The following is a 230,686-nucleotide window of genomic DNA, read 5'->3' as shown; positions in this document are numbered from 1 at the left end:
CAGCGATTTGCCGTTTTGGCCTCTTGCGGCGATCATCGCCGCAAACCTCAACATCCGCAAACTAGCCGACGACGTTTTGCTCTCCTGTCTGCTTCCGGCCACCGCCGGACCGAACTCTATGGCTTTGCCACGAACCCGCTTCCGCAGCTTCGGCTCATTCGGGTGAGATCCCTGACAGGTCACTCTCACGCGAACACCTTGTCCAGCGCGGCAAGGTCGAAGCCTTTTCCGCTGACATCAGCACGGGACCAATTCACAAAACGATATCGCTCGCGGAAGCGCTCCTCAGAGGCGGCATCCGGAAAAAAGTCGACAATGGCGAGTGGGGTCTTTTTGCGGCCGAGTTCGTCTCCATCCCAGTTGTGGCGCTGATAGTTTGTCACGAGGCCGTAGAGGATTTGCCGCGGATATTCGTCCTGTGCGGGGAGCGAAAACCCGATGATAGCCATGCCGAAATTGTAGTAGCCGGTGTTCCCATGTCCGACCAGAAATCGTTCAGGCTGGTGGCGTAGAGCAGTTTGGTCGTGGACGGCGGCAGCATGCGCGGCGTGGCCCTGAACAGCAGGTTCTTAGCGTGCAGCGCCTTGAGGTTCCGCGCGCGGTAGACATTTCTGAGCGGGTCCGAATTATGGTGAGGGCCGTCGATCAGGCGCTCCAAACCCAGGGCCTTATCATGCGAGAATATGATGTCCTCGGGCGGGGGCGCCTTCTGCTTCTCGTGCCATGCGATCCGGCGTTCGAAATCTGTGCGGTCAAACCAGTCGATGGAGCCGTGGACTTTCAGCACGACGACTTCATCGCGGCTATCATCGACGATGCCGCCGAATTCACTGACGTCCTTGAGGCGAGTCGGAAACAGGCGATTGGGCTTGCCGACCGTATCCAGAGCCCGCTCCAACAACGTGTCGTAGTTGAAGGTGATCACAGTGTCGCCGGCATCGAGGCGCCTGGCGAACTCCAGATAGAGATCGGGTAACCCTTCACACCTCCTGACTTTTGCTTTGGGCGCAGCGAAGGCCGCGATCCGGCTCGTGAACGGACCCGCAGCCGTCGCGCGCGACTACCTTGCCAGTTTCGGATTGCTGACTCCACTCCAAGGGCGAATTGAATGAAGCCGGGAAGAAGGCCCTCAGGGCCTTCGCGAGGAAGGGCGGGAAACGCCGTTCGGCCGCGCGGTATTGATCTGCGTCAACGCTGGAGTGATGGGTACCGTGTAGTGATGTGGCATTGGAACGCAGCTCGGTCGACTCCCGGAAGGTAGATGGGGCCGCATGCCAATGAGGGAATTGATCGGGTCAGCGCCAACGGAGGCGACTATGACTTCTTCCCCGTGGATGTCGCGAGGCATATTTCGCGTAAAGGGCGATCCTAACCTGGTGCAGGTGCAACTCGGACGATTTTCCCGCCCGTTCACAGAACGGGACTACCAGGCGGCGGGGTACAAACCACCCTTGGAGGAAGTGCCTTGGAAGGGCGAGTTGCCAGCCCAGACCGCCGCCCGCGGGCTTCATGAACGAACGTGGGAGTCAAAATCCTCGTCGGGTTGACGTCGATGCTGACGCTGAATGAGGAACACTCTTTTGATGCTCCGACTTTCTCGCAGCGCGCAACAGACATAAATCGAAGCTTGCTCGTGCATCCGCTCCTAAGGTTGTCACAATGACCTACAGCAAGGAGATGTCTGATGAAATTCGTCGTCGCGTACGCCACAACCGAAGGGCAGACTAAGAAGATTGCTAGTTTTGTTTCTTCAAAACTCGCAGATATTGGCCATCAGATATCGATTAAGGATTTGAGTGATTATTCGGTTAGATCTAAGTTGGAAGAATTTGACGGAATTATTCTTGCCGGATCAGTTCATGAAAACCAACATCAGGAAGTACTTGGTTCATTTATAGTTGCTCACAAAGCTGTTATAGAACAAAAAAGAACTTTGCTGTTGTCAGTCAGCCTGTCGGCCGCATTCGAAGCTACGATTAAAGAAGCTGATGGATATGTGAAGAGCTTTTGTGAGAATCTAGATTGGCACCCGGATAAATATTTACTAGTTGCAGGTGCAATCAGGCATGCCGCTTATGGTTACTATCAAGAGATGATCATCCAGCACCACGTCTTGCCAAGACGCCCCGTCGAGAGTCCGGAAGAAGACCATGAATTCACGGATTGGGAATCGCTGGAGAAAGCGATTGTTGACTTTGCCGGAACGTGACAAGCACGGTCATTCCTCCACGCCGTGGCAAGGGTCCGCGACCTCGCCACCGGCGCCTTCATTGCCGACCAACGCAACGCCGTCCTCATCGGCGGCACCGGAACCGGCAAGTCGCACCTGGCAATCGCGATCGCCCGCGCCCTCATCCGCAGTGGCGTCCGCGGCCGCTTCTTCAACGTCGTCGATCTGGTCAACCGCCTCGAGACCGAGCATCGCGCCGGCAAGCAGGGACGCATCTCGGGATCGTCGCTCGCGAGGAAGACCATCATTTCCGCCGGGGTCAGCGGATGGAACTTCTCGTCGGGCAGATCGGGCAGGTTTGGCTCGGTCGCGACCAGCCAGCGCCGGCGCACGTCGTAGTCGAGGGTCAGCACATCCAGGCCCGGCACCCTCGGCTCGTGGAACTCGACGGAGAGCCGAAGCATATCGCCCGAGCAGGTCCCCTCAATCGTGTAGTCGAACCGTTCTCCGCCGACATCGCCGATGAAGCGACGCTTGGCTCCCTGATCCGGGCCGTCCATGGCGACCGAATAGAGCCGCGCCGAGTCGAGCGGAACTCCGTTCGACGAACCGACGAAGCGATGGATCATCAGATCCGACTCCGCGATGCCCGCCATCTCCTTCCTCGACCTGGAGAACATCGGGAAAAATTTGGCTATCGCGCTCAGTTCTTCGCTCAGCGGCATCGTGATCGTCCTAAACTCACCGCCACCCGTGGCGGCATTGTATGCGCACAGCATCATCGCCTCCCTATCTGTCTACGCCCGTGGGACGTCGTCACCGAGAAATCGGGTTCCGAGAATCGGGGTACGACCGAAATCTCGCCCGGGTTATCGCTATAGCTTGGCACTTGAAGCCTCCTCGTCTCTGACGCAATGACCCGAGATACGGCGCCCGAGCCGAGAAGGTTTCATAAGACGCAGTGGCGAGCTGGTCTGGCTGAAGCTTCAACGGCATCGACAAGCGCCTGTTCGAGATGATGCTCGCCGCCTTCGCGCGCGAAACCGGCGTCGGGCGCGACCGCATCATCCTGCTGCTGCTCGACGGCGCTGGATGGTAACCGAGCCGTGGCGGCTTTGTCGCAAACTCACACAAAGGACATGACTGGCCTGACGTCGGTCTGGTCAAGCAGCGAGGATCTCGAACTGCGCAGCGAGTGACGGTGCTGGATCATAGGCATACCTCGCCTGTCGTTTGCGCATCATGTGCACCATCTCTATGCCGGAAAGGATGATAGCGGCGCAGGTCGTCGACTTGAAGCCGAGCATGGTTCGGATCCGGCGCTTGACGCGCCGATGATCCTGCTCGATGCGGTTGTTGAGATATTGGCTCTGGCGAACGCGGATCGGCTTCAGCTCCCACCGTGTATGCTCACGCAACCGGCTTTCGCCATCGCAGGCATTGATGGCCTCGCGGTTTGTCTGGCTGCCGTCGATGACGATGCGTTCCGGACGTCCATGACGCTTCAGGGCCTTGCGGATGAAGCGTTTGGCGGCCTGCAGGTCACGGTTCTCGCTGAAGAAGAACTCGACCGCGTCGCCAACGCTGTCGATGGCGCGGTACAGATAGACCCAGCGGCCGCGAACCTTGATGTAGGTCTCATCGATGTGCCACTTGCCGGTGACGGCACGCTTTCGGCGGTTGAAGCGCTCGAGCAGCAGCGGCGAGAAATGCACGACCCAGCGGTGGATCGTCGAATGATCGACGCTGATACCGCGCTCCGCCAGCATCTCTTCCAGGTCGCGCAGGCTGAGATTGTACGCCAGGTACCAGCGCACGCAGAGCAGGATCACTGACCAGTCGAAGTGACGGCCTTTGAACATAGCAAGCTCCCCTGAAAATCAGAGGGACTTCATGCCGGACACGGATTGCCATTCCGTTTGCGACAGAACCCCCAGCCCGGCCTGCCGATGAAGAAAGGCCGCGCCGGCACGATGACCCACGACTACAAGCGCCACGGCACGACCACGCTGTTCGCCGCGCTCGACGTGAAGACTGGCGCGGTGATCGGAGAATGCCAGCCCAAGCATCGGGCCAAGGAGTTCATCCGTTTCCTGAGAACCATTGACCGCAACACACCGAAGTCCTTGGACGTGCACCTGATCGTCGACAACTACTCCACCCACAAGACCCAGGCGGTGAAGGACTGGCTCGCCAAGCATCCGCGCTTCAAGCTGCACTTCATCCCCACGTCGTCGTCCTGGCTCAACCAGGTGGAGCGCTTCTTCGCCGAGATCACGAGGAAGCGCATCCGGCGCGGCGTCTTCACGAGCGTCGCCCAGCTCGAGACCGCTATCTGCGACTATCTCGACGCGCACAACGCCGACTCGAAGCCCTTCGTGTGGACCAAGAGCGCCGATGTCATCCTCGCCAAAGTCCACCGCGCCCGCGCTGCTCTTGACGCCGCCAAGACCAGGAACCAAGCGTTAGAGTCGGAACACTACCCTCCGCCGTCATTTGTGACTGCTTTTCGTAACAGCACATTCATGCATCTCCCCCTGATCACCTCACGGACTTCCGCCGCACGCTCCGGCGTGAAGACACCCGAGGCCAGAAGATCGAAAATTGACAGGTCCGGCGAAGACTTGTATATGATACAAATCTTGTATATCGTACAAGATTGGGAGGATTTCGATGATATGCATCTTCACCGGGCGCCCCGCGCTCGCTAGCCCTGCGACCACTCGCGCATATTTCCGTCTTGGAGCGGCTCCCCGCGCATGCGCCGTCGCCGCGTTTGGCCTAGGCGCTCTTTCGAGCCGGTCGTTCAACCGGCGCTGAGGAGATCGCTATGGATTCAACCATCATCATCGCGAACGCGCTGCTTGCGGCGCTTGCACTGGTCATGTTCGGCCTCGGGCTTTCCTTGACAGTGCAGGACTTCACGCGCGTTCTCAAGCTGCCACGCGCCGTTGCCATAGCGTTGGCCATCCAGGTCTTGGGCCTGCCGCTCGCCTGCTTTTTTATAGTCGAGGCATTCGGTCTGTCGCCCGTTTTCGCCATCGGTATGATGCTCTTGGCGGCGTCGCCCGGCGGGATCACCGCCAACATGTTCTCACATCTCTTCGGCGGCAATGTCGCGATGAACATCACCCTGACGGCGGTCAACACCATCGTCGCAATCGTCACCATTCCGCTCATCGCCAATCTGGCTATCGGCTATTTCGCTGACGGCAACCAGGTCGTACCGATGCAATTCCGGAAGGTCGTGGAAGTGATCGCGATCGTGTTGATACCTGTCGGCCTGGGCATGCTGGTTGGAGCGGTAAGGCCGCGCTTCAGAGCCTTGATGGAACGTCCGGTTAAGGTTTTCAGCGCGGTCGTGCTCGTCACGGTGATCGTTCTTTCATTCGCCAAGGAATGGAGTTCGATCACGACCAGCTTTGCGCAGTTGGGATTGCCGGTGCTACTGTTCAATCTCTCGAGCCTGTTGGCTGGCTATTATCTCAGCCGCTGGGCCGGCCTCGACAGGAGCCTCTCGACCGCTGTGAGCTTCGAGGTCGGCATCCACAATTCGACGCTGGCCATATACTTGGCCGTTGGCGTGCTCGGCAGCTTTGAGTTGGCGCTGCCGACAGCTGTCTATTCCCTCGTGATGTACGTTACGGCGCCTATCTTCGGCGTGTGGCTGACGCGCTCAGGCCGCCAGCAGGAGGTGGTCGTGGAAGCATTGGAGGAGCGGTAACATGAAACTCAAGGTCGTCACCTCCGACGGCAAGACCGGTGCGCGGACGGGTGGTCCGTCGACCCGCCACCTACTGCGCGAAGCGGCTATCGAGCTGTTCATGGCCAAGGGATATGACGGGGTCTCGGTCGCCGAGATCGCACGGAGCGCGGATGCATTTCCCAATCAAGTGACGCATCACTTTGGCAGCAAGGAAGCGCTCTTCGTTGAGGCGGCCAGCAGGGCGGTGCTCAGATCCGCAAAGCAGGCTGAACTGAGAACCAGGGACAGCAAGAGCAACGAAGATCATACCCGCAAGCTCATTTCGTATCTGCTGGGGCCCGGCTCCCCGGCGGTCATGATGTTCGCCGAAGCAATGCTGATGGCGCGGCGCAAGGCGGATCTGCAGGAAATCATCAGAGAGACCGTCGCCGAACTGCATGTGGCCGGCGAGGCGGCCATGGTCGACACGCTAATGCGGACAGGCTGGCGGGTTCGAACCACCCCGGACATCATCACGCGCGGCTTCTGGTCGGCAATCTTCGGACTCGCCCTGGAAAAGGCGGCACTGGGAGAACGGTTCGAATACAGCACCGCTGAAGCCGTCGCGCTTATGATGATCAATCTAAAGGGGAATTTCTCCGACCCTCGGGGATGAGCTGAACTCAATGAGCGCCAGCCAAGCGCCCGAACGGCGGCGTCGGAGGAAGAGTGATATGGACGATCTTTCAAGCATCTACAACCTGTTCGCGGCGACCGCCGCTCGGCACGGTGAGTTGCCGTTTCTGGCCGTGCCGCCTCGGGTCGCCGGCGAATGGAGGGTTCCAGTTGAACTGAGCTACCGCCAGGTCCTGGAGCAAGCCGGCCGTCTGAGTGCGGCATATGCGAGCCGCGGTTATGGCGAAGGCGATGTCGTGGCATTGGCTTTCGAGTCGCGGCCAGAGCACATATTGCACTATCTGGCCCTCAATTCCATTGGCGCCTGCACTGTGCCGCTCAATACGGATCTCACGCCGCATGAGATCGCGTACGTACTCAATCATTCGCGATCCAGCGCGATCGTTGCCATGCCCGAATTGCGAGACAAGGTGCACGCGGCGATTGTCGAGGCGGCACGTGATATACCGATCGCCTTCAGCGATCCGGCCGAGCTGCCCGCGGTGCGGCCGGACCGTTGGCAGTTTCCCCCGTCGGAAAACGTCCCCGATCGTCCTGCAGCCGTGCTCTACACGTCTGGCACGACCGGAAAGCCAAAGGGCTGTGTGCTGAGCAATTGCTATGCACTCGCCTCGGGCCGTGGCTACGGAAGCCCGAACGAAGCCTTGACGCTTCGGACGGGTGTCGACCGGGTCCTGAACCCGCTTCCGCTTTATCATATGAATTCGCTCATGCTGACTGCGGGCGGCGTGATCGATCGCGGCGCCTGCCTCGTATTGCCGGGACGCTTCAGCTTGACCCATTGGTGGGAGGACGTGCGGACGACCGGTGCCACCCGGTTCCACTACCTCGGCCTGATGATCCCGGCGCTGATGACGTTGCCGCCGTCGCAGAAGGATCAGCAGCACGGCGTAAAGAACGGCCTTGGTGCTGGCGTCGATCCCGGCGTCCACGCAGCGTTCGAGGAAAGGTTCGGCGTGCCGCTGCACGAGGTGTGGGGGATGACGGAAACCGGCCGCGGCCTTCTCGTTGCTGAAGAGCCGCGTTACATCGACACCCGCGCCTGCGGAAGGCCGCGCAAGGGCATTGAGGCGCGCATTATTCGCGATGACGGCAGCCCAGCGCCGGACGGGGAACCGGGCGAACTGGTTATCCGGAGCGCCGAACCCGACCCACGTTACGGGTTCTTTTCGGGCTACCTGCACGATCCGGAAGCGACGGAAGCTGTTTGGAAGGATGGTTGGTTTCACAGCGGCGACATTTGCACCCGTTCGCCCGACGGTATGTTCTACTTCGTCGATCGGAAGAAGAACATTGTGCGCCGGAGCGGCGAAAACATTTCCTCCGCTGAAGTAGAGGCGGTCCTGTCTGCCGATCCATACGTCGCGCAGGTCGCTGTTTTAGCCGTGCCCGACGCCATGCGCGACGAAGAAGTGATGGCCTGTATCGTGTTGAAGGCGGGGGAGCCCGGTCGGGCTACCGCGCACGCGATCTTCGAGGCCGCGCGCACGAAGCTCGCATACTTCAAATTGCCAGGCTGGATCTTGTTCCTGGACAACTTGCCTGTGACCGGAACTCAGAAAGTTCAGAAACATCTGATTTTCCCAGAAGGGTTCACGGAAAGCGAGCGCAGGTCAGGGTTGTTTGATCTTAGAGAGGGAAAGAAGCGCGATGATGCTTTTGGCAAGAATACGATGAAAGTCTAAATATGGAACATAATATAACTCTCCATCACCCACATCTTGTTACGGCGGATGTGTCGTCGTTTTGTTATTTCTTTCAGAAGCATTTCAACGCTGAGATCGTCTACGACGACTTGATCGACGGAGACAGGAATATTTTCCTTAGAATCGGGAAGGGGCGAATGCATCTCTTCCAATCCCGCAATCCGCCGCCTCGCGGGCGAAATGTCTTCCATCACATCGGCATTATGGTCACTGGGTTAGCCGACTTTGTCCGCAAGCTCGATGAGGCGGGAGTCACGGTCAGTCCCGTGACAGTTACGCCAGGCGGCGGGTTCGCCATGGCGGAGGGGCCGGACGGTCTAAAGATCGAACTCTTTGAAGTCTCCGATGAAGAACGACGCATTCGTTTCTTCGTCGATTGATATGTGCCGAGCAGGTCAAGCGACCGATCTCGTTACTACACAACGCCGCCGGTCGTTTCGAGAAATGAACACATGTAGAAATGGGGAGGAGTTCATGTCGGTATTCTCAAAAGTGGTGTTTGCGGCTTCCTTGTTGTCATTGGGAGCTGCGGCCAGCCCGGCTTTGGCGGACACAACCTTGATTTTTGGCGAACCGGGCCCCAATCGCGGTGCTCGACCTGAATCGATCCAGTGGTTTGCCGATGAAGTCGCGAAGCGATCCAACGGTGATCTGAAAATCGAAATCCATTGGGGTGGCGCGCTGTATAAATCGACGGGCGCGCTTGACGCGGTAGGTTCCGGTGCGGCCGACCTGGGCACGGTCCTTTCGACCTACTTCCCGAAGGAGCTGATGGGAATGACGGTCGCCAACCTGCCGCTCGGCAATGCGGACCTCTGGGTCGGCATGGAGGCGACCGATGAATTCATGCGTACCAACGAGGCCATGAAAAAGACGCTCGACGATTTGAGCCTGGTTTACCTCGGTTCCTGGACTACCAGTCAGGTCAATATCGGCTGCAAGGGCAAGGTGATCAACAGCGTCGATGACATTCGAGGCCTGAAAATCCGCGGCATGTCGGCCTATGGCGATGTGTTTAGCGATCTGGGCGGCATCAATGTCGACGTGAATGTCTACGATTCATATCAGGGCATTGAAACCGGGCTTTTGGACTGCACTCAGAGCTACTCCTACATGGTTACGGCCCTGAAACTCGAGGAAGTGCTCAGCAGCTACACCATCCTTAACTGGGGACAGGTCGCGGGCATGGGTATGTTTATCAACAAGGATGTCTTCGAAGGTCTTACCGAAGACCAGCGCGAAGTCTTGTTGGGCGTCGCCCACGACATGATCGGCACCTATGGCGACCTTCTCACTAAAGCCAACGACGATGCAGTCGAGGCAATGAAGGCAAAAGGCATCGAGGTCATCGAGCTTCCTGAGAAGGACCGCAGCGAGCTTAGAGAGCGCGCCGCCAAGTACATTCAGGAGTGGGTCGAAGAGGCAAATGCCGCTGGGCTACCAGGTGAGGAGATGCTGGCCCAGTATGCCGGTCTAGTTGAGAAGTGGACCAAGGTCCGCGATGAAAAAGGCTACCCTTGGGTACCCAAGGAATAGCCGATGCAAGACCGACTAGAGAAACTTCTCCTGGGGTTCGGAGCGGCAGCGGTTCTGGCGTTGGGCGCAATGATCTCCATCAATGTCGCCCTGCGTGCGCTTTGGGGGCTCTCCATTCCCGACAGCGTGGTCATGGTCAGCGAGCTGATGGTGGCGGCAATAATGCTGCCACTGGCGGCCGCAAGCGCAGACCGAGCCCACATCTGTGTTGAAGTGGTTTCGGCACATTTCAGCAAACGCATCCAATCCTGGCTGATCGTCTTCGGATGGTTTGTGGGCCTGATGGCGGTCACACCTCTTCTGTGGGCGGGATGGCACGAGTTCGTGAGGAATTGGCAGAGCTGGGGGCTTCATCCTGGTATCGTCGAGCTACCCAAATGGCCTGGGCGTCTGCTTTTTGCCATTGGCCTGGCAGCGGCCGGACTCCGCCTGGTCCGCCTCATCATCACCGACACTCGAACCATCCTGAGGGAAGGCGCCGTCGATCCTCACAGCAGTTCCGGCGAGCTAGAATAATGGATCCCATCGCAATCGGGCTCATCGCGTTTCTCGCGGGCATTGTCTTGCTCGCGCTGCGTGCGCCGATCGGCTTCACCCTAGGTGCGGTAGCGATTTTTGCTATCTTCTTCGTGTTGGCCACGCGCACCGGCACGTTTATGCCGGAACGCGCGATCCGCGCCACGGCGTCGATCGTCTTTTCCAACGCCTTCGACCTTGTTCACTCCTACGATCTATCTATGATTCCGCTGTTCGTGGCGCTGGGCCATGTTGCATACCACGCCGGGATCACGACAAGGATTTACCATGCGGCGAAGGTTTGGCTGACTTGGCTGCCTGGCGGCGTCGCCGTCGCGTCAATCATGGGGTGCGGAGGCTTTTCCGCTATCACGGGCAGTTCCGTCGCATGTGCGTCGACGATGGGACGCATATGCACGCCCGAGATGATGCGAATGGGATATGACAACCGGCTCGCCACGGCCAGCGTCGCGGCGGGTGGCACGCTGGGGTCGCTGATACCGCCTTCGGTACTCTTCATCATCTACGGCATTTTCACCGAAACATCGATCAGTTCGTTGTTCTTGGCAGGCGTTCTGCCTGGTTTGCTGTCGCTGGCCGGCTTCATTCTGGCCGTCCTTATCTGGGTCTGGCGCGATCCTTCGGTCGCGCCACGCTCCTATGAGCGGTACAGCGCCGGACAGAAGTTGGAGGCCGCGCTTGATGCCTGGCCGGCGGTGCTGCTCTTCCTCGTCATCATCGGAGGGATTTACGGCGGTATCTTCACGGCGACGGAGGCTGCGGCGATCAGCCTTGCCGCCACGATGGCAATCGGTCTTTTTCAGCGCAAGCTGACCTTGGCGAAAATTTGGACGAGTTCCAAGGAAACCTGCCTGCAGACAGCGGCGATCTTTTTCATAGCCGCCGCAGCGAAGATATTCGTCGCCATGGTTGCACTCACAGGCGTCGCGCCGATGGTGGTCGATCTGGTTTCTCAACAGAACTTGCCCATCATCCCGATGCTGGCGGTGATCGTGGTCATTTATCTGTTGCTGGGCATGTTTCTCGATCCTATCGGCATTATGGTGCTTACCCTTCCGTTGATGATCCCTCTCGTGGAGAGCTACGGCCTCAATCTCATCTGGTTTGGCGTGGTGGTCATCAAACTGCTTGAGATCGGCCTCATTACACCGCCGGTCGGATTGAACGTATTCGTCATAGCCAATGTCGTAGGCAAGGATGTTCCGATCGAGAGAATTTTCGCCGGCATCACACGCTTCCTCAGCATTGATATCATCGTGCTGATCCTCATCATCAGCTTTCCGGTCATTTCTCTCCTGCTTCCAATGAGCATGCGCTGAGCGCTTGTGCCGCGAAACGCTGGATCGACAGCCGGCAGGCCGCTTCAGTCGCTGGTCTCGATATCAGGGCAACGGATGCGCCCGTCAGTGGGCGGAGAGCCATTCCAGGACGAATCCCACAGCGGTTCCGCCTTTGAACGGAAGTGCCCCATATGGCCGATGCCGCCGAAAGGGGTTCGGGTCGATGACGATCCTTTGGACCGGTGCGTTGTAGTAACCTTGGAAGAGCGCGTCGCGTGAGGCGGGCGTCGCCCACGGGTCGTCGGTGGCGATGGCGGCGACGATCGGGGTGCGTATCGCGGCGCAATTGCGATGGATGTCGATTGCGGCCGGGTAGTCGAAGAAATAGCGCGGATACCGACACGCTGCGGAAGGTCTTCGCCCACATCCATCCTGCCCAAGCTCAAGCGGCGCTTCGGGCTTTCCCGTGTCGTGCTGGTGGGCGATCGCGGCATGATCACCCAGGCGCGGGTTCGCGAGGATTGCGCGCCGGCCGGGCTCGACTGGATCACCGCGCTGCGGGCGCCGCAGATCCAGGCGCTTGCGGCCGATGACGGGCCGCTGCAGTTGTCGCTGTTCGACGAGCGCGACCTGGCCGAGATCGAAAGCCCCGACTATCCGGGCGAGCGCCTCATCGTCTGCCGCAATCCGGCTTTGGCCGGCGAACGCGCCCGCAAGCGCCGTGAGCTGATCGAAGCCACCGAAGCGGATCTGCAACGGATCAAGGATCGGGTGCGCCGCGCCCGCCATCCGCTGAAAGGGGCCGCCGCCATCGGCCGGGCGGTCGGCGCCGTGCTTGGCCGCCGCAAGGTCGGCAAGCATTTCCACTGCACCATCACCGACACCGATTTCTCCTTCGAACGCGATGAGGCGGCCATTGCGCGCGAGGAACGGCTCGACGGCCTCTACGTCATCCGCACCAACCTGCCGGCCGAAGCCCTCGACGCGCCGGCCACCGTGCGGGCCTACAAAAGCCTGGCCCGCGTGGAACGCGCCTGCCGCAAATGCGGTGAATATAGCAAGATCCTTCATGATCGGTCTCTGGATTGGCTTCCTGCCGGGCATGGGCGCCGCGCTCTCCAACTTTGTGGCCTATGGCCAGGCAAAGTCGAACTCCAAGTACCCTGAGAAATTCGGAAAGGGATGCGTCGACGGTGTTTTCGCCTCGGAGACGGCCAACAACGCCTCGATCGGAGGCTCGCTGATCCCGATGGTTTCGCTCGGTATTCCCGGCGATGGCACGACCGCATTGCTCCTCGGGGGACTTATGATCCATGGGGTTGCAGCCGGGGCCGCTGTTGTTCGGCAGCAATCCGGACATCGTGTACACAATATTCGCAACGGCCCTGTTCTCCGCCGCATTGGTCTTGATCGTGCAATTTTTCGGAATGCGGCTGTTCCCACTCATTCTGAGAGTGCCGCACAGCTACCTGTATCCCTCCATCATTGTGCTCTGCTTTATCGGCGTATTTGTAAACGCAGGGTTGGAATACATATTCGCCTTGCTGCTCGGTTTCGCCGCGCTCGGAATTCTTATGGATCACGTGAGACTCCCCGTGAGCCCGTTCCTCCTGGGCTTTATTCTGGGGCCGATGCTCAAATCCAATTTGCGCAAGGCCTTCACATATTCCGTTCAGGGTCTGCTTCCGTTCGTGACACGGCCCGTTTCAGCGATTCTTCTCCTCATCGCCCTGGTGAGCATCATCTGGCCCTATCTCAAGCCCTATCTCAATCGGACGGCCGCCGGCGCCTCGGCCGGCAGGTAGAGGCATCCGAGCAGTCGATGCACCATCACGTCGAACTTAGGGAGACGTCCGTCTCCAGTGTCTCGTATCTCCCGAAGGAGTGTCGCAATCATTCTTTGCACATGCCTTGGCAGCGCCAATAATCACCTCAAAAAAGGAAGCAGTGCCGGACGAGAAGTCTGCGCACGCCACCATCAGGGGACTGCGGCATGAACTGGGTGGATATCCCCCGTCGTCAGTTTGTTTTCTATCTGGTGCCCAATTTCACCATGCTCGCCGTCTCGTCGGCGATCGAGGTCTTGCGGCTGGCCAATGCCGCCGTGGGGCGTGACATCTATTCGTGGCGCCTGATCTCGGCCGACGGCGGCAAGGTCACTGCAAGTTGCGGCCTCACCATCGAGGTCAATGGCTCGGTCGCCAGCGAGCGTCGGCAGCTTCTGGAAGGACTGAAGCCCGCGATGGCGATTGCATGCGGCGGCCTTGATGTTGAGGAACATGCGGACCGCGCTGCGGAAGCATGGTTCCGTGAATGCCGGCAACGAAGTGTCGCGATCGCCAGCTTGTGCAACGGCGCCTACATCCTTGCGCGGGCAGGGTTGCTCAACGATAGGAGATGCACCCTTCATTGGGAGAGCCTGCCAGGCTTTGCCGAGCGGTTTCGGGGTCCTGCGGTGAGCACCGGGCTCTACGATGACGACTGCGGCATTTTCACGTGCGCGGGCGGAATCGCCTCCATCGACATGATGCTCAGCGTCGTCAGGCGAGATCACGGAGAGGCGGCGGTGGCCGGAGTGTGCGAGCGCGCCCTGGTCGATCGCGTGCGCCAGCCGATGGAGCGCCAGCGCATGCCATTCGCGACGAGAATGGGCGGCATCAATCAGGCGGTCGCGCAGCTCATCGAGACGATGGAGGAAAACCTGACCGAGCCGCTCGACATGCAACAGCTTGCGGCCGTGGCGAAGCTCTCCAGGCGGCAGATCGAGCGACTGTTTCAAAACGCAATGGGTTGTTCTCCCGCCCGCTATTACATGAAACTCCGCCTCGAACGCGCCAGGCTCCTGCTCCTCCAGACCAGCATTCCTGTGGTTGAGGTGGCTGTCGCCAGCGGCTTCGTGTCCGCGTCGCATTTCTCCAAATGTTATCGCGAGGTGTACGGTTGTTCGCCGCAGGCCACGCGCAACCTGAAGGTTGTCCCTGCCACGCCGCGGTCAGCCAAGACGCAGTCGTCCCTTACCGACAACAGACGCCAGAGCGTGGCGATGGGGAGGGCGGCGTAGCGGGATCGGCGATCCCGATCCCAAGCGGGAGCAGCGTCTACGCGACGGGATGTTTTCTGAACTGCCGGCTTTCCAGGCCATTGGGAGAAGCTGCCTGCGGACGCGGTGCCGCAGGTGGTGTTCGACTTTGCACCGCTACCAAGGAACAACAGGATGAAGCATATCCTCGCTACCACGTGCCTCGCCGCCGGGCTGGGCGGGTTGGGTGTCACAACGGCCGCAGCCGAATGTGGCGACGTGACCATCGCCAGCATGAACTGGCAAAGCGCGGAGGTTCTGGCCAGCCTCGATCAATTCATTCTCAACGAGGGCTACGGCTGCAACGCAGCAATTATCCAGGGCGATACGGTGCCGACGATCACCGCGATGGCGGAGAAGGGCGACCCCGATATCGCGCCCGAGGGGTGGGTCGATCTCATTCCGGAAGTGGTCAACCGCGGAATCACGGAAGGGCGGCTCGTGGGTGCGGCTCTCGCGATTTCCGACGGCGCCGTGCAGGGCTGGTGGGTTCCGAAGTACATCGTGGAAGCCAACCCGGATATCAAGACGATCGACGACGCCCTGAAGCATCCGGAGCTGTTTCCGGATCCGGATGATTCCAGCAAGGGTGCGGTCCACAACGGCCCGCAGGGTTGGGGCGGTACGGTTGTCACCACGCAGCTCTTCAAGGCTTACGGTGCCGAAGAAGCGGGTTTCAGGCTGATCGACACCGGCTCGGCAGCCGGCCTCGACGGGTCGATCGCCCGCGCCTATGAGCGTCGCGAGGGTTGGGTTGGCTATTACTGGTCGCCGACCGCGCTGCTCGGCCGCTACGAGATGGTCAAACTCGATCATGGTGTTGATTATGGCGCGGCGGAATGGACCCGCTGCAACACTGTCGCCGAATGCCCCGACCCCACGAAGAACAACTGGCCGAGCGATACCGTGCAGACGCTGGTGACCGCGAGCTTTGCGGAGCGGGCGGGCGATGACGTCATGGCCTACCTGAAGACCCGGTCGTGGTCGAACGCCACCGTCAATGCCCTGATGGCGTGGATGACGGACAATCAGGCGACCGGCGAGGACGGCGCACGACACTTCCTCAAGGAAAACGAAGGGCTCTGGACCCAGTGGGTATCGCCGGAAGTGGCGGAGAAGGTCAAGGCCGCGCTCGAGTAGGGCCATGCCGACTTCCGCACTACGCGCGGGGCACGGGCGCAATCGAATGTCGTCATCAAAGCTCCACTGGTGCTCCGATGATACTAGCGGAGCATTCGATATTCGGTAGGGCGCCCGCGCCGACGAGCGTCGAATGTCAGCTCCGCCCCTGGCAGTCGACGCATGAAATGGTCGCCCGGATCCAGATAACGACCCCTTGGCTTGCGTGATCGGGCCGATGCGCCGCGTGGCGGCTCATCCTGGTCGCGCTCAAGTGAGGGTCACTGCCGTCCGCTGCCAAGGGACGTGGAAAGGACAGAGTTAGGAACGTGATGGATTGGTTCTGGTCATTTCCAAACTTGAATGACGATCTCCTACGCACCATCAGGACGACGGTCGACGACGGATTTCGAGCGTTCACCCGCGCGTACGGAGACATGCTCGAAGCGTTCTTCGATCCGCTGCGCTTCTTCCTCATTCAGTCCGAGAGGTTCATGCTGAACACGCCCTGGCTGATCATCCTTTTCCTCATAGCCGCCACCGCCTGGCTTGCCAGCAGGAACTGGAAGATCGTTGTCGGCAGCGTCGCGACGTTGTTAGTGATCGGTGTCTTCGACATGTGGGACGACACGATGCGGACGATCTCGATGATCTTCGTCTGCACGGTGCTGGCCATCGCCTTCGGCTTGCCGACCGGCATCCTGATGTCGCGCTCCGACCGGATGCGCGACATCGTCAATCCGATACTCGACGTGATGCAGACCATGCCGAGCTTCGTCTACCTCATTCCGGTGGTCATGCTGCTCGGCATCGGCCGGGTGCCCGGCCTGATCGCGGTGGTCATTTACGCGATCCCGCCAATCATCCGTCTGACCAATCTCGGCATCAGACTCGTCGACAAGGAAATCCTCGAGGCCGCCGACGCCTTTGGCTCGTCCGGCTGGCAGAAGTTGAAGAACGTGCAGTTGCCCCTCGCGCTGCCGACCATCATGGCGGGCATCAATCAAACCATCATGATGGCGCTGGCAATGGTCGTCATCGCCTCGATGATTGGCGTTCAGGGATTGGGCCAGCCGGTACTGCGGGCGATCAACAACCAGTACTTCACGCTCGGCGTCTTCAACGGGCTGGCGATCGTCGGCATCGCCATCATATTCGATCGTGTCAGTCAGGCCTACGGCCACCGACTCCAGAAGCATCGGGAAATCGTCCATGGTTGAGGGCCTGCAGAATCGTTACGGCATCGAGGTCAAGGGGCTGTCGAAGATATTCGGCCCCAATGCGGCGAACCTCGCTCACCTGCTCGAAAATGGCGTCACCAAGGCCGAGCTGAACGAGCGGCACGGCCATGTGCTCGGCCTTAAGGATATCAACATCTCGATGCCCGCCGGCGGTATCCAGGTCATCATGGGTCTGTCCGGCTCGGGTAAGTCGACGCTGATCCGCCACATCAATCGGCTTGTGGAGCCGACCTGCGGTCAGATATTGGTCGGCGACGCGGACGTCGTGAAGATGTCCGAGCGCGAACTGCGCGAATTCAGGCGCCACAAGACGGCCATGGTGTTCCAGAAGTTCGCGCTTCTGCCACATCGCACCGTTCTGGAGAATACCGTCTATGGCCTTGAAATCCAGGGCGTGCTGCGCGCGACGCAGATCAAGTCGGCCATGCACTGGCTCGGGCGCGTAGGCCTTACAGGGTTCGAGCAGAGCTACCCGAACCAGCTCTCCGGTGGCATGCAGCAGCGGGTCGGCCTTGCCCGCGCGCTGACGAACGATGCTCCGATCCTGCTTATGGACGAGGCATTCTCCGCGCTGGACCCGCTGATCCGCGTCGACATGCAGACGATTCTGCTCGACTTGCAGAAGGAGATCCGCAAGACAATCGTCTTCATCACGCATGATCTCGACGAGGCCCTGCGGCTGGGCGATCGGATCGCGATCTTGCGCGATGGCGAAATCATCCAGCAGGGAACGGGACAGCAGATCGTCCTGGAGCCGGCGGACGACTACATCATGAGCTTCGTGCGCCATGTCAACCGAGGCCGGGTGGTTCAGGTTGAGACGATCATGACGCCATTGAACCCGCACGATGCCCCATCGGGGATGGCGACGGCGGAGGCTGGGACTCTGCTCGAGGATGCCGCAAGGCGGATGCTTTCGTCCGGCGTGGACCGGCTTGCAATCCTCGATGCGCAGGGGCAGGCGACCGGGGCTCTGACACTTCAGAACGTCATGTCTGCCATGGTTGCATCCGATTCAGCAACGTTGCATGTGCACGGATAGCCGCTGATCGAGCCACAGGCCGAACGGCTATTCCGCGAGTGCCGAATTATCCCGGTTGGCTCCGTCAGGCATCGCGCACGCGCCGCAAACAGATGCCATCAACGGCGGTCCCGCTCGCCCCTCGGGACGGGCGGCGATTGCCACCGATGGCGAGCGGCCGGACAGCCTGGGTCCGGCCAGATGCGTCAGGCTTCGATCTCGACCCGTCCCAGCGGGAGCGAGCAGCAGGCGAGGATGTACCCGGCTTCGACGTCGGCATCGGAGATGCCGCCATTGTGAACCATGTGCACTTCGCCGGACAGCTTCTTCGTCTTACAGGTGCCACACACGCCGAAGCTGCAGCCCGACGGTATGTTGAGGCCTGCGATCCGTGACACGGCAAGGATTGTGTCGGTTTCCGTACACGGAACCGACCGGCCGCTGATCGCGAAGATCACCTCCGAAGCGGCCTCGGCGCTCGGCACCACGTCGTCGAGCACCGGTGCGTCGTCAGGCGTCAGCACCGGCGGCGCCGAGAAGGCCTCCTGATGGTAGTGCTCCATGTCGTAGCCGAAGCCGATCAGCATTTCGCGGACCGACTGCATGAACGGCTCCGGCCCGCAGCAATAGACTTCGCGCTCCAGGTAGTCGGGCGCCATCAGGCCGAGCATCAACTGGTTGAACGTGCCGCGATAGCCGGTCCAGGCGTCGTAGGGGTCGTCCTGCGAGACCACATAGTGGAGCTTGATCGACGGAACGCGGCGCGCCATGGCCTCCAGCTGCCGCCGGAACACGAGCTCGGACGGCCGCCTGGCGCACTGCACGAAGCAAATGTCGGGCTCGCCGCCGAGATCGTAGCGGTAGGTGGTCATCGCCATCATCGGCGTCACGCCCGAGCCGGCCGAAATGAGCAGCAGCTTGCGGTCGGCCGGAACGTCGGGAACGAAGATGCCGCCCGGACCGGTCGCCTTGATCCGCATGCCCGGACGCAGATTGTCGAGTATCCAGCGGGTTCCGACGCTGCCAGCCGTCGCCTTCGCCGTCAGCGTTATCGAGAGCGGCCGCGAGGGGCTCGACGAAATCGTATAGGTGCGGTGGATCGGGCCGCCGGGCACCGGCAGCTCCAGGGTCAGGAACTGGCCGGGACGGTAGTCGAACCAGGCGCCCGAGGGCGCACGGAACGAGAAGGAGAAGACGTCCGGTCCGTCGGGCACTACCGAGACGCATTCGAGCGGCTCATCGTCCTTCCAGGCCCGCGCGCCACCGAGCCGGGGCATGAGATCGAGGGTCATGTCTTCACTCCGCCGCCAGCGCCATGCCGCCGCGCCGGTCGCCGAGGGTCCGGCAATACCAGTCGACGAACTGGATCACCCCGTCCTCCTGGATCTTCGAGTAGGGCCCCGGAACGTAGGCCGGTGAGTTGATGCCGCGCTGGTTCTCCTCGACCACCTGCCGGTCCTCGTCGTTGGTTGCGGCCCAGACACGGATCAGGTTCTCGAGGTTGTAGTCGACGCCCTCGACCGCATCCTTGTGGACGAGCCACTTGGTCGTGACCTCCGTCTCGGTCGGGCCGATCGGCAGCACCCGGAAGACGATCGAATGGTCGGCGAGGAAGTGGTTCCAGGTGTTTGGAAAGTGGAAGAAGAGCAGCGATCCGGCGTTGGCGAAGGGCGCTGACGAAAGGCGCTTTGTTGGCACCGCCGCCTTGCCGTCCATCGTGTAGCTCTCGCCGGGGCCGAGCAGCGGGATGCGTGCGAAGCGCCACTGATGCGAGGGGTCGATGACGAACCTCGACGGCATCCCCGCCGCCTCGCACTTCTCCCAATGCGCGGTCACGGCCGGCTCGATGGCGCCGTTCTCGTCCATCGAGGTGAAGCCGGGCCGATCGGGGTAGGTGCGGCAGAGCTCGGGATGGGCGCCCGAGCAGTGGTAGCACTCACGATTGTTCTCGATCACCAGCTTCCAGTTCCCCTTCTCGACGATCGTGCTCTCATAGGCGATCTTCGCATCGGCGAACCGGTGAGGCGCGAGATACCGGCGCGCGTTCTCGAGGAAGCTGTCGATCGACGGAGGGTTGTCGGCGAGACAGATGAACACCATGCCGCCGGCGTCGTGGCAGGCGACCGGCCTCAGGCCGTAGTCGGCGGGCCTGAAATCCGGGCCCATGTCGCGGGCGTAGAGCAGACGCCCGTCGAGTTCGTAGGTCCACTGGTGGTAGGGGCAGACGAGCTTCGGGGCATTTCCCTTCAGCGCGGTGCAAACCCGGCTGCCGCGATGTCGGCAGGCGTTGTGGAAGGCCCGGATCACACCGTCGGCACCGCGCACAATCAGGATCGCATACTCGCCAACCTGCATGGTGACGAAGTTCCCGGCCTGCGGTATTTCGCAGGACGGGATCGCGAACAACCAGTCGCGGTACCAGACGTTGCGCAGGTCGAGATCGAAGATCTCGGCGTCGGTGTAGAAGGGGCGTGGAAGCGTGTGGTCCGGCTTCCGGGTTTCAAGCAGGCTCAGCTTCGTGGTGTCCTGGACTGACATGGTTCTCTCTCATCGCGGCCGCGTCCGCGGCCGCCCGCGGGCACAAGGTGGCTAGGGATAGTCGGTGCCGGCCGGTTGCCGGCGGGTCGACGGGTCTCAACTCCTCGGCTTGGCATTCTCCGGATCGTACAGCGGCTTGTAGCCGACGCTTGCCACTTCGACCGGATAGGTCTCGCCGAAATACTGCACCGCGAGCTTGCGTCCCGCCTGACAATAGACCCAGGGCAGATAGGCGAGCGCGATGTTCTTTCCGATGCTCGGCCCGTAGGCGATCGAGTTGGTGTAGGATCGCCGCCCCAGCTCGTCGACCAGCGTCTCGTCCGTCTCCGGATCGAGTACCGGCAGGATGCCGACAGGATAGCGTGCGACGCCCTTGCCGTCGACGTTCTCCGTCATCACCAGCGTGCAGAGCATTGCCGGCTGATGCTCGCGGGCGCGATGTTCCAGGTGCTTCGCCTTGCCGCGGAAGTCCGCCTCCTTGACTTTCGGGCGCGCAAGGTCCGCCTCGAGCAGATTGTACTCCGTCAGCAGGTCGGCGTTCTGGAGCCGCAGGCTCTTTTCCATGCGGCGAGTGTTCGCATAGGTCTCGACGCCCACCGCAATGGCACCGGTCGAGCGCAGCGCATCCCAGACGGCCAGCCCGTCCTCGTAGCGCATGTGCAGCTCCCAGCCCTGCTCGCCAACGTAGGAGATGCGGAAGGCAGTGACGTCCTTGCCGGCGACGCGGATCGGCCTAATCGCGGCGAAGGGGAAGTTCTCCGGCGCAAGGCCATCCGGATCGTCGACCACCTTACGCAGGTTGGCGCGTGCATTCGGCCCCCAGATGCCGATGGTGACGAACTTCTCGGTGACGTCGGTCACCGTGACGTCGAAACCCTTGTCGCTCGCGACTCGCCGCATGTAGTGGAAGTCGCGCGGACCCGCGTCGGCGCCGTTGATCATCCGGCAGCGGTCGGCCATGCGGATTACGGTAAAATCCGCGCGCACCATCCCCTCGTCGTCGAGGAAATGGGTATAGATGCCCTTGCCGATGTTGGCATCGCCACCGATCCTCGCGGCGCAAAGCCATTCCATCAGCGCCACATGGTCGGGGCCTTCGATGTCGGTGATGTGGAAGTGCGACAGGTTGACGATGCCGCAGTTCTCGCTCAGTTCCAGGTGCTCGGCGTTCGACACCGGCCAGAAGTGGCGGTTGTCCCACTCGTTCTCGCGGACCGGGACCCGGCCGGCGTATTTCTCCAGCAGGTGCTCGTTGGCCGCATAGCCGTGGGCGCGCTCCCAGCCGCCGAGTTCCATGAAATGGCCGCCGAGCTCTTTCTCGCGCTCGTAGAACGGCGAACGGCGGATGCCGCGGCCGCCGGCGAAGGGCTCGCGCGGATGTACCGGCGGGTTGTAGATTTTCATCGCCGTTTCGGTGCACCGCTCCTCGATGTATTTCTCCTGGAGCTGGAACGGGTTAAAGCGGGCGAAGTCGATGCGGTTGTGATCGATCGCGGTGCGGCCGTCGGTCATCCAGTCGGCGATGAGCTTGCCCATGCCGGGGCCGTCCTTGACCCAGATGCCGACCGCGTACCAGAGCCCCCGCACCTTCTGGCTCTCGCCCATCGAAGGCCCGCCGTCGGTCGTGGTTTGCAAGAGGCCGTTGAAGGAATGCCCCTCATTGTAGCCGAGTTCGCCAAGGATCGGCGTCAGCTGGATTGCCCGCTCCAGCGGCGCGAGGACCTGCTCCATGTCGAGGTCGCGCTGGGAGGGCGACAGCCGCGCCTGTTCCTTCTCCAGGAGGTCGCGGGGATGCACGAGGCGCGGCTCGTGCTCTTCGTAGTAGCCCCACTCGATCTGTCCGCCTTCGGCGGTCTTGGGATCGCCCGTGTCGCGCATATAGGCCGAGTTGCCCTGGTCGCGCAGCAGCGGCCAGCCGATCTCTTGCCGGTGCCGGCGAACTCCGTATAGGGGCCGAAGAAGGTGAGCGGATGGTCGACGGGCATGACCGGCAGGTCCTCGCCGGCCATCTCGGCGATCAACCGGCCCCACAGGCCCGCACAGACCACCACGTAGTCTGCATGAATCGTGCCGCGATCGGTCGCCACGCCCTTGACACGGCCGTTCTCGATCACCAGCGATTTCGCCGAGGTGTTGGCGAAGGCCTGCAGCTTGCCGTCCGCGACAGCCTGGTCGACCAGCTTGCCGGCGACCGTCTGCGAGCGCGGGATGACGAGGCCGGCGTCGGGATCCCACAGGCCGCCCTGCACCATGCTCTCTTCCAGGAGCGGAAACTTCGCCTTGATATCGGCGGGATCGATCAGCCGCGCGCGAGTGCCGAAAGCCCTGGCGGAGTCCACCTTGCGCCTGATCTCGTCCATGCGGCCGTCGTCGCCGACGCGCGCGACCTCGATCCCGCCGATCCGTGCGTAGTGTCCTATCTTCTCGTAGAAATCGATGGAGTAGAGAGTCGTCCAGCACGTGAGATTGTCGTGGCTGGTCGCGTAGCAGAAGTCCGAGGCGTGCGCGGTCGAGCCAGTATCGGTCGGAATGCCGGACTTGTCGGTGCCGACGATGTCATCCCAGCCGCGGGCGATGAGGTGATGGGCGACCGAAGCGCCGACAATGCCGCCGAGCCCAACAATGACAACCCTCGCCCTTTCGGGAAACCCTGACATGCCTCAATCCTCTTCGTTCGTGGGCGGCGCTATCGTATTGAGGGCACGATTGTCAGCGCGCCAGAAGGCGACACTCGCGCTCTTGTCGACGACCTTGGAGCGTTCTGTCGCACCCGCGGAAATGCCGGAGCCGGGATCGTGCGGCGCGGCGCCCCCTACTGAGGGGAGCGCAACCTGGGTCAGACTCCCGATCGCCATCAGTCTAGTGCCGCTCGACTCTGGCGTATTGGCATCGGCGCGCCGCCATAGGCAGGCCTTTGGAACTGGCGCCGCCGTCGATGGTCGATTGACGAGCAGGTTCACCCGGTTCCGTCGCAAACTCGAATCGGAAACGCGGGAAAGCCCCTTTGTGTCCTCAGGCAGCGAGAATGCTGAACTGCTTGGCAAGCGATGGGGCCGGATCATAGGCATACCTCGCCTGACGTTTGCGCATCATGTGAACCATTTCGATGCCGGACAATATCGTCGCTGCGCTGGCGGCCGATTTGAAGCCGAGCATCGGGCGGATCCGGCGCTTGATACGCCGATGGTCCTGCTCGATCCGGTTGTTCATGTATTGGCTTTGCCGGATGCGTATCGGCTTCAGTGGCCGTTGCGATCGCTCCCGCAGCCGGCTCTCACCGTCGCAGGCAATGATTGCCTCGCGGTTCGTCTGGCTGCCGTCAATGATAATGCGTTCCGGACGCCCATGGCGCTTCAGGGCCTTGCGGATGAAGCGTTTTGCAGCCTGCAGGTCACGGTCCTCGCTGAAGAAGAATTCGACCGTGTCGCCGACGCTGTCGATGGCGCGGTAAAGATACATCCAGCGACCACGGACCTTGATGTAGGTCTCATCGATGTGCCACTTGCCGGTGACGGCGCGCTTCCGGCGGTTGAAGCATTCCAGCAGCATTGGCGCAAAGTGAACGACCCAGCGGTGGATCGTCGAATGGTCGACGCCGATACCGCGCTCCGCAAGCATCTCTTCCAGATCGCGCAGGCTGAGATTGTAGGCCAGGTACCAGCGGACACACAGCGAGATCACCGACCGGTCGAAATGGCGACCCTTGAACATGAAAACCCTCCTCCAGTGGAGGAGCCTTCATGCCCCAGATGATCTTGACGGAAAGTTTGCGACGGAACCAGCCAATTTGATGCGCAGACACTGCGGCAGTGCTCCGCGTCAAACTGGGCGCCGAACGATGCGTGGGCTGCAGAGCTTGTCCCCCATGCCGGCGAGCAGGAGCTTTGCCCGAAAGCTCCGGAGCCCACATCCTGAGTCTCCTGTGAGATTGAGCGAAAGGTCGCATTTCATCCCGTCCGAGTCGCGATCAGGCGGAGTGCGTCGCGCTGATTGCGTCACGTTGCTCTGCGGGGAACACAGAAACCATCCCAAGACGCATCACTCACGGGGGGCAGTCAAACAAAGGGAGGACTCCATGCCGGACAGTCATGCGAATGCAGTCGTGTTCGAGGATCACGGGCTCGAGCCCGGTCAAGACAACATCCAGGTGCTCGGCCTCGACGTGCACAATCCGGTCTTCTTCGTTTCGGCGGTCACCATCGTCGCTTTTGTCATCGTCACTTTGATTTTCAGGGACTCGGCAGGCGCCGTGCTTGGCGGCCTGCGCAGCTGGCTTACATCGGCCTTCGACTGGGTCTTCATGCTCTCCGCCAATCTGTTCGTGCTCTTCTGCATCGCGCTCGTCTTCTCGCCGCTGGGCAAGGTGCGTATCGGAGGCGCGGACGCCAGGCCCGACTACTCTTATGCCGGATGGTTCGCCATGCTGTTTGCGGCCGGCATGGGTATCGGCCTGATGTTCTTCGGCGTCCTGGAGCCGATGTACCATTTCAACAATCCGCCGCTCGGCATCACGCCGCCGCTCGTCGACGGCCAGCTCGTCTCGGATCCGGCGGTGATCGAGACCGCGCGCGCGACCGGAATGGCAGCAACGATCTTCCATTGGGGGCTGCATCCCTGGGCGATGTACGCGATCGTCGCGCTTTCGCTATCGCTTGCCGCCTACAACAAGGGGCTGCCGCTCTCGATACGTTCGGCCTTCTATCCGATCTTCGGCGATCGGGTGCGCGGCTGGATCGGCCACGTCATCGACATCATGGCGGTGTTTGCCACCTTGTTCGGCCTTGCTACCTCGCTCGGCTTCGGCGCCTCGCAGGCGCTTGCCGGCCTCAACGATCTCTACGGCGTGCCCAACACCGACACGATGAAGGTCATCCTCATCATGGTCATCACCGGCCTGGCTCTTGCCTCGGTGGTGGCGGGTCTCGATGCCGGTGTGAAGCGGCTTTCGGAGCTGAACATGTTGCTCGCCGTGCTGCTGCTTCTGTTCGTCATCGTGCTCGGGCCGACGACGGCGATCATCACCGGCTTCTTCCAGAACACCTGGTACTATGTGAAGGAGTTGCCCGCGCTCTCGAATTGGATCGGCCGCGAGGATGACGGATTCCTGCATGGCTGGACGACCTTCTACTGGGCCTGGTGGATTTCCTGGTCGCCCTTTGTCGGAATGTTCATCGCCCGCGTCTCGCGCGGCCGCACGGTGCGCGAGTTCATCACCTGCGTGCTGATCATCCCGACGCTCGTCTCCATCCTGTGGATGACGACATTCGGCGGCACGGCACTGAGCCAGTTCCTCGCCGATGGTTATACGGGCGTGCAGCAGACCGTGGTCGACTACGTGCCTGAACTGTCGCTTTTCCGCATGCTGCAGGCGCTGCCGCTGGCCGGAATCACATCGCTGATCGGCATCGTGCTGGTGGTGGTCTTCTTCGTCACCTCCTCCGACTCCGGATCGCTGGTGATCGATACCATCACCGCCGGCGGCAAGGTGGACGCGCCCGTAGCGCAGCGCGTGTTCTGGGCGATCTTCGAAGGTCTGGTGGCGATCGTCCTTTTGCTCGGCGGCGGCCTCGCCGCCCTTCAGGCGGGTGCGATCGCGACCGGCTTCCCCTTCGCCCTGCTGCTCGTGCTGATGACGTATGCGGCCTGGGTCTGCCTGCGCGACGAGCGCGCCCTGCCTCAGGCGGCCTGATATCGCAGGCCAAAGGGGGCGCGGGTCGGGCCCGCGCCCCCCATTCCTTTGTCCAGACTGCCGGGACCTCGCAAAACCGCCGGCTCCGCGTCCTTCGCCGGACGAGCCGTCAAAGGACGCGGTCGAGAAGACCGAGCCAGTTTTCGCCCATGACCTTGCGGATGCGGGATTGCGACCAACCGGCGCGCTCCATGGCCGCCGTCAGGTTCGGATAATCGGCAATCGAGCCGAGGCCGTCTGGGAAGTCGACTTTCCAGAACTCGGTCAGCTGGCGGCCGTCACCCTTGTCCCGGTTGAGGTATTCGAAGAACGGCGTGCCATAGCCCATTGTGAAGTCCGTCCCGAAGCCCACCTGGTCTTCACCGACGAGGTTGATGACGTAGTCGATCGCCTCGACATAGTCATCGATGGTCGAGTCATTGCCACGGCTCAGGAAGGGCGGGAACATCGTCACGCCGACGAAGCCTTCGTGATCGGCAATGAAGCGGAGCTGATCGTCAGACTTGTTGCGCGGATGTTGCTTCAGGCCGCTCGGCAGGCAGTGGCTGTAGGCGACGGGCTTTTTCGAAGCGAGGATCACGTCGCGCGAGGTGTTGGGCCCGACATGGCTCAGGTCGCAGAGCATGCCGACACGGTTCATCTCGGCAACCACGTCATGACCGAAATCGGAAAGGCCGCTGTCACGGGATTCGTAGCATCCACATCCGACGAGATTCTGGGTATTGTAGGTCATCTGCACGATGCCGACGCCCTGCTGCTTGAATATCTCGACGAACTCCAGACGATCCTCGAAAGCCGAGGTGTTCTGGAAACCGAGGACGATCGCCGTCTTGCCATCCTTCTTCGCCTGACGGATGTCGTCGGCCGTGCGGGCCTTGACCAGCCGGTCGGGGTATTTTGCGAACATCCTGTTCCATTCGCCGATGTTCAGCATCGTGTCGCGGAAGTTTTCCCAGACGGAACAGGTGCAGTTGGCGCCCGTCAGGCCGCCGAGACGCATGGCGTCGAAGACCTCTTCGCCCCATTTGGAAATGATCAATCCATCGAAGACGACCAGGTCTTGGTGCAAACCGCCTGTGCTCATGCGACTTTTCCTTTTGTTCTCAGAGATAGATGTTGCGGACGATCGCATCGTGATCGCCCGCCATGGCGGCGACGTCGCCGCCGTCGACTACCTGTCCGTCGCGAAGCACGATGAAACGATCGGCGGTCCGGAAGGCCAGGTTGAGGTTCTGCTCGACCATCAGCATCGTCACGCCGTCGGCCTTGAGGGCATCGACGATGCGGGCAACCTCCTCGCAGAACTGAGGGGAAAGTCCGCCCGAGGGCTCGTCGAGAAGCAGGAGCAGCGGATCGGACATCAGCGCCCGGCCGATTGCCACCATCTGCTGCTCGCCGCCAGAGAGCGTGCGGGTTGCCTGCCGACGTCGCTCTGCCAGACGCGGGAATCGCTCGTAGATGCGCGAAAGCTTCTGCAATGCGCCCGCCCTGCCGCGCTGCATGGCGCCGAGGCGGAGGTTATCTTCGACCGAGAGGTCGGGAAACAGATCCCGGGCCTGCGAAACCTGGGCGATGCCTTGGGTGAAGATGACGTGCGGATCCTGACCGGCGAGTTCCATGCCGTTCAGCTTGACCGAGCCGGAGACCGGTTTGACGAAGCCGCAGATCGCGTTCATCGAGGTCGACTTGCCGGAACCGTTGGCGCCGAGCAGCGTCAGGCATTCGCCCTTGCGCACGTCATAGGTCGCGCCTCGCAGAATGGCCTTCTTGCCATAGCTCACATGCAGGTCGGTGATCGCAAGCAGGATGTCATCCATGACCGAGATAGGCCTCCAAAACCGCCTTGTCCGAGCGAATTTCTTCCGGCGTGCCTTCGGCAATGCGCACGCCGGCTGCCATGACGAGGATGCGATCGGCTGCGGCCATGACCAGTTCGACGGCGTGCTCGATGAGGAGAATGCCCACGCCTTTTTCCCCGGAAAGACGCTTGATGATGTCCATCATCTGTTGCCGGGCAACGGGCGAAAGTCCGACCGCAGGCTCGTCGAGAAGCAGGACGGGCGGCTCGCAGGCAACGGTGCGGACGATCTCGACGATCCGCTGCTGACCGCCCGAAAGATCGCCCGCGGGCGTTTCGGCCATGTGATCCATGCTCATCAGCTTGAGCAGTTCACGCGCTCTCTCGCGTGCTTCGATCTCGGCTTCGATCGCCTTCCTGCGGCCAAGCAGGATATCGATGAACGAGCCCCCAGTCTGGGGATGGAGGCCGGTCATGACGTTTTCCAGCACGGTCAGCGCGGGAAACAGACCGCCGTTCTGGAAGGTGCGGCGCAGCCCCTTCTCCGCGATATGGTGCGGGGAATTGCGGGCGATCTCGACGCCGTTCAGCAGGACCGAGCCGGTCGTCGGGCGCACATAGCCGGAAATGGCGTTGAACAGCGTCGTCTTTCCGGCGCCGTTGGGGCCGATGACGGCGCGTACCTGTCCAGCCTCCAGTCGGAACGAGACGTCATCCAGTGCCTTCAGGCCGGAGAAACGGACACCGAGACCCTGGACTTCGAGCAAGGATGCCATCGGCCTCAATCCCTGTGATAGCGTTGCTGGAAGAGGGGCGAAAAACGGGCAAGCAGGCTCGCGAGCCCCTTGGGCATCACCAGCAGCACTGCCATCACGATGACACCGAAGAATATCTCTTCCATTCCGGGGAAGGCGCGCACGTATTCCGGCAGGGCGGTCAATGCGACGGCGCCGAGCACCGCGCCAGCGACCGACCCCAGTCCGCCGACGAGCACCATGGCGAAGTTGATGATCAACTGGGTCAGGCCGAAGGATTCGGGAAAGACGCGGCCCGTGTGGAGGGCAAACATCGATCCCGCGACACCGACGACGAAACCTGACCACATGAAGGCGGTCACGATGATCTTCGATGTCGGAATGCCGAGAGACGCCGTGGCGATTTCATTTTCACGGACAGCGATGATCGCCCGACCGATGCGCGAACGCAGCAGGTTGACGGTTCCGGCGACGAGCAGGCAGGTGATGGCGAGAAAGATGTAGAACTGGACCGTGTCCGACGTGAGCGCGATCCCGAAATCATGCTGCCGGGAAACCGGCAGGCCGTCGGTGCCGCCGGTGACGGCGCTCGCGTGGGTGTAGAACCAGCGCATCAGTTCGCCGAATGCCATGGTGACGATGGCGAGGTAGTAGAGCCGGATGCCACGCAGGGCGGCCGCGGATGCTAGAAAACCGCCGGCCGCGCCCGCCAAGCCGGCCAGCGGCACCGTGACGAGCCAGGGAAACCCGAGCGCGCTGCCCGCTATGGCCGACACATAGGCGCCGATGCCGAAGAACGCGGTGTTGGCGAAGGCAAGCTGGCCCAGATTGCCGATGACGACCGAAAAGCCGAGCGTGACCAGCGTGTAGACGAGCATGCCATTGGCGATGAACTGCGTATACGGGTTGGTGAAGAGCGGAACCGCAAGAGCGGCGAGCGGGACCAGCCAGAATATCCGCCTGCGCTTGGACATGGTGATCGAGGACGCCTGCATGATGGTCAACCTCAGACTTTCACCACGACCTTGCGGCCGAAGAGGCCACGCGGTCGCGCGATCAGGACGACGACGATCAGGAGGTAGGCCGTGATGTCGATGAGGGCGGTGTCGAGATAGGCGCCGGAATATTGCTCCGCGACGCCGAGCAGCAAGCCGCCGACAACCGCTCCGCCCAGCGAACCGAAGCCGCCGAGCGTCATGGCCGCGAATCCCTTGATGAGGAAGCTCGCGCCAAGGTCCGGGTGAAGGAAGGAGATCGGCGCGATGAGCACGCCGGCGACGGCCCCGAGCGCGGCGCCGATGCCCCAGCTGAAATCATGGAAGCGGCCGACATTGATGCCGATGAGGCGCGCCCCGCGCTCGGACTGATAGACTGCCTGCACCATCTTGCCGATGTCGGTGAACTGCAGCAGGGCGAAGAAGGCGGCGAGCAGCACGGCGACGATGCCGATCGTGAAGAGCGCGTCTCCGGTGATCACCACCGAGCCGATGAAGATCGGATCGATGTCGAAGACGCGCGGCATGGGCAGAACCTCTCGGCCCCAGACGGTTCTCGCGATCCCTCTCAGCATGAAACCGAACGAGATGCTCATCAGCGCCAGGCCGATATGCGGTCCACCCTTGATCGGCCGGATGAGACCGCGGCTGAAGCACAGGCCGAGCGCGAACATCGCGACAATGGCCAGGACGCTCGCCGGCAGGAAAGCGACGCCGACACCTATGACGAGCATGTATGCGAGGAACGCGCCGGCCATGACGAAGTCGCCGTGGCCGAAATTGACGATGGTCGTCGAGCGATAGACGACGGTGAGTGACAGGGCGATCAGAGCATAGATCGCACCCTGTGACGCGCCGCTGAGGGTAAGCTGCAGGAACATGGGCCCGTGCCCTTGCTGGATAGGTGGCTGACGGACGGGAGCCGGGGCCGGATCGCTCCGGCCCCGCACCGGCCTTATTCGTACGCGGTCGCCCAGGCCTTCAGGACGGTCGGCTTGCCGTCGACGAAGCCCGCGACGGCAGACCCCTTCACACCCCGGCGCTCGTCGGCCGACCAGGTGACGGGAGCAGAGAGGATGCCGGTGTCGAGGCTCTCGATGTTGTCGAGCGCGTCGATGAGCTTCGACCGCGTCAGATCCTGGCCGACCGCCTTCAGGGCCTCGACCAGGGCGATCCCGGAGCCGATCGAGATGTAGGAGAAGTTCGTCAGTTCCTCGTCCGGGTAATACTTGTGGATCATGTCCGCCCACTTCTTCATGCGCGGTCCGTCGAGGTTGTCGACATAGGGATGGAGCACGAAGTAGTTCTTGACCGTATCGAGGTCGCCCACGCGCTTCAGCGTGTTCTCCAGGTCGGTGCCGGCGGTTCCCATGACGGGCGTTTCGAGGCCGTACTTCTTCATGTCGCGCAGGAAGATGGCGGTCTCGGCCTCGTAAAGCGCGCCGATGATGAAGTCGGGCTGCGCCTGGCGCAGTTGCAGAACCTGCGCGGTCGCGTCGGTCTGGCCGCGCTCCATCACGAGTTCGAGAACCGGCTCGACGCCATGCGCCTTGAGATAGGCACGGGCCGGGTTGGTGTAGGAGTGCGCCCAGTCGTTCGAATGCTCGACTATGGCGATCTTCTGGGCGCCGGGTTTGGAGAGCACGAAGGCGGCCATGGCCTCGCCGTTGGTGTCGCCGGTCGGCACGCCATGGAAAATGTTCCTGGTCGGAGGCGTCGAGATCGTATCGCTGACGGCATGTGCGACGATCCAGGGCAATCCCGCATCGACGATGTCCGGCTTGATCGAGACGGCGGCGCCGCTGCACGAATTGCCGTGCAGCATGAAAACCTGGTCCTGATGGATCAGCTTCTTGGCGGCGGCGAGCGCCTTCGCCGGATCGCAGGCGGTATCCTCCTGGATCGCCACCAGCTTGCGGCCGTTGATCCCGCCTTCTTCGTTGATCATGTTGTAGAATGCCATCAGGCCGATTTCGGCCTTGCTGTAGGAGGACGCGTTGCCGCTGAACGGCCCCATGACGCCGATCTTGATGCTGTCATCGGTAATGCCCGTCGTTTCTCCGGCAAGGGCCGGACCGGCGGCAAGGAATGCGACGGCTGCGAGCAGCCCAAGTTTCTTCAGTGTGACTTTCATGTCATTTCCCCTTGTTACAAACAGGTCGATCTGTTTTTTATTGGGACGCGCGACTTTCTTGGATCACGCGACCATCTTGGTGACGGCGGTCACATGAGAACGCAGTATGCTTTTGACGGCCTGCACCATCTCGGCATAGTAATGCGTCTCCTTGCGCAGCACGGCCTGAACGGCCATGCCGCGAAACACGTTCATCACGAGATTCATCGCCACGCGCGACGAAACCGACTGGGCATCCGCGGCCACGAAAGTCGCCTCCCAGGCAGCTTCGAAACGGCCATGCAGATCGAGAATCAATGGCGCCAGCCGCAGGCGAAGATTCTCGTCGCCGCGCGCCGCGACGATGATTTCCAGCGACGCATAGAACCAGGTTCCATTTAACAGCTCCGACCAGAGTCTGTCGACGAAGGAGTCGAGATCGTAGTCCCCGCGGCGCAAGCCGGCGGCAAGTTTCTCGACATCGCCGGCAAAGCCGTCGAACATGGCTTCGGTCGCGGCCACGATCAGGTCGATCTTGCCCGGATAGTGATGGGTCTGCGCGCCACGCGAAACGCCGGCCCGCTGCACGATGCCGGGAGTGCTGGTATTGGCATACCCAACTTCGAGAAGGGAGGCGATCGTCGCTTCATGCAGAAGCCGCCGCGTCTCCGCACTGCGCTCGTCCTGTGTCCGCCTTCGCGTCATCTCGCCGGCCCGCTACAAGAAGATACAGGTCAGTATGTATCTTTTTTTCGCGAAGTCAAGTGCCGAATCCGACTGCCCGTAGGAGCGGTCACACGCGGCCGGCCGGCCTCGCCCCGGATGGGCAGGATCGGCAGGCCGCGACGCCAGCAAAGAAGCGCATTACGCATAGACGACGAGCAGGTCCTTTGCGTCGATCTGGTCGCCGGCGCGGACGAGGACTTCTGCGATGGCGCCGTCGCGTTCGGCGTGGAGGGCGGTCTCCATTTTCATGGCTTCGATGGAGAGCAGCACGTCGCCGGCCTTGACCGGCTGGCCGGGGGCGACGGCGAGGGTGGAGACGACGCCCGGCATCGGCGCGCCGACATGGGCCTCGTTGCCGGGCTCGGCCTTGCGGCGGGCCTTGCCGTTGGCGGCGCCGTGGGCGCGGTCGGGCACCTTGACGCGGCGCGGCTGGCCGTTAAGCTCGAAGAAGACGGTGACCATGCCCTTCTCGTCGGTGTCGCCGACGGCGAGGCAGCGGATCACCAGCGTCTTGCCCTTCTCGATGTCGACGAAGATCTCCTCCTCCGGCGCCATGCCGTAGAAATAGGTCGGCGTCGGCAGCACGCTGACCGGCCCGTAGGTCTCCTGGGCGGCGGCGAAGTCGGCAAAGACCTTCGGATACATCAGCGCCGAGGCGAACTCGAGCTCCGAGAGGCCGCGGCCGGCCTTCTCCTCGGCCTGCGCGCGCGCCGCCGAAAGGTCGGCATCGGCAAGCAGCGAGCCGGGACGTGCCGTGATCGGCGTCTCGCCCTTCAGCGCCTTCTTCTGCAGTCCCGCCGGCCAGCCGCCGGGCGACTGGCCGAGATCGCCGCGCAGCATGGAGACGACCGAGTCGGGAAAGGCGATGTCCCGGCCCGGGTTCTCGACATCGGCGACGGTCAGCTCCTGGGAGACCATCATCAGCGCCATGTCGCCGACCACCTTGGAGGACGGCGTCACCTTGACGATGTCTCCGAACATCAAATTGACGTCGTGATAGGCCTGCGCCACCTCGTGCCAGCGCGTCTCCAGCCCCAGCGAGCGCGCCTGCTCCTTCAGATTGGTGAACTGGCCGCCCGGCATCTCGTGCAGATAGACTTCCGAGGCCGGTCCCTTCAGGTCGCTCTCGAAGGCGGCATACTGGTTGCGCACCGCCTCCCAGTAGAAGGAAAGCCGCCTGATCCAGGCCGGGTCGAGGCCGGGATCGCGCTCGCTGCCCTTGAGCGCCTCGACGATCGAGCCGAGGCAGGGCTGCGAGGTGTTGCCCGACAGCGCGTCCATCGCCGCATCGACCGCGTCGACGCCGCTCTCCACCGCCGCCAGCACCGTCGCCGTCGCGATGCCCGAGGTGTCGTGCGTGTGGAAATGGATCGGCAGGTCGGTCGCCTCGCGCGGCGCCTTGAACAGCACCTTCGCCGCGGCGGGCTTCAGGAGCCCGGCCATGTCCTTGACGGCGATGATGTGGGCGCCGGCGGCCTCCAGCTCGCTGGCCAGCGCGACATAGTATTTGAGGTCGTACTTGGCCCGCGCCGGGTCGAGGATGTCGCCCGTGTAGCACATCGCCGCCTCGCAGAGCCTGCCCTCGGCGCGGACCGCGTCCATGGCGACGCGCATGTTCTCGACCCAGTTCAGGCAATCGAAGACGCGGAAGAGGTCGATGCCGCCGGCGGCCGCCTGCTTGACGAAGTGCCTGACCACATTGTCGGGATAGTTGGTGTAGCCGACGCCGTTGGCGCCCCTCAGCAGCATCTGCAGGAGCAGGTTGGGCGCGCCCTTGCGGATCAGGTCGAGCCGCTCCCAGGGGTCCTCGGTCAGGAAGCGCATGGCGACGTCGAAGGTGGCGCCGCCCCAGCATTCGAGCGACAGCAGCTGCGGCAGGGCGCGGGCATAGGCGCCCGCCACGCGCGCGATGTCGAAGCTGCGCATGCGCGTGGCGAGCAGCGACTGGTGGCCGTCGCGCATGGTCGTGTCGGTGACCAGCACGCGCTTCTCGGCCCGCATCCATTGGGCGAACTTCTCCGCCCCCAGCCGGTCGAGGCGCTGCTTGCTGCCCTGCGGCGCCTCGCCGCCGACGAAGGGAACGACGGGCGCTGCCGCCTCCGCCGCCGGCTTCGGCCGGCCGCGCGTCTCCGGGTGGCCGTTAACGGTGACGTCGGCGACGTAGTTCAGGAGCTTGGTCGCGCGGTCGCGGCGCTTCACCTGGGTGGAGAGCTCGGGCGTCGTGTCGATGAAGCGGGTCGTATAGGAATTGTCGCGGAAGGCCCGGTGGCCGATGATCGCTTCCAGGAAGGTGAGGTTCGTCGCCACGCCGCGGATGCGGAACTCGCGCAGCGCCCGGTCCATCCTGAGCCGCGCTTCCTCGGCGGTCGGCGCCCAGGCCGTCACCTTCTCCAGCAGCGGATCGTAGAAGCGCGTGATCACCGCACCCGAATAGGCGGTGCCGCCGTCGAGGCGGATGCCGAAGCCGGTCGCGCCGCGATAGGCGGTGATGCGGCCATAGTCGGGGATGAAGTTCTGCTCCGGGTCCTCGGTGGTGATGCGGCACTGCAGCGCGTGGCCGTTGAGGCGGATGTGATCTTGAGCGGGCACGCCGGCCTCCGGCGTGCCGATGGCGGCGCTGTCGAGGATATGGATCTGCGCCTTGACGATGTCGATGCCGGTCACCTCCTCGGTGACGGTGTGCTCGACCTGGATGCGCGGATTGACCTCGATGAAGTAGAATTTTCCGGTGTCGGCATCCTGCAGGAACTCGACCGTGCCGGCGCCGACATAGCTCGTTGCCTTGGCGATCTTCAGCGCATGGCCGCAGAGCTCGGCGCGGCGGGCGTCTTCGAGATAGGGCGCCGGCGCGCGCTCGACGACCTTCTGGTTGCGGCGCTGGATCGAGCAGTCGCGCTCGAAGAGGTGCACGCAATTGCCGTGGCGGTCGCCGAGCACCTGCACCTCGACGTGACGCGCGCGTTCGACCAGCTTCTCCAGATAGACCTCGTCCTTGCCGAAGGCGGCCTTGGCCTCGCGCTTGGCTTCCGTCACCTCGCGCGCCAGGTCGGCCTCGGCACGGATCGCCCGCATGCCGCGCCCGCCGCCGCCCCACGACGCCTTCAGCATCACCGGATAGCCGATCGCGGCCGCCATCCTCTTCACCGCGCCCATGTCGTCCGGCAGCGGCTCGGTCGCCGGCACTACCGGCACGCCGATCTCGATCGCCAGCTTGCGCGCCGCCACCTTGTTGCCCAGCCGGCGCATGGTCTCGGGGCTGGGCCCGATGAAGGTGATGCCGTTCTCCGCGCAGGCCTCGGCGAACTCGGGGCTTTCCGACAACAGGCCGTAGCCCGGATGGATCGCGTCGGCGCCGGCCAGCCGCGCCACCCGGATCACCTCGTCAATCGACAGATAGCTCTCGATCGGCCCCATCTCCTTCCGCAGATGCGGGCCGCGGCCGATCTGGTAGGACTCGTCCGCCTTGAACCTGTGCAGCGAATATTTGTCCTCCTCCGCCCAGATCGCCACCGTCTGGATGCCCAGCTCGTTCGCAGCCCGGAAAACACGGATCGCAATCTCGGATCGATTGGCGACAAGTAGCTTCTTGATCGGCAAGGAACGGCTCCGGTATCTCGGCTCATGCGACCCTGTCGGGAGGATCGCGGCCGTCGAAGAAGGCAGTGACGTTGTCGACCACCTTCATGCCCATGGCCCTCCGCGTCTCGGCCGTCGCGCTGCCGAGATGCGGAAGAAGCACGACATTCTCGATATCCGTAAGGCCTGCGGGGATCGACGGCTCGCCTTCGTAGACGTCGAGCCCGGCGCCGGCGATCGACCGCGACCTCAGTGCCTCGACGAGGGCCTCTGTGTCGACGACGTCGCCACGCGCGGTGTTGATCAGAAACCCGCCCGGCTTCATCAGCCCGAGGCGCTGCGCATCGATCAGGTGCCGGTTCTCCGCGCCGCCGGGGCAATGCAGCGAGATGAAATCGCTCGCCCCCATCACCTCGTCGATCAAGGTCAGCTGACGCGCCTTCATGGCGCGCGTTTCCTCATCGTCGACCGTCGAGCGGTTGTAGAAGACGATCGCCATGCCGAAGCCGAAATGGGCGCGCCGCGCGGTGGCCTTGCCGATCCGCCCCATGCCGATGATGCCGAGCGTCTTGCCGCCGAGAGCGCTGCCCAGCATGTGGGTTGGGCGCCAGCCCTGCCACTCACCGGCGCGAAGCTGCCGCTCGCCCTCCCCGGCGCGGCGGGCGACCATCAGCATCAGGGTCAGGGCGATGTCGGCGGTGCAGTCGGTCAGCACGCCCGGCGTGTTGGTGACCGCCACACCGGCCGCCCTGGCGGCGGAGACGTCGATGTGATTGAAGCCGACGCCGAAATTGCCGAGTATCTTCGTGCGAATGCCTTTCTGGTCGAAGACCGCGGCCGGCAGCTGGTCGCTCACCGTCGGCAGAACGGCGTCGAAGTCCTTCAACGCCGCGGCCAATTCCGCTTCCGTCAGCGGCCGATCGCTCTCGTTCAGTGTGGCGTCGAAGCGGGCGGCGAGCACGCGCTCCACCTCTTGCGGCCAGCGCCGGGTCACGAGTATGCGGGGCGTTGCCATCAGGCGGCCCTGCTCATGACCGACAGCACGTCCGCCACCGTCTCGCCGAATGAGGACGGCGTCGGCACAATGGTGACGCCGGCGCCCTTGAGTATCTCGACCTTTTCCTGCGCCGATTCCCCGAACGCGGAGATGATCGCGCCGGCATGGCCCATGCGTCTTCCCTTGGGAGCGGACAGGCCGGCGATATAGGCGATCAGCGGCTTCTTCATGTTGTCGCGCGCCCAGAGCGCGGCTTCGGCCTCCTGCGGGCCGCCGATCTCGCCGATCATCAGCACCGCGTCGGTGTTCGGGTCCTTCTCGAAGAGTTCCAGCATGTCCCTGAAGGACGACCCGTTGACCGGGTCGCCGCCGATGCCGACCGAGGTCGACACGCCGATGCCCAGCGCCTTCATCTGGCTCGCGGCTTCATAGCCCAGCGTGCCCGAGCGACCGACTATGCCGATGCGGCCCGGAAGGTAGATCGAGCCCGGCATGATGCCCATCAGCGCCTCGCCCGGCGTGATCATTCCCGCGCAGTTCGGCCCGATCAGGGTCATGCGATCCTCGAAGCGGTAGCGCCTCATGTATCGCTTGACCCTGATCATGTCCTGGGAGGGAATGCCGTCGGTGATGCAGACGCAGAGCCGGATGCCGGCGTCGGCCGCCTCCATGATCGAGTCGGCCGCGAAGGGCGGCGGCACGAAGACGATCGACGCTTCGGCACCGGTTTCCTGCACGGCGCCCTTCACCGTGTTGAAGACGGGCATGCCGAGATGGGTCTGGCCGCCCTTGCCGGGAGTGACGCCGCCGACCACGTTGGTGCCGTAGCGCTTCATGTCCTCGGCGTGGAAGCTGCCGATCTTGCCGGTGAAGCCCTGCACGATGACCCGGGTGTTCTTGTCGAGGAGAATGGACATGGCGTGGGCCTCCCTCAGGCAGCCTTGCTGGAGGTGTGGGAACGCCAGGCAGCGACGGCCTTGTCGGCGGCCTCGGCCAGCGTTTCGGCGATGATGATGTTCTCGCCGGACTCGGCGAGGATGCGCCGACCTTCCCCCATGTTCGTGCCGGAGAGGCGCACGACCAGAGGAACCGGCACGCCGACCTCCCTCAGCGCCTTGATCACGCCCTCGGCAACCCAGTCGCAACGGTTGATTCCGGCGAAGATGTTGACGAGGATCGTCTCGACATTCCTGTCGCGCAGCACGGCGCGGAAGGACTTGGCCACGCGCTCGGGCGAAGCGCCGCCGCCGATGTCGAGGAAGTTCGCCGGCTCGCCGCCGGCGATCTTGATCATGTCCATGGTCGCCATGGCGAGCCCGGCGCCGTTGATGATGCAGCCGATGTTGCCGTCGAGGCCGACATAGGAGAGGCCACGGTCGGAGGCGAAGGTCTCGCGCGGATCCTCCTGGCTCTTGTCGCGCATCTCGGAGATGTGGGGGCGGCGGAACAGCGCGTTCTCGTCGAAGCTCATCTTTGCGTCGAGCGCCACGAGATCGCCACCGCGGGTCACGACCAGTGGATTGATCTCCAGCATCGAGGCATCATAGTCGACGAAGGCGCGATAGCAGCCGAGCAGCGTCTGCGTGGCGCGGCCGATCAGGACATTGTCGAGACCGAGCCCGAAGGCGATCTCGCGCGCCTGGAAGTCCTGCATGCCGACGCCGGGATCGACGGTCGCGCGGATGATCGAGTCCGGCTCGGCCTCGGCGATTTCCTCGATCTCCATGCCGCCCGAGGACGAGGCGACGATCATGACGCGCTCGGATTTGCGGTCGAGCACGAAGCCGACATAGATCTCGCGCTCGATGTCCATCGCCTCCTCGATATAGAGGCGGCTGACCAGCTTGCCTTGCGGACCGGTCTGGTGTGTCGCCAACCGGCGGCCGAGCATGGTGTCGGCGGCTTCGACGATCTCGTGGTCCGACGAGCAGAGCTTGATGCCGCCCGCCTTGCCGCGCGCCCCTGAATGTATTTGTGCCTTCACGACCCAGCGGTCGCCGCCGATTTCGCTTGCGCGATAGGCCGCCTGCTCCGGGCTGTAGGCCAGCCCGCCGCGCGGGATGTGGATCTGGTAGCGCGACAGGAGTTCCTTGGCCTGGTATTCATGAACGTCCATCTTCTCCTCCCTCAGCAGCCGGCGGTGATGGCTTCGTGGGTGGCGAGCACGTTGCGCGCCATGCGCTCGGATGCGGCGTCGATCATCTTGCCGTCGAGCGAGGCCGCACCCTTGCCCTTGCTCTCGGCGACCTTCAGCGCTTTGATGATGCGGCGGGCGCGCTCGACCTCCTTCTCGGGCGGGGAGAAGATGTCGTTCGCAAGAGCGATCTGGCTCGGATGGATGGCCCACTTGCCCTCGATGCCAAGCGCCGCGGCGCGGCGAGCGGCTGCCCTGTAGCCGTCCGGATCGGAGAAGTCACCGAACGGACCGTCGATGGCGCGCAGGCCATAGGCGCGGCAGGCAACCGTCATGCGCGACAGGCCGAAATGCCACTGGTCGCCGGGATAATCGGGGTTGAGGCCGCCAATGTTGACGGTGCGGGCCTTGAGGCTCGCCGCATAGTCGGCGACGCCGAAATGCATCGCCTCCAGCCTCCCGCCGAAGGCGGCGATGGCCTCGACATTGGCCATGCCGAGCGCCGTCTCGATCAGCGCCTCGAGACCGACGCGGGACTTGTAGCCCCGGGCGGTCTCGATCTGGTTGACCATGGCCTCGACCATGTAGAGGTCGGCGGGCACGCCGACCTTCGGCACCAGCAGCGTGTCGATCCGGTCGCCGGCCTGCTCCATGAGGTCGACGACGTCGCGATACATGTAGTGGGTGTCCAGCCCGTTGATGCGGACCGAGATCGTCTTGCCGCGCCCGCGCCAGTCTATCTGGTTGAGCGCCTGGACGATGTTGGCGCGGGCACGCTCCTTGTCCGGCGGCGCGACCGCATCCTCGATGTCGAGAAAGACGTAGTCGGCATCCGAAGTGGCCGCCTTCTCGATCATCTCGGGATTCGAGCCCGGCACGGCGAGCTCGCTGCGCTGCAACCTGAGCCGGCGCAGATGGTTGATCGTGTGGCTCACCGATTCCTCCCTTCGTCTTTTCAGGCCGCCTTGGCGGTCGTCATCGCGGCGGCGGAGCGGAACTGGTTGATCGCGGCCGCCACGCCCGAGCCCGGCTCGATCTTCACGCCGCAATCGAGCAGCGTGAGCTCGACCGCACCGAGCGCGCCAAGCACCATGACCTCGTCGAGCGAGCCGAGATGGCCGATGCGGAACACCTTGCCCGCCACCTTGGAGAGCCCGCTGCCGAGCGAGGTGTTGTAGGCGCGATAGGCGTGCCTGATGACTTCCACGCCGTCGACGCCCTCGGGCAGGCGGATCGCCGAGACGGTGTCGGAATGCCACTTCGGCTCGGTCGCGCAGAGCCTCAGGCCCCAGGCGGAGACCGCGGCGCGGACGCCGTCCGCAAGGTGGCGGTGGCGGGCGAAGATATTCTCGAGCCCTTCCTCGAAGATCAGGTCCAGCGAGGCGCGCAGGCCGCGCAGCAGCTGCGTCGGCGGGGTGTAGGGGAAGTATCCCGTGTCGTTGGCCTTGATCATGTCCTCGAAGGCGAAGTAGCAGCGCATGTGGCGCGCGGTCCTGGCAGCATCGAGCGCCTTCTGGCTGACCGACAGGAAGCCGAGCCCGGCGGGCAGCATGAAACCCTTCTGCGAGCCGGAGACGGCACAGTCGACGCCCCACTCGTCCTGGCGGAAGTCGATCGAGCCGATCGAGGAGACGCCGTCGACGAAGAGCAGGGCCGGATGGCCGCAGGCGTCGAGTGCCGCGCGGACCGCGGCGACGTCGGAGGTCACGCCGGTCGCGGTTTCGTTGTGGGTGACGAAGACCGCCTTGATCCTGTGCGCCGCGTCGGCGGCGAGACGTTCGGCATAGAGCTCGACCGGCACGCCCGTGCCCCATTCCACATCGAGGCAATCGACTTCGAAGCCGAGACGCTCGGCCATGTCGACCCAAAGATGCGAGAACTGGCCGAAGCGGCTCATCAGCACACGATCGCCGGGCGAGAGCACATTGGTCATCGCCGCTTCCCAGGCCCCGGTGCCCGACGAGGGATAGATGAAGACGCGGCCGTTCCGGTTCCTGAAGACCGTTTTGAGGTCGGCGAAGAGCGGCAGCGTCAGTTCCGGATAGCGCGGGGAGCGCATGTCTTCCATCGGCAGGTCCATCGCCTGGCGGACCTGCTCGGGTATGTTGGTGGGGCCGGGAATGAAGAGATGATCGTAGCCTGCCATAGGTCCTCCACTTGCATGCGGCGTCCGAAGCCCGGGTCGGCCGGCGGACTGGATTGCTATGTTCAGGCTGCCCATCGGGCCATTTCGCCACAACACTCGCCCGGGCAGAAAAGAATGCCGAACGGGCAGCAATATCGCGGCCCGGGCGGGTAGGACCTTCGAAGGTGTGGGTAGGTTCCGACTACCCGGCGGGTAGTCGATCCGGCTTGCGCCGGCACTCCCGGGTGTAGAGAGCGACGGCCATGGCGCGATTGCGTACACCGAGCTTGTCGTAGAGATTCTTCAGATGGTACTTCACCGTATTTTCGGAGATTCCGGTGCGGCTGGCGATCTGGGTGTTCGACCAACCGTTTGAGAGCATGCCCAGCAGTTCGGTCTCGCGCGACGTCAGCTGCTGGAAGGGCGTGCTCGAAATCTTCGAAATCGCGGTGTAGGGAATGCAGATTCGGCCCTTCATGACCGCGGTCAGTGTCGCGAAGAGGATTTCAGGGTCCTCGAACTGGTAGCAGAGGCCGTTGACGCCCAGCCGAATGGTCTCATTGATCACCGAAGGATCGCTGGTGTCGGCGAAAAGCACGATCCGGGGGTCGAGCCCGAGCCGGCTGAGATCGGCGAGCACGTCGGGTGCTTCGGCATCCTCGAGCTGCCAGCTCAGGAGCACGCAATCCGCTTCTACCAGGGAGAGCTTTTGGCAGAGCTCGGTCGACGTCCGCGCCGTGTCGGCTATGGAAAAGCGGGCGTTTTCGGCGAAAAGCCCGCGTAGTGCCGCAATGACGAGGGGATTGCGCTCCGCGATCAGTATGCGCCCTCCTACCTCCTGCGGCGCGGACGAAACCATGCGGCCTCCCACACTGGCTCAAGCCTTTTCGGATGCAGGAGAGTAGCAGTCGGATGAACGCACAAGTGACTGCGGAGCGACGCAAGATGTTCAAATGACGCGTCAACGCTCCGGAACGAGAACCCCTGCAGCACGCGGCTGCGCGGAGACGGCCGCCTGCAAATTCGCCCGCCGGTATTCGGATGGCGTGAGGCCCAGTTCGGCCCTGAAGGTGTTGATGAGATGCGACGCATCGCAAAAGCCGGTGGCATGCGCGATCTGCGTCACCGTCCGCCCGGTGGCCTCCAGCATCCGGCGTGCGGCGTCGAGGCGCAGCCGAAGCTCCGCCCGTGAAGGTGAGAGGTTCAGGTCGGCCTGGAACCGGCGCTCGAGTTGTCGCCTGCTCACCCCCAGCCCACGCGCCAGGTCCTCGACCGTCTCCGGATTCTCGAGGTTCTGCCTGATCCGGATAAGCGCTTTTCGCACCACAGGGTCTCGCCCCGTCAGGTCGCCTCGAAAGCCCGGCTGGGGTTTGTCCCCGGCCATGGCTTCATCGATGATCATGATGCTCAGGCTCTTCGTCGCGGCGACACGGCCGACATGCTTTTCCACCAGCCATGCAGCCAGATGCGCGGCGCTGTGTCCGCCCGAGCAGGTCAGCCGGTCCCGGTCGACGACGAAGATCTGGTCCGAGACGGGGTGGGCGGTATCGAACCGCTCCAGGAAGTCGTCATGGTGAAACCAGCTAACGCAGCAGCGATAGCCGTCGAGCAGGCCGGCTTCGTGGAGCAGGAAGACGCCGGTGCACAGGCCCACCAGCGGTACGCCCTTGCGCGCCGCGGACCGGAGGAAGGCGATGCATTCGGGTGAAAGACCGCGCGCCTCCTGAATGAGACCACCGACCACGACGATGTAATCGTACTCTCCGGCATTGTGCAGGCGGGTCTCGGGCTGGACCTTGACCCCGCAGCTCGACCGAACCGGGTTCATGTCGGCGGAGAGAACCGTCCATTCGCAATTGATCGGGCGCGAGCGATCGGCCTCGTCGGCGGCGAGCCGCAACACGTCCACGAAATTGGCGAAGGCGGAAAGCGTGAAGCGGTCGGCGAGCAGGAACGCGACGCTGAGGCGCTTCTTGCCGGGTCTGTTTCGCGAAGGAACGGATGCCATGGCGCGATCATACAATGTTGCCGCCGCATTGTTCCAGTCTTCCCCGTTCCTGCTCGACTAGAACGCCGAAAACCGAACCTGCATGGGCTGGCCTGACATGACCCATTTTTCCGCGTTGTCGCTCTTGAAGAACGCCCTTACGGGTCACAAGAACTGGACCCCGCAGTGGCCCGAAAGCCAGCCGAAAGCGGAATATGACGTGGTGATCGTCGGCGCCGGCGGGCACGGGCTGGGCGCGGCCTACTACCTGGCCAAGCAGCACGGCATCACCAACGTCGCGGTGATTGACAAGGGCTGGCTCGGCGGCGGCAACACCGGGCGCAACACGACGATCGTCCGTTCCAACTACCTCTACGACGAAAGCGCGCGTCTTTACGACCATGCGCTGGACCTGTGGGACAATCTCAGCCAGGACCTGAACTACAACGTCATGTACTCGAAGCGCGGCGTGATGATGCTCGCGCACAACGTGCATGACGTGCAGAGCTTCCAGCGGCACATCCATTCCAACCGCCTCAACGGTGTCGACAACCGTTGGCTGACGGCCGCGGAGGCCACGGCGTTCTGCCCGCCGCTCAGCATCTCGCCGACGGCGCGCTATCCGGTTTTGGGAGCGGCGCTGCAGCAGCGCGCCGGCACCGCCCGTCACGATGCGGTGGCGTGGGGATATGCGCGTGGCGCGGCGGCGCGCGGGGTGGACATCATCCAGAACTGCCCGGTCACCGCGATCCGGCGCGGTCCCGACGGCCGTATCACTGGCGTCGAGACCGCCAAGGGATTCATCAAGGCCAAGAAGGTCGCGGTTTCCGCCGCAGGCAACACCACCGTGGTGATGGACAGCGCCGGCGTTCGCCTGCCGCTCGAGAGCTTTCCGCTTCAGGCATTGGTTTCGGAGCCGGTCAAGCCGATCTTCCCCTGCGTGGTGATGTCGAACACGGTGCACGCCTATATCAGCCAGTCCGACAAGGGCGAGCTGGTGATCGGTTCCGGCACCGATCAGTACACCAGCTATTCCCAGCGCGGCGGCCTGCCGCTGATCGAGCATACAGTTGCCGCGATCTGCGAGATCTTCCCGATCTTCACCCGCATGCGGATGCTGCGCAAATGGGGCGGCATCGTCGACGTGACGCCGGATCGCTCGCCGATCATCGGCAAGACGCCGGTGCCCGGGCTCTACGTCAACTGCGGCTGGGGCACCGGCGGCTTCAAGGCGACGCCCGGCTCGGCTCACGTGCTGGCCTGGACCGTCGCCAAGGACGAGCCGCATCCGATCAATGCCCCCTTCACGCTGGAGCGGTTCACCACCGGCCGCCTGATCGACGAGGCCGCCGCGGCCGCCGTCGCGCATTGAGGAGACGAACATGCTTCTGATCCATTGCCCCTATTGTGAAGAAACCCTGCCGGAGCTGGAATTCACCTATGCCGGCGAGGCGCACATCGCCAGGCCGGCCGATCCGTCGTCCATGAGCGACGAGGAATGGCGCGACTATCTGTTTATTCGCACCAATGCTCGCGGGCTGCATTTCGAGCGCTGGCGGCATGCGCACGGCTGTGGGCGCTTCTTCAACGCCGCGCGCGACACGGTGAGCGACAAATTCCTCAAGACCTACAAGGCGGGCCAGGCGCGCCCTGACCACTCCGACGTGAAGGAGGCCGCGGAATGACGAGCCTGCGTGTTCCCGGCCGCGGCCGGATCGATCACAACCGGCCGGTGAGATTCACCTTCGACGGCAGGACCATCGAAGGCCGAGCGGGCGATACGGTCGCCTCCGCGCTGCTGGCCAATGGCGAGCACCTGATGGGGCGCTCGTTCAAGTACCATCGCCCCCGCGGTCCCGTGTCCGCGGGATCGGAAGAGCCGAACGCCCTTATCGGCGTCCGCCACGGCCCCGGCCGATTCGAGCCCAATACCCGCGCCACCGTGCAGGAGATATGGGACGGTCTGGAGGCGACCAGCCAGAACCGGTATCCGAGCCTCAAATTCGACGTCGGCGCCGTGAACGACCGCGCCTATATGCTGTTTTCCGCCGGGTTCTACTACAAGACGTTCATGTGGCCGAAGTCCTTCTGGGACAAGGTCTACGAGCCCTTCATCCGCGCGGCTGCCGGCCTTGGCGTGTCGCCCACCGAGGAAGATCCCGACACCTACGCCTCGCGCTATCTGCATACCGACGTGCTGGTGATCGGCGCAGGTCCGGCGGGCCTCGCCGCTGCTCTGAGCGCGGCCAGGTCTGGCCTGCGCGTGACGCTGGTCGACGAGAACGCGGAAGCCGGCGGAACGCTACTCAGCGAGCCGCAGGCGGTGATCGACGGCGCTCCGGCCTGGGCGTGGCTCGAGGCGACGCTCGACGAACTGAAGTCGCTCGGCGCGCGTGTCATGACGCGCACCACGGCCATCGGCTACTATCACCAGAACATGGTCGGTCTTGCTCAGAAGCTGACCGACCATCTGCAATCGCCCACCGCCGGCACGCCGCGCGAGAGATTGTGGCGCGTGCGGGCCGGACGGGTCGTCCTGGCGCAGGGCGCGCTGGAAAAGCCGCTGGTCTTCGACGGCAACGACCGGCCGGGCGTGATGCTGGCCGGCAGCGCCCAGACCTATCTCAATCGCTTCGGCGTCAGGGTGGGCAACAGGGCCGTCGTGGCGACCTGCCATGATAGCGCATGGTATGGGGCCTTCGATCTCGCCGACGCCGGCACGAAGATCGAAGCGATCGTCGATACCCGCGCCAATCCCCGGTCCGACCTTGTGGCCGAGGCGCGCTCCCGCAACATCGAGGTGCTGTCGGGCCATACGGTCACCGGCACCGAGGGACGCCTGCGCGTCAAGTCGGTGCGCGCCAATCCGGTCCAGGGCGACCGCGTGGGATCGGCCCGCACGCTGGCCTGCGATTGCCTTCTGATCTCTGGCGGCTGGACGCCGTCTCTGCATCTCTTCTCCCATACTCAGGGCAAGCTCGCCTGGGACGACGAGAGGCAGACCTTCCTGCCCGACCGCAAGACCGAGGCCTGCCACATTGCCGGCGCTGGCCGCGGCCTCTGGGGGATCGAATGGGTGCTGAACGACGGTGCGGCCATGGGGGCCGAGGTCGCGCGCGAGCTGGGCAAGAAGCCTGTCGCCGGCCGCCATGCTGTCGACAAGGATCGCCATGGAACCGGCGTCAGCCACAAGGAGCTGCCGAGCGACCGAAACCCCGGCCGGGCGCGCGCCTTTGTCGACTACCAGAACGACGTGACCGCAAAGGACCTGCGCCTGGCCGTACGCGAAGGCATGCGCTCCATCGAGCATGTCAAGCGCTACACGACCAACGGCATGGCCACCGACCAGGGCAAGATGTCCAACATCAACGGGCTCAACATCGCCGCCGACGCGCTCGGCAAGCCCGTGCCGCAAGTGGGTCTCACCACCTTCCGCCCGCCCTATACGCCGACCACGTTCGGCGCCTTTGCCGGATATCACCGGGGCGGGCATTTCGAGGTGACGCGCAAGACCCCCATCGATAGTTGGGCCGAGGAAAATGGCGCGGTCTATGAGCCCGTCAGCCTGTGGCGGCGTGCCCGCTATTTCCCGAAGGCCGGCGAAGACATGGATGCGGCGGTGGCACGCGAATGCCGCACGACGCGTGGCTCGCTGGGCATCTTCGATGCCTCGACGCTGGGCAAGATCGAGGTCGTCGGGCCGGATGCGGTGACCTTCATGGAGCGGATGTACACGAACCCGTGGGCCAAGCTCGGGATCGGCCGCTGCCGCTATGGCCTGCTTCTGGGCGACGATGGCTATATCCGCGACGACGGCGTGATCGGCCGCCTGAGCGCCGACCGCTTCCACGTCACCACGACGACCGGCGGCGCGGCGCGGGTGCTCAACATGATGGAGGATTACCTCCAGACGGAATGGCCAGATCTCGAGGTCTGGCTCACCTCGACCACCGAGCAATGGGCGACCGTCGCGCTCAACGGTCCCAGCGCACGCAAGCTGCTCACCCCCTTCGTGGAAGGGCTGGACCTCTCCGACGAAGCCTTCCCGCATATGTCGGTCGCGGAATGCACCGTTGCCGGGTTCCCTGCGCGTCTGTTCCGGGTCAGCTTCACCGGCGAACTCGGCTTCGAGGTGAACGTGCCGGCCCGCCACGGCCGCGTGCTGTGGGAGAAGCTCTGGGCGGCGGGCCAGCAATACGGCATCTGCGCCTACGGCACAGAGACCATGCACGTGCTGCGCGCAGAGAAGGGTTTCATCCTGGTCGGGCAGGACACCGACGGCACGGTCACTCCGCATGACGCCGGAATGAGCTGGGCGATCGGAAAGGCCAAGCCCGATTTCGTCGGCAAGCGCGGGCTTCAGCGCCCCGACCTCGTCGCCGAGGGCCGCAAGCAGCTCGTCGGCCTGTTGACGGAAGACGGCACGACGAAGCTGGAGGAAGGCGCGCAGATTGTGCTCGACCCGAACCAGCCCAAGCCGATGAGGATGGTAGGCCACGTCACCTCCTCCTACCGCAGCACGGCGGCGGGACGACCGATCGCGATGGCCCTCGTCGAAGGCGGGCACAAGCGGACCGGCGAAACGGTCTTCATCCCCATGCCGGGCGGCTTGGTCCGGGCCAAGGTCACGGGAACCGTGTTCTACGACCCGGAAGGCGAACGGCTGAAACTCTAGGACAGGAGACGATGCGATGACGGCTCTCAACCCCAGCTTTACACCGGGGCCGGTCGCGGCGAGCACCGCCGCCGCGGTCTCGATACCGGCGCCCGTCGGGCGGTTTTCGCTGCGCGCATGCCAGGCGGACTTGCCTGCCCTCTCAAAGGCAATCGGTGTCGATCTTCCGCGCCGGATCGGAAGCCGCGCCAGTGGCGGAACGACCGAGGCTCTGTGCCTCGGCCCCGACGAATGGCAGCTCCTCACCGCCGAGGCGGATGCGGGCCGGCTGGCGGGAGCGTGCGCAGACATCTACGCGCAGGTGCCGCATAGCCTGACCGACATTTCGGATCGCGAGATATCGGTGCGCATCGAAGGCCCGAAGGCAGCGGAAATGCTGACGCTCGGTTGCCCACGCGACATCGACCGCCTTCCCGACGGCGAAGGCCGGCGGACGCTGATGGATGGCGCGACGGTCATCCTGTGGCGCGACGGCGCCAACAGCTTCCGCCTCGACATGTGGCGCTCTTTCGCACCGCACGTGATCGCGCTTCTCGTGACCGGCTGCGCCGAACTCGCCGCGGAGTGACTCGACGCAACGCTCCAGCGTCGGTGGGAGGATCGGGATGGGCGGTCGGTTTTCAATGAACTCCTATCTCGGACAGAGAATCCTCTCCTTCGTCAGAGAAGGAGATTACGCACACGCCGGCGAGGAAGAAGCGATCGAGCTCGCCTTGTCAGGCGTCGAGAAGAATACACGTCGCCTTATCCTGGATGCCGGCTGCGGACGTGGCGGAACGGCCGACTATCTCAACAGGAACGGATGGGGCCGAGTGATCGGCATCGACATAGAACCGGAATCGATCGACGCCGCGCGGGAGCGCTATCCGGGCGCCAGCTTCATTGTTTGCGATGTCTGCGGCGTTGACCGACACGTGACCGAGCGTCCGGAGATCGTGTGCATGTTCAACGCGTACTACTGCTTCGAGGATCAATCCGGGGCCCTCGGCGCTCTCCTCAAGATCGCCCGACCGGATGCCCGGATGATCATCTTCGATCACGTGGATCGCGGAGGCTACCAAGACGACCCATTGATGGACGCAGGCGAACCTTTCCTTCCCAATCCGCTGCGGCTTTCGGAGGTGCGAGAGCGTATGTCGAGCACTGGCTGGCAGGTGCTCGACATACAGGAAGTCCACGACGCCTACATCGGTTGGTATGCAAGCCTGATGAGCAGGATTGAACGGGCGCGGGATCGAATAACCGACATGGCCGGCCATCGGGGATACGAGCACGTCCATGGCTTGTATCAAGGATTGCTGAACGCGGCGCAGCAAAAGAGGCTGGGCGCAGCCATCATCACGGCCGCGCCGGTTTCGTAAACAGGCAGCAATTCACCTCGCCCTGTGATCTCGTTTCTTGAAACCAGCCGCGCCGAACCGAACGCAGAACGACCAGTCTTCGCCAAGAGGAATGCCCATGCTCAACAAGACAGCCAATGCCTCGATCTCCGACATCGCCATCGCCGAAGCGATTGGCCATGAACTCGATCGCCAGCAGAACCAGATCGAGCTGATCGCCTCGGAAAACATCGTCTCCCGGGACGTCCTGGCGGCGCAGGGATCGGTTCTCACCAACAAATACGCCGAAGGCTATCCCGGACGCCGTTACTACGGCGGATGCGAACATGTCGACGTGGTCGAATCCATCGCCATCGATCGGCTCAGGCAGCTCTTCGGGGCCGAACATGCCAACGTCCAGCCGCATTCGGGCGCGCAGGCCAATCAGGCCGTCTTCTTGGCCCTCTTGCAGCCGGGCGACAGGATCCTGGGGATGTCGCTTGCCCATGGCGGGCACCTGACCCATGGGTCGCCGGTCACCATGTCCGGCAAGTGGTTCGATGTCGTCTCCTACGAGGTGGACGAGAAGACCCATCTCATCGACATGGAAGCGCTGCGCAGGAAGGCACTCGACACCAGGCCGAAGCTGATCGTCGCCGGGGCTTCGGCCTATCCGCGCCGCATCGACTTCGCGGCCTTCCGCGCGATCGCGGACGAGGTCGGAGCGTATCTGATGGTCGACATGGCCCATTATGCCGGCCTGGTCGCCGCGGGCGAATATCCCAACCCGGTGCCGCATGCGCATGTCGTGACCTCGACCACCCACAAGACCCTGCGCGGCCCTCGCGGCGGCTTCATCCTGACCAATGACGAAGCGCTGGCCAAGAAGATCAACTCGGCCGTGTTTCCCGGCAACCAGGGTGGCCCGCTCATGCATGTGGTCGCCGCCAAGGCGGTGGCGTTCGGCGAGGCGCTTCAGCCGACGTTCAAGGACTATGCGAGGCGGGTCGTGGAAAATGCGCGCGCTCTGTCGGAGACGCTCGTGAAAGGCGGCGTCGGCATCGTTTCGGGCGGGACCGACTGCCACATGGTTCTGGTCGATCTGCGCCCCAAGGGCGTGACCGGCAAGGCCGCCGAGGCCGCGCTGGAGCGGGTGGGTCTGACCTGCAACAAGAACGCCATTCCCTTCGATCCCGAAAAGCCCTTCGTCACCTCGGGTGTCCGGCTCGGCACCTCGGCGGGCACGACACGGGGATTCGGCGAGGGCGAATTCCGCAGGATCGGCGAACTAATCCTGAAGGTCATCGACACGCTGGCTGCCAATGCCGAGGGCCACGGCAGGATCGAAGCCGAAATCCGGGCCGAGGTACGCGCCCTCTGCGCGGCCCATCCGATCTACGTCGCCTGATCTTCATGTTCCTGTCGGTCTTCGTGGGCCCGGCGGACCGGGCTCGGCTCGAGCGGCTTGTGGCGAATCGCAACACGTCGCGCAAGGCGGCCTGGCGGGCCGAGATCGTGCTGGCGACGGCGGACGGGCTCGGCACGATGGCGATCATGCGGCGCACGGGGAAGTCGAAGCCCGCCGTGTGGCGCTGGCAAGAGCGTTACATTGAGGCCGGCGTCGACGGGCTGTTGCGCGACAAGACGCGGCCGGCGCGCAAGAAGCCGCTCTCGGTGGAGGTGAAGCTCGCCGTGCTGACCAAGACGGCGCAGGAGCGGCCGCCAGGCGGCGGCACGCACTGGAGCGCGCGGACGATGGCCAGGACGGTCGGCATCAGCCACAGGAGCGTGCAGCGCATCTGGGCGGAGGCGGGCTTGAAGCCGCACCTGGTGACCACGTTCAAGCTGTCGAATGATCCGAAGTTCGCCGAAAAGGTGACCGACGTCGTCGGCCTCTATCTCAACCCGCCGGACAAGGCGCTGGTGTTCTGCGTGGACGAGAAGAGCCAGATCCAGGCGCTCGACCGCACCCAGCCCGGCCTGCCGATGAAGAAAGGCCGCGCCGGCACGATGACCCACGACTACAAGCGCCACGGCACGACCACGCTGTTCGCCGCGCTCGACGTGAAGACTGGCGCGGTGATCGGAGAATGCCAGCCCAAGCATCGGGCCAAGGAGTTCATCCGTTTCCTCAGAACCATCGACCGCAACACACCGAAGTCCTTGGACGTGCACCTGATCGTCGACAACTACTCCACCCACAAGACCCAGGCGGTGAAGGACTGGCTCGCCAAGCATCCGCGCTTCAAGCTGCACTTCATCCCCACGTCGTCGTCCTGGCTCAACCAGGTGGAGCGCTTCTTCGCCGAGATCACGAGGAAGCGCATCCGGCGCGGCGTCTTCACGAGCGTCGCCCAGCTCGAGACCGCTATCTGCGACTATCTCGACGCGCACAACGCCGACCCGAAGCCCCTCGTGTGGACCAAGAGCGCCGATGTCATCCTCGCCAAAGTCCACCGCGCCCGCGCTGCTCTTGACGCCGCCAAGAGCAGGAACCAAGCGTTAGAGTCGGAACAATAGGCATACCTCGCCTGACGTTTGCGCATCATGTGAACCATTTCGATGCCGGACAATATCGTCGCTGCGCTGGCGGCCGATTTGAAGCCGAGCATCGGGCGGATCCGGCGCTTGATACGCCGATGATCCTGCTCGATCCGGTTGTTCATGTATTGGCTTTGCCGGATGCGTATCGGCTTCAGTGGCCGTTGCGATCGCTCCCGCAGCCGGCTCTCACCGTCGCAAGCAATGATTGCCTCGCGGTTCGTCTGGCTGCCGTCAATGATAATGCGTTCCGGACGCCCATGGCGCTTCAGGGCCTTGCGGATGAAGCGTTTTGCAGCCTGCAGGTCACGGTCCTCGCTGAAGAAGAATTCGACCGTGTCGCCGACGCTGTCGATGGCGCGGTAAAGATACATCCAGCGACCACGGACCTTGATGTAGGTCTCATCGATGTGCCACTTGCCGGTGACGGCGCGCTTCCGGCGGTTGAAGCATTCCAGCAGCATTGGCGCAAAGTGAACGACCCAGCGGTGGATCGTCGAATGGTCGACGCCGATACCGCGCTCCGCAAGCATCTCTTCCAGATCGCGCAGGCTGAGATTGTAGGCCAGGTACCAGCGGACACACAGCAAGATCACCGACCGGTCGAAATGGCGACCCTTGAACATGAAAACCCTCCTCCAGTGGAGGAGCCTTCATGCCCCAGATGATCTTGACGGAAAGTTTGCGACGGAACCGGTTCACCCAGGTGGCCTGCCATACATGATGCGTCATTCGGCTGCACGTGAATGGGACGTTTGCGCCAGATGCGAATTGTCGCTACGAAATTGCAGCGGCGGCGACGCTCGAGAGGGAGGAGCGATGGAATTGCGGGCGAGGGAACGTCAGCCCAAACCGGACGCGCCCTCCGCGAGGCCGAAGACGCGGAAGGCAGACGGACCTCGCCTGTCCGTGGGCTTCATCCTTGCCAAGCGCTTCACTCTGTGCGCGTTCGCCAATTTCGTCGACGTTCTACGACTTGCCGCCGACGAAGGCGACAGGAGCCGGCCGATCATGTGCGAGTGGTCGGTACTCTCCGATACTATGGATCCCGTCTCCTCCAGTTGCGGCGTCACGATCCAGCCTAACGAGCGGTTGGGAAACCCGGCCTCGTTCGACTACATTGTCGTTGTTGGGGGGCTTCTCGAAGAGATCCCCAATATCAGTCCCGCCTACACTCGCTTCCTCGAAAGGGCCGACGCGGCCGGCGTACCGCTGGTGGGCGTTTGTACGGGGGCGTTCGTCCTGCATCGTGCGGGGCTCATGGACGGATACCGCTGCTGCGTGAGCTGGTTCTGCCATGCCGATTTTCTCGAGCAGTTCGACGGTCTGGCGCCGATCTCCGATCAGATCTTTGTCGTCGACCGAGACAGGCTTACCTGTGCTGGCGGCGCCAGCTCAGCCCACCTCGCGGCCTATCTGGTCGAAATGCACGTCGGGCGCGCACAGGCGACCAAGAGCCTTCACATCATGATCATTGATGAAGCGTTGCGGCCCGAGAAACCGCAGCCCGGCATCCCGCTTGATCTCAAGACCCGGGATCCCATGGTTCGGCGGGCACTTCTCCTCATGCAGCAGAGCATAGACGCTCCCCGGTCGGTGACGGAGATCGCACGTCAGATGGGTAACAGCAAACGTCAGCTCGAAAGGCATTTTCGAACTGCGCTCGGCACGTCGCCGCAGGCTGCCTTCCTAGGGATTCGGTTGTCGTTCGCGCGCCATCTCGTCGAGACCACGGACAAGTCCATGGCCTCGATCGCGGTTGAATGCGGGTTCTGCGATACGTCACATCTTGGCCGCATGTTTCGCCGCCGTTACGACTGTTCGCCGCACGAGATCAGGGATTTGCTCGCGGCGGGAAAAAGGGATGTCTCGGTAGTGGAGACACTTGCGCCGGCCTAGGCTTGACAGCGCTGGCCGGCCCGCCGGCGGCAACACGACCGCCCTGGCCGCCTTGTCGAACTGCCGTATCATCCGCCGTTGAGGAGATTGGGCAGCAAGAGTGCGACTTGCGGAAAGATCACCAGCAGAACCACGGCGAAGGGAACCGCCGCGCGCCACGCGCCCCAACGGCCACTGAAGCCGATACGCATCCGGCAAAGCCAATACATGAACAACCGGATCGAGCAGGACCATCGGCGTATCAAGCGCCGGATCCGCCCGATGCTCGGCTTCAAATCGGCCGCCAGCGCAGCGACGATATTGTCCGGCATCGAAATGGTTCACATGATGCGCAAACGTCAGGCGAGGTATGCCCATGATCCGGCCCCATCGCTTGCCAAGCAGTTCAGCATTCTCGCTGCCTGAGGACACAAAGGGGCTTTCCCGCGTTTCCGATTCGAGTTTGCGACGGAACCGTCGAATCTCGTCTGATATCCGCCGGTCGCCGAGACCCGATCCGCGTCCTGGAGTGCGCCGCCGGCCGGCAGAGCCTGCCCCACCGTGCCCCCGGCTACAGGCGCGGGCCCAGCAATGTTGGTGGAGTCGGGCTGCGCCGCTCATCGATTTTCTCGATATCCTGTTTCGATCGTATGCCGTTTGCTCGATGATATTCCAGCACTAGAGTTCCAGGAGACGCTACTCCTGAACTCAGGTTGGAAGGAAACACATGCCATCCATTCTGCTTCTGACCACCAGCCCGCGTGCCGACTCGTATTCGACCAAGATCGCAACCGAACTCGCCGAGGGGCTCCGGGCTTTGCAGCCGGCGAGCGCAATCGTGCACCGGAACCTCGCGACGGAGCCGCTGCCACACATTGATGATGTCTTCGCTGCCGCCATCAGGAAGCCCGCAGACAAACGCAGCGCGGAAGAATCGGAGTCCGTAAGGAAATCGGACGAACTCGTGGCCGAACTCCTGTCCGCCGGCACGCTTGTGATCGGCACCGGGCTCATCAACTTCAGCATCTATTCGTCCCTGAAGACCTGGATCGACCATGTTGCTCGCGCCGGCCTGACCTTCAAGTACACGGAGAAAGGCCCGATCGGTCTGGCCAGAGGGAAGAAGGCGTACATCGTGCTGGCGGCCGGCGGCGTCTACTCGCATGGCCCTGCCGCAAGCATGAACCATGCCGTGCCCTACCTGCATTCGGTTCTGGGCTTCATGGGTATCACCGACATCGAGACAATTTATGTCGAAGGAGTTAGCATGGGGGTGGACGCTGCCGAAAAAGCTGTTGCAGCCGCTCGCAGTCGTATCGGACAGCTCGCACTGGTTGCCTGATGACTCCGCGGCAAAGGACACAATGGCGGCGATATGTTCGCGCCGCATCCGTCCTCCTCGCCACCATTCCAGAACGGAAAACCAAATGATCGACACCCGTACAGCACCCTACGCGGCGCTTCTTTTGCGTCTCACACTCGGTCTTCTCTTCCTGGCCCATGCAGGGCTCAAGGTGTTTGTCTTCACGCCTTCGGGGACGGCCGGGTTCTTCGGCTCGATCGGCCTGCCGCCGGCACTCGCCTATGTCACAATTGTGTGGGAGCTTGCCGGCGCCGTAGCGCTCATTCTCGGCGTGTGGACGCGGGCTGTGGCGTTCGCCATGATACCGATCCTGATTGGCTCCATCGTCACGGTCCACGGAGCGGCCGGCTTCTTTTTTTCCAATGCAAATGGCGGTTGGGAATATCCAGCCTTCTGGATCGTCGCGCTTGCTGTGCAGGCCTTGATCGGTGATGGGTCGCTTGCGCTGAAGCCAATGCCGGCATTCAAGCAACGTGCAACCGCTTGAGCTTCCACCGGAACGGCGATGACAAGGAGAACCGCATGCCCTACGTTTACCGGATCACTCTGAAACAGGTTTCAGATCGTCGCAGCCAACCGGTAGACGGCGACGTATGCGAATTTCAGGCCGCAAATCACGATGACATTCTGGAAATCGTGACGCGCACGAAGCATCACGCCATACTTCCGGAGCAGGATGTGGCCGCCTTCTGCGTCGGCTTGAAGCTCCTCGCGGAGGTCGTGATGAGACACCGCGAAAAACCCCCGTTCGCCGAGTTCTGGCCGCACCTCGGCGAATTCGTCCGTGGTATAAAGGCGACGGCCAGTCCCGAGCGGGCCTCGAAATGACAGAGGTGTCTGCTGAAAGATGGCTGTCCTAACCTGGATCAGCCGCCGCCCCGCGTCTTCATCCGGATCTTGCTACTTACCCACTGCAATTTGTTTCTCCTGCGGATCGCCACGCTGACCATGCCGATCGCGGCCGCGATGGGCTACGTCGTGATGCCGAACCTGCTGCGCTGGATGGCGTGGTGGCTGGAGCGGTACTGCGGCCAGATCCGCGGCAGTTGTCAAACGGCGTCCAAGACTGACCGTCAATCGGCGTCCAATTTTGGCCCTGACTCAACTGTGATGCAGGTGGTGGATGTCTTGCGCTGAGTTCCGGGAGGAATCAGCGCGAAGATCGCACCATCGTCAGCCGGTTCGCCAAAGTCGCCGATCAGATCGAAAAATGGGACGCCGCGAGCCCCTATCGCATCAGCCGAGCCAACGGATCCGCCATCTTGATGGCGCCTACATCCGCGCAGTTGCCGGATACCAGAGCCGCCACTTCGAAATTGAACGCGTATGAACAAGAAGCGTCAGATGCGTCGGTCACCCACCGGCGCGCACCGGGTCCTTCACGTCCCCGCCGCGGCTGCCGACTGCCGGCTCAAATAAGCCAAGTTTGCGATTGCAGCTTGACCCCCACCTTTCCCGCTCCCAGTTTCGAAACCGACTTTTAAGGCGACGGTTCCCGCCGTCCTTGAAATCGGTCGCGACGCATGACATATCTGGAGCGACAATTGACGTGGAGATTGAACATGGCCGTCGCGGCAAAGGCGCCTGCTTCTAGAGCGGGAGGTGACCTCCAGAAAATCGAAGCCCTGCTTGGCGGCTCCCGTATTTTGTCGCGGCACCTCACCAATGCGCTCGATGCGCATGAACTCCTTTTGCATGGCCTGCCTGCCTCGGCGCTGGATCATCTTGTTGGCAGTCTCGTCGTCATGGGCAAGAACGAATCGCTCGAGAAGGCCGTGGGCATGAGCCTGCGCACCTGGCAGCGCCGCAAGGACGCGCCCTCCAAACCGCTCAGCCAGGTACAGAGTGGCCGCGCTTGGAAGTTTGCCGAGATACTCGCCAAAGCGATGGACGTCTTCGGTTCACAAGCTGAAGCGGAACAATGGCTAGAGCGTCCGGCTGTCGGGCTCGACCAGCGCCGCCCCATCGATCTTCTCGGGACGCCTGCCGGCGTCGAACTGGTGGAGGACCATCTCGACCGCCTCGAATACGGCGTCTATGCATGACCTTTCTGCCGGTCGCGCTCGGCGGGACCGAGTTGGTTGCATGGCGGCTGGATCAGGCCGCTCATGCATCGACATGGGATAGTGGGGAAGGCGCCTATCGGGTTGGCGGTCGCTGGAACAGCAAAGGCGTTCGCGCGGTCTATTGCTCACTCGATCCGGCGACAGCCATCCTTGAGGTGGCGGTTCACAAGGGGTTCCGGGCGCTCGACACCGTTCCGCATATGATGACCGCGGCCGTGATCGCCGATCCCGGCGATGTTCATGTCGTCGATCCTTCAAGCATACCGAACGCAAACTGGCTGCACCCGGGTATTCCCGGCGCGGGGCAACAGGCATTTGGGGCCGATCTGCTGCGCCGCCATCGGTTCGTCGCGATCCCGAGCGCGGTCTCGACGCATAGCTGGAATCTGATATTCCTGGCGGGCGGTCCAGCGGGCTCCTATACGCTGAAGCTGCAGGAGGCATTTGCCCTCGACACGAGGCTGCACCCGCCTGCCGCTTGACTCGTTCGCGCATCAAGGCGAAGGCTGCGGGCTAGCCCGCTTATCGAGTTGCATGCTCGACTTTCGGGAACCCGATTCCGCGATCATTGACTTATGCACGAATCATGGATCTGGACGGCGTTGACCGTGCCTGTGTCGCAGCCGATGCTGCGCAAGCACCTGCCGGACGGGACTGCGCTTACCAACGAGCTATGCACTTTGGTCGACGCCGACGCTTGGGCGACAGAGGAAAGCTCCCTGCGATCTGTACGTGGCTGGCTCGAAGCCGGCCGCGAAGCGCGCCTTGAGCAGGCATTCCTCATACTCCGAGCGTGCGTCGGAATCGAATACGATGCCGCCGCCGACATTGAAGACTGCCTCCCCGTCCTCATGCAGGGTGATCGTGCGGATGGCAACGTTGAAGCGCATCTCGCCCGTCGGCGCAATGAAGCCGATGGAGCCGCAATAGGCGTCCCGGGGCCGCTCCTCAATCGCATGCAGTATCTCCATCGCCCGCAGCTTCGGGGCGCCGGTGATCGAGCCACATGGGAAGAGAGCGGCGAAAATGTCACCCGGGCTCGTGCCTGGCGCGACCTTCGCGCGTACGCGGCTCACCATCTGGTGCACGGTCGGGTAGGTGTCGATGCGGAAGAGTTCCGGCACGTCCAGGGTGCCTAGTTCGCAGATGCGCGAGATGTCGTTTCGTAGGAGGTCGACGATCATCCGGTTCTCGGCCCTGTTCTTCTCGTCGTTGTGCAGGAAGTCGATGAGCTTGACGTCCTCTTCCTCCGTCATTCCGCGGCGGATGGTGCCCTTCATCGGATGGGTCTCGATCCAGCCGTCAGCGTCGATCTCGAAGAACAGTTCCGGCGAGCGCGACAGAATCACCGGGCCGCCCAGGTCGGCAAGTGCGGCGTAGCGGACGGGCTGGCGTGCGGTCATCGCGTCGAAAATGGCGGCAGGCGCGCCGTCCCATATGGCCCTCACCGGAAAGCTGAGGTTCGCCTGATAGCAATCGCCTTCGCGCAAGTGCTGGTGCAACCGTTCGAAGCGTGGCAGGTACTGCTCGAAAGACCAGCTCGCGCGCAAATCCGAAAGCGAAGCAATGGAGGCAGGAGTCGCCGGAATCGCCCGCTCATGGGGCGCCTTGAACACGCCCATCAGCACAAGTGGCGTACGACGGCCGTCGGGCATGATGGCGCGTAACTTTGGCTCGAAGGCATAGCCCGCCTCGTAGGCAAAGTAGCCGGCCGTCCATTTGCCTGCCCGACGCGCCGCCTCCAGCTTGTCGAGCGCCGCGATAACCCCGTCGGCATCGTCGGCGCGTATCAGTTCCATCGGCTCCACGAAAAGAATCTCGCGGCCGACCGTGTCGTCTCTCATGAGCAAGGATGGCGAACTCATGCAAAGCAGCCCACCAAGGCAGCCCAGTTGTTTGCTCCGGCGATGTGCGATCGGTCCAACAACCCGCGCTCCAGGACTGAAATGCCGAGCGTCTCACCTGATTCCGCCGGCAAACTGTCGATATGCGGTGGCCGGATGGATCATCCTCTTGCCGACGTTCCTGCCGCGCTTGCCTCGAAGCCACCCGGCAGTGAGCCGCCCGCCCTCCGCAACAATGCACGGAAAGTCGATGTCGCAACAACCACGCCAAGCGCCCTCTGACACGCTATACGGGAACTCTTCCTCCCGCAGGGATGAAACCTACCGCAAAGCAGCTTCGCCAACTTCTCCGATGCTCCTCCGTGTGAGCGCCGAAGCTATCTGTGACAGCCGATCGAGCAACCCGATGAGTTGAATTCATTGTATCGAACAAGTGCATGACCTCGGCAATTGCCTCTCCGCGCATTTGGCCATATGGGCATATCGTATCGGAGGAAGACATGGCTGATATTATCGACGGCAAGGCGGTTGCTGCTGACGTTATCGCGAGGGTCAAGGTCGCGGCCGAAACGTTGGAACGCGAGGCCGGCGTGAAGCCGGGCCTGGCGGTTATCATTGTGGGTGAGGACCCGGCCAGCAAGGTCTACGTTGCTAGCAAGAGCCGCACGGCAAAGGAGTGCGGGTTCCACTCTGTACAGCATACCCTAGAGGCGGAGACCCGGCAGGAAGATCTCCTGGCGCTGATAAGCCAACTCAACGTCGACAAGGTCATTCACGGCATATTGGTGCAGTTGCCCCTACCGGGGCATATCGACGAGGCCGCCGTAATTCAGGCCGTCAGCCCCGACAAGGACGTCGACGGCTTCCACTTCGTCAATGTCGGCAAGCTTGGTACCGGAGAAACCGCGACCGCCTTTGTGCCGTGCACGCCGGCCGGCTCGATGCTTCTGATCGAACGGGTGCGCGGACGCGACCTTTCAGGCCTGACCGCAGTCGTCATCGGTCGGTCAAACATCGTCGGCAAGCCGATGGCCAACTTGCTCTTGGCCGCCAACGCGACCGTGACGATCGCTCATTCGCGCACGAAAGATCTGCCGGCAATAGCAAGTTCCGCCGACGTCCTCGTTGCGGCGGTGGGGCGTCCCGAAATGATCAAGGGAGACTGGATAAAGCCGGGGGCCACCGTCATCGACGTCGGGATCAACCGCATCGCCGCTCCCGACAAGGGCGACGGCAAGTCGCGGCTCGTTGGCGACGTCGAGCGCGCCTCGGCCGAAAAAGTGGCCGGCGCCATCACGCCAGTGCCGGGGGGCGTCGGCCCGATGACCATATCCATGCTCATGGCGGCGACCGTCTCTTCGGCCTACCGTGTAGCGGGGAAGGAGCCGCCGAGCTTCTAGGGGACCGAACGAGGCGTCAGATTGGAGGGCTGGCGTACTCGGGAAGCTGCACCGCGACCACCAAGTCATTGGGGGCTGTCTGAGTTTGAGTGTCCAATTCCATTCGGGTCGAGCATCGTAGCCGATGATGTTGAGGTCTGCCGTTGAGGCGTCGGTGGCCTTGACATCCTTCTCATGGATTCTGGGTTCCATTGCTCACTCCATGTCGAGGCCGGTCTTGGTCGTGATCGCGCCAATCAGCCCGACCACAGCGAGCTGATCTGTCGAGGGCGGCCGCGCCATTTCCGGGTGATGGAGCCGAACATCGGTGCATCTCCGGCAGGGAACCCTTCCAGCCTGGCTTCACGGGCTGGGAGTCGAGACAATCCGACCGATCCTTATCGTCGCTCATGTCCTTGTTCCACACTGGCCCAGTGGGGGCGGACGGGGCAGCAGATTTTCGGGCGGGCGCGCTTGCGTGCCCGGGGCTGTGCTACTAACTTCCGATCAGCCGGATACCGTAGGTATCCCGATACGTGAATCGGATGGAGTGGAGATGGCGAGACTGACGCGCGAACAAAGCCAGGCCCTGACGCGGGAGAAGCTGCTGGCATCGGCGAGTGAGGTGGTGGCGCGGGACGGCTATTCCGGGGCGACGATCGAGCGGATTGCGGAGGAGGCCGGCTTCTCCAAGGGCGCTTTCTACTCCAATTTCGCCAACAAGGAAGACATCTTTCTCCAGCTTCTGGAGCGTAACGCCGGGGGCGACGTCATTGAGCTGACCGAGCGGCTCCACGGGATGGACGACCCCCGAGTCATCATCGACTCGATGAGCGATTGGGCCAACCAGCGTGCCAAGGATAAGCGCTGGGGCACGCTCGCAATCGACCTCCTGCGCATCGCGCGCCGCGACAACACGCTGGAGGACCGGCACCTGAAGCTTTTTCGAGACCAGTGGGAGGGATTGGGCAGGCTGCTGTCGGGCAAGCTCTTCCCGTATGACGGCTCCGATCTCAGTCCGCTCCATGTCGGCGGCATCGTGCTCGAACTCGTCTATGGCGGCATGGCGTCGTTCATGAGCGAAAAGGCCCCTGGCGAAATGGTCCGGGCCGCGCTGACGTCGATGCACGAGGCGCACCTCTATCGGCATGCCTCGCCAGAGATCCGCGAAGCGCGGGCCGCCGCTTCCTGATCGTCCGGTCCAACGGCCCCAAGCGCCGTCAGTTCCAGACCTCGTTCGCTGTCTCGACGATGAGACGCAGCTTTGCGAACTGCTGTTCTTCCGAGACGAGGTTGCCTTCCAGCGTGGAGGCGAAGCCGCACTGCGGCGACAGGCAGATCTGGTCGACGTCGACATGACGCGCTGCCGCCTCGATGCGCCGCTTGAGGTCGTCCTTCTTCTCCAGTTCACCGCGCTTGCTGGTGACGAGACCAAGCACGACGAACTTGCCCTTGGGCACGAAACGCAGCGGCTCGAAGCCTCCCGAGCGCTCGTCGTCATATTCCAGGAACAGCCCGTCGACCTCGAGTTCACTGAACACCGCCTCGGCAACCGGATCGTATCCCCCCGAAGCAACCCAGGCCGAACGGTGATTGCCGCGGCAGGTGTGCACGCACACGACCATGTCGGCCGGCTTCTGCTTTACGATCGCGTTGATCAGGTTGATGTAGGTAATGTGGCTTTGCTCGGGGCCTCCAGTCCGTGCTCGCATCTTTTCCCGGTAGGAGGGGTCTCCAAGCATGGCGAAAGTGGTGTCGTCGATCTGGAGGTAGCGGCAGCCCAACTCGTACATCATCTCGATGTGACGGACATAGACCTTCCTCAGGTCTTCCAGCAGCGCGTCGTTGTCCTTGTAGGCGCCAAGGCGCTCCGTCTCGCCGAGCGAATGCAGGATGCTTGGGGAGGGGATACTCTGCTTGGGCGTCTGCGTGCTCACCGAGCTGAGGAAGGCGAAATCGTCACCGAAGACTGGCGTGTCGAGATGACGCTTGCTGTAGACTTCCGGGATCAGGATCTCGTTGCGGACTTCTCCGCAGTCGTTGTGAAACGGCCGCAGCTGGGTTCCGCCTGCTCTGATGCCACCGATGGTGCAGAGGAAGTCCATGTGCCAGCTGCCGCGGCGGAATTCGTTATCGGTGATGCTTTGCAGGCCGACGTCCTCCTGCCGGCGCACGACGTCGCGGATCGCGTCGTCTTCGGCTGCACGCAGTTCGGCTGCACGGATATCGCCATCCTCGAATTTCTTGCGTGCCGCAAGCAACGAGGCGGGGCGCAGAAGGCTGCCGACATGGTCGGCGCGGAAGGGTGGCTTTTTGCGTTCGGTCATCCCAATTTCCTGATATTCTCGCGGTCGAACCCGTGTCCGGCCAGCGCCGGGCTCGCAGATGGATGCCGATACCGAATGGAACTGTAAAACCAGACCGTATCTAAATAGAGGCGTCCGGGCAACGGACTCCTATTCATAGACAAGACCCTTCTGCCGCAGGCGCTCACGCATGTTGTTGATATCCAGACTGAGCTTGCCGGCGGCGTAGAGGAGGCGCTTCTCTTGTTCGGCCGCCTCTCGCTTGCGGGCCGTCTCCAGCACTGCGGCCGCCGAGGCTCGCGGCACCACGCAAACCCCATCGTCGTCGGCTAGAACGACGTCGCCCGGACATATCCTGACGCCGGCGCACACGATCGGCACCTGACAATCGCCCAGCGTCTCCTTGACGGTGCCCTGCGCGAAGATCGCCTTGGACCAGACCGGGAAGTTGATCGCACGCAGCACCGCAACATCGCGCACGCCAGCGTCGATGACGAGGCCCCTGATGCCGAGGGCCTTCGCCGATTCGGCCAGGAGATCGCCAAAATAGCCGTCCTCGCAGGGAGAGGTTGGCGTCACCACGAGGATGTCGCCAGGTCGCGCCTGTTCGAGCGCGACATGGATGGTCCAGTTGTCGCCCGGCGCCACTTCGCAGGTCAGCGCATTCCCACCGATCTTCGCGCCAGCGTAGATCGGGCGCAGGTGCGAGCCCAGCAGTCCCGTGCGCCCCTGTGCCTCGTGGACGGTCGCCACGCCCAACGCGCCCAAGCCGTCGCAGAGCTCTATCGGCGTGCGTTCCGTGTTCGTTACAACCCTCGCCATGGATGCCTCTCGGTAAGTTGGCGTTGATGTGTCTCGGTCGGCGCCCGCGCCTACCGGCCCTGTGCCTTCAGCCGCGTATCCAACCTTGGATAGACCATTCGCGCATTGCCCTCGAACACCGCCGCGCGCTCCGCCTCACTCAGGGCCAGCGCGTCGATGTAGCGCCGCGTGTCGTCGAAGTTGAAGCCGGTCAGCGGATCGACAGCCTTGACTGCGCCCAGGAGCTCCGAGCCGAAAAGGATGTTGTCCGATCCTGCCACACGGAAGAGCGTATCGATGCCGGCCTGGTGGTAGACGCAAGTGTCGAACCAGACATTGCGCATCAGATGGGCGGCAAGGTCCGGCTTCTCCAGCATCATCGCCAGGCCGCGATAGCGGCCCCAGTGGTAGGGGGCCGCGCCGCCGCCATGGGGGATGATCAGCTTCAACTCCGGGAAATCGCGGAACAGGTCGCCCTGGATAAGCTGCATGAACACTGTGGTATCGGCGTTGATATAGTGCGCACCTGTCGTGTGCAGACAGGCCGAGCACGCTCCGGATACGTGGATCATTGCCGGTACGCCGAGATCGATCATTTTCTCGAACAGCGGATACCAGTAGCGGTCGTAGATCGGCGGCGCCGACCAGAACCCGCCGGAAGGATCGGGATTGAGGTTGCAGCCGACGAATCCGAGTTCCAGCACGCAGCGCTCCAGCTCGGCCAGTACGGGCGCGAGGTCCCCGCTCATCGACTGCGGCAGCTGGCACACCCCCGCGAAGTTCCGCGGGAACAAGCCGACGATGCGAGCGACCAGGTCATTGGAAATGCGCGACCACTCGGCGTTCACGGCCGCGCTGCCGACATGGTGACCCATGCCGGACGCGCGCGGCGACAGAATCGTCAGGTCGGAGCCGCGCTCGGACTGAAGTCGGAGCTGGTTCTGCTCGATCGTCGCGCGCAGCGTCTCGTCGCCGATGCTTGGATAGTCAGGGCTCGCTTCACGCTTGCCTTCGGCGAACTCGATCTGCGCCTTCCGGAAGGCGTGATGTTCCGGTGGTTCGGTCGTGTAATGGCCGTGACAGTCGATGATCATGGCGTCCTCCCGTTGTGTGTTCACGCGGCGCGAACCTGGCCGCGCTACCCGGGCTCAGGGTTCCAGCACGTAGTTGGTAAAGCCCCCATTGCCCGAGGCGACCCCATTTATGGCCTCGTTGATCCTGTCCAGTGGATAGGTCCTGGCCTCCAGCACGGAAAGGTCGAGGGCGCCGGATCGCACCAGTTCCGCGATCTCCATCCCCTCGGCCGTGCTCACCCAGGCCGAGCCGATCAGTGTCATGGAATTGTCCATCCACCACTTGGTGTTGAACAGCATGTCGCTGCCCGTGCCGCCGATGTTGACGATCCGGCCGCCGCGCTTGACGCCCGTCATGGCGTCCTTCATCGCGTTGACGTCGGCCACGGCGCCCAGGCAATCGACCATGAAATCGGCACCCGCCGGGTCCTTCGAGCGGACCCAGTCCGCGACCTCGCCATCGAGGTTGGACAAGATCTCGATTCGGTTTGGCGAGAGCGCCTTCAGCTTCTCCAGCAAGGGCTTGCCGCGCGCGACGGCATAGATCCTTGAGGCACCCATGGCGAGCGCGAAGAGCGTCGCGCCGACGCCCAGCGTGCCGGTAGCGCCATTGATGATCAGCGACTTGCCGGCCAGGATACCGAGCTTCTTGAGCGCGGAGTAGGCCGTGCCGAGGTAGCCCATGCGGGCCGCCTGTGGAAATGTCATGTTGTCGGGGATCTTGACGATGGCGCTCTGGGGCGCGCGCATGAACTGGGCGAAGCCTCCCTCGGGATAGCGCTTAAAGATCTCGAGGCTGTTCCGGTTGAAGCCGAAATAGCCGTTGAAGGTGAAGTATTCGCACTTCATCTGCTGGCCGCTGGCGCAGGCGTGGCAGGCGCCGCAAGAGCGCAGCGGATTTACGTACACACGGTCTCCGGGCTTGATCGCCACCACCTGGTCGCCAACCTGATGCGCCACGCCCGCGGGGTCGAGACCGAAGATGGCCGGCTTGGGCGGCAAAGGCTGGTGGGGATACCAGGTCTCCCAGTTGTTCAGCACGTTGGCCAGGTTCGGGACCAGGCCGCAGGCCTTGACCTCGACGACCACATCGGTGCCGGCAGCCATCGGCTTCTCAACATCATCGATCCGCATCGGCTCGTTTACGGCGTGCAGCCGTGCGGCCCTCATCATTATTGTCATGCCACTTCCTCCCAGATCCTCAAGCGCGAATGCCTAATTGACATTCGCGCTAGACTGTGGATACCGTATCGTATCTGAAATGGGTGGCGCAAGAGGCATTTTTCGACAATCCATCGAAGCTTGCCCTTCGGCTCCCATTTGCGCGCTATCGCAGGATCGCGCCGACTCGAGAATTGACTGAAGACCGGGGCGAACAGGGACCCCGCATAAGAGGGAGGAAGTGTCTGATGTTTGAGCTGCCTGTGCCACCGCAGGACCTGCTTCGCATCCTGTGCGGAATTTGGTTCGTGCCGCATGTTGTGGGAAAGATCCGCAACTTCACGAAGGCGACGGCGACCTTCGAGGCTGCCGGGCTCAAGCCCGGTCGTGTCTTCATCGTCCTCACAATCGCGCTGGAGGTCATGGCGGTCGTGGGCATGGTGTTCAACATCTATCCCAAGGTGGCGACCGGCTGTGCGGTGATCGTTCTGCTAGGGGCTGCCTATGCGGTGGTGCGCATAAACGGTTCGAAGTGGCGCTGGCAATTGATGGGCCCCGAGTTCCCCGTCTTCTGGGCCCTTGCCTGCGTCGTGTCGGCACTCTAGCTTCCGGGTGATCGGATACGGATGGTATCCAGATACGTCTTTGGAAGGATTTGGGATGGCGCGGCTAACCCGTGAGCAGAGTCAGGCCCTGACACGCGAGGGCCTGCTTCTCGCTGCGAGCGAGATCGTCTCGAGAGACAGCTACTCCGGCGTGACAATCGAACGCATCGCTGAGGAGGCCGGCTTTTCGAAGGGCGCCTTTTATTCGAACTTCGCCAACAAGGAGGAGATTTTCCTGCAACTCCTGGAACTCCATGCCGGTCGAGCGGTTGTCGAACTGACGGACCGGCTGGAGGGGATAGAGGACCCGGAACACGCAATCGATTCTCTTTGCGGTTGGGCTACTCAGCGAGCGAAAGACAAGCGCTGGGGCGCGCTGGCCGTCGACCTCTTGACCATTGCCAGGCGCGAAGACGCGCTCGAAGACAGGCATCTGCGGCTGTTCCGCGACCAGTGGGAGGGCCTCGGCAGGCTGCTGTCGCGTAAGTTGTTTCCGGGGTATAGCTGCGACCTTGAGCCGCTTTATGTCGGCGGTATCGTCATGGAATTGATCTACGGCGGCATATCGTCCTTCATGGGCGAGGAGACGCCGGGCGATATGCTGCGCGCCGCGCTTACTTCCATGCGCCAGGCCCATCTCCACCGCCAGGCGGGCTGATTCTGCCTCGCCGGCCGAACGAAACAAACGCAACAGCCCGGCCTTGTTTGCGCTCAATTCGGGTGAACCTGACCCGAAGGTTGGCGTCGGCGGGCGGAGCCGCCGACGCCGGGCCTTGAAGCTCACCGAGGCCATTCAGCTCCACGCATCAGGATCACCGGGCTGCCGTCGCCGATCTGGAACTGCATCAAGTCCTCGCCCACGACGAGCGGGCCGCCGTAGCTTGCCCGCGTCTCCGCTATCACCTCGTCCCAACTGGGCAGGCCCTTCGGTCCCGGCAAAAGGCCCTGATGAGAATAGACCGCCATCTTGACCGCCGCCCTAGCGAATACTTCTCCGGCCTCGCGCGGCGTCGTGTGATGAGCGAGGATCTTCGCGTAGAGCGGGTTGTCAGCCATGTCGGCTGGCGCGCTGGCAAATTCGTGGATGAGCAAGTCGGCGCCCTGCGCATTCTCGATGACGTTCCCATCATATTTCGTGTCGCCGCTGAAGACGACGGAATGACCATCGTAGTCAATTCGGTAGCCAACCGCCGGTTTGATCTTTTCGCCATGGTTGACCGGAAATGCTGTTACCTTCACGCCATTCTTCTCGAACACGATGCCGTCCACGAATTCTGTCGCCTCGATCTTCATGGCGGTCGGATCGATCCCCTCGTCGGCCTCGCGTATGGCTGCGTCGGCGGCGTACATCATCGCTAGCCCCCTGGTCACGTCCGCCGTGCCCCTTGGACCGTAGGCCTGAAGAGGCGCTCCGCGTCCGCCGAGCGGCTTCCAGTTGAGGTAGCCGGTGGCAAAGAGATCCGGAAGCCCGCCGATATGATCCGAGTGCAGGTGAGTCAGGAACACGCCGTCGATCGATCCCAAAGGCATGCCGAGCTGGAAAATCCGCGTGGCCACGCCTCGGCCGGCATCGACCACCAGATTCATGCCGCCCGCCTGAACGAGATTGGCGAATCCGAAACGACGGATATTGATGGTGGGCGTACCGGTTCCCAGCAGCGTCACCACCATCTTCGGCTTCGTCTCCGCATCTTGCGCGGCCGACGCATGAATGCCGGCGCCAATCAGAGCAACCGAAAGCAGTGCGAGTCGAATCGTCGTTGTGTTCATTTGTTCCTCCCTTGTTCGAATTTCCCGGATCGCTGGCAGTCCTCTTTGCTCCAACTGGGCGCAATCAGCCGCTCTGGGATACCGAAAATAATACAAATACCATAAGGTATCTGAGGTGACAATGTCGGGCGAGATGCCCCGCTCCGCGCAACTTCCAAGACGAGAACGCATCGGCACCGGTGCAGCCCGGTTGTCCTCGTCTAGTGGCAGGTCCCGCTAAGTCTGGCGTGCAGCTTCTCGAGCAGGCGTTTTGCGTCGTCGATGGTGGCCGCGGTGCCGAAGACAAGATGATCGGGCCGCACGAGCGCCGCAACGGCGCCCTTTTCGGCCAGCCAGGCAGCGAACACACCATGCTGCTCCACCAGCGGCGATGGATGGGAGTGGTCCTGCGCTATATGGTGCACTGCCACGCCTGTCCTGCGAGCGAGGCGCAATAGGTCTGGAGACGCATCCGCGGCCTGTGCGATGAGGAGTCGAAACCCGCCTGGGATGGCATCGTCCAGCCGCAAGCGTCCGGCAGGACCTTCGACCCAGGGCTGAGGACATGGCTCCCCGGTGCCAGGGTTGACTGAACCGTCGGTCGCGTCCACAAGCCCGTGGCGGATCGGCGGAAACAGGTTCTGTCGGATCTGAATTCCCTTGCCCGCAGCCATCGTGGCAATCATTTCCGCATCCCGGGCACGGGCCTTTTCAGGTTCAAGCTCGCAAATGATCTGCCCGAGGCGCTTGGTCGCCTCGATCACATCGCGGACAAATGGCTTGCGTTCGGCCTCGTAGGTGTCGAGAACATGCTCCGCACCGCCATCGATCACGTGCGCCAGCTTCCATGCCAGGTTGGCGGCATCCTTGATGCCCTGCGTCATTCCCTGGGCGAGGAAGGGCGGGGTCATGTGGCAGGCGTCGCCCGCCAGGAAAACGCGTCCGAGCCGCCATTGTCTGGCGACGAGGGCGTGGAAATTGTACGTTGCCGACCGCCAGACCCGCCCCTGGCCAGGACGCAGCCATGGAGAAAGCAGTTCCTGTATCCGTTCTGGCCGGTTGATTTCGGCGGGGCTTTCGCCAGGCATGACCATGAATTCCCAGCGCCTCAGTCGACCAGGACCGCGCACATAGGTGCGGGGGCGTGCAGGATCACAGAACTGGATGTTCGTTTCCGGCAGTCGTGCGTTCTCGTCCTCGAGGATCAGGTCGACAACCAACCAAGGCTCGTCGAAATCGAGATCCTCAAGTTCGATGCCGAGCCCGCGGCGGATGAAGCTGTTGGCGCCGTCGCAGCCGACAACGAAGCGGGGCCTGCGCTCGATCAATGCGCCGGTTGCGCAGTTCCGCAAAGTTACTCGCGGCTCGGCCGGATGTTCCAGTTTCACGATCTCCACGCCGGTGTGCGTGCGCAGATTGGAGAACCTTCGTGCGTTGACGCGCAAAGCCTCCTCGAGCCGGGGCTGCAGAAAGGTCTGGTACGGCGGCCATGCAAGCGGATGTGGCTCGGGTGGAGACTCGAGCCTGCGAAGCAGGACGCCGTCGGCGGAACGGTATTCCGAAGGACGATACTCCCCCAGTGCCGGCGAAACCGCGGTCGAAGCGCCGATTTGCTGAAAAACACGCATGACTTCGTGGTCCAACCCGATCGCGCGGGGGAGGGCATGGACTTCGTCCGCGGCGTCGTACCCCTCGACAACCACGCCCTGTGAGGCGAGTAGGTTGCAGAGCGTGATGCCGACGGGCCCGAGCCCTACGACGACAACATCGCATTTGCCGTCGGGAATGAGTGAGTCACCGAACTGGTCCTGTGGGTTCGCCATTCGCACTTCCATCCGTGTTTGGCCGGCGGCGTCGCTAGCGGAGGAACGCTGGGAGGCCGACCCCCAGCTTCTGTGCGGTCTCGATGAGGTTCTTGGCAGTGCCCGAAGGCAGCGGAATACCGGCGGCATCGCGCTCCCGTGCGGTCTGGTTTCCGCGTTCTCCCGGCAGCATGACAGCGTCAACGCCGGCCGCAGGCTCGAGCGCATGAATGGCATCGGCCAGTTCTTCCGCCGAAGAGGTGAAGACGGAAGCATCGCCGAACGCTGCGGGATCGAGCGCCATGGCAAGGCCGTTGAAGCCGCCCTTCTTCTCTCCGCGCAACACCGGTCCGATCACTGCGTTGCCCACTAGGACGCTGGACAGTATCTCGATCATAAGCGAGAGGCCCGACCCCTTGGGTCCCGCCATCGGGAGGATTGCGGCGACGGCATTCGGATCCTCGGTTTCGACGCCGTTGGCATCCACCGCCCAGCCCTTCGGGATGGGCTTGCCGGTATCCTTCGCCGCCATGATCTTGCCGAGCGCGACGGCCGCAGTGGACATGTCCAACACCATCGGCGCTGCCCCGCCCGGCCGTGGCACCGCGATGGAAAGCGGATTGGTCGACAGTGCCTCGCCTCTTGCGCCGTGATAGCTCATCAGCGGCCTGGAAGCCGCCATGGCTATGCCGACCAGCCCGCGCTCGGCAAGCTGGCTGGTGAAAAAGCCGATGGCACCGGCATGGGAGATTGCTCGCGCTCCGCACCAGCCGATGCCGAAGGCCCTCGCCAGCCCGCCAGCCTTCGCGCTGGCATGCCCCATGGCGACGGCGCCCGGCGCCTTGCCGTAATCGTAGACGCAGGTCGCGCCGAACTCGCGGACGAGTCGCGGCTCCTGGCCTGCCCGGATCACTCCGGACTCGACCATCTCGACATAGCGCGGGATGCGCAGCACCCCGTGCGAATCCGCACCGCGCAAATTGGCCCAGACCAGCAGTTCGGCGGTCTGGCTCGCCTCCCGGGGCGTGAAACCGCCAGCATGCAGGAGCTGCGCCGCGAAGTCGGTCAATTCGGATGCTTGAACCACTGGCATGCTATGGATCTCCGGTCTCGGCCAGGCGCCTGTCAGGCGGAAGGCGTGGCAGGAAAGAACTTGTCGAGCCAGCCCTTCATCAGCATCCTGGTCCGCGGCGCGTCGTTGGGCGCCAGCGGGAAATGCGCGGTGGTGTCGATGAGCATGAGTTCGGTCGGCTGGCCGGCCCTTTCGAACATGCGGATCGATTCGATGGTCGGCGTGATGATGTCGTTGGCCGTGTGGAACAGGAGCAGCGGCCTCGGCGCGATGTTGGCGACCACGTCGTCTGCGCGGAAGTTGTACATCGACCACGCGGTCTCGACGGGAATTTCCATGATCGCCTTCGGCGAAAGGTTCCTTCGCAGGTGTTCGGGAATCGGCACGGCATCAAAGCGGGACATCCAGAGGCTTTCGCCGGTTTCCTGCTTGTGCTTGCGGCCATTCTCAAGAATGCCGATGAACTTGTTCCACGATTCTTCCGTAGGGTGCTGTCCACGGAACTTGCGCTCGCCGTCGCCCCAGCCGCAGGAGGACAGGCAGCAAGCTATCCGGTCGTCGACCCCGGCGGCATAGACCGAAACCGCGGCGCCGAAGCTGTGGCCGGTGATACCGATGCGCTTTGGGTCGATCTCGGGCCGCCTGGCCAGAAAGGTCAGCGCATTCTTGGCGTCGACAACCTGGTCGAAGCATCGCACCTGCGCCCGCTCGCCTTCGCTTTCGCCGCAGCACCGGAAGTCGAAGCGCAGCGCAGCGTAGCCAAAGGACTCCATCATTTCGGCCTGGATCTGTGCGTGGCTCTCATCCTTGGAGCCGACAAAGCCGTGGCAGACGATGAAGGCCGGAAGCTTCTGGCCGGGCTCGTAGCCGTCGGGAATATGCAGGACCGCCGAGAGCTTCAGCCCGTCCGATTCGAAGGTGAGTTTTTCCTGCATCGCGGGTTTCCTCTGCTATGCCAGGGACGCGGACCGAACGCCTGCCCATCCTCGGTTGGGACGGTGCGTCGGCCCGCTCCAGAGTCAGTCGATCTTGGCGAACGGGGAGCGATGCTCCCGCCATTCCAGCGGTGCGGGGGAGCCCCAGACATTCATCTGCCGCACGTTGCCTGGCCGCTCGAGGTTGGTGATGACATTGGGTTCGAAATGCGCCTCGTCGGCAACGGTGTGCATCGCTCCCGAGCACTCGACCATCGTGCCGGAGGAATCGAGATAGTAGGCGTAGGTGTTGTCGCCGGGACGGTGGCGACCTGGACCCCAGAGCACCTGACGATCGAATCCGTCGAGAATGTCGCCGAGGCGGCAGTAGTCACTGAAATGGTTGAACTCGAAGGAATAGTGGTGGAGCCCGACGGCTCCCTTGACGAGGCCGAGGATATGGTGCTGGCGGTTGCCGCCGTACATCCAGCTCAGGGCGTCGTTGACCAGGCGCTCGGTAAGCCGCATGCCACAGATGGCGCTGAGCTGCCGCCGGGTGGCCTCCGGGTCCGGCGTTATGATGTTGATGTGGTCGATGCGCCTCGGTTTGATGCCGTGGGTGGGATAGCGCGGATTGTACATCGCGTCGCGCGTCGGGGTGTGGACCTCGAAGCGCAGCCCCTCGGGCGTCGCGAAGGTCACGCCGGCATCGCAGCAATCCATGCTGGGTTCGGTGGATAGCACGCGACAGCCCGCTGCCGCGACGCGCGAGGCTGCTTCCACGACGTCCTGGGCGGTCAAGGCCTCGAGACCGATCGTGTGACAGGAGTTCTCGTCCGATTCGAGCAGCACGAGTTCGGCCTTGCGGCCGTTGGAGCTCAGCCACGCCTCGCCGCCGTCCTGCCTGGTGACGCGCAGCCCGAGTATCTCCGTCGAATCGTGAATCATCGCGGCCACGTCGCGAACGTTCAGCTTTATGTGGCCGATCCCAAAGACCAGATGCGTCATCACTGTCCTCCACCGTATGCGGGAATGGCTTTGCCAGCCTCATAGCGCAAACCGCGAGGATGGACAAGAATTTTCGAAAAAATATGTCTGTTACGAAATTTAGAGGCGCGCATCGCCCGGTGCGGCCACCCGGTTTCGCAGCGTGCCGATACCGGGGATCTCGACTTCGACTTCGTCGCCCGGAAACAGAAATTCCGGAGGATTGCGGGTCGATCCGAAGCCCGAGGGCGTGCCTGCGACGATCACATCGCCCGGGTCGAGCGGAGCGAAAGTGGTGATGTAGGAAATCAGCCAGGGAATATCGAAGATCATCCTGCCCATCGAGATTGCCTGCTTCGTCACTCCGTTGACCCTGGTTTCCAGTGCCAGCACAGTCGGGTCAGGAATCTCTTGCGTGCAGACCATCCAGGGACCGAAGCCGCCGCTTCGATAGAAGTTCTTGCCCGGGGTGAACTGCGTCGAGTGCTTCTGCCAGTCGCGAACGCTGCCTTCGTTGAAACAGGCATAGCCGGCCACATGCCGCATCGCGTCCGCCGCGGCCACGCGATGCGCGCGCCTTCCGATGACGACAGCCAACTCGCCCTCGAAGTCCAGCCTGTCAGATGCGGCAGGCTTCAAAATCTCCTGACCATGCCCGACCTGCGCCTCCGCGTGCCGCGTAAAAAGCAGCGGGAAGGTCGGCGCCTCCTTGCCTGCCTCGTGAAAGTTCGTGGCGACGCAGAAGATCTTGCCCGGATTCGGAATGGGCGGCAGCAATTCAACGTCGGCAAGGGGTAGCACGGGAAGGTTGCGCTTGCAGGGCGTCAATCCCGGAAACCGGTCTGCGAGATAGGATTTGAGGTCGACTGGCGCGCCAGGCATCGCGTCCAGACGCAGTATCGTGTCGCCCTCGACAAGGCCATAGCCGGGGACGGATCCATGTGTGAATGAAGCAAACCTCAAGACTTCTCCTCCTGGGGACACGGCACCGGAGGATAGGCATCTCCACCCGCTAGTAAACAAAAATTTCGAAAAAATCGATGAGCTGTTGGACGACGAGAAGACCTCGCGGCTGCCGAGCCGCATCGAGGAGCCCGACCGGGTCCGGAAGAGGCTATTTTTCGTCAAGCGGTGCCGCTTCCCTGCGAGCTTGAGTTGTATCTGCGCTGCGGCTCTGAATGGTGGCTCGAGACAAATTCGAAAGAATTGAATATTTCGAAAAGGCAGATAGGTTTGCGGTTGAAGGCGATATCGAGGCGACTGCGGCGTCGCAAATTGACGCATGGCGGGAACGCAGCGGAGGAAGCATCGTGGCGGCCACAACCAGACAGAAAGGCGAGACGCGTGCCGCCGATGTCCTCCAAAGGATGCGATCCGATATTGTCGCGTGTGTGCTCAAGCCCGGCGAGCGATTGCGTTTCGAGGCGCTGCGGGACCGCTATGCGGTCAGTTTTTCCACGCTGCGGGAGGCGCTCTCGCGCCTGGCGGCGGAGGATCTCGTGCTCGCCGAAGGTCAGCGCGGCTTCCTCGTCGCGCCCATCTCCATCGATGATCTGAACGACCTCACCAATGTGCGCGTGCTCGTCGAACGCGAGGCATTGCGCCTTTCCATGCTGAAGGGCGACGACTCTTGGGAGGCGAGCATCATTGGCACCTTCCACCGCATGGAGCGGATGCAGCAAAGGCTCGGCAGCCAGTACTATTTCGAACAGGTATGGTCGGCCGTTCACGCCGCGTTCCACCTTTCGCTGGTCCGCTCCTGCAATTCGCCCAACCTGCTAAAGTTCCGCGAGAAACTCTTCGAGCGCGCTCATCGCTACCGGCGAATGTCCTCGCAGTTTCGGACACGTTGGCGGGAGAAGGACGTGCAGCACAGGATGATCATGGACCCCGTACTTGTCCGCGACGAAGCCCGCGCGGTCGCTCTGATCGACCGTCACATCCGCGAGACGACCGAGAACGTGATCGAGCATGCCGGCCATCTTTTTGTCGGGCTGGGGGCGGGCACGGCGCAGCCTTTGAGGGGCGCGCTTGCTTCAGTTGCGAAAAAAGCTTGATATTTCGAAAAAACTGTGCGACCTACGGAAATCATCCGTGGGAGGCCTATCCGCGACGAATTGGTCCGGCATTGGGCGGATTGAAAGGGAGGTTTCGACATGAATGCAATTCCGAACACCATGACGGCCGCGCGCATGCATGAGGTGGGTGGCCAATTGAAGATCGAAGAGGTGCCGGTTCCTCAGCTTGGTTCGATGGACGTTCTGGTCCGCGTCCGTTCCTGCGGCATCGTGCCAAACCTCGCCAACATCCTCGCCATGTGGCCGACCTGGTTCCCGCACATGCCGCAGCCGCCTCTTCCCGCGATTTTCGGCCTCGATCCGGCAGGCGAGATCGCAGCCGTTGGCAGCCAGGTCCACAGCCTGAAGGTAGGCGATCGCGTCTATGTCAATCCGGGACGCTCCTGCGGCTCGTGTCGTCACTGTCGGCGTGGAGACACGATCTCCTGCCGCTACTATGCCTTCCAGGGCTATTTCGGCTTTACGCCCGAGTCCGTCCAGACCTTCAAAGATTACCCGGTCGGCGGCCTCGCCGAATACATGGCCGCTCCGGCCTCCGCGATCGTGTCGCTGCCCGACAATCTCAGCTTCGATCAGGCCGCCCGCCTCGGTTACATGGGCACTGGCTACTCGGCGCTGAAGAAAGCCAATATCGGGCCAGGCGATACGATACTCGTAAACGGCATTTCAGGCACGCTCGGCATCTCCATTGCCGTGTTCGGCCCCGCCTTCGGCGTCAAGAAGATCCTCGGGACGGGCCGAGACCGCCAGATGCTCAAGGAGATCGAGGCGCTCGCGCCGGACATCATCGAAACCCATTCGCTCGAGGACGGCATGCCCGACGAATGGGCCCGCGCCATGACCGGCGGCGAGGGCGTCGATGCATTCATCGACTGCAACGGCCCCGGCACCCCGCAGGAGCCATTCCTGGCCGGTCTCAAGGCGCTACGTCGCGGCGGCACAGCGGTGGACATCGGCGCGGTGATGGGCGCAGTTCCCGTGGATGTCCACATGCTCATGGACCGCAACCAGCGGCTGGTCGGGTCAGCCTGGCTGACGACGTCGGAAGGGCAGGAGATGGCCGATTTGATCGCCATCGGCAAGGTCAGCTTCGAAATGCTCGAGACGCAGGTGACGCCGCTCGCCAAGGTGAACGATGCCATCTCCGGCATTGCACAGCGCCATGGCGGGTTCTCGAACTTCGTGATCCATCCGTGATTGCGTACGTGGAAGCATGCTGATACCAAAAAGTATCTGAGAAAGGGAGGTTCTCGATATGAAAGTTCGCCGCGTCGTCACCGGCAAGAATGCCGAAGGCAAGTCAGTCGTCATCTCGGACGGATCCTCGCCGCGCGAGATGGTTCTGAAGCACACGCCGGGTTTCGTTTCGTCGCCGCTATGGAAGCACGAGGGAACTCCCGATCTGTCCAGGCGCGACGGCGCCGATCTCATGAGCTCCGGCGGCACGATGGTCTTGCCGGCTGGCGGATCGTCCTTCTGGGTGATCACCTTCCCGCCGGACAGCGTGCTGATGTCGCCGGACTGGAACCCCGCCGTCGCCGGCCCGGAACTCGGAGAGGCCTCTCCTGGCATCGCTGAAAGGATGGAGCCGGACAATCCGGGCATGCACGAGACCCCGACGGTCGACTATGTCACCGTGGTCAGGGGCACGGTCGTTCTGGAACTGGACGACGGCAAAACCGTCGAGCTGCATCCCGGTGATACGGTGGTTCAGCAGGGCACGCGGCATGCGTGGCGCAATCCCGCCAGCGAACCGGCGACGATCTCGGTGGTGCTGCTCGGTGCCAAGACCTGAGACGTTCGTCCGCACCCTCGCCGCTTCGGGCTCGCGTAAGCGCGGACTCGGCTAAATGAAATGAAGGTTTGCGCCCGCCGCCGCCTCCCGACCGGCGTTCCCCAGCGGAGCGCCGGTTCTGCGTTCAGATCTTGGCCGAGACTTCGGCGAGAATCTGCCTCGCCCAGGCGTGCAACCCCGAATAGTGCGTGCGCTCCGTCCAGTACATATCGATCTGAAGCAGAACTTCGAGCGGGAAACGCTTGAGCGTCAACCTGTCGGAAAGGCGTCGCGCCAGGCGGTAGGGAATTGTTGCAACCAGCTCCGTGTCGCGGATCAGTGGCTCGAGATTGTCATGGCTGGGCACGATCACGCTCGGAGTAATCGTGATGTCCAGGACGCGCAGCGCGGCGAAGTAAAGCGCCTCCCATTGTCCGTTGTGGGTAACCGCGATGTGGCGTGTCTGCCTGTAGCCTTCCATCGTCAGTTCTCCATCCGCCAGCGGATGCGCTGGATCCATGATGCAGGCATAGCTGTCGGTGAAGAGTTTTCGCCGATAGTAGATGTCGCCGAAGATCGCGACGGGCCCCAACACGATATCGCAGATGTTCTCCTTGAGCTGCTGCTTCCCGTGCACTGCCGATTCGAAAATGTTGACCGCGACCTGGGGCGCCTGCCGATGCACCTCGTGCACGAAGGCCGGAATGAGGAACATCCTCTCGTGATGATTGCAAGAGATCGTCAGGCTGCCCGTGGAGGTCTGCGGGTCGAAAGCTCGCAGCGACGATAGTGCCTGCATCCGCTCCAGAATCTCGCGCGCTTCCTGCACGAGCTGCCGTCCCTTCTCGGTCGAGACGATCGAGTTGCCCTGTCGTACGAAGATCGGATCGTTGAAGGCTTTCCGCAATCCTCTGACTGAGTAGCTGATCGTCGACTGGTTAACTCCGAGGCGTTGCGAAGCTTCCGAGAAGGACTGGCAATCCTGAACCATGACCAGCGCCTGCAAGGCGTTCAGGTCGACGCGGGCAAGGTCATCCGTCAACATCGCTTCCTCATCAATGCAAATTTTCAATTACCTGTATCAAGCCTATCTCATTGTTGAATGTCCGCCAAGCTGTAAGCTGCCCAGATACAGGGAGGATGCTGTGGTCGAGGCCGGTCGCTCAGGCGAACGGCTGCCGCCCGAGGAACCATCCGAATGTCTCATCAGGGGGCCGTCAGGTCGCCGAAGGTCCGTGGCGACGCCGTCGCCTTACGGGCCGGGACCACGAGGAGTTCCGAGCGGTCACGCTACAGCGTCGAACTGTCCTAAACGGAAGTCCGGCGCAGAGCGCCTATGCAGGAGGAATTCAATGGCCAAGAACCTTGAGGAAAAGATTGCGGAGGCTGGCAGCCCGCAGACCATGCTTTGGGAGTCGAAGGATCCTCCTATCGTCGCTACGCCCGTGACGCCGGAATTCACAAACTGGCGCGACGAACAATTGGCCTGGCGCCGCACGTCGGTCCTGTTCGACCAGTCGCACCACATGGCCGACCTGAACATCAGGGGCAAGGACGCGCTTAAGCTTATCCGCGACACCGCGATCAACAGCGTTGAGTACTTTCCCGTCAACGCCGCCAAGCAGTACATCGCGGTGAACGGAGAAGGCCAGATCATCGGCGACAACATCCTGTTCCGCAACGAAGAGGAGGAATTCCAGGCCGTCGGCGTCCCACCCTCGATCAACTGGCTGCAATACCACGCCGAAACCGGCGGCTACGACGTCGAGTTGTGGCGCGATAATCCGTCCTATGCCCGCGTCGGCGGCGGCGATCCGGTCGTCTACCGTTACGAAGTGCAGGGCCCGGGCGCCATGAACGTCATCCGCGAGGTGCTCGGCGAAGAGCCCCCGACGGTGAAGTTCTTCCACGGCGCGCGTTTCACGATCGCCGGCAAGATGGTGCGCGCCCTTCGTCACGGCATGGCGGGCGAACCGGGCTTCGAATTCGTTGGTCCATGGGCCGATCGCGAGGCGGTGCACAATGCGCTGCTCGAGGCCGGCAAGAAGCACGGTATGGTCCAGGTCGGCGGGCGCGCCTATCTCACGAACACCTTGGAATCGGGTTGGCTGCCGCGACCGCTGCCGGCATTCTATTCAGGCAAGAGCACCGAAGGTTTTCGCAGATGGCTCGCCGCCGACGAGATCGACGCCAAGGTGTCACTGGGCGGCAGCTTCTTCTCCGATAGTATCGAGGACTACTACTTCAGCCCCTACGATGTCGGCTACGGCCGCATCGTGAAGTTCGACCACGACTTCATAGGCCGCGAAGCGCTCGAAGCACAGGTTGCAGCGGGTCAGACGGAGGTCCGCAAGAAGGTCACACTCAAGTGGGATGCCGAGGACACGGCGAAGTGCTGGGCGTCGATGTTCCAGCCGGGCCCTGGGGCCAAGTACTTCAACCTGCCGATCGCGCACTACGCCACCTACCACTACGACCGGGTGGAGTCGGCGGACGGCGCGCTGCTGGGCCGCTCGTTGCACACTGGCTACTCCTCCAACTACCGCTCGATGCTGTCGCTTGCCGTGCTTGACGCGGCGGCGGCCGAGCCGGGCACCGAAGTGGTGCTTGTCTGGGGAGAGCCCAAGCCCTCGTCCAAGATCCAGGTCGAGGATCACGTGCAGTTCAAGATCCGGGCCACGGTTTACCCGACGCCGATCGACATGCACGCCCGCACCACCTACCGCAAGAACGACTGAGCGGCTATCCCGCCGCGGCCCCCGGGTCGCGGCGCACCAGTAGCGCCTTCTTGCTTCCTCCGAATGCAGCGGATCGCCGCGGCGGCCTGGATGCCGCCGCGCATCGAAAACGACGCACGCGAATTCCGAAGAGACGATACAGCGATGAAGACCTACCTGCTCACGCTTCGATGCACGAACCGGCCCGGCATTGTCGCCGGTGTGGCCACGCGCATTGCGGCCCATGGCGGCAATATCACCGCGGCCCAGCAGTTCGACGACCCCGAGACCGGCCAGTTCTTCATGCGAGTGGCCTTCACGATGGAAAGCGGCATCGAGGACTTCGCCGGCCGCTTCTCCGAAGAGGTCAAGCGCTTCGGCTTGCAATGGACGCTGCGGCCGGAGGACCAGCCGCGCAAGGTGCTGATCCTGGTGTCGAAGTTCGATCACTGCCTGGCCGACCTGATCTACCGACAGCGCATCGGCGAACTGCCGATGGAACTGGTCGGCGTCGTCTCGAACCATCCGCGCGAGGCGCTGACCCTGACACTCGACGATGGCGTTCCCTTCCATCACTTCCCGATCACGAAGGACACCAAGGCCACACAGGAGGCGCGCATACGGCAGGTGGTCGAGGAGACCGGCGCCGAACTCGTCGTGCTCGCTCGCTACATGCAGATCCTGTCCAACGAGTTCTCCGCCTGGCTCTCCGGTCGCTGCATCAACATCCACCATTCCTTTCTGCCGGGCTTCAAGGGCGCCAAACCCTATCACCAGGCGCATGAACGCGGCGTCAAGATGATCGGGGCGACGGCGCACTACGTCACCGAGGACCTGGATGAAGGTCCGATCATCGCCCAGGACGTCGAGCACGTGACCCATGCCGACGGTCCGGAAGACCTGGTCCGCAAGGGCCGCGACATCGAACGCCGCGTGCTTGCGCGCGCGGTCGCCTTCCATCTCCAGGACCGCGTCTTGCTCAACCGACGCAAGACGGTCGTCTTCGCCTGAAAGGAGCGCACGCGCATGGACACGACTTCACGCCTGCACAAGGCCCGACCGCAGTTCATCGGCGCCTCGACCGAGTTGGCACCCAGCCAGGCGATCGACTCGCCGGATTTGCCTGGCCTGTTTCCGCAGGGGGTGCGCGTCTATATCACCGACATCGGCACCGACGACACGCCCACTCTCGTCCGGGCAGCTCGGCGGGTCACCGATCTCGGCTACACGGCCGTTTCCCACATCGCCTGCCGGAGGCAGACGACACGCATTGCCCTGGAAGAGCGGGTGAGGGCGCTCGCGGAGGAAGCCGGCGTCCGCGACGTGCTCATCATCGGTGGCGACGTCAAGACCCCGGCCGGCGTCTTCTCCTCGTCCATGGACGTGCTGGAGACCGGCTTCCTCGACAAGTACGGCATCAACGAGATCGGCATAGCGGGCCATCCGGAGGGTAGTCGCGACTTCTCCGACGAGGTGGCGAATGGAGCCTTGCTCATCAAAAAGGCCTGGGGCGAACGCACGGGCGCCCGTCTGCGCATAGTCACCCAGTTCGGCTTCGACGCCGAGAAATTCATCGCATGGGCGGACGGACTGGCGGGGCTGGGTATAGACTTGCCGGTGCATCTCGGCGTCGCCGGACCCGCCAAGATCACTACGCTGCTGAAATACGCAGCGGTGTGCGGAGTCGGCAACTCGCTGACTTTCTTCAAGAAGCGGTCGGCTTCGCTGGCGGCGCTGGCAACGAGCCATTCTCCCGAAAGCTTTGTCAGTCCGGTGGAGGAACACTTTCGCGCGAATCCCGGCTCGGCAATCGAGCAGCTTCACGTCTTCCCCTTCGGCGGCATCAAGAATGCCTCGAGATGGCTCCACGAACGTGGATCGTGGGCGAGCGAAGAGAGACCGGCGGCGAGGCTCGAATTCCGAACTCATTGACGTACCGTATCGTATCTGTATACTATCGGGTACGTGAATGAAGCGGCGATTGTCAGCCCGGTCGTGCCGAACGGAGGCATGCGGCCGGGGGTTGAAGGTCGCGAAATACCCTGCGAGGAAAATCGCCATTCGACAAAATTACGAAAATTCGAGTGTTTACGAAAATTGCTAGCTTGTTGGAGGAAAATGCCGTAAGCAGTCTACGTGGCAGTGGAATGATGGACGACTGTTCCGCGGAGGAGCGGGCAGGAGAAGTTCCCATCGCAACCAGAATTGGGAGGAATTTCGATGTTGCGACGCAGTTTCAATCTACTCATGTTGTCGGCCGCGCTGGCTGTCGGCACGGCCGGCGCGAGCTTCGGGCAAGAGGCGGTCAGGATCGGTGTGAGCGCCGCCAAGACCGGCCCGGTCGCGGGTGGAGCATCGGGCGTGCTCTGGCCAAACATCAAGCTGTGGGCCGAGAAGGTGAACAAGGCCGGTGGGCTGAAAGTTGGGGACGAGATGCGGCCGGTCGAGATCGTCGAGTATGACGACAAGTCGTCGCCGGAGGAAGCGGTCAAGAACATCCAGCGCCTGGCGACGGAAGACAAGGTCGACCTGCTGATTCCGCCGTATTCGACCGGTCTCAACCTCGCGACAGCGCCACTGATCGCGAAATACGGTTATCCGCAGATTGTCTCGACCGGCAACGCCAACGACCTCGAACAGTTCGTCGAGCGCTGGCCGAACACGTTCTGGCTGCTCGGCCAGGCGCAGGGGCTCGCCAATGGCATCGTTGGCACGCTCAAGGATCTGCGCGACGCCGGCAAGATCGGCAACAAGGTCGCCTTGGTCAACGTATCGGACGCTTTCGGCCTCGAGATGATCAAGACCGGCAAGCCGGCCCTGCAGGAGGCCGGCTTCGAGATCGTCTACGAGACGTCCTATCCGCTCGGCAATCAGGACCTCGCACCGGTGATCGCCAGTGCCAAGGCGGCCAATCCCGACGCGTTCGTCGCCTATTCCTATCCGCCGGACAGCTTCGCGCTGACCGAGCAGGCGCAGTTGCAGAAGTTTGATGTCAACGCCTTCTACGTAAGCGTAGGCGGCAACCTCGACGGTTTTGGCAAACGCTTCGGCCCGGCCGCCAATGGCATCCTGATCATGGGCGGCGTCAACGCCGCCGATCCCGTCTTCCAGGCCTACCGCAAGGAGCACTTCGACGCGACCGGCCAGGAGGCCGACTGGTGGGCGAGCCCCGTCGCCTATGCCAGCCTGGAGATCCTGCAGCAGGCGGTAGAGCGTGTCGGAAGCCTCGACAAGGAGGTCATCAACAAGGAAATCCAGACCGGCACGTTCAAGACCGTTCTCGGAGACATTCACTTCGAGGACAACATCAACCACAACAACTGGACGGTGGGCCAGTGGGACAATGGCGTGGTGAACGGCGTCAGGGCCACGGGCACCCTTCAGGGGGCGGTTGAACCGGTGGTCAAGCCCGCGTGGCCGGCCAATTGATTGGGTAAGCCATGGACGCGGCGGCGCGCCTGCCGCCGGGTCCGATGCTTCAGCACGGTCGCGCCATGCAGATCATTCTCACAGGTGTGCTCCTTGGGGGCACGTATGCGCTCATCGCCCTGGGCCTTACACTCCAGTACGGAGTGTCGCGCATCATGAACCTTGCCAATGGCGAAACGCTGGTTGCAGCCTGTTTCGTCACCTTCTGGCTCTATACCGGCTTTCAGGTAAACCCGCTATTCGGGCTACTGATCATCGGGCCGGCGGCATTCGTCATCAACTGGCTGGTCTATTGGTGGCTCTTGCAGCCGCTGGTCAACCGCGCCAAGCATCGAGGGCAGCTCGAGGTCGATTCCATCCTCGCCACGTTCGGCCTGCTGTTCCTATTCCAGGGGCTGATGCTGCTGTCGTTCGGCGGGTCCTACTTCAACTATCAGTTCCTCGCCACCCCGTTCACCATTCTTGGCGGCTCCTTCGGCCTGAACCGCATCGTCGCCTTCCTGGCCGCCGCTTTGATCGCCTCCGCCCTCTACGTCTTTCTCTACCACACGGATCGCGGCACCGCGGTGCGCGCCGTGGCGGTCGACCCGCGTTCGGCCCGGCTCGTGGCGATCGACGTGCGCCGCACCGCCGCCTTCGCCTTTGCTCTCGGCGGGGCGATCACCGCCTGTGCCGGTACGCTGCTGTCGACCTTCTATACGTTCAACACGTCCATGGGCGTCCTCTTCACGATGAAGGCGCTGATCATCGTCATCATGGGCGGCGTAGGCGACGTGCGCGGCGCGGTTATCGCTGCGCTCGTACTTGGGGTGACTGAGACGCTCGTGGCGAGCCTCATCGATCCCGGCCTCACTCTGGCTGCCAACTACACCCTCTTCATTCTCGTTCTGCTCTTCCGTCCGCAGGGCATCTTCGGAAGGAGGCCGGCTTGATGACTGTGCCGCGCAACGAATTTGGACTTCTGGGCATCGGAATTGCCGCGGCCGCCGCGCTCGCAACGCTGCCTCTCTTCACCGAAGGGTTCTGGCTGTCGCTTGGCGTCAACATCATGCTCTACGCGGCGATGTGCACGGCCTGGACGCTTTTTTCCGGCCCGACCCATCTGGTGTCGCTCGCCAGCGCCGCTTTCTTCGGGGTCGGAACCTATTCAGTCGCAGTGTTCATCGACGTGCTGCCTTTCCCGGCGCTGGTCCTCATCGCGATCGGGGCGGGCGCGCTCCTGGCCGTACTGGTCGGTCTCGCGACGCTGCGGCTTTCGGGCGTCTATTTCGTCATATTCACACTCGGTCTGGCGGAGTTGATCGGCCAGGTCGTTACCTGGGTGCAGACCAAGTTCGGCGGCGCCATCGGCCTCTATGTATTCACCGATTTCACGGAATCGCATCTTTACTGGATGCTGCTCATGCTTACCATGGTGGTGTTCGTGACGGGATGGCTGATCAACCGGTCCCGTCTCGGCCTCGCCATGCGCATCATCGGCAACGACGAGACCGTGGCGCGGCATGTCGGTGTCGACACCGCGCGCTCGCGGATCATCCTCTTCGCCGTTTCGGGCGCCTTCATCGCCGTCGCCGGGGCGATCATGGCTCCGCGCTATGCCTATATCACGCCGCAGGCGGCCTTCAGCCCGATGACCTCCTTCCTGGTCGTCATCATGGCCCTGCTCGGCGGCACGCGCCGCTTTTGGGGTCCCCTGGTCGGCGTCGTGCCGTTCACCCTGGTGATGGACTTCATCTCCGGGCGCTTCCCAAATCACACTGCGTTGATCGTCGGTATGACTTTCCTGGCGATCGTCTACTTGCTGCCGGATGGCGTCACCGGCCGGCTGGAGAGCCTGTTCCGTCCCCGGGACCGCCCGAAAGACAACGGCGTGCTGCCTGTCACGGCGACTGTCGAGGACAGCCAATGAGCGCTTCTCTTCTGACCATCGAGCGGGCCCGCAAGGCTTTTGGCGGCCTGATTGCCGTCAACGACGTTAGCTTCGACGTCGGCGCGGGCGAACTCCTCGGATTGATCGGGCCAAACGGCTCGGGCAAGACCACGATGCTCAATCTGATCTCGGGTGCGCTATCGCCCACGTCGGGTCGTATCATGCTCGCAGGACAGCCGATCGGAGGGTTGCCCGCACACAAGATCGCGCGGATCGGTGTTGCGCGTACCTTCCAGCTCGTACGCGTGCTGCCGTCGATGAACGCCATCGAGAATGTGGTTGCCGGCGCCGTGTTCGGCCATCGCAGGGTCTGGGGCGATGAAGCCGTCGATCTCGCCCGCGATCTCCTGGCCCGTGTCGGCCTCAAGGGTCGCGAAGCGGTTCCGGTCGCGGCAATGACCTACATCGACCAGAAGCGCATCGAACTTGCCCGCGCGCTCGCTTCGGACCCGCATCTGCTGCTTCTCGATGAGTGGCTCGCCGGTCTCAATCCCAGCGAACTCCAGACAGGCATCGATCTCATCCGCCAGCTCAATGAACAGGGGCGCACCATCATCATGGTCGAGCACGTGATGGACGCCATCCGTTCGCTCTGTCATCGCTGCGTGGTCATGAGTTCGGGAATCAAGATCGCCGACGGCAATTCGTCGGAAGTGCTTGCCGACCCCGAAGTGGTCCGCGCCTATCTCGGAGATGACGATGCTTGAGGTTTCCAATCTCGGCGTTCGCTATGGGCGCCACCTGGCCCTCGAAGGCGTTTCGGCCAAGGTCTCGAAAAGCGAGATTTGCGTCATCCTCGGCGCCAACGGAGCCGGCAAGTCTTCCTTTCTGTGTGGCGTTGCCGGCCTGGTGTCCACGGAGCCGGGCACCTCGATCCGGGTCAACGGCAAGGATGTGACCCGGCTAGAGGCTCACCAGATGGTCGAGGAGGGCATAGCACTGGTGCCGGAAGGCCGCGGGATCTTCGGCGAACTGACCGTGGCCGAAAACCTCCGGCTCGGCAGTCACGCCCGTCGTGCCAAGGCCGAAGCGTCGCGTACGCTCGATTTCGTCTACGGCCTGTTTCCGCGCCTGGCCGAGCGTCGCGGTCAACTCGCGCAGACGATGTCCGGCGGCGAGCAGCAGATGGTCGCCATCGGCCGCGCGCTGATGTCGCGCCCGGAGATCCTGATGCTGGACGAGCCGTCGCTCGGCCTGTCGCCGCTCCTGTCGAAGGAACTGTTCAAGTCGCTCAGACTGATTGCGGCGGAAGGCTTCGGCATCCTGCTCGTCGAGCAGAACGCACGGCTCAGCCTGAAGACCGCCGATCGCGGCTATCTGATCGAGACCGGCCGCATCATCGGCGAGGACACGGCGGAGCGCCTGCTTGGCGATCCCAATGTGATCAGCGCCTATCTTGGCGGCAAGGGGGCGGCTCAGCCTCACTAGGTCGCAGCCAAGGCCATGGCGGGCTACGCGACGCCAGCATGCCAAGCCTGGCCGGTCGCTCCCGTGCAATCCCATCGTGAAGCCGCGAAAGCAGGCGATGTGTCTTGTCCTGTCGGCTGCCGCACGTCCGATCCTGCGCGGCCCGGTACGCCGTTTGATTATTTTCGAAAATCGCCATACACTTTGTGTCGCGGAGTCGAAGCGGAGCCACGCGTATGGATGCCAAGCAGGCGGGTGAAACCCGGGCAGCGGACGTGCTTGCACGGATGCGCAGCGATATCGTCAGCTGCAACCTGAAGCCAGGCGCGAAGCTGCGCTTCGAAACTCTGAAGGACCTCTACGAAGTCAGCTTCTCGACCCTGCGCGAAGCGCTGTCCCGACTTGTCGCGGAGAATCTGGTCGTTGCCGAAGGGCAGAGAGGCTTCGTCGTCGCCCCGGTCTCGCTGTTCGATCTCAACGACCTGACCAACGTTCGCGTGCTGATCGAGCGCGAATGCATCCGGCTGGCTATCGAGCGGGGCGATGATCAGTGGGAGGCCGAGATCATCGCAACCTTCCACCGCATGGACCGCCTGCAGAACAGGCTCGGCTCGACATACTACCTCTCGGAAGACTGGGCGAAGCTCCATGGCACGTTCCATTTCTCTCTCGTCGCGGCATGCGGCTCACCGAACCTTCTTGAAATCCGCCAGAAGCTCTTCGAGCGCGCCCACCGCTACCGGCGGATGTCTTCGCAGTTCCGTCCTCAGTGGCGGGCAAAGGACGTCGAGCACAAGATGATCATGGATGCCGTGATCGGGCGTGACAGCCAGACCGCGCAGGACTTGATCGACCGCCACATCCGCGAGACGACCGAGAACGTCATCGCGCACGCCTCGCACCTCTTCGAGCGGCCGGTTGAGCGCGCGCCAAAGGGACGATCGGGAATCCTGGCGGCTGAATAGCGCGCCGCCACCAGTCCCGACCTCAGGTCGCCATCCGTCGCACCAAGCCGCCGCATCGCGGCAGGCAGCGTTCCATTTCGCGCTGCCGGAGGAAGATTTGCCCCCTGATTTGCCTCAGGGCTCCGAATCCAGGTTAACGGGTGAGGACGCCCAGTAGGGTTGCGAGAAATTTGGTGTCCCATCCTGCGCGTTTTCGCCTGAGCTTGATGGATTTCTTGTCGGCGACGGCGCGGACGAGATTGATGGCGAAATGCCGGACGATGGCCATGTTGTTGGCGCCATGGCCTTTCCTGAGGCGGGATTGATCGTCCTTGAAGGTGACGTCGAGCGTCCAATGGAGTGAGTTCTCGATCGCCCAATGGCTACGCACGGCGTGCGCGGCTCGCTCTGCGCTGAGGGTTGCCGAGGAGATGTAGTATCTGGTTTCGATGCGGCATCGATCCTTGAGTTCGGCGTGGGCGGCGACGCGGACGATGGTGGCGGCGGCGGGCAGGCGCAGTTCGCCGGGGAAGCGGCGGGTGCCGGTCAGCCAATCGGTTTCGCGGCTGACGGTGACGGTGCGCTGTTCGATGCGGCCATGGGCCTTGTCGAGGTCTTGGCAGGTGTCGAGGCAACCGGCGGGCGCCTCGGCGAAATAGGCTTCGATCTCGCTTCTGATGGTGGGCTGGTTGGCCTTGACGGCGAGCAGGTAATCGGCGCCGGCACTACGGATCGCGGTTGCGATGGTCGCATTGGTGGCGATAGCGTCGATCGAGACGAGCGCGCCTTTGAGGCCGTCATCCCTGCCCAACCGCTCCAGAAGCACAGGGATGGCGGTGGTCTCGTTGCTCTTGTCGGCGACGGCTTCCTGGCCGAGCACCAGACGCGCCGTGGTGGCGAAGGCCGAGACCAGATGCAGCGGGGCCTTGTCGGCGCGCCTGTCGTGGCTGCGCCGCGAGGTCTTGCCGTCGATGGCGACAAAGTCGGGCTTGTCCGGCCAGGTCTCGCGCACCCAGGCGGTAAAGGCGGCCGAGAACAGAGCCGGATTGATGCGGTTCATCAGGATGGTCAGCCAGCGCCCGCCCGGCACGCCGTGATGGTAGGGCAGGTAGCGGCGCAGGAAATCGAGATGCGCCTCCCCCATTCGGCGATGCCGTCATAGTCGTCGCAGTCGCAGATCGTGCCGCAGACCACCAGAAACAGCACTTCCGGCAGAGGATGGGCGACCCGCCACGGCTCGCGCGGGTCCTCAATGGTCGAGAAATGATCCAGGAGCGCCTTCAGGCGCGGCTTCTCGAACCCTTCAAGGGCAGCAATCGTCATGACAGGCGCTCCGAATCAATCAAGCGCCCATGGAATCAGCCAATCCGCAATCCTGAAAGGCCGTTAACCCGAGTTCGCAGCCCTGTGATTTGCCTTGGGTCAGTTGACATACGACTGGGTATCTAGATACTATGAAGAACGCAGGATTGCCGCTGCTGGCGACTTCGCCGCCGCTGCCCGAACGATCCATCGGAGGAGACCATGATGACAACAGACGGGAATTCGGCACCGGTGAGGCTTCGGCTCGCGGGCGGGGCGCAGGGGTTCAACTGGCTGCCTGTCTTCGTCGCGGAGGAACAGGGCCTGTTCGCACGGCACGGCCTCGCGATCGAGTACAAGCGAATGGGCAGTGTCGACAAGGCGACGATCGCCGTGCTGGAGGGCGAAGCCGACCTCGCGATCACGCCGCCGGAAGGTGCTGTGGCAGACTTCGTCGATGGTGGTGAGCTGCGCATCGTGGCGGCCAATGCCTTGCGACTGCCAATGTCGTTGGTGGCGCGGCCCGGCATCGACTCCCTGGCCCAATTGAAGGGCACGAAAATAGGCACCTCCTCTCTGACCGAGGGCACAGCGATCTACACACAGATCATGTTGGCCGCCGAGGGACTGCATTATCCCGGCGACTATGAGTTTGTGCTTTCCGGTATCCACACCAAGCGCTGGGAAGCGCTGCAGGCCGGCGAGATCGACTGCGCCCCCCAGCCAGCACCGTGGAATTTCCTGGCTCAGGACCAGGGCTTCCGGTTGATCGGTGAAGTCAACGACGCCATTCCGGAGATCGTCTTTACCGCGATCATCGGCAAGGCCTCATGGCTGCAGGCCAACCCCGATGTCGTGACCCGCTTTCTCAAGGCCTTGATCGAGGCGCATCGGTTGACCAACGACCCGGAGAGCCAGCACGTCACGCTGCCGATCTTCCAGCGTATCACAACGTCCGACAGCCAATCGCTAGCGCGGCGCGGGCTCGCATACATGCGGAGCATGGGCATGTGGCCCGAAGATCTGGCTGTGCCGGACACGGCTTTGCGCACCACGATCGATCTGATGATCCGGGCGAAGCTGCTCGACGAAGCCAGACGCGGCGACGCCTTGGACGTCGTCGACGGACGATATCTGCAGGACGCGGTCTGAGAGAACTGCGCAGCCTTGCGCGAGGTGAGGAAGCGATCCGGCGCGGCTCAGCGCCGGCCCTGCCACCAGGCGGGCTCCTCCAGGCGATCGACGGCTGACCCATCGAGCGCGTTGGCCCATTCGCCAGCGGGTCGCCCGCGAACGATCATCGCCGGCGCGATTTCGGCGAGAGGAACCATCACGAAAGCCCGTCCCTGCATGTGCGGGTGAGGCACCTGCAATCCCTCCTCTGCGATCGTTTCGTCGCCGAAGGTCAGTATGTCCACGTCGATGGTACGCGGCCCCCACCGCTCGCCTCGGACGCGTTTCAGCGCCCTTTCCGCATCGAGACATAGGTCGAGCAGTTGGCGCGCTCCAAGATCGGTATCGACCAAAGCCACGGCGTTCAGAAAGTCGGGCTGGTTCGTCCTGCCCCAGGGCGGCGTGCGGTAGAGCGAGGAGACGGCAGCGACGGCAATGCGCGGACCTTTGTCCAGCGCGATCAGTGCCTCGCTCATCGCTGCGCGCGGATCGCCGATGTTGCCGCCCAGACCGAGCGCCGCGCGGGTCATCCGGCTTTCGTCGCCTGTGGCCACACCACCGTCACCTCGACATGGTCGAGGACGCCGGGAACAGGCGCGTTTGGCTTGCGCACGGGGATTTCGGCGCGCCTGATTTGCGCAAAGCGGCGGCAGAGCGCCTGCGCGACATCGAGCGCCAGTGCCTCGACGAGGAACCGCCTGCGACCGGTCACGATCTTCTCGATCTCCAGGAAGGCAACGCCGTAATCCACTGTATCCTCGATCGAATCGGTATCTAGTGGGGTGTCGGGAGACACTTCCAGCTCGGCATCGATATAGAAGCGCTGGCCGAGCGTCTTTTCCTCCTCCAGCACACCGTGGCGCGCGAAGAAAGCACAGTTCTTCATCCGGATGACATACATTGCAGTGACCTGGATCCTGCCCTCCGGCCTGCCTGCGCGGGGCTGGAACCGTACCCGCCGCCGGTAGTCGCCATGCCGTAGCCGCAGGGGCGCTGTGGTTCTTGGAAGAAGAGCAGAGTCCGGCCGTGTCGTTGTAGACACGGCCGGCTCCGGGTCCGATGGCTCACCGGTTGCCGGTCTTGATGACCTTCTCGAAGTAGGGCGCCGGCGCGACCTTGGCCTTGATCTCCCGCACGGCATGCTTCTCCACCGTATTGCGGCGCGAATCCGGCTCGCCCCACAGCAGCGTGACCTCGGTGCCGGGCTTCGCGTGTTCGACGTCGACGACGGCGAGCGAGATGAAGTGGTTGGCGTTCGCCGTGTAGGAAGGCCAGGTCGAGATGCCCACGGTCTTGCCGTCCTTCATCACCGCATCGACCTGGAAGGTGGCGTACATCGGCATCGGCATATTGAGGAATTTGGCCGGCGCACCGTCCCCAGGGAAGATCGAGTCTTGCATCACTGCGGCGGTGTCCTTGTCGTCCCACTCCAGCGTGACCTTGGTGCGCCGCTGGTTCTCCGCCTTTTTCGCGAGCGCGTCGCGGCCGATGAAGTCCCGGTTGAAGTCGATGATGCCCTTGTAGCCAAGCTCGATCGGGTCGACATAATAGTCGGTGATGTCGTCCGACACGAAGCTGCCGCCCAGCGATGCAATCGTCTCGAGGAAGTAATTGTTCAGCCACTCCCGGTAGGGCTTCATCTCCTCGCCGTGGTAGATCGCCGGCAACGACATGGGCACCCAGCCCGACTCCTGCGCGGTCGTCGAATAGGCGAGGGCGCCGATCTTGCGCATGCCGTATTTCTCTCCGGCCTTGTCCAGCGCATCGCGCACCGCCTGCTGGTCGTCCCAGGCGCCATAGATCTCGAAGCCAGGTTCGCCGGCCATGCCGTGACGCAGAGCGCGCACGGTCTTGCCAGCGATCTTGAACTCGCCGATGTTGAAAAACTTGATCTCGGGCAGCGTTCCGCCGGAAACGTCCTGCACCAGGGACAGTGCATTGGGTCCCTGGACCTGGACGCGGAACACGTCACGCGTGCCCGAGCGGATGGAGAAGTTGTCATCCTTCTTGGCAACGACGTCCAGATTGCTCTGCTCGGCATTGTAGAGCAGCCAGTCGCTGGCGAAGGGCGCACCGACCACGCGGAAGAAGTCCTCGGCCTCCCGAAAGATAATGGCATCGGCGAGATAGTAGCCGTCATGCCCGGCCAGCACGAGCTGCTTGGCGCGCATCACAGGGAAGGTGTCGAGCTTGTTCACTGCCACGCCGGACAGGAACGGGATCACCTGCGAGCCGCGCAAGTGTAATTCCGTCATATGGTAGGATTGTTCCAGCAGGGCGCAACTGTCCTTCCATGACCGCACCTCGTCCCGCCAGTTGGTGAACTCCGGCGGGATTACCGGGAAGCGGTAAGGTCCCAAGTTAGAGCCGCGCAGCAGATTCACCGGGCTGCCGGCCTCGACAAGGATGCTCTCGAGGCTCTTGGGTGCTGTATTCATCATTGCCATTTTCGTTCCTCCACACTTCGGCCCTATGGCCGTATTCAGCCAACGTGGTTGCAGCCAGATGCCGCCAGCCGCGGGGCCCGAAGCGCGAGCCAGTGTTCGCGTTTCGCCGACGCCGCGCATCTTGCGGGACGCGATTGCTGCAGGTTCACCACGATTTCCTCCCGCTGAGCGTTGTCCAGGTTTTTCGCCCGGATCGACTTGCGCGGGTGACACTCGTTGTCGCTCGCGCATTAGCCGATGGATCGGGACAGTGCCCTCCACTCAGATGCCAAAGGGTATCCGAAAACTAAGACGAATGTCAACGGGGTGAGTGCTGCGTTCGATTGCGGGGGAGCGTAGCTGCGCGAAGCGTCCGAGCGACGAGGGGCAATGTCCTGCGTGGCCGCCCTTGGCACGGGAAACGCGACTGGTCACGGCATGGCGGAGGTCTCAGCAGCCAACCAGGCACGGAAGGCTTCCAGCGGCAGATAGTTGGCGCGGGCCTTGGGCCAGACCAGCCAGTAGGCGCCGACGCTGCTCACTGCAGGCGTGAACAGAGACACGAGTCGCCCTTCCGCGATCTCCGGTTCGGCAAGATATTCCGGCAGCAGCGCGACACCGAGCCCGGCAATCGCGGCCTGCGTCATCGTGGCAAACTGATCGAACAGCATGCCCTGAACGGGGCAGGGCGCGACGCCCTGTGCCTCGAACCATGCCTCCCAAGCGGTCGGCCGCGTTTCGAGTTGCAACAGCTGCAAAGTCCGCATGTCCCCGATCGACTTGATCGCTTTTCCTTCCAGAAAGCCTGGAGTTGCGCAGGCCGTCAGCCGCTCCTCGAACAGCTTCATGTGTCCGGCGTCCCGCCAATCGTCCACCCCGAAGTGAATGGCTGCGTCGAAACCTTCAGCCTCAAAGCTGAAGCGCTTGAGCCGTGTGGCGAGGTTGATGGTGACACCGGGGTGCGCCGCCAGAAACCCGCCCAACCGCGGCGCGAGCCAGCGAGTGCCGAAAGCAGGCAGTATCGCCAGCGAGAGCGTGCCGCCCTCGGGATTTGCCGACAATTCCATGCTGGCCCGCTGGATCGTGTCGAGAGCGCGCGTGATGTCGCGGCCGTAAGCGCGCGCCGCCTCGGTCGGAATAAGCTTGCGCCGGTGCCGATCGAACAGGGGCCGTCCAAGCTGGACTTCGAGGTTCTGGATCAGCCGGCTCACCGCCCCCTGCGTCAGATCGAGTTCCCGCGCAGCCGCCGCGGTCGAGCCGGTGCGCAGCACTGCCTCGAAGGCCGACAGCAGGCTGATGGAAGGGAGAAACCGGCGAGGACGGTTCATCTGATATGCCTTTTATGCATCAACTCAATCCAAATTGCGGTTATTCAGCCCGGATTGCAATCGCTAGAGACATGTCAGACATGCGCCGCAGCGGCGCAACCAACATTCGCGGAGGGAAGCGGAATGCTGAAGACGATCCATTCGACCCCGGCAGCCGACGTCAAGTCCGATCGGGGTTCGTTTACCTGGAACGATCCCTTCCTCATCGACGCGCAGCTTTCCGAGGACGAGCGCGCTATCCGCGATGCGGCGGCGGCGTTCGCCGCCGACAGGCTCGCGCCGCGGGTGGAGACCGCCTATCTTGAGGAAAAGACCGATCCGGCAATCTTCCGCGAGATGGGCGAGGCGGGACTGCTCGGCGTCACCATTCCGGAAGAATATGGCGGCGTCGGCGCGGGCTACGTGCCCTACGGGCTGGTCGCGCGCGAGGTCGAGCGCGTCGATTCCGGCTATCGCTCGATGATGAGCGTGCAGTCCTCGCTTGTCATGCACCCGATCCATGCCTACGGCTCGGAAGAGCAGCGCAGGAAGTACCTGCCCAAGCTCGCTTCCGGCGAGTGGATCGGCTGCTTCGGCCTGACCGAGCCGGATGCCGGCTCCGACCCCGGCGGCATGAAGACCCGCGCAAAGAAGACCGGCAGCGGCTATGTGCTGAACGGCTCCAAGATGTGGATCTCCAACGCGCCGATCGCCGACGTGTTCGTGGTCTGGGCCAAGTCGGAGGCGCACGACAACGCCATCCGCGGCTTCGTGCTGGAAAAGGGCATGAAGGGCCTGTCGGCGCCGAAGATCGGCGGCAAGCTGAGCTTGCGCGCCTCGATCACCGGCGAGATCGTGATGGACGGCGTCGAGGTCGGCGAGGATGCGCTGCTGCCCAACGTGTCGGGCCTCAAGGGGCCGTTCGGCTGCCTGAACCGCGCCCGCTACGGCATCTCGTGGGGCGCGATGGGGGCGGCGGAAGACTGCTGGTTGCGTGCCCGGCAATACGGTCTCGACCGCAAGCAGTTCAACCGTCCGCTGGCCGCCACCCAGCTCTACCAGAAGAAGCTCGCCGACATGCAGACGGAGATCGCGCTCGGCCTGCAGGCGAGCCTGCGGGTCGGCCGGTTGATGGACGAGCACAGGTTCGCGCCGGAGATGATCAGCATCGTCAAGCGCAACAATTGCGGCAAGGCGCTCGACATCGCGCGCCAGGCCCGCGATATGCACGGCGGCAACGGCATCCAGATCGAGTACCACGTTATGCGCCACGCGCAGAACCTGGAGACGGTCAACACCTACGAGGGCACCCACGACGTGCACGCGCTGATCCTCGGGCGTGCGCAGACCGGTCTGCAGGCTTTCTTCTGAGGAGGCGTCCCATGCCCGGTGAGGAAATGAAAGGCGGCGCGATGGCGGCACCTCACGCCGGTCTCAAGGTCGTCGAACTCGCCCGCATCCTCGCCGGACCCTGGATCGGGCAGACGCTGGCCGATCTCGGCGCTGAGGTCATCAAGGTCGAGGGGCCCGAGGGCGACGACACCCGCAAGTGGGGGCCTCCCTTCTTCGAACGGCGACGTCCGGATGGCACGGCGGAGCGGGTGGCGGCCTATTTCCACGCAGCAAACAGGGGCAAGACGTCCGTCGTCTGCGATTTTGCCGAACCAGCCGATCTTGCGCGGGTCAAAATGCTGATCGCCGATGCCGATGTGCTGATCGAGAACTTCAAGGTCGGCGGATTGCGCAAGTTCGGGCTCGACTACGAAAGTGTGGCGGAGCTGAACCCGCGCCTGATCTATGCGTCGGTGACCGGCTTCGGGCAGGCGGGACCGCGCGCCAGCCAGCCGGGCTACGATTTCCTCGTCCAGGGGATGTGCGGGATAATGGACCTCACCGGCGATCCGCAAGGCGAGCCGCAGAAAGTGGGCGTTGCCTGGATCGACATCATCACCGGCCTCTACGGCGTGATCGCGGTGCAGGCGGCGCTGGCAGAGCGAGAGCGCTCCGGACTTGGTCAACATGTCGACCTGTCGCTGCTCGACTGCGGGGTGGGCGTGCTCGCCAACCAGGCAACCAACCATCTGCTCGGCGGCACTGCGCCGCGCCGGATGGGCAACGCCCATCCCAACATCGTGCCCTACCAGCTCTTCCCGGCCGCGGACGGGCACGTCATCATCGCCTGCGGAAACGATCGCCAGTTCGCGGCGCTATGCCGCGTTCTCGGGCTCGCTGCGCTGGCCGACGATCCCGATTGCGCCACGAACCCTGCGCGTGTGCAAAACCGGGAGCGCCTCTGCAGGGTCATCGCCGAGGCGACGTCGCTAAGCTCGCGACGCGGCCTCATCGAGGCCATGGAGGCGGCCGGCGTGCCGGCAGGACCGATCAACTCGGTGGCCGAGGCGCTCGCCGAGCGTCATGTCGTCGCGCGCGGCCTCGCGATCGCGCCCGAGGGCATCGCCGGTCTGCGTACGCCCATGCTGTTTTCCCGCAGTCCTCTGGCTACGGATCGTGCAGCGCCGGCCCTCGGCACGGGTGCCTGGAAATTCCAGCGACCGGTCCCCCCGGCGGTTTGAGCGCCGCGCGCCTTGAAGGGAAATGGACAGGATCGGTCGGTTCGCCGACGACGGTCTTCTTGCCGGTGTCGCAACGGCGCGACGGACCTGACACCACCATCGGGCCGTTCGAGGGATTTGGTCCCTGACTTCCTTCCAGCCAAACGCGATATTTGCGCTCGACATCAATCCGGTCCGACGGGCGTCTTGGCGGTCGGTCGTTGACGCGCATCGATGAAGAAGGCGGATGGCGCCGCCGACGCCATCCGCCTTCCGGCAGGTGTCGCCCGCGCTACTCTATCTTGAGGTTCGCGGCCTTGATCACGCGTCCCCAGTTCTCGGTCTCGGTGGCGAGCGACGTTGCAAAGTCCTCGGGGGTGCCGCCGCGGGGGACCTGAACGAAATCGGCGACCTTGGCATGGAATTCCTCGCTCGTGGTGATTTTCTGCAGCGAGGCCGAAAGCCGGTCGATGATCTCCTGCGGCGTGCCGGAACGGGCAAAGACGCCATTCCACGAATAGAGTGGCGCGCCGATCCCGGCTTCCGAGAAGGTGGGCGTGTCGGGCAGCACGTCGATGCGGTTCTCCGTGGACACAACGAGTGGGCGCAAGGTTCCGGCCTTGATGTGCGAGATCGTCGTCGCCGTCACGTCGAGGGAGAAGTCGAGGGCGCCTCCAAGAAGATCGCTCAGGCCGCCGTCCTTGTAGGGGACATGGGTCATTTCGGCGCCGGAATTCTGTATCATCTGCAGGACGGCGATGTGGTTGGGCGATCCGATACCGTAAGATGGGTATTTCAGCTTTCCGGGGCTCTGCTTGGCTGTCTCGATCAGATCGGCGACCGATTGGTAGGGCGCATCCGACCGCACCACGAGCACGAACGGAACATCCAGCAGACGGATGACCGGCGTGAAGTCCTCCGGCTCGTAAGGGACCTGATTGAAGAGCTGCGGGTTGAGGATCAGCGACAGTAGTCCGTAGAGGAGCGTATAGCCATCGGCGTCCGCCTCGGCGGCGGTCCTGTACCCGATATTGGAACTGGCACCGGGTCGGTTGTCTACGACCACCGGCTGTCCCAGATCCTTGCTCATCTGGTCGGCAACATAGCGGGCCATGGTATCGGCCGAGGTTCCCGCTGGCAGCGTCATGACGATTTTTATGGGGCGATCGGGATAGCCCGACTGTCCGAATGCGCCTGCAGCGAACGTCAACAGCGGAAGGGCAGCAGCCGACTTGAGCAGTGCTCGCCGGGTAGGGGATCTCAGGTTCATGCTTTCTCCTCCAATTGTGTCTGGGCTTCGGATTCGTCCAGACAGGGATAATCCGTGTATCCGCGATGGTCGGGCGAATAGATGAGCTCGCGGCGCAGCGGGTTCAGCGGCGCGCCGGTCCGCAAGCGTTTCGGCAGGTCCGGGTTGGCGATGAAAAGCCGGCCGAACGAGATCAGGTCGGCATGCGTCCGCAGCGCGCGCTCGGCTGTCGCAAGATCCTTGAAGCCATTGTTCGCGACGTAGCGGCCACGGAAGCGGCGACGCAGCGTTGGATAGTCGAGTTCGGCGGTCGCCGGCTCGTCGGTCGTCGAACCTTCCACGATATCGACATAGGCAATTTGGAGTTCGTTCAGCATCTCCAGCGCAGTGACGAGAAGGGTGGCCGGATCGGTATCGCGCAGCCGGTAGATCGTGGGATTGGTAGGCGACAGGCGCACGCCAATGCGTTGCGGGCCCCACTCCTCGCAAACAGCGGCGACAACCTCCATGAGAAGGCGGCAACGGTTCTCGGCGGTTCCGCCATAAGCGTCCATACGATGATTGGCGGAATCGCGCAGAAACTGGTCGAGCAGGAACCCGTTTCCTGCGTGGACCTGCACGCCGTCGAAACCGGCGCGCCGGGCATTACGGGCGCCCGCCCGATATTCAGCGACGATCCCCGGCAATTCGTCTTTTGTCAGTTCATGCGGCACGAGCAGCGGCTTGCGGCCTTCGGACGTGCGAATCGTTCCTGGCGGCAGGACGGCCGATGGTCCGACGGGCAGCAGGCCACCCGGCTGGGTGAGCGGATGGGAGTTGCGGCCGCAATGCCAGAGCTGGCAGAAGATGGTGCCTCCGGCCGCATGAACTGCCTCCGTCACTGCGCGCCAGCCTTCGACCTGCGCGTCGGTGAAGATGCCGGGCGTCATCGGCCAGCCGACTCCACGCGCGGAGACGGCGGTGGACTCGGTGACCACGAGCCCTGCGCTCGCGCGCTGCGCATAGTACACGGCGTTGAGCTCGGTTGGCACGCCGCGGGGGCACTTGTCGCGCGACATCGATGACATGACGATGCGGTTCGGCAGCGTCAGGTCGCCCAGCCTGATGGCGGAGAACAGTGACGGCGCGGCTGAGAGACTTCCCTCCTTCGCCGGTTCGGCCGCATCAGGTAGCCGCCTGAGCGGGTTCATAGCTCGTCTCCGCCCAGTTCGGAGGCCAAGCGCCTTCTGCCGCCCGTCGCCCGCCGGAGCGCAGCCACCGCGGGGATCGCGAGCAGCGCCAGGGTGGCGACCATGAACACCGCGCTGAGCGGGCGGGTGAAGAAGATTGTCAAATCGCCGTCATAAAGGAGCATGGCCCTGCGCAGGTTCTCCTCCAACATCGGACCGAGGATGAAGCCGAGCAGCAGCGGCGCTGGTGGGAACGACAGTCTCGCCATCAAGACGCCTATGAGCCCAAAGGCGAGGGTCGTGTAGACATCCGCGATGCTGTTGCGGAAAGAATAGACGCCGACGACGAGGCAGATCAGCACAATCGGATAAAGTGCCCAGTAGGGGATCGAGAGGAACCGCACCCATAGCCGGATCAGCGGTAGGTTGAGTACGAGCAGGATCAGATTGCCGATCAGAAAGCTGACGATAACGCCCCAGAACAGCTCCGGATGTTCGGTGATGACCCCGGGTCCGGGCGTCACGCCGTTGATGATCATCGCACCGAGCATCAGAGCCATCACGGGATCACCCGGAATACCGAGTGTCAGCGTTGGAATAAATGCCGTGATGGCGCCGGCGTTGTTTGCCGCTTCAGGGGCCACCAGACCTTCCGGACGACCCGAACCGAACTCTTCGGGATGTTTGGAAATCCGCCGTTCGGCGGCGTAGCTGATGAAGGTCGCGATGGCGGCCCCCGTACCTGGGAGTGCGCCCAGGACCGACCCAATCAGGCTGCCGCGCCACGCGGCCCTCGACAGCCGTCGAAGCTCTCGCCAGGAGAATGCGGTTGGCCGCCCCAGCCCATTCGGATCGACGAAGGCCTTCGACGCCGCGCCGACATTGTTCAGGAGTTCGGCGACCCCGAATATCCCCATGGCCATCGCGACCATGCTGATGCCATCGGCGAAGGCATCGTGCGGAACGAACCGGTAGACGCCGGTGTTCACGTCCGTTCCAACCAGGCCGAGCAGGAGCCCGAGCACCGTCATTGAAAGGGCTCGGACGGCTGAGCCGCTGCACATCACTGATGCGCCGACAAGTCCGAGCAGCATGATCGAGAAATATTCGGCGGCGGTGAAGTTCAGGGCGAACCTGGCGAGTGGAAGGGCCCCGAGCAGGACGATGACCATACCGACCGTGCTGCCGAAGAAGGATGCGATGGCAGAAAGTTTCAGTGCCTTTCCGGCCTCGCCTCGACGCGCCATCGGGTATCCTTCGAGGCAGGTCACGATGGCTGTGGGCGTTCCAGGCACGCGCAGCAGAATGGAAGCGATGGCTCCACCATACTGGGAACCATAGTAAATCCCGCCCAACATGATCAGGGATTGGGTCGGGCCAAGATAGAACGTGATCGGCAGCAACAACGAGATCGCGGTCATGGCGCCGATACCAGGAAGGACGCCGATCGCTTGGCCGAGAATCACGCCGACGAAGGCATAAAGCAGGTTGCTCGGCTGAAGGGCCGTGACGAGGCCAAGCTCGAGTCCGGACAGGAGGTCCATCGTTCAACTCCCGAAGGCGCGATATGGAAGCGCGAGTAGTCGGAGGAAGACGATGTCCGCGAACAGGGTTACGCTTGCGGTGAGGACCAGGGAACGCATCAAGCGGATCGGGCGATCCCACAGCATCGAGATCATGACGGCCGCGAAGACGGCCGGGTCGAAGCCGATCGTGCCGATCAGGACCGCAAAAGCGAGCACTGCGGAAAGAACGCAGAACGTCGCGGCCCACTCGATCGACGCCCCAATTTCCGCAGATGTCGATCTCGTCGATTGGATGATCTCGACCAGGCCGAGAACCGCCAGCAAGGAACCCAGCACAAGCGGTGCGAATCCCGGACCCATCGTCGTCACGCCGCCTACCTCGTAGCGGAGGGCGCCGGCTGCAAAACCTGCACCGATTACGAGGAGCAGTGTGCCTCCCAGAAACCGGGGCGCCGCACCAGTTGAGATTTTGCCCATGCATGCCTCCCGTGCATGTCGACACGTCTCTTTGCCGCCATTGTAAGGGCGGACCTCCAGACGAGTGCCATTCGATACGATCATTTGGCGAGCAATGCAACCAATTTTCGATATTCACAAGTATTTCGAAAACCTAGAGCACGCAGCCGTTTTGAGCATCGCGTCTTCCGGATCGAGAACCGGGCCGGCTCGGCCAATCTCGCCGCGGCCGCCGCTTTCATGGACGACCAGAAGCGCATCCTGGTCTTCTCCGACGCCGGCGGCACCGGCCGCAGCTACCATGCCGAACTGTCCGCGAAGAACACGCGGCTGCGCGTCCATTATCTCCTCGAGCCCGGCTGGAAAGCCGACGCCGTTATTCAGGGGCTCGGCCGCACCCACCGCACCAACCAGGCGCAGCCGCCGCTGTTCCGGCCGATCGCGACCAATGTGAAGGCCGAGAAGCGGTTCCTTTCGACCATCGCCCGCCGCCTCGACACGCTGGGCGCGATCACGCGCGGCCAGCGCCAGACCGGCGGCCAGGGCCTGTTCCGGCCCGAGGACAATCTGGAATCGCACTATGCCCGCGACGCGCTGCGGCAGCTCTTTCTGCTGCTGGTGCGCGGCAAGGTCGAGGGTTGCTCGCTGGAGAGCTTCGAGGCGTCAACCGGCCTGAAGCTGATGGGCTCCACCGGCATCAAGGACGAGCTTCCGCCGATCACCACCTTCCTCAACCGCCTGCTGGCGCTGACCATCGGGCTGCAGGGCATGCTCTTCACCGCCTTCGAGCAGTTGCTCAACGCGCGGATCGAAGTGGCGATTGCATCCGGCGATACCGGGCTTGAAACGCTGCGCGCGGAGAGTTTCGTCGTCGCCGACCGGCAGACGATCTACACCCATCCGCGCACGGGTGCGGCGACCCAACTGCTCACCATCACGCAGCGCCAGCGCAATCAGCCGGTGACGTTGGCTGAAGCGCTCGATCATATGCGCGACCGCCGTGCCTGGCTGCTCGTCAACGAGCGGTCGGGCCGCGCCGCGGTGCAGATCCCGGCCGCCAGCGTCATGCTCGACGACGGCGAGATCGAACGGCGCATCCGGCTGATACGGCCGATGAAAGCGCACAACGTTCCGCTGAAGATGCTGGAGGAGAGCCATTGGGTCGAAGCCGACCGCGTGCTGTTCTCCGAGGCATGGAACGCCGAGCTATGCGAGGTTCCGGAATTCGCCGACAGCACCATCCATGTCGTCAGCGGCCTGCTGCTGCCGATCTGGAAGCGGCTGCCGCAGGAATCCACTCGCGTCTATCGGCTCCAGATCGATCGCGGCGAACGGATCATCGGCCGCAAGGTCTCGCCGGCATGGGCCACCAACGCGACCGCGACCAGCTCGTCCTCGCTGACGCCTGATGCCGCCTTCACCGCGCTGGTGGACGGCCGGACCATCCTCGACCTCACCGAGGGCCTCCAGCATCGGCGCAGCCGCGTCATGGGTGCGAACCGCATCGAGTTGTCGGGTTTCACCGACACGATGCGCGAGCGGCTCACCGCCTATGGTCTCTTCCATGAGATCATCTGAACCGGGCGACCTCCCACGCACGCAGAGGTCTGTTTCGTCAATTCTCGGAAATCGGAGCATCCGGAAAGTCGTGCCACCGTTGGATTTTCCAGCCATCGGTGCCTTTCACCAGCCATCCTTCATAGTTCAAGCTGCTCACGGCAGAGAAGGTCTCTCCATCCTTTGCGTTGGTCAAAAGTCCGGTGACACTGACATGGGCCGTGTCGGCGGTCTGGTCCAGAAACAGGATGTTCGTCATCAGATGCCGGCGCTGGTTACCGGAGGAACTGAATTCCTTCATTCGTTTTCTCCAGAACGTCCGGAAACCCTCACCGGTGAAGGAAACGGCTCCCTCGCCAGGAACGCCGGCGACGAACACGACGTCGGGCGTGAACAGGGTGAACCACGTATCCGCCTCGTAGTTGTCGTAGGCGAAGGCGTAGGCGTAGAGCAGATTGGCGATCGCCAGCCTGTCGGCCGCGTTGAAGTCGGTCTGGCCAGGGCCGCTTGCCGGCGCATATGCGCGAAGCGCCTTGGCATCTTTCGCAATACTTGCCCCTTCCGGAAGCGCGGTATCGGCCAATACGGACAGGGTTGAAACGGCAAGGAGTTGGCCAATCAAGGCCAGGGATACGACTTGCTTCATGTCTCACTCACGTTGGTAGTCTCCTGTTCTACTGTGACAGATCCGGCGCAGACGGTGCCGGATCGTCCTGATGTGAATGACCCTGACGACGTTAAGAAAGCGTCTACTGTGCCGTGTGGGTGGAGAGCCGATGGACCTTGGCAATGGCTGGAAGTGTCATTTCCCGGGCAAGACCGGGGGCTTCGGGGCGTAGAGCCGCAGGGTCACGTTGAACGGGCCCGTCCGGAGCCGGTAGCCAGTTGGCGTCCTTGCCGGGACTTTCATGGTGGAAGTAGAGATCGAGCGACCCATCGGGGTTTTCCTGCAACGGCATCCAGTTGGACAACCCAAACCGGTTCGAACTGTTCGCGATCTGCGAGCCGTTGTCGTCATAGAGCGCTACGGACCAGAACGCATTCACGGGCGGGACGTTACCCTTCTCCAAACGCGGAACAAAGTCTTTGGTGCTCTCCGGCGGATTTCCATCGCCATCGGACATCGCGATCGGATAGACGGCATCCTCCGGCAGATTTGCCTTGAGCCCGAGCTGAGCCATCAGCGCACGCTTGAGATAGTAGGAGCCGTAGACGGCCGCCGTATCGTTATCCATAGGCCATTGGTTCACACATTCGGCGATGCGCGGGCTCGTCCAGCCCATGGGCTTTTGCGCAGTAACAGGCGCATCCTTGAGCGCATTCTGATCCATGGGGCTGGCGGCATCGAAATCGAAGCTCCTGCCTTCCTCGAACCCGAGACGCGCCATGCGCGCGAGGATGGGCTGGTCGGTGAAGCCCGTGATCACCGATCACAGCGATCGGGGCGCTCCACGCTGGGGACCACTATCACCGTGCCTGGGTACGACTGTGGCCAACCCTGTCGTGGCGCGCCAATTCTCCACCCTTCCGGAACGAAACCAGCCCCGGGCTGCAGGGGCTCAGTCGATTTGGTTCCCGACCGCGGTGCCTGACAGTGGCTTGAACATCCGGCGATAGGCGCCCGGCGTGAGGCCGGTCGAACGTTTGAACAGCCTGCGAAAGAATGCAGGATTGTCGTAGCCGACGATCGCGGCGATCTCATCCGCCGATTGGCTGTCGGTCTCAAGCAACCGCTTCGCCTCCTCCATGCGCAGATTCTGCACATGGCCGATCAGTGTCGTTCCTGTTGCCGTTTTGAAGCGACGCTTCAGGCTGCGTTCGGGAATCCCGCAAAAGTTCACAACCGCTGCAACCGCATGTGGCTCGTGCAGATTCCGGGCGAGCCATTTCTCGGCCCGGCGCACGACAGCATCGGCGTGCGGCTGGCGTCGAACAAGGCTTGCAAAAGGAAGCTGCCCCTCGCCGTGCCACTTGAGCAGATAGACCTTGGCGATGCGCAGCGCCTCGCCCGGGCTGCAATGCCGCGCTATGATGTGCAGCGCCAGATCATGCCAAGATGAGGATCCGCCCGCGGTCACGATGCGGGCGCCGGGATCTGCGATGACCAGGTTCGGCTCGGGAGTGAAGCGGACGGCGGGAAAGCTGCGCCGAAACACATCCTGATAGCCCCAATGGGAGGTGGCTTCGCGGCCATCGAGCAGCCCTGTCGCCGCCAGAAGGATCGATCCGGAACAGGCCGTGTAGATGGTGCCGCCCTCATGATAGCAACGCCGAACCCAATCCTTCACGTCGGGGTAGCGCTCACCCAGGTCGTCAGTCGGCGCCAGCCACAACTCCGGCAGAATGACGATGTCTGGTCGCACGGCCTCGTCAAGGCTGACGTCGGGGCTGACCGGAATCCCGTTCCCGCAGCGAAACGGCCGGGTCGATGGTGAGACGATGAGCGGCCTGATGAGGCGATGACCAGGCTCCTCGCCGGTCAATTCCCTCCAGAGAGTTCCTGTCGCGGCCAGCACGTCGACCATGCCGTAGAGCGCCGAGCCCGCCGTTTCCGGCAGCGCCACGATGAAGGCATCGACGGCAGGTGGCCCACGATCACTCATAGCCGCTCCATATTTGGCATGAAAGGATCGTTTTCGGCAAAACTCGCTCTGATGCGCTGGCTTGTCCAGTCCTATCTTGCGCTTCGCCGGCACCGCCCTTCGACAAATGCGGTCAAGCCGGCACCACCCAAACCGAAGATGGAGAACCACCATGACTGCAATGTCTGCCGCCGCCGAGAAAGCGACTTACCTCAACGGCCTCAACGTGCAGGCGGCCCTCGATACGATCGCCGCGCTCAAGGCCGACAAGAGCCTGGCCAAATTCCAGTTCCGCGCGCGCAACAACTGGGTCGACGGCGGTGAGAACCGCTCCACGATCCGCGACTTCTATGGGGCGGGCCAGGAAGACACCTCGCGGCCGATGCCATTCGAATTCACCAACGGCGAACCGCCGGTGCTGCTCGGCAACAACGAAGGCGCCAATCCCGTCGAGTTCTTGCTGCACGCACTGGCGGGATGCGTGACGACGACCTTCGTGCTTCACGCAATGGCCCGCGGCATCACGATCCGCGAAATGTCGACGGAGCTCAAAGGTGACATCGACCTCCGGGGACTGCTCGGTCTCGAAGAAGGCGTTCCAGCCGGATATGAGCAGATCAACATCCAGATGCACGTCAAGGCAGACTGCTCAGACGAGGAACTGGATGACCTGCTGCGCTACGCACAGCAGCATTCCCCCGTCTGCAATACCGTTTGCCGGCCCGTGCCGGTGGTCATCGAGCGGGTCAAGGCCTGATCTGCCGACGGGTGTCATCCGGTCCAGGTGGCACCCGTTGCAGCCTTCGCGCCCAGACCACGGCGTCTGCGTAACCAACCGCTTTGGACGCGTCGCGGGCAGAGTCATTGACACGGCAGTAGGTGAACCGCGCCGGGATTGCCGGCCGGCGGATGTTGCCGATGGGTTCCACGAGCCGGCGATTGCTGAACCAGTCGACCCACTCCAGCGTGACGAACTCGACTGCCTCGAAGGAGCGCCATGGCCTGCGCCGTGAATGATCTCGGCCTTGTAGATGCCGTTGATCGACTCGGTTCCCGCCGCGGTTCAGTCGTCCGTGCCTGATTTTCGACCGGCGGCTTTTCGACTAGTTCTTTTTGCCGCTTTTGGCACGGCTATCCCAGACCTTGCCGATGGGCGGAAGGCTTGTCTCGATCCAATCGGCGACGGCTCGTACCCGTTCCGTTGCCTCTTTGCCGAGCGGGGTGAGACTGTATTCGACGTGGGGTGGGACAACCTCGTAGGCGATGCGATTGATGAGCCCATCCCCCTCCAGCTCTTGCAGGGTCTGCGCAAGCATCCGTTCGCTTACGCCACCGATTGCCCGGCGCAACTGGCTGAAACGCAGTGTCCCGGTTTCCGGAGCAAGCAAGACCAGCGGCCCCCATCGGTTCGTCATGTGCTGAAGCACCTGCCGAGATGGGCAGGAAGCAGACATGAGATTGCCTCGCTTGGGGCGCGCAGGCGCTTTGCCGGGACTATCAGTCACCATGTTCTGAACGACAAATGACACCCTCCCGCCGAGGCACCTCCGGTGAGATCATCTGGCCCGATTCGCGCAGCATCGAGCTTTGATACGAGCCATATCAATGGGTTGGCCCTGGGGCCCGATATCTCGACACGCCGGGCATGCCGGGCGAGCAATCTGCGCTCAGGCAGTCCTCGCGGCAACCACGGCGTATTCGCGCGTGGCGCGCTTCAGGCGTCCGGGATTGGGCCGAAACCCGTGGCCGGGCAGCTGCGATGCGGTAATGCGCGAAGGCCCGCTCAGGACGATCTCGGGCTCGGAAAGATCCGTTTCATAGAGCCGCTCGGTGGGGAAGACGTCGCAGGGATATTTGACGTTGGGCAGCGTCGACAGCGCCAGCGCCGGCCCCTGCCCGACAGCGGATTCGAGCATGCCGCCGATCCAGCACGGGACACCGCGGGCCGCGCAATGGTCATGAATGGCGATCGCGTTGGTCAGGCCGCCGACGCGCCCCGGCTTGATGTTGATCCAGCCGCAGGCCCCGATGTCGATCGCCTTGCGGGCCCGGTCGACCGACGTGATGCTTTCGTCCAGGCAGATCGGCGTCTTCAGCTCCGATTGGAGGCGCGCATGGTCGATGAGGTCGTCATAGGCGAGGGGCTGCTCGATCATCGCTAGACCGAACCGGTCCAGCTCGCGAAACATGGGGATATCGTCCAGCGTGAACGCGCTGTTGCAATCGACATGCAGGACCGCATCAGGGAAGGCTTCGCGGACGCGAGCGACCATCTCCAGGCCCCATCCGCGGCGAAATTTCAGCTTGGTCCGCTGAAAGCCGTCCTGCTGAGCCTTGCCGACGGCGGCGACGAGATCGTCGAGGCCGTCCATCACGGATATGTCGGCACCGACGATCGCATCCGGCCCCCTCCCGCCGATCATCTTCCACAGCGGCTCGCCGGCGATCTTCGCCGCAAGATCCCACCAGGCCGTGTCGAGGCCGGCCTTGGCGAAGTGGTTGCCCTTCAGCGGCGCCAACTCCCTTTGCAGGTCTTCGGCACTGTCGATGCGCTTGCCCACCAGGGCCGGGGCCATGGCGTCGCGCAGCAGCGCGAAAGCGCCTGAGGCCCATTCCGGCGAGAACTGCGGCAGCCGGTAGGGAGCGGTCTCGCCCCAGCCGTCTTCGCCATCCGCCCTCAGCCGGACCAGGACCGTGTCGATCGCGGTCTCCTCGCCGAAGGCCGTTCGCCACGGCGCCTTGAGCGGCATCGCCACGTGAAAGAGTTCGATTTCGTCGATCAGCATCGCGCTTCCCATTCGCGCCGGTGTCGGCGCCGCTGCGTCGGTCAATTGCCGGGGTCGATCTCGCCCGCCAGGCCCATGAGATCCTCGATACGGCCAAGCCGCGCGCGCCCGCTTTCGCCGGCCGCCGCGACGACCTCGGTGCACAGGTAGTTGGCGACGCTCATCACCGCGACATAGGAATCGAACAGCGACACGCCGCGCACCTGGCAGGGGAAGGTCCATGTCGCGAGCTTCGGCGTGGTGACGGCGACGCGGTCGGTGATGTAGGCGATGGGCACGCCGAGATCGCGGACGACCTTCATCGCCTGCCCCAACATCGGCGTCCGGCGGCGCAGTCCGACGGCGATCATCAGATCCTCCGGAGTTGCGCCGGCCAGATCCTCCATCAATACCTGCCCCGGCGCCGGTACCAGCGTGACATCGGATCGAACCTGGATCAGTTGCCGGCGCAGATAGGCGGCGACAAAGTAGCTGTTGCGAAAGCCGAGCACCCAGATCCGGCGGGCCGCCACGCAGCGGTCGACGACCTCGCCGAGATCGTCGGGGTTCAGCAATTCGAATGTCTGGCGCAGATTGGCGATGTCGCGGTCGAGATGCTGCTGCAGGCGGGTGCGGCCGAGCGTGGACCCGAGAAGTCCGGTATTGAGATAGATGGGCTCTCCGGCGTCCTGCGCCTCGCGGACCTCGCGCTGCATCTCTCGATAGTCCTGGTAGCCGAGGCGTTTGACGAAGCGGGTAACGGCCGCCTTCGACACGCCGCCGCGCTCCGAGAGTTCCGTCGCCGAATAGACCAGCAGGTCGCCGGGGAACTCCAGGATCAGATCGGCCAGGGCCCGCTCGCTGCCCGGAAGATCGTCGTACTGGCTCTGGATGCGCTGTTCGAGCATGCGCGGTTTGCGGGTCTCGTCTTCCATGAAAGCCTCGTTTCCTGGAAGGACTAAAACACAAGTATCGGACTGTTGACAATCTGAAATTTTTGTACCGTAATCGTGCGACAAGAGAACGCCGGAGAACCGGTCGGACCAGAGGAGAACAGGGATGAATGGCTGTGGAGCCGCAAGGCCCACCGGAGCCGTTGCGTTGCGGGTGCGGGATATCGCCGTATCTGCCCGTCATAGCGTCCGGATCCAGGACGGCGCCATCGGGTCGCCGGTCGCCTCGCGATGCCGGGACATCATGGCCGCGCGGCGCCGAACCGTGGACGTTCAGCCCTGGGAGACGCCCTTGCGCAATTGTCGCCTGCCCCTAACGAAGCACCATTCTGGAAAGGAATAAGCAATGCACAAGAGGCACTTCATCGCGGCGCTCGTCGCCGTCGGCAGCGCCGTTTTCGCCTCGGCCTTCCCGGTCTCACCGGCCAGAGCCGACGCGCTCGCGGACGTCATGTCGAGCGGGACGATCCGCATCGCGGTCCCGCAGGACTTCCCGCCCTTCGGCAGTGTCGGCACTGACATGAAGCCCCGAGGCTATGACATCGACATGGCGACGCTCATCGCAGAGAAACTGGGCGTGAAGCTTTCCATGGTGCCGGTGACCAGTGCCAACCGCATACCCTATCTCCAGACCAACAAGGTCGATCTGGTGATCTCGAGCCTGGGCAAGAACCCCGAGCGCGCCGCGGTGATCGACTTTTCCGATGCATATGCCCCCTATTTCAGCGGCGTCTTCGCACCGAGCGACGTGGCGATCACATCCGCGGCCGATCTGTCCGGCAAGATCGTCGGCGTGACCCGCGGATCGATCGAGGACCTGGAGTTGACCAAGCTCGCGCCCGAGGACGCGACGATCAAGCGCTACGAGGACAACAACGGCAACATCTCGGCCTTCCTCTCGGGCCAGGTGGACGGGGTGGTCACCGGCAATGTCGTGGCGGCTGCGATTCTCGACAAGAACCCGCCGCGCAAGCCCGAGCTGAAGTTCCTGATCAAGGACTCGCCCTGCTATGTCGGCATGAACAAGAACGAACCGGCGCTGATGGCCAAGATCAACGAGGTCATCGCCGAAGCGAAGAAGGACGGCGCCCTGAACGCCATCTCGGAGAAGTGGCTGCACCAGCCGCTCGACGAGAACCTCTAACCGCACATGACCGGGCCGGCTGCAACACCGGCCCGGCCGCCCACAGAGGCCGTCCATGACCTATCGATTCGATTTCGGCTGGCTGCTGGTCTATTACCCGCAGATCCTGCATGGCATAGCCATCACCATCGAGCTGATCACCGTCGCCGCCGTGGTCGGCATCGCGGTCGGCATTTGCTGCGCTTGGGTGCGCGCGCTGGGACCGGCCTGGCTGAAGCCGCTGGTGGCGGCCTATGTCGAACTCATCCGCAACACGCCGTTTCTCGTCCAGCTCTTCTTCATCTATTTCGGCCTGCCGCCGCTCGGCCTGCGCCTCAGCGAACTCGAGGCCGCCAATCTGGCGATGATCGTGAACCTCGGCGCCTACAGCTGCGAGATCATCCGCGCCGGGATCCAGGCCACGCCAAAGGGCCAGTTCGAGGCCGGGGCGAGCCTGGCCATGACCCCATTCCAGACTTTCCGGTATGTCGTCCTCGTTCCCGCGCTGCAGCGCATCTGGCCGGCGCTCTCCTCGCAGGTGGTCATCGTCATGCTGGGGTCGGCCGTCGTCTCGCAGGTCGCCGCTCAGGATCTGAGCTTCGCCACGAACTTCATCCAGTCGCGCACTTTCCGCTCCTTCGAGGCCTATTTCTTCTCGACGGGCGTCTACCTCGTGCTGGCGATCCTGTTGCGCTGGGTGCTGGCGCGGCTCGGCGGGATGATCTTTCCCAGGACGGCGGCGCGATGAGCGACTTCACCACCTGGGACATCGTCCGCAACCTCCTGCTCGCCGCTCGCTGGACCGTCGTCCTGTCGATGGCCGCCTTCATCGGCGGCGGCGTCTTCGGGGCCATCCTGCTCTTCCTTCGCATCGGCAAGCACAAGCTGCTGAAGACACTCGTGAAATACTACGTCGAACTGTTCCAGGGCACGCCGCTTCTGATGCAGCTGTTCCTCGCCTTCTTCGGTCTCGGCCTCTTCGGCATCGACGTGTCGGTCTGGCTCGCCGCCGGCGTGGCGCTCACGCTGTGGACGGCGGCCTTCCTGACCGAGATCTGGCGCGGCTGCGTCGAGTCCATCGCCCGCGGCCAATGGGAAGCGTCGGCCAGCCTGGGCATGGGCTATGTGCAGCAGATGCGCCATGTGATCCTGCCGCAGGCACTGCGGGTCGCGGTGCCGCCGACCGTCGGTTTTCTGGTGCAGGTCATCAAGGGCACAGCCGTGACCTCGATCATCGGCTTCGTCGAATTGTCCAAGGCCGGCACCGAGGTCACCAACGCGACCTTCGAACCCTTCACCGTCTACGGCATCGTCGCACTGATCTATTTCGTCCTGTGCTGGCCCCTGTCGAAGGCGAGCCGGTCGCTCGAGAGGAGACTCAATGTCGCTCATCGAAATCAATGAGGTCCGCAAGAGCTTCGGCATGAACGAGGTTCTCAAGGGCATCACCATCGCGGTCGAGCCCGGCGAGGTCGTCGCCATCATCGGCAAGAGCGGCTCCGGCAAGTCGACGCTGCTTCGGTGCATCAATGGCCTGGAGAACATCGACGCAGGCTCGATCACCGTTGCCGGCGCCGAGCTTCGCCCCGACGAGGCGCATCTGAGGGCGCTGCGGCTGAAAGTCGGCATGATCTTTCAGCAGTTCAACCTGTTCCCGCACCTGACCGCCGGCGCCAATGTGATGCTTTCCCAAACGGTCGTGAAGAAGACGCCGAAGGATGAGGCCCAGCGTATCGCCCGGGCGATGCTCGACCGGGTCGGCCTGGGCGAGAAGTTCGACGCCTATCCCGACCAGCTTTCGGGCGGTCAGCAGCAGCGCGTCGCGATCGCCCGGGCGCTGGCCATGCAGCCGATCGCGCTTCTGTGCGACGAGATAACCTCGGCCCTCGATCCGGAGCTCGTGTCCGAAGTGCTGGCCGTCGTCCGCGCGCTCGCTGCCGACGGCATGACGCTGGTGATGGTCACTCACGAGATGAAGTTCGCCCGCGACGTCTGCCATCGCGTGGTCTTCATGCATCAGGGTCGCGTCCACGAGATAGGACCGCCCGGCAAGATCTTTTCCGATCCTGCGACGCCCGAACTCCAGCAGTTTCTAGGCGTCCAGTCCTCGGCATCTGTGGACAGGGCGTAGGATGACGCTGTCGGGGCTGACGTCCGGAATTTGCATTGCTCCGATCGAAACCTTGGATCGCTCGCCGTCTGGGTTTTCGCCGCCTTGCTATGACCGGTTGGTTGACTGCGATTGTGCCTGGCGATCGGGATGCCGCGACCGATCGCGCTGCAGGGTCTGACCCGTTCCGGACGAGCTTCGCCGGTGGCTTCGCTGATCGCGCCGACAGCCGCCTTCAAGTCGGTGTCCGTGGCGCTGGAGAAGGTCGCGATCATATCCGGGTGATCGCCTGACTGCCTGTTCTGCCGGTCCGGTACGCATTGTTTCATGAAACGCGGGATGTGAGGAAAGACACGGCACGCGTCACAAACACCCTTCCTCGAACGTCACATGGGCATGGGCACAATGCCCGGCAACTCGCGGCTGACGGCCGCGCATTCGAGGAATGATCATGAGCAGGAAAGCACTCTACATCCGGCACAAGGCGCAGCCCGGCAAGCGGGAAGAGGTGAGGCGCATATGGGAGAAATATGCGCGCGCCTATATCGCGGATGCTGACGGCCAGCTCGCCTATTTCTACGGCTTCGACGACAACGATCCCGACGTGATCGTGGCCTACCAGGTCCATGACGGCGAAGCCGGGGCGGACGACTTCACCAGGCAGTCCTGGTATCCGGACTATGAGCGGGAAACGGCCGCGTTGCTCGCCGAACCGTCTGAGTTCCGCTTCATCACGCCGCAATGGATCAAAGGCACCGCCGCCTAGAGCAATTCCAGCAAGAGCGCACAGCGATTTTGCGTCCGGAATTGCCCAACAAAACAAATAGCTAGAGCATTTCCGATTTTCGCGATTGGGAGAAGCCGGAAGCTCTGGAGATACCAGATCAAGCCCGGCGGCTTGCGACCCCGCGTCCGCCGGGATTCTCCACATCATCCCCAGTCTGTTACCCAAGACGAACAAGCCGCAGCGAGGCTGCGCGAGGTTTCCAATGAGCACCAACGATCTTTCGACGGGCACGAGCCGCCCGGGCTGGGCCGCCCTTCTTGGCGGACGCAGCGGCGTCTTCTCCATCGTCCTGGCAGGGGGCGTCATGCTGCACGCGCTCAACATCTATATCGTCACCACGATCCTTCCATCGGTCGTCGATGACCTTGGCGGGCTCGATCTCTATGCCTGGAGCACGACCCTGTTCGTGGTCGCGTCCATTCTCGGCGCGGCGCTTGCCGCGCGACTTCTCGATCGCGCGGGTTCGGGGCGTGCCTATGCCCTCGCGACGGTTCTGTTTGCGGCCGGCACGCTGATCTGCGCGGCGGCGCAGGCATTTCCGGTCCTTCTGGCCGGCCGCTTCGTCCAGGGCTTCGGAGGTGGATTGCTCTATGCGCTCGCCTATGCCGTCATCCGGCTCGTCTATCCGGAAGCGCTCTGGTCCCGAGCGATCAGCCTGATCTCGGTCATTTGGGGCGTCTCCACCCTCGTCGGTCCTGCTGTGGGCGGCGTCTTCGCCGAAATGAATGCCTGGCGCGCCGCCTTCTGGTCGCTCGTTCCGGTCGCCACGGTGTTCGGTCTGGTCGCGATGGCGGTTTTGCCGGCAAAAGGCGGTGGCGAAAGCGCATCCTCGCCGCTGCCGCTGCCGCAACTCGCTCTCCTGGCAGCATCCGTGCTTGCCGTGTCCGCGGGCAGCGTCTCGGCCGATCCTGTGTGGAACGGCCTGGGCATGCTCGCTGCAGTCGTCCTCGCGGCATTGCTCGTCAGAACCGAGTTGAAGAGCGGTGCGCGGCTGTTGCCCACGGGCGGACTTGCATGGGGCGGGAAGCCCATGGCGCTTTGTGCGACGATCGGGCTTCTGGTGATGGGCATGCAGACGGATGTCTTCGTGCCCTATTTCCTCCAGATCCTGCATGGCCAGTCGCCGCTTGCTGCCGGCTACCTCGCGGCGCTGATGGCAATGGGCTGGACCCTCGGATCGTTGCAGAGCGCCGGCCGCAATGGGAACGCGGGACTGCGCGCCATCGCCTCAGGACCGCTGTTTGTCCTCGTCGGGCTGGCGATCCTGGCGGCTCTGGTTCCATTCCCGGGCGGTGCAGAATGGCAGATCGCTGCAATATGCGCCGGACTGTTGCTGGTGGGGCTGGGGATCGGCGTCGCCTGGCCGCATCTGGTGACGAATGTCTTCAGGGAGGTGCCCGCCGCCGAGCAAGGGCTTGCCGCCGGTTCCATCACCACCGTTCAGCTCTTCGCCACCGCCTTCGGCGCCGCGGCCGCGGGAATGGTCGCCAATCTCGGCGGGCTCAGCGATCCCGGCGGCGCGACCGGTGCCGCCGATGCTGCGCTCTGGCTGTTCGTGACCTTCCTTGCTGCGCCGGCCTCCGCATTGATCTCCTCGAGGCGGATCCTGGTGGGGCGCGGATCGGGGAAGGATGCCCTGCAGCCTGCTTCCGGCGTCTAGTGGTTCCCGCCTGCGGATATCCTGCCCGCGACCTCGTTCGGATGATCGCCTTGGGTTTTTGCTCACCGGCTCTTCGGCGGACAACTGGCGACCTTCGGGGACGGGCCAATTGTCCGCACTCGAGGCCGAAGACGCGGGGCGGAGGAAGACGTTGGGCGCTGTCGGAGCCGCTCATCCGCGACCTCGCAGCGCATCGGGCGCCTGTGCTGCGTCTCGCCCCTGGCGAGCAGATGGCGGACGGCGCTGATCGCCGTCCCCGCAGTCTCGGCTGCCGACGAATGCCTGCACCCTTTTGACGCGGGGGCGAAGGATCGCTAGCTTTCGTGTTTGTTCACCGGGGCGGGGTACAATGGGCGGTCTATTCCATACAGGTCTGCTCGGGCTGCCGCTCCTCGCAACGTGGATTGGTTGCGCCTTAGCCGAGCCGGCAACCTTTCCTGAGCCGATGGAACGGCTGCGGCAGGGATCGGATGAAACCTACGCCGATCTCGTCAGGCTTGTCGTGCCGGGGATCACCGTCGACGCCGGAAGATATTCCGGAGGCCGGACAATCGCTGTTAGGGACATCGGCGGCAAGGATCCTGACGGCCTTGAGCCTGCGTCCACCGAGTTCATACGGGTCGCGGCCATCCCGGTGCGCTCCGGCGGTCCGAACCGGACGGCGCTGCTCCTGGACTTCGGCATGGGTCAGGACGTCGTCGGATATGCAATTCTCGCGCTCTTCGATGTGACGGACGGTCCTCGACTTCTCGATGCCGCCAATGTCGCCTTTGGCGACCACACCATCTTCCTGGACCCGGTTCGGCTGCCGGTTGGCGCCGGCGCCGATCTGCTGATGACCCAAAGCACGCATTCCAATTCCAGCCAGGGCTACACCACCACGGCGCTCATCCTCGCGCGCGATGACAGGTTCGAGCTTGTCGACACGATTTTCGCCTTCAGCGAAAGGGCCTGCGCCTATGAGCGCACGCAGCAAATCGACGTTCGGCAAGACGTGGGAGAGCGTCCAGCGGACATCTCGGCAAGCGTGACTGAAACGATTGCCGATACCGGCGAGCGGTGCGACGGGGTGACCGCGCCGGAACCGGGGACGCGGACGATCACCGTGACCTACCGCTGGGATGCCGCCGCGGACCGCTACATGCCTGACTCTGATGCGTTCGAGGTGCTGGCGCGCGAGAACGAAGAGCGCTTCTGAGAGGCGAATGCCGGACACTCGAACCTGTCGGCCGAAACCGAAGCGCATCAAGGGCAGGTCGTCACCTGGCTACCGCAGGTATCGTCGGTCCAGCCGCGCAGGTGCTTGCCAAGAAACGTCCCTTCGACCTCGACCCACCAGCCCTTGCAGGACAGGAGGCGCTCGAGCGAAAAATCGTCTGCGCCCTTCCTGTCGCCCGGCCAGTCATGGAAATCGAAGATAACCGATGCGTGGCTTGAAGGAGCGCCATACAGATATTGCCCCTCTACCGAGCGTCCAAGAAATCGGCCCGACACCCAGCCGTCGCCTTCAAAGACGACCTCGGCATCGGCGTCGCCGTAGTTGTTCGTGGTCGCACTGTTGATCCGGAACCAACCGTCCTTCGATCCGACTATGTTGACTTCGGTGGCGTACTCCTCGCCGTCAAGCTGCTGCGGTGGCGGAAGCCGGCCGATCACCGGGTAGGCAATACCAGGGCCGGCGCGGACGTTGAGGCCGGATCTATCCTTGTCGGTCGACCAGGCCGAAATTGCGCAGCCACCGAGCCCCGCCACGTCGCTCGCCGACTCCTGGGCAACGGCATTGCCGGCCATAAGGAGGAAAATCGGCCACAGTATCTGGGCGAGGCGCATCGGATGGCGTGGCATGTCTACGCTCCGTCTGAGCTTGCGCGATTGTGCGCGAGGGTACCGCGAAGGCAGCGGCTGCCGCGGCGACGCGCCGCCCGAAGAGGGCGAGCAGTTCTGCAACCGTCTTGGTGAGCGCGATATCCATCAGGCCTTTCCCCAATGTGCGGCAGACGAGTAAGTACGGCAGACTGCGGCAACGCACCAGCTTCGACCGGGAGAATCGGAGGTCTTCGAAAGACGCTCAAATGAGGGTGAAGGAATGCAACCGGCTCGTGGCGGCTTGCCTGGCGACAGCCGCCAGTCGTCCTATACGATCGCCCGGTCCCACCCGCCGTAATGCGCCGAGCTTCGCGAGCCGCGCGGCAGGCTCAAGCCGATCAGCAGAAGGCCGATGGCGACAGCGGCGATTGTCGCGGCCGAATTGGCGCCATCCACGAGGAAGGGCGAGACCGCAATCCACGCGCCCAGCGGTACGTTGAGGAAGCGTATGGCGCGGGTTACCTCGGCCATGGCGGTGACGGCGACGAGGATGACAAGGCAGCCGACGACATGGTCGCTGAAATAGAGCGGCGCCGACGTTCCGAAAGCCAGCGGCGTCATCATGAGCAGGACGCCGAGCAGGACGCTGGCGACAAGCGTCCAAGGGAAATTCACGCCGCCGGTGAGAAAGTCCCACAGTACGGCCGACGGCGACCGGTCGAGATCGGCCCCCGGCACCTGGTCTTCCGAGAGCGCCGGGCCGCCGCGCCAGAAGGTGCGCCACAACGGCTCGCCGGTCCGCTTGGCACGCAGGAGATACTGGCAGGTCGCCAGAACCTCGTCGACCGAATAGGGGATGAGTACGACGGTGACGGCTGCCTGGATGATACACAGCGTACATAGGGCGCCGATGAGCGGCGGCTGGATGATGATGAAGCTGACGCTGACAATGCCCAATGGAACGATCAGCAGGCCGAAGAGCAGCACCATCCAGGGCATGGTGCGCCAGCGGCGGCGATCGCCGATCGCGCCGGCGAGGATGTCGAGCGCATAGGCGAAGGCGCCCAGGCCGGCATCGGCAATGGGAAAGCCTTTCGAGACCCATGAGGTGATGACGGCCTCGCTGCCGTTGGCCACCGGCGCGTCGCCCGGGCCGAAGACAGGATCCCAGATGCTGTCGACATGACCCAATTGGTAGGCCGCGAGATAGCGCGAGACGAACAGGCCGACGAAGGCGAGAGCGATGATGGGAATGCGCTGGCTGAAGGTGGAGGGGGAGTAGCTCCAGCCGAGCGGCTGGTCGTCATCGGCGGCAAGTGCTCGGCGGCTGATGCCCGGAGTGGGCGGGATCATTACCGCGAAGGCCATGATCAGCATGCCGGACAGCGTGTCGGTGGCATAGGCTCCGGCGCTGGTGGTCCAGAAGACGAGCGGCGCGAACATCACCCAGACCCCGACCGCCGCCGTGAGCCATTGCAGTCCTTCGCGGCCCCGGCGCATGCCGAGAAGCGCGAGAGACAGGACGAGAAGTCCGGACAGGATCTCGCTGATGCCGAGCCGCGTATCGCGCATCTCGGGCGCGGCGATCTCGTGTCCCAATGCCGGTGGAAGCGATGCCGCGACCGGATCGAACAGGCCAAGTGTGAAGGGCGAGGCGACGAGCCAGAGCCCGAGCGTGGCGTTGGTAAGCGGTGCCCAGAGCGTGCGAGCCCGGTGCCGATCCACTTCCGCCTTGACCTCTTCTTCGGAGCGCTCGAGCGGCCTGCGCAAACGCTCCGCCGCCTGCGCGATCTCGGGCGGTGAGGCAGCGACCGCAGCAGGTTCCAGCTTGTTCGCTTCATACCAGTCCGTGGGATCGCTTTTGAGCCGCCGGATCATTTCCGGCAGCGTGGCGGTCAGACGATTGCGGGGATGCCAGTCGAGCAGGTCCTTCGCGCGAGAGATGTCGATCTCGTAATGATCGTCGGCGTTCTCGATCATCCACGCCTTGATGTCCGTGTCCTGGTCGAGGACGTTCTCCTGCATCCAGGCGCCGAGTTTCGTCACTTCCTTCGGGAGCGCGAGAGTCCTCCAGGTCTCCCCATGCACGAGCCTGCCGATCCGCTGCTGCATCTCGGCATAGGTCGGCGTCTCCTCCTCGCCGATCAGCAGCACGGTTTCGTCGGGAAGGTCGTCGCGCCGGTCGACCACGCGCGCCACGGCGTCGACGAGGTCGCTGCAGTGGAGGTAGGGCTGGCCGGTGGAAATGTCGCCGGTGAAGAGATAGGCGGTGGGCGCTCTCTCGAAGATGCGGGCGATCTGCTGCGCAATGAAAGCCGCGCGGCAGTTCTCGTCATAGACGCCCGCCAGCCGGAGGATCGCGACCTTGATGCCGCCATGCTCCTTCAGGATCAGACTTTCGGTCTCTGCCTTCGAGCGCGGATAGGCCCAGGCCGGATCGAGCGGCGAATCCTCATTGATCCTGACACCTTTTGCCGGGCTCGGGGCATGGACGAGCAATGTGCTCGAAAAGACGAACTGCTCCGTCTCCAGTTCCTTGAGCGCGGCCATCAGGCGACGCGTTCCCTCGACCGTGACAGAGTCGTATTTCGGGTTGTCCTTGCCGGTCGTGTCGTAATAGGCGGCGAGATGAATGACCGAGGCAATCCGGCCGCCGGTCTGTGCCCGGACCTTGTCCAGGGCCTCCACGACATTCGAGTCCGAGGTCAGATCGATTGCGATCGTCCTGAGACCCGACAGCGGCGGCTTGGGCCCGGCGATATCGAGACCGATTACCTGGTAGCGCTCCATCAGTCCGCGGGCGATCGCCTGGCCCAGAAAGCCGCTGCTGCCGGTGATCAGGACGGTCGGGCGGCCCACTCCCGTCATCCGGGTTCCAATCCAAAGGCCTGGCGGCGGTCGCCGAGGCCCATGCAGGGCATGCTGCTGCCGCTGCGAAGCTCAAGCTCGGTGGTCGGGTCCAATATTTGCTCCTTTCCGATCTCCTGCGATCGTGGTGGCGGCTGCTGTCGGCCCGACCGAGCCCTAATGCGTCCTGCCTTCTGCCCCGCCTGCTTCCCGCCTTGAGCACCTTGGTCCACGAAGCCTTCCGCGACAGCGCCGCATGTCCGGCATCGGCTCTTCCTTTCCCGGATGCGGCCAGCCGTCGAACAGTGGATGCCCTCCTCAAACGCTCCAAGGTGCCTAACGCTTCGGAGACGCGATTGATCCCTATGCAAATCGACCTGCGTCCGAGCCGCGCACCGAACGGACAGGTCTCCGCCTGCGCAGCGGGGGCAAAGCCGGCTCCGCCACGTTCCTGTCCGGCGGAAAGCAAGGCCGGCTGCGCTATTGGCACGAGCCGGTCTCGCCGACGGTCGCAATGAGCATGACCCCAGGGAGGGCTCGCTCGTTTCTCGGCACCGACACGTGAGGAACGCCATTCTTGAATCTGGCGCTGATCTTGTTGTCCGTCGCGCTTCCTTGAAGCGGCACTGCGGCGGACATCGACGGTTTGGACTTCAACGTCACCGAGGCCGGGGAGGGCGACCTCTCCTTGTCGGGCGAACTGCCTTACAACCTGCGGATGAGGTCAGGAAACAGGCGCCCGCCAATCGGAAACAACGGCTCGCGCGTCCAGCCTGTTACGGAAATCCTCGCGAATCTCGTTCCACGCAAAGCGCATGGAATTATGCACGATGTCGCGGTCGTACTTCTTGAGTTCTTCGGCGATAGGCGCCCACTCGACGATCGCCTTGGGGCTTTCCGTGAATGACGTCGCTCCGCCGGCGATTGCTTCCCATCGTATCCCGTCGAGGCGCTGGTCAAAGTCGGCGAGCCACTTCGTGACAACCGATTTGTCGATCGTGGCGTCGGCGTTGTCTGCCAGTCCCGACCTGAAGCATTCGAGCGCCATTCGTGATCGCTCGGATCGGTCCAGATCCGACGCTGCCGCGATGTGAGCGATCGCGTGAACGGTCAGATCCGACAACGAAGCAGCAAATACATGCATTTTCGCTATGTTGATGGACCTGACGAATCGTTCATCGTCGAACGCTTTCGGGTAGGCCATGCCCATGCGCTCTTTGAGATAGCCGTAGAGTTTCTTCTGCGTGACCAGTGCCGCCCTGGTACTGACAAACTGAAATACACGCTGCGCAGTGCCGATGGGCGCCGTGTCCCGGCGCAAGGAGAGCCCTGAAATGGCCTCTATCAGCCATCTTGCCGCCTCGGCCAACTGTCCTGGTATCTGCTTCATCGGATCGGGATGGTCCGTCGGAATGCTACGATAGGATTATTCGTCCGATGGATTTCTTCAAGTAAGCTTTGAAAAGGGGACGGATTCTGCCTTGTTGAGTCGGCCCCTGTCTGGAGGCAACTACCGCATACGATTAATTGGGAGGAGATCGCATGTCCAGCAGCGACATTGATGCAAAGGCACGTCATTGGATTAAGACCAGAAACTTGACATATGTCATTCTCGCGCTGTGGGCGTTCTTCGCGATTCTGGTTCCATGGATCGCCAGCTCGCTGAACGCATTTACGTTTCTGGGCTTTCCGCTCGGCTACTACATGAGCGTCCAGGGATCACTCATCGCCTTTGTTGCTCTGATCTGGATCCAGAACTGGTTCCAGGACCGGATCGACGACGAATTCGGAATAGAATGAGGGGGATAGGGCAATGGATGTCACCGTAGAAGCCAAGCGCGACAAGCGATTTGTCGATAATCTTGGCAAGGTATATGCGCTTTACACATTGGGTTTTCTCGCTTTCTTCGGATTGATGGCTCTCCTGGAGAGGATGGGACTGGGAGCCGAGCCTATAGGTATTGGATTCCTGCTTTTCACGATTGCGATCTACGCAATCATCGGATGGCTTTCGCGCACGGCGGAAGTCGATGCGTACTATGTGGCGGGGCGCGAAGTTCCGGCGCTCTACAATGGTATGGCAACCGCGGCGGACTGGATGTCCGGCGCATCCTTCGTGGCTCTGGCCGGCGGCGTCTATTTCGGCGGCTACCCCTATCTGGGCTACATCGTCGGCTGGACGGGCGGCTATGTGCTCGTGAACTCGCTGATGGCGCCCTACCTGCGCAAGTTCGGATGTTACACGGTGCCCGACTTCATCGGCACCCGCTATGGCGGCAACGTGGCACGTCTGTGCGCCGTGATCGTGCTGGTCGTGGCTTCGTTCACCTATGTCACCGCCCAGATCAACGCGACCGGGACGATTGCGGCACAGACGCTCGGCCTTCCGTTCGAGGTCGGCGTTTGGCTCGGCCTTCTCGGCATATTCATTTGTTCAATGCTCGGGGGCATGCGCGGCGTCACCTGGACGCAGGTCGCGCAGTACATCGTGCTGATCATCGCCTATCTGGTGCCCATCATCTGGATGTCGAACAGGCAGGGCTTCGGTATCATCCCGCACTTCTCCTACGGCGAGGCCGTGCAGCGCATCGCGGAACTGGAAGCTCAGTTCGGGTTGAAGCCGGCGGCCGAGGCGATCCCCGGCGTGGCCGTTCTCGTCAATCCGCAGAACGCCCCCGACGGCAAGGGATGGGCGATGGTTTCGCTCGCCATATGCATGATGGCCGGTACGGCGTCCCTGCCTCACATCCTGATGCGGTATTTCACGACGCCCTCGGTTCGCTCGGCCCGTCGCTCGGTCGGCTGGTCTCTGCTGTTCATCTTTCTCCTGTACTTCTCCGCGCCGGCTCTCGCCACGCTGACGAAGCTGCAGTTGCTCGATCCAAATCTGGCGACATCAGTCATTGGCAAGGCATTCGACGAGGTGTCGAACCTTCAATGGGTCCAGCACTGGAGTTCGGTGGGCATGTTGGCGGTCGCGGACCAGAACGGCGACGGTATCGTGCAATTGAACGAGTTCTTCATGCGGCCGGACATCGTCGTGCTTGCCACGCCGGAAATCGCGGGCCTGCCGTATGTGATCTCGGGCCTCGTGGCAGCCGGCGGGCTTGCCGCCGCGATGTCGACCGCTGACGGGCTGCTCCTGGCGATCGCAAATGCGCTGTCGCACGACCTCTACTACAAGATGATCGACCCGCAGGCCGACACGCGTCGCCGTCTGATCGTCGCTCGCATCTTGCTGATCTTCATCGGCGCGGCGGCGGCATTCATAGCGTCGCTCAAGCTGACTGGGATCCTCGGTGCGGTGGCTTGGGCTTTCAACTTTGCGTGCTCCGGTCTCTTCTTCCCGCTTGTCCTGGGCGTGTGGTGGAAACGGGCAAACACGGCAGGCGCAATCGCCGGCATGGTTGGCGGCTTCACGGTAGGCTCCATCTACCTCTATCTGGTGTTCAACAAGATGATGACGCCGTGGCTGGGCCTTGACGACGTGCGCTTCGGCATCGTCGGCATGGCGGTCAGCCTTGTGGCCATGGTCGCGGTCTCTCTCGCGACGCGGGTTCCGTCCAAGGAAATCCAGAACATGGTCGACGAGGTACGCATTCCCGGCGGTGGTACGATCCTCGCGGCTGGCCACTAAAGCATGTCTCCCGAAAGTGGGTACCAGTTTCGGGACAAAGACATGCGTCAAATCAAAGACCTACAGCGTGTTGCGTGAATCCATTTTCACGCAACACGCTGTGGAGAATGTCTCCCGAAACTGGGAACCGGTTTCGGGGCAAAGACATGTGAAGGAACAAACACCTGAAGCGCGTAAATATCGCGACGCGCTTTAGGTGGCATCAAGCCAAAAGCAAGGGGCGGGACCAAGTCCCGCCCCTTTCCTCTGGGGAGCCCTTCTTTGGAACAAATGATCTTCATTCACCCGCTTTGGGTGATCGTGGTCGATTACGTGCTCGGCGTCGTGATGTGGACCCTCATCGGTCGCGCGGCGATGAACCTTTTCCTGCGGGAGGATTCCGAGTTCTTCTTCATGCGTTTCTTCGTTCGAGCCACCGATCCGATCCTGCGCTTCTTCAAGCCCGTGACGCCGGGGTTCCTGATCGACCCTTTGGTCCCGCTCTACGTGGCCTGGTTCTTCTTCATGATCCGGTTCTACCTCATGCCCTGGCTGCTCGGATATTCCGTCATGGGAATGCTGTCATTCCCGCTCGAGAGCGACATTGCCCAGTTCCTCTACGGAATGTTCAGATAGCGGTTGGCCCGACCGACGCTGGGAGGTCCGTGCCGGCTGGCCGGAAGCGTCACCTGATGGGGGCGCCATGCGAACGAACCGTCCGGTGGCGATCACGAGGCGGCGCGGCCCTCATACATGAAGACCATCGGACTCGGCCCCTTCGAATAGCCTGTCTCCAGCGCCGTGCATCTGAACCCCGCCTCTTCGACGAGGCTCCCGATCGGCCGGTTGAGATGGCAGCCGCCGGCACAGCACTTCCAGACGGGCGTGAGCCGGTTCTGCCAGCGGCGGACGGAATCATCGGGCGAGAGGCCGTGCTCGACAAAGAGCAACTGCCCGCCCGATTTGAGCACTCGCCGCATCTCGGAAAGCGCCTTGCTGACCCTCGGAATCGAACACAGGGTCCACGTACTCACGACCATGTCGACCGAGCCGGTTTCCAGCGGAATCTCTTCGGCGCTTTCCTCCATGACAGTGACCGGGAACGCGACGTTACGCGCAGCGCGTCGCGCCATCGCCGCCAGTCGGGTGGCAGGATCGAGCCCGATCACCTCCGTCACGCCTCCGGGATAGAGAGGCAGGTTGAGGCCCGACCCGATGCCGACCTCGACGACGCGCCCGCGTGCCGCCGCCAGCACGCGCCGGCGGTAGGGCAGCAGTTGCGGATTTCTCATTGATCCATGCACCAGGTGCGGCAGGATCAGTTCGCGATAGAGGTTCACGGCGGGTCTCCCGGCTCAGCAGTTTTCGGAATGTCCCGCGGCTTTCCGGGCACGTGAAGCGCGGACGAAGCCAGGCAAGCCTGCATGGCGGTTCGGCGTCGGAACGGGCAGCGCAAGCGCGGCTTCCGCTCGGCGGTCCGGTGTCGCGCCCGCCGCTCGGGCGAAGGCGGCCCGATAGGTCGGGTCCTCGGTGCCCATCAGCCGGTCCCACCAGGTGAAGTACAGCCCGAAATTGTAGCGCGGGCGGGCATGATGCAGATCGTGGTGGGTGACGGTGGTCAGCCAGTCCACAAGCGGGCGTCCATCCTGGCGTGCAGGAAACACCTCGTAGCCGCAATGACCGATGGCGTTGCGCAGCATCATGTGGGCGGTGAACAGGAACGCTGCGAGCAGGCTGGTCGGCATCAGCAAGAGTGCCAGCGGCAGGTAGATCGCGTTGACCACCGCCTCGCTTGCGTCGAAGGCATAGGACGTCCACGGCGACGGGATGTGCGAACGGTGGTGCAACCTGTGGAACCATCGGAACAGCCCCGCACGGTGCATAACCTTGTGGGTCCAGTAGAACCAGGCATCGTGGGCGAGGATGAGCACCATGAGATTGGCGAGGAAGTAGGGCAGGCCCCGTTCGAGCGGGTCGTCGTAGATCGCCAGCCAGCCCAGTCGCTCCGCAAGGGCAATGGCCAGCCCGACAAGCGAGAAGATGACCACGGTACGCAGGGAGGCGAGGATCTCCCGCGCCATCTGACGCCAGTCCGGCCGAATGTCGCGAATCCTGCGGCGGGCGAGCCAGCCGGCAAGCAGGGTGTTGACGATCAGGAACGTTCCACCCGCCCCCGCGACGTAGCGTATGAGGTCGCCCTGCAGGATATCGGGATAGACGTCGCTTGCGTGACTGATGAGCGAACTCAACAGGCATGTGTCGGACATGGGGTGCTCCCTTCGATGGATATCGGGAGGGAGACTGGGTCAGGAGCGCTTGCGGGGCTGCGCGCAATTGCAGGACGCGCAGCGATTTCCGGCTTCGATCACGAATTTCCGGAATCGATCTGCCGTCCCAGCGCCTGCGCGCGGTAGTCGGTCGGCGTGAGGCCCGTCAGTTCCCGGAACGCCCGGTTGAATGGCGCGAGCGAAGCGTAGCCGAGCCCGAAGGCGATGGAGGCGACCTGCTCGCGCGCGTTCTGCGGGTCCGCCAGGCGGCGCTTGGCCTCTGCAATGCGATGGTCGGCGAGGAAGGCCGCGAAGTTGCGGTAGCCGAGACCCTTGTTGATGAGTCTGCGCAACCGATGCTCCGGCACTGCCAACCGGCGAGCGAACGATCCCAGCGAAAGGTCGGGTTCGAAGCAGGCCCCCTTTGAGATCGCCGACTTGAGGCGTTCGAGCTCCAGTCTTTCTGCCGGACCGAGCAGATCCGTGCGCGGCTGCGGCGCCGAAGCGAAGGTGACGAAGAGGTTCTGCCGGAGCCCGGTCGTCCACACCGCGAAGGCGAAAGACAGTGTCGCCAGCATCAAGGACTGGGCCAGCCCGAGTTCCTCGGGCAGCGGCTGGCGAAGGCCATAGAGCTCGGTCCCGGCAATGGCCAGTCCTACCGCGGGCAACGCGAGCGCGACGACGACGCGAAAGCGGCGCCTGGCATCGACAAGATCGCTCTGGAGCTCTCTGACTGCGAGGCTGACCACATGGATCAGCAGCGACACCACCACAAGCTGATGCAGCAGTTCGCCCGAGGTGCGAATCGGTCCCTCCGGCAACTGGCGCATGCCGTAGAACGCAAGGAGCAGAACGGGCGGGAGGGCATAGGCATGCCGCCAAGCGAAGTCGTCCCGGAACAGCGCGAGCGCGAACCACCAGAAGAAGGCCGAAGCGAGCACGGCCGGAACCACCAATAGCTCCGTGGCCCGCCCAATTGCGCCCGCGATCAGGTCGCTCGAGGCGAACCCATAGGCCGCGATGGAGATTGCAAAGAGGCTCCCGGCTGCCATCAGAAACTGCGGAGCAGGTCTTCGCAAGAACTGCGCTGCCACAAACAGGTTCAGTGCGGCAGCGCCGCCGCGCAGGAGAAGATCGGCAATGTCGGACGCACCTTCCATGCTCGCCACGTTAGGGCAACCAGCGCGAGGCGCAACGCCTTCGCGGACCTCGCCCTATGAGGGCCGTTGCTCGACCATCGCCACCGCGACCACCGCGCCCGAAACGAAGGTGAGCCCGGCGATCGCCATGATCGCGGCGGCCAGCCCGAAGGCGTCCGCGATCAGCCCCGCCGACAATGCGCCGATCGCGTAGCCGAGGTCGCGCCAGAAGCGGTAGACGCTCAGCGAGCGGGCACGCCATGACGGATGCGAGGCGTCCGAGACGGCCGCGATGAGGCTCGGATAGACCATCGCGGTCCCGAGCCCCAGCAGGACGCTCGCGCCCAGCCACCATCCGAACTTGCCCGTGACGGCGGTGAGCAGGAGCGCCGCCGCCTGGACCCACATCCCGGCCACGATCAGCCCCTTGCGGCCCCATCGGTCGCTGAGCGGCCCGGTGACGACCTGGCATAGCCCCCAGACCGCGGGATAGACCGCCTTCAGTATACCGACGCGCTCGATCCCCAGTCCGCCGGCGGTGAAGAAAAGCGGGAAGATGCCCCAGCTCATGCCGTCATTGAGGTTGTTGACCAGTCCCGCCTGCGACGCCGCGAAGAGGTTGCGGTCGCGCAACGAGGTCAGCACGAAGACGTCGCGGAAGGTGAGCGGCGATCCCTCGTTCGCGTGCTTCGCGGTCTCCAGCCGGACGTGCCCGCGCGTGTCCTGCACGACAAAGATCGAGAGAACCGTGCCCAGGATCGCGTAGCCCACGCCCAGATAGATCGGGACCGGCCTCAGGCCGTGCTCGGCCGCCAGCCAACCGGTGAGGAATGCCGTGACACCGACCGCGAAATAGCCCGCGAACTCGTTGAGGCCGACAGCCAGGCCGCGTCCCTTCGGACCGACGAGGTCGACCTTCATGATGACGGTCATCGACCAGGCGAGGCCCTGGCTGACGCCCAGCAGGGCGTTGGCTGCTACGATCCAGTTCCAGTCCGGTGCCCACAGGATCATGAACGGCACCGGCAGGCCGAAGAGCCAGCCCAGCACAAGCACCCGCTTGCGCCCCCAGCGGTCGGCGAACTGTCCGGAGACGAGATTGGCGAAAGCCTTCACCACGCCGAAAGAGACGATGAAGGACACCACGAGCGTGGTCGAGGCGATGCCGAATTCCTCGGAGCCGATCAGCGGCACGACCGTTCGCTCGATGCCGACCATGCCGCCCACGAAGGCGTTGATGAGGACGAGCAGCGCGAACTGGCGCCAGTTCTCCTTCAGTCCGAGGCGGATGCCGCCAACGGCGCCGTCGTTCACGACGCCGTCCCCATGTTGACCGCACGGATCCGTGCTGCCTCAGGCGGCGGGGGCGGGATGTCGGCGACCATCGCGGCGACGAAGGCCTCTTCGTCCTCGATCCGGAACGCCTTGTTGAACCGCTTCTCGAAGCCGATGGTCGAAGTCGCCTTGCCGCTCAGCGACCTCCCGCAAACCGAGCCGGAATAGGCGCCGGGGAAGACTTCGACGTGGTCCGGAAGCCCCTTCAGGCGCCGGGCCGTAGCGAACAGGGCGCGCGCTCCGTCCTCGGCACTGGAAGCGAGCTCGGTTCGTCCGAGATCGCCGACCATGAGCGTGTGCCCGGTGAGGATGAACCATGGTTCGGGGGCGCGCGTGCGGTCGGTCACCAGCAGAGACACATGCTCGGGCGTGTGTCCCGGCGTGTGCATGACCTTGGCGGTCACGTTGCCGAGTTCGAGCACGGTGCCGTCCTTCACCCCCCGGAACGGAAAACCCGCGCCGGTCCCTTCGAAGAGCACGTATTGCGCGCCGGAGGCTTCGGCGAGCGCGCGGCCCGAAGAGACGTGATCGGCATGGACGTGGGTGTCGACGACGTAGAGGATTCGCATGCCCGTCGCCGCTGCGGCGTCGAGATAGGACCTGACATCGCCGACGGGATCGACGACGGCCGCGGATGCCTTGCCGCCGCAGCCGAACAGGTAGGAAGCGGCCACGGGGTCGGAATGCAGGAACTGGCGCAGGATCATCTTTTTGCTCCGTTCGACGGGCTGCCCATCGTCAGCGTGACGGGCCGAGGGGGCGTTCGGGGCAACAGCGTCCTGGACGACATGGGCTTGCCCCTTCACAAAGTGGCATGGTATTCTACATTCAATAATTATGTTGAATGATTTATCGTAGGCGGTACGACGGTGTCAATCGGCAATCCGAAACAGGTCCTCTATGAGCAGTTCGCCCAGGTGGGGAAGGCCTTCGGCAACGCGCAGCGGCTCGAACTCGTCGAGCATCTGGCGCAGGGCGCGCGCAGCGTGGAGGCGCTGGCGGCGAAGCTCTCTTTGCCGGTCGCCAATGTTTCGCAGCATCTCCAGGCGATGCGCCGTGCCGGACTGGTGACCTCGGAGCGCGATGGAAAGTTCGTGAACTACCGCCTGGCGGACGAGAGCGTGCTGGCCGCCTTTGCCGCCCTGCGCGCCGTTGCCGAGAGGCATTCGGCCGAGGTCGAACGCGTGGTCCGCGGCTATTTCGACCGCCGCGACGACATGGAGCCGGTTTCCCGCGACGAACTCGCCGCGCGGATGGATCAAGGTCTCGTCACGGTGATCGACGTCCGGCCGCCGGACGAATACGCTCTCGGACACCTGCCGGGTGCGATCAACGTGCCGCTTCCCGACCTCGAAGCCCTCGCTGATGGATTCGACGAGGGGCGCGAGATCGTCGCCTACTGCCGCGGCCCCTGGTGCGTCATGTCCTTCGAAGCCGTGGCGAGACTGCGCGACAGGGGATTTACCGCCCGCAGGCTGGAAGACGGGCTGCCCGAGTGGAAGGCCGCAGGGCTGGCGGTCGAGGCCGGTGCTTCGTAACGTCCTGTGCCGGATGTTGAGCCTGGGCGCCCACCCGACCGCGGTTCGAAACCGAATTGCCCTTGGTGGCCGACATTCCGATGCAGACTGAACTGGATAGTGCCTCCTTTGGCCGGCCGCGGTCGTCCGGCTGTTTTTCGCAAGGCAGCGAGATGTCGGTTCCGGATCGATTTCAGGGACGGGCCGGGCTCTGCGTTCTGTCCCGGGATCGGGCATCGGACTTCGGCCGTTCGATCCGGTGCATCAGCCGATCGAGCCGGCTGCAGACTTCACGCACGACCGGCGAGTCTCGCCGCGCCCTGCTGACGCAGCGCGCCCAGAAGATCGAGGCGCCGGCGATCGGCCAGCATCCGATGCCGTCCATATCCCGGCCGCGAACGCCCGACGCGGGAACGATCGTGACGCAGTTGCCGTGTGTCACCAGATCATGCGCAAGGCGCCAGGAATCCACCTCCATGGCGATGCGCGGTATGGCTCCTCGCCGTCGGAAAAGCTTGTCGACATGCTGACGCAACGAATTGCTCACGCCGGGCAACACCAGCTCGAGATGGCGCAACCGATCAATGGTCAAGGCTCCCGCATCGGGAAATGCGTTCATTGGCGCCATCACCATCAAGGGGTCGTTGGCTATCGGCTGCTGGTCGACGCCCTCGATCAGACGCTCCGTGTCATGGATCAGGACGCCGATGTCGGTGCGGCCGTCGCGCAATTGCGCGTGAAGCATCGCATCGAATCCGTCCATGACGCTCAAACGGATTCCTGGCTCGCTTTCGCGCAGTTCCTGCACCAGCGGCAGCGTCACGGCGTGGTGCAGCGAACTCGGCATGCCGAGCGAGACATCGCCCGAAAGCGCCGAGCGCCATTGTGAGAGTTGCTCGCCCACGACGTGGGCCTGCGCCAGCAGAGGCGCGGCTTTGGACAGCAGCAGTTGACCCGCTTCCGTTGGCGTGACCCCGCGCGCCGCACGCGTCAGCAGCCGCGTGCCGACCTCGTCTTCGAGCCGCCTGATCAACCGGGTCAATGCCGGCTGGGAAATGCCGAGATCGAATGCGGCACGGGTGACGTTTCGGAACTCCGCCACGCGCTGGAAGCACTGCAGCAGCTCGAGGTCGAGAATTCTGCTCATTCGAAACCCGTATGGATCGGATGCGGACTTAGCATTTCCATCGGGGCCTCGGATCCGCGATCATTCCCGGACCAAGCAGGAGGATTCGATGCTCGAACTGTATCATTCGCCGATCTCGACATGCAGCCAGAAGGTGCGACTGGTGCTTGCCGAAAAAGGGTTGGACTGGAAATCGAACCTGATCGTTTTCACCAGGGGGGACCACCTCACCGAAGACTATCTGAAGCTGAACCCCAACGGCGTCGTGCCGACGCTGATCGACGACAGCGATCCGATCATCGATTCGTCCGTGATCAACGAATATCTTGAGGATGTATACCCCGAGGTCCCTGTCCGTCCGAGGGATGCCAAGGGAACCGCCAGGATGCGTGCCTGGCGGCAGTTCATCGACGAGGTCCCGACGCCGGCGATCCGATATCCTTCCTTCAACGCCTATTTCGTACCGATCTGGCAGAAATTGTCCGAAGAGGAATTTGCCGCCTATGCCAGACGCCTGCCGTTGCGAAAGCATTTTTACGGGCATATGGGGCGCGGCGGATTCGACAAGCAGGCCATTGACGAAGCCCTCGACAAGCTGCGCCAGACATTGGAACGCATGGAGAAGGCGCTGGTTACGGGGCCGTGGCTGGCCGGGGACCAGTATACTCTCGCCGACGTCAGCATCACCCCGACCGTCGTGCGCATGGAGGATCTCGGGCTGGGCAACATGTGGTCCGACCTGCCTGGCGTGACCGACTGGTATCGGCGGATCCAGGCACGCCCCAATTTTTCGACCGCCTACATGCCGGGTTCGCGCGATCTCGGACCAAGCTGCTAGAAATTGCAGCCCCGACCTCCTCGGATGATGGCGCGGAGACGCCATCATCCATTGTTCCGAGACAAGGAGCCCGGCGTGCAAGGTCTTTCTAGCCGTGCGCTTCGCCGCAGGCCTTGCAGTAGGCTTCGTGTACCGGCCCGCGCCCCAGATGATGGCGGAAGCTCTTCATTTCGGCGAAGTAGGGGATCGGCGCACGGACCGGCCGTTGCGGAGCGTTCTCGAAATCGTCGAAGAGCGTCTGCACCGTTACCACCACCCGCTCGGCGTCGTCCCAGTCGCGGTATTCTCCGAGGTCGATCTTGTAGGCGGCGGCTAGGTAGTCCATTCCCTCTTCATAGAGAGGGCGCGCCTGGTCGGTGACATATTGCAGATAGTCGCGCATCCGGCGCACGTCGTCCTTGGTGGAGATCGGTCCATGTCCAGCCACGACCGTCTCGACGTCCATGCCGAGCACCATGTCGCAGACGTCGATCCAGCGCTTGACCGGGCCGTACCAGGCGATTGGCGTACCTTCGGTGAAGAGGATGTCGCCGGTGAAGATGACCTTGTCGTCGGGAACGTAGATCAGCGCGTCGCCGAGCGAATGCGAGGGGCCGACCTCGATGAGCTGGACCTTCTTCGATCCCACCATGATATCGAGCGTGCCTGAGAACACCTCGTTGGGCGGGGTGAGTTCGATGCCCGAGAAGTCGAACGGACGAAAGCACTCGCGCATGAACACGCCGGCGCTGCCATATTGCTCGGCGTCGAGGCAGATCTTCTGCACGACTGCCGGATCGAAGCGGGCGAAATCGTCGACGGTCCCTTGCGTTCCGATGATGCGGGCGTCCTTGACCAGCTGATTTCCGAAGGTGTGATCGCCGTCGGCATGGGTGTTCACCAACGTACCTATTTCCTTGGCCGCTGGAACGGCGTCGCGCATGGACTTCAGCATCTCGGCCGTGAGCTTGAGGTCGAACAGCGTGTCGACGAGAAGGGTCGCATCCCCATCGGTGACCAGGCCGGCATTCGACCAGCCCCAGCTGCCGTCGGGCAGCAGATAGGCGTAGCAGCCGTTGCCAAGATCCTGGAGACCTTTCCTGTATTGCCATCTGGCCATGTTCGATTCCTTCCGGGTCAAAGCAGCGCTGTGGTCAGCACCGGGAAGAGGAAGACGAGGGCGAGGACGAAGAGCATCATCGCGGCGAAGGGCAGGGCGCCCAGGAAGATGTCGTGCAAGGTGATCTTGCTGTCGGGTCCAAGGGTCGCCTTGACCACGAAGACCGCGATGCCGAAGGGCGGGGTGAGCAGGCCGATCTCGACGGCAAGCACCACGAGCACGCCGAGCCAGATCAGGTCGACGCCGGTCCCCGTCAGGATCGGAACCGCGATCGGCAGCGTCAGCAGCATGATCGAGGCCGAATCGAGGATCGTGCCGAGCAGCATGATGACGATCATCAGCGCGACGACGATCCCCGTCGCGCCCATCCCCGATTCCACGACCCATGTGCCGAGCCAGCCCGGCATGCCCGACATTGCCAGCATGCGCGAATAGAGGCTGGCGCCGATGATCAGGAAGCAGATCGACGAAGTGGTATGGCCTGTCTGGACCAGCACCTGCCAGAAGCTCGCCCAGGTGAGGCGACGCTTGGCGAGCGAGATCAGCAGCGCCCCAAGCGCTCCGGCGGCGCCCGCCTCCGTCGGCGTGAAATAGCCGCCATAGATGCCGCCGAGCACAAGCGAAACCAGTATGACGATGGGGGCCAGCTTGTTCAGCATTTCGCCGATGCCCATGTCGGGTGCCTCTTCGCGCGCCCGCGCCGTCTGCCCGCCGATGAAGCCTGGCCACCAGCGCCCCATGGCGAAGATCCCGGCGCAATAGACCAGGGCAAGCAGCATGCCGGGAATGACGCCGGCTATGAACAAGGACCCGACCGATTGTTCCGTGAGGACGCCGTAGAGGATGAAGAGCAGGCTGGGCGGGATGAGCATGCCGAGCACCGACGAACCCGCCACGACGCCGACCGCGAAACGACCGGTATAGCCGTGGCGCACCATCTCCGGCACGGCCACCTTGGTGAATACGGCAGCTGATGCGATGGAGATGCCCGTTATCGCCGCGAAGACGGCATTCGCGGCGACGGTCGCGATGCCGAGACCGCCGAGGATCCTGCGAAACAGCTGGGCGGCGACTTCGAACGTATCCCGCCCGATGCCTGCGACCGCCACCAGAAGCCCCATCAGCACGAAAAGCGGTACGACGCCGAAAATGTAGTCGCTGATGGAATCCTTGAAGGCGAGCACCAGCATGTTCGATGCGATGTCGAAATTCCCGCGCAGCAGCCACACGCCGAGGAAAGAGAGGAGGATCAAGGCGATCGCGACATGCAGGCCTGAATAGATCAGGATCAGCATCGCCACGATGGAGAGGAATGCGATCCCGATGCCGCTCATGGGGTCACCCCGTGTGACGCCCGGAGGTTGTTCCACGACAGGAGGAGGAACTGGATCGCAGTCGCGATGATGCCGAGGAAGACAAGGACGAACAGCGGCCACTGCGGGATCGTGAAGAAACCCGGATTGCCCATGAAATTGCGTTCCGGGTGAAGCCAGGCCGAGGCGACGCTCGGCCAGAACTTCCACGCGATCAGCATCATGAGGAGGCCGCCGATCAGATGGAATATGGCCAGCAGCACGAGGCGGGCGCGGGGGGCGCGGCGCTCGAGCATGCCGAGCAGCACGTCGGACCGCGTCATCGCACCGGAGCGCAGCGTATGCGCCAGTTGCAGGAAGACGATGCCGACGATGGAAAAGGCGACGAGTTCCGGCACGCCGGAGATCGGGCGAAGCAGGAAGCTGCGCCCGACGATATCGGCGTTGATCAGGACCATCAGAAGAATGATCCATAACGTGCCGACGGCGTTCATTCCGCCGATCATCCGGTCGAAGGGGCCGGCGGGCTCCTGTGGCCCAGGCGGAGCTTCGATTGGTATGGCTGATTCCCCTGCCATGATCCTTCCGGCGCGCCGGCCGGCCTTCCATTGATGTGGAGAGCAATGCGCCGGGCCGAGCGGCCCGGCGCAGATGCTGCTAGTTGGCGAGGTAGTCGCGCACGAATGTGAAGCCGGCGGCCTTCAGATTGTCGCGATAGGCTTCCAGCACCTTGTGCCCGGGTTCGCCGCGCGATTCGGCCGCTGCCGCCCAGGCCCCGGTCGGGTTCGGCAGTTGCTCGATCCACGCTTTCCGATCAGCTTCGTCGAAGGCGACTTCCTTGCCGCCATTGTCGAGCATCGTCTTCTCGGCAGCCTGGTAGCGTTGCTCCTGCTCTTCGAAATAGGCCTTGGTGTAGGCGGCCGCGGCGGTGCGGAACGCCTGTTTCGTAGCTTCGGAGAACGTATCCCACTGTTGTTTGGAGACGCCGAGCCCGCCGATATACATCGCGCCGAAGCCGACCTTGTTCCAGTAGGGCGCCACCTCGTAGAGCTTCGCCGGCGCCTGCGCGGTCATCCAGCCGATATTGCCGTCGTAAACGCCGGTCTTGATGTCGTTGTAGAAGGTCACGTAGCTGCCCTGCACGCCGACCGCGCCGGTGCCGTTGAGCCAGGCAAGGTTCGGCCCGGCGCCGCCGAGTTTCACGCCCTGCAGGTCCGTGGTCTTGGCCAGGGGCTTGGTCGAGGCGATGTTGTATCCGTCGATCGCGATGCCGCCGCCTATGTAGACGACACCTGTCGCCTCCTCCAGTTTCGCAAGCGCGCCGTCCGTGTCGGTGAGCGCCGCCTCGACAGCTTCGGTCACCATGCGCGCGTCGGTCGGGCCGAAGGGCATCGCATAGGTCAGGTTGAGCAGGCCCATCTGGGCCGGGCTGAACACGCCGCTCATCTGGCCGACATCGATGATGCCCTGCTGGAACGCCTCGACTTCCGAGCCGAGCTTGACGATCGTGCCGCCGTAACCCTCGGTCCAGTTGATCTTCGCCTCGCCGGTCTTGGCGAGTTCGGCATTCACCGTCGGTATGAAGGTCGTCTTGAGATGCTTCACCCAGAGGAACACCTCGGGATGCCCGGCCGCAACCGTCAGATTGATCGTTTCCTGCGCAAGGCCCGGGCCGCTAGCGAGACCGAGCGTGACAACGACGGCGCAGCCGCCCATCAGCGTGTTCCGAAACATGCAAATCCTCCCCTGATCGGACGGGCGAGCCATCTTCCTCCGGCTCGTCCGCGTCCGAACCGTAGCATGTTTGAACAAGTTGACAAGATTTTTGTAATAGCGTTCAATTGTCGCGTTGGCACTCCTCTTGTCAGGTGCCTCGTTCTCATCGGTGCACCATGGGCAAGGCGGCGAAATCCAATCCGGATCGATCGGTTGATCAAGGCGAGCCGACGCAGCGCAGCGCGTCGGCAACGCGCATGCGCATCCTCGAGAGCGCCGAGGCGGAGTTTGCCATGCATGGCTTCGACGGCGTCTCGGTCCGTCAGATCGCGTTGCGCGCGGAAGTGCCGGTCGCTCTGATCAACTACCATTTCGCCAGCAAGGATGGTCTCTACCGCGCCATCTTCGTGGCGCGCGCGCCGATGATCGTGGATGAGCGCATCGCCGGTCTTCGCCTGGCCTACATGGAGACCGATCCGGACAGGATGCTCGAACTTGTGATCAAGGCGGTACTCGTCCCCAACCTGCATATGCGAAGCGTCGAGAAGAATTCGAACTATGCCCGCATCCTTGCCCGCGAAGTCGCGGACCCGAAGGCAATGGAGCGCGGCATCATCCAGGAGTTCTTCGACCCCGTCGCGCACAAGGTGATCGAGGCTCTCAAGAAGGCGCTCCCCGATCGCCGCATCGAGGAACTGCATTGGGGCTATCAGATGATGCTCGGCGCAATGGTGTATGTCATGGCCGATACCGGCCGAATCCGCCGCCTCTCCGACGGCCGGTGCGATCCCGACAACGACATCGAGGCCACGCGCCATTTGGTGACCATGCTTCATGCCGCCCTGAAATATGGCCGCGTGCCGGCCGTCGATTGAAAACGCGAAATCCAACAAGCCCTGAGGAGGAGACCGATGAAACTCGTGACATACGAGAAGGACGGCAAGCAGCGCGCGGGCGCGCTGGTCGAGGGGGACGGAAAGGTCGTCGATCTCGCCTCGGCCCACGCGGAAGCGTTCGGCGAGGATCATGCCGCTTTCCTCTCCGTGCTTTCGATGATCGAAGGCGGAGACGCAGCACTCGACCGTGCCTATGAAACGCTGAAGAAGGTGGGCTCGAAGGGGGCGCTCGACCGCGCGGCGATCAGGCTTCTGGCGCCCGTGCCTGTCCCGCCGCAGATCCGCGACTGCCTCTGCTTCGAGCTGCATCTGAAGCAGTCCTTTGCCGCCGCGCGGCGCATCCGGGCCAACGCGACACCGGATCCCGAGGCCACGATGAGGGAGTTCGAGGAGAAGGGCATCTTCGCAATCCCCAAGACCTTCTACGAGCAGCCGATCTACTACAAGGCCAACCGCTTCTCGGTCATCGGCACGGATGAGGACGTGGTCTGGCCGTCCTACTCCAGCCTCATGGATTTCGAGCTGGAGTTCGGCTTCTATGTCAGGAAGAAAGGCGTCGACATCGCCCGCGACAAGGCGCGCGACTATGTTTACGGCTACACCATCTTCAACGACTTCTCCGCCCGCGACGCCCAGACCGCCGAGATGGGCGGCCAACTCGGACCGGCCAAGGGCAAGGACTTCGACAAGGGCAACGCCATGGGACCCTGCCTCGTCACCGCCGACGAGATGAAGGATCCTTACAACCTCACCATGATCTGCCGCGTGAACGGCGAGGAGTGGGGACGCGGATCGAGTTCGACCATGCATTGGAAGTTCGAGGACCTGCTGGCCCACGTCTCCCGGTCCGAGACGATCTACCCCGGCGAGTTCTTCGGCTCGGGCACGGTCGGCAACGGTTGCGGCCTCGAGCACATGAAGTTCCTCAAGCATGGCGACGTGGTGGAACTCGAGGTCGAAGGCATCGGTGTCCTCCGCAATCGCGTGCTCACCAGGCCGAACTGAGCAATAGGCGGCGTGGAGGCCGGAGATTCCGCCGCGGGCTACAGCGGCGGGCGCTCGCCGACGGACACGGCGCCGTATTGAAGGGTCGTTGTCCGCGGGTCTGGACGGGGCTTCCACACCCGCGAATGCGTCGCGCCTTTCGACTGCCATTCTCTGGGGAGGACCGAGATATGAACGTCTATGCAATGTTCGCGGATGCCATGCGACGCTGCGCCGATGCGGTGGCCATCCGCCACGGCGAACGCCGGCTGAGCTATCGCGAACTCGATGCCATGGCGGCAGCGGCTGGGGCGCTCTTCGCATCCCATGGCTGCCTGCCGGGCGATCGGATACTGCTCTTCCTGAGGAACGGGTTCGAATATCCTGCCCTCCTGCTGGGCGCGATGCGTGCAGGTTTCGTGGTGGTGCCGGTCAACGCCAAGCTCCACCCTCGTGAAGTCGCCTGGATCGCTGGCGATTGTGCGCCGAAGGTCGTCGTCACCCACCGCGAGCATGTCGTGCCGCTACGCGAAGGGCTCGACGCCGCGACGCAGTGCCGGATGCTCGCCGTGGAAGACCTCGGTCTCGCTGATAGTCCGTTGTCGAAGCCGGTCGAGGCGGAGCCGGACGACCCGGCCTGGATCTTCTACACTTCCGGGACGACGGGTCGGCCCAAGGGCGCGACGCTCACCCACCGCAATCTGGTTGCTGCGGCCGTCAACTGCCTCGCCGATATCTTCGACTTTCGGAGCGACGACCGAGTCCTCCACGTCGCGCCGCTCTCGCATGGCAGCGGGCTCTATCTCCTGCCTTCGCTGGCGCGGGGCGCGGCAAACATCATTTCCGATCGGCCGAGCTTCCAGCCGGACGAGGTCCTGGACATGGTCGCGGCCGAAGGCATCACTGCCTTCGCCTTCGTCGCGCCGACGATGATCGTGCGCTTGCTGGACGCCGCCCCTCGCGACGATCTTCGGTCGTTGCGCGGCGTGATCTACGGCGGCGCGACCATCCATCTGGAGCACATCAAGGCCGCGGTCGCGCGCTTCGGCCCGATCTTCCACCAGCTCTACGGCCAGGGCGAAGCCCCCATGACGATCTCCTGTCTGCCCGCCCGCGACCATGTCGGGGCCGACGATCAGGCATTGCTTTCAGCCGGCTATGTGCGCGCCGGTGTGGAGGTCAAGCTGGTCGACGGCGAGGATCGCGAGGTCGGGCCTGACGAGGACGGCGAGATCTGCGTGCGCGGCGATGTCGTCATGAAGGGCTATTGGGGAAACCCGAAGGCGACCGCGTCAGCCTTGCGCGGCGGCTGGCTCCACACCGGCGACATCGGCCATTTCGACGGCGGCGGCCGGCTGCGCGTGCTCGATCGCCGGCACGACACGATCATCTCCGGCGGCACCAACATCTATCCCAAGGAGGTGGAGGACGTGATCGCGTCACATCCCGGCGTCCGCGAGGTGATCGCCTTCGGACTGCCCGACCCGGAATGGGGCGAGAGCGTCGCCGTTGCCGTCGTGGCCGAAGACCCGGAATTGAACGAGGCGGCGCTCTTGTCTTTCTGCAAGGCCAACCTCGCCAGCTTCAAGAAGCCGAAACGCGTGATCTTCGTGTCCGAGTTGCCCAAGAACGCTTACGGCAAGGTGCTGCGCAGGGCGCTGAAGGACCAGTACACCTCGGCAAGGTAGGAGCGGATCATATCGAGCGCTTCTCCCGGGACTCGGCCGGCGCCGGCATTCGGACCTATCGGCTGTATCTCGATGACAGCAGCCACTCGGCGCAGCCGGCCAGCGCCGCTCGATCATCCGTCAGTAACGCCACCGGGAAGCTCTCCATGAAGGACGACATGCGGCCCTTCGCAAGGAAGGATTGCCGGAAGGTCGGCGTCGATGTCATCAGCGGCGCAAGCGCGCGGGAGACGCCTCCGGATAGGTAGATGCCTGCGGTCGGCAGGTAGGCGAGGGCAAGGTCTCCCGTCACGCGGCCGAGAAGGCGCAGGAACATGTCGGCAGCCTCGAAACAGTCGGGGTCGGCCTGCGATACCGCAAGGCGGGAGATCTCCGCGGCGGACCGTCCCGCCGGATCGCGACCGTTGCATTCACAGACCCATTGATGGATCTCGCGCAATCCGTTGCCCGACAGCGCCCGTTCGACCGACGCGCGGCCACGTCCTTTGGAGAGTTTGCGCTGCAGCTCGAACTCCTGCTCGCCAGCCAGCGGCAAGGTCATGTGGCCGCATTCGGCCGCAGCGACGTGGGGTTCGCCGCCGAAGCGAGGTGGGTGACAGGCCGCGGCATTGAAACCGGTGCCGGCGCCCAGGACCATGCGCGTGCCCTTGGAGGTGACCGGCTCGCCGGGCACGAGGATCGGCTGCGTCTCTAGCGCATCGACCCGCATCAGGGCGAAGCCCAGCGCCTCGAAGTCGTTGATGAAACCGACATCGCTCGCGCCGGTCAGGCGTGCGACATCCGCCCGCCGGATCGTCCAGTCGCGGTTCGTCAACCGTGCTCCTTCTGGCGTCGCTACGCCTGCCAGCGCGATACAGACGGATGTGAGCGACCGCGCCGCCGTGGACGCGAGATAGGTGTCGAGCAGCGCATCGAAGTCGCCGAACGCCTCGTTCGCGAAACTGGCCAGCGTCTCGCCGATCAGCCGATCATTCTCGACCAGGCCCAACCGCGTATTGGTTCCGCCGATGTCGCATGCCAATGAGATCACGGTGTCACCTTTCATTGTCCCAGGCGCCGAACGGCTGGGACTTCCCTGCCATGAATACGGGCGCGAGCGCGGTGCTTTTCCGATAGGCCACGGGGAGAAGCTTGCGCAGGATAATCAAGGTCGGAGCGGTTCGGCGCGGCCCGACTTGACCGAGCGATAGGCTGCATCGATGAGGGCGAAGGCCCTGTGGCCGTCCTCGATCGTCACCGGCATGGGTCCGCCGTTCTTCAGCGCCTTGATGAAGGCCCAGGCAACATGTTCGTGAAAGACGCCGGTCTTGAAATGCGGGACCGTCGGCGAGGCGGTCCAGGCGCCGCTGTCGCCGTCTTTTCGGAAAACTCTCAGGAACGCGCTCTCGCGGGTCGGGCGCGATGCGATGTCGACGCCGCCGAGCACGATGCTGCCTTCGGTTCCGTAGATCTCGATCGAGGCGTCCGCCGCGGCGAAGGCCCAACTCGTCGTCACCTCGGCGATGAGGCCTCCGGCGTAACGGAAGATGGCCGCAGCCGTGTCTTCAACCCGCAATCCGAATGTCGAGGACGAGACCGTCGCGAAGGCCGTCTCCGGCATGCCGAACATCCAGCACAGGAAGTCGGCTGCATGCACGCCCTCGTCGAGAAGTGTCCCGCCCCCGGAAAGGGCGGGATCGACGAACCATCCGGCACGAAAATCGGCACTGAAGCCATGGCTGTGTCCATGCCTGATCCGGCACAGCGTCACCTGTCCGATGGCACCCTCCCGAAGGAGGGTTGCGATCTCGTGATTGATGGGATCGAGGCGTTTCGGAAAACTCTGCATGAAGGGTATGCCTGCCTCGGCCACGATCGCGGCGATCTCGTCGCAGTCTCCGAGACTTTTCCCCAGCGGTTTTTCGCACAGTACCGGGCGACCCTGAGCGGCGGCCGCGCGAACGAGCCCCACATGCTCGCTCGTGGCCGAACAGACGGCGACGGCGTCACACTTGGCGATCAGGTCCGGAAGGTCGTACCAGGCCGCAACGCCGTAGCGGGCGGCGAACTCGGCAGCTTTGGCGTTGTCCCCATCCCAGATGCCGGCGATCTCGGCGTCGGGGCTCTGCTGGATGGCGCGGGTCCAGAAATTGGCGTGATAATGCGCTACGCCGAGGATCGCGATCCTGATCGTCATGCTGCGTCTCCCTGCCCCGTAATCGTGACGGGAACCCGCTCGCCGGAACGCGCGGCTTCGTAGATCGTCTCGGCGATCCTCACCGAGCGCAGGCCGGCCTCGGGCGTGTCGTCCGGCTCGGCGTCGCCGCGAACGATCGCGAGCCAGTGGCGGTGATGCGCCTGGCCGAAGGGCTGATCGGGAAGGTCGGGGACGACCCAGTCGACCTTGCTGGTCACCGCCGGTGCATGGATCGCGGCAGGCCCGCGCTGGGTCCGCAGCCATGCGGTGCCGTTCTCGGCATAGACTTCGAGGCGGAAACGGTCGCAGCCGCGCAGTTCCGTGTAGCTCATCTCGTGGCTGGCGCGGATACCGTTCGAGAACCGGTAGAGGGCGAGCACATTGTCTTCCAGGCCGGAGCGGACAGTGGTTCCGTTGGCCAGTTGTCGTTCGGGTTTTGCGGTCGTCATATCGGCCTGCAGCGATTCGATTTCGCCGAAGAGATGACGGCAGAGATCGATGCCGTGGACGCCGAGCTGCATCACCACACCGCCGGATACATTGCCCGGCTTGAAGAACCAGTCGTTCCAGTCGGCGCCGGGGGTGGCGTTGCGGATGCGCACCGTATGGATTGCACCGAGCTGCCCCTGTGAGATCAGATCACGAAGCCAGGCCACCTCCGGGAAGTAGCGATGCATGAAGCTCACGGTCAGCCGGCCGCGCGATTGGCCCGCCGCCTCGATGATGCGGCTGCACTGGACACTATCCAGAGCCATGGGTTTCTGCAGCAGGACGGATTTTCCCGCTGCGAGCGCATCGACGGCAATCGGCTCGTGGGTGTCGTCGGGCGAAGCGATCACGACCGCATCGATCGCGGGATCGTCGAGCACGGCGCGATAGTCCGTTTCGATCCGGGGAATGCCGAGACGCGCGGCGCGTTCGGCTGTCGCCTCGCGACGCCTGCCGACGAGGGTGGTCACCGTCGCGCCGCCTGCGCTCCTCAATCCGTTGACGTGGTAGTCCGAGATGAATCCGGCACCAATCACGGCGACGGAGACGTTGTCTGCGGCCGAGCCCGCCATGTCGTTCTTCCTGTCAGATAAGGGCGGCAGCGACCATCGAATATGCCGGTGCCGGTTAGAGCGCCGCGCGTCCACTTGGACGCGCTTGGGACGCCCTAACACTTTGAGTCTACGCATCGTGCCTTTCCGAGAATCGAGCACGATTCTCGGGCCGATGCGGTAGGCGTTCAGGGCTTCCACTGGCCTTCGATGTCGACCAGGGACGGGTCCACCGCCTTCATCGGTTCGGTATAGGTGTAGGTGAGCACGTCCTGGGCGTCGCCCTGGATGCGGTTCGTCGCCTTGAGATAGGAGGCGATCGCGGCCATGTCGTCGACATAGGCCTGGTCGGCCTTCGGCGTGAAGGTGTAGTCCGAGATCAGAGCCTGGTTCATCTCAAGCGGCTGCTTCTGGAAATCGGAATAGATCTTCAGGACCTCGTCCCTGTTGGCGGGGTCTGCGACATAGGCCTGTGCCTTGAGCAGCGTCCTGACCAGCGCGCTGGTTGCTTTCGGGTTCTCGCGCACCCAATCCTGCGACGCGACCCAGACGGTGCGGTTGTTGGAGACGGGGACCTCTTCCCCGTTGTTCTTGGCGAAGAAGCTTTTCGTGCCGGTGTGCACGATCTTGCCGTCCTGCTCCTTGACCGCGCGATAGGGGAAGGGCTCCCAGAAGACAATGCCCTGGATCTCGTTGTTCGCCATCGCCGCCATGGCTTCGGGCGGCGTGAGGTTGACCGTCTGTATCTTGGCGGCATCGAGTCCGTAATGCTTGGCGACATTGGCGAGCAGCGCGCCTGACGTCGAACTCACCAGAAGCCCGAGCTTGGTCTTGTAGAGATCCTCGGCGTTTTCGACGCCGGCATCCTTGCGCACCACGATCTTCTCCAGACCATGGCTGACCGCATTGGTGCCGAGGATCACGACGGGAATGCCGTTATGCGCCATCGAGACGGGCGGAAGGTTACCAGGGGTCCAGAGCTGGATCTGGTCGGCGAGCAATGCCTCGCCGGCGAGATTGCCGGAAGCGAAGGTCTTGAATTCGACATTCTTGAAGCCGGCCTCGGCGAACCAGCCCTTCTCCTTGGCGACGATATGGACCAGGAAGGGCAGGTCGGGGCCGATGCTGATCGACAGCGTGTCGGTCTCGACCTCCTGGGCGATGGCCGGCGCGCCCAAAGCGGCCACGGCGAGCATGCCTGCGGCGATCGTTGTCTTCAGCAATGCGGTCAGGTTTTTCATTGTGTCTCTCCCCTTGGTGCAGCCATCCTGCGTCACGCGCCGTGCCAGCGGCCGATCCAGCGCTTGATCGCTGCGCCGATGGCTGCGTCGGTGACGAGATTGAGAAATCCGATGAGCAGGATGCCGACGATGATGACGCCGACCGAGCCCCCGGTGTTGCGTTCGTTGATGATCATGAAGCCGAGCCCGCGATCGGCGGCGATCAGCTCCGCCGCGACCAGCACGCCGAAGCTCAGGCCCCAGCCGATGCGCACGCCCGTCGCCAGATCGGGCGCGGCGGCCGGAACCGCGACGCGCAACAGCAGCGGGATGCCATTCAGTCCCATTGTCTGGCCGGCGCGCAGCAGCACCGGATCGACGCTGCGCATGCCCTGATAGGCGGAGGTGACGACGGGAAAGAAGGCCCCGAGGAAAATGATGAAGAACTTCGACGGCTCGCCCAGCCCGAACCAGATGATGGCGAGCGGGATCCAGGCGAGCGGCGGAATGGGGCGCAGCAATTCGATCAGCGGCCGCGCGATCATGCCGAAGGCTTTGTACCAGCCGGCCGCGATTCCGATGACCGCTCCCGCGAACGCGCCGAGCACGAAACCGGAAAAAACCCTGAGCAGGCTCCAGGCCAGATGTTCGCCGACCGTCCCGACCGTCAAGCGCTCGGCGGCCATGCCGATCGCCAGCGACGGGCTGGGGAATATGGCCGGGTCGAGCACACCGCTGCGCGCCGCCGCTTCCCAGATCGCCACCGCGCCCAGCGCGCCGAGCACACCCAGCCCGATGTCGTTCTCGCGCAGCCGGCGCCAGGCGTTGCTCATCGCCGCACCTGATCGAGATTGCCGGCCCATGGAAGCAGGCGGCGTTCGAGACCGGCGAGCCCGGCGGTGATCGCGAAGCCGAGCAGGCCGATGATCAGCATGCCGATGATGGTGATCTCGCTGCGGTAGAAGGTGCGCGCCTCCATGATGAGCGCACCCAGCCCCTCGATGGTGCCGATCATCTCGGCGCCGACGATGACCATGAAGCCGACGCCCAGCGCCATCCGCGCGCCGGCGAAGATGCGGGGCAGGGCAGCCGGAAGGACGACCCGTCGATAGAGCTCCACTCCGCGAACGTCGAACGATCTTGCTGCCCGCAGCAGTACGGGATCGACATATCTGACACCCGCGATGACGTTGGAAAGCATCGTCCAGAAGCAGCCATAGCCGATCAGCACGATCTTCGTCAGTTCGCCCGCGCCGAACCAGACGATGACGAGCGGCAGGAGGCTGAGCGTGGCGACCGAGCGGCAGAAGACGACGACAGGCGCCGTGAGCTTGTCGAGCACGGGCACGGCGCCGATGAGCAGGCCGATCGGGATCGCCAGCGCGATTGCGGCGACATAACCCTGCAGGACCCGGCCGATGGTCACCAGCGTGTGCGACCAGATCGAGACACCCGTCGGGAAGCCTGTCGTGGACAACTCCACGAAGCCGCTTGCGATGCGGCTCGCCGGTGGAAACTGGTAAGGTTTCAGATAGCCGAACCGCACCGCCAGTTCCCAGGCGAGCAGGGCGCAGGCGATGACGGCGACCGAGATGAGCGGCCTGACGATGCGCGCGGTCATGACGAGAGCTCGCTCCAGATTTCCTCGTAGAGCGCGTTGAACTCGGGCGTTGTGCGCGAGCGCGGCCGGGGCATGCGGACGTCGAAGACCCGCTTGATGCGGCCCGGATCGGGCGCGAGCAGCACGATGCGATCCGACAGCGTCAGGGCCTCGTTGATGGAATGGGTAACGAACACGACCGTCTTGCGCCTTGCCTGCCAGATGCGCAGCAACTCCTGCTGCAGTTCGATCCGGGTCAACTCGTCCAGCGCTCCGAAAGGCTCGTCCATCAGAAGGATCTGCGGGTCGAGTGCCAGGGCTCGCGCGATCGAGACGCGCTGCTGCATGCCGCCCGACATTTCGCGCGGATACCGCGCTGCCGCCGCTTCGAGCCCGACCAGCTTCAACAGTTCGATGCTGCGATTGCGGCGTTCTGTTTTTGAGAGTCCGGCCTTGCGGAAGCCGAAGGCCACATTGTCAGCCGCGGTGAGCCAGGGGAAAAGGGCATGCTGCTGGAAGACGACACCCTGGCCCTGACCCGGCCCGGTCACCGGTTTCCCGTCGATGGAGATTTCACCCGAGGAGGCTGCCTCGAGGCCCGCGACGATGTTGAGGAGGGTCGTCTTGCCGCAGCCGCTGCGTCCGACCAGCGATACGAACTCGTTCTCGGCGATGTCGAGATCGATGCCGCTGAGTACCGGCACCTCGCCTCCGGCTCGCGACGGAAAGGTCTTCTTCACACCGCCGATGCGGATGAAGCGGCCGAAAGCTTCCGGATCTGCTCCATCCGTGGACGCCGGATGCGTCGCGAGTGCGGCGTTCGTGCGATATGCCACCGACGCTCCTCCCTCGAGCTTCCCTGGTCGCTGTCAACGCAGCCTATCGCGAATGTTCAAATTGTAAAGTGCAATTTGTATCTCTCGATGTATAATGTCGGCTATGCCATCGGATGCGCGGCGACGGCGGCTTCGATTGTGAAGTGAGAGGTCTGAATGTATTCAACTCGTTACGCCAACCCGATGAACCGGCCGCGCGGCCAGGCGGGCGAGGGGCGCGACGGGAATGAACGAAAAGGCAAAGGCTTGGTGAGCATGTCGGGCAATATCGTACTCAGTTCCCTGCACGACCTGATCGCCAGGCTCGAGGATGGCGCCAGGCTGCCGACGGTCCGCGACCTGATGAAGCGGCATCGGGTCAGCCAGGCGACCGTGCAGGAAGCCATAAATCGCCTCCGCGACGAGGGGGTGGTGACCTCGCAGGTCGGCCGCGGCACCTATGTGGTCAAGGGCGGCAGCGGCGCGCGCACGGATCGTGCTTTCGGCTCCGCTCCGGTGCTCGACAGCCTGCTCATCCTGTCGAATGCGAGCATGAACGAGCGCTGTGCTCTCGTGCAGAACTACATCGTCCAGGAGATGTCTCGCGAAGGCAGCAAGGTCGTCCAGATCTCTTATCATCACACCGATCACCTGCTCGAGATCCTGAGTTCCCTCCCGAATTTCGACGCTGCGATCCTCCAGTCCCACTATGAGAGCATCCCGATCCGGCTCCTGCATCTCTTGCAGCAGAAGACCCGGGCCCTTGTCGTTGACGGCCATACGGTCTCGGGCGTCGACATAGACCGCATCGGCACGGATTGGGAAGACGCGCTGGAGCTCGCGTTCCGGCATCTGAGCGAGCTTGGTCACCGATCCTTCGGCATGGTGTCCCTCAACACGACGGCGCAGCCGGTGCTCGCGGCGCGTCGCGCCTTTGTGCGGCACGGATCGATAGGCCGGGAGGGGTACGTCTTCCACGCACCCGTCGTCCTCGATGGCGTCCTGCATCCGACCCACAGCGTCGAAAAAGCCCTGGAGTATGCGCTGTCGGGACTCATGGGCGAGGATGGCCGCCTTCCATTCACGGCTCTGGTCACAGTGGGCATCTCCGACACGCTCGGTGTCCGCCAATGCCTGGACCGGCTGGGATTGCGCAGGCCGCGGGATCTGAGCGTCGCCATCCTTGGCCATCACGACGTCCCGACCGAACATCTCGGCGACATGACCGTCTCCGGCAGTTCGCATCTGGAGGCGGCGCAGAAGCTGGTGGAGACCATCCGTAAGCGGATCGTGGAGCCCGCTTCTCCGCCGCAGATCGTCTATCTGCAATGCAGCCAGATTACCCGCCAGAGCACCGGGCCCGCGCCCAAGACCCGCTGACCGCTCCATTCGCAACCTCATTGGTGAAAGGCGGAACTTTCCGTCTTGCCAAGCTTCGAATTCGCGAATACGGTACAATACATATTGTATCCAAGGCGCCTGCGATGTGCTCTTTCCCTATGCCGGCAATGCAGACGGCTTCCGTCCGGTGGAAGCGCAACCATCCCGGAGCGATGTCCGATGCTCGGTGAGCGCCTGCCTGAGCGGCTGTCGCCGCTCGCTGCCGGGCTAGGACTGACGCCCTGGTACGGCGACCTGCACAACCATTGCGACATCTCGTACGGGCACGGCAGCCTCCCGCAGGCGCTGACGCGGGCCAGACGGCAGCTCGACTTCGTGTCCGTCACCGGACACTCCTATTGGCCCGACATGCCGGTCGACGATGCGAGCGTGGCTCATATCGTCGATTTCCACGTCAAGGGTTTCGCCAGGCTCGAGGCGCTCTGGCCGGAGCACTTCGATCGTCTTGCGGCGATCGACGAGCCCGGGGTCTTCACCGTGTTCCCCGGCTACGAGATGCATTCCTTCGCGCATGGCGATTACACGATCGTCTATCGCGATCTCGACCGTCGCCCTATGCTGAGAGCCGACACGCCGGAAAGGCTCCACAGCCTGCTGCGTGCCGAGCTGGGCGAGGGGGCCTTCGCCTTCCCGCACCACATCGGCTACCGGCTCGGCGCGCGCGGCATCAACTGGGAGACTTTCGTCGAGGACCTGTCGCCGGTCCTGGAGATCGTCTCGATGCATGGCTGCTCGGAGGCTTCGGTCATGGACCGGCCCTTCCTCCATTCCATGGGGCCGAGCGATGGTTTCGGCACCGTTCGGCACGGCCTCGACCTCGGCCACGTCTTCGGTTTTCTCGGCAACACCGACCATCACAGCGGCTATCCCGGCTCTTACGGGCACGGCAGGTCGGCGGTCTATGCGCCCGAGAACCGGCGCGATGCGCTGTGGGGCGCCATCCATCGTAGGCAGACGGTCGCGCTGACGGGCGATCGAACGCATCTCTTCGCTTCGCTGGGCGGCGTGCCGGTCGGAGGCATCGTCGCGCCCGATGTGGAGCCGGAGCTGAGCATCGAAGCGGTGGCTGGTGGCCATATCGACTATATAGACGTGATCCGGAACGGCGCGCTGGCTGCGCGGGTGACGCCGGACGTCTTGCCGGCGCCGATCGACCGCACGGCGGGCCGCATGGAAACCCTTCTTGTGCTCGAGCTCGGTTGGGGCGCTCGCGGGAAGGTTCACGAATGGCGGGGGACCCTCGACCTCGTTGGCGGCGAGATCCTCTCGGTGGAGTCGCGACTTCGGGGCAGCGAAGTGGTCTCGCCGCTCGAAGGCAAGAGCGACGCGGCCGACGAGAACGCGATCTCGCTGGACGGAAGCCGCATATCCTTCGCCATCGCCGCGCCGGCCAACCCGAACAACATGACGGCCGCAACGCAGGCTTTCGCGGCGCGTGTGGTGCTCGACCCGGATGCATGCTTCGTCCTCGAGACAAACGGACAGCGTTTCGAGGCTACCGCGTCGCGGCTCATGCAGGGCGCGCTGTCGGGGAATCTCGGGCCGATAGACAGTCCCGCCTTCCGCTTCCATCCGTTGCCGCGCCCGCATCAGTGGCAGTGGGCAGGTCGCATCAGGCTCGAGCCGTTGGTCGCCGGGGATTGGGTCTATGTGCGCATGCGCCAGGCCAACGGCCAATGGAGTTGGGCGAGCCCGATATTCTGCCGGTGAGCGATCGGAGGAAAGGCATACCGGCGCATGCCGGTACAAAGGGAAGAGAGTTGCTTGAGGCCGGGTCGCCGGCCGGGTGAGGTTCGCATCACCACATGAAGTCATGAAGGGAGAGAGAGAATGAGCCTCGATTTTCGCATTCCAAGACGAAACCTTCTCAAGGGCATGGGCGCGGCTGGCCTGGGCTCGGCGCTGGGCCTCGGGTCGATCCGGCCGCTCTATGCGCAAAGCGTTGCGCCAATCACCATCGTCATCAACCAGTCGCCCTGGTTCGAAAGCTTCCGCAAGACCGTGGAGGCATACGAGGCCGCGACCGGCAACAAGGTCGAACTGGACGTCAATCCGTTCGCGGGGTCGCTGGAGAAACAGCGCAATTCCGTGCGCGCCAGGGAAGGCCAGTACGACATCCTGATCATGAATTCGGGCTGGTTCACCGAGATGTATGCCGGCGGCTTCGTGGACCCGATCACCGACATCGATCCGGGTTTCAAGCTCGACCCTGAAATCTACACGCTCGGCGACACGATCTACTACAATGCCGAGAAGAAGACGGTGACGGCTGACGGCAAGCTCATGTCGATCCCCGTCTCGCCGCTGATCCCGATGCTCTACTATCGCGGCGATCTCTACCAGGAGGCCGGGCTGCAGGCGCCCAAGACCTTCGCCGATCTCGAAGCAAATTCGCGCAAGTTCCATAACCCGCCTGGCATGTACGGAATCGTCCAGCGTGGCGCCCGCGGGCCGCACACGGTCGCCTACGACTTCTACCCCTATCTCTACGGACATGGCGGCGGGATCTTCAAGGATCAGTCGGCCGGCGACTACAGCGTTACGCTCAACTCGCCGGAGGGTCGGGAAGCGCTCGACTATTACATCCGGCTGGCGCGCGAGGCGGGCCATCCCAAGACCGCCGCTTCCGACCAGGCCGAAGTCATCCAGGCGATGGTCACCGGCCATGCCGCTCATATCATGATGGTCATCGCCGCATGGTCGCAGATGGACGATCCCAACAAATCGGCGATCGTCGACAAGGTCGAGTGGGCGCCGCCGCCTTCGCTGCCCGGCCTGCCCACCGCGCCCGGTCTGGGTCATTGGCTGGCGGGCATCTCCAGGAACGTACCCGATGATCGCAAGCGCGCCGCAGTCGAGTTCCTGCTCTGGTACCAGACGAAGGACGCCCAACTCGAGACCGCCAATGCCGGCGGCATTCCCGTGCATGCGGCGGTCTACAAGGAGCCGATCGCGGACGAGCGCAAATATCGCTGGATGAAGCCGCTCGCCGACGCGCTGCCCCACGCCGTCAACATCTATCAGTTCCCGGAAGCGAGCGAGGTGATCGCCATTCTCGAACTGGGCCTCAATCGCGCCATCGCCGGCGAAGTCACCAGCGTCGACGCGCTCAATGGAATGGCCGACGAGATCCAGAAGGTCATGGCCGGCCATTCCTACAAGACCGGAGCGCTGGAACCCCTGAAGTAGCCGCGCGGAGGAGAAGCCGGTGACGACGATCCAGTCGACAGGGGCGCGCGACATGTCTGCCGCGCGCTCCCGCAGGCAAATCGAAAGCGCTGACCAGCGTCTCTGGCGCTGGCTCACCTTCTCGCCGGCGTTGGCCGTCATGCTGGCGTTGAGCGTCCTGCCGCTCGCCGGTCTCTTCCTGACCAGCTTCCAGAACATCGCCTGGGTCGATGGACAGCCCGTGCGGTCGTGGGCCGGCTTCGCCCACTACCGCGCGCTGTTCGACGATGCCCTGCTCGGGGCCGCCTTGTGGAACACCGTGATCTTCGCCTTCGGCGCGGTCGCCGGACAGATGGTGCTGGGGTTCGCGCTTGCCGTGCTTTGCAGCAAGGTCACACGCGGGCGCGTCCTCTACAGGGCTATCTTCATCCTGCCGATCCTCATTCCTGGTATCGTCATCGGCGCGATCTGGAAACTGATGCTCAACTATGATTTCGGCCTGGCGAACACGGTGCTCGCCACCGTCGGCATCACGCCGCATGATTGGCTCGGAAGCGCGGAGACGGCGCTTCTCTCCGTCATCATGGTCGACATCTGGCATTGGACGCCGTTCTGCTTCCTGCTCTTCCTGGCCGGGCTCGAATCGCTGCCGCAGGACGTGTTCGAAGCCGCCAAGATCGACGGTGCAAATCCCTGGCAGGAACTGCTCCACGTGACGTTGCCGCTGATGGTGCCGACCATCGTCGTCACCTTCGCCTTCCGCCTGATCCTCGCCTTCAAGGTCTTCGACGAAGTCTATCTGCTGACCAGCGGCGGACCGGGCACGGCCACCGAGGTCATCAGCTTCACGCTCTACCAGCGCTTCTTCACCGAGGACAAAGCAGGCTACGGCTCGGCGATGTCGGTCGCGGTGATTTTCCTCGTCTGCCTGCTGCTGGTCGTCGCATTGTCCGCGCGCCGCCGATCGGAGGGCGCGTCATGATCAGGCGTTCCGCACGCGAGCCCTCCTCGTTCCCCATTCATCTCATGCTCGTCGTGTGCGCGCTCATCGTGTTGACGCCGGTCGTCTGGACCGTCGCTGCAGGCTTCCGCACACAGATATCCCTGCTGATGGGCAGTCTGACGTTCAGTCCGATCTGGGCGAATTTCCAGGAAGTGCTGTTCTCCAAGACCTCCGACTTCCTGCTCAACTATCGCAACTCCATCATCGTCGGCGTGCTGAGCACAGTGCTGTGCGTCGCGGTCGCGACGCTGGCCGCCTTCTCGCTCAACCGGATGCGTTGGCGGCGGTGGGTCGTCCAGGTCTTCCTCGTCTGGACGCTGGTCTTCCACATGATCCCGCCGGTTGCCCTGGCCAGCGCCTGGTTCACCATGGCCCGCACCGTCGGTCTCGAGAATACCTTCACCGGGTTGATTCTCGCCCATGCGGCGCTCAATCTGCCGATGGCGATCTGGCTCATGAGCGTCTTCATCCGCGAAGTGCCGAAGGAGCTCGAGGAGGCCGCGATCATGGACGGCGCCACGACGCCGGTGCTGCTGTGGCACGTCATTCTGCCGATGATCGCGCCAGGCCTCGCCGCGACGTCGATCCTGACCTTCGTCTTCTCGTGGAACGAATTTGCCGTGGCGCTCACCCTGACCATGAAGCAGACGGCCACGGTTCCGGTAGCGATCGCCAAATACGCGCAGGACTTCGAGATCCAGTACACGCAGATGGCCGCGAGCGCGGCGCTGGCGATGATCCCTGCGCTCATCGTGCTGCTCGTCGCCCAACGCTACATCGTCAAGGGCCTGACCCAGGGCGCCGTGAAATAGACCACCAGAGCATCGGATCCGAAAGTGGGTACCGGTTTCGGGACAGATCCGATGCTCAAACAAACGGATAGAGCGGCAGCACCGGCTCCATCGGTGCGTCCGCCGCTCCAGTCAGACAGCGGAGACCAGATTGAAGGCCGTATTCGTCCTCTTCGATTCGCTCAATCGCCACATGCTCGGATGCTATGGCGGAACGCGCATCCCCACCCCCAATTTCGACCGGCTGGCAAGACGCTCGGTCGCCTTCGATCGCCACTATGTCGGCAGCCTGCCCTGCATGCCGGCCCGCCGCGACATGCTCACGGGCAGGCTCACCTTCCTCCACCGCAGCTGGGGGCCGCTGGAACCGTTCGACAATGCCTTCCCCGAAATACTGCACCGGCAGCAGGGCACCTACAGCCACCTCGTGACGGATCACTTCCACTATTGGGAGGACGGCGGAGCGACCTATCACAACCGCTACGATTCCTACGAATTCGTCAGGGGGCAGGAAGGCGACCGCTGGAAGGCCATGGTGCAGCCGCATTGGGAACGGCTGCGCGAGAGATACCATGCGCGCCAGTTCAGCGATGCCAGGCGCAGCTATTTTGGTCAGAACATCATCAATCGCGAGTTCATCAGGGAGGAGAAGGACTTCCCGTCCGTCCGCTGCTTCGCCGAGGGCTTCGATTTCCTCGATCGCAACCGGGAGGCCGACAACTGGATGCTGCAGATCGAGACCTTCGATCCGCATGAGCCCTTCACCGCGCCGGCCCGCTTCAAGGAAGCATTCGATACCGGATGGAAAGGGCCGATCCGGGATTGGCCCCGCTACGGCCGTGTCGACGAACTGCCTGAGGAATGCGAGGAGCTGCGCGCCAACTACTATGCCGTCGTCGCCATGTGCGATCACCTGCTCGGCGAACTCCTCGACTACTTCGACCGCCACGACATGTGGAAGGATACTGCCCTGGTCGTCACCACCGATCACGGCTTCCTCCTGGGCGAACATGATTTCTGGGCCAAGAACCGGATGAACCTCTATGAGGAGGTCGCGCATATTCCGCTGTTCCTGCACGATCCGCGACGCCCCGATCTCGCCGGAACGCGCTCGGCCGCTCTCACCCAGTCGATCGATCTGGCGCCCACCTTCCTCGATCTTTTCGGCGCCGAGCCGCCGGCCGAAAACGAGGGCTTCTCGCTCTGCCACATGGCCGATGGCACCGCGATGCGGGAGGGAGCCCTGTTCGGCTATTTCGGCGGCGCGGTGAACGTGGCCGACGGCCGATACACCTATCACCGCTTTCCCGAGGATCTGTCGAAGCAGGAGCTCTACCAGTACACGCTCATGCCGACGCACATCTTCTCGCCCTTCACGCCCGAGGAGCTGTCGGAGGCGACGATTTCTCCGCCGCTCGAATTCTCCAAGGGCGCGGCGCTGCTCAAGGTGCCGGTGATCGAGCGTTCGCCGATGTACAACAATTACGGACCCGGCGCTTTGCTCGAATCCGAGACGCGCCTCTACGATCTCGAGACCGATCCCGGCCAGGAAAGTCCGCTCGCCGATCCGGCGATCGAATCGCGCATGAAGACGCTCATGGTCCGGCTGATGGCAGCCAATGGTGCGCCGCCCGAGGCCTTTGCAAGGCTCGCCCTCGCCCAAGCCGAAGCAGCCTGAACATGGTTCTTCCGCCCGCCAGACTGCGGAGGCTTGTCGGCGACCTCAGACAGGTGGGGAGCGTCCGGCGCGTCGTGATGGCCGATGGGCTGGAGGCAGGGGTCGAGGCTCTCGTCTTCTCGACAGGGGGAGGACTGGATTTCTGGGTGACGGCTGGTCGCATGCTCGACATCGCCACTTTGTCGTGGCGCGGGGTGCAACTTGGTTGGCAAAGCCCGGCGGGTTTCCGCCTGCCGCCTGAAGGGATCGATCCCGAGCGCCGCTTCAATGCCGGATTCGGCGGTTTCCTCAACACCTGCGGCTTCGATCACATCCGCCAGCCGGCAGGCGGTCATTCGCTGCACGGTTCGGCACCCTTCACGCCGGCGCGCCTGACCGGGCATGGCGAGGACTGGGACGCCGAGGAGCCCGTGCTTTTCTGCGAAGGCGAGATTGTCGCCTGGGCCTATGGCGCCGGCGGCTACCGATTGCGTCGCCGTATCGAGGCGCCGATCGGCGGCCGGACGATCCGGCTGCGCGATACGGTCGACGTCGTCGGCGCCGAGGCGCTGGCCGTTCTTGCCCTCTACCATTTCAATCTCGGCTTCCCCGCCATCGACGAGACGACACGACTGTTCCTGGATGGACGCCGTATTGCCGGTCCGCTGGAACTGCCGAGCCCGGGCGCGCCGGGACCGTCCGTGCTGCATGAAGCAAGAGGCGAGTGGGCTTCATGTTGCGTGACCGGCGGTGAAATCATCGAATTCCGCTGGCGCACGGACGCACTGCCCTGGCTCCAGCTCTGGCAGGACCTGCGCCCCGGCTGCGGCGTGCTCTCGGTCGAGCCTTGCAGTGCCGGTCGCCGTTCGGACGGCTCGAATGAGGTCACGCCGCTGCTTGCGCCTGGCGAGAAGCGCAGCTTCGCAATCGATGTCGTTGTCGGCGGGACGGATGATCCAGCCACGAATGCCCCGAATCGAGAGACCTGAGACATGGCGCCCGTATCCATTTGCAATGCGAGAAAATCCTTCGGTGCGGTGAACGTCCTGCGAGGCGTCGACGTGGAGGTCGCCGATGGCGAGTTCGTTGCGCTGGTCGGTCCGTCCGGCTGCGGAAAGTCGACGCTGCTTCGCATAATTGCCGGCCTGGAGGGGCTGACGGACGGCGACATCGTGATCGGCGACCGGGTCGTCAGCGATGTCGCCCCGCGCGAGCGCGATGTCGCGATGGTCTTCCAGAACTATGCGCTCTATCCGCACATGACCGTGGCCAGGAACATGGGCTTCTCGTTGAAGCTCGCTGGAAGGCCGGCAGCGGAGATCGAGCGCCGGGTTGCTGCGGCAGCCGAGATACTCGGCCTGCAGGCGCTTCTCCAGCGCCTTCCGAAGCAGCTTTCCGGCGGGCAGCGGCAACGCGTCGCCATGGGCCGCGCCATCGTGCGTGACCCCAAGGTGTTTCTTTTCGATGAGCCGCTCTCCAATCTCGATGCGAAACTCCGTGTCCAGATGCGCGTCGAGATCAAGGCGCTGCATCAGCGGCTGAAGACGACCACGGTCTATGTCACCCACGACCAGATCGAAGCCATGACCATGGCGGACAAGATCGTGGTGATGCGCGACGGCATCATCGAGCAGGTGGGCAGTCCGCTCGATCTCTATGACCGGCCGGCAAACATGTTCGTCGCCGGCTTCATCGGCTCGCCCGCGATGAACTTCGTCACCGGCGCCTTGCGCGACGGTCGGTTCATGGCGGACGGCGGCCCCATCTTCACCGCCGAGGACATGCGAGCCTTCGGCGATCGCGAGGTTGTACTCGGTGTCCGTCCCGAGCATTTCGACATCCACCCCGACGGTGCGGAGGTTGAGGTCGTGGTCGTGGAGCAGACCGGGTCGGAGATGTTTATCGTGACGAGGCTCGGGGAGGCGACGCTCAACTGCCTTGTTCGCGAGCGCCTTCACCTGAAGAGCGGAGATCGCATCCGGTTGATGCCGCGCGCCGGGCATCTCCACTACTTCGATCCCGCGAAGGGGCAAAGACTCGGATATGACGAACCCGTCACGGGCCGAGGCAGCGTTTCGTCCGCTTCGTCGGTGCCGTCCGCCAGCGGCCATAGTCCTTCGTCCAAGGCCGCCGCCGGCCATTGGATGACATCGATCCGGTCGATGATATCGGGTCGGAATTCGTACCGCCCCGAAATGTACTACATGCGCGGGCCAGGGCCAAAGACACGGTCGAAGCGGTTGCTCGACGATCCCGCCGGATAGGCTGTATCTCGGTTCAAGCCCCCGGACCATACGCGATGGCCTGTTGAAAGCCTCGGCATTACAGGCTTACCTGACCTCGCTGGCTGCCGCCGGTCCGTCCGGACGGTCGCCCGCATGTTCATGCGATCCACGTTGCTACGGGTGGAGGTGTCCGATGCCGTCCAGAACAGCGTCCTGCTCCTGCGGAGGCTTGCGAATCGAAGTCGATGGCGAGCCTCTGGGCGTCGGCATCTGCCACTGCCTCGCCTGCCAGAGGCGGACCGGCAGCGTGTTCGCCGCGCTTGCCAGCTTCCCGGCGCCCTTCAAGGTCTACGGTGCCGCCACGGAATATGTCCGCGTCGGGGACATGGGTGCCCGCTTCGTCTTCCGGTTCTGCCCAATCTGCGGAACGACGGTCTTCCACACCGAGGAAGGCAATGACGATACGGTGAGTGTCGCGGTCGGCGCATTGGCGGACCCGGGCTTTCAGCCACCGACCGTCTCCGTCTATGACAGCCGCAGGCATCCCTGGGTTCGATTGCCGCCAGCAACGGTGACGTTCGAGAGGGATCCGGACTGACCGCAACGGACGGCGTCCGCTGCCAGCCTGATCCCCGGGGGCAGGGGTGCGCGTCCTGTAAACAACTGGATTTTTGCAGGACGAGGCCCGTTCGCGCACCTTGACACGAGGTCGGCAGAAAAGCTGCTTCTCGCGGCACTCCGGCACCGAGCGGGCAGAAATCTCCGAAAGTGAGATGAGACGTCAACAATCCAGTTGCGGGGGAAAAAAGTCAATCGCGTGACAGGGTGGTCAGCAAGAATTGATGAGCAGTCCCTGCCGCTCCATTGTTCCGCCGACCTGACATCGAGCTATCGATTCTCGATCCGCCGTACCCGTCAGTCTGCGTTTCCGGCCAGGGATTGCGCGTACTCCCTGGTCAGTTCCTCATAGGCCTCGAAGGGCGGATAGGTCTCGAAGCTGTGTTTGGCAGAGGTCGTCGCCCAGGGCAGCTTCTCGCTGGTGAAGGTTTCGATGAAGGGCGGGAAGCGGGCGGGCTCGTCGAGCATCGTGGTGCGGATGTTGACGAACCAGTCGATGCCCTCCGGGCGGGTGAACAGCCAGCTCATGCAGTGCGGGCAGAAGTAGTGCCGCGTCGCGCCGTGCAGCCCGCCGATCACGGGCTCGCCCTCGACGACGGCGAAGCCGTCGCTCGGGATCGCCGCGCTGAGGGAAAAGGCGCTGCCCGTCATGCGCTGGCAACCGGTGCAGTGGCAGGCCATCGCCACCAGCGGCAGGGCGGTCACCCTGAAGCGAACCTGTCCGCAACGGCAGCCGCCATCCAGCTTCGTCATGCTTTCGCTCCCGTCTGTCCGTCGATACGGAGGGCAACAAAGCACCAAGGCTCCGGCAGGACAAGGAATTGTTCGGTCGTACGAACATGCTGACCGATGAAGAGGCCGCCCGCCGGTCCCGGCGGGCGGCGGCCGCTGTCACCCGGGAGGTCAGGAGGCAGGCGCGGCGGCTGTCTGAACGGGCTGGGGCTCGACCGGCATTCCGGGACCGATCTTCTGCAGGTTGCCGCTGATGATCCGGTCGCCTTCCTGGATGCCCTTGACGATCGCGACCAGTTCGCCGTCGGTCTGGCCGAGCTCGACCATGCGCATCCCCACGGTGTTTCCGGCGTCGACCACATAGACATATTTGCCGAGCTGGCTGGAGCCGAGCGCGACCTGCGGCACCAGAAGGCTGTCGGGCTCCTCGCCGACCAGCAGCCGGATGTTCACATACTGGCCGGGCAGCAGCGCGCGATCGGCGTTGGCGATGGTGGCTCGCGCGACGATGGTCCCCGTGGCGGGGTCGACCCTGTTGTCGATGAAGGTTAATTCGCCCTTTCGCGGGGCGGATGGGTCTCCCGGCACCGTGACCTCGGCGGCGACCGGACCGGCGGCCTTGGCCCGGCGAAGCAAGGCGAGATCGGTCTCGCTCGGCGAGAAGGTCACATAGATCGGGCTGACCTGCACCAGCGTGTTGAGGGTCGTGCCGCCGGCGCCCACGAGGGTGCCGACAGGTGCCTGGTTGCGTCCGAGGCGTCCGTCGAAGGGGGCGCGGATCTCGGTGTAGCCGAGATTGAGCCGCGCCTCGGCCACTGCCGCCTTGTCCGCGGCGACGACGGCCTCGCTCTGTTCCACGGCGCTGCTGCGCTGCTCGAAGCCGTCCTTCGACAGGAAGCCGGTCTTCGACAGGTCCGAGCCCCGGGTCAGGTTGGCCTTGGTGTATTCGAGCGAGGCCACGTCGCGATCCATCTGCGCCTTCACCCGGTCGAGCGCGACCTGATAGTCGCGCTGGTCGATGAGGTAGAGCAGGTCGCCCTGCCCGACGTCGGCGCCGTCGGCCGCGGGCTGGTCGACGATGTAGCCGGAGACCTTCGCCTGCAGGGCGACGCTGCGGATGGCTTCCGTTCGCGCCGTGTAGTCGAGATAGAGGGGGAGGGTCTTCTTGACCACCGACGTCACGGGCACCGGCATGGCCTGCGGAGCGGCCGGGGCGACGGCGGCCCCGGCCGGCTTGCTCAGCACATCGAAGAGAATCTCCGGCCCGCCATTGGCATGGACGAACAGAGCGGTGGCCGCGATGAGGGCGAAGGCTGTCGTGGTTTTCCAGTATCGCATGGGTTCTTTCCTTGTCATTCGGCCGCTTCGGCGTGGGAGACCGCCGTCGTCGTGTGGGTTTCGGGCGCGGACCTGCGTTCGCGCCAGCGCTCGATCACGGCGTAGAAGACCGGCACGAAGGCGAGCGTGAGGATCGTTGCCGCGAGCATGCCGCCAAACACGGCCGTGCCGAGCGACTGGCGGCTTGCCGCCCCGGCGCCGGTCGCCAGCATCAGCGGAACGACCCCGAGGATGAAGGCGAAGGCCGTCATCAGGATCGGGCGCAGCCGCAGCCTTCCGGCCTCCATCGCCGCTTCGACGATGCTCATGCCCTGCTCGCGCAGATGCTTGGCGAATTCCACGATCAGGATGGCGTTCTTGGCCGCCAGCCCGATGAGCATGACGAAGCCGATCTGCGAGTAGACGTCCATCTCCATGCCGCGCAGCCAGATCGCCAGCAGCGCGCCGAACAGGGCGGTCGGCACCGACAGCAGCACCATGAAGGGCATCGACCAGCTCTCATACTGGGCGGCCAGGATCAGGAAGACGAAGACGATGGCCAGCGCGAACACCGCGATTGCGACCGATCCCGCCCTGAGTTCCTGATAGGTGATGCCTGTCCATTCATAGCCGAAGCCCTGCGGCAGGGCCGTGGCGGCCGCGCGTTGCATGGCCTCGATGGCCTGGCCGGAGCTGTAGCCCGGCGCAGCCGCGCCGTTGATGAGCGCCGAGCCGTAGTTGTTGTAATGCGTCACCGTCTCCGGCCCGACGATGGGCTTTACGTTGCCGAGCGTCGACAGCGGCACCATCTCGCCCGAAGCGTTGCGGACATAGAGGCGGGTGAGGTCGGACGCCTGGGCGCGTGCATCCTGCTCGGCCTGAAGCGTGACGCGGAAAGTGCGGCCGAACAGGTTGAAGTCGTTCACATAGAGTGAGCCCAGATAGATCTGCAGCGTGTTGAAGACATCAGGCAGGTTGAGCCCGAGCAGCTTCGCCTTGTTGCGGTCGAGGTCGTAGCTGTATTGCGGCGTCGAAGTCGAAAAGGTCGTGAACAGCGTCTGCGGGTTGAGCTCGGGCTGCTTGCGCGCCTCGGCCAGCAGGGCCTGCGTGGCCTCGTTGACCGCCTCGGCGCCGCGCCCGGTCAGGTCCTCGACCTGGAACTCGAAGCCGCCGGTCGTTCCGAGACCCTGGATGGACGGGGGCTCGAAGGCGAGCACGATCGCATCGGGCATGCCGAACAGCTTCGGCCGGACCGCATCGACGATATCGGTCGCGCTCTGGCCGGGGCCGCGCTCACTCCAGGGCTTCAGGATGGCGAACAGCGCCGCCGAGTTCGACTGGTTGGCGAAGGTCAGGAAATTGAAGCCGCTGACCGACATCACATTTCCGACGCCAGGCGTGGCGAGCAGCTCATCGCGCACCTTGTTGGCGACCGCGTCGGTGCGTTCCAGCGACGCGCCGTCGGGCAATTGCACGATGGCGAAGAAGTAGCCCTGGTCCTCGACCGGCAGGAAGGCCGAGGGAATGCGCGTCGAAACCAGATAGGTCGCCGCGACGAGCACCGCGAACACGCCGAGCACCGCCCAGCGCAGCCGGATCAGGCCGCGCACCGACGACGCATAGGCGTGGGACAGCCTGGCGAAGCCGTTGTTGAACCAGCGATAGAGGAAGAAGCTGGACGGCGGCCGATGGCGGAGGAAGGCGGCGGAGAGCGCCGGGCTCAAGGTCAGCGAGTTGAAGGCCGAGATACCGACGGAGATCGCCACGGTCAGCGCGAACTGGTTGTAGAGCTGGCCGGTGACGCCGGGGATGAAGGCCACCGGGATGAACACCGCCATCAGCACGGCCGTCGTGGCGATGATCGGGCCAGTCACCTCCTTCATGGCGCGCCGCGCGGCTTCGAGGGGAGGATGCCCGGCCTCCAGCTGCCGTTCGACATTCTCGACGACGACGATGGCGTCGTCGACGACCAGGCCGATGGCGAGCACCATGCCGAGCAGGGACAGCATGTTGAGCGAGAAGCCCAGCATCAGCATGACAGTCAGCGTGGCGATCAGCGAGACCGGGATGGCGATAACAGGGATGATGGTGGTGCGCCAGCTCTGCAGGAAGATGAAGACGACGGCGACGACGAGCACGAGCGCCTCGAGCAGGGTCTTGACCACGTCTTCCATGGCCGCGGACACGAAACGGGTCGTGTCGTAATGGATCGAATAGGCGATGCCCTTCGGGAATTGCGCCGACAGTTCCTCCATCTTTGCAACGACGTTCCTCTGGAGCTCCAGGGCGTTCGATCCCGGCATCTGGAAGACAGCGAGGATGACGGTGGGTTTCTCGTTGTCGAAGACGGTCGAATTGTAGAGCAGCGCGCCGAGCTCTATGCGCGCGACGTCGCGCAGGCGCACCAGCGAGCCGGTCGCGGAATTGGCGCGCACCACGATGTCGCCGAACTGCTTGGGGTCGCTCAGACGGCCTGCCGCGCTGACCTGAAGCTCGAAGGCCGTGCCTGATGGAGCCGGCGACTGGCCGATCTTGCCGGCTGCGACCTGGACGTTCTGTTCGGCGATCGCGTTCTGGACATCGACGGCGGTGATGCCGAGATTGGCGAGCTTGTCCGGGTCGAGCCAGACGCGCATCGAATAGCGGCGTTCGCCGAAGAGCTGCACGTCGCCGACGCCGGTGACGCGTTTCAGCGGATCGGCGATCCGGAGATAGGCGTAGTTGCTGAGCGTGGTGAGGTCGATCGAGCCGTCGGGCGAGGTGATGTTCACCATCAGCGTGAAGCTCGGATTCTGCTTGTTCACGGTCACGCCGGCCTGGTTGACGATTGCCGGGAGCGACGACGCGGCCTGCGATACGCGGTTCTGCACGTCGACGGCCGCCGTCGTCAGCGGATAGCCCACGTCGAAGGTGACGGTGATGCGCGACGAGCCGTCGTTCGAGCTGGTCGAGGACATGTAGGTCATGCCTTCGACGCCGTTGATCGTCTGCTCGAGCGGTGTCGTCACCGTATCGGCGACGACCTGCGCGCTGGCGCCGGGATAGTTGGCGCTGACCACGACCTGCGGCGGCGAGATGTCGGGAAACTGCGACACCGGCAACAGGAAATAGGCGATCCCGCCGGCGAGCAGCATGATGATGGCGATCGCCGATGCAAAGATCGGGCGATGGATGAAATAATCGACCATGGGTCAGGGTCTTTCGGTATTCGGGTCAGAAGGCCCGTATGCTGTCGAGTGGCGACGGCGCGGGTAGGAACAGTCTGCCGGCGGGAAGGGCGTAGGCGGCCGCCTCAGCTTCCCTGAGGCGCTTCGCCTGCCCGGCCAGCATCGCGCGGAAGGCCGCGGGGTCGATACGATCGGCCCGCATGACCGCGAGGGTCATGGGGTCGTTCAGAAGCTGGTCGACGGTCAGGTTCTGGTGAAACGAAGCCATAAATCCTCCTTTTTCGGAATCGCGGCTTGTCCGCGGTCCGATACGATCGGGTCAACATCTATGCTTGGGCGATCCCGATTTCCCGGAAATCGCGGCCCCTGAACGCTCGTTCTTGACAGGACGCTGTCAGGGGTGTTACCGGTAAGTAACAAGGCAACTGTTACTACTCGGTAACATCCTGGTCAAGCCATGGCGGACCAAAAAGTGAAACACGACGAAGTGATCGATCAGCCGACCCTGCGGCCGCGAGACCGCATCGTGGTGACGGCGCGCGAAATGTTCCAGCAGCACGGCATAAAGGGCGTCGGCGTCGACGCCATCGCCGAGGCTGCCCACACCAACAAGATGACGCTTTACCGGCATTTCGGCTCGAAGGATCACCTCATCGTCGAATGCATGCAGAAATGCGTCGACGAGGGCAGCGCGTGGTGGTGCGGTCTGGAAACCGATCATCCCGGCGACCCGCGAGCGCAGCTTCGGGCCTGGGTGGAGCACGGCGCGGCCTTTCTGCGTTCGGGCGAGCGCGGCTGCGAGATGGCCAATGCGGCGGTCGAACTCGCCGATGGCGACCATCCGGCCAAGCGCGTCATCGAAGAGGCCAAGAAGGCCCATCGCGACCGTCTCGCGGAGCTCTGCAAAGGGGCGGGACTCAGCCGGCCGGAGCTCGCGGCCGACATGCTCGCGTTGCTGCTCGAAGGCGCCAAGATCAGCCGCCAGAGCGAAGGGCTGGAAGGCCCGAGCGCCCGCTTCCGGCGCATGGCCGATGAGATCATCGTCTCGTTCGGTGGCAGCTTGGAGGGGTGAGGCGCGAGCACGCGGGGATTTTCAGTTGGCCCAGTTCCGCACGCTACATTTCGAATGTCGATGGCTGCCGACCCCTCATCCGACCTCGCTTCGCGAGGCCACCTTCTCCCACAAGGGGAGAAGGGAACGCCCGCATCAACGCTTCGGCCAATCATCGAGGTCGGTGATTTGCAGAGCCGGCAAAGCCAGGCTCCAGCCTTCTCCCCTTGTGGGAGAAGGTGGCCTCGCCCGTGAGGGCGAGGTCGGATGAGGGGTATTCCACAGGGCGGTCGAACGCTACGTTCGCGACCGACAATCCGAGCGGCAGACGCCCTATCACCAACCCACAGGCCGTCTGCCGGCCCAGGGGCGGGCGCGCTCGAGTTGCCCGGCAAGGCGGAAGAGCAGACCTTCCTCGCCGTAGCGGGCGGCGAAGTGGCAGCCGATGGGGAGGCCGTTCCGGCTTTCGCCGAGCAGGCACGCCTCCGTGTCGGACCGACCGAGCGCGACCGTGCTGGGCGCCTCAGAAGCCGCCATCGCGGACCTCGTATTTGGTCGGCTTGTTGAAGCTGAGCTGATCGCGCGCCACCCAGTCGGCCACCCAGTCGAGCATCGCGCCGAGCGGCACTTCGGGGTAACCGAACAGCTTCGCCGCTTCGGCGGTGTTGGTGAGCCAGGCGGTCTGGGACTCGGTCCCGACGAGATTGGGGCGGACGTCGAGGCGTGTGCCGAGCTCCTGCGCCAGCCATCGGACGGAGAGCGTTTCCGGTCCACTGATGTTGATGGGGGAGGTCGGCGTGGTGCAGTGGAGAAGGCAGCGTAGCGCCTGCGAATTGGCGTCGCCCTGCCAGATCACATTGACGTGGCCCATCAGCGACAGGTCGATCGGGATGCCGGCCTTCACGCGGCTCGCCAGGTCGAACAGCACGCCGTAGCGCAGGTCGATGGCGTAGTTCAGCCGGAACAGGCGACCGGGTGTCGCGAACTTGCCGGAGAAATACTCGAACATCCGTTCGCGGCCGAGGCAGGACTGGGCATATTCACCACGCGGCCCGGGCGGCGTCGTTTCCAGCGCGCCCTGATGCAGGACATCGACCAGCGGATAGATATTGCCGGTCGAGAAGGCGACGATGCGGGACCCGCGAAAGGCCTCCGCGACGATCGCCGGGCTGTGCACATTCATCGCCCAGGTCAGGGACTGGTTGTCGCTGGCCCCGAATTTGCGCCCGGCCATGAAGAGGACGTTCTTCACCTTTGGCAGCGCATTCACCTGCCCGGCATCGAGGAGATCGGCGGTGATCGTCTCGATGCCCCAGCCTTCGAGCCGCTCGCGCATGCCGGCCTCGCTGAAGCGGGCGACGCCGATGATGCGCTTGGAGGGTGCGGCGTTGCGGGCGAGCCTGGCCAAAGTCGGCCCCATCTTGCCGCCGACTCCGAGCAGCATGATATCGCCGTCGAGGCCTTCGAGGTCCTTCACCAGGGCGTCGCTCGGCCGTGTCAGGAAGTCGTCGAGCTGCTCGATATCGTCGAAGCGGACGGGTAAGGGCGCCGGCCTGCCGCCACCCATGTCGTTGAGCGTCGGCGTCTTGACCGCGACTGACTGCATCGATCTTCCCCCTTTGCCGTCTCGTTGAGCTGACGCTATCGCGGTCTCACGAAACTTTCAACCGTTTGGTTGAAAGTTATCGAAGATTGTTTTGGGGACCCGTCATCGGATCGTGGCTGCCTGGTCGATCAGGGATCGGAGCCTGGCGAGCGTTGCGCGCGTGGAGGCCACCGACGGTGACAGATGCGGCTCCACAGCGATGGCTCCGTCATAGCCGTCGGTGACGAGCGCGGCGATCTGACCGGCCCAGTCGACGTCGCCGTCGGCGAGCAGTTCCCATGTTCCATCGGGGTAGCGCCGGGCGTCCTTGAAGTGGACGTTGCGCACGAGGTGCTTCAGCGCCGCGTAACCCTCGGGGAAGGGGACGTCACCTTCGATCAGCGCGTTGGCGGGGTCCCAGTTGATGCCGAGACCGGGAGAGCCGACGCGCCCGATCAAGGCGGCCGAGCGCGCTCCCGTGTCGGCCCAGAAGCCTTCCTCGGTTTCGACGAGCAGTTCGAAGCCGGCGGCCCGGGTCGCCTCGGCTGCCTCGGCCAGCATCTCGGTCACGCCCTCTGGAGCCGAGCCCGCCGGCGCGCCGCTTCGGCTGAAGCTGAAGGCGATGATGTATTTCGCGCCGACCTCACGGGCGAAGTCGATCGACGCCGGAAGCAGGTTCAGCCGATGGTTTTCGACGATCGAGCGGGCATCCTGCCAGGAGTGGTAGAAGCCGGCATCCATCCAGCCGAGATTGGACCGAGCGGGCTCTCCAGCCGGGAAGGGGCACTTGAACAGTCCCGGTGAGATGGCCGTTATCGAAACACCGAACGAGCGGACCGCTCTAACAAGCCCCTGGCGGACATGGGGGCTGAGGAGCGGAACCCGCCCGTCATGGACCCCGCGCAGCTCGAACCGATCGACCCCCCATTCGAGGCCGAGTTCGAAGGCGGTCTCCGGATCGCTGGAAAGCTCGTCGGTCACGATGCTCTGTTTCACGCTCTGTCCTTGCTCCTGGTGGTGTGGCGGCCGCGGATCGCGGGCCTCGTCGGCCGCGATCGTTCGGGCAGGCGGAGCTAATTACAGAATACGGAAAGTTTCAACCATATGGTTGATAACTGGTCAGGCGGATCGTGGTTTGGATCGGATCCACGGTCGAGATGCTTGATCCAGGTGTCTCGCCCCCGAGCTCAGCGAGTGCCCCTTGCGTATTTTGCCGCTTGGTGACGGTTCGCTGTGAAGGGCTGCCCTATGCGCCACGCTTTGTGTGTCGCCAACGCTATCGGAAGAATTTGCCTGCCTTATCAAAAATTGATAAAGTCGGGCACGGCGAAAGGATCCTCCATGCCAGCCAGTTACAGCCTCGGCCAGCATTACGAGGGCTTTGTGCGTGAGCTCGTCGAGAGCGGCCGTTACGCCTCCGCGAGCGAGGTCGTGCGCGACAGCCTGCGCCTGTTCGAACAACGCGAGAAATTACGCGCCCTGGAAATCGAAAACCTCAAGCGGGCCTACTTCGAAGGCAAGGCCAGCGGCGAAGGTGAGGACGTTGAGCCTGTGGCGTTTCTGCAAGAATTGAAAGCAGAACGATCTGCCCGTGGCTAGATACAAACTGACTCCCCGCGCCCAGCGGGACATGCGCGACATTTGGCGCAATATCGCCCTGGGCAACGAAAATCCGGCTGACAGGCTGCTAGATCGCCTGTTCGACAAGTTCGAGCTGGTCGCCGGTCACCCTGAGATGGGTGTAGCTCGCCCGGAATTGAGCGAAACGGCCCGCATCCTGATCGACGACCGCTATATCTCCATCTACGAGCCGGCGCCCTACGGCATCCTGGTTATCGCCGTGGTCCACGGCATGCTCGACCCGGCAATCTGGCTCTGAGATTCTGCGTTCCAAGACTGCGTTGGAGCGCCAGTGACGCGCTACGGCCGGAGGCCGGCGAGTGTCAGCGTCACGATGTGGTCGCGATAGGAGGCCAGCGCCGTGGGCTGGGTGAGATCGCGTCCGAAGATGGCCGACATTGTGAGGCCGTTGGCGAAATAGAAGAAGGTCATGCCGGCGATCGAGATGTAGAGTTCGAGCGGATCGACGCCGACGCGGAAGATGCCTTCCTTCTCGCCGCGCCGTAGCGTCTCTTCAATCAACTCGAGCAGTGGGGAGTTGGTCTGGCGCGCCGCATCCGAATTCCTGACATGGCGCGCGCCATGTGCATTCTCGTCGGCCAGCATGCGGATGAACTCGCGGTGCTGGGCGAGGTAGTCAAGCGAGAAATCGATCAGCCGCTCCATCGCCTCGCGCGGCGGCAAAGCGGCGAGGTCGAGTTCCCTTTCGAGGCTGCGGATGTCGGAGTAGCTGGCTTCGAGAGCCGCCTTGTAGAGCTCGTCCTTGCTGCCGAAATAATAGTAGACAAGCTGCTTGTTGGCTCGTGCGCGCCTGGCGATGCTGTCGACGCGCCCCCCGTCGAGGCCGCGCTCGGCGAACTCCGCGCGCGCCGCCGCCAGTATGGAGGCTTTGGTGGCCTCGGGATTGCGGCGGTTGCGCGGACGTTTGGCTGTGTTCGGCTCGATAGAGGTCGACATGATCACCCGGATCGGGCGCGCCGGCTGCGCGCCTCCAACAGCCCCCGCACATAACCGATCGCGCGCGCCGCGCAAGCCATGCCGTCCGGTTCATAGACGAAAGGCTCGATGCCCACGGCGCCCGAATAGCCGGATCCAAGGAGCACATCGACGACCTCGCCGAAGGCGAGTTCCCCCTCGCCGGGGCCGCGCCGGTTGGGGTCGTTGAAATGGACGTGGCCCACGACACCCTTCGGCAGCCAGCGCCGCAGCAGCGCGGCGACATCGTCGCCGTCCGTCGCCGCGGCGTAGCAGTCGACCATGGTTCCCAGCGCCGGCGAACCGATGGCGACGACGATTTCCAGGGCTTCGTCGACGGAGTTGACGAAAGCCGTGTCCCGCCGGGATAGGGGTTCGATGAGATAAACAACGCCGGCATCGCGCGCGGTCGCGGCCATGGCCGCGAAATAGGCGATCCCCCGCTTTCGGCCCTCGTTATCGTCACCCGCCTCGAGGCGGCGCTGGCCGGGAGAGCCGTGGACGAGGTAGCGCCCCCCGAGCTCGGCGCAGAGCCTGACCAAGCCTCGGCCGGTCTCGAGCGTTCTGCCCGACGTCCTCGTCCGCGCTGGTGATCGACAGGCCTTCGGGCGCGGCGAGCAGCCAGTGCAGGCCGGCGATCGGGATGCCCTCCCCATCGGCGATCGCGCGGTATTCGCGAATCGCCGACGCCGTCAGCTCATGCGGCGTGGGACTGAGGGTGAAAGGAGCGACCTCAAGGCCGTTGTAGCCGACCGCGCGGGCAAAGGCGCATTGGCACCGGAAATCCAGGGTCCGGACCACTTCGTTGCACAGGTTGATGGGAAATGTCATTCGTCTCCGCCCGACGCAAGGCGCCATCGATGCCACAATTCGCGGCGGTCGTCTTCATGCTTGTCCATATCGGGAGAAATCAGGACGCCAGCCGACCACGGACAGCGACGAGCCTCGCCAGGGTCAGCGCTGCGAAGCCGGCACCTGCGAGGAATGTGCCCGACGGTCCGGCCGCGTCCCAGAGCGCGCCGGCGATCACGCTGGCGGCGAGCATGGCGATGCCGGTGACGAGATTGAACATGCCGAAGGCGGTCCCGCGCAGTTCCGCCGGCGCTGCACCGGCGACAAGGCTCGCGAGCAGTCCCTGGGTGAAGCCCATATGGAGCCCCCACAGCGTGACGCCGATCCCGACGGCGAGCAGATCCGTGGAGAAGGCGAGCACGAGGTCGGCCGCCAATAGCATGACGAGGCCGAACGCAAGCAGCGTGGTCTTGCCGATGCCTCGATCGGAAAGCACGCCGACCGGATAGGCGGACAGGGAAAAAGCGAGGCTCATCAGCACCAGGACGATCGGCACGAGTGTCAACGGCAGGCCGATCGACTGGGCCCGCAGGATGAGGAAAGCCTCGCTGAAACGTGCCAGTGTGAAGATCGTCGCGATGATGACCACCCACCAATAGCCTGATCCCAGCCGACGGAGTTCGTCGCGGCGCAGCGGCATGCGCACACGGCGCAGATCCTTCGGCCGCTCCGGCTCCCTGACTGCAACGACGAGCAAGCCGACCGAGAGGAAGGCCGGGATGACGGCGATCCAGAACACGGTGCCGAAATGCTCCGCCGTCAGCCACATCAGGCCGATGGCGAGCAGCGGCCCGACGAAGGCGCCGATCGTGTCGAGCGACTGGCGCAGGCCGAAGGCGGCGCCGCGCAACTCCGCAGGCGTGATGTCGGCGACAAGCGCGTCGCGCGGCGCTCCGCGGATGCCCTTGCCGATCCGGTCGATGAAGCGGGCGGCAACCAGCCATTCGATCGAGGCGGCAAGCGGGAAGATCGGCTTGGTAAGAGCGGCAAGACCATAGCCGGCCGCGGCGAGCAGCTTGCGCCGGCCGAGCCAGTCGCTGAGCGCGCCTGAGAAGACCTTGGTGACCGAGGCCGTCGCCTCGGCGATGCCCTCGATGATGCCGACGGCCAGGGCCGAGGTGCCGAGCACCGCGACCATGTAGACGGGGAGCAGCGCGTGGATCATCTCGGAGGAGATGTCCATCAGCATCGAGACGAAGCCGAGTGCCCAGACGCCGACCGGGATGCTTCGGCGTGTCGTGGGGAGCATTGCCGTGTCCATGGTCGAGGGTCTGTTCCTGCTCTGATTCGCCGCCTCAGGCCGTCACCTTGTCTTTCGCATAGGAAGAGAGATATTTCATTCCCGTGTCGCACATGACGGTGACGACCGTCGCGCTCGGCCCGAGCCGTTCGGCCAGCCTGAGGGCCGCGATCACATTGGCGCCGGTCGACGTGCCGGCGAAGAGGCCTTCCTCCCGGGCGAGGCGAAGCGCCATGGCTTTGGCCTCATCGGTCGAGACGCGCTCGATCCGGTCGGCTATGCCGTCCTGCCAGAGAGGCACGACATAACCCGCGCCGACCCCGTCGATCCTGTGCGCGCCCGCCGGACCGCCTGACAGGACCGCAGACTCGGACGGTTCGACCGCCACGATGCTGACCCGATCGTCGCGCCGGCGAAGCGCCTCGGCCGTGCCACGCAGCGATGCCGCGGTTCCGACGCTCTGGACAAAGCCGTCGATCCGCCCCGACGTCTGCTGCCAGATTTCCTCGCCCAACCGGTGATAGGCGGCGAGTTGATCCCGGTTCTGCATCTGATCGGTCCAGAAGGCTCCCGTCCGTTCGGCGATGACGCGGGCAGCCTCGATCATGTCGCGGGTCAGTTTCCCGGTCATCCGTCCGCTCTCGCTCGGCACGATGTCGAGCCGCGCACCGAGGATGCGCATATGGTCGAGCTTTTCCCGGGCAAAGGCGTCGGAGCTGACGATGTGGAGCGGATAGCCCTTCACCGCGCAGACGAGCGCCAGCGAGACGCCGGTGCTGCCGCCGGTATATTCGACCACCTGCCCGCCGGGCTTCAGGCGCCCATCGGCCTCGGCCGCCTCGACCATGGCGAGCGCCATGCGGTCCTTCATGCTGCCGGTCGGGTTCTCGCTTTCGAGCTTGAGCAGGATGCGTGCGCCATTCCCCGGCACGATACGCCGCAGCGCCATAAGCGACGTGTTGCCGATCCCCGCCAATATGCCTGGTTCGCTCATCGGCCAGAGCCTCCGTTTCGCTATTTTCATGTAGGTACAAACTTTGTATATACATGGACCTATGACGAAAGCCGAGCAACCGAAAAAGACTCTTCGCCGCGATGCTGTCGCGCTGGTCGCCGCGTGTCCTGGCCTCAACAGCCGCGCCGTCGCCCGGCGCATCAGCCAGTTCCTGGATCGCGAACTCGCGGGTTCCGGGTTGAGCCTGGCGCAGCTCGGCCTGATGGCGCAGATCGCCGCTGCCGAGGACGACCGGCTGGGTGCCCTTGCCGATCGGATCGGTCTCGATCAGTCGACGCTCTCGCGAAACCTCAGGACGCTGGAGGGCGCTGGCATGGTGGAGATCGCGATCGTGGAGAAAGATCTGCGTCGACGCGCGGTGTGGCTCACCGAGGCCGGTGCGCGGCGCCTCGAAGCGGCGGTCCCGGTCTGGCGTGCGGCGCAGAAGCGAATGGCGCTTTTGCTCGAGGTCGATCTCGTGCGGCGCCTGGCGATCGAAAGCGATGCGCTGCTGGCCGACGACAAGGCAGCCTGATCGCGCTACCCACCGGCTGCGGCCGCCGGCTGCATCGCGCCCTTTGCCCCTGTCACGGTTCGCCACAATGCCGCCGCGTCGCGGGGCGGCGCCTTGCCGCGCCATGCCACGATCTGATCCGGCCGGATCAGAACCAGACAGGCTTCGTAGAGCGCGCGGGTTTCTTCATCGGGCATGTCGAGCACGGTCGCCGGGATGCCGAGGCGCGCAGCGGTATCGGCAAGTTCCTGCCCGAGTTCCGGCCGCGAGCACATGATGGTGAATTCGAAACCGAAGAGATCGAACAGCGACCGTCCGTCGGGCAGCCAGCGATGCGGCGTCCGACCGCCCGGACAGGCCGTTGGCGTGTAGTTGTTGGCGGAATCGGGCGGCGGCGCCGTGCCGTCGGGCACGATGACGGGCGAGTCGTCGTAGCGGGCCCCGAAAGTGATGCCCGGAATGTTGAATTCCGCGCGGATGGCGGCGTTGAGATAGTTGCCTGCCCTTTGCCGTGCCTCGGTGCCGACGGGAGTCGCGTCTTCGATCGCGGGGTCGGGCGGGACCCCGATGCGGGCCGCGAAGCCGCGCGCGAAGGCGGTGTTGCGCAGCGCCACCGGCCGCCGCTCGGCCTCGTAGCTGTCCATCAGCGCCGGCTCGGCCCAGCCCTTCGCGACCGCGGCGAGCTTCCAGCCGAGATTGACCGCGTCCTCGATGCCGGTGTTGTAGCCGAGCCCACCCGATGGCGTGAAGAGATGGGCCGCGTCGCCGGCCAGCAGCACGCGGCCCCGCTGGAAACGTTCCGCGACGAGCGCGAAGCCGGCCGTCCAGGCCGCGCGCCCCAGCACCTCGATCGGGAAACGCAAGCCGACCACCTGCTCCAGCATGGCATGCATGCTTTCGTCCGTGACGTCTTCCTCACGCTCGCCCGGCCTCAGTTGCGTGTGGAAGACGAAATCCCTGATGCCGTCGAGCGCGCACATGAAGCAGCGCCGCTCGTTATTGAAGGCCCAGTACATCCACGCCTTTCTGTGCGGGATGATGTCGTAGAGATGGGGCGCCCGGAAATGCAGCATCTGCATCCTGCCGCCCATGAAGTCGCGCTGGGCGCCGCCTTCGCCCAGGAAGTTGTAGCCGAGGGTCTTGCGCACGAAGCTGCGCGGCCCGTCGCAGCCGATCAGCCAGCCGACGCGGAGCCGCTCAATCGCGCCATCGTCGGTCCGCGCGATCGTCGCCTCGACGCCGTCGCCGTCGTCCTCGAAGCCGGTGAGCTGCCAGCCGTAGCGCAGGGAGATCGAGGGAAGGCGGCTGGCATGTTCCTTCAGGATCGGCTCGATATAGAGCTGCGAGCAGCGATGCGGCAGTTCCGCCGCGCTCCAGTCGCCGGTGAGGCTCTTGATGATCACCCGCGCATCGCGCGCGGACGGGAGCTCGTAGCGGGCGAGCTCATGGCGGGTGAAGCGCGTGAAATAGGCCATGTCGGTGGGATAGTCCGCCGGCAGGCCCAGGGCGCGAACCTCCTCGGCGAAGCCGAGCCGGCGATAGTGCTCCATGGTGCGCGCCTGTGTGGCGTTGGCCTGCGGCTTCGTCGTGGTGCCCGGCTTGTCGTCGACGAGGATCGCCGGCACGCCGCGCCGGCCGAGCTCGTTGGCGAGCATCAGGCCGCATGGGCCTCCGCCCACGATCAAAACGGCGGCATCCTGCATCGGACCCCTCTCCGGTCGCCTGCCCTGACGAGCCGGTCGAGACATGCCGGCCCCCTTGCCTAACGATCCGCACCAATGTCGGCTGACATACTCCTGGCCCATCAGAGCCAGGCAGAATTGTCTATTTCCTCTCCTTCGTGCGGCCGTTCTTGTCTCGCAAGGCAGAGATATCTCAAATTTCGCCGGGAAACGAAAGGCGGTCGCCCCCTCTGCATTCGGACAAACTGAATCCTCCTTCAGTCGACTATGGAAAGACTTCACTTCAGGGCCTCCGTCGCCCTGATCTGCAACAGGTGCCAGCCCTCATCTTCGTCGAGTCGGGGTTCTTGCCGGACGACGGTCGGGCCGGCGTCAGCCGCGCCTTGCGGCGGCGATCCACCGCGCGACGCGGCGCGCATCGCGGCCGACGCCTGCGACCATCGTCGAGGACACCGCGTACTGGAAGTGAACCCGGCGAAATAGAGCCGCGCCGCAGCAGGCCGCCAAGGTCGCGCACGGCGCCAAGAATGCACGCAATGGCTGCGCACAGGATCAGGGCCGGTTCCGCCATTGCGAGCGTCGTCGTCCGGCGGGCGCTCGGCCTCGCCGTCGATCGGTACTCTTCGGGCGTCTCCTTCGTCATCGCTTGAACGGCGCCATCCTGCCTGAACCCCCTTGCTGAACAAAGAATCTGGACAATTGTTCAGAACTATCCTACGGAACTCTTGGAGGAAGGATTTCAAGGGAGGAAATCATGGCATTCGACTATGTGATCGTCGGTGGCGGGTCCGCCGGCTCGACGCTCGCGTCCCGGCTGAGCGAGGACCCGAACGTGTCGGTCTGCCTCCTGGAAGCGGGCGGCGACGGCAAGGGCCTTCTGATCCGCGCGCCGCTGGGCGTCGTCGCAATGCTTCCCGGCCGACCGTTCAAGCTGAACAACTGGGCCTTCAACACGGTAGCGCAGCCCGGCCTCAACGGCCGGACCGGCTATCAGCCGCGCGGCAAGGCTTTGGGGGGATCGAGCGCGATCAACGCGATGCTCTATGTTCGCGGCCACCGCTCCGATTATGACGATTGGGCACGGCTGGGTTGCGACGGCTGGTCCTATGACGAGGTCCTGCCCTACTTCCGGAAGGCGGAGAACAACGAGCGGGGCGGCAGCGAATTTCACGGCGCGGCCGGCCCGCTGCAGGTTTCGAACCAGAAAAGCCCCCGGCCGATTTCTCAGGCGTTCATCGAGGCGGCGAACTCACTGCAGATACGCACGAATACGGACTTCAACGGCGGTGAACAGGAGGGCGTCGGCCACTACCAGGTCACGCAGTTCCACCAGGTCGAAAAGAACGGCGAGCGTTGTTCAGCCGCGTGCGCCTACCTGCATCCCAATATGGGGCGCAGGAACCTCACGGTCATCACCGGCGCCCACGCCACGAAAATCGTGTTCGACGGCAAGCGCGCCACAGGCGTCCTCTACCGCAGGGGCGGCTCGGAAAAGGAGGCAGCGGCCGCGCGCGAGGTGATCCTGTGCGGCGGCACGTTCAATTCGCCACAGCTTCTTCAACTGTCGGGCGTCGGACGTCCCGAGGATCTGCAGCGCCACGGCATCAGGATGGTGCACGAATTGCCGGGCGTCGGCCAGAACCTGCTCGACCACATCGATTTCATTCTGTCCTACAAGTCGAAGCAGACCGAACTGGTCGGCATCGGCATCAGGGGCACGATCGACATGATCGGGCACATGCGCCAGTGGCGCAAGGACGGCACCGGCATGATCGCGACGCCGTTTGCGGAGGCCGGCGCGTTCCTCAGGACCGATCCGGGTCTCCACCGGCCCGATGTCCAGCTCCATTTCGTGGTCTCCATCGTCGACGACCACGCCCGCAAGCTGCACCTGGGCTATGGCTACTCATGCCATGTCTGCGTGCTGCGTCCGCATTCGTCGGGCCAGGTGTTCCTGCAGAGCGGGAACCCGATGGACGCGCCGGGCATCGACCCGCGTTTCCTCTCGGACAGGCGCGATCTGGAAACGCTGATGAAGGGCGCGAAGATGACGCGCTCGATCCTCGAAGCGGAGCCGATGCGGGCGTACCGGCATAAGGAGCTCTACACCAGACCCGACATGACCGACGCGGAGTGGGAACATCACATCCGTTCCCGCGCAGACACGGTCTATCATCCGGTCGGCACCTGCAAGATGGGCGTCGACGATATGGCCGTCGTCGACCCGCAACTCAGGGTGCGCGGGCTCGAGGGCCTGCGCGTGGTCGATGCTTCGATCATGCCGACCCTGGTCGGCGGCAACACAAACGCGCCGACGATCATGATCGCCGAGAAGGCAGCCGACATGATGAAGAACGGCGCCATCGACAAGGCCGCGGCCTGACGGCCGTTTCAAACGGCGCCTTTCGCGCCGCCATCGATAGTCCAGCAGGGAGAGAAAAATGCTCGGTTCCATGATGAAGCAGCCGCTGTTGATCAGCGACCTGATCCGCCACGCCGCACGCTACCACGGCGACACGGAGATCGTGTCGAGGGAAACCACGGGTGAGATCAACGTCACCCGCTGGGCCGCGGTCGAAGATCAGGCGCGCAGGCTGGCGGCCGGCCTGCGGAAGCTCGGGCTTTCAGAGGGCGACCGCATCGCGACCCTCGCATGGAACAACCACCGGCATCTGAAAATCTGGTTCGCGGTGTCCGGCGCCGGCATGGTTTGCCATACGCTCAATCCGCGCCTGTTTCCTGAACAGCTGATCTTCATCGCCAATGACGCGGCCGACAAGGCGATCTTCTTCGACAGGACCTTCATGCCGCTGGTCAGGGCCACCCGCGAACAGCTCAGGACGGTCGCCCATTTCATCTATATGGGCGGGCGCGACGACGAAGTCGCGAGCGCCATTCCCGGCGTCATCTTCTTCGACGATCTCGTGCAGGACGACCCGGCCGAATGGCCCGTCCTTGACGAGGATACGCCATGCTCGCTCTGCTACACGTCGGGCACGACAGGCAATCCGAAGGGCGTGCTCTACAGCCACCGCTCGACGATGATCCACACCTTCGCCATCTCGCTGCCGGACGCGCTGTCGCTTTCCTCCCGCGAGACGATCCTTCCCGTGGTGCCCATGTTCCACGCCAATGCCTGGGGCATTCCCTACGCCGCCGCAATGGTCGGCGCCAAACTCGTCATGCCCGGACCGGGACTTGACGGCGACAGCCTGCTCGGCCTGATCGACGGACAGAAGGTCACGCTCGCCCTCGGTGTCCCGACGATCTGGCAGATGCTGCTGGCTGCCGCGGAAAGGTCCGGCTCCGGCATGGAGAGCCTGAAGCGCAACGTCATCGGCGGGTCGGCCGCCGCGCCGTCGATGATCGCCACCTTCCGTGACAAATACGACTGCGAGACCATCCATGCCTGGGGCATGACCGAGACGAGCCCGCTCGGAACCGCCAACCAGGTCAAGGGCAAGCATGCCGATCTCGATGCGGACGCGATGGCGCTGCTGCGCCTCGGGCAGGGCCGCCCGCCCTTCGGCATCGACCTTCGCATCGTCGACGACGAGGGCAAGGTGCTTCCGCGCGACGGCAGCAGCCAGGGCGCGCTGCAGGTCAGGGGCCATTGGGTCGTCGATACCTATTTCGGCATGGATAGAAACGCGCTGACCGACGACGGATGGTTCGACACCGGCGACGTCGCGACGCTCGACGACGACGGCTACATGGTCATCCGCGACCGCACCAAGGACATCATCAAGTCGGGCGGCGAGTGGATCTCCTCGGTCGAGCTGGAGAACATCGCGGTTTCCCATCCTGATATCGCAATGGCCGCGGCGATCGGCGCCCGCCACGAGAAATGGGACGAGCGGCCGATCATCGTCGCCGTGAAGGCCGAGGGCAGGAACCCGAGCGCCGAGGAGATCCTGGCCTATTTCGAAGGCAAGGTCGCCAAGTGGCAGATCCCGGATGCCGTCGTCTTCACCGACGCCATTCCGCTCAGCGGCACCGGCAAGATGCTCAAGAACAAGCTGCGCGACCAGTTCGGCGGCATCCTGGCAGAAAGGGGCACGTGATCATGGAAAACAGCGCCGCGAAGATCGCGCCCCCGCCGTTCGCCGACGAATTCGACACGGCGCTGACCGCGCTCGACGCCCACAAGGACGAGTGGGCGCGGACCACCGTCGCCGGGCGGATGCGACTGCTCGCGGCGGTGAAGGACGGCATCATGGCGGTGGCCCGGAACTGGGCGGAAACCGCGGCACGCAAGAAGGGGATCACGTCCGGCTCGCCGCTCGAAGGCGAGGAATGGATCGCCGGGCCCTATGCCACGATGGCCGGCGTCAACGCGCTCTTGCCGACACTGTCCCGGATGGAGGGCAAGGCGTTCCTGAAACACCTGCCGACACGGGTGCTCGAGACCGGGCAGACGGCGATCGAGGTGCTGCCGCATTCGATCTGGGATCGCCTGCTGCTTTCGGGCGTCAAGGCGGAGGTCTGGATGCAGCCCGGCGTGACGAAGGACAATCTCGCGCGGCACGCCGCATTGGCCTACGACCTTCCGGCGCATCAGCGGCGGGGGAAAGTCGCGCTGGTTCTCGGCGCCGGCAATGTTTCCGCGATCACGCCGCTGGATGTGTTGCACAAGTTGTTCCTCGAGAACCAGGTCGTGATCCTGAAGATGAACCCGATCAACGACTATCTGACCGACTGCTACAATGTCGCGATGCGGCCGTTCATCGACCGCGGCTTTCTCAGGATCGTGAAGGGGGGCGCCGATGCCGGCGCCTATCTGGCCGGGCATCCGCTCGTCGAGGAACTGCACATCACCGGTGCCGCAGCCACGCATGACGCCATCGTGTGGGGCGTCGGCGAAGAAGCGGTGCGCAACCGCAAGGCGGGAACGCCGAAGAACCGGAAGCGGTTCACCTCCGAGCTTGGCTCGGTCAGCCCGACCATCGTCGTACCCGGGCCGTGGAGCCCCGCCGACATTCGCTTCCAGGCCGAGAACATCGCCACCCAGAAGCTCCACAATTCCGGTCACAACTGCATTGCCTGCCAGGCGCTGATCATGCCGGGGAGCTGGGAGCGGGGCGACCGCCTGATCGAGGAAATCCGCAAGGTCGCCGCCGCAAACGCGCGGCCCGCCTACTATCCCGGTGCGGAGCAGCGCATGGCCGCGTTCGCCGAAAAGGCATCGAACGTCGTCCACGTTGCCCGCACCGGCGATGCGCCGCCGCTGCTGATCGGCGATCTCGACGGCTGGAACGCCGGCAACGAATGCTTCGCGCCCGCCCTCGGTATCAAGCATATCGAGGCGGCGGACGCGGAGACCTATTTGCGGGCGGCCATCGACTACGCAAACGCGAACCTGTTCGGAACGCTGGGCGCAAACATCCTGATCCACCCGCGCACACTGAGGCAGATCGGCCGCAGGCGTTTCGAGAGTATCATCGCCGGTTTCCGGTACGGGACAATCGCGATCAACGGCTGGTCCGGCCTCGGCTTCCTCGTCACGACCTGTCCCTGGGGTGCGTTTCCCGGCCATACGATCGAGGACGTACAGTCGGGCATCGGAACGGTCCACAACGCCTTCATGCTCGAGAATACCGAGCGCGTGGTCGTCGAGGCGCCATGGCGGCCGTTCCCGCGCAACCTGTTGTCGGGCGGGTTGACCTTGTTGCCGAAGCCACCCTACTTCATCACCAACAAGCGGCAGCACGTCCTGGGCAGGCTGCTGACCGCGTTCCAGTACAAGCCGGGCTGGCTGAAATTGCCGCGGATCTTCTTCCATGCCCTTCTGGGCTAGGCGGGCGCGATTCGGGCAAGAAGACAGGACGAGCGTCAGGATGGACACAGCGGCTGCGCAGAAGATCGGACGCATGCGCGAAGTGGCCGAAAGGAAGGCCGACAAGCGCGTGGAGAAGAAGCGCGAACTGGCCAGGAGCGCGATCCTGACGCTGGCGCAGCTTGGCTACGCCAACACCAGCCTGCGCGACATCGCCACGCAGTCCGGCGTGTCGGTGGGCGTGATCCACTACTACTTCGAAGACAAGATCGATCTCATCTCCTATTGCGTCGAGCAGTACAAGGCCGAGTTCGTCGCGAGGATGCGGTTGATCATCGACTCGTCCACATCGCCGGATTCCATGGTCGAGGGTTTCATCGACGGGCTGGCGCGGACCATCGAGGAAGATGCCGATGCGCACCGGCTCTGGTACGATATTCGCACCCAGGCGCTGTTCGACGAGAGTTTCCGGCCGACCGTGAATGAGATCGAGGGCGCCCTGATCGGCATTGTCCGGCATCTGCTCGACCGCCTGGGGGCGACAGCTATCGATCCGATCGATGCCTATGCCGCACTTGATGGTCGTTTCCGCTACTGTCTGCAGCATTTTGTCCAGCAGGACGCGAATGCTGTTCGAGACTTCCGGGCCGCGCTCGCGCGCCTGTTTTTGCTGCTTGGTCTCAAAGACTAAAGCATGTCTCCCGAAAAGCGGGAGCCGGTTTCGGGACATGACATGCGTAGAACAAAAACATAAAGCGCGTTGAGCGAATCCGATAGATCACGACGCGCTTCAACAGCGTGCGTGCCACCTTCCGACGCGATGCTCTTTACTGCTGGAACATTCATGGCACTATGAATGAAAATGCACTGGCGATCGGTCTGTTGTTGATACGGGACGCGCGATAGCATCGACCTGAACGTAGTCTGTCCAACGTGGGAGGGCGCCGTGGTTGACTCGATTTCCGGGCAGGCTCTGCGGGACATTCCCTTCGCCTCTGCTTCGAAGCCGGAAGCATCGTTCGCCGACATCCGCGCCAGGCTGCCCGTCACCAATCCGGAAAGCATGCAACTCGGATGGAAGAAAGTCCGGGAGGTCGGGGTCACTTTCGAGCGGGCGATCGGCCGCTACGTCACGATATCCGCAACGCTCCTGAAGGTACTGGCCGATCGGAGGCGCGCGGTCGCTCGAATCCAGACAGACGGAACCGACTTTCGCGGCTACACGGGAGCATGGGGAGGAACTGGCTTTCTCGTGGCTCCGAACCTCTTCCTGACCAACAACCATGTTCTCAACAGCGATGCGGTGGCTGGCAAGGCCACGGTCGAATTCGATTATGAAGTTGGCGAGGAGGCGCTGCTCGGCGGCACGAGCGCACTCTCTCCTTCGAAGAAGGTCTTCAAGCTGGATCCGCGACGGCTCTTCATCACCAGCCCTGCGGCAGATGGACTCGACTACACATTCGTCTGGATCGACTCCTCCGCCGCAACCGAATTCGGAACCATCCTCCTCGAACGTTCGTCGTTCACAATGATGGAGGGGGAACAGGCCTTCGTCATCCATCACCCGGACGGCCGCCTGAAGGAAGCCTCGGTCGATGACACCGACATCCTGAAGGTCGACAGCCGCGTGGTCCACTATTCATCGGATACGGATTACGGCTCTTCCGGCGCCCCGGTGTTCAACAGACAGGGCAACCTGATCGCGCTCCACCATGCCACGCGCGAGCAGGATGTCACGCTGGCCGATGGACACAAGTCGAACTATGTCAACGAAGGCATCAAGATCGCGGCCATTGCCCTCGACCTCGAGACCAAGGCCCAGTCCGCTGGTCCGGAAGCTGCGGCCGCGCGCGAGGTGCTCTCTGCCATACGCGGATCCGACACGCTCACGGGCTTCTTCGGCGCCCTTGGCCGGCGTCCCGCGGGTGCCAACGACCTCGAGCGGGTCGTCAATGCCTATACCGGCGACGATGCCGACATCGACGTCGGGTTCTGGAATATCGAGCATCTGGCGTCGCGCTACGACGAAGGGACCAAACTCGAGGCGGCGGCAGCGGTATTGGCTGACATGAAGCTCGATATCTGGGGCCTGTCCGAGGTCTCTCCCAACGCCGTCAGGGCGCTGGTCAGCGAGATCAAGGATCGCTTCGGAGAAGACTACGAATGCGCTTTCTCGGAGCCCGACGCCGGAGACGGCAAGCAGTCGACAGCGGTGATCTGGCGGACCGCCGTGCTGGACGGGTCTCCGGCAGAATGGCCGCAGGAGGTTCGGCCGCTGTTCGAGATGCGGAGCGACGATCCGGCCGCTTCCGAATTCGAGGCCATTCACGGGAAGATTTTCGATCGCTATCCCGGGCTGTTCCGCTTCGTGACGCGCAAGCACTATGGGGCCGGTCCCATCACGCTCCACGTCGTTCCGCTTCACCTCAAGGCAATGTCCGAGGGAAGCCTGCGTCGACGCATGGCTTCCGGCATCCTCCGGCGTGCGCTCGAGGCCCTCAAACAGGATGGGATCGAGGATATCATTCTCGGCGGCGACATGAACGCGACCCTCGCCAGCGGCGATCTCGACCGCCTGAAGGATTCGGGATTTCGCCCGATGGGGGCCGACGACGAGCAGGAGGGCGCCTTCACCTATCTGAAGAGCCCTTTCAAATCCTTCATCGACAACATCTTCCTGTCGCCGAACCTCAAGCACACATTCGGAGACGATGAGTTCCTGGTCGTCGCGCGCGACCGCGAAATCGGGGACTTCGTGAAGACGGTGTCGGACCACCGGCCCATCATGATCCGCCTCGCCCTGCGGGAGAGGCCAAGCGCGGAGGAAGCTGCCGATGCCGCTCTGGGGCCGCTCGACGTCGACAGGCTGCTCGACAGGATCCAGCAGGATGCCAGAGCCGCCCGAAGGCCGTCCGCGTCGCCAGGCGCAACCGGCCAGATAACCTTCGAAGAGCTGAAGCGCATGCTCAGCGATCCGTCGGTGCCCGACGCGAAGATACGGCCCTACCTGCAGGTATCGCCGCGGGACCATGCTCCCTTCTCGCCGATCGTCGAGCCCGATCCGACCAGGGTCATCATGGACCAGATCGACCGCGTCGAGGTGGAAAGCGCCATGAACTGGGGCAACCGCTTTTCCCGCTGGCGACGGGAGCAGCGGTTCGAGCAGCGACTGAATGCCAACGATCCGAAGCCCATCCTCCTGGTCGAAGGAGACTCCTGGTTCCAGTTTCCGCTGCTCATCGACGAGGTGGTCGATCATCTGGACGGCGACTTCGTTATTCGCTGCCTCGGGGCGGCCGGCGACACGGCGGACAACATGATCCACCGCGATCCCGAATATGCGCGCGAGCTCGCGACGCTGGAGGAGAGGCTTGCGAAGAAGAAACGCAGGATAGCCGCCTTCCTGCTGTCGGCAGCAGGGAACGACATTATCGGAGCCGACGCCAATGGCAACTCCGTCCTGCTCAAGCTGCTCAAGAATTATCAGCGTGGCAAGGGCGCCGGCGCGCATATCGACCCCAAAGCCTCAAGAGCGGTCTTCTCATTCCTCGAGGAGGCCTATCGCAAAGTGATCGCAACGGTCCACGCGATCCCCGCCTGCAAGGACCTTCCGATCCTGATCCACGGTTACGACTACGCGATCCCGGGCGGCTTCGCGGAAGACCCGCGACACCCTATCTGGGCGGCGCAGGACAAATGGCTTGGCGCTCCCATGAGAGAGAAGGGGATCGTCGATCCGACCCTGCAGCGCGAGATCGTCAAACTGCTGATCGACCGTCTCTACGATATGTTCGACAAGATCGCAGGCAACAGCCGGGTGACGAAGGTGCATGTGGTGGATGTCCGGGGCGCCCTGGGCCCCGTCGATAGTTGGGCGGACGAGATCCACGGAACGTCGGACGGATTCGGCAACGTCGCGAGCCGCTTCAAGGCGGTGATGAAGCGGGTCATCAGGCCATGACGGCCGACACCGATATCCATCCGTATTGAAGCATGCCCCGGCTGGCGGCGGGAGCATCGCGACGCAGGCGAAAAAGACGCCGGTTCCCGGCAGCTGCGCGCCACCGCGGCGCACGATGATCTCGTCGGAATAGCGCCACACTTGTTACTCCCCGCATCCGAATTCCGGTGCCAAGCTGTCTGACGACCAACGCGTCGAGCCGCGGATGGAACGCGCTTCGGCCTTGGGGGATTTCGTCGGAAACAGGAGGTTGCCATGACCACATCAGCCGAAAATGGACGCAGGAGCGCACAGATTGCCATGCAGACACCGCCGGTCGTGTCCCCGCAGGCCTGGGAACAGGCCCGAAACGAACTGCTCGTCAAGGAAAAGGCCCAGACCCGCGCCCGAGACGCGCTTGCCGCCGAGCGCCGGCGCATGCCGTGGATGGCCGTGGACAAGACCTATGCTTTCGAGGGACCGGCCGGCAGGGTCAGCCTGCTCGATCTGTTCGAGGGCCGGCGTCAGCTGATCGTCTACCGCGCCTTCTTCGAGCCAGGCGTGTTCGGCTGGCCCGATCATGCCTGCCGGGGATGCTCCATGGTGGCAGACCAGGTCGCCCACCTTGCCCACCTCAATGCCCGGGACACCACCCTCGTCTTCATTTCGCGCGCATCCCAGGCCGACATCGAGCGGCTGAAGGCGAAGATGGGCTGGGACATACCGTGGTTCACCATCACGGACGGCTTCGACGCCGACTTCGGCGTGGACGAGTGGCACGGCACAAACGTGTTCTACCGCGACGGCGACCGCGTGTTCCGCACCTATTTCATCAACAACCGCGGCGACGAGCAGATGGGCAACACCTGGAACTATCTCGACATCACGCCGCTCGGCCGGCAGGAGGTCTGGGAGGATTCGCCCGAGGGCTATCCCCAGACCCCGACCTACAAATGGTGGAACTGGCACGACACCTACGTCGCGGACGCGGAGCCCGACAAGAAGTGGGTCGAGGTGTCGGATGCCGGCGAGGCGGCGTTCCGGGAACAGAGCGCGAGCACGAAGCCATGAGCCTCGCCTGTTCCGCCCGCTCCGGCGGGCGGGCGACCCGCCGCAACGCCGTCGGGCGCAGGGCGGCCGAAGGGCTCGCTTTCGCGGCGACGCCGACCTTCGCGACCATGGCGCTGCTGACCGGCGTCCTGGGCGGCGGCCCGGCGGCGACGCTCTGCTCGGCCGCGCAAGCATGGCCTCTGGACGGCATGGTCGCGATGTATCTGCTGATGAGCGCCTTCCACGCGGCGCCGTGGCTGAAGCTGATCGGCGCGAGCCGGTCGGCTTGAAGCGGAGCCGGGTGCGTTCTTCGAGGCTCGCTGCGCTCGCAGACGGCTAGGGGATGCACATATTCTCTGCGGGCCAAGACGTTGCTTACGGCCACCGAGTCGCCTACTTGCCCGTGCCTTGTGGCCTTTGCACCCGGGTGACCCCTCATCCGACCTCGCCCTGAGGGGCGAGGCCACCTTCTCCCACAAGGGGAGAAGGCTGGAGCCTGGCTTGGACGGCTCTGCAAATCGTCAACGTCTGCGATTGGCCGAGACGCTGCTGCAGGGCGTTCCTTTCTCTCCTTGTGGGGTCCGAAGGACGGGTGGAGACCCGTGGCTCCACCCCGGGTGGTGGCCTCGCCCACGGGTCTTGCCTCCGGCAAGCCCGAGGACAGGCTCCGCGAGGTCGGATGAGGGGTATCCCACGATGTGTGCATGTCCTAGCCGCAAGCGGGGAGAGAGAGAGAGAGAGAGAGAGAGAGAGGCTGTCATCGATTGGGGGCACTCGCCCTGTGGAGATCGCAACGTCCCGTCGGTTGCAATGCATGCAACCGGGCAAGAATCCGCTAAGGTCTTCATGGTTTTATGCATCGACTTCGCCGCCGCACCTGTTAGGGGCTGGTCGCTGACGAATGCCTGCGTGAAGGACGATGCTGAATTCCAAAAAGCTGGTGATGCGCGGTGCGTTCTGGACGATCGGCACCTACGGCCTTTCGGTCGGCCTGCGCTTCGGTTCCAATATCGTCCTGTCCCGCCTCGTGGTGCCCGAGGTGTTCGGGATCATGCTCGTCATCAACACCTTGCGCAACGGCATCGAGCTGATCTCGGATGTCGGCATCGGCCAGAACATCGTCCACAACAGCGCCGGCGAGAAGCAGCGTTTCCTCGATACCGCCTGGACGATCCAGATCCTGCGCGGCGCCGTCCTGTTCAGCATCCTGTTCGTCGCAGCCGCTCCACTCGGCAAACTCTACGACCTGCCGGCTTCCGCCATCCAGTTCTCGGCGCTGACGCTCGTCGTCATGGGGGCGGCGTCGATCTCCATCTATATCATGCAGCGACGGCTGCAGATCGTGCGCCTCAACCTCTTCGACCTGGCCATGGACTTCGTCTCGGTGGCGCTCGTCGTCGGGCTCGCCCTCTACAGCCCGACGATCTGGTCGCTGATCCTGGCCAATGTGCTCGCCGCCGCGATCCGGACGGTCGCGACCTATATGCTGCCGCATGCGCGCAACTGGTTCGCCTGGCAGCCGGACTATGCGCGCCAGATCCTGTCCTTCGGCAAATGGATCTATCTCGCCTCGCTGCTTTCCTTCCTGTGCGCGAGCTTCGACAAGCTCTATCTCGGGCAGAGCATTCCGCTGGCGCTGCTCGGCATCTACGGCATCGCCCGCAACGTCGCGGATCTGCCGGGCGCGCTGATCTCGCGGCTCGGCCATTCGCTGGTCTTTCCGATGATCGCACGGGAGCAGGACCGGCCGCGCAGCGAATTGCGCCGGCATCTCAGCCCCTTGCGGCTCAAGCTGCTTCTCGCCTGCGCGCTCGCCATGGGGTTCGGCACGGCCTTTGCCGACTATGCCGTCCGCATCGTCTATGACGAGCGCTATCATGAGGCCGGCTGGATGCTGCCCGTCCTGCTGATCGGGGTCTGGGGCGCGATCCTGTGCAGCATCAACGAATATGCCCTGCTCGGCGTCGGCAAGCCGCTCTACGGTGCGGCCGGCAACATGGCCAAGCTCGCCTGCCTCGTTGTCGGCATCCCTTTGGGACTTCACGTTGCCGGGCTGCTCGGCGCGATCGTGGTGCTGGCCCTCAGCGACGTCTGCCGCTATTTCCTCATCCTTTTCGGCCAGAGGCGCGAGCATGTCTCGTTCTTCCTTCAGGACGTGATGATGAGCGCCCTGATGCTGGGGCTGCTGGGGCTGCTGACCCTGCTTCGGCTGGAATTCGGCCTTGGCACCGCCTTCGACGGCGCGATGGGCTGACGCATGGAACGGGTCGGCGTCGTCGTCATCGGCAGGAATGAAGGCCGCAGGCTGATCGCCTGCCTCACCTCGCTGGGCCAACTGGCGGCTTCGACGGTCTATGTCGATTCCGGCTCGACGGACGGCAGCGCCGAGGCTGCCCGAAAACTCGGCGCACGCGTCGTCGAGCTCGACATGAACATCCCCTTCACGGCCGCGCGGGCGCGCAACGCAGGCTTCGCAGCGCTCGACAAGGCCATACCCGATGTCGAATTCGTGCAGTTCGTCGACGGCGACTGCACACTGGCGCCGGACTGGATCGGCAAGGCGCTTGCCTTCCTGCAAAGCCATCCGGACGTGGCGCTGGTCTGCGGGCGCCGCCGCGAGCGCGCGCCGGAACGCTCCGTCTACAACCGGCTCTGCGACCGCGAATGGGATACGCCGGTCGGCGAGGCGACCGAGGCCGGCGGCGACTGCGTCATCCGCGCCAAGGCTTTCCGCGCCGCCGGCGGCTACAGTGCCGACCTCATCGCCGGGGAGGAGCCGGAGCTCTGCGTCAGGCTGCGCATGAAGGGCTGGCGCATCTGGCGCATCGATGCCGAGATGACGCTGCATGACGCCGACATCACGCGCTTCTCCCAGTGGTGGCGCCGTTCCATGCGCGGCGGCCATGCCTTCGCCGAAGTGTCCGCGCGGCATGCCGGCACGCCCTTCGCGATCTGGACCCGAAGCAGCCGCCGTGCACTGTTCTGGGGGCTCGCGCTGCCGCTTGGCGTCGTGCTGGGCGCGGTGCTGATCCACCCGGCGCTGCTCGCCCTCCTTCTCGTCTATCCCGTCCAGGTGGCGAGGATCGCGTTGCGGGAAGGACCGGCAAAACCCGCGAGCTGGATTTATGCCTTCTTCGCGGTGCTGGCGAAGTTTCCGGAGATGCAGGGCGTGGTGCGGTTCTACCGGGGACGGCTCTTGAAACGCCGCAACACGATCATCGAATACAAGTAGCGTGGTCGGCCGGGTCGGCCTCGATGGACTGATTGTCGGCGCCAGCGCGAGGAGCGCAATTCCGGAAAGCCGACGATGGAGCTTGATGGCAGGGATGCTCCAAGGGATGCCGCACATCGTGGAAGTACCCCTCATCCGACCTCGCCCTTCCGGGCGAGGCCACCTTCTCCCACAAGGGGAGAAGGCTGGAGCCTGGCTTGGCCGCCTCTGCAAATCACCAACATCTGCGATTGACCGAAACGCTGCTGCCAGCGCTCCCCTCTCCCTTGTGGGAGAAGGTGGCCGCGCGAAGCGCGGTCGGATGAGACACACCGCCCGGCGCCGGACGCCATCCTGGATGAAAGTGCCGTGTATCTTGGTACCCCTCTCTGTCCTGCCGGACATCTCCCCCACAAGGGGGAGACTGGCTGTCATCGATGACGGCTCTCGTCTTGCAACGTTGACGATTGGCGAAATCCAAGCGGCCGGCCGGTCTCCCCCCTTGTGGGGGAGATGTCCGGCAGGACAGAGAGGGGTATCTGGCAGAACCTTATCCGACTGAAACAAAAAGGCTTTCCGCTCTGCCTTCATGGTAGGGGTACTTTCGCGATGCGCATACCGCAGCAGGGTGCCCGACGGGCCGGCGGATCTGGGGAGCGAGGATCAGTCCGCCGCGTCTGTAAGGGCTTCGGCCGTCGCGTTGGTCGCTTTCGCGTCGAGTGCGCCGGCGTCGGTCCGCGCAAACAGCGTCCTCAATTGCCGGCCGAGAGTGCGGCGGTCGTGGCGTTCTTCCACGCGGGCGCGGCCGTGCCTGCCCATTGCCTGAAGTGTCGCGGGGCTGGCTTCGAGGGCGGTGCGCATGGCCGCGACGAGCTGGTCGTGATTGCCGGGTTCCACCAGCCAGCCGCATTCGGCGTCGACGAGCTCGGGAATGCCGGCGACAGTGGTCGAAAGCACCGGACGGCCGAGGGCGAGCGATTCCATGATGACGATCGGCAGCCCTTCGGCGTAGCTCGGCAGGAGCAGGGCACGGCCGGAGGCGATCAGGCGGCGGACCTCCTGGTTGCTCGCCCAGCCGTGCAGCACCACCTCGCGGCCGACGCCGTGCTTTTCGATCTCGGCCTCGATATCGGCCCTGGTATCGCCGTCGCCAACCAGCACCACGCGAAGGCCGGGGAATTCACCCTTGAGCGCGGCGACGGCGGCGGGAATGTGGACCTGGCCCTTGGCCTGGCAGAGGCGCCCGACACAGACGAAGGTGAAATTATCCGCCGCGACATCAGGGGCGACCGCAAAATTGTCGAGTTCGATGCCGCAATGAACGACCTGGATCTTCGCCGCATCGGCCGGTCGCGCAAGGCTCGTGAGCAGCTTGCGGCCATAGGCCGATATGCCGACGACGAAGGCGGATCGGGCGATCTTGTCCTCGAAGCTCAGAAGCTCTGGATCGGCGAATTCGTCGGGACCATGGGCGGTGAAGCTGTAGCTCGGGCCGCCGAGGATCGAGGACAGCATCGCGACCGCAGTCGGGTTGTTGCTGTAATGCGTGTGGACGTGGCGGATGCCCAGTCGCCCGGTTTCCTGGCGCAGGGCCGCCGCCTGGACGAGATAGGCGGCATGTCTGACCACGCCGCCGCGCGCATTGCGCAAGAGCCTCAGCCAGACGGGCAGGGCCCTGGCGAGGCCGATCGGATTGACCGCCAGCTCCTTGAGCGCCGCGAGGAGCAGGCCCTTCTTGTTGTCGTCGAGAAGATAGTGCGTGATGCCTGCCTCGCTGATGTCGGCGGGGTCGACGAGCGGGCCGTCGAACCGGCGCACGGCGAACCGCGTCACCGCGACGCCGAGTTCCTCCAGGGCTTCGATCTCGCCGCGGATGAAGGTGCTGCTCGGAGCCGGATAGGTGTTGAGGAGGTAGGCTATCTTCATTGCCGGGGATGCTCAGCGGTCGTTGCCGGCCGCAGTCGCGAATGCGGACTGGCGGGCGAGGATGGCCGCCTCGGGCGACAGCAGCCTGTTCTTCCTGTCCATGGCCGCCTTGTTGAGGATGGTGCCGATCAGGCGGTCGCGAACCGGAGCGGCAAGCGCGAGTGCGGCGCCGAGCTCGTCGGTCGAGACCTTGCCCCATTCCGCGACCAGCAGGAACGCATCGACATGGGATGCGGCAGCGCGCAGGTCGCCGCTCGCCAGCAATGGCGGCATGTCGAAGACGACGAGATCATAGCCGGTCGCCTGGTGGAGCAGCCGATCCATGGCCGGCGACCATAGAAGCTGGGTGCTGCCCGCCGCATCGCCCGGCTTGCCGAAAGGCAGGAAATGCACGCCCGAGCGCGGGTCTTCCAGCACATGGGCGGCAAGGTTGGCGTCTCCGTCGGCAAGCAAGGTGCCGAGCCCGGTGCGTGACGGCGCTGCCAGGGCGCGGGAGAGGGCAGGGTCGTAGGGCTGCGCGTCGACCAGGAGTACACGCTTGCCGCCGGCTGCGGCCATCAGAGCGAGATTGGCCGCGATCGTCGTCTTGCCTTCGCCTGATAGCGCCGACGTGACTGCCAGCCTGCGCAGGCGCGACGTCGGTGCGTCGATGGCGACGCCGACATTGCGCAGGGCCTGCCAGGTCGGCGAGAAGGGGCGGGCCGCCACCTCGGAGAGGATCGAGCTTGCTGCCGCAAAGTCGAAGCGGCCCGAGCTCGTGGTCGGGGCGCCCGTAGCGCTGCGCGCAGCCGGTTCCAGCAGCGGCACGATGCCGAGGCATTCGGCGCCGGCGGCGGCCAGGGCCTGTTCGGGCGTGCGGATACGGCGATCGAGGAAAGCGAGCACGAGGGATATGAAGGCCCCCGCGACGGCGCCGGCGACAGCGGCTGCGGCGATGATCAGGATGCCGCGCATGTCGCTCTTGTCGATCGGCGGCGTTGCGGCCGATACGATTTGCGCCTTCGGCCCCACTTCGCGCAGGCGATCGCGCAGCCAGCTGCTCGCCGACTGGACGGCGAGTTCGCGGTCGGCATGGAGTTTCGCCATATAGGCCGTGGCGACTTCGTTGGCGACCGTCGCGGCAAGTTGCGGGTCGCGCGCCGTATAGGCGATGGCCACGAGATTGCTCTGGCCGACGCGCTGCACCGACAGGCTGCTGCGGAACCGCTTCAGGGCACGCTCGACATCGCCGCCGGTTGCCTCCGCCAGCTCGACCTTGTCGATCACCGTGCGCGCCACCGGCTCCGATGCGACGATCTGGATCTGTGTTTCCAGGAAGCTCGGCTCGAACTGCGCTTCGGCGAAGAACGTGTCCTGGCCGCTGCTCGCGAGCCTCAAGTCGGTGACGTTGAGGGTGGTGACCGCCGTGTAGTTGGCCGGCCGCAGCATCACATAGGCCACCGCCGCCAGAACGCAGAGCGCGGGCACGATCACGATCGGCAGGGGGCGTCGAAGCAAGGCGCGCAGCATCCAGCGCCAATCATAGGTCTCGCCCGGCGTACGCACGCTCTCCTCGGTCAGGGGATGCTGCAGATGGTTTGCCTCGAGCATCGTCGCTATTCCTTCCGCTCAGCGGGCGGCGCCCGGCGCGCTTTCGGGCAGGGCGCCGGTCGTCATGTCGAGCAGGCGAACGACCTTCACGATGTCGCCCGGCTCGACCTCAGTCGTTTCCGTCGCGTCGATTTCGCTGATCCTGCCTTCCGCGTCGGTCCTCACGATCGTGAAGCGCAACTGCTGCTGATCTTCGGCCGCGGTCGAGTCCGCGAGCAGCGAGGAATAATAGGCGGCGCCGTCGACCAGTCGAAGCAGCGAACGTTTCTGCTCCTCGATGTCGCGCAGCTGGGCGTCGACGCGCTGGATGCCGGCAAGCGCCTCGTTGTGCCGGCGCGCCTCGAGATCCGCCACCGAGCGCTGCAGGCCGCTGAGTTCCTGCATCGCGCGCAGCCTGTCGATCTCGACCGCCTGCTGCTCGCGTTTCACATCCGCGAAGGTCCGTTCGAGCGGAAAGAGCTTGTTGACGGCCAGGTCGCGCTTGGCCAGCGCTCGGACCTGGTCGAGCTCTGTCCGGGTGGCCTCGAGCTTGTCGGCGACATCGGCGCTCTGCTTTTCGAGCGAGGCGACCTCCTTTTCACGTAGCGCGGCGGACTCTTCCAGCGAGGCCTTCTCCGCGAGGTGCCGTTGCAGGGCGGCCTCGAAGATGGCGCGCTGTTCGTCGAGCGCTCGCGCGGTCCTGGCATCCGTGCCGGGCGCGGTCGCCGGGAACTGCGTCGCGTCGTCGAGCTCGGCCTGGAGGCGCACCCTTTCGGCGCTGAGGTCGATGCCGCGGCCGGCCAGCACGGCGAGCTCGCCGCGGCTGGAGATCGACACGCGCTCGATCTCCCATTCCGATCCGCGCTCGTTTCGATAGACGCCGCCCGCGAGGCTCATGGCGTTGAGCACCAGCATGCCGGGCCGGTAGGCGTATTCCCCCGGGCTCGCCACGCTGCCGAGGATGTAGAACGGCCGATAGGCGACGATGTCCACCGAGGTGTCGACCAGCTGCGGCAGGTTGGCCTTCTGCTTCAACCGCTCGGCAATGGCCGAGGCGAGCTGCGCGGTGGTCAGGCCCTTGGCGGGGACTTCGCCGACGACGGGCAACGAAACCTGTCCGCCCGGCCCGACGGCGACCTCGGTGCTGAGCGCCGGCCATTCCGAGACATAGACCTTGACGCGATCCTGGACGCCCAGCGTGTATTCCTCCGCCCCGGCCTGAAGCGACAGGCACATTGCCCCTGCCAGCGCCAGGAGGCCGAAGCAAAACTTCCTCAGGAAACCAGACATCCGATATGCACTCCGCTTACCGGCCGCTTTAGGCGCAAGGCGCTAACATGGGCTGAAGTCCCGCGCCGTAAGCCGCCATTCCGCGGGCCGCCGCACCGCTTTGTCGATTCATGGTTACCATGCCCTTCAGGTCGATCGGCCGAGCGCGCCGACGGCCGGCGCCATGCGCGGCACAGGACGCCGCTCCGACCTGCGTACGGCGCCGATATGCAAGGTCAGCCCGAATACCATGCCCATCGTGGCGAACAACAGATATTGCACCTCGCGGGCGAAGATGATCCATTCATACAACGAATGCAGGCAGGCGATCAGCAAGGCAATACCCATTCCGATCAGAAGGTTCCCTTCGATCGTCCTCCGCTCCCGCCATCCCGTCCACAGTGCGCAGATCAGCGGCACCGCCAGCATGACGCAGAACCCGATCAGCCCGAGATAGCCGGTCTCGGCAGCCGCGAGCCAATAGGCGTTGTGGACGATGTTGTTGCGGTTGCCCTCGCTGGGCGCGACGCCGCCGCGGTCCGAATAACCGAAGTTCCTGGCGATGTGGACATAGTGATTGGAGCCGATCCCGGCGGGATGGTCCGCCAGGATGTAGAGGGCAGCCCTGTTGAACGCCGCGCGCTCGTCATATTGGTTCTCGGTGAGGGGCACCGCTTCGAAGCGTTTTTCGAAGGACGCCACCGCGAGCGGCCCCACGACAGCGAGCGCGACGGCCGCCGAGAGACCGAGCATGACCTTGCGCTGGGTCAGGCCCGCCAGCGCCAGCACCGCATAGGTCAGGCCCATGCCCAATGCGGAGAGGCCGACGGTGGCGCGCGAGGCGGTGAAGACGACGACCACCACCGTGGCCGCGACGGTCAGCACCAGCGGCCGCATGCGGCCATAGCCATAGAGCAGCATGGCGAGATGCGGATAGAGCACGAAATGTGTCGTCATGCCCAGCGTGTTCTGGTGGACGAACAGCCCGCGCGCCTGGGTGAGGTCGAGGCCGAAGCGCTGGTAGAGGACAGCGACGAGCTGCAGGCCCATGCCGATGGCCATGCCGCGCAATATGTCGAGCGCCACAAGCGGCGCTTCGCGGCACGCGCGGGTCACGACGACCATGATCAGGAACATCCGGGCGAACTGCCAGACGCCGAAACTGGCGGCCAGCGGTTCGTCGGCCTGGAAGATGGAGAGTGCGGCGGCCAGCAGATAGACCAGCAGCGGCAGCTTGCACCACCAGGGAACACGTCCGCCCGGAATGGCGAAGAGGGCGGCCAGCGCGAGGATGTCGACGATGGTGACTTCCAGGCTGTAGACGAAGCCGATCCAGCTTCCCGCCAGCGAGACGAGGCCGATGTCGAACAGGGGGAGCGCCGCGGCGAGGAACGGCAGCATGCCGAACGCCATCCAGAACAGACGGGCGAAGCGGGGATTGCTGCGCAACGCCAGACTAAGCGGAAAGACAGCCGCCAGCGCTATGAACAGAGCGACGAATTTCAACCAATTTGTCCCGGGCCGTTACAGCGTGCCGCGTGAAAACGGGTTAAAGCAGTGCACGACAGAATGGTTGAGGAAGTCACGTCGGTTGGCGCATCTGCACCCCCCTCTGTCCTGCCGGACATCTCCCCCTCAAGGCTACGAGATTCACACATCTCGGAGGGTCCAGCCATGCTTGATTGCGTGGAATTTGGTGAGGCCTCTGAGCATGACGATGGGGCCGGGCTTTCCGTAATATCCGGTCCATCCACCGAGCCGTGCGAAGACCCAGGCAGCGAAGGCCAATGTGCCTTTGGGATGGGGGTTTTTCTGCTTCTGGGTCTTTCCCTCAAGGCTGTGGCTGACGCGTTCGAGCACCGGTTGGTCGTCGGGATCGAAGGCGTCGCTGAGCGGCCGCTCGAGCTTGCCGTCGCGCTCGGCAACGAGTTGCATCACCGTGACGGCGGCGATGAGGGTTGCTGTTACGAGCTTTTCCAGCGGCCCGCCCTCCTGCTGGCGAAGCGCCTCGATGTCAAAGCCCTTTGTCTTGGTGGTCCGAAACAGCTGCTCGATGGTCCAGCGCAGACGATAAAAGCCGATGATGCGCCGTGCATCGGCCAGATCGGTGACCTGATGTGTTGTGAGCAGCCGCCAATGCGCCGGCTCCTGGCCGTGCGGCGGATCGATTTCGCGGGCATCGACCATGCTGAGCGTGACGGTCTTCGGCAGCACCCGGGTTCCCGCCTGGGCTTTGCGGTTCCTGGGCCTTGCGATCTCGACACGGCCGAAGCGCACGCCGAGAGTGGCCGTGCGGGCCTTGCGGCCCGGAATGGCCGGCAACGCGACCGTCATCTGCCCGGCTTCGGGCCAGCTCTCTGCGGCGGCAAACAGATGGGTCTCGTCGGCCAGAAGCCGGTCCTGCGCGGCCCGTACCAGCTTCTCGACATGGTCCGGCTTGAAGGCGAAGCACTCGTAAATGTCCCCCTCGCGGTCCTCGACGACCGTCACGCAGGTCGCGCCGGCGTCCCACAGCCGGCGCGCGCTTTCGGCGCCGTCGAGCCAGCGCCGGCTGTCCTTGTCCGCGAAGTCCCGTTTGGTGCGCGTCGCCTTCACACCACCGCGGCGATCCAGAAAGAACGCATCGACAAGGCCCAACACAAAGCCGCTGGTCGCATCCGCGGCAATCAGCGGGTGCACGGACAGGCCGATGCCTTTTTCGTCCACCCGAACAGACGTCGTGTCCTGGATCGCCAGCACATGACGGCCACCAACTTGCAAGCACGTGCGGGCCGAGGCCGTCTCCAGCATCGCGCCGACCGTCACCTTCGGGTTGTGCAGAAAGCGCGTGATCCGCATCTCGCCGGAGCGGCCGCCGCCCAGCGCGCGCACGCTGCTCCCCCAGCCACCCGCCGACACCAGCCGCTCATGCAAAAAAACCCCGCATCTTTCAGGCGAGCGTCTCCGAACTCCCCAAAACCAAGGTCCATCTGCCTCTCCATCAGCCGAATCACAGCAACAGGGAGTCAGACTTTCGCCGACACCGCAACTCGCCCCCCACGATGTGTGAATGTCGTAGCCCTCAAGGGGGGAGATTGGCTGGCCGCCCGGGTTTCGCCAATCATCTACGTCGCCGAACCAGGCGTCGTTATGGATGACGGCTAATCTCCCCCCTTGAGGGGGAGATGTCCGGCAGGACAGAGGGGGGTGCAGATGCGCCGCCCCCAACAGGATGTCCTCAACCACTCTGTCGTGTACCGCGAATGGATTCACACAGCACGCTGTAGGTCTTTGATTTGACGCATATCTTTATCCCGAAACCGGTACCCGCTTTCGGGAGACATGCTTTAACCCCTCCCTTATATCACGGTGGGTATCCACCCTGGTTAACAGGTGGCGCGATCCGGTCATAGGGTTAACGACGCGAAATGCCGAGGGTGCGGGAATGCTCGCAAGAGTGACAGGCTGGCTTCTTCTCCTATTGCTCGCCGTTATCCCGGCGGCAGCCCGTGCCGACGGGGTGAGCGTTCACGACGTCGCCATGGCCGCCCCCGACATCGTGCTGGTCGAGCTGCGCGATGCGCCCTTCGTGAAAGGCCGCATCGTCAGCCTCGACCGGCCGCGAACCGAGGCGCCCGGAAGCTGGGTCCGCCATGGCGACGGCTGGGGCCTCGTCATCGGGCCGAAACGCGATCATCTCAGGCTCTCTGATACCCCGCCCGAGGCCTTCCTCGACCGCGCGGCGATCGACAACGCGGCGTCTTACGCGCCGATCGGCGGGCGCAAGGTGGTCGCTGTCTACCGCAAATCGATGCCTTACGATTCCGGCCTGTTCCGTGGCCCCGGCGGAGACAGCTGGACCGGCGCTACGATGAAGCACCTGGTCTATCTGCAGCTCGATCGCCCCCTCGGCCCAGGCACATATGAGATCGGCGGCCCGCTGCCGGCCGGCACGCGGATCACATTTGACGAACGGTCCATACGAGCCGCCGCCATCCATGCCACGCAGGTCGGGCACCGGCGGTCCGACGTCGCAAGGATCGCCTTCCTGTCGCTCTGGCTGCCGGGCGGACCGGACCAGGGGGCAGTGGATTTTCGCCGTTATGGGATCGACCGCTTCAAGGTCCTCGACGAAGCCGGCGAGGAGGTTTTCGCCGGCGCGGTCAGGCTGCGTGCCGGCCCGTCCGACCCCGAACCCGGCAACGGGCTCCCGCAGGAGCTTCCGGATGTCGCCGACGCCGCTGCCGAGCCGGTTCCGCTCGTCGCCGTCGATGGCAGCTCCTTCACTACCCGTCGTCCTCACGGCCTCGGCCAGGGCCAGCGCATCGCCCTCCAGCGACTGCGCGGAGAGCAGGACGCCACGGCAACCTTCGCGACGGTCGAGCGGCCGAGCGAAACGGGCTTCGACGTCGTCGAGGTCGACGGCGAGCTTCCGGCCGGGATCGCGGCGGGCGCGACGGTCACGCCAGCGCATCGCGCCAACCGCGCCGGCACCTATGTGTTCGAGCTCGACTATTCGGACTGGAAACCGGCGCGTGACGGCATCTACCGGCTGCAGATAGCGGGGCTGGGCGTATCGGATCCGTTTCTGATCTCCGAGGACGTGTGGCTCAAATCGGCGCGTATGTCGATCGGCGGGCTCTACAACCATCGTAGCGGCATCGCGCTCGACGGCCGCTTCGGTTACGAGCGGCCTGCCGCCTTCCGACCCGATGCCGGCATGGAAATCCGCGAAAGCCTGCTGCCGCTCGCCTGGTCCTCGGAGTTCAGTGGCGGCTTCGTGCCCTTCGAGGATGGCGCCAAGCCGGCCTGGCTGACGGAGCGCCGGGCGCCCGCAAACTATTGGGGCGGCTATATGGACGCCGGCGACTGGGACCGCCGCATCCAGCATGTCGAGGTTTCAGCGCTGCTGCTCGAGGTTTTCGAGAGCCTCCCGCCGGAGAAACGCAGCATCGACCTCGGCGTGCCGAAATCCAGCGCGGTGCTCGGCGATGAAGCCTATCGCGACACGGACGGGCTGCCGGATCTGGTCCATGAGGCGATCTGGGTGCTGGATTTCTTCCGGCGCCTGCAGACGAGCGACGGCGCGATCCGTGGCGGCATCGAAAGCGCCGGCCATCCGCTGAAGGGGGAGCCGAGCTATCTCGAACATCAGCAGGTCTTCGCCTACGCGCCTGATCATCTGTCGAGCTACAAATATGCCGCCGCCGCGGCCAAGCTCGCCAGGGTACTGCAGGGGCTTGGAAACGAGCGCCTTGCGGCGCTGTTCAGCGACAGCGCATTGGCTGCATGGCGGGCAGGCGAGCGCGGCTTTGCCGACCCCGACGCCTTCTACGCCGAGGCCGTTGCGGCAGGAAGTGCTGCCGGCGCCTTCGCCGGCGGAGCATGGGAGGAACGCAAGGCGGCGATGCAGGCCGTGGCGACGGAGTATCGCGCGGCAGCGGCCGCCGCGCTGTTCCGCCTGACGGGGGAGGCGGCCTATGGCACGCTCTTCGAAGAGCGTTGGCGCAAGGGCTGGGACCTCTATGCGCACAAGGGCGACGCCGCCTGGGACTATATGAACAGCCCGGGGGCGAATGAAGCGATGGCGGCGGAGATCCGACAGGCATTCCTGCGCGATGCGGCGATCGTGGTCTCCGCGCAGGACCGCTTCACCTATCCCGGCATGAAGCATCCGGCGGCACCGGCCGGCTGGGGGCAGGGCGGGGCGCCCGACTACAACCAGATGCAGCTGCTCATGCGCGCGCACAGGCTGAGCGGAGACGTCGCGATCCTGCGCGTCATGGAGCGCGCTCACCACGCCATGCTGGGCGCCAACCAGCTCGGCCTTTCGCTGATATCAGGCGCGGGCCTTCGACCCATCGGCAATCCCTTGCATGAGGATAGCCTGGCCATGGGCATCGATGCCCCTGATGGCATCACGATCTACGGCTGGGCGCCGCAGGCGAAAACGGCCCATGGCTGGATCTTCGGCCCCTGGTGGTCCCCGCTGCCCGAGGTGGGGACCGCCGAGCATGCCGAGCAACGCCGCATCGCCCCGCCGCGCTTCTCGCTGCCCTATTTCGAGTATCTGGTGGAGCACCCCGCCTTGGTCATGCAGCAGGAATACACCGTCCAGCAGTCGATCGGGACCATGGCCGCGCTTGCGCTTTATGTCGGAGGGCAGTGAGGGCGGAGCGGCCTGGCGGTGAGACCTGACGCTTGGTGGCGCGTGGTGGAGGCAGCTTTGGTGGTTTCTCGCGGTATGTCTCGTAGATCGGAAGAAGCCGGTGAATTGCTGCATCTGCAGCTCTACTGACAGTCGCAAAGCTTGACGGGCGCGGCAATCGCAGGCAGCGTTGGAACCATCGATGTCTCGGACAGAACGGTCTCTAATTCAAGGGAAGCTCCAGTAGCTGCCATTCGAGCCGTCGACCCGCCGGATTGTGGGATTTCGCATCTCTGGCGGGCGTTCGCCTTTCAACAAGAGCGCGGCAATGTCGCTAAGCACAGACCTATCGCTGGCATAATAGCTGTGGTTAATTCCAAACACATAATTGCTGACTGACGAAGCGTCGATTGAATCTATGCCACTCACGATGATCGGCGCACCGTCTCTTATGTCGCCAGCGCGTGAAATATTGGCAGCCATTCTTTTGGACTCATTGAGAGCCTTGTCGTGAGCTGAAGCGTATAAGGTTACTCCATTGGAGAACTCGGTCAGCTTGCTCGCGACAGAGCGAAAGTCGTCTTCATCCATATCCGGCGCGGCAAGGACAATCTGTGAATATGGCTTCTCCTGGGCGTTCCCAACAAGCTCGCGCAACGCTTCAGTCAGTGCTACGCTGCCCATGCTGTGAGCAATGATGCTGACCATTTCCGCTCCTTTGAGTGTCCGGATTTGCGCCAAAAACTCCGCCAGTCGGCCCCGAGACTGGCGTGCGCTGTTCGTGTCGTACATGTAGCCGCGGTGCGAGAGGCTTGCCATCGACGGCCAACTATACATACAAGGTAGGCCATCGAAATTAAGGTCGGTGGCGATCTGCGCAGTCACATACGCTGCATCTCGAAAGCTCACGTTGAATCCATGAATGAAAAGAATGACGTGATTCTTATAATTTCTCGATCGCGATAATATAAGTTCGGATAGATCATAAAATTTGGATTTATCAAATATCTCGACATTCTGTATCATGAAATAGCGACGAGGATCTTCTTCGGAGAGGCCGATACGGATTAGAATTCTTTGCCAGGTGCCTGGCCGCCCGTGATCTCCAAACTCACGCTTCTCGGGAACCGAAACCTTCACAAAGCCCAACACGGTTTCATCGTCACGCTCATGCGAGAATGAGACAGAACCATTGCGTGTGTTGTGCTTTCTGTCGCTTGCAAAGCAAATGTCGAGCGACGGGCGAGTGGTCGAGCCTGCCTGACCCTCAGAGCAGGCTGCGACAGCATTGGCTGCAACCCCATCGCATACCACATCCGTCGTCGCCCAGCCGGCATCGATGACGACGCTGAGGTTGTCGCGTGTGATCGGCACGGGTGCCAGGAACACAGCATTCATCTCGACGCCGCTGGGGCCGCCCGCCCACTTCACCGAGCCCTCCACCGCATCCATGGCAGTGCCATCCGCCAGCTGGCTGGCGATCTTGGCTGCCGTCTTGCCCAACTCGCGCGCGTCCTTCCACACCGTAATGGTCTGGGTGCCGAGGGCGACACGGTTCAGTGCTGCTTGGTCGCCATCTTGGCCCGAGACCGGAACCACGCCGGCGAGGCCCTGCGACTGGAGGGCTGCGACGACACCGCCTGCCGTGCCGTCATTCGAGGCGATCACGGCATCGATCCGGTTGTTGTTGGTGGTCAGGATCTGCTCCATGTTCTTCTGGGCATTGGCCGGCAGCCAGCCGTCGGTATAGGCGTCACCGACATTCCTAATCTTGCCGGCGTCGATCGCCTCCTTTAGAACCTCCATCTGGCCCGAGTACAGCAAGTCGGCATTAGGGTCCGCCGAGGAACCCCTAATGAACGCATAGTTGCCTTCTGGTTGAGCTTCGAGCACAGCGCGGGCCTGCATGCGACCCACTTCCTTGTTGTCGAAAGTCAGATAGAAGGCGTCAGAATTCTCGATTAGGCGATCGTATCCGATAACCGGGATACCTTCAGCAACTGCTTTCTCGACGGCCGGGCGGATGGCGCTCGCATCTTGTGCTAGGATGATCAGCGCGTCGGCGCCTTGGTTGATCAGCGACTCGATGTCAGTGAGCTGCTTGGCAGCCGAGGACTGCGCATCGGCAGATATATAGCTGTTGCCGGCGGCCTCGATCGCGGCCTTCATCGCCGCTTCGTCGGTCTTCCAGCGCTCTTCTTGGAAATTCGACCACGACACGCCGATGATCTTTCCTTCGGCATGAGCAACTGCCGACAGCGCCAGAGAGATTACGGCACCTAACAACAATCTTATGGTCATATTCTTTGCCCCTAGTGTCGGGGTAGTGTACTGGGCCGGTAAACTAAGGCAAGTCGCGGCCGGCATCTGTTTCTGTCATTGCTCAGACAAGGTGTTGTCTGGACGGCCCGGCAGGTCAGTCGATTGTGTGGACGGCTGCAAGATTCGCTTGAATTACGGTGACGGTGAACTCGATTGCCGAGCCGCCGGTTTGCGGAGTCCGAGCGCCGAAGGCGCGCGAATGGGCCTCCCAGTGAGTGCACTGTCAGAGCGCTGGGAGACCGGCAAGGAGTAGGCGGTAAAAGTCCACTGCGATGAAGGAGTAGCGCCTCACATCGGCCCGGAGCCGTGCGTCATTGTCCGTGAGGGCAAGGGCGAAGCGTCGGCAGGGGAGAGCATAGGCCAGCCATCGAGCCGCGAAAGGCACAAATTCAGGCGCGGACGCCGTTGACACAGCGGAAGGCATTATGGGACGGGCGCGCCACGCGAGCTTCCGTCTGGTCCGGCGTGGTCGCAGACCCCTGGCATGTGCAGACGCTCCTTGGGCGGGAACCGGGAGGTCCCACGTTCGGCCGCCGCGTGTTTGTTCCGGCGGCCCGCATCGGGAAAGTGAGGAGCCGTCGCCGATGATGGATGCGGGGAAGTCAGGCCCCGCCAAAGTAGCAGGGAAGCCGACGAACAAGGCGGAGCGATCTGCCACGGAGCCGGTGGAGCCAAGGGCGAGGGCCGAGGGGAATGCGGGTCAGCAAAGCACGCGCCAAGCGCTGCACCAGCCTATCGCCGATCACGGCAAATGGCTGGGACAGGTCGTCAAGGGCTACTTCAACTATCACGCCGTGCCGACCAACAGTCAGGCGCTGGCTATATTCCGCTTCTTCGTCACCGAACTCTGGAGGCGGACGGTTCGGCGCCGCAGCCAGAAGGACGCCATGACTTGGGAGCGGATCACACGGCTGGGCAACGACTGGCTGCCCAAACCGCGCGTCCTTCATCCTTGGCCGCACCAGCGCTTCGCCGTCAATTACCCGAGGCAGGAGCCGTATGCCTCAATTGGGCTCGTACGGATCTGTGCGGGGCGCGCTCAGCAATGGGCGTCCCTACCGCGATCCGTAACTGCCTTTCCATTCGGGAGGCTACAATCCGAACGACTGTCGTGCCAATCTGTTTTCGAGTTCGAGTTCTGCTCGCCCTGTCGTTCCCGCATGATTGTAGGGATTCAGCCCGCGGAGGCGATATGAGTTTGCCGTCGCGAAATCGTTGATATCGCTTTCCTGCTTGTGGGTGACGACCAAGCTATTGACCGTCAGGAAGGATAGGGCATCCGTGATCCGGTTCCGGTTGATGCCGGAATAATCGGCTATCTTATCGTAGCTCAGATCGATGCGGTTGGACGCAACGTCACGACGAGCGACGAACAGCAGGAAGATTTTCAAAGCGTCGAGCTCTGCGCGCTGCCGCAGATGCATTCCGCGAGCGAACGCCAGCCTTCCGGTCTTGGTATAGAGCCTTCGGGCAGGTAGCTGACCCCATCCGCGCACCGTCGTATCAAAGTGCGTCAAGCGAAAATGGCTCTTGTCAACGTTCCGCGCGAACTCACCCTCATGCAGAATTTTCAATCCCGCTGCGATCTTTGCGCGGCTTAAGCCGCTCATGTCGGAAATCTGTTCGTATGTCAGACGGGCGCGGCCGTGTCCGTCTGCATGGTGCGCAATGAGGATCAGGCAAAGCAGAGCCGCAGCATTATTCGACCCCTGCCCTGCGCCACCCCATTGAAATGCCGATAGCCCGCGTTCCTCGATCCAGAGGGTCGGAAGCGGCACCCACTGACGGACGCGTTCCATCAGTGCTTCTTCGCGATCAAGAGAATTGCGTAGATGCAAAACCCGGCGAGGGCGAGACATCCGATGGCGATCAGCGCGACGAGGTGCGCGGCAGGTAGGGACGTGAAGGCTACAAAGAGAGGGACAAGATCAGGCATGGCTAAAGCTCCAAAAGTTTCGATTTTCATCGCGCTTCGAAATTTAATGGGCCTCATGAACTTCTTTATAGAGACAGTTTTACCGGTGATCGGCAGGCCTAGCCGAAAAAGAGCAATCCAAGTAAGCGCTTACGTGATCGTATCCCCGTTCTATGCCTGATTCTGACAGTTCATGAAAGCCTCTACGTGAACTGAAAGATACGTCAAACGACGTAACCGCCAACGGCGTAGGGTTTGGCCATTCCCAGCAGGCCGGACGTGTACTGTCTGACCGAGCCTATGTCAGTATCAAGATCCAATCCATTGAACAGGCTGCGAGCCTGAAAGGAAATACGGTGACAGTGCACTTAATTGCCGAGCGGCCGATTGCGGAGTGCGACCGCCGAAGGCGCACGAATGGGCATTCCAATGAGTGCACTGTGACCGCAATTCCCGCGCGAGGTGGCACGCTAGGTGCTCGAATTCGTGATGTGCGTTGCGCGAACCCAGCTCGTTCAAGTGGAAGCGAAGCTGGGACGCGAGCCGGGCAGGATTTGTTATCTCGAAACGCTATGGGTGGTATCTATCTGCCGAAGCCGTTAAGGCTGGCCGGGCGACCCCGTCGAGAAGATCACCCTGTCGCGGCTGCTGCGGCTGCATGTAGGTTTCGGGATCAATGCCCCTCTCCTTTAGAAAAGGCGCATCGCGCAGTTTGTCGCGCAAGCCCAGCATGCGCTTCTCCGCGCGCTTGACGAAGGTAGAGTACGTTATCGCGCGGATGGTAACCCGACCGTTATTCTTGGTCTCGTCGCCCGCTTCCGCCGGGTCGATGTGTGAGCCGAGTACATAACAGGTGACGTTCGTGGCGTCAGTAACGAGCCCCTTGTTCATCAGCTCTCGAATGTATTGCCAGGGTTGCTGCTTCTCCTTCGAGCCGATCAGCACGCCCGGCTTCTTGATCTCGGCGATCACGAGCCGCGATACGCCATCGACCTCGTGGCCGAGGTCGTGCGAATCGCGGCTGTAGAAGCCGACGCTTCCGTCGGGTAGCATCACGAAATCGGGCCGCAGCCGGCTGCCCTGCTCCCGGCGGCCGAAGATCTTGTGAATCACTTCGGTCATGCCGCGGTTGCTCGTGAACTCGAGGCTCTCGAATTCAGGGCCGAACACCCAGAGACTGCGATCGAACAGTGGCTGCAGATCGCCAACTTCCTCCATCGTTTCGTCACGCAGCTTTTGGTCGAGTTCCTCGATCAGCTTTAGCCGCTGGGCAATCTCATCGAGTGCGAGCTTGGCGGTTCGGACCGTCCAGTCGACTAGCAGCGCGTTGAGTTCGTCGAGGTCCCCAGGCCTCATCTCGTGAAGCTTCGCAATTAGTTCATATTTGCTGGTCGCCAACTCGAGATTGGCAAGCACGCCGGCAACTTGCTCGACCGTGTCAAGGTTCATCGACGGGCAGGTGTCGACGACCCGGTCGACAAACTCGTTCCAGCGGCCGCGGCTCATAGGGGTGAGCTGCGCGACCGTGCGGCCGAGATTCTCGCGAACCGTCTCCTTAGTCTCGCGCCGGCGATCGGCGCTGAACTCGCCCAGATATTCGCGGATCTTGGCATGCACCGCGGTCTGGGTCGCCGGCCAAGCTTGGCTATTGGGCCAGAAGCCCGACCAGTCGGGCAGCACTTCGTTAGTAAGGAAGTCGGCGCGCACGATGAAGATGAAGCGCTTGGCCTCGCTGCTCCTGCCGTCGACCAGACGCTCCTGATCGAACCCGACCCAGCCGGGCGCACCAACGATGCGGTTGTTGACGCGCCAGGCAATGCCGTGCTGGCGGGTGGTCTTGTCCGCCTTCTGAGTGTCGATCACGACCATTCGCGCGGTGCCGTAGCCCTGAACATCGATGTCGACAGTCCGCCGCTGCGCCTCGGGGATGTCGTCGAAGGTCACCATGGTGCCGTTGATTGTCACCGTGAAATTGGGATCGGCAAGGAAACGCGTGCCCACGACCTCACGTGCCTCTTCGGGCGTCATCAGGAGCCGTTGTGGATTTATCGCCAAGATTTCGGTCCCGTGGCCGTCGACTTCGGTCTCGATCGCGAGCCGCTCGACCGTGTACGGCTGGGTCGCGCCGCGGCGCACTTCGAAAGTGACAGAAGTCCCGTCTCTCCAGGTCCGTACACGATAGGCCTCGCCGAACCGGAAGGCGGCATGGCGACCCTTACCGTTTCGGCCATAGGTGGTGCGCGGCGGCAAGTCCGCCAGTTCAGGCGGTGGGATGGACTCGCCGCCTTCCTCGCGCATCCGGTTGTAGTCGAGCGTCTTCCAGCGCGTCTGGAACTGCGCGTCGGTCATGCCTTTGCCATTGTCCTGAATCGAGAACGCCGCATCATCGCCGCGCTCAGGCCAGACAATATTGACCTTGGTTGCCCAAGCATCCCAGGCATTGGCAACCAACTCTACGATCGCCACTGCTGGATCTATAATGATCGATCCCGCATGCCGTTCCATGAATCTGTTGTCGAACAGCAGCCCCGGTTCTTCGACCATCAAGTCCCCCTAAAGCCATCGTAGCGCGTAACTATGATTTAGCCAAACCGAGATTAACGTCGGTATTTGGCCAATCTGACCTCTTGAGGCAATACCTGACTAGCGGCGCAAAGCCGTCGCCCGTCGCGGAGTCCTGAGAACGTAGCGTTAGGGTTACAGCATTAAGTTTGGATTTCTTGAGAGAAGGTCCGCAGGAGCGCGAGCGGTACTCCAATCTGGCTGCCGATCGTCGGACCGTCACCCTCTCGTCTTTACGTCCGACTTGTCGCCGAACGACTGGCTTCCCTGCGCCCCCGCCCCATAACCTCCCGAAGCCGTCCGCACCTTCCGACGCTGCCGGAACTCCGCAACGGTCAGCCTCAGCAACGGCACGATGGCGAAGGCGTAGCGGCGCCAGAGGCGCCTGGGGTCGGAGGCGAGGCGATGCATCCACTCGATCCCGACCTTGCGCATCCAGCGCGGCGCGCGTCGTTTCATGCCGGTGATGAATTCGAGCGAGGCGCCGACGCAGAGGCAGATGCCGGAGGCGCGTTTGTTCTTCGACATGGCATAGGCGATCTTCTCGGATTGCGGAGCGCCGATCGCGATGAAGACGAAGTCGGCCTTCTCGGCGACGGCGAACTCGATGCAACGCGCGAGCTCGGCCGGATTGTCGCCCACGCCGAAGGGCGGGACATGGGCCCGGATATGGAGGCGGGGATATTTCGCCCGCATCTTTTCCACCACCGCCTCGTTCGGCGCGATGATGGTGATGCGGTCGCCGTCACGGATCACGTTGCCGAACAGGCTTGCCGTCAGGTCGGATCCGGTGACGCGGGGCAGGGTGAGCGGCATCAGGCGCGCGAGCAGGACCAGGGGCTTGCTGTCGCAGACCGTCAGCCAGGCATTCTCGTAACAGGCCCTGAGTTCCCGGCTGCCCGAGAAGCGGACGACGTGGTCGACATTGGGCGTGACGACATATCGGAAGCCGTCGAACTCCCGCATGAGGTCGATCAGCGCGACGACATCGTTGAAGGTGATCCTGTCGAAGGGCACGCCGAGGAAATGCGTCCGCTGAATCGCCGGGACTGGCGCTTGCCCGGCGCCGCTGTTTTCCTTGACTGCCAAAATGAACCCCCGCGGCGACGACCCCGCCAGCGTGCGCCATGGGCGCCCTTTATCTCTGGTTGTCTAACATCATTGGAGATCGGCACGTCAAGGGTGCCCGCCTGCAAATGCTGCGAATCGCAAAACATCGTTAAATTGGATGGGTTAGACTGGACGCGGTCCTGCGTGCGTTAGGGAAAAATGGTCGGTCTTGTGCTTCTTGTCCTGGTGATCGCCAATCTGGTGTTGCTGGTTCCGGTTGTGGTCTTCGCCGTGGAGGTTTTCGCCGCCGCGACCCGGCGAGGCGTGCCGGCAGCAATGGTTCCGGACGTCAGGCCGTCGGCCGCGATCCTCGTGCCGGCCCATGACGAAGAGGACGGCATAGCGGAGACCGTGATCGCCTTGCGCCGTCAGCTCCGACCCGGCGACCGCATGCTCGTGGTCGCCGACAACTGCTCCGATGCCACGGCGGTCAAAGCGCGCGAGGCGGGGGCCGAAGTCGTCGAGCGCCGGGACGCGTCGGCGCGCGGCAAGGGATATGCGCTGGATTTCGGGATAAAGCATCTCGACAAGGCGCCGCCGCAGGTCGTCGTCATCGTCGATGCCGACTGCCGGCTCGATCCGGGCTCGGTGGATCGGCTCGTTGCACTCGCCTCGGCGACCGGCCGGCCCGTCCAGGGCCTGAACCTGATGTCCGTTCCGCCCGGCGGAGGCCTCAATCTGCAGGTTGCCGAACTGGCCTTCCTGATCAAGAACCATGTGCGTCCGGCCGGGCTTCACCGGCTCGGCCTTCCCTGCCACCTCACCGGCACGGGCATGGCCTTTCCCTGGGCGATCATCCGCGATGCCGACCTCGCCCATGCGAGCCTCGTCGAGGACATGAAGCTCGGCCTCGACCTCGCGCGCCGCGGCACGCCGGCCCTGTTCTGCGAACATGCCCGCATCAGCAGCCATTTCCCTTATACCCAGGAGGGCGCGTCCTCGCAGCGGCGGCGCTGGGAGGAGGGGCATATCGGCATGATCGCCTCGGCTTTCGGTCAGCTGCCCGCGGCTTTGCGCTCCGGCAGGGCCGATGTGATCGCGGTCGCCCTCGACGTGCTGGTGCCGCCGCTCACGCTGCTCCTGATGCTGATGACGGCGGCCTTCGTTATCACTGCGGTGCTGACGTTTGCCCTGTCGCTCGGACAGCTCGCATTGATCGTGTCGGGTTTTGGCCTAGGTCTGTTTGTCATCGCCGCCTTGCTTGCATGGGGCGTCTTCGGCCGGGATGCGCTGCCGCCGCGCTCGCTGCTGCGGGTCGTTCCCTATGTGCTGCGCAAGCTGGCGCTCTATCCGAAGCTGGCGTTTGGTTCGCGGAGTGGGACATGGGTGCGGACGGATCGGAAGCGGGGGGAGTAGGGCGGCAACATCTCCCCTTCGTCATCCACGGGCGAGCGCACGGAGCGAAGCGAAGAGCGCGATGACCCGTGGATCCGTGCCGTGACATCGCGGACGACTGCTTCGGTGCAGTGCGGGCTTGGGCGCGTGCATCGGTGAGCCATCCTCTTCCTCGACCGTCTCGGCTTTCGGATCGGTCACGGCATGGATCCACGGATCGGTGCGCCCTTCGCTTCGCTGCGTGCGCACGTCCATGGATGACGAAGTGGATATGTTACCGTCACGGTCCACCTGCCTGGAAGCGGCGCCGCCCCGCCTTCGTCATTCTCGGGCCCGCAGGCGAGCGGAGCGAGCCGCAGGTGACCCGAGAATCCATGCCGTGACGTTGCGGACGGCTGTCACAGTGCGGAATGCGACCACCTCAACCATGGCTTGCAATCGAGGCCGTTTCGGATAGCCTCCCCGCATGACCGGTTATGTCTACATGACGGCGAGCCAGAAACGCGGCACCATCTATATCGGCGTCACGAACGATCTCGGCCGGCGCATCCCCGAGCACAAGGAGGGCACGGGATCGCGCTTCACCAGCCGCTACGGCGTACAGCGTCTTGTCTGGTACGAGGAACACTTCGACATCCGCGACGCGATCCAGCGCGAGAAAACCCTGAAACACTGGCCGCGCCAGTGGAAGATCGAACTGATCGAGAGCCTCAATCCGGAATGGTATGAACTGTTCCGAGGGACGGGCTGGTAGCGTTCCTTTTTCGACCGTCGGCAGTTTGCGTCCACGTCACGGCATGGATTCTCGGGTCACTTCGCACGCCGCTCCGCGGCGTGCTTCGGCCCGAGAATGACGAAAGAGGGGATTGCGCTTCCGGCAAATCGTCGGCGTTGGAGATAAGCATGTCACCGAGCAGCGACCACCCACCTTCGTCATTCTCGGGTCACTTCGCACGCCGTTCCGCGGCGTACTTCGGCCCGAGAATGACGAGAGAAGGGAGGGCGCTCCGGCAAATCGTCGGCGTCGGGAGATACGCATGTCGCCGAGCAGCAACCTCCCGCCTTCGTCATTCTCGGGCCCGCAGGCGAGCGCAGCGAGCCGCAGGTGACCCGAGAATCCATGCCGTGACATCGCGGACGACTGCTCCGGTGCAGAATGCCCAAGGGCCTGGGTGGACCCACCGGCCATCCCCTTTTCTCGACCGCCTGCGGCCTTCGGATCGGTCACGGCATGGATCCACGGGTCATCGCGCCCTGCGCTTCGCTGCGTGCGCTCGCCCGTGGATGACGAAGAGGAGGTGGCGCCGCTGGCCCTGCAAACTCAGCCCTCCGGAGGAACGCCGCCCGATCTCAAGCGCCAGAGGAAGCGCGCCGTGTCGCGCAGCCGCTTCACCTGCGCCGGGACATAGCCCATTTCGGGCCTGGAATAGGTGCGCTCCATGTAGCCGGTATAGGCGAGGATGAAGCCGACGGGGACGCCGTTACAGTCGCCCGCCGGCGCTTGCGCTTGCCAGCGCGCCACGAAACCGATCGCGAAGTCGCGCAGTGCTTCGGCCCGCACGGGATCGAGCGTGGTGGGCGGCGCGGCCGTCGCGGCTTCCTCGCCGAACACCGAGGCGTAGGTGACGACGGCCGTGAAATAGGTGCCGAGCTCGGTGAGATGCACGCGGTCGGAGAAGAGAGCGGCGACGATGTCTGGCGTGGACATGCCCGAGAAGCCCGGAAGGCCGTCCGAGGTCAGCCGCTCCACGAGTTCGGCGAGCGCCAGCGATGCCGGGATGAAGCCGATGCGGTCGGCGCGCGAGCCACGCGCGAGGCTCCTGTTCACCGTCTCGACCAGGCACTGCCAGATGGGAGATGCGGCACGTTCGTAGGCGATCCAGTCGGAGGGATCCGCCGGGTCGGACAGGTCGGTCCAGGGCGCGAAGAAGAAGCTCGCTCCGTCCGGATTGGCCGCAATGAACCTGTCCTGGAAATCGCGCAGCTGCCCGGCCGTCCCTTCACGCAGCATCGCGTCGAGCACCCGGTGCCATTCGGTGATGATCAGAACGTCGTAGCCGGCGCCGAACGCCGCCAGGACGTCGATCGGATTTCCGTCCCGGTCGGTGCCGGCGGCATAGCCGGAGCCGGGCCTGCCAGGCTCGCTTCCCTCGGATCGCTGCCGGATGGACGAACCGCCGATATGCTGGCGTTGCCAAAACAGCGTCCTGCCGCCCTGGCGGGCAATATCCTCCAGCATGTCGGGCAGCGGCCGGTCGGTGAGACTGTGGCCGGAGACGAAGAGACTGCCGGCATCGACCGCGACCTGGGGCGGCGGCGCATAGGGGGGCACGATGGCGTCGCCGGTCATGGCGAAGATGAAGGCGGCCGGCAGGAGGGCGAGGGCCGCATAGCGCCTGAACCGCCGGTCATGCATAAGTGGCGATCAGGTCGGCGCGCTCGCGATAGAGCTTCTCCTCGTCGAAGCGCTGCCCAGCCGTTGCGGCGTCCCGCACCAGTTGGACCAGCCGCCCACGGTCACCGTCGAGGCCGGCGATCGACCCTGCCAGGGCATCGACATCGTTCATGGCCGTGAGCAGGCCGCCGCCGTCGGCCGCGATCAGCCCTTGCGGATAGGCGCCGGCATAACCGACGATCGGACAGGCCGAGACCAGGGCCTCGATCAGGCAGCGGGGCGATTCCGGGGTCTTGTGGCAGAACAGGAAGAGGTCGGCCTCGCGCATGGCCGAAAGGGTGAGGCCGCGATCGGAAACGAAGCCGGCAAAGTCGACGCTGTCGGCAATGCCGAGACAGGCGGTGCGCCGCTTCACTTCAGCCAGCAAGGGGCCGTCGCCCAGCCAGCGCGCTTCGAAGGCGACGCCGCGTTGCTTCGCCCGGGCGAGCGCGTCGAGCCAGTCGAAGGGCCCCTTCATCTCGGCCGCGCGGCCGACATAGGCGATGCGCAGCGGCGCCCCGCTTTCGATGCGCGCCACTTTGGCTTCGACGGCGGAGGCAGGAGCGAAGTCTTCCGCGCTGGTGTGGACGTCGTAGACGCAGGCGGGATTGCTGCTGTAGGCCGAATAGGCGTTGAACGTATCCATGCCCTGGAGCAGGGCGAGCGTGGCGCGTCGCGTGAGGCGCCGATGGTAAGCCTGCATGAGCGGCAGCGTCAGGCTCTCCTTCATCCGGCGCTTGAACGGCATGGTCGGCAGCGCGTTGCGCAGCACCTCATGCTCGACCCGGTCGAACCAGACGGCATAACGCCGTCCCTGGGCCCGGGCTTCGAGCGCGGCGACGGCGGCCCAGTCGCCGGTGAGATAGCCCAAAGTGAAGCAGAGGTGATCGGCTCGGCCGATCTCGTCGGCGAGAAGCCGGCGCGTCGGACGATAGGTCCTGGCGAAGGCGCCGATCCGGTAGGCCATGGGCAGAGCGAGGAAACGAAGGCGGTCGGCGTTAGGCAGGTCGCAGACGTCGACCCAGTGGATCGAGGTCGATTCCTCCTGCTCGGCTTCCTGCAGGATGCCGGCATAGACGACCCTTTCGAAACGCTCGGCCCAGCGGCTGATACCGGCGCAGGTCTGGTCGTCGAGCTGCAGGCCGCGCGGGCCGTTGCGCAGGCGCACGGCCGTCACCAGGAGCAAGGTGCCGTTGCGGCCGTCGGGTGCGGCAGCCGGGTCGGCAAGGCGGTCGTCTGTCATCGCTGATGTCATGACAATCCCATGGCCTCGCGCTTGAGCGCCATTCCCGCGACGATGTAGCCGCCGTCCAGTGTGATGCGCCCGGCGAGCTCGTCGCCCTTCCTGAACGGCGCTGCGTCGATTTCGAAGCGGGCTGTGAAGGCCGATGCGGCCCCGGCATTTCCGTTTTCCTCGGGAGCCACGGCACGGGACGCAATGCTCGGTGGGCATGACGTTGGCGCGGTGGCACCCCCCTCTGTCCTGCCGGACATCTCCCCCTCAAGGGGGGAGATTGGCTGGCCGCCCTGACACCGCCAATCATCGACGTCGCGGAACCGGGTTCCGCCGTACGAGGACAGCGAATCTCCCCCCCTGAGGGGGAGATGTCCGGCAGGACAGAGGGGGGTATCCCGCTTGGCGCGTCCGTGCTGGAATTGCTCTAGAGCATTTCCGCTTTTCTCCGAATAGCGGCCATGCTCTAACTCTTTGTTTTTACGCAATTCCGGACGCAAAACCGCTGCGCACTTTTGCTGGAATTGCTCTAGCCCGCTCGATATCTCGTCGATTCGGATCGACAGCGCCTGGAAGTCGAGCAACTGGCCCGACAGCGGATACTGGCATTTATAGGCGCATTCCTTGGCGCAGAAGATCATGCGCGCCAGGAGATCGCGGCGCATGACCGGCTGTTCGGTCAGCCAGCGGCGTTCCTCCGCCGTGCAGATTTCTTCGATCAGGTCGGCGTCCAGCGGTTCGGCCGGCTCGATATCGACGCCGATCGAGAAATAGCCGTCATCGGCGCGCGCGGCCGCTGCCACGCACCAATCCGCGCAATGGCTGATGCTGCCCCTGACGTCGGACGGCCAGACCGGCGCCCGGTCTTCAGCCGCAGGGATAGCGGCTGCCGTCACATCGAGCGCTGCCATAGCCCGGCGCGCGAGCGCCCGCCCTGCCATGAATTCGCGTCGGCGTGCCGGCGAGGCCCGTGCGACCGCAGCCGCCTCGCCCGGCAGGGGCTCGCCCCACCCGGCGCGCGGGTCGCCCTGCGCGACACGGATGTCGGCGTCGAAGAGGCCGGCCAGAGCGAGGGTCATCCGGCGTTGCGCGCTCCCATCAGGCCGGCGCGGCGGTCGGAGAGTGCGGCGCGCCGCATGGCGGCGCGGTCGGCGACCTTGCTCAGGCGATCGTCCGCCTGGCCGCGATGCGACAGATGCTCGGCCAGCCCTTTCACCGTGGGGAAACGGAAGAGGTCGGTGATGAGCAGGTCGGGCGCGACGCCGGCCTTCAGCTCGCGATGGGCCTGGACCGCCAGCAGCGAATGGCCGCCGAGCGCGAAGAAGCTGTCGGAAAGTCCGACCTTGTCAACGCCGAGGATGCGCCGGAAGGTCTCGGCAATCTCCCGCTGGACGTTGTCGGTCGGCTCGACATAGGTGGGTGCCGCCTGAGCCGAGACGATATCGGGCCTGGGCAGCGCCTTGCGGTCGACCTTGGCGTTCGGCGTGAGCGGGAACGCGGCGAGCGTCACGAAATGCGCCGGGACCATATAGTCCGGCAGGGTCCTGGCCAGGCTCTGGCGAAGCGCCTCCTCGTCGATCCCTTGGCCCGAAAGCCTGAGATAGGCGACCAGGCGAACATCGTCCGCGCGATCCTCGCGAGCCATCACGACGACCTCGGCGATCCCAGGGAATTCCGCGATGCGTTCCTCGATCTCGCCGAGTTCGATCCGGTAACCACGCACCTTCACCTGGTGGTCGGCGCGGCCGAGGAACTGCAGCGTGCCGTCGGCCGTGAAGCGCACGAGGTCGCCGGTCCTGTAGAAGCGGCCGGGCGCGAAGGGGTTGGGCAGGAACCGCTCGGCCGTGAGGTCGGGCCGGTTGTGATAGCCGCGGGCCACCCCGTCGCCGCCGATATAGAGCTCGCCCGGCATGCCTGGAGGCACCGGCCGGCGGCTGGCATCCAGCGCATAGAGCTGCGTGTTGGCGATCGGCCGCCCCAGCGGGACGACGCCCTCGGCCGCTCCGACCGACAATGTCGAAGACCAGATCGTCGTCTCCGTCGGGCCGTACATGTTCTCGACGCTGGCCGCTGTCGCCTTGCGGAGGTCGACCAGCAGCGAGGCCGGCAGGGCCTCGCCGCCGATGAAGAGGTGACGGACCGCGCCGAGCGCGCGCCGGTCGTCCTCGTTCATGAGGAACATGCGGGCCATGGACGGCGTGCATTGGAGATGCGTCACGCCGTGCCGATCGATCTCCGCCGCGAGGCCGGCTTCCACTTCGCCCTCCGGGGCGGGAGCCGTCCGCGAGCGCGCGACGACTTCGGCCAGCGGCACAAGGCGTTCGAGCACGATGTCACTGGGCACGCCGTAGTCGATCAGGCACGCGACCTCGTCCACGCCGATCGCCGCGATCTGCTCGATGCGGCCGAGGGCGTCGTCGACCGTGCCGAACAGGCCGCTGTCTTCGAAATAGCGCAGGAAGGCGAATTCGAGGATGGCATCCATTTCCTCCGCGTCGAGCGACTGCAGGTCGATATCCATCGGCTGCGCGATGCCCTGCGGCTTCTTGAAGGCCGGGAAGGCCCAGGCATATTGCTTGATGAGCGCGGTGGCGCTGCGCAGATAGTCCTTCATCGGCTCGCGCGCCTGGGCACGCACTTCCTCGCGGTCGGCGCCGAGCAGCGTGTGCAGCATCAGCGTGATCTTGTGGTCGGCCGGGTTGCGGCCGGCCTCGACGATTGCTGCGCGATAGATCCGGATCTTGTCGGCGAGCTCGTCGATCGACTGGCCGAGCAGATGGGTCAGCACATTGGCGCCGAGCCGGGCGGCCTCGCGATAGGTCTCCGGATTGCCCGCCGTCGTCACCCACACCGGCAGCTCAGCCTGGACCGGCCGGGGTTGCGTGACCACGTCGACCTTGCCCTTGCCGAAATCGAACGCGACTTTCTCGCCGCGCCACAGCCTGCGCACGGTTTCGATGTCGCGCAGCATGGCGGCCTTGTTGTGCGGCGGCGCGTTCTCCGGCCGCAGCACGAAATCCTCAGGCATCCAGCCCGAGGCGAAGGCCAGCCCGACGCGGCCGTTGCTGATATTGTCGAGCACGGCCCATTCCTCGGCCACGCGCGCCGGATGGTGCAGCGGCAGGACGCAGCTGCCGGCACGGATGGAGAGGTTCTTCGTGACCGCCGCGACCGCCGCGCCGGTGACGGAAGGATTGGGATAGGGACCGCCGAACGCGTGGAAATGCCGTTCGGGGGTCCATAGAGCCTGGAAGCCATGCGTGTCGGCGAATTTGGCGCCTTCGAGGAGCAGCCGGTATTTTGCCGGACCGGCGCCGTCGTCATTGCCCCAGTAGAACAGGCCGAAGTCGAGCTGGCGCCCATCCCTGCCGCCGAGCCGCCGGCCCGGCTTGTGGGCCTGCACCTCGCTCGAATGGATCACCACCTTGAAGCCGCGCGACAGCGTCCAGAACAGCTCCAGCACCGAAATGTCGAAGGAAAGACTGGTGACCGCTAGCCAGACCGGCTGACCGGTCGCCGGCCTCGGAATGCGCTCATCCATGCCGGCGAAGAAGTTGGCGACATTGCGATGCTCGAGCATCACGCCCTTCGGACGGCCGGTCGAACCGGACGTGTAGATCACATAAGCGAGATTGTCCGGCTTCACTCCGCTCGCCGGCCGCTCGGTGGCGCCGCCGGCATCGAGGATATCCTCGATGCACATCAGCTTCGCTGCCGGAACAGGCAGCGATCCGAGCAAAGCGCGCTCGGTGAGCACGATGGGCGCCGCGCTGTCCTCGACCATCAAAGCGAGGCGGTCGGCCGGGAACATCGGATCGAGCGGCACATAGGCGCCGCCGGCCTTCTGGATGGCGAGCGCGCCGACGACGAGCTCGACCGAACGCGAGACATGCAGCCCGACCATGGTGTCGGGGCCGACGCCCTGTGCTCGTAACGCATGCGCGATCCTGTTGGCCTGTTCGTCGAGCTGGCGATAGGTGAGCGAATGCGCCCCGCTCGCCACCGCAACGGCATCGGGCGTGCGGTCGACCTGGTCCTCGATGAGCCGATGCATGGTGGCGCCGCGGTCATAGTCGCGGGCAGTGTCGTTCCAGGTGTGGAGGACCTGGCTTTCTTCATCAGGCGACATCAGCGGCAAATCGGCGACGCGGCCGGTGCCGGCGGCGAAGGCCTTTGCCAGCACGGCCAGCCGCGAGGCGATGTCGCGTGCCTGGCTTTCGCCGATGCGGCTGCGGTCGAAGACCAGCCTGTCGCCCCCGGCATCAAGGACGAAGGCGAGTGCAGAGCCGCCCGGCAATGCAGCGCGGGCGGCTTCGCTTCCCTCGACGAGGCCGATCGTCAGCCTGGTATCGGCAAGGCCGGGAAGACGCCTGGTGAGGTCGCTGAGATGTGCGCCCTTCCGCCGGGTCGCGGCGACCGTTTCGGCCATGTGCCGCGAGAAATCCGCGACCGAGATATCGTCGCCGGCACCGACATTCAGGGGGGCCCAGTCCGCGAAATAGAAGGGGAAGGCGGCGGCGCGGCCGCTGATCGTTTCGTCGGCAAAGGCGAGGGATGCCGCGCTCTCGCCGCTCAGGCGCAGGACAAAGGCAGCAATGGCGGCGACCTTGCCGTCGCGGCCGAGCAAGCTCAGGTCGAGGGGAAGCGTAGCGGTGTCGGCGATCTGGCCGGCCGACCATGGCTTGACGTCGATGAGGTCGACGTCGCGTGCGGCCGCGACAAGCTTGCGCGCCGTTTCCTCGTGACCGACGACATCAGTCGCCGCCTCACCGAGCCGGCGCGACCAGTCGGCATCCAGCCGGGGCAGGATCGTATGAGGCGCCAGCGTCGATGCGAGCGGCGCCCCGTCGCCGATGCGCGACGCCTCGACCTGGACGAGATCGTCCGCCGTCGCGATGACGGCGCCTTCGGGTGAAACCGACATGACGGTGCCGGCCGGCGCGCCGGCCCTCTGGCCGGTCGAGGCGAGCTTCGTCACTGCAAAGATACCGTTCTCGGTCTTGAGCTTCGGCGTCACCAGCGGATTGGCATAGCCGGGGCCGAAGTCGAGCCCCCGCACCAGCCGTTCGAGCACACGCGCAGGGTGTTCGAAATCGAGCGTCCCGGCTGCCTCCGGGCGTTTCTTCCGGGCGTAGTAGCAGCGGCCCGTCAGGTCCTGCGGACGCGCTGCGAGCGTACCGTTCTCGATACCGTCGAGCAAAGTGGAGAAGGTGTCGATCCCGGCTTCGAAACATCTGGTGTTGAGCATCAGCGCGGTCTCGTCGGGTGCGATGTCGATGCTCTGCTGGATATAGATGCCACCTTCGTCGACGCCGGAGGCCAGCGCGTGCCATGTCACGCCGTGCGACGTTTCGCCTTCGAGGATCGCCCAAGCCGGCGCGTTGAGGCCGGCATAACGCGGCAGCGGCCCATCGTGGAAATTCGCCGCACCGGACCGTGCCTTGCGCCACACGGCCTCGGGGATCATGCGCAGATTTGCGGCGCTGAACAGCCAGTCAAAGTCGATCCCTTCGAGCTGGGCTTCCAGGCTGTCGCCCCAGCCGGTCACGCGCAGGCCGTTCCTGGCTGCGTAGCTCCGGTTCGCTTCACTTTCGGTCACGATCGCCGCGATGCGATGGCCGCGGCCCTTCAAGATGTCGGCGCATTGCACCAGCAGCGATTCGTCGCCCACCAGGACGCAGTCGAAGTTTCGATGGACCATATTCATGACCGTCAATTTTGGGTTGTCTGCGCGCGTCTTATAGACGGCTTTGCGTAAATGATCGTATTCGTTCCGATTACAATTGCTACGGGTACCGCAATTTTTTAATAACCCTGCTGCCCGGAGCGTGGCTGGCCGCCCCTACGGTTTTTGCGAATGTGGCCGCGTAGCGCCGATCCTTAAGGACGATTTCAACTTTTCCGGGCGATGGAAAGACAAAGGCGGCGTATCAAGCTAAATGGCCTGTGGGGCAGGTCCGTGCGCTACGCGCCGATCCGGCCAGGCCGGACAAAGGGACGACAAAGCGGGGCAGGCTGATGATCGACGAACCCGATCAGCTATCACCGAACGATATCGCGATCGTGGGCATGGCGCTGCGGGTGCCGGGCGCCACCAGCGTCGGCGCGTTCTGGGACAATCTGCGCAACGGCGTGGAATCGATCCATGACGTCTCCGAGGAGGAGCTCCTGGCTGCCGGAGAATCGGCCAGCCGCATCCACCACCCGAACTATGTGCGCCGCACCGCCGACCTGCCTGATATGGAGATGTTCGATGCCGATTTCTTCGGGCTGAGCCCGAAGGAGGCCGCGATCATGGATCCCCAGCACAGGCAGTTCCTTGAATGCGCCTGGGAGGCATTTGAAGATGCCGGCCGCACGCCCGATTCCAGCGCCGGTCCGGTCGGCGTCTTCGCCGGCTGCGGCATGGGCAGCTATTTCTACTTCAACGTCTGCAGCAACAAGCAACTCGTCGACCAGGTGGGCATGTTCCTGCTGCGCCATACCGGCAACGACAAGGACTTCCTCGCCACCCGCGTCTCCTTCGCCTTCGACCTGCGCGGCCCCAGCGTCAATGTGCAGACGGCGTGCTCGACGTCGCTGGTGGCGGTGCACACTGCCTGTCAGAGCCTGCTCGCCGGAGAATGCGAGACGGCGATCGCCGGCGGCGTGACCATCGAACTGCCGCACCGGCGCGGCTACACCTTCCAGGAGGGCGAGATCCTGTCGCCGGACGGCCATTGCCGGGCCTTCGACCATCGCGCGGCCGGCACCGTCTTCGGCAGCGGCGTCGGCGTGGTGGTGCTGCGCCGGCTGTCGGACGCGATCGCCGACGGCGACATCGTGCATGCCGTCATCAAAGGCACCGCCGTCAACAATGATGGCGCCAGCAAGGCCGGCTATCTCGCGCCGAGCGTCACCGGCCAGGCCGAGGCGATCATCGAGGCGCAGGGCCTCGCCGGCGTCGAGGCCGACACGATCCACTATGTCGAGTGCCACGGCACCGGGACCTATCTCGGCGACCCGATCGAGATCGAGGCGCTGACCCAGGCTTTCCGCCAGAGCACCAGCCGGACAGGCTTCTGCCGCGTCGGTTCGGTGAAATCGAATATCGGCCATCTCGACACGGCCGCCGGCGTCGTCAGCCTCATCAAGGCCACCCTGATCGTCAAACATGGCGAGGTTCCGCCCACCCTCGGCTTCGAAAAACCGAACCCTGCGATCGCCTTCGATCGCAGCCCCTTCGTGGTCAATGACCGCCTGAGCCGGTGGCCGCAGGTGCCGGGTCCGCGCCGCGCCGCGGTCAACTCGCTCGGCGTCGGCGGCACCAACGCGCATGCCATCGTCGAGCAGGCGCCGGCGATCGTGACGGGGGCTGGAGCAAACTCGGAGGCGGCCCCGCAGCTTTTCCTGTTCTCGGCCAAGCACCGCAAGGCACTTGATCGCGCGACAGCGCAGCTCGGCGAGGCGCTTGCGGACCATCCTGAACTCTCGATGACCGACGCGGCCTATACGCTCCATGCCGGGCGCAAGCATTTCGAGCATCGCCGCGTGGTTGCCGCGCGGGGGCGCGAGGACGCCATCGCCGTGCTGACCAATCCGGAAAGCAAGCGCGCCTACACCCATGCGGCGATCGAGAATGCCGGCGGCGCGGTGTTCTTGTTTCCGGGCGGCGGCGCGCAGCATGTCGGCATGGCGCATGCCCTCTACAAGACCGACGACGGTTTCCGCGCTGCCATCGACGAGGGTCTCTCCTATCTCGATGGGGCGGTGGCGGCGGAGATCCGCCGCGTCTGGCTCGATCGCGGCGTCGAGCGCGGTGAGGCCGAGACGGCCTTCCTCAAACCGTCCGTCCAACTCCCGGCGATCCTGATCGTCGAGGTGGCGGTCGCCCGCTGGTGGATGCATCGGGGTGTCAGGCCGGCGGCGCTGATCGGCCATTCGATGGGCGAGAACGCGGCCGCCTGCATCGCTGGGGTCTTGAGCCTGCGCGACGCGGTCAATCTCGTGCGGCTGCGCGGCGAGCTGTTCGACACCGTCGAAGCCGGCGGCATGCTGAGTGTTCCGCTGTCGGCCGGCGCGGTCGCCGAGATCCTGCCTGATGAGCTCGACCTTGCTTCCGTCAATGCGCCGGAGCTCTGCGTCGTCTCCGGCCGCGACGGGGATCTCGAGCGCTTCCGGCTCGACCTGCAGGCGCGCGGCGTGGACGCTTCCCGAATCGCCATCGACATCGCCGCGCATTCGCGCATGCTGGAGCCCATCCTCGGCCGGTTCGAGGCATTCCTGCGCGGCATCCGCCTCAATGCGCCGTCGATCCCGATCGTCTCCAATCTCAGCGGCTCCTGGCTCTCCGATGCTGAAGCACGCGATCCGCTCTACTGGGTGCGCCACCTGCGCTCGACAGTGCAGTTCGGGAAAGGTGTCGCCCTGCTCGCCGGAGAACCCGGCCGCATCTTCATCGAGGTCGGGCCGGGCCGGGCGCTTTCCTCGCTGGTGAAACTCCAGCCCGGCATCGGCGCCAACCATGTGATCAACAGCCTGCCGCATGCCGAGGACGACACGGATGACGCCGTCCACCTCACGGCCGCGCTCGGCCGCGCCTGGGCGACCGGCCTCGACGTCCCGCTCGCCGGTCTGTGGGAAGGAAGCGGAGCGCGGCGCGTGTCGCTTCCGACCTATCCTTTCCAGCATCAGCGCTATTTCATCGAACGCAGCCTGGCCGCTTCCGCCGAGCCGTCGGAGGATGCGCCGCGCAAGCTGCCCGATATCGCCGACTGGGGCTACCGGCCGACATGGCGGTTATCGGTCCCTGATGTCGCGATCGATGCCGACAAGACGCCGGTGTCGTTCCTGATCTTCCTCGATCGTGCCGGCTTCGGCGCGCCGCTGGTCGAGAGCCTCAGGGCGGACGGCCATCGCGTCTGCACGGTGGAGGTCGGCGACACTTTTGCAAGGCGCTCGGACGAGGCCTACAGCCTGTGTCCGGAAGACGGGCGCGCCGGCTATGACGCGCTGCTTTCCGGCATCGCAGCCGATGGCCCGCTGCCGTCGCGCATCCTGCATCTGTGGCTGGTCACCGCGGGCGAGGACCATCGCCCCGGATCGAGTTTTTTCAACCAGAACCAGGAACAGGGTTTCTACAGCCTTGTCCATCTCGCCCAGGCGCTCGGCGATGCCGAAACCGGCGAGAGCGTGCAACTGACCGTCGTGACTAACGGCATGCAGCGCGTCGGCGACGAGCCGCTGCCTTATCCGGAAAAGGCGACGATCCTCGGGCCGGGGCTCGTGATCCCCAAGGAGATATCAGGGGTCGACGTGCGGCTGATCGATCTGCCGCCGGTGCATGAGGCACGGAGTGCAAAACCATCGGACGCAGTGAAGGCTCAGCACGCGCGGCTTCGCGACGATCTTTTCGCCGCGCCGGGCTCGGATGTCGTGGCCTATCGCAACGGCCGCCGCTGGGCGCGCAGCTATCAGAAGCTGCCGCTGGCGCCCGCCGTCGACGCGGCTGCCGGCTTTCGCCAGGAGGGCGTCTATATCATCACGGGCGGGCTGGGAGACCTGGCGCTCGTGATATCCAAGGAGCTGTGCGAGCGCTTCGACGCCAAGCTGATGCTGGTCGGGCGGACAGCGCTTCCGCCGCGCCAGGACTGGCCGCTCTATATCCGCTCGCATGCGCGCCGCGACCGGGTCCGCCGCGCGATGGAACAGATCACGGCGCTGGAGGGCGAGGGCCGCAGGATCGTCTACCATGCGGCCGATGTCGGCAATCCGGAGGAGATGGCGGCGGTCGCGGCGGCCGCTGAGGCCGAATTCGGCACGATCAATGGCGTCATCCATGCCGCGGGCGTGGTCGATGACGACCTCTTGCCGATGAAGTCGGTCGCCGGCATCGAAGCCGTGCTGGCGCCGAAGCTGCACGGGACTGCCGTCATCGACCGTGTGTTCCGCGACATTCCGCTCGACCTCGTCGTGCTGTTCTCCTCGACCAGCACCGACACGGCGCCGGTCGGCCAGGTCGACTATGTGGCGGCGAACGCCTACCTCAACGCCTATGCCGAGAGCCGTGCGGTCGATTCCGGCCGCAAGACGGTCGCCGTCCATTGGGGCATCTGGAACGAGGTCGGGCTGGCCGCGCGGGCCACGGCGCGCCCGGAAAGAGCATCGGCGGCCGCTGCTGCCGAACCTGCGAAGGGGCCGTTCTTCAACGAATGGGTCGAGGATGCCAAGGGCACGCCCTGGCTGCAGGCCGAGATCGGGCCGGCGGCGCACTGGCTGCTCGGCGAACATCGCATGGTTTCCGGTGAGCCGGTCCTTCCTGGCACCGGCTATGTCGAGATCATTGCTCAGGCAATGGCGGAATACGGCCTCGCCTCCGGCCTTTCGATCGAGGATCTGGTCTTCCTGCGTCCGCTCGTCGTGGCGGATGGCGAGAGCCGTAGCCTGCGGGTTCGCATCACGCCCGACAAGGACGGGCACCGCATCGAGATAGCGGCCGGCCATTCCGCCGACGGCGACACCTCCTTCGAGACCTATGTCGAAGGCTTCCTCCGTCCCTCGGGTGCCGTCGCCGGGCAGGTCGATCTCGCCGGCACCGCAGCGCGTTGCCCGGTAGTCGAGCGTGCAACGGGAACCGCTGCCCTGCGTTCCGTGCAGGACGGCCATGTGCGTTTCGGACCGCGCTGGCAGGTGCTGAAATCCACGGCCTTGGGGCAGGGCGAAGCGGTCGCCGAGCTTCAGCTTGCCGAAGCCTATGACGGCGACGACGCCCTGATCCATCCCGCGCTTCTCGACATCGCGACGGGTTTCGCCCTCAAACTCGACCCGGGCTATGACGGGGCCGTGTTGTGGGCGCCGATGTCCTACGGGCGGATCGCCGTCCGCGGTCGGCTGCCGCATGGCATCGTGAGCTGGGCGCGGCTCAGTCGCGACATCGGCTACGGCGCGGGCTACATGGCCTTCGACATCACGATCACCGATGCCGTGGGCAAGGTCGTGGTCGAGATCGAACGTTTCGTGATGCGTCGCCTCGACGACGATCTCGGGCTGGTCTCGCCGCGCAAGCCGAAAGCCGTGGCACGGCCGGCCGAGGCCGACGGGTCGCCGTCGCCGGCGGCTCTCCAGCTTGCCGCCCAGGTAAGCCAGGGCATCCTTCCCGGCGAAGGGTTCGAAGCCCTGATGCGCGCTCTGGCGACCGGCGAGCCCGAGCCGATCATCAGTTCCATGGACCTCGAAGTCCTGCGCAAGCGGGCGGCGCAGCCGGCCGCGCCCGGCAAGGCCGAAGGCGAGCAGTTCGAACGTCCCGATCTCGACAGCGACTATGTCGCGCCGCGCAACGAGACCGAGCGCACGCTGGCCAGGTTCTGGAGCGAGCTGCTGGGTGTCGAGAAGATCGGCGTCGACGACAGCTTCTTCGACATCGGCGGCCATTCGCTGATCGCCGTGCGGCTCTTCCGCATGATCAAGAAGGAGTTCTCGGTCGATCTGCCGATCTCCGCGCTCTTCGAAGCGCCGACCATCGCGGCCTGTGCCGCCCTGATCGGTGATCGCGCGGCGCCGGCCGCCGACGGCGAGGCCGGCGACGCCACCCAGCCGGACAAGCCGAAGCCGGTGCATCTCGTCGCCATGAGCCCCGGGCGCAACCCGTCCGAAACGCCGTTCTTCGTCTGCTCGGGCATGTTCGGCAACGTGCTCAACCTCAGGCAACTCGCCTTGCAGATCGGAACCGACCGCCCGGTCTACGGGTTGCAGGCACGCGGCCTCTATGGCGAGCAGGAGCCGCACGAGACCTTCGAGGAGATGGCGCGCGACTACATCGCCGAAATCCGCAGCGTGCAGCCGCATGGGCCGTACCTGCTCGGCGGCTTTTCCGGCGGCGGCATCGCCGCCTATGAGATGGCGCAGCAACTGCGTGCCGATGGCGAGGAGGTCGCGCTTGTCGTTATGCTCGACACGCCGCTGCCCTTCCAGCCCGTGCTCAGCGTATACGACCGGCTGCAGATGAAACTACAGGACGTCAGGCGCCAGAAATTGTCTTTCGTGACCGGCTGGCTTGCCGACCGCGCGCGTTGGGAAGCGGAGAAGCGGCAGAAGCGCGAGGCGGCCGAGACGGAAAACTCCGGCAAGCAGTTCCAGAACCAGAAGATCGAGGCCGCGTTCCGGCGCGCTCTGGCTCGCTACGAGCTGCGGGCCTGGCCCGGCAAGATGCTGTTGCTCCGGCCCAGGCTGAACATCCTCTACACGCTGAGCGGTGGGCGCCGCCTGCAGGAGGGTCGCAACGCCGCGATGGACGACAATGGCTGGACGCCCTATGTCGGCCAGCTTGAAGTGCAGGAGATCGCCGGCGACCACGACAGCATGGTGCTGGAGCCTTACGTGCGTGTGCTTGTCGACAGGCTGCGCCCCCGGCTCTCGGCGGCGCTGGCGCGCCCCGCGGACGGCTTCAGGATTGCTGCCGAATAGGGTGCGGCAGCCGCTCTACTTGACCGGTTCGGCAACCGGCATTGAGCTGACCAGCCGGTCCATCTGCCCTGTTTCGGCAGCCAGCGTATAGTCGGCTGCTCTCAACTGGTAGCGCGCCTGGGTGAGGTTGAGCTCGGCATTGGCGAAATTCTCGATGGCGCGGATCTCGTCGAATGTCGAGCGCTCGCCGACCTTGCGCTCGGCGCGCAGCCCTTCGAGCATGGTGGCGGCGCTGCGCTTCTCGACCTCGGCGAGCGTCAGCATGCGCCGGGCCTTGTTGCGCCGGTCGATGGCCGAGCGGACCGCGGCAACGACGCCTTCGACGGCGGCATCGCGCTCGAGCAGCGCCGACAGTTTCTCGTCGGCGCGCTGCCGGATCGTCGCGGAGCGTGAACCTCCGGTGTAGATCGGCAGGGAGAAACGCACCTCGGCGACGCCCTGGTGGGAATCGTCGACATCGGCCAGCAAACCCTGCTCGCCGGTCAGCCGGACGCCGGCCGAGACGGTTGGAAGCATCTTGCCCTTGGCCTGCGTCACGCGGGCCTCCGCGCCTTCCACTCTCGCCATCCGTTCCTTGACGCGCGGGTTCTCGCGCATTGCCAGAGCCACCAACTCCTGTTCGCTCTCGGGCAGGCCAAGGCCAGCCGTGTCGGGGAGCTTCGCGTCCGCCGAGATACCCAGCCGCCGGGTCGTGTACTCGGCCTCCGTCACGGCAAGCTGCGCCTCCTCGCGCGCGACCGCGATATGGGCGAGTTGGCGGTTGACGTCGTCGACGTCGACGCGGCTGGTGGCGCCTCCCTTGATTTCGGCCTTCACCTCGCCGGCGAGCCGGTGCAATGTCCGCTGCTGCCGGTCGAGGATGGCGATCGCTTCGCGCTGCTGGCTGATCCTGGCGAGCGCGAGCGCCAGTTCATAGGCGGTCGCGACGCGGCGGTCCTTGGCGGCTTGGGCCGATGCCCTGTGGTCGGCGCGCGCGGCGCTGATCGCCGCATCGGCCCGGCCGCCCTGATAGAGCGGGATATCGAGGCCGAGCGCATAGGAATAGGTGCCGCCGGTCCTGCGGCCCTCGTCGACATCGTTTATCTCTGTTCCTCCGCCGGCCGTGGCGAGCAATCCGACGCTCGGCAGCTTGCCGGCCAGAGCCTTGTTGACCTCTTCGCCGGCGGCGCTGCTCCGCGCTTCGGCTGCAAGGATCTCGGGAGCATTGCCGACGCTGCTGAACGCATAGCTTCCCGAACTGGTCATGAGGCGCTCCGGCGGCGGGGGTGCGCATCCAATGGTTGTGGGCGGCGTTTCCGATGCCTGGGGTCCAACGGCGCAGGATTCATGATTGGCGGTGTGCCGCAACGAGCCGTTGGCACAACCGGCAATCGTCAGGCCGACGACTGCAAGGGCGGCAAAGGTGCCTGTTGCGCGCAGTCTGGTCACACCATCGCCTTCCATCGCTGAGCGCCCTGTTCACCTGGCCGGACCGCGACCCGCCGATGTGACCGCTTCTCAATGAGGCCGATTGGTAAACAAACAGGGTAAATGGAATGTTAAGTCGCGACGTTGGGTTGCGGGCGCGGCTCGCCTGGTGCCAACGGTCGATGATATCAAGGGCGTTGCCGTTGAGCGTGGCGGCTGCCGCTGATAGTCATTGATCGTCGCATCGATCGAGAGGTGTTGGACACAACATGGAAAGGTTCGGCGCCAGCCGTTCGATCAGTCCGATTGCGACGGGCATCCTCGTTCTCGCGCTGCTCTATTTCGCGCAATCCATTCTCGTCCCGTTCACCTTCTCGATTTTCGTCATTGCGCTGGTGTGGCCGCTTCAGGCCGCGCTGCAGCGGCGGATGCCGAAGCTCCTCGCGCTGCTGATAACGCTGACGGTGACCATCGTCGTGGTGGTTGTCGTCGGCTCCGCCGTGTTCTGGGGGTTCGGCCGGCTCGGCCAATGGCTTTTTGCCAATGCCGGGCGTTTCCAGGCGATCTATGTCGACTGGACGAGCTGGCTCGACGAGCGTGGCATCGCCATTGCCGGGCCGCTCGCCGATCGTTTCGACGTGACCTGGCTTGTCGGTTTCACGCAAGGCGTGGCGGGACGGCTGAACAGCGTCGCCGGTTTTGCCGTTCTCGTCTTCATCTTCGTTATGCTCGGGCTGCTCGAGGTCGAGGATTTCGGCCGGAGGCTCCGTTCGCCCGCGGTCCAGCCCTTCGGCGAGAAGGTCCTTGCGGCCAACCGCGAGATCGGCGCCAAGCTGCGCCGCTTCATGGCGGTGCGCAGCCTGGCGAGCGTCCTCACCGGCCTCGTCGTGTGGGCCTTCGCGCTCGCGGCAGGGCTCGAACTGGCTGCGGCCTGGGGCGCCATCGCCTTCGCGCTCAACTACATTCCCTTTCTCGGGCCGCTGATCGCAACCGTCTTTCCCACCTTGTTCGCCATTGCGCAGTTCGAATCGTGGCAGATGGCCGTCATCGTGTTCATCAGCCTCAACCTTATCCAGTTCGTCATCGGCAGCTACCTCGAGCCGTTGCTGACAGGGGCATCGCTCGCCATCTCGCCTTTCGCCGTCATCTTCGCCGTTTTCTTCTGGAGCTTCATGTGGGGCCTTTCGGGCGCCTTCATCGGGGTGCCGATCCTTATCGTCTTCATCGTCTATTGCGCGCTCGATCCTTCGAGCCGGTGGATCGCGGTTCTGCTGGCGGGCGGCAAGGGCGACGCGGCTGACCCTTCGGCCTCAAGGAACGGCGATGGTTGAGGCGCGGGAAACGCAAATGGCCGATCGGCGACGCGTTTCGCCGGTCAGCGGAAAGGAACCGATATGCTCCGTCATCTGATTTCGAGGCTGGCAGTTCGCGCGGTCCTGCCGATCGCCCTGACCGGTCTTGCCGGGCTGGCCATCGCCGACGAGCCGGGCACGCCGGCTGTGCCCGGCGATAGACCCGAGATTATTTCGGCGACATATGTCTGTGACAGCGGCAATACGGTCGACGTCCGCTACGACAACACCAGTGACGAGGCCCACGTCGCGACGCTCGAATACAAGGGACGGACCTTCGAGATGTACAATGTACGCTCGGCTTCCGGAGCGCGCTTCGCGACGGAGCAGGGTCTCACGCCCGACAAGGGCCTGCAGTGGTGGAGCAAGGGCGACGAGGCGACCATGAGCGAGATGCTGATGGACCATACCGCATCCGAGCCCACACCGATCGAGACTTGCAGGGTCAGGCAGTAGGAGAGGTGTCATCAGCAGCGGGGCGGGCCAGGCAGGTGTCGCCAAGGTGTCCCACGGTCTCCGGCAGAGACCTGGGGCGAGAGAGGAGGCGAGGCCGGTGAAGCGTGCGAAGCCGTGCAAGGCTGCTTAGGGGGCAGGGGTGGGACCGATCATCGATCCGCGTCGGGGTGATGTCGAGGACAACGCCTCGAGCACCAGGCAGCGATCCATGCTGTCGCTTGCCGGCAGCATGCTGGTCGAGATCAGCCTGCTGAAGCTCGCCTTGGCCTGGCTGGTCCTTCTCGTGGTGCCTGGCCTGCTTCTCGGTTTTGCCCCGATCGCAGCTACGGCATGGTTCCGTGCCCTGACGGACAGGGTCTTCTCGCCGACGATCGGCTTCTGGTCGGTCCTGATCCTTGCTGCCATCGTTGCCATAGGCTGGTATGGCGGGCGCCAGTTGATACGGCTTGCCGAAAGCAGCTTCTGGTCGCTCACCTCGATCGTGGTGGAGCCAGGCTATGGCGCCTGCCGGGAGGGGCTGCGCCATGTGGCGGAGCGTTTCCTGCCCGCGACGGCAACGGCCGGGCAACGCTCGGCGTTGCGTTCGGCAGCGGCGGCCGTGGCGGGCCTGGTGATCTGCACGATTGCCATACTGGTCGCCATCGCTGCCTGGCCGGGCACCCGTCTCTACAGCGACCTCGGCGAGATCCGGTCATTGGATCGGCTGGCGGTCGCAACGCTCGCCAACAGCATCACGCTCGTCGCCGCCTATCTTGCCGCCGGCGCCCTGGTCTGGGCCGCCACCGACACGACAATGGATCAGCCGCGTGATCTCGACGCCTTCGACGAGCCGCGCGACGGCGATCGGCGCTGGCGCATCGCCCATTTGTCGGACATCCATGTTGTCGGCGAGCGTTTCGGCTTCCGCATCGAAAGCGGCCGGTCGGGACCGCGCGGCAACGATCGGCTGAAACAGGCATTCGCGCGACTGCAGTCGATCGACGAAGACCTTCGGCTCGATGCGATCCTGATCTCGGGAGACATTACTGACGCCGGCCGATCGGCGGAATGGGCCGAGTTCTTCGAGGTGCTGGCCGCTCATCCGTCGCTTGCCGACAGGGTGCTGATCATTCCCGGCAATCATGATCTCAACATCGTCGATCGCGCGAACCCGGCGCGCATGGACCTGCCGATGAGCCCGAACATCAAGCTGCGGCAGTTGCGGGCGCTCTCTGCGATGGCGGCCCTGCAGGGAGACCGTGCGCGCGTGGTGGACAGGCCGGCGTCGTCGCTCGGGCCGACGCTCGCCGAGGCCGTCGAGCCTCACGCCGCCGCGCTGCGGCGGTTCGCCGACGTCGCGAAGCCACGCCTGTTCAGGCGGTTCGATGAACTCTGGGCCTCAGTCTTTCCCATGGTGCTGCCGCCACGGGAGGAAGACGGGCTCGGCATCATCCTTCTGAACTCCAATACGGACACGCATTTCTCCTTCACCAATGCACTGGGCGTGATATCGGCCGAGGAGGTCAAGGGCATCGATCTCATGCGTCGCAGCTACCCCGATGCCTGCTGGCTGATCGCGCTGCACCACCACGCCGTCGAATATCCGCGCCCCGTGAAGACTTTCTCCGAGCGAATCGGCACCGCACTCATCAACGGCAACTGGTTCATTCGCAGGTTGAAGCCCTTGGCGGGACACGCGCTTCTCATGCACGGCCACAGGCATGTGGACTGGATCGGACGATGCGAAGGCCTTCTGATTGTCTCAGCGCCGTCCCCGGTGATGGAAGCGACGGACGACCAGTCGACCTGCTTCTACGTCCATACGCTGGCGATTGGCTCGGACCGACGCCTCCGGCTTCTGGCTCCGGAACGGATCGTGCTCGGCGGGAGCCCCTCGGGCGGCCGGAAGGAAGGGTGAGGGCGTAGCGACCGCTGGCCCCTCGTGCCGGCAACGGCGCCCGTCAGAAGCTCACCCGCAGCAGCGAGAAATCATCGGGCAATATGGAGCCGGGCGCACGCGCCCAGTCGAGGATCGCCTGTGGACTGTCGTCGCTCGTAGCGGCGAAGGCGGCGAGTTCGGCGAGGCTGAGCATCTCGCCGTCGGGCCCGTCCACTTCGAAGGTCCCGCGCATTCCGGTGATAGGCATTCCGGTTCAGTGCGCTCAAGAAACCGAGCCGCTGATTGCGGAGTCCGAACACCGAAGCCGCACGAACGAGTATCCCGATCAATGCACTGAGCCCGCAACACTGCCCATCGCTTTTGCCTCAGTGCGTGGCGCGAAGAAGCAGCGGATTGTCGTATGCGGGGCGGACGTGCAGATGTGATACTGGCTGTCTTCGCTCTCCAGGACCCGGTCCTTGGGGATGAAGTATCTTGTCTTGGACCCGGTGCGGATGTTGAAGTTGCCGCCCGGCAGCGGCTCCACATAGTGCGGGCTGATGACCCGGCAGTCCTTGTTGTCGCAGCATTCGTAGCCTGTGACCGGATCATGGTAGCCGGAATACCAGTTATGGGCGACAGCGAGAGCGACGAGGACCAGCCTCATGTCTGGTTGACCTTTTCGGTGCCGAGGACCCAACTCTCAACATTGAAAGACCCCACGGTAGGGGACGTTTGCGAGTGCTCGAAGCGTTGCCGATCAGCGGCGGATCGGGACGCCCGCCAACGGCCTTCTGATACGGCCGCTCGATCTTGTGACCGGACGAGCAAAGCGGTTCGCGACCGATGCCTCCGGCGAGCCGCCGGACCGTTCCGTTCAAAAGATGGCACTCAGTTGCGGTCTCCGCTCAGGCCAACGGCGTCGAGCCCTGCCATCATCGCGCTGATGTGCTCGGCGTCGGATCGCATGGCTGGCAGCATGCCACAGTTTCAGGCTTTTGGATACAAAGGCCCGACGGCGGAGGTCCGACAAGGCACTCCTGGTGGATGCCGCGGTGGAGTTTTTTGCGCACGAGGCATCCGGCGGCGCCGGCCGGCTGGGGCAGGAATTATGGGGACACAGCACTCAATTGCCGAATATCCGCGCCCCGCGAAGGCCTTCGCCGAGCCCACCGGCACCGCACGCATCCAACGGCAACTGGTTCGTTCGCAGGCTAAAGCCTCTGGCGGGACGCGCGCTTCTCATGCACGGCCACAGGCATGTGGACTGGATCGGCCGATGCGAAGGCCTTCTGATTGTCTCAGCGCCGTCCCCGGTGATGGAAGCGACAGACGACCAGTCGACCTGCTTCTACGTCCATACGCTGGCGATTGGCTCGGACCGGCGCCTCCGGCTTCTGGCCCCGGAACGGATCGTGCTCGGCGGGAGCCCCTCGGGCGGCCGGAAGGAAGGGTGAGGGCGTAGCGACCGCTGGCCCCTCGTGCCGGCGACGGCGCCCGTCAGAAGCTCACCCGCAGCAGCGAGAAATCATCGGGCAATATGGAGCCGGGCGCACGCGCCCAGTCGAGGATCGCCTGTGGACTGTCGTCGCTCGTAGCGGCGAAGGCGGCGAGTTCGGCGAGGCTGAGCATCTCGCCGTCGGGCCCGTCCACTTCGAAGGTCCCGTCGCTCAGGATCAGCAGCCGGTCGCCGGGTTCGATGACGATGCTGCCGCATTCATAGTCCATCCCGGGAAAGGCGCCGACCGCCATGCCGCCCATGGTGATGAGCTCTCTGATCGCCGTGGAGCCGTCGTCCTGGCGCCGCAGATGGATCGCCGGCGGGTGGCCGCCGGTCGCGTAGCGCAACATTCCGGAGGAGCGCTGGTAGACGCCGTACCAGATGGTGAAGAACTTGTTGTTCTGTTTTTCCATCGGAAAGGCGTCGTTGAGCGCGGCGAGCACGCTCGCCGGATCCTGGAATCGGGCATTCGGCAGGGCCGAGGCGCGCAGCACGTTGACGACCGCGACCGAAAGCAATGCCGCGCCGACACCATGGCCGCAGACGTCGAGCAGATAGAACGCCATGTGGTCGTCGTCGATCGCATGGTATCCGAAGGAATCTCCGCCCAACTCGGTCGACGGAACCAGCAGCCACTCGGTCCGGGGATGCTCCGTGCGCTGCGCCGGAAGAATGGACATGACGTAGCGCGCGGCGTCGACCAGTTCGGCCTCGAGCCGGGCCTGGGTGTTCTGCAGCGCAAGGTTGCTTTCGGCGAGTTGGTCCTCCACAGCCTCGCCATGTTCCATCAAGGCTTCGTAGAGCAGCTTGAGATCGTCATATTCCCCGTTGAGCCGCGCGATTTCCGCCCGCGCCTCGGAGAGGGCGAGGCGAAGATCGTCCGGACCTTCCGGCATCGCGGCATGATCGGTGCTGGTTGAGACTTCGTTCATCATGGCGAGTGATAATCGTTGTACGGGGCGATAATCAATCGCCTGGGTGGCAATTGGGCTTGATCAGAGGGAATCGGGTTTCGTAAGGTTGTCCAAGGTGGGACCGGACGTTTCGTCCGCGCGTCCACATTGCGGGGCCGGTTCGCGGGGGGCAAGCCGGGCTGAAGCTTCCACTTCCGCCGAGAATACACCCCACGGTGCAAGCGCCTGCCGCATCGGCGTGGAGATCGTGATCGATTTTCGGGAAGCATGATGCGTGGATTCTAAGTATCGGAGCGTGCCTCTTGCGCCCGAAATGGCGCGGCGCTCGAGGAGGGTGGGACGGATGCAAGGGACCGAGAGCGGATTCGAGCTTCTCCTCGAACTCGACATGGATATCGGCGTCTTCTGCGCCGACTGGTCCTATTGCGACCGCATCTCCTCTTATGTGGCGCAGATGATCAGCCACAACCGTATCGACTCCCTGCTTTATTCGAACCTCTTTTCGTCGGCGCTCAACGAGCTTCTCGAAACCGCCTACCGCGCCCACGGGCCGAACGGCAGATTCGCCTGCAGGGTCTCCCGCTGCGGCGAACTGGATCGGATCGAGCTGACCATACCTTGCGAAGGGTCGGCCACCCGCTTCTATCTGGACGCCAGCAAGCGGCTCGCCCGCCCCGACGTGGCCGAACAATATCGCTCGGCGCTGTTCTCGCCAGGTCCGCTCGAGCCGGATATCGGGCTCTTCGAACTGGCGGTCGACTACGACGCGGTTTTCCGCATCGACGCGGAACAGGACAACGCCATCCGCCTTGTGGCGGATCTTTCACTCGAGGATACCCGGCTCTGATGGCTCATACGGCTGACGACATGTTCCAGATCCGCTTCGACGAGAACAACCAGGAGTTCTCGATCATCGGGTCGATGCGACCCCAACGCGCCGAGGACCTCGACGGCTGCGCCCGGCTTTTCGAGCAGTCGCTGCGTTCGGTCACCGGCACGCTCTACGTCAATGTGAAGCGGCTGGTGCGGCTGAACAACATCGCCTTCCGCGTACTCGCCGACCTGATGGTCTCGGCCGTCGGGAGTCGTGCGGACCTCAGGATATCGGTCATCACGTCGAGCGTCGTCGGCTGGTCGACACGCAAATTCGCCAGCCTTCGCGACGTCAACCAGAACATCGCCGTGGAGGAATATGACAGCGAGTTCTACCCGGGCCAGTCGTTCCTCGAGGAAGGCGAGTTCATTCCGATCCTGCGTACGCAGACGAAATTGACCTGGCGCCACGAGCGCGGAATCCTGCCGCGCCACGGCATGAAGCCGGGTCTGCTCGTGG

The 230,686-nt window shown here is 63.9% G+C and carries 193 protein-coding genes and 11 pseudogenes (1 of these 204 running past the window's edge); 101 read left to right on the top strand and 103 right to left on the bottom strand.

Going from position 1 to position 230,686, the window contains the following annotated elements; all coding sequences use genetic code 11:
- Window positions 1-185: 185 nt before the first annotated feature.
- The gene (locus JN280_RS38345; protein ID WP_202309370.1) at window positions 186-383 is read right to left on the bottom strand and encodes a hypothetical protein; all 198 of its coding nucleotides are present in this window, start codon (window positions 381-383) and stop codon (window positions 186-188) included.
- Entirely contained in the window at window positions 380-925 is a 546-nt protein-coding gene (locus tag JN280_RS38340; RefSeq protein WP_202309369.1) for an SIR2 family protein, read from the bottom strand. The genes JN280_RS38345 and JN280_RS38340 overlap by 4 nt, the downstream gene beginning before the upstream one ends.
- Window positions 926-1,684: 759 nt before the next feature.
- Between JN280_RS38340 and JN280_RS38335 the strand changes: the two genes are divergently transcribed.
- Complete coding sequence (locus tag JN280_RS38335) at window positions 1,685-2,209, top strand: flavodoxin domain-containing protein (RefSeq protein ID WP_202309368.1); 525 nt, start codon at window positions 1,685-1,687, stop codon at window positions 2,207-2,209.
- 33 nt (window positions 2,210-2,242) lie between these two features.
- A pseudogene (locus JN280_RS38330) lies at window positions 2,243-2,479 on the top strand (ATP-binding protein); the annotation flags it as partial.
- A gap of 854 nt (window positions 2,480-3,333) precedes the next feature.
- Here the strand turns inward: JN280_RS38330 and JN280_RS38325 are convergent.
- Window positions 3,334-4,032: an IS6 family transposase gene (locus tag JN280_RS38325; protein WP_202309367.1), complete on the bottom strand. Its 699-nt coding sequence runs from the start codon at window positions 4,030-4,032 to the stop codon at window positions 3,334-3,336.
- 45 nt (window positions 4,033-4,077) lie between these two features.
- Here JN280_RS38325 and JN280_RS39895 point away from each other — a divergent pair.
- The 15 genes and pseudogenes from JN280_RS39895 to JN280_RS38255 all read left to right on the top strand — a co-directional run.
- Window positions 4,078-4,608: pseudogene (locus tag JN280_RS39895) on the top strand (IS630 family transposase); the annotation flags it as partial.
- 392 nt (window positions 4,609-5,000) lie between these two features.
- The gene (locus tag JN280_RS38315) at window positions 5,001-5,894 is read left to right on the top strand and encodes a bile acid:sodium symporter family protein (RefSeq protein ID WP_274609054.1); all 894 of its coding nucleotides are present in this window, start codon (window positions 5,001-5,003) and stop codon (window positions 5,892-5,894) included.
- A gap of 1 nt (window position 5,895) precedes the next feature.
- Entirely contained in the window at window positions 5,896-6,531 is a 636-nt protein-coding gene (locus JN280_RS38310) for a TetR/AcrR family transcriptional regulator C-terminal domain-containing protein (protein ID WP_202309364.1), read from the top strand.
- Window positions 6,532-6,589: 58 nt separating this feature from the next.
- Window positions 6,590-8,236 carry an AMP-binding protein gene (locus JN280_RS38305; RefSeq protein ID WP_202309363.1) on the top strand — a complete coding sequence of 549 codons (1,647 nt, stop codon included), beginning with the start codon at window positions 6,590-6,592 and terminating at the stop codon, window positions 8,234-8,236.
- Between the two features lie 2 nt (window positions 8,237-8,238).
- Window positions 8,239-8,637, top strand: a complete 399-nt coding sequence (locus JN280_RS38300; RefSeq protein ID WP_202309362.1) for a VOC family protein — start codon at window positions 8,239-8,241, stop codon at window positions 8,635-8,637.
- A 94-nt stretch (window positions 8,638-8,731) separates the two neighbouring features.
- Window positions 8,732-9,793 carry a C4-dicarboxylate TRAP transporter substrate-binding protein gene (locus JN280_RS38295; protein ID WP_202309361.1) on the top strand — a complete coding sequence of 354 codons (1,062 nt, stop codon included), beginning with the start codon at window positions 8,732-8,734 and terminating at the stop codon, window positions 9,791-9,793.
- Between the two features lie 3 nt (window positions 9,794-9,796).
- A complete protein-coding gene (locus tag JN280_RS38290; RefSeq protein ID WP_202309360.1) occupies window positions 9,797-10,309 on the top strand; it encodes a TRAP transporter small permease in 513 nt (170 codons plus the stop codon).
- Window positions 10,309-11,649, top strand: coding sequence for a TRAP transporter large permease (locus JN280_RS38285; RefSeq protein WP_202309359.1), 1,341 nt, complete (start codon window positions 10,309-10,311; stop codon window positions 11,647-11,649). Before JN280_RS38290 ends, JN280_RS38285 begins: the two co-directional genes overlap by 1 nt.
- 312 nt (window positions 11,650-11,961) lie before the next feature.
- A complete protein-coding gene (locus tag JN280_RS38280; RefSeq protein ID WP_202309358.1) occupies window positions 11,962-12,777 on the top strand; it encodes an IS1634 family transposase in 816 nt (271 codons plus the stop codon).
- A pseudogene (locus tag JN280_RS40445) lies at window positions 12,680-12,904 on the top strand (tripartite tricarboxylate transporter permease); the annotation flags it as partial. The gene JN280_RS38280 and the pseudogene JN280_RS40445, both read left to right, overlap by 98 nt.
- A 19-nt stretch (window positions 12,905-12,923) precedes the next feature.
- Window positions 12,924-13,415 carry a tripartite tricarboxylate transporter permease gene (locus JN280_RS38275; RefSeq protein WP_202309357.1) on the top strand — a complete coding sequence of 164 codons (492 nt, stop codon included), beginning with the start codon at window positions 12,924-12,926 and terminating at the stop codon, window positions 13,413-13,415.
- A gap of 188 nt (window positions 13,416-13,603) precedes the next feature.
- Window positions 13,604-14,671, top strand: a complete 1,068-nt coding sequence (locus JN280_RS38270; RefSeq protein WP_202309356.1) for a GlxA family transcriptional regulator — start codon at window positions 13,604-13,606, stop codon at window positions 14,669-14,671.
- A gap of 153 nt (window positions 14,672-14,824) precedes the next feature.
- Complete coding sequence (locus JN280_RS38265; protein ID WP_202315316.1) at window positions 14,825-15,829, top strand: ABC transporter substrate-binding protein; 1,005 nt, start codon at window positions 14,825-14,827, stop codon at window positions 15,827-15,829.
- Between the two features lie 311 nt (window positions 15,830-16,140).
- On the top strand, window positions 16,141-17,028 hold the full coding sequence (locus JN280_RS38260; RefSeq protein ID WP_202309355.1) for an ABC transporter permease: 888 nt from the start codon (window positions 16,141-16,143) through the stop codon (window positions 17,026-17,028).
- The gene (locus JN280_RS38255; RefSeq protein ID WP_202309354.1) at window positions 17,021-18,091 is read left to right on the top strand and encodes a quaternary amine ABC transporter ATP-binding protein; all 1,071 of its coding nucleotides are present in this window, start codon (window positions 17,021-17,023) and stop codon (window positions 18,089-18,091) included. Before JN280_RS38260 ends, JN280_RS38255 begins: the two co-directional genes overlap by 8 nt.
- A gap of 185 nt (window positions 18,092-18,276) precedes the next feature.
- Here JN280_RS38255 and JN280_RS38250 read toward each other — a convergent pair whose 3' ends face one another.
- The 4 genes and pseudogenes from JN280_RS38250 to JN280_RS38235 all read right to left on the bottom strand — a co-directional run bounded on the left by JN280_RS38250 (window position 18,277) and on the right by JN280_RS38235 (window position 24,319).
- Entirely contained in the window at window positions 18,277-19,362 is a 1,086-nt protein-coding gene (locus JN280_RS38250; RefSeq protein WP_274609053.1) for a hybrid-cluster NAD(P)-dependent oxidoreductase, read from the bottom strand.
- A gap of 4 nt (window positions 19,363-19,366) precedes the next feature.
- A complete protein-coding gene (locus tag JN280_RS38245) occupies window positions 19,367-20,608 on the bottom strand; it encodes an aromatic ring-hydroxylating oxygenase subunit alpha (RefSeq protein ID WP_202309353.1) in 1,242 nt (413 codons plus the stop codon).
- A 96-nt stretch (window positions 20,609-20,704) separates the two neighbouring features.
- A pseudogene (locus tag JN280_RS38240) lies at window positions 20,705-23,265 on the bottom strand (GcvT family protein).
- Window positions 23,266-23,620: 355 nt separating this feature from the next.
- Window positions 23,621-24,319, bottom strand: coding sequence for an IS6 family transposase (locus tag JN280_RS38235; RefSeq protein ID WP_202309352.1), 699 nt, complete (start codon window positions 24,317-24,319; stop codon window positions 23,621-23,623).
- 364 nt (window positions 24,320-24,683) lie between these two features.
- Here JN280_RS38235 and JN280_RS38230 point away from each other — a divergent pair, with 364 nt between their 5' ends.
- Entirely contained in the window at window positions 24,684-26,297 is a 1,614-nt protein-coding gene (locus JN280_RS38230; RefSeq protein WP_202309351.1) for a BCCT family transporter, read from the top strand.
- Between the two features lie 109 nt (window positions 26,298-26,406).
- Here the strand turns inward: JN280_RS38230 and JN280_RS38225 are convergent, their stop codons facing one another.
- The 15 genes from JN280_RS38225 to JN280_RS38155 all read right to left on the bottom strand — a co-directional run bounded on the left by JN280_RS38225 (window position 26,407) and on the right by JN280_RS38155 (window position 43,524).
- Window positions 26,407-27,381, bottom strand: a complete 975-nt coding sequence (locus tag JN280_RS38225) for a dipeptidase (protein WP_202309350.1) — start codon at window positions 27,379-27,381, stop codon at window positions 26,407-26,409.
- Window positions 27,382-27,400: 19 nt separating this feature from the next.
- Window positions 27,401-28,114, bottom strand: coding sequence for an ABC transporter ATP-binding protein (locus tag JN280_RS38220; RefSeq protein ID WP_202309349.1), 714 nt, complete (start codon window positions 28,112-28,114; stop codon window positions 27,401-27,403).
- On the bottom strand, window positions 28,107-28,871 hold the full coding sequence (locus JN280_RS38215) for an ABC transporter ATP-binding protein (protein WP_202315314.1): 765 nt from the start codon (window positions 28,869-28,871) through the stop codon (window positions 28,107-28,109). Before JN280_RS38215 ends, JN280_RS38220 begins: the two co-directional genes overlap by 8 nt.
- 5 nt (window positions 28,872-28,876) lie before the next feature.
- Complete coding sequence (locus JN280_RS38210; protein WP_244743706.1) at window positions 28,877-29,845, bottom strand: branched-chain amino acid ABC transporter permease; 969 nt, start codon at window positions 29,843-29,845, stop codon at window positions 28,877-28,879.
- Between the two features lie 11 nt (window positions 29,846-29,856).
- Window positions 29,857-30,726: a branched-chain amino acid ABC transporter permease gene (locus JN280_RS38205; protein WP_202309347.1), complete on the bottom strand. Its 870-nt coding sequence runs from the start codon at window positions 30,724-30,726 to the stop codon at window positions 29,857-29,859.
- Between the two features lie 74 nt (window positions 30,727-30,800).
- Complete coding sequence (locus JN280_RS38200) at window positions 30,801-31,979, bottom strand: ABC transporter substrate-binding protein (protein WP_202309346.1); 1,179 nt, start codon at window positions 31,977-31,979, stop codon at window positions 30,801-30,803.
- A 63-nt stretch (window positions 31,980-32,042) separates the two neighbouring features.
- A complete protein-coding gene (locus tag JN280_RS38195; RefSeq protein WP_202309345.1) occupies window positions 32,043-32,663 on the bottom strand; it encodes a TetR/AcrR family transcriptional regulator in 621 nt (206 codons plus the stop codon).
- Between the two features lie 159 nt (window positions 32,664-32,822).
- Window positions 32,823-36,281 carry a pyruvate carboxylase gene (gene pyc / locus JN280_RS38190; RefSeq protein WP_202309344.1) on the bottom strand — a complete coding sequence of 1,153 codons (3,459 nt, stop codon included), beginning with the start codon at window positions 36,279-36,281 and terminating at the stop codon, window positions 32,823-32,825.
- 22 nt (window positions 36,282-36,303) lie between these two features.
- On the bottom strand, window positions 36,304-37,275 hold the full coding sequence (locus JN280_RS38185) for a 2-hydroxyacid dehydrogenase (RefSeq protein ID WP_202309343.1): 972 nt from the start codon (window positions 37,273-37,275) through the stop codon (window positions 36,304-36,306).
- Window positions 37,275-38,174, bottom strand: a complete 900-nt coding sequence (gene sucD / locus JN280_RS38180) for a succinate--CoA ligase subunit alpha (protein WP_202309342.1) — start codon at window positions 38,172-38,174, stop codon at window positions 37,275-37,277. The genes JN280_RS38185 and sucD overlap by 1 nt, the downstream gene beginning before the upstream one ends.
- A 14-nt stretch (window positions 38,175-38,188) precedes the next feature.
- Window positions 38,189-39,373, bottom strand: a complete 1,185-nt coding sequence (locus tag JN280_RS38175; protein WP_202309341.1) for a malate--CoA ligase subunit beta — start codon at window positions 39,371-39,373, stop codon at window positions 38,189-38,191.
- A gap of 11 nt (window positions 39,374-39,384) precedes the next feature.
- Window positions 39,385-40,326, bottom strand: a complete 942-nt coding sequence (locus JN280_RS38170; RefSeq protein ID WP_202309340.1) for an HpcH/HpaI aldolase/citrate lyase family protein — start codon at window positions 40,324-40,326, stop codon at window positions 39,385-39,387.
- Between the two features lie 20 nt (window positions 40,327-40,346).
- Complete coding sequence (locus JN280_RS38165; protein WP_202309339.1) at window positions 40,347-41,537, bottom strand: aminotransferase class V-fold PLP-dependent enzyme; 1,191 nt, start codon at window positions 41,535-41,537, stop codon at window positions 40,347-40,349.
- 181 nt (window positions 41,538-41,718) lie between these two features.
- Window positions 41,719-42,375 carry a response regulator transcription factor gene (locus JN280_RS38160; protein ID WP_202309338.1) on the bottom strand — a complete coding sequence of 219 codons (657 nt, stop codon included), beginning with the start codon at window positions 42,373-42,375 and terminating at the stop codon, window positions 41,719-41,721.
- A 102-nt stretch (window positions 42,376-42,477) separates the two neighbouring features.
- A complete protein-coding gene (locus JN280_RS38155; RefSeq protein WP_202309337.1) occupies window positions 42,478-43,524 on the bottom strand; it encodes a GlxA family transcriptional regulator in 1,047 nt (348 codons plus the stop codon).
- A gap of 97 nt (window positions 43,525-43,621) precedes the next feature.
- Here JN280_RS38155 and JN280_RS38150 point away from each other — a divergent pair, with 97 nt between their 5' ends.
- From JN280_RS38150 to JN280_RS38120, 7 genes are all read left to right on the top strand, one after another.
- Window positions 43,622-44,875, top strand: a complete 1,254-nt coding sequence (locus JN280_RS38150; RefSeq protein ID WP_202309336.1) for a sarcosine oxidase subunit beta family protein — start codon at window positions 43,622-43,624, stop codon at window positions 44,873-44,875.
- Between the two features lie 10 nt (window positions 44,876-44,885).
- Window positions 44,886-45,188 carry a sarcosine oxidase subunit delta gene (locus JN280_RS38145; protein WP_202309335.1) on the top strand — a complete coding sequence of 101 codons (303 nt, stop codon included), beginning with the start codon at window positions 44,886-44,888 and terminating at the stop codon, window positions 45,186-45,188.
- Window positions 45,185-48,178 carry a sarcosine oxidase subunit alpha gene (locus JN280_RS38140; protein ID WP_202309334.1) on the top strand — a complete coding sequence of 998 codons (2,994 nt, stop codon included), beginning with the start codon at window positions 45,185-45,187 and terminating at the stop codon, window positions 48,176-48,178. Before JN280_RS38145 ends, JN280_RS38140 begins: the two co-directional genes overlap by 4 nt.
- 16 nt (window positions 48,179-48,194) lie before the next feature.
- The gene (soxG, locus tag JN280_RS38135; protein ID WP_202309333.1) at window positions 48,195-48,746 is read left to right on the top strand and encodes a sarcosine oxidase subunit gamma family protein; all 552 of its coding nucleotides are present in this window, start codon (window positions 48,195-48,197) and stop codon (window positions 48,744-48,746) included.
- A gap of 37 nt (window positions 48,747-48,783) precedes the next feature.
- Window positions 48,784-49,539: a class I SAM-dependent methyltransferase gene (locus JN280_RS38130; RefSeq protein ID WP_202309332.1), complete on the top strand. Its 756-nt coding sequence runs from the start codon at window positions 48,784-48,786 to the stop codon at window positions 49,537-49,539.
- Window positions 49,540-49,636: 97 nt separating this feature from the next.
- Complete coding sequence (gene glyA / locus JN280_RS38125; protein WP_202309331.1) at window positions 49,637-50,905, top strand: serine hydroxymethyltransferase; 1,269 nt, start codon at window positions 49,637-49,639, stop codon at window positions 50,903-50,905.
- A 5-nt stretch (window positions 50,906-50,910) separates the two neighbouring features.
- Window positions 50,911-52,017: an IS630 family transposase gene (locus JN280_RS38120; protein WP_202309330.1), complete on the top strand. Its 1,107-nt coding sequence runs from the start codon at window positions 50,911-50,913 to the stop codon at window positions 52,015-52,017.
- Here the strand turns inward: JN280_RS38120 and JN280_RS38115 are convergent.
- Window positions 52,014-52,664 (bottom strand): annotated as a pseudogene (locus tag JN280_RS38115) (IS6 family transposase); the annotation flags it as partial. The gene JN280_RS38120 and the pseudogene JN280_RS38115 sit on opposite strands and share 4 nt — an antisense overlap.
- Before the next feature lie 193 nt (window positions 52,665-52,857).
- On the opposite strand from JN280_RS38115, the gene JN280_RS38110 reads away from it, so the two are divergent.
- The 8 genes and pseudogenes from JN280_RS38110 (at window position 52,858) to JN280_RS38070 (ending at window position 57,827) form a co-directional block, all read left to right on the top strand.
- Window positions 52,858-53,937: a GlxA family transcriptional regulator gene (locus JN280_RS38110; RefSeq protein ID WP_202309329.1), complete on the top strand. Its 1,080-nt coding sequence runs from the start codon at window positions 52,858-52,860 to the stop codon at window positions 53,935-53,937.
- A 168-nt stretch (window positions 53,938-54,105) separates the two neighbouring features.
- Window positions 54,106-54,342: pseudogene (locus JN280_RS38105) on the top strand (DDE-type integrase/transposase/recombinase); the annotation flags it as partial.
- Between the two features lie 301 nt (window positions 54,343-54,643).
- The gene (locus JN280_RS38100; protein WP_202309328.1) at window positions 54,644-55,258 is read left to right on the top strand and encodes an FMN-dependent NADH-azoreductase; all 615 of its coding nucleotides are present in this window, start codon (window positions 54,644-54,646) and stop codon (window positions 55,256-55,258) included.
- Between the two features lie 85 nt (window positions 55,259-55,343).
- Window positions 55,344-55,766, top strand: coding sequence for a DoxX family protein (locus tag JN280_RS38095; protein WP_202309327.1), 423 nt, complete (start codon window positions 55,344-55,346; stop codon window positions 55,764-55,766).
- 35 nt (window positions 55,767-55,801) lie between these two features.
- Entirely contained in the window at window positions 55,802-56,107 is a 306-nt protein-coding gene (locus JN280_RS38090; protein WP_202309326.1) for a DUF3861 domain-containing protein, read from the top strand.
- 120 nt (window positions 56,108-56,227) lie between these two features.
- Entirely contained in the window at window positions 56,228-56,416 is a 189-nt protein-coding gene (locus JN280_RS38085; protein WP_202309325.1) for a hypothetical protein, read from the top strand.
- Window positions 56,417-56,841: 425 nt separating this feature from the next.
- Window positions 56,842-57,324: a type II RES/Xre toxin-antitoxin system antitoxin gene (gene parS / locus JN280_RS38075; RefSeq protein ID WP_202309324.1), complete on the top strand. Its 483-nt coding sequence runs from the start codon at window positions 56,842-56,844 to the stop codon at window positions 57,322-57,324.
- Window positions 57,321-57,827: an RES family NAD+ phosphorylase gene (locus JN280_RS38070; RefSeq protein WP_202309323.1), complete on the top strand. Its 507-nt coding sequence runs from the start codon at window positions 57,321-57,323 to the stop codon at window positions 57,825-57,827. The genes parS and JN280_RS38070 overlap by 4 nt, the downstream gene beginning before the upstream one ends.
- 189 nt (window positions 57,828-58,016) lie before the next feature.
- On the opposite strand, the gene JN280_RS38065 is transcribed toward JN280_RS38070, so the two are convergent.
- The gene (locus tag JN280_RS38065; RefSeq protein WP_202309322.1) at window positions 58,017-59,210 is read right to left on the bottom strand and encodes an aminodeoxychorismate synthase component I; all 1,194 of its coding nucleotides are present in this window, start codon (window positions 59,208-59,210) and stop codon (window positions 58,017-58,019) included.
- A gap of 479 nt (window positions 59,211-59,689) precedes the next feature.
- Here JN280_RS38065 and folD point away from each other — a divergent pair, with 479 nt between their 5' ends.
- Both folD and JN280_RS38055 read left to right on the top strand, forming a co-directional pair.
- Complete coding sequence (gene folD, locus JN280_RS38060; protein WP_202315313.1) at window positions 59,690-60,589, top strand: bifunctional methylenetetrahydrofolate dehydrogenase/methenyltetrahydrofolate cyclohydrolase FolD; 900 nt, start codon at window positions 59,690-59,692, stop codon at window positions 60,587-60,589.
- A 535-nt stretch (window positions 60,590-61,124) separates the two neighbouring features.
- Window positions 61,125-61,760: a TetR/AcrR family transcriptional regulator gene (locus JN280_RS38055; protein WP_202309321.1), complete on the top strand. Its 636-nt coding sequence runs from the start codon at window positions 61,125-61,127 to the stop codon at window positions 61,758-61,760.
- A gap of 28 nt (window positions 61,761-61,788) precedes the next feature.
- Here the strand turns inward: JN280_RS38055 and JN280_RS38050 are convergent, their stop codons facing one another.
- From JN280_RS38050 to JN280_RS38035, 4 genes are all read right to left on the bottom strand, one after another.
- Complete coding sequence (locus JN280_RS38050; RefSeq protein WP_202309320.1) at window positions 61,789-62,895, bottom strand: 5-methyltetrahydropteroyltriglutamate--homocysteine S-methyltransferase; 1,107 nt, start codon at window positions 62,893-62,895, stop codon at window positions 61,789-61,791.
- A 129-nt stretch (window positions 62,896-63,024) separates the two neighbouring features.
- The gene (locus JN280_RS38045; RefSeq protein ID WP_202309319.1) at window positions 63,025-63,696 is read right to left on the bottom strand and encodes a 4-carboxy-4-hydroxy-2-oxoadipate aldolase/oxaloacetate decarboxylase; all 672 of its coding nucleotides are present in this window, start codon (window positions 63,694-63,696) and stop codon (window positions 63,025-63,027) included.
- A 50-nt stretch (window positions 63,697-63,746) separates the two neighbouring features.
- Window positions 63,747-64,769 carry an amidohydrolase family protein gene (locus JN280_RS38040; protein ID WP_202309318.1) on the bottom strand — a complete coding sequence of 341 codons (1,023 nt, stop codon included), beginning with the start codon at window positions 64,767-64,769 and terminating at the stop codon, window positions 63,747-63,749.
- Between the two features lie 54 nt (window positions 64,770-64,823).
- Window positions 64,824-65,930, bottom strand: coding sequence for an alcohol dehydrogenase catalytic domain-containing protein (locus tag JN280_RS38035; RefSeq protein ID WP_202309317.1), 1,107 nt, complete (start codon window positions 65,928-65,930; stop codon window positions 64,824-64,826).
- Between the two features lie 227 nt (window positions 65,931-66,157).
- On the opposite strand from JN280_RS38035, the gene JN280_RS38030 reads away from it, so the two are divergent.
- The gene (locus tag JN280_RS38030) at window positions 66,158-66,514 is read left to right on the top strand and encodes a DoxX family protein (RefSeq protein ID WP_202309316.1); all 357 of its coding nucleotides are present in this window, start codon (window positions 66,158-66,160) and stop codon (window positions 66,512-66,514) included.
- A 55-nt stretch (window positions 66,515-66,569) separates the two neighbouring features.
- Window positions 66,570-67,172, top strand: coding sequence for a TetR/AcrR family transcriptional regulator (locus JN280_RS38025; RefSeq protein ID WP_202309315.1), 603 nt, complete (start codon window positions 66,570-66,572; stop codon window positions 67,170-67,172).
- 122 nt (window positions 67,173-67,294) lie between these two features.
- Here JN280_RS38025 and JN280_RS38020 read toward each other — a convergent pair whose 3' ends face one another.
- The 6 genes from JN280_RS38020 to JN280_RS37995 all read right to left on the bottom strand — a co-directional run bounded on the left by JN280_RS38020 (window position 67,295) and on the right by JN280_RS37995 (window position 74,124).
- A complete protein-coding gene (locus tag JN280_RS38020) occupies window positions 67,295-68,455 on the bottom strand; it encodes an MBL fold metallo-hydrolase (protein WP_202309314.1) in 1,161 nt (386 codons plus the stop codon).
- Window positions 68,456-68,484: 29 nt separating this feature from the next.
- Window positions 68,485-70,098 carry a bifunctional 3-(3-hydroxy-phenyl)propionate/3-hydroxycinnamic acid hydroxylase gene (locus JN280_RS38015; RefSeq protein ID WP_244742711.1) on the bottom strand — a complete coding sequence of 538 codons (1,614 nt, stop codon included), beginning with the start codon at window positions 70,096-70,098 and terminating at the stop codon, window positions 68,485-68,487.
- 22 nt (window positions 70,099-70,120) lie between these two features.
- Window positions 70,121-71,158, bottom strand: a complete 1,038-nt coding sequence (locus tag JN280_RS38010) for an Ldh family oxidoreductase (RefSeq protein WP_202309313.1) — start codon at window positions 71,156-71,158, stop codon at window positions 70,121-70,123.
- A gap of 32 nt (window positions 71,159-71,190) precedes the next feature.
- The gene (locus JN280_RS38005) at window positions 71,191-72,072 is read right to left on the bottom strand and encodes an alpha/beta hydrolase (protein WP_202309312.1); all 882 of its coding nucleotides are present in this window, start codon (window positions 72,070-72,072) and stop codon (window positions 71,191-71,193) included.
- An 84-nt stretch (window positions 72,073-72,156) separates the two neighbouring features.
- A complete protein-coding gene (locus tag JN280_RS38000) occupies window positions 72,157-73,059 on the bottom strand; it encodes a VOC family protein (protein WP_202309311.1) in 903 nt (300 codons plus the stop codon).
- 99 nt (window positions 73,060-73,158) lie between these two features.
- Entirely contained in the window at window positions 73,159-74,124 is a 966-nt protein-coding gene (locus JN280_RS37995; protein WP_202309310.1) for a fumarylacetoacetate hydrolase family protein, read from the bottom strand.
- Between the two features lie 224 nt (window positions 74,125-74,348).
- Here JN280_RS37995 and JN280_RS37990 point away from each other — a divergent pair, with 224 nt between their 5' ends.
- The 3 genes from JN280_RS37990 to JN280_RS37980 all read left to right on the top strand — a co-directional run bounded on the left by JN280_RS37990 (window position 74,349) and on the right by JN280_RS37980 (window position 76,911).
- Window positions 74,349-75,095: an FCD domain-containing protein gene (locus JN280_RS37990; protein WP_244742708.1), complete on the top strand. Its 747-nt coding sequence runs from the start codon at window positions 74,349-74,351 to the stop codon at window positions 75,093-75,095.
- 99 nt (window positions 75,096-75,194) lie between these two features.
- Complete coding sequence (locus JN280_RS37985; protein ID WP_202309308.1) at window positions 75,195-76,313, top strand: alcohol dehydrogenase catalytic domain-containing protein; 1,119 nt, start codon at window positions 75,195-75,197, stop codon at window positions 76,311-76,313.
- Window positions 76,314-76,371: 58 nt separating this feature from the next.
- Window positions 76,372-76,911, top strand: a complete 540-nt coding sequence (locus JN280_RS37980) for a cupin domain-containing protein (protein WP_202309307.1) — start codon at window positions 76,372-76,374, stop codon at window positions 76,909-76,911.
- A 124-nt stretch (window positions 76,912-77,035) separates the two neighbouring features.
- On the opposite strand, the gene JN280_RS37975 is transcribed toward JN280_RS37980, so the two are convergent.
- Window positions 77,036-77,935 carry a LysR family transcriptional regulator gene (locus JN280_RS37975; protein ID WP_244742705.1) on the bottom strand — a complete coding sequence of 300 codons (900 nt, stop codon included), beginning with the start codon at window positions 77,933-77,935 and terminating at the stop codon, window positions 77,036-77,038.
- A gap of 307 nt (window positions 77,936-78,242) precedes the next feature.
- On the opposite strand from JN280_RS37975, the gene JN280_RS37970 reads away from it, so the two are divergent.
- From JN280_RS37970 to JN280_RS37930, 9 genes are all read left to right on the top strand, one after another.
- Entirely contained in the window at window positions 78,243-79,628 is a 1,386-nt protein-coding gene (locus tag JN280_RS37970) for an aminomethyl transferase family protein (RefSeq protein ID WP_202309306.1), read from the top strand.
- A 144-nt stretch (window positions 79,629-79,772) separates the two neighbouring features.
- A complete protein-coding gene (gene purU, locus JN280_RS37965) occupies window positions 79,773-80,618 on the top strand; it encodes a formyltetrahydrofolate deformylase (protein ID WP_202309305.1) in 846 nt (281 codons plus the stop codon).
- A 15-nt stretch (window positions 80,619-80,633) separates the two neighbouring features.
- A complete protein-coding gene (locus JN280_RS37960) occupies window positions 80,634-81,539 on the top strand; it encodes a methylenetetrahydrofolate reductase (RefSeq protein ID WP_202309304.1) in 906 nt (301 codons plus the stop codon).
- A 288-nt stretch (window positions 81,540-81,827) separates the two neighbouring features.
- Entirely contained in the window at window positions 81,828-83,036 is a 1,209-nt protein-coding gene (locus tag JN280_RS37955; protein WP_202309303.1) for an amino acid ABC transporter substrate-binding protein, read from the top strand.
- Between the two features lie 65 nt (window positions 83,037-83,101).
- Window positions 83,102-83,968, top strand: coding sequence for a branched-chain amino acid ABC transporter permease (locus JN280_RS37950; protein WP_202315308.1), 867 nt, complete (start codon window positions 83,102-83,104; stop codon window positions 83,966-83,968).
- Entirely contained in the window at window positions 83,968-84,945 is a 978-nt protein-coding gene (locus tag JN280_RS37945; protein ID WP_202309302.1) for a branched-chain amino acid ABC transporter permease, read from the top strand. Before JN280_RS37950 ends, JN280_RS37945 begins: the two co-directional genes overlap by 1 nt.
- Entirely contained in the window at window positions 84,942-85,673 is a 732-nt protein-coding gene (locus JN280_RS37940) for an ABC transporter ATP-binding protein (protein WP_202309301.1), read from the top strand. Before JN280_RS37945 ends, JN280_RS37940 begins: the two co-directional genes overlap by 4 nt.
- Window positions 85,666-86,394 (top strand): ABC transporter ATP-binding protein, encoded by a 729-nt coding sequence (locus tag JN280_RS37935; protein ID WP_202309300.1) that lies wholly within the window; start codon window positions 85,666-85,668, stop codon window positions 86,392-86,394. Before JN280_RS37940 ends, JN280_RS37935 begins: the two co-directional genes overlap by 8 nt.
- A gap of 215 nt (window positions 86,395-86,609) precedes the next feature.
- Complete coding sequence (locus JN280_RS37930) at window positions 86,610-87,338, top strand: FCD domain-containing protein (RefSeq protein WP_202309299.1); 729 nt, start codon at window positions 86,610-86,612, stop codon at window positions 87,336-87,338.
- Window positions 87,339-87,471: 133 nt separating this feature from the next.
- On the opposite strand, the pseudogene JN280_RS37925 reads toward JN280_RS37930, so the two are convergent.
- Window positions 87,472-88,640: pseudogene (locus JN280_RS37925) on the bottom strand (ISAs1 family transposase).
- Between the two features lie 231 nt (window positions 88,641-88,871).
- Here JN280_RS37925 and JN280_RS37920 point away from each other — a divergent pair.
- Window positions 88,872-89,771: an ABC transporter substrate-binding protein gene (locus tag JN280_RS37920; RefSeq protein WP_244742702.1), complete on the top strand. Its 900-nt coding sequence runs from the start codon at window positions 88,872-88,874 to the stop codon at window positions 89,769-89,771.
- 47 nt (window positions 89,772-89,818) lie between these two features.
- On the opposite strand, the gene folK is transcribed toward JN280_RS37920, so the two are convergent.
- The 4 genes from folK to JN280_RS37900 all read right to left on the bottom strand — a co-directional run bounded on the left by folK (window position 89,819) and on the right by JN280_RS37900 (window position 93,546).
- Entirely contained in the window at window positions 89,819-90,322 is a 504-nt protein-coding gene (gene folK, locus JN280_RS37915) for a 2-amino-4-hydroxy-6-hydroxymethyldihydropteridine diphosphokinase (RefSeq protein ID WP_202309298.1), read from the bottom strand.
- On the bottom strand, window positions 90,319-90,693 hold the full coding sequence (folB, locus tag JN280_RS37910) for a dihydroneopterin aldolase (RefSeq protein ID WP_202309297.1): 375 nt from the start codon (window positions 90,691-90,693) through the stop codon (window positions 90,319-90,321). Before folB ends, folK begins: the two co-directional genes overlap by 4 nt.
- A 163-nt stretch (window positions 90,694-90,856) precedes the next feature.
- Window positions 90,857-92,239 carry an aminomethyltransferase family protein gene (locus JN280_RS37905; protein ID WP_202309296.1) on the bottom strand — a complete coding sequence of 461 codons (1,383 nt, stop codon included), beginning with the start codon at window positions 92,237-92,239 and terminating at the stop codon, window positions 90,857-90,859.
- A gap of 410 nt (window positions 92,240-92,649) precedes the next feature.
- A complete protein-coding gene (locus JN280_RS37900) occupies window positions 92,650-93,546 on the bottom strand; it encodes a LysR family transcriptional regulator (RefSeq protein WP_202309295.1) in 897 nt (298 codons plus the stop codon).
- Between the two features lie 123 nt (window positions 93,547-93,669).
- On the opposite strand from JN280_RS37900, the gene JN280_RS37895 reads away from it, so the two are divergent.
- The gene (locus tag JN280_RS37895) at window positions 93,670-94,896 is read left to right on the top strand and encodes an acyl-CoA dehydrogenase (RefSeq protein WP_202309294.1); all 1,227 of its coding nucleotides are present in this window, start codon (window positions 93,670-93,672) and stop codon (window positions 94,894-94,896) included.
- An 11-nt stretch (window positions 94,897-94,907) separates the two neighbouring features.
- The gene (locus tag JN280_RS37890; protein ID WP_244742699.1) at window positions 94,908-96,098 is read left to right on the top strand and encodes a CaiB/BaiF CoA transferase family protein; all 1,191 of its coding nucleotides are present in this window, start codon (window positions 94,908-94,910) and stop codon (window positions 96,096-96,098) included.
- Window positions 96,099-96,369: 271 nt separating this feature from the next.
- On the opposite strand, the gene JN280_RS37885 is transcribed toward JN280_RS37890, so the two are convergent.
- Genes JN280_RS37885 through JN280_RS37870 form a run of 4 tightly spaced genes read right to left on the bottom strand, consistent with a single transcriptional unit; the run spans window position 96,370 to window position 100,498 of the window.
- On the bottom strand, window positions 96,370-97,347 hold the full coding sequence (locus JN280_RS37885; RefSeq protein WP_202309293.1) for a Bug family tripartite tricarboxylate transporter substrate binding protein: 978 nt from the start codon (window positions 97,345-97,347) through the stop codon (window positions 96,370-96,372).
- A complete protein-coding gene (locus tag JN280_RS37880; RefSeq protein WP_202309292.1) occupies window positions 97,344-98,516 on the bottom strand; it encodes an alkene reductase in 1,173 nt (390 codons plus the stop codon). Before JN280_RS37880 ends, JN280_RS37885 begins: the two co-directional genes overlap by 4 nt.
- On the bottom strand, window positions 98,513-100,039 hold the full coding sequence (locus JN280_RS37875; protein WP_202309291.1) for a tripartite tricarboxylate transporter permease: 1,527 nt from the start codon (window positions 100,037-100,039) through the stop codon (window positions 98,513-98,515). Before JN280_RS37875 ends, JN280_RS37880 begins: the two co-directional genes overlap by 4 nt.
- A 3-nt stretch (window positions 100,040-100,042) precedes the next feature.
- Complete coding sequence (locus JN280_RS37870; protein WP_210387828.1) at window positions 100,043-100,498, bottom strand: tripartite tricarboxylate transporter TctB family protein; 456 nt, start codon at window positions 100,496-100,498, stop codon at window positions 100,043-100,045.
- A 15-nt stretch (window positions 100,499-100,513) separates the two neighbouring features.
- Here JN280_RS37870 and JN280_RS37865 point away from each other — a divergent pair.
- A pseudogene (locus tag JN280_RS37865) lies at window positions 100,514-102,052 on the top strand (strawberry notch C-terminal domain-containing protein); the annotation flags it as partial.
- Window positions 102,053-102,092: 40 nt separating this feature from the next.
- On the opposite strand, the gene JN280_RS37860 reads toward JN280_RS37865, so the two are convergent.
- The 3 genes from JN280_RS37860 to JN280_RS37850 all read right to left on the bottom strand — a co-directional run bounded on the left by JN280_RS37860 (window position 102,093) and on the right by JN280_RS37850 (window position 104,598).
- Window positions 102,093-102,680, bottom strand: a complete 588-nt coding sequence (locus JN280_RS37860) for a nuclear transport factor 2 family protein (protein WP_202309289.1) — start codon at window positions 102,678-102,680, stop codon at window positions 102,093-102,095.
- A 103-nt stretch (window positions 102,681-102,783) separates the two neighbouring features.
- Window positions 102,784-103,461 carry a DUF1214 domain-containing protein gene (locus JN280_RS37855; RefSeq protein ID WP_202309288.1) on the bottom strand — a complete coding sequence of 226 codons (678 nt, stop codon included), beginning with the start codon at window positions 103,459-103,461 and terminating at the stop codon, window positions 102,784-102,786.
- Window positions 103,462-103,593: 132 nt separating this feature from the next.
- Window positions 103,594-104,598, bottom strand: a complete 1,005-nt coding sequence (locus JN280_RS37850) for a GlxA family transcriptional regulator (protein WP_202309287.1) — start codon at window positions 104,596-104,598, stop codon at window positions 103,594-103,596.
- 190 nt (window positions 104,599-104,788) lie between these two features.
- On the opposite strand from JN280_RS37850, the gene JN280_RS37845 reads away from it, so the two are divergent.
- A complete protein-coding gene (locus JN280_RS37845) occupies window positions 104,789-105,373 on the top strand; it encodes an OsmC family protein (protein WP_202309286.1) in 585 nt (194 codons plus the stop codon).
- A 112-nt stretch (window positions 105,374-105,485) separates the two neighbouring features.
- Here JN280_RS37845 and JN280_RS40440 read toward each other — a convergent pair.
- The 4 genes and pseudogenes from JN280_RS40440 to JN280_RS37825 all read right to left on the bottom strand — a co-directional run.
- Window positions 105,486-105,664, bottom strand: a pseudogene (locus JN280_RS40440) (IS3 family transposase); the annotation flags it as partial.
- Between the two features lie 55 nt (window positions 105,665-105,719).
- Window positions 105,720-106,031, bottom strand: coding sequence for a winged helix-turn-helix transcriptional regulator (locus tag JN280_RS37835; protein WP_446720804.1), 312 nt, complete (start codon window positions 106,029-106,031; stop codon window positions 105,720-105,722).
- 252 nt (window positions 106,032-106,283) lie between these two features.
- Window positions 106,284-107,402 carry an o-succinylbenzoate synthase gene (gene menC, locus JN280_RS37830; protein WP_202309285.1) on the bottom strand — a complete coding sequence of 373 codons (1,119 nt, stop codon included), beginning with the start codon at window positions 107,400-107,402 and terminating at the stop codon, window positions 106,284-106,286.
- Window positions 107,403-107,443: 41 nt separating this feature from the next.
- Window positions 107,444-108,316 (bottom strand): MurR/RpiR family transcriptional regulator, encoded by an 873-nt coding sequence (locus tag JN280_RS37825; RefSeq protein WP_202309284.1) that lies wholly within the window; start codon window positions 108,314-108,316, stop codon window positions 107,444-107,446.
- 364 nt (window positions 108,317-108,680) lie between these two features.
- Here JN280_RS37825 and JN280_RS37820 point away from each other — a divergent pair, with 364 nt between their 5' ends.
- The 8 genes from JN280_RS37820 (at window position 108,681) to JN280_RS37790 (ending at window position 115,212) form a co-directional block, all read left to right on the top strand.
- Window positions 108,681-109,478 carry a transporter substrate-binding domain-containing protein gene (locus JN280_RS37820; protein WP_202309283.1) on the top strand — a complete coding sequence of 266 codons (798 nt, stop codon included), beginning with the start codon at window positions 108,681-108,683 and terminating at the stop codon, window positions 109,476-109,478.
- Window positions 109,479-109,533: 55 nt separating this feature from the next.
- Window positions 109,534-110,205 carry an amino acid ABC transporter permease gene (locus tag JN280_RS37815; RefSeq protein ID WP_202309282.1) on the top strand — a complete coding sequence of 224 codons (672 nt, stop codon included), beginning with the start codon at window positions 109,534-109,536 and terminating at the stop codon, window positions 110,203-110,205.
- The gene (locus JN280_RS37810) at window positions 110,202-110,861 is read left to right on the top strand and encodes an amino acid ABC transporter permease (protein ID WP_202309281.1); all 660 of its coding nucleotides are present in this window, start codon (window positions 110,202-110,204) and stop codon (window positions 110,859-110,861) included. Before JN280_RS37815 ends, JN280_RS37810 begins: the two co-directional genes overlap by 4 nt.
- On the top strand, window positions 110,839-111,588 hold the full coding sequence (locus tag JN280_RS37805) for an amino acid ABC transporter ATP-binding protein (protein WP_202309280.1): 750 nt from the start codon (window positions 110,839-110,841) through the stop codon (window positions 111,586-111,588). Before JN280_RS37810 ends, JN280_RS37805 begins: the two co-directional genes overlap by 23 nt.
- A 129-nt stretch (window positions 111,589-111,717) precedes the next feature.
- Window positions 111,718-111,852, top strand: a complete 135-nt coding sequence (locus JN280_RS40075) for a hypothetical protein (RefSeq protein ID WP_274609052.1) — start codon at window positions 111,718-111,720, stop codon at window positions 111,850-111,852.
- Window positions 111,853-112,018: 166 nt separating this feature from the next.
- Window positions 112,019-112,333 (top strand): putative quinol monooxygenase, encoded by a 315-nt coding sequence (locus JN280_RS37800; RefSeq protein ID WP_202309279.1) that lies wholly within the window; start codon window positions 112,019-112,021, stop codon window positions 112,331-112,333.
- 223 nt (window positions 112,334-112,556) lie between these two features.
- Window positions 112,557-114,014 carry an MFS transporter gene (locus JN280_RS37795; protein WP_202309278.1) on the top strand — a complete coding sequence of 486 codons (1,458 nt, stop codon included), beginning with the start codon at window positions 112,557-112,559 and terminating at the stop codon, window positions 114,012-114,014.
- 292 nt (window positions 114,015-114,306) lie between these two features.
- Entirely contained in the window at window positions 114,307-115,212 is a 906-nt protein-coding gene (locus JN280_RS37790; protein WP_202309277.1) for a hypothetical protein, read from the top strand.
- Between the two features lie 47 nt (window positions 115,213-115,259).
- Here the strand turns inward: JN280_RS37790 and JN280_RS37785 are convergent, their stop codons facing one another.
- The 3 genes from JN280_RS37785 to JN280_RS37775 all read right to left on the bottom strand — a co-directional run bounded on the left by JN280_RS37785 (window position 115,260) and on the right by JN280_RS37775 (window position 120,057).
- Window positions 115,260-115,805 (bottom strand): SH3 domain-containing protein, encoded by a 546-nt coding sequence (locus JN280_RS37785; protein ID WP_202309276.1) that lies wholly within the window; start codon window positions 115,803-115,805, stop codon window positions 115,260-115,262.
- 342 nt (window positions 115,806-116,147) lie between these two features.
- Window positions 116,148-118,688, bottom strand: coding sequence for an NAD-dependent epimerase/dehydratase family protein (locus tag JN280_RS37780; RefSeq protein ID WP_202309275.1), 2,541 nt, complete (start codon window positions 118,686-118,688; stop codon window positions 116,148-116,150).
- Window positions 118,689-119,391: 703 nt separating this feature from the next.
- Complete coding sequence (locus tag JN280_RS37775; protein ID WP_202309274.1) at window positions 119,392-120,057, bottom strand: hypothetical protein; 666 nt, start codon at window positions 120,055-120,057, stop codon at window positions 119,392-119,394.
- Between the two features lie 152 nt (window positions 120,058-120,209).
- On the opposite strand from JN280_RS37775, the gene JN280_RS37770 reads away from it, so the two are divergent.
- The 3 genes from JN280_RS37770 (at window position 120,210) to JN280_RS37760 (ending at window position 122,919) form a co-directional block, all read left to right on the top strand.
- On the top strand, window positions 120,210-120,467 hold the full coding sequence (locus JN280_RS37770) for a DUF4212 domain-containing protein (RefSeq protein ID WP_202309273.1): 258 nt from the start codon (window positions 120,210-120,212) through the stop codon (window positions 120,465-120,467).
- 13 nt (window positions 120,468-120,480) lie between these two features.
- Window positions 120,481-122,304 (top strand): sodium:solute symporter family protein, encoded by a 1,824-nt coding sequence (locus tag JN280_RS37765; protein WP_202309272.1) that lies wholly within the window; start codon window positions 120,481-120,483, stop codon window positions 122,302-122,304.
- A gap of 270 nt (window positions 122,305-122,574) precedes the next feature.
- The gene (locus tag JN280_RS37760; RefSeq protein WP_202309271.1) at window positions 122,575-122,919 is read left to right on the top strand and encodes a YggT family protein; all 345 of its coding nucleotides are present in this window, start codon (window positions 122,575-122,577) and stop codon (window positions 122,917-122,919) included.
- 92 nt (window positions 122,920-123,011) lie between these two features.
- Here JN280_RS37760 and JN280_RS37755 read toward each other — a convergent pair whose 3' ends face one another.
- The 5 genes from JN280_RS37755 to JN280_RS37735 all read right to left on the bottom strand — a co-directional run bounded on the left by JN280_RS37755 (window position 123,012) and on the right by JN280_RS37735 (window position 127,731).
- Window positions 123,012-123,623: a class I SAM-dependent methyltransferase gene (locus JN280_RS37755; protein ID WP_202309270.1), complete on the bottom strand. Its 612-nt coding sequence runs from the start codon at window positions 123,621-123,623 to the stop codon at window positions 123,012-123,014.
- 15 nt (window positions 123,624-123,638) lie between these two features.
- Window positions 123,639-124,550, bottom strand: a complete 912-nt coding sequence (locus JN280_RS37750; protein WP_202309269.1) for a sterol desaturase family protein — start codon at window positions 124,548-124,550, stop codon at window positions 123,639-123,641.
- 98 nt (window positions 124,551-124,648) lie between these two features.
- Window positions 124,649-125,710 (bottom strand): AraC family transcriptional regulator, encoded by a 1,062-nt coding sequence (locus JN280_RS37745; RefSeq protein ID WP_202309268.1) that lies wholly within the window; start codon window positions 125,708-125,710, stop codon window positions 124,649-124,651.
- A 54-nt stretch (window positions 125,711-125,764) separates the two neighbouring features.
- Entirely contained in the window at window positions 125,765-127,003 is a 1,239-nt protein-coding gene (locus JN280_RS37740) for an MFS transporter (RefSeq protein ID WP_202309267.1), read from the bottom strand.
- Window positions 127,000-127,731 (bottom strand): MBL fold metallo-hydrolase, encoded by a 732-nt coding sequence (locus tag JN280_RS37735; RefSeq protein WP_202309266.1) that lies wholly within the window; start codon window positions 127,729-127,731, stop codon window positions 127,000-127,002. Before JN280_RS37735 ends, JN280_RS37740 begins: the two co-directional genes overlap by 4 nt.
- A 162-nt stretch (window positions 127,732-127,893) precedes the next feature.
- On the opposite strand from JN280_RS37735, the gene JN280_RS37730 reads away from it, so the two are divergent.
- Window positions 127,894-128,562 carry an ArsR/SmtB family transcription factor gene (locus JN280_RS37730; protein ID WP_202309265.1) on the top strand — a complete coding sequence of 223 codons (669 nt, stop codon included), beginning with the start codon at window positions 127,894-127,896 and terminating at the stop codon, window positions 128,560-128,562.
- A gap of 172 nt (window positions 128,563-128,734) precedes the next feature.
- Here the strand turns inward: JN280_RS37730 and JN280_RS37725 are convergent, their stop codons facing one another.
- Window positions 128,735-129,688, bottom strand: a complete 954-nt coding sequence (locus JN280_RS37725; RefSeq protein WP_202309264.1) for a LysR family transcriptional regulator — start codon at window positions 129,686-129,688, stop codon at window positions 128,735-128,737.
- Window positions 129,689-129,776: 88 nt separating this feature from the next.
- Here JN280_RS37725 and JN280_RS37720 point away from each other — a divergent pair, with 88 nt between their 5' ends.
- On the top strand, window positions 129,777-130,505 hold the full coding sequence (locus JN280_RS37720) for a glutathione S-transferase family protein (protein ID WP_202309263.1): 729 nt from the start codon (window positions 129,777-129,779) through the stop codon (window positions 130,503-130,505).
- A gap of 88 nt (window positions 130,506-130,593) precedes the next feature.
- Here JN280_RS37720 and JN280_RS37715 read toward each other — a convergent pair whose 3' ends face one another.
- The 4 genes from JN280_RS37715 to JN280_RS37700 form a co-directional block, all read right to left on the bottom strand.
- The gene (locus tag JN280_RS37715; RefSeq protein ID WP_202309262.1) at window positions 130,594-131,604 is read right to left on the bottom strand and encodes an MBL fold metallo-hydrolase; all 1,011 of its coding nucleotides are present in this window, start codon (window positions 131,602-131,604) and stop codon (window positions 130,594-130,596) included.
- A gap of 17 nt (window positions 131,605-131,621) precedes the next feature.
- Window positions 131,622-132,938 (bottom strand): TRAP transporter large permease, encoded by a 1,317-nt coding sequence (locus tag JN280_RS37710; protein ID WP_202309261.1) that lies wholly within the window; start codon window positions 132,936-132,938, stop codon window positions 131,622-131,624.
- A complete protein-coding gene (locus tag JN280_RS37705) occupies window positions 132,935-133,411 on the bottom strand; it encodes a TRAP transporter small permease subunit (RefSeq protein WP_244742695.1) in 477 nt (158 codons plus the stop codon). Before JN280_RS37705 ends, JN280_RS37710 begins: the two co-directional genes overlap by 4 nt.
- Window positions 133,412-133,574: 163 nt before the next feature.
- Window positions 133,575-134,651, bottom strand: a complete 1,077-nt coding sequence (locus tag JN280_RS37700) for a C4-dicarboxylate TRAP transporter substrate-binding protein (protein WP_244742691.1) — start codon at window positions 134,649-134,651, stop codon at window positions 133,575-133,577.
- A 239-nt stretch (window positions 134,652-134,890) separates the two neighbouring features.
- Here JN280_RS37700 and JN280_RS37695 point away from each other — a divergent pair, with 239 nt between their 5' ends.
- The 3 genes from JN280_RS37695 (at window position 134,891) to JN280_RS37685 (ending at window position 138,201) form a co-directional block, all read left to right on the top strand.
- Window positions 134,891-135,508, top strand: coding sequence for a TetR/AcrR family transcriptional regulator (locus tag JN280_RS37695; protein ID WP_202309260.1), 618 nt, complete (start codon window positions 134,891-134,893; stop codon window positions 135,506-135,508).
- Between the two features lie 36 nt (window positions 135,509-135,544).
- Window positions 135,545-136,534, top strand: coding sequence for a fumarylacetoacetate hydrolase family protein (locus tag JN280_RS37690; protein ID WP_202309259.1), 990 nt, complete (start codon window positions 135,545-135,547; stop codon window positions 136,532-136,534).
- A gap of 170 nt (window positions 136,535-136,704) precedes the next feature.
- Complete coding sequence (locus JN280_RS37685; protein ID WP_202309258.1) at window positions 136,705-138,201, top strand: class I adenylate-forming enzyme family protein; 1,497 nt, start codon at window positions 136,705-136,707, stop codon at window positions 138,199-138,201.
- A gap of 55 nt (window positions 138,202-138,256) precedes the next feature.
- Here the strand turns inward: JN280_RS37685 and JN280_RS37680 are convergent, their stop codons facing one another.
- The 7 genes from JN280_RS37680 to JN280_RS37650 form a co-directional block, all read right to left on the bottom strand.
- Entirely contained in the window at window positions 138,257-139,246 is a 990-nt protein-coding gene (locus JN280_RS37680; protein ID WP_202309257.1) for a glucokinase, read from the bottom strand.
- Between the two features lie 99 nt (window positions 139,247-139,345).
- A complete protein-coding gene (locus tag JN280_RS37675) occupies window positions 139,346-140,377 on the bottom strand; it encodes a Gfo/Idh/MocA family protein (RefSeq protein ID WP_202309256.1) in 1,032 nt (343 codons plus the stop codon).
- Complete coding sequence (locus tag JN280_RS37670) at window positions 140,374-141,438, bottom strand: Gfo/Idh/MocA family protein (RefSeq protein WP_202309255.1); 1,065 nt, start codon at window positions 141,436-141,438, stop codon at window positions 140,374-140,376. The genes JN280_RS37675 and JN280_RS37670 overlap by 4 nt, the downstream gene beginning before the upstream one ends.
- Before the next feature lie 167 nt (window positions 141,439-141,605).
- The gene (locus JN280_RS37665) at window positions 141,606-142,658 is read right to left on the bottom strand and encodes an ABC transporter substrate-binding protein (RefSeq protein WP_202309254.1); all 1,053 of its coding nucleotides are present in this window, start codon (window positions 142,656-142,658) and stop codon (window positions 141,606-141,608) included.
- Between the two features lie 32 nt (window positions 142,659-142,690).
- On the bottom strand, window positions 142,691-143,470 hold the full coding sequence (locus tag JN280_RS37660) for an ABC transporter permease (RefSeq protein WP_202309253.1): 780 nt from the start codon (window positions 143,468-143,470) through the stop codon (window positions 142,691-142,693).
- Window positions 143,467-144,258, bottom strand: a complete 792-nt coding sequence (locus JN280_RS37655) for an ABC transporter permease (protein ID WP_202309252.1) — start codon at window positions 144,256-144,258, stop codon at window positions 143,467-143,469. The genes JN280_RS37660 and JN280_RS37655 overlap by 4 nt, the downstream gene beginning before the upstream one ends.
- The gene (locus JN280_RS37650) at window positions 144,255-145,073 is read right to left on the bottom strand and encodes an ABC transporter ATP-binding protein (RefSeq protein ID WP_244742686.1); all 819 of its coding nucleotides are present in this window, start codon (window positions 145,071-145,073) and stop codon (window positions 144,255-144,257) included. Before JN280_RS37650 ends, JN280_RS37655 begins: the two co-directional genes overlap by 4 nt.
- A gap of 156 nt (window positions 145,074-145,229) precedes the next feature.
- On the opposite strand from JN280_RS37650, the gene JN280_RS37645 reads away from it, so the two are divergent.
- The 9 genes and pseudogenes from JN280_RS37645 (at window position 145,230) to JN280_RS37605 (ending at window position 155,895) form a co-directional block, all read left to right on the top strand.
- Complete coding sequence (locus JN280_RS37645; RefSeq protein WP_202309251.1) at window positions 145,230-146,432, top strand: GntR family transcriptional regulator; 1,203 nt, start codon at window positions 145,230-145,232, stop codon at window positions 146,430-146,432.
- A gap of 180 nt (window positions 146,433-146,612) precedes the next feature.
- Window positions 146,613-148,163, top strand: a complete 1,551-nt coding sequence (locus JN280_RS37640; RefSeq protein WP_202309250.1) for a hypothetical protein — start codon at window positions 146,613-146,615, stop codon at window positions 148,161-148,163.
- 120 nt (window positions 148,164-148,283) lie between these two features.
- Window positions 148,284-149,642 carry an extracellular solute-binding protein gene (locus JN280_RS37635; protein WP_202309249.1) on the top strand — a complete coding sequence of 453 codons (1,359 nt, stop codon included), beginning with the start codon at window positions 148,284-148,286 and terminating at the stop codon, window positions 149,640-149,642.
- Between the two features lie 19 nt (window positions 149,643-149,661).
- Window positions 149,662-150,603, top strand: coding sequence for a carbohydrate ABC transporter permease (locus JN280_RS37630; RefSeq protein ID WP_202309248.1), 942 nt, complete (start codon window positions 149,662-149,664; stop codon window positions 150,601-150,603).
- The gene (locus JN280_RS37625; RefSeq protein ID WP_202309247.1) at window positions 150,600-151,436 is read left to right on the top strand and encodes a carbohydrate ABC transporter permease; all 837 of its coding nucleotides are present in this window, start codon (window positions 150,600-150,602) and stop codon (window positions 151,434-151,436) included. The genes JN280_RS37630 and JN280_RS37625 overlap by 4 nt, the downstream gene beginning before the upstream one ends.
- 130 nt (window positions 151,437-151,566) lie before the next feature.
- Window positions 151,567-153,093, top strand: a complete 1,527-nt coding sequence (locus tag JN280_RS37620; protein ID WP_202309246.1) for a sulfatase — start codon at window positions 151,567-151,569, stop codon at window positions 153,091-153,093.
- A gap of 2 nt (window positions 153,094-153,095) precedes the next feature.
- Window positions 153,096-154,061 carry a DUF4432 family protein gene (locus JN280_RS37615; RefSeq protein WP_202309245.1) on the top strand — a complete coding sequence of 322 codons (966 nt, stop codon included), beginning with the start codon at window positions 153,096-153,098 and terminating at the stop codon, window positions 154,059-154,061.
- Between the two features lie 3 nt (window positions 154,062-154,064).
- A pseudogene (locus JN280_RS37610) lies at window positions 154,065-155,111 on the top strand (ABC transporter ATP-binding protein); the annotation flags it as partial.
- A gap of 379 nt (window positions 155,112-155,490) precedes the next feature.
- Window positions 155,491-155,895, top strand: coding sequence for a GFA family protein (locus JN280_RS37605; protein ID WP_202309243.1), 405 nt, complete (start codon window positions 155,491-155,493; stop codon window positions 155,893-155,895).
- A gap of 317 nt (window positions 155,896-156,212) precedes the next feature.
- Here the strand turns inward: JN280_RS37605 and JN280_RS37600 are convergent, their stop codons facing one another.
- The 4 genes from JN280_RS37600 to JN280_RS37585 all read right to left on the bottom strand — a co-directional run bounded on the left by JN280_RS37600 (window position 156,213) and on the right by JN280_RS37585 (window position 161,399).
- Window positions 156,213-156,668 (bottom strand): GFA family protein, encoded by a 456-nt coding sequence (locus JN280_RS37600; RefSeq protein WP_202309242.1) that lies wholly within the window; start codon window positions 156,666-156,668, stop codon window positions 156,213-156,215.
- Window positions 156,669-156,818: 150 nt separating this feature from the next.
- The gene (locus JN280_RS37595; RefSeq protein ID WP_202309241.1) at window positions 156,819-157,985 is read right to left on the bottom strand and encodes an efflux RND transporter periplasmic adaptor subunit; all 1,167 of its coding nucleotides are present in this window, start codon (window positions 157,983-157,985) and stop codon (window positions 156,819-156,821) included.
- A gap of 14 nt (window positions 157,986-157,999) precedes the next feature.
- Complete coding sequence (locus tag JN280_RS37590) at window positions 158,000-161,152, bottom strand: efflux RND transporter permease subunit (RefSeq protein ID WP_202309240.1); 3,153 nt, start codon at window positions 161,150-161,152, stop codon at window positions 158,000-158,002.
- A 25-nt stretch (window positions 161,153-161,177) separates the two neighbouring features.
- Entirely contained in the window at window positions 161,178-161,399 is a 222-nt protein-coding gene (locus JN280_RS37585; RefSeq protein WP_202309239.1) for a hypothetical protein, read from the bottom strand.
- A gap of 204 nt (window positions 161,400-161,603) precedes the next feature.
- Here JN280_RS37585 and JN280_RS37580 point away from each other — a divergent pair, with 204 nt between their 5' ends.
- On the top strand, window positions 161,604-162,203 hold the full coding sequence (locus JN280_RS37580) for a TetR/AcrR family transcriptional regulator (RefSeq protein ID WP_244742683.1): 600 nt from the start codon (window positions 161,604-161,606) through the stop codon (window positions 162,201-162,203).
- A gap of 315 nt (window positions 162,204-162,518) precedes the next feature.
- Here the strand turns inward: JN280_RS37580 and JN280_RS37575 are convergent, their stop codons facing one another.
- From JN280_RS37575 to JN280_RS37565, 3 genes are all read right to left on the bottom strand, one after another.
- The gene (locus tag JN280_RS37575) at window positions 162,519-162,719 is read right to left on the bottom strand and encodes a hypothetical protein (RefSeq protein ID WP_202309237.1); all 201 of its coding nucleotides are present in this window, start codon (window positions 162,717-162,719) and stop codon (window positions 162,519-162,521) included.
- Window positions 162,706-163,788 (bottom strand): NAD-dependent epimerase/dehydratase family protein, encoded by a 1,083-nt coding sequence (locus tag JN280_RS37570; protein WP_244742679.1) that lies wholly within the window; start codon window positions 163,786-163,788, stop codon window positions 162,706-162,708. Before JN280_RS37570 ends, JN280_RS37575 begins: the two co-directional genes overlap by 14 nt.
- A gap of 102 nt (window positions 163,789-163,890) precedes the next feature.
- Window positions 163,891-164,763, bottom strand: a complete 873-nt coding sequence (locus JN280_RS37565) for a sugar phosphate isomerase/epimerase family protein (protein ID WP_202309236.1) — start codon at window positions 164,761-164,763, stop codon at window positions 163,891-163,893.
- 345 nt (window positions 164,764-165,108) lie between these two features.
- Between JN280_RS37565 and JN280_RS37560 the strand changes: the two genes are divergently transcribed.
- Window positions 165,109-165,366, top strand: coding sequence for a type II toxin-antitoxin system ParD family antitoxin (locus JN280_RS37560; protein ID WP_202315298.1), 258 nt, complete (start codon window positions 165,109-165,111; stop codon window positions 165,364-165,366).
- Window positions 165,359-165,646 carry a type II toxin-antitoxin system RelE/ParE family toxin gene (locus JN280_RS37555; protein WP_202309235.1) on the top strand — a complete coding sequence of 96 codons (288 nt, stop codon included), beginning with the start codon at window positions 165,359-165,361 and terminating at the stop codon, window positions 165,644-165,646. The genes JN280_RS37560 and JN280_RS37555 overlap by 8 nt, the downstream gene beginning before the upstream one ends.
- 41 nt (window positions 165,647-165,687) lie before the next feature.
- On the opposite strand, the gene JN280_RS37550 is transcribed toward JN280_RS37555, so the two are convergent.
- From JN280_RS37550 to JN280_RS37530, 5 genes are all read right to left on the bottom strand, one after another.
- The gene (locus tag JN280_RS37550) at window positions 165,688-166,344 is read right to left on the bottom strand and encodes a TetR family transcriptional regulator (protein ID WP_202309234.1); all 657 of its coding nucleotides are present in this window, start codon (window positions 166,342-166,344) and stop codon (window positions 165,688-165,690) included.
- Window positions 166,345-166,346: 2 nt separating this feature from the next.
- Window positions 166,347-166,904, bottom strand: a complete 558-nt coding sequence (locus tag JN280_RS37545) for a sugar phosphate isomerase/epimerase family protein (RefSeq protein ID WP_202309233.1) — start codon at window positions 166,902-166,904, stop codon at window positions 166,347-166,349.
- Window positions 166,825-167,193, bottom strand: coding sequence for a hypothetical protein (locus JN280_RS37540; protein WP_202309232.1), 369 nt, complete (start codon window positions 167,191-167,193; stop codon window positions 166,825-166,827). The genes JN280_RS37545 and JN280_RS37540 overlap by 80 nt, the downstream gene beginning before the upstream one ends.
- A gap of 79 nt (window positions 167,194-167,272) precedes the next feature.
- On the bottom strand, window positions 167,273-168,463 hold the full coding sequence (locus JN280_RS37535; protein WP_244742676.1) for an MFS transporter: 1,191 nt from the start codon (window positions 168,461-168,463) through the stop codon (window positions 167,273-167,275).
- A gap of 46 nt (window positions 168,464-168,509) precedes the next feature.
- Window positions 168,510-169,448, bottom strand: a complete 939-nt coding sequence (locus JN280_RS37530; RefSeq protein ID WP_202309230.1) for a PLP-dependent cysteine synthase family protein — start codon at window positions 169,446-169,448, stop codon at window positions 168,510-168,512.
- A gap of 61 nt (window positions 169,449-169,509) precedes the next feature.
- Here JN280_RS37530 and JN280_RS37525 point away from each other — a divergent pair, with 61 nt between their 5' ends.
- The gene (locus tag JN280_RS37525) at window positions 169,510-169,983 is read left to right on the top strand and encodes a MarR family winged helix-turn-helix transcriptional regulator (RefSeq protein ID WP_274609051.1); all 474 of its coding nucleotides are present in this window, start codon (window positions 169,510-169,512) and stop codon (window positions 169,981-169,983) included.
- A 5-nt stretch (window positions 169,984-169,988) separates the two neighbouring features.
- Here the strand turns inward: JN280_RS37525 and JN280_RS37520 are convergent, their stop codons facing one another.
- The gene (locus tag JN280_RS37520; RefSeq protein WP_202309228.1) at window positions 169,989-171,665 is read right to left on the bottom strand and encodes an FAD-dependent oxidoreductase; all 1,677 of its coding nucleotides are present in this window, start codon (window positions 171,663-171,665) and stop codon (window positions 169,989-169,991) included.
- Between the two features lie 733 nt (window positions 171,666-172,398).
- Here JN280_RS37520 and JN280_RS37515 point away from each other — a divergent pair.
- The 9 genes from JN280_RS37515 (at window position 172,399) to JN280_RS37475 (ending at window position 185,642) form a co-directional block, all read left to right on the top strand.
- Entirely contained in the window at window positions 172,399-174,027 is a 1,629-nt protein-coding gene (locus JN280_RS37515) for a GMC family oxidoreductase (RefSeq protein WP_202309227.1), read from the top strand.
- A 58-nt stretch (window positions 174,028-174,085) separates the two neighbouring features.
- Window positions 174,086-175,708 carry a long-chain-fatty-acid--CoA ligase gene (locus JN280_RS37510; RefSeq protein WP_202309226.1) on the top strand — a complete coding sequence of 541 codons (1,623 nt, stop codon included), beginning with the start codon at window positions 174,086-174,088 and terminating at the stop codon, window positions 175,706-175,708.
- Window positions 175,709-175,710: 2 nt separating this feature from the next.
- A complete protein-coding gene (locus tag JN280_RS37505; RefSeq protein WP_202309225.1) occupies window positions 175,711-177,441 on the top strand; it encodes an aldehyde dehydrogenase family protein in 1,731 nt (576 codons plus the stop codon).
- A gap of 40 nt (window positions 177,442-177,481) precedes the next feature.
- Window positions 177,482-178,111 (top strand): TetR/AcrR family transcriptional regulator, encoded by a 630-nt coding sequence (locus JN280_RS37500; protein WP_202309224.1) that lies wholly within the window; start codon window positions 177,482-177,484, stop codon window positions 178,109-178,111.
- A gap of 255 nt (window positions 178,112-178,366) precedes the next feature.
- Window positions 178,367-181,381 carry a trypsin-like peptidase domain-containing protein gene (locus JN280_RS37495; RefSeq protein WP_202309223.1) on the top strand — a complete coding sequence of 1,005 codons (3,015 nt, stop codon included), beginning with the start codon at window positions 178,367-178,369 and terminating at the stop codon, window positions 181,379-181,381.
- A gap of 255 nt (window positions 181,382-181,636) precedes the next feature.
- Window positions 181,637-182,431 carry a DUF899 domain-containing protein gene (locus tag JN280_RS37490; RefSeq protein ID WP_202309222.1) on the top strand — a complete coding sequence of 265 codons (795 nt, stop codon included), beginning with the start codon at window positions 181,637-181,639 and terminating at the stop codon, window positions 182,429-182,431.
- Entirely contained in the window at window positions 182,428-182,700 is a 273-nt protein-coding gene (locus tag JN280_RS37485) for a hypothetical protein (protein WP_202309221.1), read from the top strand. The genes JN280_RS37490 and JN280_RS37485 overlap by 4 nt, the downstream gene beginning before the upstream one ends.
- A gap of 629 nt (window positions 182,701-183,329) precedes the next feature.
- On the top strand, window positions 183,330-184,664 hold the full coding sequence (locus JN280_RS37480) for an oligosaccharide flippase family protein (RefSeq protein ID WP_202309220.1): 1,335 nt from the start codon (window positions 183,330-183,332) through the stop codon (window positions 184,662-184,664).
- A 3-nt stretch (window positions 184,665-184,667) separates the two neighbouring features.
- The gene (locus tag JN280_RS37475; protein ID WP_202309219.1) at window positions 184,668-185,642 is read left to right on the top strand and encodes a glycosyltransferase; all 975 of its coding nucleotides are present in this window, start codon (window positions 184,668-184,670) and stop codon (window positions 185,640-185,642) included.
- Window positions 185,643-186,284: 642 nt separating this feature from the next.
- Here JN280_RS37475 and JN280_RS37470 read toward each other — a convergent pair.
- The 5 genes from JN280_RS37470 to JN280_RS37450 all read right to left on the bottom strand — a co-directional run bounded on the left by JN280_RS37470 (window position 186,285) and on the right by JN280_RS37450 (window position 193,610).
- The gene (locus JN280_RS37470; RefSeq protein ID WP_202309218.1) at window positions 186,285-187,547 is read right to left on the bottom strand and encodes a glycosyltransferase family 4 protein; all 1,263 of its coding nucleotides are present in this window, start codon (window positions 187,545-187,547) and stop codon (window positions 186,285-186,287) included.
- Between the two features lie 12 nt (window positions 187,548-187,559).
- Complete coding sequence (locus JN280_RS37465; RefSeq protein ID WP_202309217.1) at window positions 187,560-189,137, bottom strand: tyrosine-protein kinase domain-containing protein; 1,578 nt, start codon at window positions 189,135-189,137, stop codon at window positions 187,560-187,562.
- 18 nt (window positions 189,138-189,155) lie between these two features.
- A complete protein-coding gene (locus JN280_RS37460) occupies window positions 189,156-190,406 on the bottom strand; it encodes a polysaccharide biosynthesis/export family protein (protein ID WP_202309216.1) in 1,251 nt (416 codons plus the stop codon).
- A gap of 126 nt (window positions 190,407-190,532) precedes the next feature.
- Window positions 190,533-191,891, bottom strand: a complete 1,359-nt coding sequence (locus JN280_RS37455; RefSeq protein ID WP_202309215.1) for an O-antigen ligase family protein — start codon at window positions 191,889-191,891, stop codon at window positions 190,533-190,535.
- Window positions 191,892-192,035: 144 nt separating this feature from the next.
- Complete coding sequence (locus tag JN280_RS37450; protein ID WP_244742673.1) at window positions 192,036-193,610, bottom strand: IS4 family transposase; 1,575 nt, start codon at window positions 193,608-193,610, stop codon at window positions 192,036-192,038.
- 199 nt (window positions 193,611-193,809) lie between these two features.
- Between JN280_RS37450 and JN280_RS37445 the strand changes: the two genes are divergently transcribed.
- On the top strand, window positions 193,810-196,533 hold the full coding sequence (locus tag JN280_RS37445) for a glycoside hydrolase family 9 protein (RefSeq protein ID WP_202309214.1): 2,724 nt from the start codon (window positions 193,810-193,812) through the stop codon (window positions 196,531-196,533).
- Between the two features lie 207 nt (window positions 196,534-196,740).
- Here JN280_RS37445 and JN280_RS39885 read toward each other — a convergent pair whose 3' ends face one another.
- The 6 genes and pseudogenes from JN280_RS39885 to JN280_RS37420 form a co-directional block, all read right to left on the bottom strand.
- Window positions 196,741-197,538 (bottom strand): alpha/beta hydrolase, encoded by a 798-nt coding sequence (locus tag JN280_RS39885; protein WP_244743703.1) that lies wholly within the window; start codon window positions 197,536-197,538, stop codon window positions 196,741-196,743.
- 243 nt (window positions 197,539-197,781) lie between these two features.
- A pseudogene (gene xylF / locus JN280_RS39880) lies at window positions 197,782-198,813 on the bottom strand (D-xylose ABC transporter substrate-binding protein); the annotation flags it as partial.
- A 1,112-nt stretch (window positions 198,814-199,925) separates the two neighbouring features.
- Window positions 199,926-200,633, bottom strand: a complete 708-nt coding sequence (locus JN280_RS39875) for a hypothetical protein (RefSeq protein WP_244742670.1) — start codon at window positions 200,631-200,633, stop codon at window positions 199,926-199,928.
- The gene (locus JN280_RS37430; RefSeq protein WP_202309212.1) at window positions 200,633-200,770 is read right to left on the bottom strand and encodes a hypothetical protein; all 138 of its coding nucleotides are present in this window, start codon (window positions 200,768-200,770) and stop codon (window positions 200,633-200,635) included. Before JN280_RS37430 ends, JN280_RS39875 begins: the two co-directional genes overlap by 1 nt.
- A 549-nt stretch (window positions 200,771-201,319) precedes the next feature.
- On the bottom strand, window positions 201,320-203,293 hold the full coding sequence (locus JN280_RS37425) for an ATP-binding protein (RefSeq protein ID WP_202309211.1): 1,974 nt from the start codon (window positions 203,291-203,293) through the stop codon (window positions 201,320-201,322).
- A gap of 237 nt (window positions 203,294-203,530) precedes the next feature.
- Complete coding sequence (locus tag JN280_RS37420) at window positions 203,531-204,400, bottom strand: WecB/TagA/CpsF family glycosyltransferase (RefSeq protein ID WP_244742667.1); 870 nt, start codon at window positions 204,398-204,400, stop codon at window positions 203,531-203,533.
- Window positions 204,401-204,580: 180 nt separating this feature from the next.
- On the opposite strand from JN280_RS37420, the gene JN280_RS37415 reads away from it, so the two are divergent.
- Both JN280_RS37415 and JN280_RS37410 read left to right on the top strand, forming a co-directional pair.
- Complete coding sequence (locus JN280_RS37415) at window positions 204,581-205,777, top strand: glycosyltransferase family 2 protein (protein ID WP_202309210.1); 1,197 nt, start codon at window positions 204,581-204,583, stop codon at window positions 205,775-205,777.
- A gap of 445 nt (window positions 205,778-206,222) precedes the next feature.
- Complete coding sequence (locus JN280_RS37410) at window positions 206,223-206,510, top strand: GIY-YIG nuclease family protein (RefSeq protein WP_202309209.1); 288 nt, start codon at window positions 206,223-206,225, stop codon at window positions 206,508-206,510.
- Window positions 206,511-207,077: 567 nt separating this feature from the next.
- Here the strand turns inward: JN280_RS37410 and JN280_RS37405 are convergent.
- From JN280_RS37405 to JN280_RS37390, 4 genes are read right to left on the bottom strand one after another with little or no spacing between them, the layout of a single operon-like run.
- Window positions 207,078-208,172: a hypothetical protein gene (locus tag JN280_RS37405; protein ID WP_202309208.1), complete on the bottom strand. Its 1,095-nt coding sequence runs from the start codon at window positions 208,170-208,172 to the stop codon at window positions 207,078-207,080.
- Window positions 208,165-209,433: a glycosyltransferase gene (locus tag JN280_RS37400; protein ID WP_202309207.1), complete on the bottom strand. Its 1,269-nt coding sequence runs from the start codon at window positions 209,431-209,433 to the stop codon at window positions 208,165-208,167. Before JN280_RS37400 ends, JN280_RS37405 begins: the two co-directional genes overlap by 8 nt.
- A gap of 8 nt (window positions 209,434-209,441) precedes the next feature.
- On the bottom strand, window positions 209,442-210,503 hold the full coding sequence (locus JN280_RS37395) for a 4'-phosphopantetheinyl transferase family protein (RefSeq protein ID WP_202309206.1): 1,062 nt from the start codon (window positions 210,501-210,503) through the stop codon (window positions 209,442-209,444).
- The gene (locus tag JN280_RS37390) at window positions 210,500-215,125 is read right to left on the bottom strand and encodes a MupA/Atu3671 family FMN-dependent luciferase-like monooxygenase (protein WP_202315292.1); all 4,626 of its coding nucleotides are present in this window, start codon (window positions 215,123-215,125) and stop codon (window positions 210,500-210,502) included. Before JN280_RS37390 ends, JN280_RS37395 begins: the two co-directional genes overlap by 4 nt.
- Before the next feature lie 317 nt (window positions 215,126-215,442).
- On the opposite strand from JN280_RS37390, the gene JN280_RS37385 reads away from it, so the two are divergent.
- A complete protein-coding gene (locus JN280_RS37385; RefSeq protein ID WP_202309205.1) occupies window positions 215,443-221,865 on the top strand; it encodes a type I polyketide synthase in 6,423 nt (2,140 codons plus the stop codon).
- 15 nt (window positions 221,866-221,880) lie between these two features.
- Here the strand turns inward: JN280_RS37385 and JN280_RS37380 are convergent, their stop codons facing one another.
- The gene (locus JN280_RS37380) at window positions 221,881-223,110 is read right to left on the bottom strand and encodes a TolC family protein (RefSeq protein ID WP_202309204.1); all 1,230 of its coding nucleotides are present in this window, start codon (window positions 223,108-223,110) and stop codon (window positions 221,881-221,883) included.
- Window positions 223,111-223,541: 431 nt separating this feature from the next.
- Here JN280_RS37380 and JN280_RS37375 point away from each other — a divergent pair, with 431 nt between their 5' ends.
- From JN280_RS37375 to JN280_RS37365, 3 genes are all read left to right on the top strand, one after another.
- Entirely contained in the window at window positions 223,542-224,603 is a 1,062-nt protein-coding gene (locus JN280_RS37375; protein ID WP_202309203.1) for an AI-2E family transporter, read from the top strand.
- Between the two features lie 63 nt (window positions 224,604-224,666).
- Window positions 224,667-225,080, top strand: coding sequence for an MliC family protein (locus JN280_RS37370; RefSeq protein ID WP_202309202.1), 414 nt, complete (start codon window positions 224,667-224,669; stop codon window positions 225,078-225,080).
- 139 nt (window positions 225,081-225,219) lie between these two features.
- Complete coding sequence (locus JN280_RS37365) at window positions 225,220-226,977, top strand: metallophosphoesterase family protein (protein WP_202309201.1); 1,758 nt, start codon at window positions 225,220-225,222, stop codon at window positions 226,975-226,977.
- Between the two features lie 43 nt (window positions 226,978-227,020).
- Here JN280_RS37365 and JN280_RS37360 read toward each other — a convergent pair whose 3' ends face one another.
- From JN280_RS37360 to JN280_RS37350, 3 genes are all read right to left on the bottom strand, one after another.
- Window positions 227,021-227,206: a hypothetical protein gene (locus JN280_RS37360; RefSeq protein WP_202309200.1), complete on the bottom strand. Its 186-nt coding sequence runs from the start codon at window positions 227,204-227,206 to the stop codon at window positions 227,021-227,023.
- A 78-nt stretch (window positions 227,207-227,284) separates the two neighbouring features.
- A complete protein-coding gene (locus JN280_RS37355) occupies window positions 227,285-227,605 on the bottom strand; it encodes a hypothetical protein (protein WP_202309199.1) in 321 nt (106 codons plus the stop codon).
- 833 nt (window positions 227,606-228,438) lie between these two features.
- A complete protein-coding gene (locus tag JN280_RS37350) occupies window positions 228,439-229,374 on the bottom strand; it encodes a PP2C family protein-serine/threonine phosphatase (protein ID WP_202309198.1) in 936 nt (311 codons plus the stop codon).
- A 322-nt stretch (window positions 229,375-229,696) separates the two neighbouring features.
- On the opposite strand from JN280_RS37350, the gene JN280_RS37345 reads away from it, so the two are divergent.
- The gene (locus JN280_RS37345) at window positions 229,697-230,200 is read left to right on the top strand and encodes a ubiquinone biosynthesis methyltransferase UbiE (protein WP_202309197.1); all 504 of its coding nucleotides are present in this window, start codon (window positions 229,697-229,699) and stop codon (window positions 230,198-230,200) included.
- Window positions 230,200-230,686, top strand: the 5' portion of a protein-coding gene (locus tag JN280_RS37340) for a class I SAM-dependent methyltransferase (protein ID WP_202309196.1). It continues 689 nt past the right edge of the window; only the first 487 of its 1,176 coding nucleotides appear in the window; it begins with the start codon at window positions 230,200-230,202; its stop codon lies off the right edge, out of view. The genes JN280_RS37345 and JN280_RS37340 overlap by 1 nt, the downstream gene beginning before the upstream one ends.

It is taken from the genome of Mesorhizobium sp. L-8-10 (assembly GCF_016756635.1).
Classification (GTDB): domain Bacteria; phylum Pseudomonadota; class Alphaproteobacteria; order Rhizobiales; family Rhizobiaceae.
The sequence above is the reverse complement of the archived record's forward strand: the minus strand, read 5'-3'. Positions and strand labels throughout refer to the sequence as shown.

Coding starts and splice junctions, on each gene's coding strand:
- JN280_RS37900 (WP_202309295.1), bottom strand. CDS start 93,546: ATGAACCGTCCTCGCCGGTTTCTCCCTTCCATCAGCCTGCTGTCGGCC.
- JN280_RS37590 (WP_202309240.1), bottom strand. CDS start 161,152: ATGGTCGATTATTTCATCCATCGCCCGATCTTTGCATCGGCGATCGCC.
- JN280_RS37540 (WP_202309232.1), bottom strand. CDS start 167,193: ATGACATTTCCCATCAACCTGTGCAACGAAGTGGTCCGGACCCTGGAT.
- JN280_RS37795 (WP_202309278.1), top strand. CDS start 112,557: ATGAGCACCAACGATCTTTCGACGGGCACGAGCCGCCCGGGCTGGGCC.
- JN280_RS37605 (WP_202309243.1), top strand. CDS start 155,491: ATGCCGTCCAGAACAGCGTCCTGCTCCTGCGGAGGCTTGCGAATCGAA.
- JN280_RS37895 (WP_202309294.1), top strand. CDS start 93,670: ATGCTGAAGACGATCCATTCGACCCCGGCAGCCGACGTCAAGTCCGAT.
- JN280_RS38325 (WP_202309367.1), bottom strand. CDS start 4,032: ATGTTCAAAGGCCGTCACTTCGACTGGTCAGTGATCCTGCTCTGCGTG.
- JN280_RS37890 (WP_244742699.1), top strand. CDS start 94,908: ATGCCCGGTGAGGAAATGAAAGGCGGCGCGATGGCGGCACCTCACGCC.
- JN280_RS38155 (WP_202309337.1), bottom strand. CDS start 43,524: ATGGCATCCGTTCCTTCGCGAAACAGACCCGGCAAGAAGCGCCTCAGC.
- JN280_RS38015 (WP_244742711.1), bottom strand. CDS start 70,098: ATGGAAGTGCGAATGGCGAACCCACAGGACCAGTTCGGTGACTCACTC.
- JN280_RS37585 (WP_202309239.1), bottom strand. CDS start 161,399: ATGGCTTCGTTTCACCAGAACCTGACCGTCGACCAGCTTCTGAACGAC.
- JN280_RS37715 (WP_202309262.1), bottom strand. CDS start 131,604: ATGGCCAGATGGCAATACAGGAAAGGTCTCCAGGATCTTGGCAACGGC.
- purU (WP_202309305.1), top strand. CDS start 79,773: ATGAAGACCTACCTGCTCACGCTTCGATGCACGAACCGGCCCGGCATT.
- JN280_RS38200 (WP_202309346.1), bottom strand. CDS start 31,979: ATGAAAGTCACACTGAAGAAACTTGGGCTGCTCGCAGCCGTCGCATTC.
- JN280_RS37465 (WP_202309217.1), bottom strand. CDS start 189,137: ATGCTCGAGGCAAACCATCTGCAGCATCCCCTGACCGAGGAGAGCGTG.
- JN280_RS39875 (WP_244742670.1), bottom strand. CDS start 200,633: ATGGAACGCGTCCGTCAGTGGGTGCCGCTTCCGACCCTCTGGATCGAG.
- JN280_RS37645 (WP_202309251.1), top strand. CDS start 145,230: ATGTATTCAACTCGTTACGCCAACCCGATGAACCGGCCGCGCGGCCAG.
- JN280_RS37775 (WP_202309274.1), bottom strand. CDS start 120,057: ATGAAGCAGATACCAGGACAGTTGGCCGAGGCGGCAAGATGGCTGATA.
- JN280_RS38270 (WP_202309356.1), top strand. CDS start 13,604: ATGAACTGGGTGGATATCCCCCGTCGTCAGTTTGTTTTCTATCTGGTG.
- JN280_RS38165 (WP_202309339.1), bottom strand. CDS start 41,537: ATGGCAGGCTACGATCATCTCTTCATTCCCGGCCCCACCAACATACCC.
- JN280_RS37735 (WP_202309266.1), bottom strand. CDS start 127,731: ATGATCCTGCGCCAGTTCCTGCATTCCGACCCCGTGGCCGCTTCCTAC.
- JN280_RS38070 (WP_202309323.1), top strand. CDS start 57,321: ATGACCTTTCTGCCGGTCGCGCTCGGCGGGACCGAGTTGGTTGCATGG.
- JN280_RS39885 (WP_244743703.1), bottom strand. CDS start 197,538: ATGATACAGAATGTCGAGATATTTGATAAATCCAAATTTTATGATCTA.
- menC (WP_202309285.1), bottom strand. CDS start 107,402: ATGCTGATCGACGAAATCGAACTCTTTCACGTGGCGATGCCGCTCAAG.
- JN280_RS37390 (WP_202315292.1), bottom strand. CDS start 215,125: ATGGTCCATCGAAACTTCGACTGCGTCCTGGTGGGCGACGAATCGCTG.
- JN280_RS38205 (WP_202309347.1), bottom strand. CDS start 30,726: ATGTTCCTGCAGCTTACCCTCAGCGGCGCGTCACAGGGTGCGATCTAT.
- JN280_RS37810 (WP_202309281.1), top strand. CDS start 110,202: ATGAGCGACTTCACCACCTGGGACATCGTCCGCAACCTCCTGCTCGCC.
- JN280_RS37550 (WP_202309234.1), bottom strand. CDS start 166,344: ATGTCGACCTCTATCGAGCCGAACACAGCCAAACGTCCGCGCAACCGC.
- JN280_RS37505 (WP_202309225.1), top strand. CDS start 175,711: ATGGAAAACAGCGCCGCGAAGATCGCGCCCCCGCCGTTCGCCGACGAA.
- JN280_RS37680 (WP_202309257.1), bottom strand. CDS start 139,246: ATGAAAGGTGACACCGTGATCTCATTGGCATGCGACATCGGCGGAACC.
- JN280_RS38120 (WP_202309330.1), top strand. CDS start 50,911: ATGTTCCTGTCGGTCTTCGTGGGCCCGGCGGACCGGGCTCGGCTCGAG.
- JN280_RS37510 (WP_202309226.1), top strand. CDS start 174,086: ATGCTCGGTTCCATGATGAAGCAGCCGCTGTTGATCAGCGACCTGATC.
- JN280_RS37485 (WP_202309221.1), top strand. CDS start 182,428: ATGAGCCTCGCCTGTTCCGCCCGCTCCGGCGGGCGGGCGACCCGCCGC.
- JN280_RS38050 (WP_202309320.1), bottom strand. CDS start 62,895: ATGACCGAACGCAAAAAGCCACCCTTCCGCGCCGACCATGTCGGCAGC.
- JN280_RS37800 (WP_202309279.1), top strand. CDS start 112,019: ATGAGCAGGAAAGCACTCTACATCCGGCACAAGGCGCAGCCCGGCAAG.
- JN280_RS38225 (WP_202309350.1), bottom strand. CDS start 27,381: ATGAGCACAGGCGGTTTGCACCAAGACCTGGTCGTCTTCGATGGATTG.
- JN280_RS37410 (WP_202309209.1), top strand. CDS start 206,223: ATGACCGGTTATGTCTACATGACGGCGAGCCAGAAACGCGGCACCATC.
- JN280_RS38300 (WP_202309362.1), top strand. CDS start 8,239: ATGGAACATAATATAACTCTCCATCACCCACATCTTGTTACGGCGGAT.
- JN280_RS38195 (WP_202309345.1), bottom strand. CDS start 32,663: ATGACGCGAAGGCGGACACAGGACGAGCGCAGTGCGGAGACGCGGCGG.
- JN280_RS37905 (WP_202309296.1), bottom strand. CDS start 92,239: ATGGCAATGATGAATACAGCACCCAAGAGCCTCGAGAGCATCCTTGTC.
- JN280_RS37940 (WP_202309301.1), top strand. CDS start 84,942: ATGAGCGCTTCTCTTCTGACCATCGAGCGGGCCCGCAAGGCTTTTGGC.
- JN280_RS38110 (WP_202309329.1), top strand. CDS start 52,858: ATGGAATTGCGGGCGAGGGAACGTCAGCCCAAACCGGACGCGCCCTCC.
- JN280_RS38140 (WP_202309334.1), top strand. CDS start 45,185: ATGACGAGCCTGCGTGTTCCCGGCCGCGGCCGGATCGATCACAACCGG.
- JN280_RS38100 (WP_202309328.1), top strand. CDS start 54,644: ATGCCATCCATTCTGCTTCTGACCACCAGCCCGCGTGCCGACTCGTAT.
- soxG (WP_202309333.1), top strand. CDS start 48,195: ATGACGGCTCTCAACCCCAGCTTTACACCGGGGCCGGTCGCGGCGAGC.
- JN280_RS38045 (WP_202309319.1), bottom strand. CDS start 63,696: ATGGCGAGGGTTGTAACGAACACGGAACGCACGCCGATAGAGCTCTGC.
- JN280_RS38295 (WP_202309361.1), top strand. CDS start 8,732: ATGTCGGTATTCTCAAAAGTGGTGTTTGCGGCTTCCTTGTTGTCATTG.
- JN280_RS38280 (WP_202309358.1), top strand. CDS start 11,962: ATGGATGTCGATTGCGGCCGGGTAGTCGAAGAAATAGCGCGGATACCG.
- JN280_RS37480 (WP_202309220.1), top strand. CDS start 183,330: ATGCTGAATTCCAAAAAGCTGGTGATGCGCGGTGCGTTCTGGACGATC.
- JN280_RS37815 (WP_202309282.1), top strand. CDS start 109,534: ATGACCTATCGATTCGATTTCGGCTGGCTGCTGGTCTATTACCCGCAG.
- JN280_RS38290 (WP_202309360.1), top strand. CDS start 9,797: ATGCAAGACCGACTAGAGAAACTTCTCCTGGGGTTCGGAGCGGCAGCG.
- JN280_RS40075 (WP_274609052.1), top strand. CDS start 111,718: ATGCCGCGACCGATCGCGCTGCAGGGTCTGACCCGTTCCGGACGAGCT.
- JN280_RS37750 (WP_202309269.1), bottom strand. CDS start 124,550: ATGTCCGACACATGCCTGTTGAGTTCGCTCATCAGTCACGCAAGCGAC.
- JN280_RS38305 (WP_202309363.1), top strand. CDS start 6,590: ATGGACGATCTTTCAAGCATCTACAACCTGTTCGCGGCGACCGCCGCT.
- JN280_RS37935 (WP_202309300.1), top strand. CDS start 85,666: ATGCTTGAGGTTTCCAATCTCGGCGTTCGCTATGGGCGCCACCTGGCC.
- JN280_RS37745 (WP_202309268.1), bottom strand. CDS start 125,710: ATGGAAGGTGCGTCCGACATTGCCGATCTTCTCCTGCGCGGCGGCGCT.
- JN280_RS37860 (WP_202309289.1), bottom strand. CDS start 102,680: ATGAAGCAAGTCGTATCCCTGGCCTTGATTGGCCAACTCCTTGCCGTT.
- JN280_RS38055 (WP_202309321.1), top strand. CDS start 61,125: ATGGCGAGACTGACGCGCGAACAAAGCCAGGCCCTGACGCGGGAGAAG.
- JN280_RS37570 (WP_244742679.1), bottom strand. CDS start 163,788: ATGCAGTCAGTCGCGGTCAAGACGCCGACGCTCAACGACATGGGTGGC.
- JN280_RS38210 (WP_244743706.1), bottom strand. CDS start 29,845: ATGCAGGCGTCCTCGATCACCATGTCCAAGCGCAGGCGGATATTCTGG.
- JN280_RS37950 (WP_202315308.1), top strand. CDS start 83,102: ATGCAGATCATTCTCACAGGTGTGCTCCTTGGGGGCACGTATGCGCTC.
- parS (WP_202309324.1), top strand. CDS start 56,842: ATGGCCGTCGCGGCAAAGGCGCCTGCTTCTAGAGCGGGAGGTGACCTC.
- folD (WP_202315313.1), top strand. CDS start 59,690: ATGGCTGATATTATCGACGGCAAGGCGGTTGCTGCTGACGTTATCGCG.
- JN280_RS37595 (WP_202309241.1), bottom strand. CDS start 157,985: ATGCGATACTGGAAAACCACGACAGCCTTCGCCCTCATCGCGGCCACC.
- JN280_RS38130 (WP_202309332.1), top strand. CDS start 48,784: ATGGGCGGTCGGTTTTCAATGAACTCCTATCTCGGACAGAGAATCCTC.
- JN280_RS38095 (WP_202309327.1), top strand. CDS start 55,344: ATGATCGACACCCGTACAGCACCCTACGCGGCGCTTCTTTTGCGTCTC.
- JN280_RS37535 (WP_244742676.1), bottom strand. CDS start 168,463: ATGCTCCCCACGACACGCCGAAGCATCCCGGTCGGCGTCTGGGCACTC.
- JN280_RS38235 (WP_202309352.1), bottom strand. CDS start 24,319: ATGTTCAAGGGTCGCCATTTCGACCGGTCGGTGATCTCGCTGTGTGTC.
- JN280_RS37880 (WP_202309292.1), bottom strand. CDS start 98,516: ATGAACCCGCTCAGGCGGCTACCTGATGCGGCCGAACCGGCGAAGGAG.
- JN280_RS37975 (WP_244742705.1), bottom strand. CDS start 77,935: ATGTTGACGGATGACCTTGCCCGCGTCGACCTGAACGCCTTGCAGGCG.
- JN280_RS38040 (WP_202309318.1), bottom strand. CDS start 64,769: ATGATCATCGACTGTCACGGCCATTACACGACCGAACCACCGGAACAT.
- JN280_RS37685 (WP_202309258.1), top strand. CDS start 136,705: ATGAACGTCTATGCAATGTTCGCGGATGCCATGCGACGCTGCGCCGAT.
- JN280_RS37475 (WP_202309219.1), top strand. CDS start 184,668: ATGGAACGGGTCGGCGTCGTCGTCATCGGCAGGAATGAAGGCCGCAGG.
- JN280_RS37345 (WP_202309197.1), top strand. CDS start 229,697: ATGCAAGGGACCGAGAGCGGATTCGAGCTTCTCCTCGAACTCGACATG.
- JN280_RS38025 (WP_202309315.1), top strand. CDS start 66,570: ATGGCGCGGCTAACCCGTGAGCAGAGTCAGGCCCTGACACGCGAGGGC.
- JN280_RS38065 (WP_202309322.1), bottom strand. CDS start 59,210: ATGAGTTCGCCATCCTTGCTCATGAGAGACGACACGGTCGGCCGCGAG.
- JN280_RS38000 (WP_202309311.1), bottom strand. CDS start 73,059: ATGACGCATCTGGTCTTTGGGATCGGCCACATAAAGCTGAACGTTCGC.
- JN280_RS38315 (WP_274609054.1), top strand. CDS start 5,001: ATGGATTCAACCATCATCATCGCGAACGCGCTGCTTGCGGCGCTTGCA.
- JN280_RS37930 (WP_202309299.1), top strand. CDS start 86,610: ATGGATGCCAAGCAGGCGGGTGAAACCCGGGCAGCGGACGTGCTTGCA.
- JN280_RS38310 (WP_202309364.1), top strand. CDS start 5,896: ATGAAACTCAAGGTCGTCACCTCCGACGGCAAGACCGGTGCGCGGACG.
- JN280_RS38005 (WP_202309312.1), bottom strand. CDS start 72,072: ATGCAGGAAAAACTCACCTTCGAATCGGACGGGCTGAAGCTCTCGGCG.
- JN280_RS37490 (WP_202309222.1), top strand. CDS start 181,637: ATGACCACATCAGCCGAAAATGGACGCAGGAGCGCACAGATTGCCATG.
- JN280_RS38215 (WP_202315314.1), bottom strand. CDS start 28,871: ATGGCATCCTTGCTCGAAGTCCAGGGTCTCGGTGTCCGTTTCTCCGGC.
- JN280_RS37820 (WP_202309283.1), top strand. CDS start 108,681: ATGCACAAGAGGCACTTCATCGCGGCGCTCGTCGCCGTCGGCAGCGCC.
- JN280_RS37470 (WP_202309218.1), bottom strand. CDS start 187,547: ATGAAGATAGCCTACCTCCTCAACACCTATCCGGCTCCGAGCAGCACC.
- JN280_RS37960 (WP_202309304.1), top strand. CDS start 80,634: ATGGACACGACTTCACGCCTGCACAAGGCCCGACCGCAGTTCATCGGC.
- JN280_RS37575 (WP_202309237.1), bottom strand. CDS start 162,719: ATGGCGGCTTCTGAGGCGCCCAGCACGGTCGCGCTCGGTCGGTCCGAC.
- JN280_RS37710 (WP_202309261.1), bottom strand. CDS start 132,938: ATGAGCGGCATCGGGATCGCATTCCTCTCCATCGTGGCGATGCTGATC.
- JN280_RS37665 (WP_202309254.1), bottom strand. CDS start 142,658: ATGAAAAACCTGACCGCATTGCTGAAGACAACGATCGCCGCAGGCATG.
- JN280_RS37670 (WP_202309255.1), bottom strand. CDS start 141,438: ATGGCGGGCTCGGCCGCAGACAACGTCTCCGTCGCCGTGATTGGTGCC.
- JN280_RS38220 (WP_202309349.1), bottom strand. CDS start 28,114: ATGGATGACATCCTGCTTGCGATCACCGACCTGCATGTGAGCTATGGC.
- JN280_RS37350 (WP_202309198.1), bottom strand. CDS start 229,374: ATGATGAACGAAGTCTCAACCAGCACCGATCATGCCGCGATGCCGGAA.
- JN280_RS38285 (WP_202309359.1), top strand. CDS start 10,309: ATGGATCCCATCGCAATCGGGCTCATCGCGTTTCTCGCGGGCATTGTC.
- JN280_RS37355 (WP_202309199.1), bottom strand. CDS start 227,605: ATGAGGCTGGTCCTCGTCGCTCTCGCTGTCGCCCATAACTGGTATTCC.
- JN280_RS37445 (WP_202309214.1), top strand. CDS start 193,810: ATGCTCGCAAGAGTGACAGGCTGGCTTCTTCTCCTATTGCTCGCCGTT.
- JN280_RS37785 (WP_202309276.1), bottom strand. CDS start 115,805: ATGGCCGGCAATGCCGTTGCCCAGGAGTCGGCGAGCGACGTGGCGGGG.
- JN280_RS37760 (WP_202309271.1), top strand. CDS start 122,575: ATGATCTTCATTCACCCGCTTTGGGTGATCGTGGTCGATTACGTGCTC.
- JN280_RS37695 (WP_202309260.1), top strand. CDS start 134,891: ATGCGCATCCTCGAGAGCGCCGAGGCGGAGTTTGCCATGCATGGCTTC.
- JN280_RS38230 (WP_202309351.1), top strand. CDS start 24,684: ATGCCGGACAGTCATGCGAATGCAGTCGTGTTCGAGGATCACGGGCTC.
- JN280_RS38335 (WP_202309368.1), top strand. CDS start 1,685: ATGAAATTCGTCGTCGCGTACGCCACAACCGAAGGGCAGACTAAGAAG.
- JN280_RS37530 (WP_202309230.1), bottom strand. CDS start 169,448: ATGAGCGAACCAGGCATATTGGCGGGGATCGGCAACACGTCGCTTATG.
- JN280_RS37655 (WP_202309252.1), bottom strand. CDS start 144,258: ATGACCGCGCGCATCGTCAGGCCGCTCATCTCGGTCGCCGTCATCGCC.
- JN280_RS37985 (WP_202309308.1), top strand. CDS start 75,195: ATGAATGCAATTCCGAACACCATGACGGCCGCGCGCATGCATGAGGTG.
- JN280_RS38145 (WP_202309335.1), top strand. CDS start 44,886: ATGCTTCTGATCCATTGCCCCTATTGTGAAGAAACCCTGCCGGAGCTG.
- JN280_RS37360 (WP_202309200.1), bottom strand. CDS start 227,206: ATGCCTATCACCGGAATGCGCGGGACCTTCGAAGTGGACGGGCCCGAC.
- JN280_RS37780 (WP_202309275.1), bottom strand. CDS start 118,688: ATGACGGGAGTGGGCCGCCCGACCGTCCTGATCACCGGCAGCAGCGGC.
- JN280_RS37425 (WP_202309211.1), bottom strand. CDS start 203,293: ATGGTCGAAGAACCGGGGCTGCTGTTCGACAACAGATTCATGGAACGG.
- JN280_RS38260 (WP_202309355.1), top strand. CDS start 16,141: ATGGATTGGTTCTGGTCATTTCCAAACTTGAATGACGATCTCCTACGC.
- JN280_RS37615 (WP_202309245.1), top strand. CDS start 153,096: ATGGTTCTTCCGCCCGCCAGACTGCGGAGGCTTGTCGGCGACCTCAGA.
- JN280_RS37945 (WP_202309302.1), top strand. CDS start 83,968: ATGACTGTGCCGCGCAACGAATTTGGACTTCTGGGCATCGGAATTGCC.
- JN280_RS37705 (WP_244742695.1), bottom strand. CDS start 133,411: ATGAACGCCGTCGGCACGTTATGGATCATTCTTCTGATGGTCCTGATC.
- JN280_RS37415 (WP_202309210.1), top strand. CDS start 204,581: ATGGTCGGTCTTGTGCTTCTTGTCCTGGTGATCGCCAATCTGGTGTTG.
- JN280_RS37765 (WP_202309272.1), top strand. CDS start 120,481: ATGGATGTCACCGTAGAAGCCAAGCGCGACAAGCGATTTGTCGATAAT.
- JN280_RS37370 (WP_202309202.1), top strand. CDS start 224,667: ATGCTCCGTCATCTGATTTCGAGGCTGGCAGTTCGCGCGGTCCTGCCG.
- JN280_RS37430 (WP_202309212.1), bottom strand. CDS start 200,770: ATGCCTGATCTTGTCCCTCTCTTTGTAGCCTTCACGTCCCTACCTGCC.
- JN280_RS37460 (WP_202309216.1), bottom strand. CDS start 190,406: ATGTCTGGTTTCCTGAGGAAGTTTTGCTTCGGCCTCCTGGCGCTGGCA.
- JN280_RS37825 (WP_202309284.1), bottom strand. CDS start 108,316: ATGGAAGACGAGACCCGCAAACCGCGCATGCTCGAACAGCGCATCCAG.
- JN280_RS38010 (WP_202309313.1), bottom strand. CDS start 71,158: ATGCCAGTGGTTCAAGCATCCGAATTGACCGACTTCGCGGCGCAGCTC.
- JN280_RS37995 (WP_202309310.1), bottom strand. CDS start 74,124: ATGCGGCTCGGCAGCCGCGAGGTCTTCTCGTCGTCCAACAGCTCATCG.
- JN280_RS37400 (WP_202309207.1), bottom strand. CDS start 209,433: ATGACAGACGACCGCCTTGCCGACCCGGCTGCCGCACCCGACGGCCGC.
- sucD (WP_202309342.1), bottom strand. CDS start 38,174: ATGTCCATTCTCCTCGACAAGAACACCCGGGTCATCGTGCAGGGCTTC.
- JN280_RS38175 (WP_202309341.1), bottom strand. CDS start 39,373: ATGGACGTTCATGAATACCAGGCCAAGGAACTCCTGTCGCGCTACCAG.
- JN280_RS37500 (WP_202309224.1), top strand. CDS start 177,482: ATGGACACAGCGGCTGCGCAGAAGATCGGACGCATGCGCGAAGTGGCC.
- JN280_RS37770 (WP_202309273.1), top strand. CDS start 120,210: ATGTCCAGCAGCGACATTGATGCAAAGGCACGTCATTGGATTAAGACC.
- JN280_RS37980 (WP_202309307.1), top strand. CDS start 76,372: ATGAAAGTTCGCCGCGTCGTCACCGGCAAGAATGCCGAAGGCAAGTCA.
- JN280_RS37520 (WP_202309228.1), bottom strand. CDS start 171,665: ATGCAGGATGCCGCCGTTTTGATCGTGGGCGGAGGCCCATGCGGCCTG.
- JN280_RS37675 (WP_202309256.1), bottom strand. CDS start 140,377: ATGACGATCAGGATCGCGATCCTCGGCGTAGCGCATTATCACGCCAAT.
- JN280_RS37700 (WP_244742691.1), bottom strand. CDS start 134,651: ATGTTTCGGAACACGCTGATGGGCGGCTGCGCCGTCGTTGTCACGCTC.
- JN280_RS37845 (WP_202309286.1), top strand. CDS start 104,789: ATGACTGCAATGTCTGCCGCCGCCGAGAAAGCGACTTACCTCAACGGC.
- JN280_RS37515 (WP_202309227.1), top strand. CDS start 172,399: ATGGCATTCGACTATGTGATCGTCGGTGGCGGGTCCGCCGGCTCGACG.
- JN280_RS37720 (WP_202309263.1), top strand. CDS start 129,777: ATGCTCGAACTGTATCATTCGCCGATCTCGACATGCAGCCAGAAGGTG.
- JN280_RS37835 (WP_446720804.1), bottom strand. CDS start 106,031: ATGACGAACCGATGGGGGCCGCTGGTCTTGCTTGCTCCGGAAACCGGG.
- JN280_RS38245 (WP_202309353.1), bottom strand. CDS start 20,608: ATGTCAGTCCAGGACACCACGAAGCTGAGCCTGCTTGAAACCCGGAAG.
- JN280_RS38160 (WP_202309338.1), bottom strand. CDS start 42,375: ATGGTTTCGTCCGCGCCGCAGGAGGTAGGAGGGCGCATACTGATCGCG.
- JN280_RS37380 (WP_202309204.1), bottom strand. CDS start 223,110: ATGACCAGTTCGGGAAGCTATGCGTTCAGCAGCGTCGGCAATGCTCCC.
- JN280_RS37955 (WP_202309303.1), top strand. CDS start 81,828: ATGTTGCGACGCAGTTTCAATCTACTCATGTTGTCGGCCGCGCTGGCT.
- JN280_RS37660 (WP_202309253.1), bottom strand. CDS start 143,470: ATGAGCAACGCCTGGCGCCGGCTGCGCGAGAACGACATCGGGCTGGGT.
- JN280_RS37805 (WP_202309280.1), top strand. CDS start 110,839: ATGTCGCTCATCGAAATCAATGAGGTCCGCAAGAGCTTCGGCATGAAC.
- JN280_RS37525 (WP_274609051.1), top strand. CDS start 169,510: ATGACGAAAGCCGAGCAACCGAAAAAGACTCTTCGCCGCGATGCTGTC.
- JN280_RS37600 (WP_202309242.1), bottom strand. CDS start 156,668: ATGACGAAGCTGGATGGCGGCTGCCGTTGCGGACAGGTTCGCTTCAGG.
- JN280_RS38250 (WP_274609053.1), bottom strand. CDS start 19,362: ATGACCCTCGATCTCATGCCCCGGCTCGGTGGCGCGCGGGCCTGGAAG.
- JN280_RS37375 (WP_202309203.1), top strand. CDS start 223,542: ATGGAAAGGTTCGGCGCCAGCCGTTCGATCAGTCCGATTGCGACGGGC.
- JN280_RS37970 (WP_202309306.1), top strand. CDS start 78,243: ATGGCCAAGAACCTTGAGGAAAAGATTGCGGAGGCTGGCAGCCCGCAG.
- JN280_RS38020 (WP_202309314.1), bottom strand. CDS start 68,455: ATGCGTTCTCGTCTTGGAAGTTGCGCGGAGCGGGGCATCTCGCCCGAC.
- glyA (WP_202309331.1), top strand. CDS start 49,637: ATGCTCAACAAGACAGCCAATGCCTCGATCTCCGACATCGCCATCGCC.
- JN280_RS37385 (WP_202309205.1), top strand. CDS start 215,443: ATGATCGACGAACCCGATCAGCTATCACCGAACGATATCGCGATCGTG.
- JN280_RS37885 (WP_202309293.1), bottom strand. CDS start 97,347: ATGAACCTGAGATCCCCTACCCGGCGAGCACTGCTCAAGTCGGCTGCT.
- JN280_RS37395 (WP_202309206.1), bottom strand. CDS start 210,503: ATGACCCTCGCTCTGGCCGGCCTCTTCGACGCCGACATCCGTGTCGCG.
- JN280_RS37875 (WP_202309291.1), bottom strand. CDS start 100,039: ATGGACCTCCTGTCCGGACTCGAGCTTGGCCTCGTCACGGCCCTTCAG.
- JN280_RS38090 (WP_202309326.1), top strand. CDS start 55,802: ATGCCCTACGTTTACCGGATCACTCTGAAACAGGTTTCAGATCGTCGC.
- JN280_RS37625 (WP_202309247.1), top strand. CDS start 150,600: ATGATCAGGCGTTCCGCACGCGAGCCCTCCTCGTTCCCCATTCATCTC.
- JN280_RS37690 (WP_202309259.1), top strand. CDS start 135,545: ATGAAACTCGTGACATACGAGAAGGACGGCAAGCAGCGCGCGGGCGCG.
- JN280_RS38275 (WP_202309357.1), top strand. CDS start 12,924: ATGGGGTTGCAGCCGGGGCCGCTGTTGTTCGGCAGCAATCCGGACATC.
- JN280_RS37405 (WP_202309208.1), bottom strand. CDS start 208,172: ATGCATGACCGGCGGTTCAGGCGCTATGCGGCCCTCGCCCTCCTGCCG.
- folK (WP_202309298.1), bottom strand. CDS start 90,322: ATGACCCGCGCGGCGCTCGGTCTGGGCGGCAACATCGGCGATCCGCGC.
- JN280_RS37640 (WP_202309250.1), top strand. CDS start 146,613: ATGCTCGGTGAGCGCCTGCCTGAGCGGCTGTCGCCGCTCGCTGCCGGG.
- JN280_RS38185 (WP_202309343.1), bottom strand. CDS start 37,275: ATGGCAACGCCCCGCATACTCGTGACCCGGCGCTGGCCGCAAGAGGTG.
- JN280_RS38030 (WP_202309316.1), top strand. CDS start 66,158: ATGTTTGAGCTGCCTGTGCCACCGCAGGACCTGCTTCGCATCCTGTGC.
- JN280_RS38150 (WP_202309336.1), top strand. CDS start 43,622: ATGACCCATTTTTCCGCGTTGTCGCTCTTGAAGAACGCCCTTACGGGT.
- JN280_RS37870 (WP_210387828.1), bottom strand. CDS start 100,498: ATGGGCAAAATCTCAACTGGTGCGGCGCCCCGGTTTCTGGGAGGCACA.
- JN280_RS38085 (WP_202309325.1), top strand. CDS start 56,228: ATGCCGATCGCGGCCGCGATGGGCTACGTCGTGATGCCGAACCTGCTG.
- folB (WP_202309297.1), bottom strand. CDS start 90,693: ATGTATGTCATCCGGATGAAGAACTGTGCTTTCTTCGCGCGCCACGGT.
- JN280_RS37560 (WP_202315298.1), top strand. CDS start 165,109: ATGCCAGCCAGTTACAGCCTCGGCCAGCATTACGAGGGCTTTGTGCGT.
- JN280_RS38035 (WP_202309317.1), bottom strand. CDS start 65,930: ATGACAATAATGATGAGGGCCGCACGGCTGCACGCCGTAAACGAGCCG.
- JN280_RS37635 (WP_202309249.1), top strand. CDS start 148,284: ATGAGCCTCGATTTTCGCATTCCAAGACGAAACCTTCTCAAGGGCATG.
- JN280_RS37725 (WP_202309264.1), bottom strand. CDS start 129,688: ATGAGCAGAATTCTCGACCTCGAGCTGCTGCAGTGCTTCCAGCGCGTG.
- JN280_RS38255 (WP_202309354.1), top strand. CDS start 17,021: ATGGTTGAGGGCCTGCAGAATCGTTACGGCATCGAGGTCAAGGGGCTG.
- JN280_RS38265 (WP_202315316.1), top strand. CDS start 14,825: ATGAAGCATATCCTCGCTACCACGTGCCTCGCCGCCGGGCTGGGCGGG.